A 221,440-nucleotide genomic window follows, 5' to 3' on the forward strand; every position below is an offset into this window, starting at 1 on the left:
GCGCTCGGCCGGACTCAGCCCCGGCTCGCCCCAGCCGGCATCGAGGGCCGGGTCCTCGGTGCCGCCGCCGATGGCGATGTCGGCCAGCGCCGCGCGCACCGGGGCCGGGATCGGCGGCGGCCGCAGCGCCTCGACCAGGATGCGGCCGCGCGCGTCGGCGAGCGAGGCCACGGCATGGCTCAGCACGGTCGCCGGATTGGCGAGCACGCCGCCCCAGTTGCCCGAGTGGTAGCCGCGCGGCCGGGCGCGCAGGCGCAGGCTGAAGTTGACCGCGCCGCGCGAGCCGAGGAACAGCGTCGGCCGGGCCGCGCTCACGCGCGGACCATCGCAGGCGATCAGCAGGTCGGCGCGCAGCTTCTCGCGCTGCTGCTCGCAGACCGCCTGCAGGCCGGGCGAGGCGGCTTCCTCGCCCATCTCGATCAGCCAGGTCACGTTGTAGCCCAGCCGCCCTCGGCGGGCCCGCAGCACGGCGGCGAGCCCGCCGAGATTGACCGTGTGCTGGCCCTTGTTGTCGGCCGTGCCGCGGCCATACCAGCGCTCGCCACGAACGGTCAGCGACCAGGGCGACAGCCCTTCGGCCCAGTGCGCGTCCTGTCCGCTCACGACGTCGCCGTGGCCGTAGCTCAGCACCGTGGGCAGTTCGGCGCCCTCGATCCGGCGCGCGATCAGGAACGGACCGCCGCCGGCCACCGGATTGGCGATCAGCTCGCAGCCGAAGCCGAGCGCTTCGAGCGGCGGCACCAGTTCACTGCGCAGGTAGGCTTCGAGCGCCGGCGTGGCGGTTCCGGTGTCGCTCTCGGTGCGAAAGGCGATGCGCCGCTGCAGATCGGCGAAGAATCCGCCGTCGTCGAAGTAGCCGGCCGCGGAGGCGAGGGCGTCGGTGCGTGTCATTTGCTTGCGTTTCGTGGGAATGCTGCAAGTACAAGGCCTGAAAGGCTTTGCTTCCATCATCGTTTTGGCACACTCCCATTGCCTTTGAGGCAATACGCGACCCGCGGGCTTTCCCATGGCACCCACACTCCTCAGCATCCCGATGCGCCACTTCCTCGAAGTGGCGCGCAGCGGCTCGGTCAACCAGGCCGCGGCGCGGCTGTTCGTCGCCGCGTCGGCGGTCAGCCGCCAGATCGCCAAGCTCGAGGACAGCCTGGGCACCGCGCTGTTCGAGCGCAGCGCCCGCGGCATGACGCTCACTGCCGCGGGCCTGCGGCTGTCGGCGCACCTGCGCAATGCCGTGCTCGACGCCGAGCAGGTGATCGAGCAGGTGCGCGATCTCGGCGGCCAGCAGGCCGGCCGCGTTCGCATCGCCTGCACCGAGGGTTTCGCGTCCCACTTCATGCCGGCCGTGGTGGGCGAATTCCGGGATGCCAACCCAGGCAGCCAGATCGAGCTTCACGTCGGCTCGCCCGATGAAGTGAGCCTGCTGCTGGCACGTGGCGAGACCGACATCGTGCTCAAGTACGTCGTCGCGCCCGAGCCCGGCCTGAAGATCGAGCATGCCGCGCCGGCGCCGGTGCACGCGGTGCTGCGGCTCGACCATCCGCTGGCGCCGCAGCGCATGCTGCAAGTGGCCGAGGTGGTGCGCTATCCGCTGATCGTGGGCAGCAAGGGCGTGACCACGCGCCAGCTCTTCGACCAGGCCTGCAGCGTCCTGGGCGTGCAATACCGGCCGGTGTTCGTCAGCAATTACTCGTCGGCGCAACTGCCGCTGCTGCGCACGCCCGACGTGCTGCTGTCGGGCCACCTGACCGTGATGCACCTGATCAACGAAGGCCTGGTCGTGGCGCGTCCCTTCGCCGATGCGCCGATGCAGCAGCGCCGGCTGCAACTGCTCTCGCTCGAAGGCCGCACCCTGACGGCGCCGGTGCAGGCCTTCGTGCAGCACCTGGTGAAGGCGATCACTCAGGCCAGCCGGCGCAAGCTGGGACGGGCCAGGAAGACCTGAGGCGCAGGTTCAAGCCGTCCGGCTGCGCATGTCGCCGGCCACCGCCCGGATCAGCCCCCACACCCGTTGCGCCAGCGGCGACGGCGCCCGATTGCGCCGATGCACCAGCATGATCGAGCGCTGCACCCGCGGCAGCAGCGGCCGCATGACCAGCACCGCGAGCCCGGTCGGCGGGGCAGCCAGCGCCGGCATCACGCTGATGCCGATGCCCTGCTCGACCATGCGGAAGGCGGTGGTCGGATGCCCGACCTGCTGGCGGATTTCGCAGCGCAGGCCATGCCGGGCCAGCGCCTCGTCGATCAGGCGCCGGCTGCCCGAGGCATGGTCGAGCAGCACCAGCGCCTCGCCGTCGAGGTCCGACCAGCGCAGCGTGCGCTGCGCCGCCAGCCGGTGGCCCGGCGGCAGCACCAGGCAGAACGGATCGTCGAGGATCGGCTCGCCATGCAGGTCGTCGGTGTCGGGCGGCTCGACCACCACGCCGAAATCGACCTCGCCGGCGCGCACGCTGTCCAGCACGTCCTGCTGGATGCGGTCGAGCAGCACGAACTCGATCTCGGGCTCGCGCCGCGCGCATTCGGCGATGCAGGCCGGCATCAGGTTGGCCGACAGGGTCGGGCTGCTGGCCACGCGAACCTTGCCGCGCCGCGCACCGGCCATGCCATGGACTTCGGCCAGTGCCTGGTCGAGTTCGTCGAGTACGCGCGCCAGGCGCAGCGCGAGCGACTGGCCGGCCTCGGTCAGCACCACCTCCCGCGTCGTGCGGTCGAGCAGCTTCAGGCCGAGCTGCGACTCGAGTTCATGGATCGAGCGGCTGACCGCGGGCTGCGACAGGCCGACCTGGTCGCCGGCCCGGCTGAAGTTGCGGCCGTCGGCGATGGCACGGAACACTCGCAGCTGACGCAGGCTCACATTCATGCGGTCAAATCATATATCTATAAGATAAATCCATTTCTCTTTTGAATGCGGCCGCGGTCCAATCGGGGCCATGGCACGTTCACGCTACCTCCCCGACAACTTCACGCTGGCCCTGGTCGCCACCGTCACGCTGGCCAGCCTGTGGCCGGCGAGCGGCGCCACGGCGCATTTCTTCGAGCGCCTGACCACGGTCGCGATCGGCCTGCTGTTCTTCCTGCACGGCGCCAAGCTGTCGCGCGAGGCCGTGATGGGCGGCATCACGCACTGGCGGCTGCACCTGCTGGTGTTCGGCGCCACTTTCGTCATGTTCCCGCTGCTCGGCCTGGCGCTCAAGCCGGTGCTGACGCCGCTGGTCACGCCCGAGCTGTACACCGGCGTGCTGTTCCTGTGCGTGCTGCCGGCCACCGTCCAGTCGGCGATCGCCTTCACCTCGATGGCGCGCGGCAACATGCCGGCCGCGATCTGCAGCGCCTCGGCCTCGACGATGCTCGGCGTCTTCATCACGCCGCTGCTGGTCAACCTGATCGTGGTGCCGAACGGCGCCGCCAGTGCTTCGTTCGATGCCATCGGCCGCATCCTGCTGCAGCTGATGGTGCCCTTCGTCGCCGGCCATCTGCTGCGGCCCTGGATCGGCGGCTGGATCAAGCGCCGCGCCTCGGTGCTGACACTGGTCGACCGCGGCTCGATCCTGCTGGTGGTCTATACCGCCTTCAGCGCGGCCGTGATCGAGGGGCTGTGGAAGCAGGTGCCGATGTCGGCGCTCGCCGGCCTGCTGGTGGTCTGCGCGGTGCTGCTGGCGCTGGCGCTGTTCGTCACGACCTGGGCCAGCCGCGCGCTGGGCTTCGACAAGGCCGACGAGATCACGATCGTGTTCTGCGGCTCCAAGAAGAGCCTTGCCAGCGGCATCCCGATGGCCAAGGTGCTGTTCGCCTCGCACGCGGTCGGCGCGATCGTGCTGCCGCTGATGCTGTTCCACCAGATGCAGCTGATGGTCTGCGCAGTGCTCGCCCAGCGCTATGCGCGCCGCAAGGCCGACGCGGCCGCGGCCGAGATCGAGAAGGTCAAGCCCGCCGCTTGACGCTTCGCTTCGCTCAACGCGGGGCGTCGCCCTTGCGGTACTCGGCGGTGAGCTCGTCCAGCCGTTGCTTCAGCCCGGCGTCGAGCTGGTAGTCGGCCGCGGCCAGCGTCGCATCGAGCTGATCGGGCCGGCTGGCACCGAGCAGCGGCGCGGTGACCAGCGGATTGGCCATCACCCAGGCCACCGCCAAGGTCGAGAGCGGCACGCCCGCTTCATCGGCCAGCCGGTGCAGCTCGGCGACGGTGCCGAAGCTGCGCTCGTTCCAGTAGCGGTCCTGGTACATGCCGCCGGCCGTACCGAGCGTGAAGCGCGTGTTCGCCTCCGGCTTGGCCTCGGACTTGTACTTGCCGGTCAGGAGGCCGCCCGCGAGCGGGTTGTACGGGATCACGCCCAGGCCTTCCTCGCCGGCCAGAGGCAGCAGCTCGCGCTCGATCTCGCGGAACAGGAGGCTGTAGCGCGGCTGCACGCACACCAGCTGGGTGAGCCGGCGAAGCTCGGCGCGGCCGATCGCGCGGGCCAGCCGGTAAGCAAGGAAATTCGAGACGCCGATGTAGCGCGCACGGCCCGAGCGGACGATCGTGTCGAGTGCCTCCAGGCTTTCGTCGAGCGGCGTCTCGCGGTCGTCGTGGTGGAGCTGGTAGAGATCGACGTGGTCGGTCTGCAACCGCTTCAGCGATGCATCGATGGCGTCGAGCAGATGCTTGCGGGAATTGCCCTGGTCCCAGCTGTGAGGGCCGACCTTGTTCGCCGCCTTGGTCGCGATGATGAAGTCATGGCGCCGGCTCGCGCCCTTGGCGCGCAGCCAGCGGCCGATGATCTCCTCGGTGCGGCCCGCGGTGTCGACGGTGCCGCCGAGCGGATAGACATCCGCGGTGTCGAGGAAATTGATGCCGCCCTCGGCGGCGCGGTCGAGGATCTGGTGCGACACCGCCTCGTCGGTCTGCAGGCCGAAGGTCATGGTGCCGAGCGCGAGGCGCGACACGGTGAGGCCGGTGCGGCCGAGGCGGGTGGTGGGGATGCTCATCGAAGGACTCCGGATTCGGGGCGGTCGGCCATGATAGTGAACCGCCAGCAGACGCGCTTGCGGCTACCGATAGGTGGCCAGATGAATGCTGGTCTCCGTGCTGCGAATCCCCTTCAGCAGCCGGATCCGCTCCAGCACCTGCGACAGCTCGGCCATCGAGGCGGCGCGCAGCTCGGCCAGCAGGTCCCAGCGGCCATTGGTGTCGTGCAGCGCGGCGACGCCGGGCTCGCCGAGCAGGCTGGCGATCACCGTGCGGGTCTGGTTGCCTTCGACCAGGATGCCCATCCAGGCGCGGATCTCGTCCGAGCGCGCCTCCGGCCGCAGCTGCACCGCATAGCCGACGATGACGCCGCCATCCTCCAGCTTGCGCAGCCGATTGGCGACCGTGCCGCGCGAGACGCCGAGCTTCTGCGCCAGCACGGCCGCCGGCAGGCGGGCGTCCTGCCGCAGCAAGGCGATCAGGCGATGGTCGAGCGGGTCGATGTCCATCACGCCAGTCTAGCGAAGGCCTAGCCCGACGCCTGCTGCGACACCAGCTCGGCCACCCGCGAGGGCGCCTCCAACATCAACGCCCGATGGGCGGCCTGCGCCAGCGACGGCGTCAGAACCTGCAGCAATTCGACCTGGCCGGCCACCAGGCTGGCGATCGGCACGCCGTCGCGGTAGAGCACCCGCGAACCCGCCACCCGCGCGGCCTTCGGGCCCGGCATGATGGTGCCGAGCAGGTTCGCGGGGTCGACGGCTGCGAGGCAGACGAGGGCGCCATCGAGCGGCCGGCGCCGCGTTTCGCGCAGCAGGCCGATGGCTTCGGGCAAGGCGAATTGTTCGCCCGCCACGCCGGCGATGAAGCGGCCGCCACGGATCTCGCCGCGGGCCTCGAGCCGGCGGTAGGCGCGCACCAGGTCGCGCCACGGCGGCAGCCAGGCGGCCTCGCGCTCGAGCAGGCGCCAGCAAACCACGCCGTAGCGGCGCAGCAGGACCCGCGCGACCTGCTCGACCGCATCGCTGCCCCCGCGCGCGGGCGGATCGGCGGCCGCCACCGGCGGACGCGCGCGGACCAGCGACCAGCGCCCCGCGTCCTCGATCCCGAACAGCGCCGTGCGGCGATGCCGCCGCCCATGCGTCGACGACGCTCGCTTGGAGGGCGGGATCAGCAATGCGCGAAGACCGGCGTAGCTGTCGCAATGCACCCGGCCGCGCATCACCAGTTCGCTCAGCGCATCCTCGAGTTCGGTGCCCAGCAGGTGTGTGCCCTGGACCATTTCGTCGAAGAAGGAAGCGCCGTGCTCGGCCAGGAACGCCGCCACCCGCCGGGCCCGCGAGCCGAGGCCGTCGTCGTTCCCGGGCGCCGGCGCGAGGCCGGTCCAGAGCGCGGCGCTGCGGCGCGGCAGCAGCAGGATCGGCGCCGAGCGCAGCGAGGGGCTGCCACCGCCCGGCCGGCCTTCGATGGCCACCGGTCGCAGCCGCGTCCACAGCGTGCGGCCCGCGGTGCAGAGTTCGTCGAGCCAGGCCGGGGCGTAGTCCTTGACCCGCGCCGGCAGCAGCTCGGCCTCCCAGAGTCCGGCCGGCGCTTCGTAGCCTTCGAGCTGCGCCAGGATGCCGGCCAGCGCCTCGGGGCCGCTGACCCGGCTGGCGGCAGCGACACGCTGCCACTCGAACAGGAAGCGCGCGAAGTCGCGCGGCTCGACCGGCTCGATCTCCTGCCGCAGCCGCTTCAGCGTATAGCGGTGAATGCGCGCCAGCAGATGACGCTCGCACCATTCGAGCGCCGGTGTGCCGGGCGTGAAGCGGCCCTGCAACACCGAGCCTTCGGTCTGCAACGCGCCCAGGGCGGCATCGATGTCGGCCCCCGGCAGCCCGAGCGACGCGGCCAGCGCAGGCGCCGACACCGGGCCGAGGCCACCGAGCCGCGAGCGCAGCAGTTCGCGCAGGACGTCGTCGGCATCGGCCGGCGGCGGCGCATCGGACGGGGGCTCGATCTCGGGCGCCAGCGCGGCCCCGGGGTAGAGCGTGCGGACCTGCGCCCATCGCTCGGCCGCGACCCACAGCCCGCCGCCCGGCGCCGTGGCGACCGCCAGCCGCGTCGCCCGCCGGTCGCCCGCCAGCGCCTGCAGCCAGTCGCGCCAGCCTGCGTTGGCCAAGGCCTCGGCGTCGCTGACCACCCCGAGCCCATGGAGCGCCTCGTGCATCTCGTCGGCGCTGCGCGCCCGCGGCCAGGCTTCCTGGCGCACGGCCTCGATCGCCTCGCTGTCGAGCTGGCCCAGGTCGTCAGCGCTTTCCGGATCGACATAGCGGCGGTTCTGCACCGCCTGGGTGCGGCGCTCCTCGAGCGGCGCGTCGTCGAGAAAGGCATAGGGCCGGGCATTCAGCGCCTCGGCCGCGAGCGCCGACGGCGCCGGCACATCGCGCGCCAGCACCTCGATCTCGCCGGACTCCAGCTTCTGGAGCAGCCGCAGCCAGCCGGCGGCGTCCATGGCCTCGTACAGGCAGTCCTGCAGCGTCTGTGCGACCAGCGGGTGGTCGGGGATCTCGCGGGCGCCGGCCAGGTTCTCGGCGCAGGCGACCTGGTCCGGGAAGACCGCGGCCAGCAGGTCCTCGGACTTCATCCGCTGCAGCTGCGGTGCCACCTTGCGCCCGCCCATGAAGCGCGGCAGGGCCAACGCCGTGGTGGCGTTCCAGCGCCAGCGCACGCCGAAGAGCGGCGCATCGAGCAGCGCCTGCACCAGCACGTCGAGCGCCGAGGCCGAGTGCAGGTAGCGCGCGACTTCGTCGAGCGCGAAGCTGTGGCTGGTCGACAGCGACAGCACGATCGCATCCTCGGTCGCGGCGGCCTGGAGTTCAAAGTTGAACTGGCGGCAGAAGCGCTTGCGCAGTGCCAGCCCCCAGGCCCGGTTCAGCCGGCTGCCGAAGGCCGAATGGATCACCAGCTGCATGCCACCCGAGGCATCGAAGAAGCGCTCCATCACGATGCGCTGCTGCGTCGGCAGCGCCCCGAGCACGCCCAGCGTTCGGGCCAGGTGCTCGACGATCTGGCGCGCCGCTTCGGCTTCGAGGCCGACCGCGCCGGCGAGCCATTCGGTCGCACCGTCGACGCCCCGGGCGGCCAACGCCGCCTCGATCCCGGCGCGCAGCCGCGCAACGCCGAACGACAGCTCGTCGCTGCGCCCGGGCGCCTCGCCGAGCCAGAAGGGGATGTTCGGCGCGGCGCCATGGGCGTCCTCGACCCGCACCCGGCCGGGCTCGATCTTCAGGATGCGGTAGCTGGCGTTGCCGAGCTGGAAGACGTCGCCGGCCAGGCTCTCGACCGCGAAGTCCTCGTTGACCGTGCCGATCTTGTGCGCCTGCGGCTCGAGCACGACCGTGTAGTCGCCGGTCTCGGGAATGGTGCCGCCGGAGGTCAGCGCGGTCATGCGCGCACCCCGGCGCTCGCGCAGCAGCTGGTGCACCGCATCGCGGTGCACGTAGCTGCCGCGCGCGCCCTGGCGGGTGGAAAAACCTTCCGACAGCATCCGCACCACCGCCGCGAAATCCTCGCGCTTCAGGTCAGCATAGGGCCAGGCGCGCCGCACCAGCGCGAACAGTTCGTCTTCCTCCCATTCGCGCGAGGCGGTCTCGGCCACGATCTGCTGCGCCAGCACGTCGAGCGGCGCCGGCAGCACATGCAGCGCGTCGAGTTCGCCGCGGCGCACGCAGTCGAGCAGCGCCGCGCACTCGACCAGCTCGTCGCGCGACTGCGGGAACAGCCGCGCCTTCGGCACGCCGCCCACCGCATGGCCGGAGCGGCCGGCGCGCTGCAGGAAGGTGGCGATCGAGCGCGGCGAGCCGAGCTGGCAGACCAGGTCGACGTCGCCGATATCGAGCCCCAGTTCGAGCGAGGCCGTGGCCACCAGCACCTTCAGCTGGCCGCGTTTCAGGCGCTGTTCGGCATCGAGGCGGGTCTCTTTCGCGAGGCTGCCGTGGTGCGCCGCGACCACCTCCTTGCCGAGGATCTCGCCCAGGTGCCGCGCCGCCCGCTCGGCCATCCGGCGCGTGTTGACGAACAGCAGCGTGGTGCGGTGCGCATGGACCAGGGCGGCGATGCGCGCATAGACCTGCTCCCACTGGGCGTTCGACATCACGGCCTCGAGCGGCGTCGGCGGCAGCTCGAGCGCCAGGTCGCGCTGCTTGGCATAGCCGATGTCGACGATCGCGCAGTCGGCGACACCGTCGACCACCGCGCCGGCCCCGACCAGGAAGCGCGCGATCTCGTCGATCGGCTTCTGCGTCGCCGAGACGCCGATGCGCGTCAGCGGCGCTTGGCACAGCGCCTGCAGCCGCTCGAGCGACAGCGCCAGGTGGCTGCCGCGCTTGCTGCCGACGATGGCGTGGATCTCGTCGACGATCACGGTGCGCACCGTCGACAGCATCTTGCGGCCCGACACCGAGCCGAGCAGCACGTACAGCGACTCGGGCGTGCTGACCAGCACATGGGGCGGCTTGCGCAGCGCCTGCTGCCGCTCGCGGGCCGGCGTGTCGCCGGTGCGTACGGCGGTGCGGATCTCGACGTCGGGCAGGCCGAGCTTGGCGAGTTCGGCGCGGATGCCCGCCAAGGGCGCCTGCAGGTTGAGGCCGATGTCGTTCGACAGCGCCTTCAGCGGCGACACGTAGACCACTGTGGTCTGGTCCGGCAGGCCGCCGGGTTGCAGGCCCTGGCGCACCAAGCCGTCCAGCGCCGCAAGGAAGGCCGTGAGCGTCTTGCCGGAGCCGGTCGGCGCCGCGATCAGCGTGTGGCGGCCGGTCGCGATCGCCGGCCAGGCGGCGGCCTGGGCCTCGGTCGGGGCCGGGAAGGTGGCGTCGAACCAGCGGGCGACGGCGGGATGGAAAGTGTCATGCACGGCCTTGCATGAGATCAGGCCGCGCGGGGCGATGTCAAGGCGCCGGCCGCGGCGCCGACACAAGCTGCAACCTGCGCCCTCAGGCCCTGACGTCGACCACCACGCGGCCGCGCACCTGTCCCGCGAGCAGGCGCGGCGCCAGTTCGGCCACCGCGCCGAGGCCGAGGGTCTGGGTATTGGCGTCGAGCAGGTCGCGCGGCAGCTCGGCCGCGAGCCGTCGCCAGGCCTCGACCCGGCGGGCCTGCGGCGCCTGCACGCTATCGACCCCGGCGAGCGTCACGCCACGCAGGATGAAGGGCGCCACGCTGGCCGGGAAATCCATGCCCTGCGCCAGCCCGCAGGCGGCCACCGTGCCGCCGTAGCGCAGGCTGGCACACACGTTGGCGAGCGTGTGGCTGCCGACGCTGTCGACCGCACCGGCCCAGCGCTCTTTCTGCAGCGGCTTGCCGGGCTCGCCGAGCGTTGCCCGGTCGATGATCTCGCGAGCGCCCAGGCGCTGCAGGTGCGCGGCCTCGGCCGTTCGGCCGGTGGAGGCATGCACCTCGAAGCCCAGCCGGGCCAGCAGGGCGATCGCGATCGTGCCGACGCCGCCGTTGGCGCCGGTGACCAGCACCGGGCCCGAGGCCGGCGTCAAGCCGTGCTGCTGCAGCGCCATCACGCACAGCATCGCGGTGTAGCCCGCGGTGCCGATCGCCATCGTCTGGCGCGCATCGAAGCCCGGCGGGATGGCCACCAGCCAGTCGGCCTTGACGCGGGCCTGCTGCGCGAGGCCGCCCCAATGCGCCTCGCCCACGCCCCAGCCGTTGAGCAGCACCGGGTCGCCCTTCTTGTAGCGCGCGTCGCTGCTCTCGGCGACCGTGCCCGCGAAGTCGATGCCCGGCACCATCGGGAACTTGCGCACCACCGGCGACTTGCCGGTGATCGCCAGGGCGTCCTTGTAGTTGACGGTGGAGAACGCCACGTCGACCCGCACCTCGCCCTCGGGCAGGGCGCTCGGGTCGAGCGCGGTCACGGCGGCGCGGGTGGTGCCGTCGTCGGTCTTGGTCAGCAGCAGGGCATCGAACATCAGAGCGCTCCTTGTTGGATCGGCGGATACAAGCGGATCGCGCGAGCATCGCACAGCGACCGGATGGCTTCGGCGCCCCATCCCAATTCCGCCAGCAGCGCGTGGGTGTCCTGGCCGAGCCGGGGCGCGCCGGTGGCCGCGGCGGCGCCGTCGAAACGATAGCGGAAGCCGAGGCCCGGCGTGCGCACGGTCGATGCGCCCTGCGCGAAGGCGACGGGCTGCAGAGCGGCGCCGCCTCGCGATTCCATCTCGTCGAGGAATTCGCCGAGCTTGCGCACCCGAGCCGCCGGCACGCCGACCGCATTGAGCCTTTGCTCCATCTCGACCGCCGACCGGCTCGCGAAGGCGTCGCGGAAGCGCTGCTGCAGATAGGGCAGGTCGCGGGCGACGACGAAGCCGCCGCCCGGTGCATGGAAGGCCTCGAGGTCGAGTGCCGCCGCGTCGTCGCAGAGCGGCTCGAGCGCCAGCACCGCCGTGAGCTTGCGAAACTGTGCCGGCGTGTTGGCCGCGGTGGCGAGCCAGCCGTCGGCGCAGCGGTAGGTGTCGGCCGTGGGACTGCCGGTGTAGCCGCGATTGCCGACCCGCTGCGGCTCGACGCGCCCGGTGAGGAAGCTGCTCGCGTTGGGATACATCAGCATCAGCGAGGCCTGCACCATCGAGGCATCGATGTACTGGCCCAGGCCCTCGCGCTCGCGGCGATGCAGGGCCGCCACGATCGACAGCGCGCCGAGCATGCCGACGGCGACGTCGATCACCGGGAAGCCCACCTTGAGCGGCGGCGCCTCGGCGCTGTCGCCCGACATCATCATCATGCCGGTCAGGGCCTGCACCACATGGTCGTAGGCGCCGCGCCGCGACCACTCGCCTTCCTGGCCGTAGCCGGAGATCGAGCAGTACACGATGTCCGGCCGCTCGGCCTGGATGGCGGCGTAGTCGAGCCCGTACTTCGCGACCACGCCGGGGCGGAAGTTCTCGATGAAGACGTCGGCCGTGCGGGCCAGCGAGCGCACCAGCGCGGCACCTTCGGCCGTCCGGATGTCGGCCGCGAAGGAGCGCTTGCCGGCGTTCAGCGCCGCGAAACCGGCCGGCGTGTCGCCTTCCTCCGGCGCGGCCTTGCTGGCGCGCATCACCTCGCCGGACTGCGGCGGCTCGATCTTGATCACCTCGGCGCCGAACTGGGCGAGGTAGAGGGACGCCAGGGGACCGGCGATCACGTGCGACATGTCGATGACGCGCACACCTTCGAGGGGTTTGGACATGGTGCCTGTTCTCCTGTTCGGCTTCAGCTCGCCGTCACGCCGGCCAGTTTCACGATCTCGGCCCACTTGCGGTTCTCGCTGCGCACGAAGGCGGCGAAGGCCTGCGGGCTCTCGCTGATCGCGGCCTCGTTGCCGGCCGCCTCGAAGGCGGCTTGCAGGGCCGGCGTCTTCAAGGTCCGGGTCGCGGCCGCGAACAGCACCGCGATCACGTCCTGCGGCGTGCGGGCCGGGGCCCAGAGGCCGAACCACGACTCCTGCACCGCGAGCTCGTTCTTCAGCCGCTCGTGCAGGGTCGGCACCTCGGGCAGTTGCTTCAGGCGCTGGCGGCTGGTGACGGCCAGCGCGCGCAGCTTGCCGCCCTTGACCTGCGGCACGCCGGTGCCGGCCACCGGAAACGCGAACTGCGTGTCGCCGCGCAGCAGCGAGGCGGCGATCTCGACCGAGCCCTTGAGCGGAATGTGCGTGACCTTGAGCCCCGCGAGCGAGGCCAGCGTCGCCCCCGCGAGGTGGGCCGAGGTGCCGATGCCGCCGGAGCCGTAGTTCATCTGGCCCGGCTTGGCCTTCGCATCCGCGATGAGGTCCTCGAGCGTCTGGTAGGGGCTGTCGGCACGCACCACCAGCACGGTGGGCGAGGATGCGAAGTTGCTGACCGGCACGAAGTCGGCGATGGGATCGAACTTGAGATCGGGCTGCAGGATCTTCTGGATCAAGTGCGTGTTGGAGCCCATCAGCAGCGTGTAGCCGTCGGGCGCCGCCTGTGCCACGTACTGCGCGGCCAGCACGCCGGCCGCGCCGACCTTGTTCTCGATCACGATCGACTGGCCCAGCGCCTCGCCAAGCGCCGGGCCGGCCTGGCGCAGCTGCACGTCGGGGCCGCCGCCCGCGGCGTAGGGCGAGATGATGCGCACCGGCTTGCCGGGGAAGCCGTCGGCGGCGCGTACGGCCAGCGGCACAAGAGCGAGGGCCGATGCGGCCCGGCAAAAACTGCGGCGATCCATGGCGAATGTCTCCTTCTGGTGTGGCATCAGCATAGGTCGGTACAGCGATATCCAACAGTGATATGTTTTCATTGGGTGCAAACTTTTTGGAAAGCGACCACATGCCTTCAGAGCCCTCCGGCGAAGCGCGCCGACTCATCGCGCGGCTGCGTTTCCGCCACCTTCAGCTGCTGGTCGAACTGCAGCGCGGCGGCAGCCTGCGCGCCGCCGCCGCGGTGCTGAACCTCACGCAGCCAGCGTTGAGCAAGTCCCTCGGCGAAGTCGAGGCGAGCTTCGGCTTCGCGCTCTTCACACGCAGCGCGCGCGGCCTGGCGACCACGCCGCGCGGCGAGATCGTGGTCCGCGGCGCCGCCATGCTGCTCCAGGAACTGGCGCACCTCGGCGCCGAGGCCTCGGCCGAGCCGGCCGTCACCCTGCTGCGCATCGGGGCGCCGCCTTTCGTCGCCCAGGGCTACCTGCCGGAGGTGTTCGCCCGCCTGGTCGGCGAGCAGGCCCGGGTCCGGGTGCAGTTGATGGAAGAGCGCGTCCCGCTGCTCGTGCAGGCGCTGCTGGAAGGGCGCCTCGATGCGCTGGTCACGAGCTATCCGACCGAGATGCCCGAAGCCGCGGGGCAGCCGCTGCACTACGAGAGACTGTTCGATGCCGACTTCACCGTGATCGCGCCGCCGGGCCATCCGCTCGGCCGGGCCCGCCGGGTCGACTGGCCGCGCCTGTGCCGCGAGCGCTGGATCATGCCGGCCCCGACCTCGATGGTGCGACGCATGATGGACGAGGTGTTCCGCAGCGCGGGCCTGATGGCGCCGGTGCCGGTGGTCGAGTCGACCAGCCCGGTGACCAACCTGCGCCTGGTCGCGGCCGGCCTCGGCCTCAGTGCGGTGCCGGCGTCGACCCTGGACAGCGCGGGGGCCAGCGGCGTGATGCGGGTGCGGGTGCATCCGCCGATCCCGGCCGGGCCGGTGGCGCTGATCCACCGCACGGGCACGGACAACCCGCGGCTGGGCCTGCTGCGGCAGGCCCTGGGACTGCCGGCCACCGTTTGACGTCGATCGGGGATGGGCGTACGGTTCTCGCCCTGCCCGATCGCGGGGCGCGAACGAAGGAGACACTGGACATGACCGATCTGTCGAACCATCCGACGCAGACCGCCAGCGCCTGGCTGGCCGATTTCCAGTCCGCGCTGGAGCGGCGCGACATCGACGCCGCGGTGGCCCTCTTCGAGGCCGACAGCTACTGGCGCGACCTGGTCGCCTTCACCTGGAACATCCGCACGCAAGAGGGCCCCGAGGCGATCCGCAAGATGCTCGAGGCCCGGCTGGCCGACACCCGGCCCACCGCCTTCGTGGTCGAGGGCGACGCCACCGAGGCCGACGGGGTGGTCGAAGCCTGGTTCACTTTCGAGACCGCGGTCGCGCGCGGGCGCGGCCACCTGCGGCTGCGCAACGGCAAGGCCTGGACGCTGCTCACCACCATGACCGAGCTCAAGGGCTTCGAGGAGCACAAGGGGGAGGGCCGCGTCAAGGGCGCAGAGCACGGCGCGAACCCGCAGCGCAAGACCTGGCTCGAACGGCGCCAGCAGGAGGCCGAGACGCTGGGCTTCACCGAGCAGCCCTACGTGCTGATCGTCGGCGGCGGGCAGGGGGGCATCGCGCTCGGCGCGCGGCTGCGGCGGCTCGGCGTGCCGACCATCATCGTCGAGAAGAACGCGCGGCCCGGCGACTCCTGGCGCAAGCGCTACAAGAGCCTGTGCCTGCACGATCCGGTCTGGTACGACCACCTGCCCTACCTGCCGTTTCCCGACGACTGGCCGGTGTTCTCGCCCAAGGACAAGATCGGCGACTGGCTCGAGATGTACACCAAGGTGATGGAGCTCAACTACTGGGGCTCGACCACCGCGAAGAAGGCCCGCTTCGACGAGGCGAAGAAGGAATGGGAAGTGGTCGTCGAGCGCGACGGCCGCGAGATCACGCTGCGGCCGAAGCAGCTGGTGTTCGCGCTCGGCGTCTCGGGCTATCCGAACCTGCCGAAGATTCCCGGCGCCGAGACCTTCGAGGGCGAGCAGCACCATTCGAGCGCGCATCCCGGGCCCGAGGCCTGGCGCGGCAAGAAGTGCGTGGTGCTGGGCTCCAACAATTCGGCCCACGACATCTGCGCCGCGCTGTGGGAGAACGGCGCCGACGTGACCATGATCCAGCGCAGTTCAACCCACATCGCGCCCTCCGATTCGCTGATGGAGCTGGCGCTCGGCGGGCTCTACTCCGAGGCCGCGCTCAAGGCCGGCGTCACGACCGACAAGGCCGACCTGATCTTCGCCTCCGTGCCCTACAAGATCATGGCGCCGATGCAGGTGCCGGTGTATGAGGAGATGAAGCGGCGCGACGCCGACCTGTATGGGCGGCTCGAGAAGGCCGGCTTCCTGCTCGACTTCGGCGTCGACGGCTCCGGCCTCTTCATGAAGTACCTGCGCCGCGGCTCGGGCTACTACATCGATGTCGGCGCTTCGGAACTGGTCGCCAACGGCAGCATCAAGCTCCGCAGCGGCGTGACCATCGAGCGCATCAACCCGAAATCGGTGACCCTGAGCGACGGCAGCGAACTGCCGGCCGACCTGATCGTCTATGCCACCGGCTACGGCTCGATGAACGGCTGGCTGGCCGAGCTGATCTCGCCCGAGGTGGCCGACAAGGTCGGCAAGGTCTGGGGCCTGGGCTCCGACACGCCGAAGGACCCCGGCCCCTGGGAGGGCGAGCTGCGCAACATGTGGAAGCCCACGCAGGTGCCGCAGCTGTGGATCCACGGCGGCAACCTGCACCAGTCGCGCCATTATTCGCAGTTCCTGGCGCTGCAGCTGAAGGCGCGGATGGAAGGCCTGCCGACGCCGGTGTATGAGACCGCTCCGGTGCATCACACCCGCTGAGCCCAACCGGGGCGATCTCAGACCAGGTCGCCGCGCGCGCTCATCAAGCGGACGCTCTCGTCGCCGATCACTTCCTGCTCCGGGGCCAGGAAGCGCATCCAATAGCCGGCGATGTCGATGTTGTCGCCGTTGGCCAGCGCCTGCATCTCGATGCGCTTGCCGTTCACGAAGGTGCCGTTGCGGCTGCCCAGGTCGCGCAGGATCACCAGCGGCCCCTCGGTGCTGAGCTTGGCGTGAAATCGGCTGACCCGCGGCGACGCCAACACCACGTGGTTGTGTTCGGCCCGGCCGATGGTCATGCCGGGCTCCGACACCGGCACCTGGGTGGTCTGGCCGGTGGGGGTCATCAAGATCAGCATCGCCATCCGTACACGCTCCATTTCAAGAGCGTCCAAACTTAGCTTTAGGAGTACTAAAGTACAAGTTCTTTAGGGTTACATCCCGTATTCACAGGCCCTTCTCGACCATGTCGAGCAAGCGCTGGCCGAGCGACTCCGCCTGCGGCGTCGGCAGGCCGCGCAGCGGGCCGTCGATGACCAGCAGGGCCAGCCCGTGCACCGCCGACCAGGCCAGGAACTCGGCCCCCGGCCGGCGCTCGGGCGGCAGGGCGCCGGCCTGCACCAGCCGGTCGAGTGCGGCACCGAGCAGTTCGAAGGGGTTGAGGCCGCTCGCGCCGCCCTTGGCATCCAGCGGCGCGCCCTCGACCTCGACCGGCGCCGCGAAGGCGGTCCGGAAGAGGCCGGTTTCGGCCCGGGCGAAGCGCAGGTAGCCGGTGCCCACGGCGCGCACGCTGGCCCGCGCGTACTCCGCCGCATCGGCCGTCGGGGCCAGGGCCGCCAATTCGGCCTCCATGGCCCGTGCCACCGCGGCCAGGGCCGCGGCCCGCACCGCCTGGAGCAGCGCCTGCCGGCTCGCGAAGTGCCGGTAGGCGGCGTTGGGAACCACCCCGGCGCGGCGCGTCGCCTCGCGCAGCACCACCGCTTCAGGGCCGCCGGCGCGGGCCAGTTCGACGCCCGATTCGAGCAAGGCACGGCGCAGGTCGCCATGGCGGTAGGTGCTGCGCGCGGAAGAGCGGGCGGGGACGGTGGATGTCATCGATCTTTCATGTGGACAGCGTCCATTATCTTTGCTATCGTTTTGTGGACGTTGTACACAAACATCCTCTTCCACCTCTCACCGAAAGGAAAGTCACGATGCAAGTCCAGTCCTATCTCTTCTTCGAGGGCCGCTGCGAGGAGGCGCTCGAGTTCTACCGCAAGGCGGTCGGCGCCCAGGTCACGATGCTGATGCGCTTCAAGGAAAGCCCCGACCCGATCCCGGCCGACAAGGTGCCGCCGGGATCGGAAGACAAGGTGATGCACGCGAGTTTCAATATCGGCGAGACGATGCTCATGGCCTCCGATGGCTTCGCCAAGGGCCAGCCCACCTTCAAGGGCTTCGCGCTGTCGCTGAACGCCGCTGACCAGGCCGAGGCCCGCCGGCTGTTCGACGCCTTGGGCGAAGGCGGCCAGGTGCAGATGCCGCTGGGCAAGACCTTCTGGTCACCGGCCTTCGGCATGGTGGAGGACCGCTTCGGCATCTTGTGGATGGTGCAGGTGCCCGCGCCGATGTGACAAGCGGCCGCGGCGCTTTGCCCGTAAATTCGATGGTTCATTCCAAAGGAGCCATCGTCCATGATCCATGTCGTCGCCGTCATCACCGCCAAGCCCGGCCAACGCGCGCTGATCCTCGAGGCCTACCGCGCCAACCGGCCCGCGGTGCTGGCCGAGAAGGGCTGCATCGAGTACACCGCGACCATCGACGCGGCGGGCATGCCGGCCTCGCGCGCAAGCTTCGGCGCCGACACCTTCGTCGTCGTCGAGAAGTGGGAAACCCTCGCCGACCTGCAGGCCCACGCGGCGGCGCCCCACATGGCCGCCTACGGCGCCAAGGTCAAGGACTGGACCGAGAGCCGGTTGATCCACGTGCTCGAACCGGCCTGAGGTCCGGTTCCGACAGAAACTTCCACATTTCTGTCAATTGACAAAGTTGTGCCAAAATCCGTCGGATGCGCACGCCGTCCGACCCCTGGCACTTCGCCCGCCCCGAGCTCGCCGGGGGCTACCTGCAAGCCTTCGACCTCGGCCTGGTGTCGGCCCGCGGGCTGTTCGCCCGGCGCCGCATGGGCAAGAGCGAATTCCTGAAGCATGACCTGCTGCCGGCCGCCGAAGCCGCCGGCTACCTGGCCGCCTACACCAACCTCTGGGACGACGCCGATCATCCGGGCCAGGCGATCGCCACCGCCATCCTGTCGGCCGCCAGGCCCAAGGGGCTCGCACAGTTCTGGGAAGACCTGTCGACGCCGATCCGCAAGATGAAGGCCGGCGGCAAGCTGCCCCTCGGCGTCGAGGGTTCGCTCGAGCTGGACCTCGCCGACAAGGAAAAACTCGCCGTTCCGGCCATCCAGGCGGCGCTCCAAGCGGCCGACAAGACCCGCAAGCGTCTCATCTTGATGATCGACGAGGCGCAAGTGCTCGCCGCGCCCGAGCACCGCCAGGTGGCGCATTCGTTGCGTGCGGGGCTGGACATTCGCAAGGCGAGCGTCAAGGTCCTGTTCGCTGGCTCGTCGGAAGCGGCGCTGCGCGAAATGTTCTCGCGGGCATCGGCGCCGTTCTACAACTGGGCGCCGGTGGAGCCGTTCCCACTGCTCGGCGATGCCTTCGTCTCGGCAACGGTGGCCCAGGTCAAGCGGCTGGCGAAGCAGCCGCTGGCGCTCGCCGATGCAAGGCAGGCCTTCCTGTCCTTGAAGGAAACTCCCGAGTTCTTCCGCTGGTATATCGAGCGCTACCTGCTCTATCAGGGCCAGGGCCCCGAACTGGCCTTGCAGCACACGCTGGCACGCGTCCACGACGACAGTGGCCACGCGAAAGCCTGGAAGGCCATGAACCGGTCCGATCGCGCGGTCCTGCTGCTCGCCGCGCGCGGCGTGCAGGACCTGTATGGCGCCGCCGCACTGACGCAGCTGCGCGAGTTGATGGGCAGCGGGGACGTCACGGCCAGCGTGCCCCGAAGCGCCCTGCGCCGCCTGACCGGTCCCAAGATGCAGGCGATGGCACGGGTCGACCACGGCCTCTACCGCTTCGAGGACCCCGAGTTCGAAGCCTGGGTGCGCAGCCGCAGGACGATCGACTGACGACGCCCAAGAAAAACGCGCCCGAGGGCGCGTTTCTTCAGGGGCCGGCGCAGCCTTACTTGGCCATCACCCGGACCATCTCCAGGCACTTGTTCGAGTAGCCCCATTCGTTGTCATACCAGCTCACCAGCTTGACGAAGGTGCCGTCGAGCGCGATGCCGGCATCGGCGTCGAAGATCGAGGTGCGCGGGTCGCCGCGGAAGTCCGTGGCGACGACCTTGTCCTCGGTGTAGCCGAGCACGCCCTTCATGGCGCCTTCGCTCTGGGCCTTCATCTCGGCACAGATTTCCTGGTAGGTGGCGTCCTTGACCAGTTCGACCGTGAGGTCGACCACCGAGACGTCGGAGGTCGGCACGCGGAAGCTCATGCCCGTGAGCTTCTTGTTGAGCTCGGGAATGACCACGCCCACGGCCTTGGCCGCGCCGGTGCTCGACGGGATGATGTTCTCGAGGATGCCGCGGCCGCCGCGCCAGTCCTTGTTGCTCGGGCCGTCGACCGTCTTCTGGGTCGCGGTAGCGGCGTGCACGGTGGTCATCAGGCCGCGCTTGATGCCCCACTTGTCGTTCAGCACCTTGGCCAGCGGCGCCAGGCAGTTGGTGGTGCAACTGGCGTTGCTGATGATGGCTTCGCCGGCGTACTTCTTGTCGTTGACGCCGTAGACGAACATCGGCGTGTCGTCCTTGCTGGGGGCCGACAGCAGCACCTTCTTCGCGCCCGCGTCGATGTGCTTCTGGGCCGTGTCCTTGGTCAGGAACAGGCCGGTCGATTCGAGCACGATGTCGGCGCCGACATCGCTCCAGTTGAGCTTGGACGGATCGCGTTCCTGCGTCAGGCGGATCTTCTTGCCGTTGACCACGAGCGTGTTGCCCTCGACCGTGACTTCGCCCTGGAAGCGGCCATGCACCGAGTCGTACTGGAGCATGTAGGCCAGGTAGTCGGGCTCGAGCAGGTCGTTGATCGCGACCACTTCGATGTCGTGCTTGAAGTTCTGCACCGCCGCGCGAAGCACGTTGCGCCCGATCCGACCGAAACCGTTGATGCCGAGTTTGATAGTCATGTCTTTCTGCTCCTGGAGGTTGAAAACTGGGGCGACCGATGTCAGCGCGCGAGCGCCGCCTCGACCGTGGCAGCGACGTTCTCTGCCGTGAAACCGAAATGCTTGAACAGCACGCCGGCGGGTGCCGACTCGCCGTAGGTGTCGATGCCGACGACCGCTGCGACGCCGTACTTCCACCAGCCGTCGGTGCAGCCCATCTCGACGGCGATGCGCGGCGTGCCCTTGGGTAGCACGCTCTTCTTGTAGGCCACGTCCTGGCGGTCGAAGGTGGTGGTGGAGGGCATCGAGACGACGCGCACGCCGATCTTCTTCGCCGCCAGCAGCTCCTGGGCGCGCAGCGCCAGCTGCACCTCGGAGCCGGTGGCGATGATGACCGCCTTGAGCTTCTTGTTCTTGAGGCCCACGTCTTCAGGCTCGGACAGCACGTAGGCGCCCTTGCTGATGTCGCTCAGGTCCTTCTTGGGCGAATAGGGCAGGTTCTGGCGCGACAGCAGCAGCGCCGTCGGGCGGTCGGCGTTCTGCAGCGCGATGGCCCAGGCCACGGCCGTTTCGGCGGTGTCGCCGGGGCGCCAGACATCGAGGTTGGGGATCAGCCGCAGCGAGGCCGCGTGCTCGATCGACTGGTGGGTCGGACCGTCTTCCCCGAGACCGATCGAATCGTGCGTGAAGACATGGATCACGCGCTGCTTCATCAGGGCCGCCATGCGGATCGCGTTGCGGCTGTAGTCGCTGAATGTCAGGAAGGTGCCGCCATAGGGAATGAAGCCGCCATGCAGTGCGACGCCGTTCATGATGGCCGCCATGCCGAACTCGCGCACGCCGTAGTTGATGTGGCGTCCGATCGAGCCGTCGGGGATCTGCTCGTTGCCTTCGCTGCGGACCACGGCGCCATGGCTGTCGAAGCGCAGGCTCGGCGTGCTCTTGGTGTTGGTGAGGTTCGAGCCGGTCAGGTCGGCGCTGCCGCCGAGCAGCTCGGGCAGCGCGGCCGTGAAGGATTCGAGCGCCAGCTGCGAGGCCTTGCGCGAAGCCACGGTCTCGGCCTTGGTGTGGGCCGCCACGACGGTGTCGAAGGCGGTCTGGTGGAAGTTCTTCGGCAGCTCGCCCTTCATGCGCCGGGTGAACTCGGCGGCCAGGTCCGGGAACTCCTTGGCATAGGCCTCGAACTTGTCGTTCCAGGCGGCTTCATTCCTGGCGCCGGCGGCCTTGGCGTCCCATTCCTCGTAGACCGCGGACGGCAGTTCGAAGGGCGCGTGCGACCACTGCAGCGCGCTGCGGGTCAGGCCGATCTCGTCGGCGCCCAGCGGCTCGCCGTGCGCCTTGGCGGTGTTGGCGCGGTTCGGGCTGCCCTTGCCGATCTGGGTCTTGCAGATGATCAGCGTCGGCCGGTCGGCGTTCTTCTTCGCCCTCTCGATGGCCTTCGACACGTCCTTGGCGTCGTGGCCGTCGATCGGCCCGATCACATGCCAGCCATAGGCCTTGAAGCGCTCTTCGGTGTTGTCGATGAACCAGGGCTTGACCTGGCCGTCGATAGAGATGCCGTTGTCGTCGTAGAGCGCGATCAGCTTGCCCAGCTTCCAGGCGCCGGCCAGTGCGGCGGCCTCGTGGCTGATGCCTTCCATGAGGCAGCCGTCGCCGAGGAAGGCGTAGGTGTGGTGGTCGACGATCTCGTGGCCCTTGCGGTTGAACTCGGCGGCAAGCAGCTTCTCGGCCAGCGCGAAGCCGACCGCGTTGGTGATGCCCTGGCCAAGCGGCCCGGTGGTGGTCTCGACGCCCGGCGTGATACCGGTCTCGGGATGGCCGGCGGTCTTGCTGTGCAGCTGGCGGAAACGCTTGAGTTCCTCGACCGGAAGCGCATAGCCGGTGAGGTGCAGCACCGAGTAGATCAGCATCGAGGCGTGGCCGTTCGACAGCACGAAGCGGTCGCGGTCGAACCACTGCGGGTTGACCGGGTTGTGCCTCAGATGATCGCCCCACAGCGCAACCGCCATGTCGGCCATGCCCATCGGTGCACCGGGATGCCCCGAGTTGGCGAGTTGAACGGCATCCATTGCCAACGCGCGGATCGCGTTGGCCATCAAGGCTTGGTTGGCCATCTGTGGCTTTCTGGGGGGCAGGTTGGGGGGAACCGGGTATTTTAACGGGCGGGGTGGGGCGGGCCCGGAATGGGCTGGAACAGGCCGGCGCCGGGCCGCCCCAAGGCGGCCTGCGGCCCCCTTGGGGAGCAGCGACCCACACGCAGTGGGGGAGCGTGGGGGCCACATTCAGCTAGAGTGCCGGTCCATGAAAGGTCTTCACCTTACTGCCGACCTCCTCGATTGCCGCTGCGATCCGCGCTGGCTGGTCGATGCCGACACCCTCGGCGCGGCCTGCGTCGCGCGCGCGGAAGCCGCCGGCCTGCAAGTCGTCGGGCGGCTGTTCCATGCCTTCCCGTCGACGCCGCGAGGCGTCGGTGGTGTGACGGCCGCCGTGCTGCTGGCCGAGTCGCACCTGTGCGTCCATACCTGGCCGGAGCAGCGCGGCGTGACGATCGATGTCTATGTCTGCAATTTCGGCGCCGATCACTCGACCAAGGCCCAGGGGCTGATGGCGGCGCTCGAAGCGCTGTTCCTGCCCGGGCGCGCCGAGCGGCACAGCCTGTTGCGCGGGCAGATCGGCGCGGTCGCTGCATGAGCACCTTCAAGGCGATGATCCTGGCTGCCGGGCGCGGCGAGCGCATGCGGCCGCTGACCGACCAGGCGCCCAAGCCGCTGCTCGAGGTGCAGGGCCGGCCGCTGATGCAGTGGCCGCTCGAAGCGCTCGCCGCCGGTGGCTTCAGCGACGTGGTCGTCAACACAGCCTGGCTGGGCGAGCAGATCGAAGCACGTTTCGGTGCCCGGCACAGCGGCTCGACGCTGCGCTACTCGCACGAAGGGCGCGACTTCGGCGGCGCGCTCGAGACCGCAGGCGGTATCGTGCGGGCGCTGCCGATGCTCGGCGATGTCTTCTGGGTGGTGGCCGGCGACGTGTTCGCCCCGGACTTCGCCTTCACCCGCCAGGCGGTCGAGCGCTTTGCCGCCAGCGGCCGGCTCGCGCACCTGTGGCTGGTCGCGAATCCGGGGCACAACCCCAACGGGGATTTCGGCATCGGCGCCGACGGCAGCGCCTTGTCGGATGCGGCGCAGAAGCACACCTTCTCGACCATTGCGCTGTACCGGAGCGGCCTGTTCGCGCCGCCGTTCTGCGCGATACCGCCGGGCAACCCCGGCGGCGCGAAGGCGGCGTTGGCGCCGCTGTTGCGGGCCGGCATGGCGGCGGGCGCCATCAGCGCCGAACTCTATGACGGGCCCTGGACCGATGTCGGAACACCGGAGCGCCTCGCCGCGCTGAACAAGGAAAAACGGCCCGCTTGAGGCGGGCCGTCTTTGGCGTTGGCCGATGGGCCAGGCTGTGCCGATCAGGGCACGTTGCTGGTCTTCACCTGGAAGGGCTTGCCCTCGTAGGCCATCGCACCACCGTACTCGATCGCCACGTTGCCCGTGGGCGTCACGGGGCAGCTGCTGGCGTTCGGGCAGGCCTTGCCGTCGGTGAAGATGATCGGGCCGTAGCGGTAGTTGCGCAACGCCTTGCCGGCATAGTCGGCCACGCTCACGACGTAGCCCATGGTGGCGAAGTTGTCCGCGTCCTCGATCGCGATCGGGTCGACCAGGCGCGTGTCCTGCAGCGTTCGCACGATGCTGCCGCTGTTGCCGTTGCTCGCGAAGCGCACCCACGAGACCTTGCGGTCGGTGCGCGAATTCACCAGCACCTGGGTCTGCGTGTTGCCGCTCGGCTCGCCCTTGGAGTTGGAGATCGAGGTCGGATTGCGGCCGATGCCCGTCACCGTGCCCACCTCCGTCAGGGCGTTCGCCGCCGGTGCCGGCGCCGAGCCGCCGTTGGCGTAGCCGTCCAGGCTGTAGATGTGCAACGTGCCGTCCTGCGTCGCGACCCAGGCCCGGCTCGCACCACCGAACACGCTGGTCTTCACCGCGGTGGGCCGCTGCGCCAGCGACACCGTCTTCACCACCGTCGGAACCTGCGAAGGCTGCTGCGTGAAGGTGTAGGGCCACTGGTTGTCCGCCTGCCCCAGGCTCGCCATCCGTGTGTTGAAGGTCGCCTGGTCGCCGCTGAAGTAGACGCTGTTGACGTAGGTGAACAACGGCTTCAGGTCGATGAAGGCCACCTTCTGCTCCGACTTGGAAATCACCACCGCCATGCCGCCCTTGGCGTAGCTGTTGTAGTAGCTGCCGCCGCTCAGGAAGCGTTGGCGGTTGGTCTGGCTGGTCAGCGGCGTGTTCCAGCCGATCCCGAGGGCGGTGTTCTGGTCCAGCGTGGCCCATTGGTTCAGGCCGGTCGTGACGGCGATCTCGGTCGGCGCCGTCATCCCCGGCAGGTCGACGTAGCCCAGGATCTTCATGAAGGCGATGTTGCCCCGGTTGAACAGGCCTGGGTAGGCGGCCGCCCACTCTTCCCACCAGTTGTAGATGCCCGAGCTCGAGTACGGATCGCAGCCATTGCACAGGCCGGCCAGCGCAACCACCGCGACCTGGCCCTTGAGCGCGGTCGTGTCCCACACCGTCACCAGCGCGAACTCGTTGTCGTTGGTGATGGCGATGCTGGTCGGCACCTTGTTGGCAGGCAGCTTGGTCGTCGTCTTGTTGTTGGCGGTGTTGTTGCCGGCAGTGCCGATCACGCCGTTCTGGTAGGCCACCAGCGACTGGTTGCAAAAGCCGGTCTGGCCTTCGCAGCGTCCGATCGCCACCGGGTCGCCGCTGACGATGCCGGCCTGCTTGTAGGTCACGGCGTTGATGCTGTCGATCTTGCCGCCGGCGGTGCCACCCGCGGTCCAGCTGAGCTGGGGGGTCTGAGCAAAGGTGTTGTACTGGTAGCCGGTCACCTGCAGGTCGGTGACGCCCATGCGAAGCGCCGGATTGTCGGCAACGTACGTCAAGTTGGCCGAACTGGTGGAATAAAGGCCCGCGTCGGACGACAAGGGTCCGCCAACCTGCCACGTGCCGGGCAACAAGCCGCGACCCGGGACGTTGAGCGGATTGGCCGGATCGTGCGCGTAGAGCGTCGGAATGCCGGTGTTGTCGACCGCCGTATCCCCGGAGCCATAGCGGTAGGCGATGCCGGCGTCCTTGCTCAGCTTGCTCGCCATGTCGCGATATGCGGATGCGGAGATCGCTTGCGAGCTGTCGACAATGTCGTTCGCCACGGCGGGGCCCGTCGCGAGGGGGCTGCCGCTGCCGGTGGCCGTGGTGGCCGCCGCTGCCGTCGCCGTCGCCGGCGTCGTTGCGCCAGCGCTGCCAGCGCCCAATGCGGCGATGCTCCCGCCGCCACCACCGCCACCGCCTCCACCGCACCCCACCAGCGCGGTTGCAGCTACTGCGAGCAAAATCGCGCTGTTGTGTAGAACTTTCAAGAAAAACACCTCCAAAATGACAAGTTGGTGGTTTGTACGTGGGAGTGGTCCTACAGGGCAACCCTTCTTGCATTTCTTTTCTTGATGTTTTCAGCCTCTTCCTACAGCTGTTACATCAGTAGCGCATGGTGACCTTATGACCGCTAATTATCAAGTCCAACGCCGATTACTACTTTCTTCTAATATAGGAAAAGACGGGATCGCCATCATCCCGACGGCGCCGGAGCGGCAGCGCAACCGGGACAGCGACTTCCTGTACCGGCACGACAGCTACTTCTATTACCTGACCGGCTTCACCGAGCCCAATGCCTGGCTAGTGATCGCAGGCGACGGGCGCTCGACCCTGTTCTGCGCCCCGAAGGACCTGGAGCGCGAAATCTGGGACGGCTATCGGCTCGGCCCGGAAGCGGCACCGGCGGCGCTGGGGGTAGACGAGGCCTATTCGATCGAGGAACTCGATGCCCGCCTGCCGCGCCTGCTCGAGAACAAGAGCGTCGTCTGGTACCCGTTCGCGACCCACAAGGGCCTAGAAACGCGGGTCGACGGGTGGCTGTCGTCGGTGCGAGCCCGGGTACGCTACGGCGCGCTCTGTCCCGATGAGCAGCGCGACCTCTGCGGCCCGCTGGACGAGATGCGGCTCGTCAAGGACGCGACCGAACAGGACACCATGCGCCGCGCCGCCCAGATCAGTGCCCGGGCCCATGTCCGCGCCATGCAGTTGTCGGCGCGCATGTTGCGCGAGGGCCGGGAAGTGCGCGAATACCACCTCGACGCCGAGCTGCTGCACGAGTTCCGCCTCGGCGGCTCGCAGTACCCGGCCTACGGCTCGATCGTCGCCGCCGGCGCCAACGCCTGCGTGCTGCACTACCGCGCCGATGCGGCGCCGGTGCGCGACGGCGAACTGGTGCTCATCGACGCCGGCTGCGAACTGGACGGCTACGCCAGCGACATCACCCGCACTTTCCCGGCCAACGGCCGCTTCACCGGCCCGCAGCGCGCCCTGTACGACCTGGTGCTCGCCAGCCAGGACGCCGCCGTCGCGGCGACCCGGGCCGGCCAGCGCTTCACCGACCCGCACGAGGCCACCGTGCGGGTGCTGTCACAGGGCATGCTGGACCTCGGGCTGCTCGACGCCGACAAGGTGGGCGGAGTCGACGACGTGATCGAGAAGCGGGCCTACTTCGCCTACTACATGCACCGCACCGGCCACTGGCTGGGAATGGACGTGCACGATTGCGGCAGCTACATCGAGCCGACCCAGGTCGGCGAAGTGAGCGAGCGCCGGGACCCGCTGTCCAATGAACTGATCCAGAACCGGCCCAGCCGCATCCTGCATCCGGGCATGGTGCTGACCATCGAGCCCGGCATCTACGTGCGGGCGGCGGAGGGCGTGCCGGAACAGTTCCACAACATCGGCATCCGCATCGAGGACGATGCCATCGTCACCGAAACCGGCTGTGAACTGATTTCGCGCGGCGTGCCGGTCAAGGCCGACGAGATCGAGGCGCTGATGCGCGGCTGATGCGCGGGCCCCCGGAGCCCGTCAAGCCGCCGCGAGGTGGCCGCGCGTGAAAGCCTCCTCGAAGATCGAGTAGCCCGACCAGTCGGCATGGGCGAAGGCCAGCCGGCCGGCCTGCACGCGCGCCGGCGCGCCCATGCGCGCCAGCCAGCCGGGCGCCGGGATCGCCATCGCGTGGCCATGGCGCGTGATGTCGATCCGGGTCGCCAGTGCGGCGATGTCCGGATGCGGCAGCGACAGCTCGGCCAGCAGTTCGTCGCGCCAGGCGCTCCAGGGTCGCTCCAGCAGCTGGCGCCGGGCGTCGGGCCCATCCCAGCGGCTCGGGCCGAGCGGTCGGTACCAGGTCAGCACCGTGGCCCGCGGCGTCGGGTCGAGCGCCTGGTGCCCCGCATCGACATAGCCGAGCCCTGAGCTGCCGTGAACCACGTTGTCCCACGAGGGCGCCGCGCCCGGCCGATCGGCGAGCGCCGCGCGCAAATGCACGTTGGCCACCAGCCAGGGCGCGTAGCGCAAGGTCGCCGCCGCCTGCCGCAAGCGCTCGGGCGCAGCTTCCACCACCCGGGCGGCGATGAACGCCGGCAGCGCCACGATGCAGCGCTCGGCCTGCCAGCGCACCCGCGAGCCGTTGGCGACATCGACCGCATCGACTTCGACCCCATGGCGCGTCTCCTCGATGCGGGTCACGACCTGCCCGGTCCGGAGCCGGTCGCCGAGCGGCTGCGCGAGCCGCCGGGCCAGCCAGGCGTTGCCTTCGGGCCAGGTCAGCACCGCCTCGCGCTCGCCGTAGTCCTCGCCGGGCGCATGGAAGCCGTGCCGGCTGGCGAAATAGTGAATGCCGGCCCAGGCCGACACGTGGGCCAGGCCGGCGCCGTAGTCGTCGCGGCAGCAGTAGTCGAGGTACCAGCGCAGGTGCGCATCGGCGAAGCCCTCGCGCACCAGCCAGGTCTCGAAGGGCAGCGCGTCCAGCGCCAGCAGGGCGGGCGCAAGTTCGGAGCGCAAGGTCGGGATCGAAAATCGCGCCTCGCGCCGCATCGCGTCCACGCGGGCAGCAAAACGACGGTAGGCCTCCAGCGTGCCGGTGCCCACGCCCTGCGTCGGCAGCAAGCCGTCCTGCCAGCTGCCTTGAAAGAACAGGCGCTCCTGCGGGCTGTGGCAGAGATGCCGCTCGTCGTAGGTCCAGCGGCCGGCCACGCGCCGGCGCAGGCCGAACTCCTCGAGCAGGTCCTGCACTTCGGGGGCCTGGTCGCCGGGCAACGGCAGGTAATGCGCGCCGAGCGGGCAGGCGATGCCCTGCAGTTCGCCGGCGCGGCTGTTGCCGCCGGCCGTGTCCTCGAGTTCGAGCAGCGCGAACTCCTCGATCCCCGCCAGGCGCAGGGCCCGCGCCGCCGCCAGACCCGCCACGCCGCCGCCCGCGATCACGACACGGGTTCGCCGGGTGGCATCGGGCGTAGCCTGCGCACCCAGCGCGCCGTCGCGCAGCGCGTGGCCGCGCCCGACGTCGATGCCCGTGAAACCGCCCTCGATGGCGGGCGCCGGCTCGCAGCCGGCGAGTGTCGCCGCCGCGGCGGCCGCGCCCAGGAACGCGCGCCGCCTCATCGCGTGCCCCACTCGTGCTCATAGGTCGTCACGAGGATCTGGTTGGAGAGCCGGTTCACCTCGGTCGGAACCCGCGCCATGTCGCGCGGAAAGTCGAACAGCAGGGGCAAGGTCGCCACCGACAGGAAGCGCAGCCCCTCGGGCAATGCGTCGGGCATCCGGAACGGCCGCCGGCTGGCGACGATGTAGCCCCATTCGCCGAAGCTCGGCACGTGCACGTGGTACGGCGTCGCGGTCAGGCCGACCGACTCGATGGTGGTCGCCACGGTCCAGAAGCTCTTGCGCGCCACCAGCGGCGAGGTGGTCTGGACGACCGCATAGCCGCTCGCAGCCAGCCGCTGGTCGAGCAGCGCATAGAACGAACTGGTGTAGAGCTTGCCGATCGCGAAGTTGGTCGGATCGGGAAAGTCGACCACGATGACATCGAAGACCTCGCCGGGCTGCTGCAGCCACTGGAAGGCATCTGTGTTGACGATCTTCAGCTTCGGCGACGCCAGCGAATGGCCGTTGAGCGCCGCCAGCGTCTCGTGATCGCAGAACAGCCGGGTCATGTTCGGATCGAGTTCCACCAAGGTCACGCTCTCGACCGAGGGGTACTTGAGGATCTCGCGCACCGCCATGCCGTCGCCGCCGCCCAGCACCGCCACCTTGCGCGGCGCGCCGTGCGCCGCCATCACAGGATGCACCAGCGCCTCGTGATAACGGTACTCGTCGCGCTCGGCGAACTGCAGGTTGCCGTTCAGGAACAGCCGATGCCCGGCGGCCCCGCGCGTGACCACGATGCGCTGGTAGGGCGAACTCTCGCTGAAGACGATGCGGTCCTGGTAGAACTTGTCCTCGGCCAGCGTCGTGATGCGGTCCGCAAAGGCGAATGCCACCGCCAGTGCGGCGAGCGCCAGCGTGCAGGCCAGCGCATGGGCGCCGACGCGGCGCAACTCGTGCCGGAACAGCCAGAGCGCCCAGACCGCCACCGCCGCATTCATGAATCCGAACAGCAGCCCGGTGCGGATCATGCCGAGCTGCGGCACCAGCAGCAGCGGGAAGGCGATCGACACCGCCAGCGCGCCCAGGTAGTCGAAGGTCAGGACCTGCGACACCAGGTCCTTGAGCGCCACATTGCGCCGCAGGATCCGCATCACCAGCGGGATCTCGAGCCCGACCAGCGTGCCGACCACCAGCACCAAGCCGTAGAGCAGCAGCCGGAAGGCGCCCGGCACGTAGGCGTTGGCGATGAACAGCAGCGCCGGCAGGGCACCGCCAACCAGCGCCACCATGAGCTCGATCCGCAGGAAGTGCGCCGGCAACTGGCGCTCGAAGTAGCGCGACAGCCAGGAGCCGACGCCCATCGCGAACAGGTAGGTGCCGATGATGGTGCTGAACTGAAGCACCGAATCGCCGAGCAGGTACGAACTCAATGCCGCGGCACTGAGTTCGTACACCAGCCCGCAGGCCGCGACCACGAAGACGCTGGCGAGCAGCGCGATCTCGACCGGCCGCGGTCCTGCCCGCTCGACGGGCAGCGCCGACAAGGCCGTCTCCCTCAATGGATCGCCGCGGCGACGATGATGCAGATGCCGAGGCTCATCGCGGCCACCACCAGCCCGAGCGCCATGTTCTGCTTCTCGACGATCTCCTGCCACAGGTCATAGGGCGTGAGCTTGTCGATCAGCAGGAAGGCCAGCCAGAAGACCGCCAGGCCGATCACCGCATAGATCAGCGATCCGAAGATCACGGCCGGCTTCAACCATTCAATTCCCATGATGAGAACCTCCGAAAAAAACGTTTACTTGTGGCCGCCGCCACTCGAATAGCCGCCGTACGAGCCGCCCGCGCTGCGCGAGCCGCCGGAGCCGCCCCCGCCGCTGCAGGTGCTCAGGATGATCAGCAGCACGATGATCACCACCACGATCAGCACGATGGTGCCGCAGCCCAGGCTCGACGCCGCGCTCACCGGCAGCACGTCGCTGCGCTTGAACATGTCCTTCTTGCGTTCGAGCTTGAACGCGGCCGCAACGGCCGCGCTGTCGATCCGGCTGCCGGACGACCAGGTCAGCTCGTTGGCCGAACGCTCCATCGACAGCAGCGCGCTGCCGTTGGCGAAGTCGCGGTTGAAAGTCTTCTGGCCGCGTTCGACCCGCCAGTAGAACTCGCCCGCCACGTAGCCGGTCTCGGCGTTGTAGGCGTACTGCTGTTGATAGACCTTGCCCAGGTAGGTCGCGCGGGCCCCGCTCTCGGCCATGGTGGGCGCGCCGGTGGTCGGCTTCACGAGGCTCCAGCCGTCTTCGGCATCGACCAGGAAGCTGAAGCCGCGCTTTTTGTTGTAGAGCAGGTACTCGCTCCAGCCGAAGTGCTCGTCGTCGCCGGGCGCCACGCCCATCCGGTGCTGGAAGCCGACCACCTGCCAGTCGGCACCCTGCAGCTGGCCGATGCTGCCGAGCGCGATCAGCGGCTGCACCGGCTCGTGCTGGGCCGCATGCCGGACCTCGCCGCCGATGCCCTGCGAGAGGTCGATGATCTCGTTGCACGACCGGCAGGTGACGCTCTTGCTGTCGACCAGGTTGACTGTCACCGGCGACCCGCAGTTCGGGCAATTGAAGCTGCGGCCCTTCTCGTCCTTGGCCGATTCGCTGCGCAGCCCGGTGAGCTGCAGGTCTTCGAGCCGCACCGAGCGGCCGAGGCAGGCGCCCGGCGGATCGGTGTCGTAGTCGAGGCTGAGCACCTGCCCCTGGTCGTTGCGAAGCTCCACCACCGCGAACGGACGGCCGAGCTCAGGCAACCGCGGCAGCTCGCCCTGGGCCGACACCAGCGCCACCTGCTCGTTCGAGGCCACGGTGTAGGCCTGGCCATTGAAGGCGGTGGTCGCGCCGACGCGCAATTCGGCCGGCGGCGGCGCGGCGCGCTGCAGATCGACCGGCAGCGCGAACACGAAGGCGCCGTTGTCCTCGCTCAGGACGCCGCTGCGGTCGCCGTCGAGTGCGGCGATCCATTCGGTCCAGCGGCCCCCGGCGTAGCTGTATTGCAGCCGGCCGACCAGGGTGAACGGCTGGTCGTCGATGCGGCCGGCCGCCAACAGCTGCAGCGGGCTGAAGTCGTCGAACAGCTCCGCCATCTTGCCCGTGCGCGCCAGCGTCTCGCCCTCGCGCACCACGGTGCTCTGGCAATAGGGGCAGACGGCGTGCGTCGACTGCGCCGATCGGAATTCGACCGGCGCACCGCAACCGGGGCAGGGCGCGCGGTAGTAGCGCTGGCTGCCGCTTGCGCTCACACGAGCTTTTTCAGCAGCTCCGCCTTCTTGGCGTCGAATTCTTCCTGCGTGAGGATGCCCTTGGCCTTGAGTTCACCGAGCTTCTCGAGCGTGGTCATCACGTCGGCCGGATTCACCACGGCCACCGCCGGCTGCTGCTGCGCCGCGGCCGGCTGCGCCTGCAGCCCCTGCGACAAGTTCTGCGCCAGCACCTGGCCCAGCGCGACACCGGCGCCGAGGCCCATCGCGTCGCCCGCGATGCCGCCACCGCCGCCCGTGCCTTCGGCGAACTTCGGGATCGCCTGGGCGGTCTGGTACTGCATGAACTTGCCCATGTCGTTGCCGACCATGCCCATGCCGATCTTCTGGTCGAGGACCTTCTGCAGTTCTTCGGGCAGCGAGACGTTCTGCACCGTGAGGGTCTCGAGCTGGATCCCGAGCTTCGCGAACTCGGGCACCAGCTGCTTGGCCAGCGCCTCGGCGAACTGGACCTGGTTGGCCGCCAGGTCGAGGAACGGCACCCCGCTGGCGGCGATCGCGTTGCTGATGTTCTGCAGCAGCAGGCCGCGCAGCTGGCCGTCGATGTCGGCCACCGTGTAGATCTCGCGCGTGCCCGATATCTCGGTGTGGAACAGCTTGGCGTCGCCGATGCGGAAGCTGTAGTTGCCGAAGGCGCGCAGCCGCACGGCGCCGAAGTCCTTGTCGCGCACCGTGATCGGTTGCGGCGTGCCCCACTTCTGGTCGACCTGCTGGCGGGTGCTGAAGAAATAGACGTCGCTCTTGAAGGGCGACTCGAAGAGCTTGTCCCAGTTCTTGAGGTACGTCAGCACCGGCAGCGTCTGCGTCGTCAGCTTGTAGAGGCCAGGCCCGAAGACGTCGGCCACCTGGCCTTCGTTGACGAACACCGCCACCTGCGACTCGCGCACGGTCAGCGACGCACCGTTCTGGATCTCCATGTCGGCCATCGGGAAGCGCCAGGCCAGCGTGCCGTCGCCGGACTCGGTCCACTGAATGATGTCGATGAACTGCTTCTTGATGAAATCCATCAGCGCCATGCCGGCTCCTCGTCGAAGGGTGTTTCCATGGCGGCATATTGCCACAGCGTCCAAGGGACAACCCTGGGGACAGTTCCGGCACAACCAGGCACTTGTCCACAGGCCGACGGCCCGGCCCGAAGTTGTTCGCCTCGGCGCGACAGCAGCGAAGCGCGGCTGCGCACAGCCAGCGGGCTATCGCAAGTGCTTGTCGTACAACGAAAAAATGCGCCTGTCCACAGCGCAGGCGCGCCCTTACTACTACTACTAATTTAAATAAGAAGAATAAGAAGAAAAGATAGCAACAGCCGTTTTCCGTCTTTGGCCGAGCCGGGCGATCCAGAGCCGTGCGCGCCGCAGGGCGTTGGCATCGAGGTCTACAATCGGCGCCCTTTACAAGAAGCGTCCTAGGAGGCACGGCCCAATGTCCGATTCGACTTCGCAGATCCCCACGCCCGAAGACAAGCGCGCCGAACTGCGCCGCGCCGCGCTCGAGTACCACGAGCATCCGGTCCCGGGCAAGATCTCGATCGCGGCCACCAAGCAGATGGTCAACCAGCGCGACCTCGCACTGGCCTACTCGCCCGGCGTGGCGGCCCCCTGCGAAGAGATCGTCAAGGACCCGGTCAACGCCTTCAAGTACACGGCGCGCGGCAACCTGGTCGGCGTCATCACCAACGGCACCGCCGTGCTCGGCCTCGGCGACATCGGGCCGCTGGCCTCCAAGCCGGTGATGGAAGGCAAGGGCGTGCTGTTCAAGAAGTTCGCTGGCGTCGACGTCTTCGACATCGAGATCGACGAGAAGGACCCGGCCAAGCTGGTCGAGGTGATCGCAGCGCTGGAGCCGACCTTCGGCGCCATCAACCTCGAGGACATCAAGGCCCCCGACTGCTTCTACGTCGAGCGCGAGCTGCGCAAGCGCATGAAGATCCCGGTCTTCCACGACGACCAGCACGGCACCGCGATCACGGTGGCGGCCGCGATGCTCAACGGCCTGAAAGTGGTCGGCAAGGACATCGGCCAGGTCAAGCTGGTCACCTCGGGCGCGGGTGCCGCGGCGCTGGCCTGCCTGAACCTGCTGCTGAAGGTCGGGCTGAAGCGCGAGAACGTCTTCGTGACCGACCTCGCCGGCGTGGTCTACGAAGGCCGTACCGAGCTGATGGACGACGACAAGCGCCAGTACATGCAGAAGACCGACGCCCGCAGCCTGAACGACATCATCGAGGGCGCCGACGTCTTCCTCGGCCTGTCGGCCGGCGGCGTGCTGAAGCCCGCCATGGTCGCCAAGATGGCGGCCAAGCCCGTGATCTTCGCGCTCGCCAACCCGAGCCCCGAGATCGCGCCGGAAGACGCGCACGCGGTGCGCGACGACGTGGTCATGGCCACCGGGCGCACCGACTACCCGAACCAGGTCAACAACGTCCTGTGCTTCCCCTACATCTTCCGCGGCGCGCTGGACTGCGGCGCCACCACCATCACCGACGAGATGGAAGTCGCGGCCGTGCATGCCATCGCCGAGCTGGCGCAGGCCGAGCAGAGCGAGCGCGTGGCGGCGGCGTATGCGGGCGAGAAGCTCAGCTTCGGGCCCGAGTACCTGATCCCGAAGCCCTTCGACCCGCGGCTCATGATGAAGATTGCGCCCGCAGTCGCCAAGGCCGCGGCCGACAGCGGCGTGGCGCTGCGCCCGATCACCGACCTCGACGCCTACCGCGACAAGCTGCAGACCTTCGTCTACACCTCCGGCAGCATGATGAAGCCGATCTTCGATGCCGCCAAGCGGGCGCCGAAGAAGCGTGTCGCCTTCAGCGAAGGCGAGGAAGAGCGCGTGCTGCGGGCGGCCCAGATCGTGGTCGACGAAGGCATCGCCCGGCCGACCTTGATCGGCCGGCCGGCGATCATCGCCCAGCGGATCGAGAAGTTCGGGTTGCGGCTCAAGGAAGAACTCGACTACGACGTCGTCAACGTCGAGCAGGATCATCGTTACCGCGACTTCTGGCAGACCTACCACCGGATGACCGAGCGCAAGGGCACGACGGTGCAGACCGCCAAGATCGAGATGCGCCGCCGGCTGACCCTGATCGGCTCGATGCTGCTGCACAAGGGCGAGGTCGATGGCCTCATCTGCGGCACCTGGGGCACGACGGCGATCCACCTGCACCACATCGACCAGGTGATCGGCAAGCGCCCCGGCGGCTGCGCCAGCACGCCGCAGGACCTGCCGATCTACGCCTGCATGAACGGCCTGCTGTTGCCGGACCGCCAGGTGTTTCTGGTCGACACCCACGTCAACTACGACCCGACGCCCGAGGAACTGACCGAAATCACCACGATGGCGGCCGAGGAAATGATGCGCTTCGGCCTGAAACCGAAGGCGGCGCTGCTGTCGCATTCGAATTTCGGCACCAGCAACCAGCCCAGCGCGGTCAAGATGCGGCGCACGCTCGACCTGCTGCGGGTCCAGGCACCCTGGCTGGAAGTCGACGGCGAAATGCACGGCGACGTTGCGCTCGATGGCAAGCAGCGCGCGCAGGTCATGCCGCACAGCGCCCTGGCCGGCAACGCAAACCTGCTGGTGTTCCCGAACATCGACGCCGCCAACATCTCCTACAACCTGCTGAAGACCGCGGCCGGCGGCAACATCGCGATCGGCCCGGTTCTGCTGGGTGCGGCCAAACCCGTGCACATCCTGACGCCCAGCGCTACGGTGCGCCGGATCGTGAATATGACAGCGCTGACCGTGGCGGATGCCAACGCCGACCGATAAGCCGCCTGTCGATAGCGATCGCTAACTTCAAAACGGTCGCTTGCACCTGACGCCTGCTCAAAGATTGAGCAGGCGCTTGCTATTTGCGCGTCCCTGGTGCACACTTGCGGGCTTGAATTTGCGGGTTAACCCCAAGGTGCACTGCAAAGTGTGTCCTGGTCGGTCGACCCCCGGTTCGGTTCTCGCTCTATTCCTTCTGGTGCTCCATGGCGGCTTACGCCTCGATCTCGTCCCCGGTTTCCAAGTTTGCGCTCACCAGCGTCCTGCTGGTGGCGCTGACGGCGGGAGCCCAGGCTCGCGAATGGTTCGGCACCGGCGCCGGCATGCCGGCACAGGAAACGGTCGCGCTGGCCGAACTGCCGGTGCAAGGCCAGCGTACCTACGGGGCCATTTTGAACGGTGGTCCTTTCCGGCACGAAAAAGACGGCACGGTGTTCGGCAACCGCGAACGCCTCTTGCCGCAGGAACGGCGAGGCCACTACCGAGAATACACGGTCGATACGCCCGGTTCGCGTGATCGTGGCGCCAGGCGCATCGTCTGTGGAGGCGAGCGCACGGCGCCATCGGCCTGCTGGTATACGGCAGACCATTACGCGAGCTTTCGGCGGATCGTGCCATGAGCGAGCAACTGAATTGGAGCGGCGCTGTGAGGCGCCCTGAAGAAATGACGACGACGACAACCACGGAAAGACCAGCGGAGATGACCTTATCCCTTCGTGCAGTGCGACCCAACATCGTGCAGTCGATTCGCGCCTTCCGCGTGAACGACCTGCAGGAAGCGGCGCATGCGGCCGGTCAGCATTTCCTGTATGCGAACCTGGGCAACGCCCAGACCAAGCAGGATGTGCTTGACCTGATTGCCCAGCAATTCACCTTCCCGCAGCACTTCGGCAAGAACTTCGACGCGTTGTACGACTGCATGACCGATCCCTTGCACAAATCGGGCCCGCAACCGGGTTTCGTCATCGTGCTCGAGCAGATCCCGGCCAACGCCAAGTTCGACAAGGAAGCGCGCGAGCAGCTGCTGGACATCTTCCGTGACGCCTCGGACTACTGGGGAGACCGGAAGATACCGTTCAGGTGCTTCTATTCTTTTCTGTAGCCCGTTCTGCACACACCAGCCAAGCAGAACGGGCGAACGAGGCTTCGCAGGACAATGCGGCCGCTCCGGCGCCCGGCATCGACCTTCAAAATACCGACCCGGCCGCAGAAAAGATGCCGACCGACAAACTGGTCGACGTGTCGCCCCTGGCGCTGCGCATGAGCAGCCCTTTCAACGCGGGCTACTGGCTGGCAGCAGCCTGACCCAGCCGCACGCGAACAAAAGCCCGTCAGTGACGGGCTTTTTCATTGGGGCGCCGCTTGCGCCAGCGCGACGTATTCGGCCACCGGCACCTCTTCCGCGCGGCGCTGGGTATCGAAACTGCCGGCGAAGCCGTGTTGGTCCAGCCATTGGCCCAGCGTGTGGCGCAGCAGCTTGCGCCGCTGGCTGAAGGCGACCTGGACGATCTCGCCGAGCCGCGCGGCATCGACCACGGGTGGCTCGGCCAGCGGCACCATGCGCACCACGGCGCTGTCGACGCGCGGCGGCGGGTCGAAGCTCTCAGGGGGCACGAACAGCACGTTGTCCATCGCATAGCGCCACTGGAGCATCACGCTCAGGCGGCTGTAGTCGGAGGTGGCCGGCCGGGCGACCATGCGGTCGATCACTTCCTTTTGCAGCATGAAGTGCTGGTCGGCGACGAGGTGCGCGAAGCCGAGCAGGTGGAACAGGATCGGCGTCGAGATGTTGTAGGGTAGGTTGCCGACGACGCGCAGGGGCGCCGGCGAGAACTTCGCGGCCAGGGCGGCGAAATCGACCTTCAGGACGTCGGACTCGATCACGTCGAGCTGGCCGTGGCCGCGCAGCCGCTGGGCCAGGTCGCGGTCGAGTTCGATCACCGTCAGCCGGCCCAGTCGTTCGACCAGCGGCTGCGTCAGGGCCGCCAGGCCCGGCCCGATCTCGACCATCGCATCGCCGGCCTTCGGCGAGATTTCGCGCACGATGGCGTCGATGATCCCGCCATCGGTCAGGAAGTGCTGGCCGAAGCGCTTGCGCGCGACATGCTTCACGAGCCGGCGCCCTGGAACGGCTTCATGACTGCGGCGGCTCGCGGTATTCGACGTAGGCGCGGGCGCGCACTTCCTGGGCCCAGGTCTCGGTGGCTTGCTCGACCTTCTTCTCGCGCAGTACGGCCCGCACGGCCTCGCGCTGCTCGGCCTGGCTCAGCTTGGCTTCGCGCCGGCCCTGAACCTGGATCAGGTGGACGCCGAATCGCGTGACGACCGGATCGCTGATCTCGCCCGGGGCCAGCCGGTTCACGACTTCTTCGAACTCGGGCACGAACATGCCGGGCCGCGACCAGCCCAGGTCGCCGCCTTGCTTGGCGCTGCCGTCCTGCGAGTTGTCGCGTGCCAGGCCGGCGAAATCGGCCGTGCCGCTCTGGATCCGGCGCTTGAACTCGGCCAGCTGGGCCACCGCTTCGGCGGTGCTGCGCTTGGGGTCGTTGAGCAACAGGATGTGCCGCACCTCGGTCTGCGTGACGACGGCGTCGCTCGCGCCCGGCTGCGACTTGGCCATCAGCTTGAGCACGTGGAAACCGACGCTGGAACGGACCGGGCCCGCAATGCCGCCGATCGGCGTCGACTGCGTGGCCTCGACGAAGATGCCCGGATAGCGGTCGGCGCTGCGCATGCCCATGAGGCCGCCGCCGGAGCGGTCCGGCGCGTCGGAGTTCTGGCGCACCAGCGTCGGGAAGTCCTCGCCGGCGCGGGCGCGCTGGGCCAGGGCCTGGGCCCGCTGCTGTGCCTTGGCGACTTCGTCGTCGCTGGCGCCTTCGGGCACCAGCACGACCAGTTGGGCGATGCTGATGTTGGCGGCGAACGCCGCATTGGCGCCGGCACGCTGCTCCTTGATGAACTGGTCGACGTCGGCATCCGTGACCTTGACCTTGGCCTCGATCTCGCGGTCGCGCAGGCGGGTGAGGGTCAGCTGATCGCGCAGGTCGCGTCGGAACTGCTCTTGCGACATGCCTTCGGCCGCCACCCGGCGGCGCAGCTCGGTGACGCTGATCTGGTTCTGCCGCGCCACGGTCTGTTCGGCCTGGTCGACCGCCAACTCGTCCACCTTGACGCCGTTTTCCTTGCCAAGCTGCAGCTGGGCCCGTTCGTTGATGATCCGCTCGAGCACGATTCGGGCCAGTTCGGGCCGGGGCATGCGCTGGGCTTCGGGGCTTTCGCGCAGCAGGCGCTGCATGCGGGATTGCACTTCGGTGTTGGTCACCGGCTCGGAATTGACCAGGGCGACGATGTACTCGGCCGATCGCCGGGTCGGAGCAGTCGCCGGACGCGGCTCCGACGGCAGCGGGGCCGGCCCCAGCCGCTGGTTGCCGCGCATGATGTCGGTGATGCCCTGGGCGCCGGCCGTGGCGGTCAGGGTCGCAAGGCAGGCCAGGGTGATGAGGGATCGGATGGGTGTCATGGCGAAGCTCGATCTCAGTCGTAATTGGTGAAGCGGCTCGGGCCGATGCTCGGGGTTCGCAACGGGGTGTAGCGCTGGATGTTCTGTGTCAAAGTGCGTCGCGGACTCGAGCCAAGCGCTGCGAATCCGACCAGCTCGAGCTGGAACATGATCCGCGTGCTGGCTGTGGCCTGTCCGGTGGTAACGCGTTCCAGCACCACGCGGCCGATCCAGCAGCAGCCGTCGTATTCGAAGCCGAGCACGCCATCGGTCAGTTTGCTGGATTCCAGACTGTAGTTCAAACGGCCTACGGCGTACCAGCGCCCCCCACCTTGACCCCTGCCGGGGCCGAGGTCCTGTCCCTTGTCGCCCCAGAGGTCGTTCAATGGCCATTGCCAGCTGACGTCGACCGCCCGGTTGCCGTCGTTCGAAGTGGGCGTGGTGTCGGCCTGGTAGCGGTAGGCGGCGCTGATGGTGCGATAGGGGCTCGGGTTGTAGCGCGCGCTGATCGCGGTGCGCGCCGAGGTCTGGGTGTCGGGGTTGTACTGCACCGTGCCGTCCACGCTCCACTTCGGCGTCCAGTTGATCTGAGCGCCAAGCAGCAGGTCGCTGAAGCGGTCGGTGACCGGCACGCCGCCGGGCATGGTGACCAGCTGGTCGGCGAAGCGCAGCCGCTGGGCAATGCCGAAGCGAGCGGCTTCGGCGCCGGTGTCGGGGTCGATCAGCCGGGTCGTCACGCCCAGTGTCAGCAGGTTGCTGTCGGAGATGCGGTCGTCGCCCGAGAACGCGTTCTCGGTGTAGACGGTCGCGAAATTGAAATCGTTCTGCGCCGTGTCGTAGACCGGCAGGTAGTTCTGGTTGCGGAACGGCGTGTAGACATAGAAGGCACGCGGCTCGAGCGTCTGGCGGAAAGCCCGCCCGAAGTAGTTGGCATCGCGCTCGAAGATCAGGCCGCTGTCCAGGCTGAAGGTCGGCACCACGCGGTCGGCATGGGTCGCGCCGTTGGTCAGGAGCGGGCCGTCGAACTGGTAGGCGGTCGCGTTGAGCATCACCTTCGGGACCACGAAAGTGCCTGGGGTCAGGAAGGGTCGGCTCAGTGACGCCACCGAGAACACCCGCTCGCCGTTGGGCTGGCCGCCCTGCTCGAGCGGCTTGGCCTCGAAACGGGTGTAGTCGTTGTTGAGCGAGAAGTCGAAGCCGTTCCAGTCGAACTTGTTGTAGTTCGCCGTGATCTGCGGCATCCGGTCGTAGGGCGGCACGATCGGTGCCGGTGCGTACTGCAGCGTCTGGTAGCTGAGCACCCGGGCGACGCCGCTCCAGTCGCCCTTGGCCCAGTTGAGCGAGCCGTCGTTGGCCAGCAGGCGCTGGGTCAGCGAGGGCGTGCGGGTGAAGTCGCGCCAGTAGTCGTTGTCGCTCACGCGGTTGATGGCGAGCGTGCCGACCAGCGAGTCGAGGCCGAAGTACTGGGCATCGAAGGTCTGCGAGTGGTGCGTCCAGACGCCCCAGCGGTCGCGGCCGTCGCGCAGCCGGTCGTCCGGCATGTAGTCGGCCCGGATCTCGCCGCTGTACTTCTCTTCGAGGTAGCGGAACTCGGTGCCGAGGTTGATGCCGCGCTTGCTCATCACCGTCGGGTACAGCGTGGCGTCGCGGTTGGGCGCGATGTTCCAGTAGTACGGCGTCGTGATGTCGATGCCGTTCACGCTGTCGATGCCGATGACCGGCGGCAGCATGCCGGACTTGCGGTCGTTGCTGAGCGGAAAGCTCAGCGACGGAAACGGCGGCGTGGTGATGCCCATGAAGGTCAGCCGCGCGTTGGTGGCGACGCCGACGTTGTCCTCGGTGTCGGTGGTGAGGGTGGCGGCGCTCAGCAGCCAGGCCGGCATCCAGCCCGGATAGTCCTCCGGCCGGCAGGTGGTGTAGGTGGCCCGGCGGGCGACCGAGACGTTGCTGTCGACGAAGTCGATGCGCTCGGCGTCGCCGTGGCCGCCGGTCTCGAGGAAGCGGTAGCGGACCTTGTTGAAGAAGCCCTCGAAGGTCTCGAGCTTGAGCTCGAGCTCGGGGCCTTCGTACACGTTGCCGGCCTGGTTGATGCGCACGTTGCCGGTGGCGCGGGCGCGGTCGTCGGGCTGGTAGTACTCGAGCCGGTCGGCCCTGAGCGACAGGTCGCCGCGGCGCAGGGTGGCATTGCCCTCGACCACGGTTTCGAGGTCGGGCCGGCCGGAGATCTTGTCGCCGTCGACGAAAGTCGGCAGCTGGCTGCGCAGCAGGGGCGGGATGGTCTCCGCGAGCTGGGGGGTGCGCTTGAGAACGAGCGGCCGGTCGAGCTCTGCATCTTGTGCCCATGCGCCTTGCGCATGCAGCAGCGCCAGCGACAGCAGCGCCAGGGGCAAGGGCGGGCGGCACCGGCGCCGGGTGGCTCGGTTCAAGTCAGGCATCGGTACGGGGGCAAATTTCGTCTGGGAGGGGAGGGCGGCGACTCGGGCCGACGGGTTGCGGAGCTCCGCGCCAGGCGGATTTGTAGAATCGATTATCCATGACAGCCCTCCAGCCACCGTCCGGCGCCGCCGCCCCCCGTCCCGAAGCACCGGCCTGGAGCGACCCGGCCCGCGCCAGCGCATTCCAGCAATGGATGGCGAGCATTTCCGGTCGCCACCACTTGCTGCCCGCGAGCGTGCGCCTGGCCTCGGCCGACGCCAGCTTCCGGCGCTATTTCCGCGTCGATGCGAGCGCCGGCGCGCCGACCCGGATCGTGATGGACGCGCCACCCGCGCAGGAGAACAGTGCGCCTTTCGTGCAGGTCGCCCAGCTGATGGCCGAGGCCGGCGTCCGCGCGCCGCAGGTGCTCGAATGGGAGTCGGCCGACGGCTTCCTGCTGCTGGACGACCTTGGCCGGCAGACGATGCTGGATGTCATCGATCCGAACGACCCGCAGGCGGCCCGGCCGCTCTACGACCAGGCCATCGATGCCCTGATCCGCTGGCAGCTGGCGTCCAGGCCCGGCGTGCTGCCGCCCTACGACCGGGCGCTGCTGGAACGCGAACTGGCACTGTTCCCCGACTGGTATATCGCGCGCCATCGCGGCATCGCGGTCGAAGGCACCTTGAAGGAGCGCCTGGAGCGCAGCTTCAAGGCGATCGTCGAGAACAACCTCGCGGCCGCACCCGTCTATGTGCACCGCGACTTCATGCCGCGAAACCTGATGGTCGGCGACGCAGATGCCCTCGGGGTGCTGGATTTTCAGGACGCGGTGTACGGGCCGGTCACCTACGACATCGCGAGCCTCATGCGCGACGCCTTCTTGAGCTGGGACGAGGAATTCGTGCTCGACGTCACGGTGCGCTACTGGGAGCGGGCCCGCAAGGCCGGCTTGCCGGTCGACCCCGACTTCGGCGCCTTCTACCGGACGGTCGAATGGATGGGCCTGCAGCGCCATCTGAAGGTGGCCGGCATCTTCGCCCGGTTGACCTTGCGCGACGGCAAGCCGAAGTACCTGGCCGACACGCCGCGCTTCATCGCCTACATCCGGGCCACTGCCGGCCGCTACCGCGAACTGACGCCGCTCCTGCGCGTGGTCGACGAGATCGAAGGCACGCAGGCCCAGACCGGCTTTGCCTACGGACGCATGTGACGGCGCGTTTCCACTGCGAGTCGGCGCTCGCCGCCGACAGCGTGCTGGTGCTGCCGGCGGGTGCCGCGCGCCACGTCCAGGTGCTGCGGATGCAGCCGGGCGATGCGATCACGCTGTTCAACGGCCTCGGCGGCGAGTACGCCGCGACCGTCGAACGCATGGGTCGCAGCGAGGTCTCGGTGCAGGTCGGCGCGCACGCGGCGATCGAGCGCGAAGCGCCGCATCCCATCCAGCTGGCGGTCGGCATGCCGGCCAACGAACGCATGGACTGGCTGGTCGAGAAGGCCACCGAACTGGGCGTGGCCGGCATCCAGCCCCTGATGACCGCCCACGGCGTGCTGCGGCTCAACAGCGAGCGCGCCGACAAGAAGCGGGCCCATTGGGAAGCGATCGCGATCGCGGCCTGCGAGCAGTGCGGGCGCAACCGGGTGCCGGTGATCCATCCGGTGCGGACCTTCGGCGCCTGGCTGGACGCGCCGCTGGGGGACGCCGCGCGTTTCATCCTGAGCCTGGCACCCGGCACGCGCGGCGTCGCCGATGCCGCGCGGGACCTGCAGCGCGGGGCCTGGGTGCTGAGCGGCCCCGAGGGCGGCCTGAGCGCGGCCGAGGAGCAAGCCGCGATCGCGCAGGGTTTTGCGCCACTGACGCTCGGTCCGCGCGTGCTGCGCGCCGAAACCGCCGCACTGGCCGCGCTCGTCGGGCTGGCTGGCCGCTGACCGATGGCGCCGCGCTTTCCGGGGCCGAAGAAGCGGCCCGCCACCGCCATCATGGTCCTGGCCATTGCCACCCTGGCTTTCGGCGGCGCCCGGGCCCAGAACTCCGCGGTGGCGCCGACGCCGAGCTACGTGCGCCCGGTGGTCGACCAGGTCTATTCGCAGCTGCTCGCCGCGCCCACGGTGCGCAAGCTGCTCGATGCCGTGAAGGCCGACCACGAACGCTCGATCGAGGACCTGCGGATGCTCACCGAGATCGAGGCGCCGCCCTTCAAGGAACAGCGGCGCGCGGAGGCGTTCCTGGCCCGCATGAAGTCGCTGGGCCTCGCCGACGCGCGGATCGACGCCGAAGGCAACGTGATCGGTGTCCGCAAGGGCAGCGGCAACGGCCCGAGGCTGCTGGTCTCGGCCCATCTCGACACCGTCTTTCCGGCTGGCACCGATGTCCGCGTGAAAGAGCGCGACGGCCGGCTCCACGCCCCCGGCATCTCGGATGACACGCGCGCCCTGTCGGTGCTGCTGTCCTGGCTCAAGGTGCTCAATGACCAACAGGTGAGGACCGTGGGCGACCTGCTGTTCGTGGGCAATGTGGGCGAAGAGGAACTGGGCAACCTGCGCGGCATGAAGGCCATCTTTCGCGACCACCTCGACATCGACGGGATGGTCGGACTGGAGCCGGCGGCCGACGGCACGGTGCTGGTGCTCGGCACGGCGAGCCATCGCTACGAAGTGACTTTCAAGGGCCCCGGCGGCCACAGCTACGGCGCTTTCGGCCAGGTGCCGAGCGCGGTCCATGGCATGGGTCGCGCGATCGCCCGGATCGCCGACATCGAGACCCCGGCCTCGCCGCGGACCACCTTCACGGTCGGCACCGTCAGCGGCGGCACCTCGGTCAACACCATCGCGCCGGACGCGCGCATGACGGTCGACATCCGCTCCGACGAAATGGGTCCGCTGCTGGACACCGAGAAGAAGGTGCTGGCCGCAATCGACGAGGCGGTGGCGGCGGAGAACAAGCGCTGGAACGTGAGCACCCTGAGCGCGTCGACGAAGCTGATCGGCGACCGGCCCGGCGGACGCACGCCGGTCGATTCGGTGATCGTCGAGGCGGTCGTGCGCTCGAACGCCGCCTTCGGCCACCGCACCCTGCTGGTGGGCGCCAGCACCGACGCGAACGTGGCGATGTCGCTCGGCATCCCGGCGATCACGATCGGCACCGGCGGCAGGACAGGTGGCTTTCACGCGTTGTCCGAATGGATCGACGTGACAGACGCCTGGCAGGGCGCGCAGAATGCCCTGGTGACCGTGCTCGGGCTGGTCGGCGTGCAGGGCGTGAGCGAACCCCTGCTGGCCAGGCGCCCGCCGCGAGCCCGCTAGCCCTCGTTCCACCCTTCCACATTCAGGAGCCCATCATGGGATTGCTCGATTCGGTACTCGGTCAAGTGCTCGGCGGGGCGCAGCAGCAACCCCAAGGCGGCGGCGGCCTCGGTGGCCTCGGCGATCTCGGTGCGCTGCTCGGCGGCGCTGGTGGCTCGGCGGGCAACCTCGGTGGCCTGGCCGGCGCGCTCGGCGGCCTGCTCGCCAACAACGGCGAACTCGGCGGCCTCGGTGGGCTGGTCTCCAAGTTCGAACAGGCCGGCATGGGAGACGTCATAGGCTCCTGGGTCGGCAAGGGCGAGAACGCGCCGATCACGGGCGGCCAGCTGCAGGACGTGCTGGGGAGCGATGCGATCTCGGGCATCGCCCAGAAGCTCGGCATCAACAGCGCGACCTTGCTGCCCCTGCTGGCCACCCTGCTGCCGACGCTGATCGACCACCTCACACCCAAGGGCCAGGTGCCGGCCGAAGGGCTGGGCACGCATGACGACCTGCTGTCGTCGCTGAGCGGCCTGCTGCAGAAAAGCTAGCGAACTTTCCCCCTCGACTTCGAGATCGAACGGCGCCGCAAGGCGCCTTTCTTTTGGCGCGAGGCAGCGGTCGGCCGTGATAGAACGGGCATCCTCCTCCAGCCCCCGGCCCATGAACCGCAATCTCTGGCTGCTCGCCATCTGCCAAGGCCTGTTCCTCACGAACAACGTCACCTTCATCGCCATCAACGGACTGGTCGGGCTTTCGCTGGCGCCGCGCGGCTGGATGGCGACCTTGCCGGTGATGGGCTACGTGGTCGGCGGTGCGCTGGCCACCGGCCTGGTGGCACGCACCCAGAAGCGCTGGGGGCGCCGGCGCTCGTTCCAGATCGGGATCGCGGTGGCCTTCGGGTCGGCGCTGCTGTGCGCCCAGGCCGCGGTCTGGCAGAACTTCTGGCTGCTGTGCGCGGCCACCGTGGTCGCTGGCTACTACAACGCCAATGCCAGCCTCTACCGCTTCGCCGCGGCCGAACTCGCGCAGCCCGAATGGCGCGAGAAGGCGGTCTCGCTCGTGATGGCGGGCGGCCTGCTCGGCGCGGTGGCGGGTCCGAACCTCGCTGCCGTCACGCGCCACTGGTTCGCGGTGCCTTTCGCCGGCGCCTACCTGGCCCTGGCGGCGGTGGCGCTGCTGTCGCTGGCGCTGATGCAGTTCATCGAATTTCCGCCGCTGGCGGCCCGTTCCGCGGCGCAGGGCGGGCGTCCGCTGGCGGTGCTCGCGCGCCAGCCGGTGTTCATCGTGGCCGCCGTGGCGGGCGCGCTCGGCTTCGGCGTCATGAACCTGCTGATGGCCGCGACCCCGATCGCCATGCAGGTCTGCAGCCTGCCCTTCGAGGACGTCGCCCTGGTGCTCGAGTGGCACGTGATCGGCATGTTCGCGCCGGGCTTCTTCACCGGCCATCTGATTCGCAGGCTCGGCGTGCTGCCGGTCATGGGCGTGGGGCTGGCGCTCAACCTGGGCTGCATCGGGGTGGCGCTGTCGGGCGTGGACCTGCACCAGTTCGTGATCGCGCTGTTCATGCTCGGCGTCGGCTGGAACTTCCTTTTCACGGGCAGCACCACGCTCTCGCTCAGCGCCTACACCCCCGAGGAGCGGGACCGCGCGCAGGGTGCGCTCAACTTCTGCATCTTCGCGACACTGGCGCTGAGTTCGTTCGCGTCGGGCGTGCTGGTCACGACGCAAGGCTGGCGGCTGCTCAACCTCGGATCGCTGGTCCCGGTGGTGCTGACCGGCGCCGCGCTGCTGTGGCTGGCGCGACACCGCCGCAGTGCCGCGGCCTCGGTGGCCTAGCCATTCGGGAATCGGGCATCGAGCCAGGCCCGCAGGGCATCGAACACCGGCTCGGCATCGCGCTCGTTGAAGATCTCGTGGTAGAGCGCCGGAAAGCAGAGGCTGCTGACGACCGCCTGCGGCGCCGCATCGGCAAAGGCCCGGCTGCCGGCCGGGTTCACGAGCCGATCGTCGCCGGCGTATAGCAGCAAGGTGGGCACCCGCCAGGCCGGCGCCGCCGCCTGCACCGCGGCACCCTCGTCGGCCAGGAAGCGTGCCAGTCGGGCACCGATCCGGTCGTGGCACAGCGGATCGGCCCGGTAGGCGTCGACCACCGCGGGCGCGTGCGAGAGGGCGTCGAGCGCGAGCCCGTTGCCTACGCGCAGGCCGGGCGCCAGGCGCGACAGGGTGGCGACCAGCAGCTTCTGGAAGGCGCTGAGTCCGGCGTCGAGCGCCGGCGAGGACAGCACCAGCGCGTCGACTTTTCGCAGTCCGCGCGCCACGGCACTGGCCGCCACCAGGCCGCCCAGGCTGTGGCCGAGCAGCACCAGCGGCAGCGTGGGGAAGGCGTTTCGGGTGTCGTCGATCACCAGCGCCAGGTCGTCGACCAGCCGGGTCGGGGACGGAAGGCCGCCGCGTGCGCCGCTCGATGCGCCATGCCCGTGGTGGTCCGCGGCGCGCGCCGCGAAGCCCCAGGCGTTGAGCCGCGCGGCGAGCGGGCCGTAGCGGCCCGCATGCTCGCCCAGTCCGTGCACCAGCACGACCACGGCCCGAGCGGCGCCGGCCGCGACCGGCCAGTCGCGCAGCGCGAGTGTCTCGCCGTCGGGTGTGCGCAGGGTCGTCAAGCGGCGGCGCTGCGGGCGGCCGGCAGCGCGGCGATCACCTCGGCCACCGCAGCCGTCAGCTTCTTCGCATAGGGCACGTGCAGGAATTCGTTGGGGCCGTGGGCGTTGCTCTTCGGGCCCAGCACGCCGCAGACCATCATCTGGGCCTTCGGGAAGCCGCGGCTCAGCATGTTCATGAGCGGGATCGTGCCGCCCTGTCCGATGTAGCCGCAGTCGGCGCCGAAATGGGCTTGCGAAGCGGTATTCAGGGCGCGCTCGAACCAGGATTCGGTTTCGGGCGCGTTCCAGCCGGTGGCGCCGCCGCCGCTGTCGAAGGTCACCTTGGCCTGGTAGGGCGCGTTGTCCTCGAGCAGCTGCTTGAGCTGCTGCACCGCCTGGTCGGCATCGACCAGCGGCGGCAGGCGCAGCGAGAGCTTGAAGGCGGTGTAGGGACGCAGCACGTTGCCGGCGTCCTTGAGGGCCGGGAAGCCTTCCGCGCCGGTGACCGACAAGGTCGGCTTCCAGGTCCGGTTGATCAGGGCTTCCACCGGGTCGGTGGTGGTCGGCAGGGCGAAGGTGGTCGAGCCGCCGCAGTCGTAGTGCGCCCACGGAAAGCGCTTGTAGACCTCCTCGCCGAGAATCGCGGCCGTGGCACGCGCCTGCGCCAGGCGTCCGGCCGGCACTTCGCAATGGAAGCTTTCGGGCAGCAGCCGTCCGGTCTTGCTGTCCTCGAGGCGGTCGAGCACCTGCCGCATGATGCGAAAGCTCGACGGCACCAGGCCCGAGGCGTCGCCCGAATGGATGCCTTCGGTCAGGATCTCGACCTTCAGCGTGCCGCTCGCCATGCCGCGCAGCGACGTCGTGAGCCACAGCTGGTCGTAGTTGCCGGCGCCCGAATCGAGACAGATGACGAGCGACACCTCGCCCAGGCGCGGGCGCAGCGCATCGACATACGGCAGCAGGTCGTAGGAGCCCGATTCCTCGCAGGTCTCGATCAGGCCGACGATGCGCGGATGGGCCACCCCCTGGGCCTTCAGCGCCTGCAGCGCCGCCACGCTGGCATACACCGCGTAGCCGTCGTCGGCGCCGCCGCGCCCGTAGAGCAGGCCGTTCTCGTACTTGGGCGTCCACGGGCCCAGGTCGTTGCGCCAGCCGGTGAACTCGGGCTGCTTGTCGAGGTGGCCGTACATCAGCACGGTCTCCTTCATGTCGGTGCCGCTGGCGGGCACTTCGAAGAACAGCACCGGCGTGCGGCCTTCGAGGCGAACGATCTCGAGCTTCAGGCCCTCGACCTTCTGGGCTTCGACCCAGGCGGCGGCGTTGCGCAGCACGGTTTCGAGGTAGCCGTTGCGCGACCAGTCCTTGTCGAAGCCCGGCGACTTGGCGGGGATGGCGATGTAGTCGGTGAGCTGCTTGACGATGTCGCGGTCCCATTGGGACGAGACGTCGGCCAGTGCGCGGCCGGCATCGAGCAGTCCGGCCGGCATTTCACGGTGAAGGGGGGCGTTCATGGAATTCTCCGCGGGGTCGGGAGAACGATGTTAGTGCGTCTTGCGACCTTCTGCCCGGATGGCACCGCCGCGCCGGATGCGATAAAAATGCGGGCTTCGCCACAGCGACCAAGGCCAGCCATGAGCGCGCGCACCGACAAGGACTCCCGAACGACCCCACAGCGCATCCGGGTCGGCATCGGCGGCTGGACCTACGAGCCCTGGCGCGACAACTTCTACCCGGCCAAGCTGCCTCACGCCCAGGAGCTGGCCTACGCCAGCCGGCAGCTCACGGCGATCGAGGTCAACGGCACCTACTACAGCACCATGAAGCCGGCCAGCTTCAAGAAGTGGCACGACGAGACGCCCGAGGGCTTCGTGTTCTCGCTGAAGGCCTCGCGCTTCGCGACCAACCGGAAGTTGCTCGCGACCGCCGGCGATTCGATTGCGCGCTTCATCGACAGCGGGATCGAGGAGCTCGGCGACAAGCTCGGGCCGATCGTGTGGCAGTTCATGCCGACCAAGGCCTTCGACGCGGAGGACTTCGCGGGCTTCCTGGCGCTGCTGCCGGAAAAGGCCGGCAGCCGTGCGCTGCGCCACGTGATGGACGTCCGGCACGAGAGCTTCAAGGCGCCCGAGTACCTCGCGCTCGCGCGCAAGCACAAGGCGGCGACCGTGTTCACCGATTCGGACAAGTTTCCGTCCTTCGCCGACCTGACGGGCGACTTCGTCTATGCGCGGCTCATGAACAGCGATGCGGCCCAGAAGACCGGCTACGCACCGAAGGCGCTCGATGCCTGGGCCGAGCATGCGCGCACCTGGGCCGCAGGCAAGGCACCGGCGGCGCTGCCGCATGTCGAGGACAGCGCGCCCAAGGCCGGCAAGGCACGCGATGTCTTCGTCTTCTTCATCAACGGCGCAAAAGAAAAGGCACCCGCGGCTGCGAGTGCCTTGATCGAAAGGCTGGGCTGACGCCCAGCCGGCCCGGTGATCAGGCCGCGGCTTGCAGGGCTGCGGCGGGCTTCGATGCGCCGGCCGACGGTGCCGAGGTGCCGAAGCTGATCTCGCCCGACAGCTGGCCGCCTTCTTCGACGACGATCTTGCCGTAGCGGATCTTGCCGGTGACCTTGCCGGTCGAGTGGATCACGAGCTTTTCGCGCACCGTCAGGTTGCCGTCGAACAGGCCGCGAATCTCGGCGATGTCGATCTCGGCCGAGCCCTTGAAGGCGCCTTGTTCGGCGATCTGCATGACGCGCGAATCCATGGTCGCTTCGACCAGGCCTTCGACCACCAGCGTGTCGCAATCGGTGATCTCGACGCCCTTGAGCTTGATGTTGGGGCCGACGGTGAGCTTGCTGCCGCCTTCCTTGGCCACGCTGGCGGCGGCGTTGGCGGCCTGGGTCGTGAGCGTCGACGGATTGACGGGCGTGCCCGAGAGATTGGTGCTCGAACCCATCAGCGGCGCGGGACGGGAGGTAAGACTTTCGGCTTCGCGATCGCGTTTACCGAAGAAGGGGGACTGTGTGGCCAATGGGTAGCTCCTCAAAACGTCTATCGTAAGAACGACATTTCGCCTCACCGTACTTCATTGCGCAAGAGGCGTAACTGAATAAATCGTCCTCGGCGGAGAATCGCGAACTTTTGCCTACTGTTTGCGGTATCTCGACCCCTCAAGGCTGCAGCCAGGCGGTGCGTCCCTGCGTGGCATCGTCGAGCCGGGAGATGAGAGCCCCGGCGTTCGGCTCGGGCAGGCTGAAGTCGAAGTGCACGAGGCCTTCGTGGCGCACCTGGTTCAAGGTCGCGTCGGCGGCCGCGAGTTCGCGCCGCAGCAGGCCTTCGAATGCATAGGGCACCGCGCAGTGCAGCGTGCGCTGGCGCACCTGCGGCAGCAGCGGTGCGTCGATCAGCGTCTGCGCGATGCTGTCGGTGTAGGCCCGCACGAGTCCGCCGGCACCGAGCTTGACGCCACCGAAGTAGCGCACCACCGTCGCCAGCACGCCGTCGAGATCGTGGTGCCTAAGCACTTCGAGCATCGGCCGTCCGGCGGTGCCGCCGGGCTCGCCGTCGTCGTTGGCCGCGGACTGCCCGCCCGCCATCAAGGCCCAGCACACATGCGCCGCCGCCGGATGCGCGACGCGCAGCGCCTGGACCACCGCCTGCGCCCCGGCCCGGTCGGCCAGCGGTTGGACGCAGCCGATGAAGCGGCTCTTCTTGACGATCAGCTCGCTATGGCGCGCGGCGGCGAGAGTGAACGGCATGGCCCCGTCCGTCTATTCCCGCTCGAACTTGAAGACCGCGGTGCTGGCGCGCGCATTGGGCAGCCAGCGCACCTCGCGGTCTTCCTGCAGGCCGAAGGCATCGAGCACGCGCAGCCGGTTCTTGCGCGCCAGCACCTCGAAGTCCTTGAAGGTGCCGACCCGGATGTTGGGCGTGTCGTACCACTGGTAGGGCAGCCGGCGCGTCACCGGCATGCGGCCGCGCGCAATGCTGATGCGGTTCGGCCAGTGGGCGAAATTGGGGAAGGCGACGATGCCGATGCGGCCCACGCGCGCGGTCTCGCGCAGCATCACCTCGGCATTGCGCAGGTGCTGCAGGGTGTCGATCTGCAGCACGACGTCGAAAGAGGCGTCGTCGAACATCGCGAGGCCCTCGTCGAGGTTGAGCTGGATCACGTCGACGCCGCGGCGCACGCATTGCAGCACGTTGCCGTCGGCGATCTCTACGCCGTAGCCGGTGCAGCCGCGCTCGCGCTGCAACAGGTCGAGCAGCGCGCCGTCGCCGCAGCCGAGGTCGAGCACGCGTGCGCCTTCGGGAACCAGGCGGGCGATCAGGTTCTGGGTCGGGCTGTCGCTCACTGGGCAGCTCCTTCGAAAGTGGCGGCGATGCGCTCGAAGTAGGAGCGCACCACGCTCATGTAGCGCGCGTCGTCGAGCAGGAAGGCGTCGTGACCGTGCGGCGCATCGATCTCGGCGTAGCTCACGTTGCGGCGGTTGTCGAGCAGTGCCTTCACGATCTCGCGGCTGCGCGCCGGCGAGAAGCGCCAGTCGGTGCTGAAGCTCACCAGGAGGAACTTGGCGCTGGCCTGCGCCAGTGCGGCGCGCAGGTCGCCGCCGAAGTCGCGCGCCGGGTCGAAGTAGTCGAGCGCACGCGTGATCAGCAGGTAGGTGTTGGCGTCGAAATACTCGCTGAACTTGTCGCCGTTGTAGCGCAGGTAGCTCTCGATCTGGAACTCGACCTCCTGGGTCGAATAGAGGAACTCGGTGTTGGCGGCGCTGCCTTCGACCGCACTGCGCAGGGCGCGGCCGAACTTCTCGTTCATGACGTCGTCGCTCTGGTAGGTGATGTGGCCGATCATGCGGGCGATGCGCAGGCCGCGCCGCGGGATCACGCCCTGCTCGTAGAAGTGTCCGCCGTTGAAGTCGGGGTCGGTGACGATTGCGCGGCGCGCCACTTCATTGAAGGCGATGTTCTGTGCCGTGAGGCTCGGCGCGCTCGCGACCACCACCGCGTGCTGCACGCGGTGCGGGTACTGCAGCGTCCACGACAACGCCTGCATGCCGCCCAGGCTGCCGCCCATCACGGCCGCCAGGCGTTCGATGCCGAGCGCGTCGAGCAGCGCGGCCTGCGCCGCGACCCAGTCCTCGACCGTGACCACCGGGAAGTCGGCGCCGTAGGCGCGGCCGGTGGCGGGGTTGTCGTGCATCGGCCCGGTGGAGCCGAAGCAGGAGCCCAGGTTGTTGATGCCGATGACGAAGAAGCGGTCGGTGTCGACCGGCTTGCCAGGACCGATCATGTTGTCCCACCAGCCTTCGGATTTCGGCTGGTCGGCATAGACGCCGGCGACGTGGTGGGACGCATTGAGCGCGTGGCACACGAGCACCGCGTTGCTGCGGTCGGCGTTGAGCCGGCCGTAGGTTTCGTAGGCCAGCGTGTAGTGGCTGATCGATGCGCCGCTGCGAAGTGCCAGCGGGCCCTCGAACTGCATCGATTGCGGAGTGACGACGAAGGACATGAATGAAAAAGACCCGGCCTCGCCAAAAACGAGCCGGGTCCCGGCGTCCGTCTTTAGCTGCATTTGTAGAGCGCCCGCAAGCTGGAGCAAATCGGCGCGTGGAAGAAGTATATGCCGCTCAACCCCAGCCGATCAACGCGACCACGCCGAGCACCAGGAAGATCGCGGCCGAGATGCCGTGCACGAGTTTGATCGGCACCCGCTTCACGATCCGGTCTCCGAGCCAGACCACCGGCGCGTTGGCCAGCATCATGCCGAGCGTGGTGCCCATCACGACCCAGACGTAGGCGTCCACGTAGCGCGCCGCGAGCATCACGGTGGCGATCTGGGTCTTGTCGCCCATCTCGGCCAGGAAGAAGGCGAGCACCGTGGTGCCGAAGACGCCGAACTTCGAGGACTTGGGCACGTCGCCGTCGTCGATCTTGTCGGGAATCAGCATCCACAGCGCCATCGCGATGAAGGACCCGCCCAGGATCCATCGGAGCAGGTCGGCCCCGAGGAAGTGAGTGACCCAGTTGCCGACCGCGCCGGCGAGCGCGTGGTTCAGGACGGTGGCGGCGAAGATGCCCGCCACGATCGGCCAGGGCTTGCGGAACCGGGCCGCGAGGATCAAGGCGAGGAGCTGGGTCTTGTCGCCCATCTCGGCGAGCGCAACCACGCCGGTGGCGACGAAAAATGCTTCCATGAAAAAAGGGACTCCTACGGCCGAAGGACGCAATTGACCGCGCAACACCTTCGGCCGAATCCCGAAGTTGCGCGGTCAAAGGTCTCGCCAGGCTGGCTGCTGCTTGCGCCATGTGCTGCCGGAGGCAGTACAAGTCTGTTGACGCAAACCCTTCTCACGATGGAAGGCGGCTACTCCCCAATGACCCGTCGATTGTAGCGTGTCCGGCAGCAACGATGTATGCGAGTACTGACTTCAAAAATATTCGCCGGGCGCCGGGGTGCGTGCAAATTCCTACTTGCATTTGTCGCATTTCACCCATAATGCACGAGCCTTCCTTCAAAATTCGAGGGCGAATCGGTGATCGGTCAGTTTCGCGCAACTCGGCGGATGTTCCGCCGGATTGCTGCTCTCGGGACTCCATCGCTTTTCTTGATGTGTTTATAGGAGTCCCTTGATGGGCAACAAACTGTACGTCGGTAACCTGCCTTACTCGGTGCGCGACGGTGATCTCGAGCAGGCCTTCGGCCAATTCGGCGCGGTGACGAGCGCCAAGGTCATGATGGAACGCGACACCGGTCGCTCCAAGGGTTTCGGCTTTGTCGAGATGGGCAGTGATGCAGAAGCACAAGCAGCCATCAACGGCATGAACGGCCAGCCGCTCGGCGGGCGCAGCGTGGTCGTCAACGAAGCGCGTCCGATGGAAGCCCGTCCGCCGCGCAGCGGTGGCGGCGGCTACGGCGGCGGTGGTGGCTATGGCGGTGGTGGCGGCGGCGGCGGCTACGGTGGTGGTGGCGGCGGTTATGGCGGCGGCGGCGGTGGTCGCAGCGGCGGTGGCGGCGGCTATGGCGGCGGTGGCCGCAGCGGTGGCGGCGGCGGTGACGGCGGCTTCCGCAGCCCGTACGGCGCTGGCCCGCGTGGCGGCGGCGGTGGTCGCGGCGGCTATGGCGGCGGCAACGGTGGCAACAGCGGCTACTGATCGCGCCCCCAACGCGAACCCCCATCAAGAAGGCTCCTGCGGGAGCCTTTTTTCATGGCCGCGCGAGGCTCACTCGCCCTGGCGGCGCTTGCGGCCGCGGCCCTTGAAGAGCCGGTCGAACAGCGGATTCGGCAGCAGCCGCATCAGCTTGGCGACCACCCCCATCTGCCATGGGATCACGCGGTAGCTGGTGCCGGCCTGAATGGTGTCGAAGGCGCGGTCGGCGAACTCGGCCGGCTGCAGCAGGAACGGCATGGCATAGCGGTTGCCCTGTGTCAGCGGCGTGTCGACATAACCGGGGCAGAGGGTGACGACCTTGACCCCGCTGGCGTTCATTTCGCCGCGCAGGCTTTCGCAGTAGGCCACCACCCCGGCCTTGCTCGCGCAGTAGGCGCCGTGGCCCGGCAGGCCGCGAATCGCGGCGACGCTGCCTATGCCGACCAGGCGGCCGCTGCCGCGCGCCGCCATGGCGGCCACGAAAGGATGGAAGGTCGCCGCCAGGCCGAGGTTGTTGATGGCGAAGGTGCGGGCCATCACATCGAGGTCGCCGCGGACGGCGGTGTCCATGCCGATGCTGACGCCGGCGTTGGCGATCACCACGTCCGGCAGGCCTTGCTGCGCGATGCAGGCGGCGCCGGCCGAGACGATGGCGTCGAACTCGGCGACGTCGGCACCGTAGACCCGCCAGCGGCGGGGGTCCAGCTGGCGAGCCGCCGCCCAGGCCTCGATCTCGGCCGTTCGCCTGGCCACGAGCGCAAGGTCGTGGCCGGCGTCGTAGAAGCGCATGGCCAGCGCCTGCCCGATCCCGCTCGAGGCGCCGGTGACGAACAGCAGGGGGTTCTGGGTAGTGGCCATGGACTCAGCGCTTCGGTGCCGGCGCCACGGCCGAAGGCGGCGGCATGATCAGGCCGTGCACCCGGCCCTGGAGATTGGCGATGCCGGTCAGGCTGTCGTAGTCCATCGCATCGGAGGTGAACTTGTCGGACCCGCGGATCAGCGTGACCGGCTTGTTGGACTTCACGCGTTCGGTGTCGATGAAGGCGTGCAGGAACTCGCCGCGGAATTCGAGGCGCGGCAGCATCGTGCCGTCGGCCGCCTTGGCGGCGTCGCGGATCACGATCGCATTGCCGAACAGCTGGATCTCGGTGCCGTCGCCGTTGGACACGCCGCGATCGGCCGAGCCGTGCGTGACCAGCCCGACCGGCGATATCGAGCGCCAGCGCACCTGGTCGACCTCGAGCGTGTCGGTGTCCGGGTAGTGCCGGCCCTCCTTGCCGAAGACTTCGGTGCGCAGGTCGCCGTTGGGCTGGAAGTTCTTCACCGAGAAGCCGCGCATGAAGTAGTCGGGCTCGTGCGTCGGCGCTTCGGCCGGCTGCGGCGTGAGCATCTCGGGCGCGTTGCGAACCAGCCAGTAGGTGCCCAGCGCGAGCACCGCCGTCAGGATGATCGGCAGGTAGATGGTCAGCCGGTCGAAGGCATCGCGCAGCACGCGCCACGCGGACTTCATTCGGCCCGGCCTCGCGCGCGGTCCAGCAGGCGGCGGTAGTGGCCGCCGGCGGTCAGCAGCAGGTCGCAGAATTCGCGTGCCGCACCCTCGCCGCCGCGCGCGGCGGTGACGTGGCGGGCGATGGCGCGCACCTCGGCATGGGCATTGGCCGGCGCGGCCGCGAAGGCGACGCGCGACAGCACCGGCAGGTCAGGCCAGTCGTCGCCGATCGCGGCAGCCTGCGACCAGTCGAAGCCCAGTTCGGCCAGCATCGCCTCGGCGGCCGGCAGCTTGTCTTCGGTGCCGTAGCGCACGTGCGCGATGCCGAGCGCCTCGAGCCGCACGCGCAGCGGCTTGGAGTCGCGGCCGGTGATGACGGCAGGCGTGATGCCGGCGCTGCGCAGCAGCTTGAGGCCGTAGCCGTCGAGGATGCTGAAGCGCTTGAGGGTTTCGCCGTGCTCGGTGAAATAGACCCCGCCATCGGTCAGCACGCCGTCGATGTCGAAGAAGGCGATCCGGATGTCCTGGGCGGCGAGCAGGGTCTCGGGGCTGAATTCGACGCCCATCAGATGACCTTCGCGCGCATCAGGTCGTTGATGCTGAGCGCGCCGATCAGCAGCCCGGCCGCGTCGACCACCAGCACGCTGGTGATGCGATGCTGCTCCATCAGGTCGGCGGCCTCGGCGGCCAGCGCGTCGGCGCGCAAGGTGCGCGGCCCGGCATGCATGACGTCGGCGGCGGTGAGGGCGCGCAGGTCGGCGCCGGTCTCGACCTGGCGCCGCAGGTCGCCGTCGGTGAAGATGCCGATCGCGCGGCCGTCGGGGCCGACCACCGCGGTGGCGCCGAGCCCCTTGGCACTCATCTCGCGCATGATCTCGCTCAGGCTCGCCCCGGGAGCCACGCGCGGCACCTCGTCGCCCGAGCGCATGACGTCGCTGACGTGGGTCAGCAGCTTGCGGCCCAGCGCGCCGCCCGGATGCGAGCGGGCGAAGTCCTCGGTGCCGAAGCCGCGGGCGTCGAGCAGCGCCACCGCGAGCGCATCGCCCATCGCCATCTGGGCGGTGGTGCTGGCGGTCGGCGCGAGGTTCAGCGGGCAGGCTTCCTTCTCGACGCCGCTGTCGAGCACGATGTCGGCATGGCGCGCCAGCGTCGAGTCGCTGCGGCCGGTGATCGCGATCAGCGGCACGCCCTGGCGCTTGACCACGGGCAGGATGGTGGTGAGTTCCTCGACTTCGCCGCTGTTGGAGATCGCCAGCACCAGGTCGACCGCCTTGATCATGCCGAGGTCGCCATGGCTGGCTTCGGCCGGATGCACGAACATCGCCGGCGTGCCGGTCGAGGCCAGGGTGGCGGCGATCTTGCGGCCGACATGGCCGCTCTTGCCCATGCCCATCACGACCACGCGGCCGCGAACGTCGAGGATCTTTTGCACCGCGGCAGGAAAGCTCGGACCGAGCCGCTCCTTGAGGCCGAGCACCGCCGCCGCCTCGATGTCGAAAGTGACGCGCGCGCGCGCCAGCAGGGCGTCGGGATCGACGGCGGGGGTCGCGGGGGGGCGGGAGCTCATCGGCGGATTTTATCGGCCGGTCGTGCCGAGTCCCCAATGGGGATGAAATGGGGCCGGAAGCGGGCAGGCGTGTTGCTAGCATGCGGGCATGTCCTCGCTCGATCTGACGCTGATGTATTTGCTCGCTGCGGTGATCGGCGTGGTTGTCTGCCGCCTGCTGCGGCTGCCGCCGATGCTCGGCTACCTCTCGGCCGGGGTGCTGATCGGACCCCATGCGCTGGCCCTGGCGCAGAACTCCGAGGGCATCCGCCACCTGGGCGAATTCGGCGTCGTCTTCCTGATGTTCGTCATCGGGCTCGAGTTCAGCCTGCCCAAGCTGCGGGCGATGCGCCGCCACGTGTTCGGGCTCGGCCTGCTGCAGGTGATGCTGACCATCTCGGTGGCCACCGCCGGTGCGCTGCTGCTTTCGCACTGGCTGCCGCCGGCCTGGCGGCTGCACTGGCAGGCCGCGCTGGTCTTTTCGGGCGCACTCACGATGAGCAGCACGGCGATCGTCGTCAAGCTGATGGCGGAGCGGCTGGAGATCGACAGCGAGCATGGCAAGCGGGTGATGGGCGTGCTGCTGTTCCAGGACCTGGCGGTGGTGCCGCTGCTGGTGCTGATCCCGGCGCTCGGCGCCCCGCCCGAGACCTTGCTGAAGGCGCTCAGCTTCGCGCTGCTGAAGGCCGGCTTCCTGATCGGCGTGCTGCTGTATGGCGGGCCGCGCGTGATGCGCTGGTGGCTCACGCTGGTCGCGCGCCGGCGCAGCGAGGAGCTGTTCATGCTCAATCTGCTGCTGGTCACGCTCGGCCTGGCCTGGCTGACCGAGCTCGCCGGCCTGAGCCTGGCGCTGGGCGCCTTCGTCGCCGGCATGCTGGTGTCGGAGACCGAGTTCAAGCACCAGGTCGAGACCGACATCCGGCCGTTCCACGACGTGCTGCTCGGGCTCTTCTTCATCACCATCGGCATGTCGCTCGACTGGCACGTGGTGGTCGAGCGCTGGGCGCTGGTGGCGGCACTGCTGCTGCTGCCGCTGGCCTTCAAGCTGGTGCTGGTGACGGCACTGGCGCGGGCCCTGGGCGCCACGGCCGGCGTCTCGCTGCGCACCGGCCTCTACCTGGCGCAGGCCGGCGAGTTCGGCTTCGTGCTGCTGGCGCTGGCCCAGGGCCAGGACCTGCTGCCGGCGTGGCTGGCGAATCCGGTGCTGGCCTCGATGGTGCTGTCGATGCTGTCGACCCCCTTCATCATCATGTACAGCAACCGGATCGTGCGCAAACTGGTGGCCAGCGACTGGCTGCAGCAGTCGCTGCAGATGACCACGATCGCCCGCAAGACGATCAACACGGCACGCCACGTGATCATCTGCGGCTACGGGCGCTGCGGCCAGAACCTGGCGCGGATGCTGGAGCGCGAGGGCATCCCCTACCTGGCGCTGGACCTCGATCCGGACCGGGTCCGGCAGGCGGCGGCGGCCGGCGATTCGGTGGTGTTCGGCGACGCGTCCCGGCTGCAGGCGCTGATGGCGGCCGGCCTCGCGCGCGCCAGCGCCCTGGTCGTGACCTACCAGGACGTGCCGGGCGCGCTGAAGGTGCTGGCCAACGCACGCGCCCATGCGCCGCAGGTGCCGGTGATCGTGCGCACCCAGGACGACCGCGACCTCGAGAAGCTGCAGGCGGCCGGCGCGACCGAGGTGGTGCCGGAGGCGATCGAGGGCTCGCTGATGCTGGCCAGCCATGCGCTGGCGCTGGTCGGGGTGCCGATGCGGCGCGTGATCCGCGTCGTCCAGGACCAGCGCGATGCACGCTACAACCTGCTGCGCGGCTATTTCCACGGCGCTGACGACGACAACGCCGACGAGATCGACCACGAGCGCCTCAACACCTTCACCTTGACGGCCGGGGCGCGCGCCATCGGCCAGCCGCTGGCCAGGCTGGCGCTGGGGGGGCTGGACGTGCGGGTGGCGAGCCTGCGCCGGCGCGACGGCAAGGCCGCCGATGCCGACGACGACACGGTGCTGGCCGATGGCGACACGCTGGTGTTGTCGGGCAAGCCCGGCGCGCTGGCGGTGGCGATCGACAAGCTGCAGAAGGGCTGAGCGCGGGGACCGCTCAGTTCAGCAGCGTCGGGTTGCGCTTTTCTTCCTCGATCTGCTGTTGTCGACGGACCACGTCGCACTGGGCCGTTGTCCTGAATTCCGCCCTGGCGCACTGCGCGGCCATGCACTGGGCGCGGGCGATGAAGTTCAGGCCGGCGCATTGCGCCTGCGGGTTCGCGGGCGGGGGCGGCGGGGCTGGCGCGGGTTCCGGTTGCGGCGCAGGCGCGGCGGCCACGGGCGCCGCAGTGGCCGCCGGCGCTGCCGGCTTGCGAGGTTTTGGCGCGCTGGGCCTGGCGGGGGCGGCTGGTGGCGCGACCGCCTGGGCCGATGGCGCCGGCGGCGGCGCCTCTGCAACAGGCGCGCTGGCGACGGGCTCTGGCGCCGGGGCCTCGGCCTGCGGCTGCGGCTGCGGCTGCGGCTCGGCCGGAGGCGTGGGCGCAGCGGGCACAGCTGCCTCGACCGGGGCCGGCGCCGGCGGTGCCGGCGTAGCCGCCGGCGAAGCGGGCCCTGAAACCGCCACCGGTGGCGGCGAACCGGACGAGAGCAACCAGGCGGCCAGCGCCACCACCAGACCCACGGCCGCCAAGCCGATCACGGCCGTGCGTAGCGGGTTCGGGCGCGGCGGTGCGGTGGCTCGCAGCGGATGCTTCCGGGGCGCGGGCGGCGCGTCGCGAGGGGTCGCCTTCCCGTTGGAGGGGGTGGCCGGTCGACGGGGACGGGGGGTCGGCAGCGGCGGCGGAAGCTCCACGTCCCTCGCCATGCGCTGGGTGGCGGGCCATTCCGCTTCGGCGCCGGGCAGGGCGGCCGGTTGCGGTGCGGTCAGCGCGACCAGCCTCCGTCCGCAGCCCTTGCAGAACTTGGCGCCGTCACGGTTGTCCGTGCGGCAGTCCGCGCACACCAGGGTCATCGTGCGCTCAGGTCACCGCCACCCGCTTCTGCTTGTTCACCAGACGCTTGGCGATCACGGCGCCGAGCCCCATCGTGAGCTCCAGGGCCAGGTTGGGCTGCCGGTTCGACAGTTCGGCGAAGCGGATCCCGGTCAGTCGCCAGACCCGGGCCGCCCCGGTGGCGACCACGTTGGCCGAACGCGGTGCGCGCGAGAAGAAGGAGCCTTCGCCGACCACCGAGCCCGGATTCAGGATCGCCAGCTGCATCTGGCCCTTGTCGCCGATCAGGTGCACGCTGAGTGCGCCGCTCTCGATGAAGAAGACCGTGCGGTCCTGGGCGCCCTGGTCGATCAGCACCTGGCCCGCGGCGAGGTCGAAGGGCTGCAGATAGGCAGCCACCGTTTCCCATTGCAGCGAATTGAGCGCCGGCGCAAAGGCGTCGTAGCTGGTGTTCTGGGCGATCGCGCGGCAAAGATCCTGAATGCTGGATGACATCGTTCGTTTGTCCTGCTGTGCGTCGGAAGTATCTGCGAAAGGCCAAATCTGTGGTGACAGATGTCACAGAATGACACACTCTCGCTTACTTGCCGATGCAGAAGCGGGAAAAGATCACGCCGAGCAGGTCGTCGGCGCCGAACTCGCCGGTGATTTCGTTCAGTGCGTTCTGCGCCAGCCGCAGCTCTTCGGCCAGCAGGTCGAGCAACTGGGCATGGGCTGCCAGGTGGGCGGTCGCCAGGGCGATGTGCTCCTCGACCCGCGACAGCGCCTGCACGTGGCGGGCCCGCGCCAGGTAGACGCCTTCCGGAACCGCCTGCCAGCCGGCGACCTCGAGCAGTCGGCGACGCAGGGTTTCGATGCCGGCCCCGGTGCGCGCCGACAGGCTGACGCCGCTGTCGGGCGGCGGCTGCGTGGCGGGCAGCGCGTCGAGCTTGCTCCAGACATCGATCACCGGCACGCTGGCGGGCAGCCGGCTGGCCAGGAGGCCAGCGATTTCGGCATCGGCCTGTGCATAGGCAGGGGCCGCACTGCGGGTCAGGTCGTGCAGGAACAGCACCGCGTCGGCCCCTTCGATCTGGCTCCAGGCGCGGGCGATGCCGATCTGCTCGACTTCGTCGACGCTGTCGCGCAGGCCGGCGGTGTCGACGACATGCAGCGGAACGCCCTGGATCTGGATGGTCTGCGAGACCACGTCGCGGGTGGTGCCCGCGACCGCGCTGACGATCGCCAGCTCGGCGCCCGCCAGCGCATTCAGCAGCGAGCTCTTGCCGGCATTCGGCTGGCCGGCGATCACGACCTTGATGCCCTCGCGCAGCAGGGCGCCCTGGCGGGCCCGCTGCTGCACCGCGGCCAGCTGGGATTGCAGCGCCACCAACTGGCCCGCGGCGTCGGCCTCCTGCAGGAAGTCGATCTCCTCGTCGGGAAAGTCGAGCGTCGCCTCGACCAGCATGCGCAGGCGCACCAAGGCCTCGAGCAAGGTGTGTATCTCGTCGGAGAAGGCGCCCGACAGCGACCGGCTGGCGCTGCGCGCCGCGGCTTCGGTGCTGGCGTCGATCAGGTCGGCGATCGCCTCGGCCTGCGCCAGGTCGATCTTGCCGTTGAGGAAGGCGCGCTGGCTGAACTCGCCGGGCTCGGCCACCCGCAGGCCCGCCAAGCGCGGCCGGCCGGTCGCCGGATCGGTCTCGGCGGCCGCCGCCAAGCAGCGCGCCAGCAGCAGCTGCAGCACCACCGTGCCGCCATGGGCCTGGAGTTCGAACACGTCCTCGCCGGTGAAGGAATGCGGGGCCGGAAAGTGCAGCGCCAGGCCGCGGTCGATCGGCGAGCCGTCGGCATCGCGGAAGGGAAGGTAACTGGCCTCCCGCGGCTTCAGTGCACGGCCGCAGAGCGCGTCGATCAGCGGCGCCAGCTCGCGCCCGGAGACGCGCACGATCCCGACCGACCCGCGGCCGGAGGCGGTGGCGATGGCAACGATCGGGTCGGCAGTGCGGGCGAGCATGGGAACGATTCTTCCAGTAAAAAGGGCCGCTTTCGCGGCCCTTCGGGTCAGTGGCTGAAGCCTTACTTGCCCGGCTTCGCCAGGATCGGCGCCTTCGGCTTCTTGGGCGGATTTCCCAGCACGCCCAGGCGCTTGTTGATGAACCACTGCTGCGCGATCGACAGCACGTTGTTGGTGATCCAGTAGAGCACCAGGCCGGCCGGGAAGAAGATGAACATCACGCTGAAGGCCAGCGGCATGATCCACATCAGCTTGGCCTGCATCGGGTCCGGCGGGGTCGGGTTGAGCCAGGTCTGGAACAGCGAGGTGGCGGTCATCACCACCGGCAGGATGAACCAGGGGTCCGGTGCCGAGAGGTCATGGATCCAGAGGATCCACGGGGCGTGGCGCATCTCGACCGACGACAGCAGCACCCAGTAGAGCGCGATGAACACCGGGATCTGGATCACGATCGGGAAGCAGCCTCCCATAGGGTTGACCTTCTCCTCGCGGTAGATGCGCATCATCTCCTGCTGCATCTCCTGCGGCTTGTCCTTGAGCCGCTCGCGCATCTCCATGATCTTCGGATTGATGGCCTTCATCTTGGCCATGCTCGCGTAGGCCTTGGCGTTGAGCCAGTAGAACGCCGCCTTCAGCAGCACCACCAGCGCGACGATCGACCAGCCCCAGTTGCCGAGGATGCCGTGCAGCTTGTTGAGCAGCCAGTAGAGCGGCTTGGAGATGATCGCGAAGATGCCGTAGTCCTTGACCAGGTCGAGGCCGGTGGCGATCGCCTCGAGCTTCTTCTCTTCCTCGGGGCCGGCGAACAGGTTGCTGTCGATCGTCTGCGAGGCGCCCGGTGCGAGCTCGGGCAGCTTCAGCACCATCGCGACCGAGAACAGGTTGTTGCCGAGGTCGGCGACCCGGAACTCGCGCTTGATGGTGTCGCTGCCCGGCACGTTGAGCAGCCAGGCCGAGACGAAGTAGTGCTGGACCATCGCCACCCAGCCGTTGTCTGCCGGCGCGGGCAGTTCGACCTTGCCCTTGGTGATGGCGCTGAAGTCGATCTTCTGGAACTTCTTCTGCTCGGTGTAGATGGCCGGGCCGGTGAAGGTGTTGGTGCCGAACATGGTGCCGGCGGCGACCGTGCCGTGGCGCGTGAACTGCAGGTAGAGCTGGGCGTCGCGCGGCTTGTCGCTGACGTTGACGACCTGGTGATTGACGCGGATCGTGTAGTCGCCGCGCTGGAACACGTAGGTCTTGACGTACTTGATGCCGCCCACGGGCTGCGACTCGAACACGACTTCGAGCTTGTTCTGGCCTTCGGCCAGTTCGCGCGGGCCGGGGCGTGCCGTCATCAGGCTCAGGTGGTTCGGGAAGCGGTCGCCGGTGTCCACCGTGTTCAGCAGGCCGGTCTGGGCCACGTAGCGGGTGGCGGGCGAGCCGTTCTCCATCAGCAGCACCGGGTGGACCTCGTTCTGCGGCACCGGCAGGCCGACCAGGCGGCGGGCCCATTCGACCAGGCCGCCATGGTTGGTCTGGTCGAGGAACTGGAGCAGCTGCAGTTCGGACAGGGTGCCGCCTTCCCCGTCGATGGTCGCCTTGAAGACGTCGGTGGACACCGTGACTCTCTCGCCGATGGCGGGCGCCGAGCCCTGCACCGGGACCGCACCGGCCGCCGGTGCGGCAGCCGCCGGGACGCCGCTGGCGCTGGCCGCGGGCGGCGCCGACGAATCGGCGGGGGCGGCGGTCTTGGCCGAGGGCAGGAAGGTCGGCTTGTGGCCGTTGTAGACCTGCCATTGGTCCCACAGCAACACCAGCGAGAAACCAAAAATCACCCACAAGATGGTGCGGCGGATATCGTTCATGAAGAAGACTTCTTGTCGTCGGGGGAGAGAAAGGCGAACAGCGACCCGCGCCTGGGCGCCGGTCGCTGTGTCTTTGGAGGCACCGGATCGTGGCCGCCCTGGCACCAGGGCTGGCAGCGCGCGATGCGGTGCAGTGTCAGGTAGCTGCCCTTGGCGGCGCCGTGCTGCTCGAGCGCGCCGATCGCGTAGACGGAGCAGGTCGGCTCGAAGCGGCACGACTGCCCGAGCCAGGGGCTCAGCAGCAGCCGGTAGCCCTTGACCAGGGCGATCAGCAGGCGCCGCATCATGCGCGCGCCGCCCCGGCCCGCGCCAGCAGCTGCTGGAGTTCGGTGCGGACGGCGGCCTTGAGCGCGTCGGACGACGCGCTGACGAATTGCTTGCGATCGAAGGCCGCACGCAGGCGCACCACGTGCGCCGCGCGCGGAAGCGACTCGGCGACGGCAGCGCTCACGGTGTAGATCTGGCGTTTGATCGCGTTGCGGGTGACCGCCCGACGGGCCCAGCGCTTGGGAACCATGGCGCCCAGCCAGACATCTTCGGAGGCGAACAGCGGCGCAGCCCCGCCCGGCGCGTCGAGCGCGCAGCGGTGCAGTGCGAAGTGGGCTGTGCGCGCCACGGTGGCACCTGCGAGGACGGCCTGGAACTGCGCGCGGGTCTTGAGCCGCTGCATGGAAGCCAACCGCGGGACGCCGTCGAACGGTGAGGGCGGCAGCGGGTCGACTGGCAACGGAGCCGGCGAAAGTGTCTGACCTTAGACGGCCAGGCGCTTGCGGCCCTTGGCGCGGCGTGCGTTGATCACGGCGCGGCCGCCGCGGGTCTTCATGCGGACCAGGAAGCCGTGGGTACGGGCGCGGCGGACTTTCGATGCTTGATACGTGCGTTTCATGATGATTTCCTGATTCACCGGCTGGGCCGGCGTTTTGAGCCTCCGGGCCTCGAGGGGCCGGGGACTGGTCTCTACCGCGCAACCGGAAGGTCCCGGCGAGGCGCGATGATGCGAATACCCCGAAACACACAAAGAAGGTTTTCAGGGAAACCCGCGATTATCGCAAAGTTTCGGTTGCGCCACAATGGCCGGTTGGTTCGCGGGCGTTTCCGCGACCGTGGAGACCATGTGGATAAGGTTTTGACAAGTTAGAATCCAGGGCGCATCGCGGGTGCGACTATCCACAATACCAAGACGAGAGAATGGCTGAGGGACAAACCACTTTTCAGAGCGCCCATGCCGGGTGAAGGCATCGGTGACAGCCTCTGGCAGGCCTGTGTCGACCAGCTCGCACAGGAACTGTCCGAACAGCAGTTCAACACCTGGATCAAGCCCCTGACCGCGAAGGTCACGGACGATCTGTCGCGGGTCACGGTGTTCGTGGCCAACCGCTTCAAACTCGACTGGATCCGGGCCCAGTACGCCGGCAAGATCGCCTCGATGGCCGAGAAGCTCTATGGCCAGCCAGTCATCATTGAGTTAGCGCTCGCTCCTCGGGAAATAGCCAGCCGGCCAGCATCGATGGCGATCGTGTCTGAAACCGATGTGCCGCGCGAAATGGTGCCTTCGGGCGAGGACCTGGCCGCCGCCGCATTCAAGAATCGGCTCAACTCGGGCCTCACTTTCGACACCCTGGTCGAAGGCACCGCGAACCGCATGGCGCGTGCCGCTGCGATGCACGTGGCCGGCATGCCGGGCCACCTCTACAACCCGCTTTTCATCTATGGCGGGGTCGGCCTCGGCAAGACCCACCTGATGCACGCGGTGGGCAACCGCCTGCTGGCCGACCGCCCCGAATCCAAAGTTCTCTACATCCACGCCGAGCAATTCGTCTCGGATGTGGTCAAAGCGTATCAACGCAAGACTTTCGACGAGTTCAAGGAACGCTACCACTCGCTCGACCTGCTGCTGATCGACGACGTCCAGTTCTTCGCCAACAAGGACCGCACGCAGGAAGAGTTCTTCAATGCCTTCGAGGCGCTGCTGGCCAAGAAGTCGCACATCGTGATGACCAGCGACACCTATCCCAAGGGCCTGGCGGACATCCACGAGCGGCTGGTCTCGCGCTTCGACTCGGGGCTGACGGTCGCGATCGAGCCGCCCGAGCTCGAGATGCGCGTCGCGATTCTCATCAACAAGGCGCGCGCCGAGAGCGCCGAGATGCCCGAAGAGGTCGCCTTCTTCGTCGCCAAGAACGTGCGTTCCAACGTACGCGAGCTCGAAGGCGCGCTGCGCAAGATCCTCGCCTACTCTCGCTTCAACCAGAAAGAGATCTCGATCGCCCTGGCGCGCGAGGCGCTGCGCGACCTGCTGTCGATCCAGAACCGGCAGATCTCGGTCGAGAACATCCAGAAGACGGTGGCCGACTACTACAAGATCAAGGTCGCCGACATGTACTCGAAGAAGCGGCCGGCCTCGATCGCCCGGCCGCGCCAGATCGCGATGTACCTGGCCAAGGAGCTGACCCAGAAGAGCCTGCCCGAGATCGGCGAGCTGTTCGGTGGCCGCGACCACACCACGGTGCTGCATGCGGTGCGCAAGATCTCGGGCGAGCGGCAGCAGCTCACCGAGCTCAATCAGCAGTTGCACGTGCTGGAGCAGACCCTGAAGGGCTGAGCGATGCGTGCGGTTCAGCCATCACCATCGACCCCTGTCAAAGGACAACTCTGGGGACAGTTCCGGCACAAGAAAGGGTTTGTCCACAGGCGGGCGCTGCGCGCCGAAGTTGTGCGCCCTGGCGCGACAGCCCCGAAGCAGGGCTGCGCACAGCCGTCCGGCAGCGCCAAGTGCCTGTCACGAAAGCGGAAAACGACGCTGTCCACAGCACAGTGCGTCCCTTATCTACTACTACTAATTTGAATTAAAGAAATAAGGAAGAGGTAAGACAATGATCGTTTTGAAGGCTACCCAGGACAAAGTCCTTGCCGCGCTGCAGTCAGTCACGGGCATCGTCGAGCGCCGCCATACGCTGCCGATCCTGGCCAACGTGCTGATCCGCAAGACCGGCGGCCAGTTGCAGCTCACCACCAGCGACCTCGAGATCCAGATCCGCACCCATGCCGAGCTCGGCGGCGACGAAGGCAACTTCACGACCACCATCGGCGCCCGCAAGCTGATCGACATCCTGCGCACCATGCCGGCCGACCAGACCGTGAGCCTCGAATCGAGCGCGAGCAAGCTGGTACTCAAGGGCGGCAAGAGCCGCTTCACCCTGCAGTCGCTGCCGGCCGAAGACTTCCCGCTGGTGCAGGAGTCGGCCAATTTCGGCCCGGTGTTCAGCGTGCCGCAGAAGACCCTGAAGGACCTGCTGGGCCAGGTGTCGTTCGCGATGGCGGTGCACGACATCCGCTACTACCTCAACGGCATCCTGTTCGTTGCCGAAGGCAAGCAGCTGAGCCTGGTCGCGACCGACGGCCACCGGCTGGCCTTCGCGTCGGCCACGCTCGACGTCGAGGTGCCGCGCCAGGAAGTGATCCTGCCGCGCAAGACCGTGCTCGAAATGCAGCGCCTGCTGTCCGACGCCGAAGGCGCGATCGAGATGCAGTTCGCCAACAACCAGGCCAAGTTCAGCTTCGGCGGCATGGAGTTCGTCACCAAGCTGGTCGAGGGCAAGTTCCCCGACTACAACCGCGTGATCCCGAAGACCCACAAGAACACGGTCACGCTGGGTCGCGCACCGCTCTTGGCCAGCCTGCAGCGCACCGCGATCCTGACCAGCGAGAAGTTCAAGGGCGTGCGGCTCAACATCGAGCCCGGCACCTTGCGCATCGCCTCGAACAACGCCGAGCAGGAAGAGGCGCAGGACGAACTCGACATCGACTACGGCGGCGACGCGATCGAGATCGGCTTCAACGTGACCTACCTGATCGATGCCCTGGCCAACATGAGCCAGGACATGGTGAAGCTGGACCTGGCGGACTCCAACAGCTCGGTGCTGATGACGATTCCCGAGAACGCGTCGTTCAAGTACGTCGTCATGCCGATGCGGATTTAGAGGACTTTGCACACCCCCAGGTTGGCTCACTTCGTGTAGCCGCCCACCCCCTTGCAGGGGGCGATACCTGCGGCCCGGAAAAGCCGGTTCCGCGGTATCTCCCGAAAATTTCGGGACCCTCGGGTCCCGACGAGAAAGAGTCTGATGAGCGAAGAAAACAAGCCGGAAGTGCCGCACACCGAGCCGGTTTACACCCCTGAGATCGACAGCGCGATTCCGATCGAGGTGACACCGGCCGGCGACACCTCCTATGGCGAAGGCTCCATCACGATCCTCGAAGGGCTGGAGGCAGTGCGCAAGCGCCCGGGCATGTACATCGGCGACACCTCGGACGGCACCGGCCTGCACCACCTGGTGTTCGAGGTGGTCGACAACTCGATCGACGAGGCGCTGGCCGGCTACTGCGACGACATCGTGGTCACGATCCACACCGACAACTCGGTGTCCGTGACCGACAACGGCCGGGGCATCCCGACCGGCGTCAAGATGGACGACAAGCACGAGCCGAAGCGCTCGGCGGCCGAGATCGCGCTGACCGAACTGCACGCGGGCGGCAAGTTCAACCAGAACAGCTACAAGGTGTCGGGCGGCCTGCACGGGGTCGGCGTGAGTTGCGTCAACGCGCTCAGCAAGATGCTGCGCCTGACGGTGCGGCGCGAGGGCAAGGTCCACACGCTCGAGTTCAGCAAGGGCTTCGTGCAGAACCGCATCGTCGAGACGGTGAGCGGCGTCGAGGTGTCGCCGATGAAGGTCATCGGCGAGACCGAGAAGCGCGGCACCGAGGTGCACTTCCTGCCCGACAACGAGATCTTCAAGGAAAACGCCGACTTCCACTACGAGATCCTCAGCAAGCGCCTGCGCGAGCTCAGTTTCCTGAACAACGGCGTGCGGATCCGGCTGATCGACGAGCGCACCGGCAAGGAAGACGACTTTTCGGGCGCCGGCGGCGTCAAGGGCTTCGTCGAGTTCATCAACAAGGGCAAGACGGTGCTGCACCCCAACGTGTTCTACGCGATGGGCGAGAAGCCGGCCGATACCTACGGCGGCATTCCGGGCACGCACATCGGCGTCGAGGTCGCGATGCAGTGGAACAGCGGCTACAACGAGCAGGTGCTGTGCTTCACCAACAACATCCCGCAGCGTGACGGCGGCACCCACCTGACCGGCCTGCGGGCCGCGATGACCCGGGTCATCAACAAGTACATCGAAGAGAACGAGTTCGCCAAGAAGGCCAAGGTCGAGGTCACCGGCGACGACATGCGCGAAGGCCTTTGCTGCGTGCTGAGCGTCAAGGTGCCCGAGCCCAAGTTCTCGAGCCAGACCAAGGACAAGCTGGTGTCGAGCGAGGTGCGCGCGCCGGTCGAGGACATCGTCGGCCGCCTGCTGACCGACTACCTGCAGGAGCGCCCGAACGACGCCAAGATCATCTGCGGCAAGATCGTCGAGGCGGCGCGCGCGCGCGAAGCCGCCCGCAAGGCGCGCGAGATGACGCGCCGCAAGGGCGTGCTCGACGGCATGGGCCTGCCGGGCAAGCTGGCCGACTGCCAGGAGAAGGACCCGGCGCTGTGCGAGGTCTACCTGGTCGAGGGCGACTCCGCCGGCGGTTCCGCCAAGCAGGGCCGCGACCGGAAGTTCCAGGCCATCCTGCCGCTGCGCGGCAAGATCCTGAACGTCGAGAAGGCGCGCTACGAGAAGCTGCTGACCAGCAACGAAATCCTGACCATGATCACCGCCCTGGGCACCGGCATCGGCCGGGCCGGCGCCACGACCTCGGGCGGCGGCGCCGACGACTTCAACGTCGCCAAGCTGCGCTACCACCGGATCATCATCATGACCGACGCCGACGTCGACGGCGCCCACATCCGGACCCTGCTGCTGACCTTCTTCTACCGGCAGATGCCCGAGCTGGTCGAGCGCGGCCACATCTACATCGCTCAGCCGCCGCTCTACAAGGTGAAGGTCGGCAAGGAAGAGCAGTACCTCAAGGACGGCCCGGCGCTCGACGCCTTCCTGCTGAAGGTGGCGCTGAAGGATGCGAGCGTGTCCACCGGCGGCGCGAGTCCGACCCTGCTCAACGGCGACACCCTGGCCGAACTGGCGCGCAAGCACCAGCTGGCCGAAGCCGTGATCGCCCGGCTCGGCGTGTTCCTCGATGCGGCGGCGCTGCGCGCGATCGCCGACGGCGTGTCGCTCGACCTCGACACCACGGCCAGCGCCGAGGCCTCGGCCGTGGCACTGCAGAACAAGCTGCGCGAACTCAACACCACCGGCGCGCCGGCGGACGTGTCGAGCGAGTTCGACACCCGCACCGACAAGCCGCTGCTCCGCATCAGCCGCCGCCACCACGGCAACATCAAGAGCGGCGTGCTGACGCAGGACTTCGTCCACGGCGCCGACTACGCGGCCTTGTCCGAGGCGGCCAAGACCTTCCGCGACCTGCTGGGCGAAGGTGCGGTGGTCAAGCGCGGCGAGGGCGAGCGCGCCAAGGAAGAAAAGGTCAACGACTTCCGCGAGGCGATGCGCTGGCTGATCGGACAGGCCGAGAACGCCACGGCGCGCCAGCGCTACAAGGGTCTGGGCGAGATGAACCCCGAGCAGTTGTGGGAAACCACGATGGACCCGGCGGTGCGCCGCCTGCTGCGGGTGCAGATCGACGACGCGATCGAGGCCGATCGCGTGTTCACGATGCTGATGGGCGACGAGGTCGAGCCGCGGCGAGAGTTCATCGAGCAGAACGCGCTGCGGGCGGCGAATATCGACGTTTGAGCGTTCGTTCAGCTGCGCTCGGCCGAGGCGGCCAGCGCCGCGCGCCGGGGCGCCCGCCCCAGCCCGCCCACGACGACGGCGGCCACCAGCACCAGCCCACCGCTGAGCGGCATCGCGCTCGAGATGCCCCAGCCGTCGACCACGAGGCCGCCAAGCAGGGCGCCCGAGGCGATCGCGACCTGGAAGCCGCTCACCAGCAAGGCCTGGCCGGCTTCGGGCGCATCGGGAACGGCCTCCATCATCCAGCCGGTCAGCGCGACCGGGATCATGCCGAAGGCGATGCCCCAGGTGACCACCACCGCGGCGCCGGCCAGGAAGCCGCCGCCCACCACCGTCGACAGCAGCAGCGCGGCCGCGAGCAGCACAGCCGCCAGCAGCGCCGCCGCGCGCACGCTGCGCGCGACCAGCGTGCCGCCGACGAAGGTGCCGAAGAAGCCGACCGCGCCGTAGGCCAGCAGCAATGTCGTGACGCCGTTGGCGTCGAGCCCGAAGACCTGCTGCAGCAGCGGCTTGAGGTAGGTGTAGGCGGCGAAATGGCCGGCCACCAGGAACAGCACCGCCAGCAGGCCGACCTGCGCCATGCGCCGCGTCAGCGGCGTCAGCAGGTCGCGCGGCCGGATGGCGCGGGCCGGCGGCATCGCGGGCAGCAGCCAGACCTGGATCGCCAGCACGACCGCCGCCAGCGCGCCCGTGAGCCCGAAGGCGGCGCGCCAGCCAGCCAAGGTGCCGACCAGCGCGCCGGCGGGCACGCCGAGCACGGTGGCCGCCGAGACGCCGGCCAGCACCAGCGACATGGCGCGCGCCTGCGAGCCGGATGCCACCAGCTGGGTGGCGGCGCTGGGCGCGAAGGTCCAGAAGCCGCCGATGCACAGGCCCAGCAGCAGGCGGGCCACGAGCATCGTCGCGAAATTCGGTGCGAAGGCGGCCAGCAGGTTCGACGCCACCAGCATGGCGGTCAGCGTCACCATGACGGTGCGCCGGTCCAGGCGGCCGGAGGCGACGATCAGCGCCGGCCCGGCGAAGGCCGCCAGCACGCCCGGCATCGTGACCATCAGGCCGGCGGTGCCGTCGCTGATCTGCAGGCCGGCACCGATGTCGGTCAGCAGGCCGATCGGCAGGAATTCGGTCGTGACCATCGCGAAGGTGCCGACGGCGATTGAGCCGACGGCCAGCCAGGCGGACCGGGAGGTGTCCGGGGCGGCTTCGGAAAGGGCATCGGTGCAGGAGGAGCAGGGGGCGTTCATGTGTGGCAGTCCACCGTCTGTTGTGGGCTGTCGAGTCTGGCGGCGTCGAGGCGGCCCTCGCAGCGCCGTGCGGAACATCTCTTTTTCCGGGACGCCAACAATGAAAACCGTTGGACCTCATGCGTTTTGTCGTCTTGGCGCGTGGCACGGGCGCGACTGCGCGTAAACGCTATTCCTAGCCCGACTCTTGCTAAGGAAAATTGCCGGCGAACTCGCCGCCATTTCTCAGCAAGGAAATCACAGCAATGAACCCGACCCGCTTCTGGCACTCCGCCGCGGCCCTGGCGATCTTCGGCATGTTCACCTCGGCGCAGGCGCTGACCAATCCGCCGATCCGCATGGCCCAGGGCATCGAGTACATGTGCGGCGGCAAGAGCAGCGCCGAAGCGGCCTTCATGCAGACGGTGGCGCCCCGCTGGGCCGCGACCTTCGAATTCGCGGTCAGCCGAGGCAAGCCCGGCCAGTTCCCGAGCGATGTCAAGGTGGTGGTGCGCGACCGCTATTCGGGCCGGCTGGTGATGGAGACCGCCACCGGCTCGCCGTTCATGCTGGCCCGGCTCGATCCCGGCGCCTACGAGGTCGAGGCCACGCTGGCCGGGATCACGCTGCAGCAGCCCCTGACCGTGTTCAACGGCCTGAGCGCCAAGGCGCAGTTCGTCTGGCCGTCGAACGTCGATTTCGCCGCCGCGATGGGATTGCCGCGGGCCGAGCAGCAGGCCTCGGTGCGCACCGGCAACTGAGCCCCGGCGCCCGGCGTTCCGGCGCTGAAATCAGGTTCGCTTAAGGCGCCTTGCCGACAGTGGCGGCGTGAAGCTCCCTTCACGCCAACCCGAGCAAAGGATTCCGCGATGAACACAGGTCGATCCTGGCGGCCGCTGGCTGCCCTGGCATTGGGCGCAGCGGCGCTGTCCGGTGCGCTGGCGGCGCATGCGGTCTACAACCCGCCGATCCGCATGGCCAACGGCATCGAGTACATGGGCGGCGGCGGCAGCAGCGAAGAGGCGGCGCTGATGCAGAGCGTCGAGCCTCGCTGGCCGGCCAGCTTCGAGTTCGCGGTCAAGGACGGGACGCGACAGGTCTCGGCCGCCGATGTCGTCGTGACGGTGCGCGATGCATCCGGCCGCGAGTTGCTGAGCCAGGTCGAAGCGGGTGGCCCGTTCCTGGTGGCCCGGCTCGAGCCGGGCCGCTATCAGGTCGAGGCCACGCGGGGAGGCCAGACCCTCACGCAGGAGATCGAGCTGCTGCCCTGGCAGCCGAAGCGGACCGTGTTCGTCTGGCCCGCCGGCGTGCAGGCCCCGCGTTCCTGAGGTCCGGGAGCGCCCGGGCGCCCTTTCAGAAGATGCTCAAGGCGGCGCGAGGCCGTCCATGGGAAAATTCAAGGTTGCCCGTGCATGGCACGCACCTTGAATGTGGGTCGTGTCGCTCGCACATGGTGTGTCCGGGCGCAGTCCCGTCTTCCTAGGCCCCGATGCCGCTTCGTCCCCTCGTTCTCCTCACCACGCTGCTGCACGCCTATATCGGTCTGCGGCTGCTGCCCGCGCTGGCGGGCCTGCCCTTGGCGTGGCCGCTGCTGGGATCGGCACTGCTCGTGTCGGCCGTCACCATGCCCCTGCCCTTCGTCGGGATGCGGTCCCGGCGGCGCCAGTTCGCGGACGTCTGGAAATGGATCGGGCTCATCAGCATGGGCTGGTTCTCGTCGTTGCTGGTGCTCACCGTGGTGCGCGATGCCGGCCTGCTGCTCGGCTGGCTCGGTGCGTCCGTGTCCGGGGTGACGCTCGATGGGGCGCGCTGGCAGCTGTGGAGCGCGGCCGGCGTGCCGCTGATGGCCAGCGCGACTTCGCTGGTCGGCCTGCTGAACGCGCGCCGGACGGCGGGCGTGGTGCGCATCGACGTGCCGATCCGCGACCTGCCCTCGGCGCTGAGCGGCTTCACGATCGCGCAGCTCAGCGACATTCATGTGGGGCCGACCATCAAGCGCGGCTACATCCAGCGCATCGTCAATGCGGTCAACGGACTCGGCGCCGACATGATCGCGATCACCGGCGACCTGGTCGACGGCACGGTGGCCGAGTTGCGCGACCACATCGCGCCGCTGCAGCAGCTCAAGGCGCGCCACGGCACCTTCGTCGTGACCGGCAACCACGAGTACTACGCCGGGGCGCATGCCTGGATCGACGAACTCCGGCGCCTCGGCCTTCGCGTGCTGCTCAACGAGCACGTGGTGCTCCAGACCCGCAACGTGAAGGGCGCGCAGACCGACGAGGAAGTGCTCGAAAGCGCGCTGCTGGTGGCCGGGGTGACCGACTACACCGCCGGTCATTTCGATGCCGCGCACGCCAGCGATCCGCACGGCGCGCTGGCCGATGCGCCCCCGCTGGTGCACACCCGGGTGCTGCTGGCGCATCAGCCGCGCAGCGCACCCGAGGCCGCCGAAGCAGGCTACCACCTGCAGCTGTCGGGCCACACGCACGGCGGCCAGTTCTTTCCGTGGAACCTGTTCGTGCCATTGCAGCAGCCGTTCACAGCGGGGCTGCACAAGCTGCACGAGATGTGGGTCTACACCAGCCGCGGGACCGGCTACTGGGGGCCGCCGAAGCGCTTCGGCGCGCCCTCCGAAATCACCTTGCTGCGCCTGCTGCGGGCCTGAGCGTCAGGCCTGCTCGATCAACAGCCGGCGGGCGTTCGAGGTGGTCTTCGCGTGGATCGGCTTGAGGCCGCGCTGGACGATCCGGGCACTCGCGCTCGACAGGTGGTTCACGGCTTCGGCCGAGCGGGTGGCCGCGTTCCCGAAGGCTTCGGCATGGCTGACGGCCTGCGCCGGGCTGGTGCTGGTGGCCAGTGAGAACAAGGCCAGGCCGCTGCCCAGCCAGTGCTTCACGGCGCGGTTCACCAGCGCGAACTGGGTGGTGTGGAGCTGGTTGGCCATCGCAGCGCCGGATTCGCTGGCCGCCGCCAGTTTTTCGTGGCCCATGAGCTGGAATTCGGCCAGGTCGACCTCGCTGGGGGACAGGCCCGCCTTGGCCATGCGTTCTGTGCGCATCTGGATCACCGAGCCGGCCGACAGCAGCATCTCGTTGGTCGTCAAGGCCACGTCGACCCACAGCATGAGCGGGTTGAAGAAACGCGTGGAGGAGAAGCTGGGGTTCATGGCGCCACTATAGACCGAGCCGCACATTTTTGCTGCAGTGCAGCATCGATTGGGGATGTCTTCCTACAAAGGTAAATGCCACTTGGAGGCGAGCACGGGTCTTGCGTTGCTTGTTACATTCGCAATGCAACTCATGCTCATACGAATGACTCACTCATCGCGCTGCGTCAGGGCCCTGCTGTGTGCTGCGAGCCTCGCTTTCCCCCTGGCCGCCATGGCCGCTCCCGCCGACGGGGCGCCCGGCATCTACATCGATCTCGGGCGCGGCGACCCGGACACGGATTCACTGACCCTCGGCTACGCCATGCCTTGGTCATGGCGCGGGTCGCCGGCACCGGGCGGCCCGCTTTCGTTCTACTGGGATTTCTTTCTCAGCCAGTGGCGTGCGCCGCTGCCCCCCAATGGGGCGGACAAGCGCAGCTACACGCAACTCGGGGCGATCGCCAACTGGCGCTGGCGCTTCAATCAGGGCGAGTCGCCTTGGTTCGTCGAGGCCGGCATCGGCGCCACCGTGATGGACCAGCTCTACCGCACGCCCGACCGGGAATTCTCCACCGCCTTCCAGTTCACCGAGCAACTCGGCGTCGGCCTGAGCCTCGGAGCGCAGGGCGCGCACGAGGTGTCGCTGCGTTTCCAGCACTTCTCGAACGCCGGCATCAAGGAGCCGAACCCGGGCGAGAATTTCGTGCGAGTGCGCTACCTCTATCGCTATTGATGACGGGCTGGCGACGCGCTGCGAGGTTCTCGAAGACGTTGCGGTAGCGTTCCAGGCCGTCGGCCGCCGCGTTCGGTGGTACGCCGGGTCCGAATTCGAGCATCTGACCTTGACAGCGGACGCTGCGTTCGGGCGTCAGGATGGCCCAGCGAAGCGGCGCGAAGCGGCGGGCGAAAAAAGGCGCCACGGCCTCCACCACATGGTGGTCGGGGTCGAACCAGGCCAGGTAGAGCGCCTCCGCGCCCGGTGCATCGGCGACGACGCTGAAGTGGATCAGCGTCTTCATCTTGCGCATGTCGCGCCGCACGGCCTGGGCCATGTGCAGCGCCTGGACCCGGTCGCGATCTCGCGGGTCGTGCTGCAGGCCGGGTTCGTGCACCAATCGCCACAGCAGCCGGTAGAGCAGGCCGAAGCGCAGCGGTGCGTTGTGCAGGATGACGGTCTCGCACATCGACATGAAGGAGCGCGGAACCAGCGGATGGGTGATGCCGGCGCTCGCCGCGCCGCGCGTGGCGGCGAGGCCGGCCGGCCTCGAGAAACGCTGCGTCTCGGCCCCGGCGTCGATGACCCAGTCGACCTGGTCCGGCGCGACCAGGGCGGCCAGCAGCGAGCGGGCCTCGCGCCGGAAGCCGTCGGAGTCGATGTTGCCGGCGAGGGTGATGGTGTGCGGGGCCATGGCATCAACTTAGGGCCGCCCCGAGGCCGCACCTGTAGGCGTTCAGGCGTAAAGCGCAGAGGCCTGCGCTGGCGCGGCCGTGGCTCGCGCGCGCTCAGGAAGAGGCGTTCGGCAGCCGCCGCCGGAGCTGCCGGGCCCGCAGCTCGGTGGCCACGTAGGTGAGGGCGGCGAGGATCAGGGGCAGCAGATAGTAGATCGCCCGGTAGGCCAGCAGCGCGCCGAGCAGCGTGCCCTGCGGCGCCCGGTGGCCGAGCAGCGCGAGGAACACGGCCTCCAGCACACCGAGGCCGCCAGGCACGTGGGTGATCACGCCGGCGACCGCGGCGACCAGTGCCACCGCCAGCACCTCGTGGTAGGGAATCTGGCGCTGCAGGAGGAGCCAGATCATGCCGCCGATCAGCGACCAGTTGAGCATCGACATCGCGAGCTGTAGCAGCGCCATGCGCAGCGAGGGCGTGTCCAGCTCGTGGCCGCGCAGCCGCCAGGTGTGCTGCCGCGCGATCGCGCACAGGCTGAGGTAGGCCGCGCCCCCGGCCAGCAGCAGTGCGCCAAGGATGCGCAGCCCTTGGCCGTCCATCTTCCAGTCGGGCGGCAGCACCATCGGAAAGAAGCAGAAGACCGTGCCCGCCAGCACCAGGTACCCCAGCCAGTTGGTCAGCATGCTGAAACCGAGCACCCGCGTGATGGTCAGGCTGTCCAGGCCCAGCCGCGAGTAGAGCCGGTACCTGAAGGCAACGCCGCCGACCAGGGCGCCTAGGTTCAGGTTGAAGGCATAGCTGATGAAGGTGACGCGCATCACGATGCGGGTGCCGAGCCGGTGGCCGGTCATGCGTCGGCCCAGCAGGTCGAAGGTGCTGTAGAGCAGGTGGCTGCACGCGGCGAGCACCGCGGCCGCCAGCAGTGCGGGCCGTGGAATGGCGCGCAGCGCGTCGAGCACCTCGTTCCAGTCGATCGTGCGGGCCTGTCGCACGACCAGCGCCAGCACCGCGGCGAAGAAGAGCCAGGCCCCGATGCGTTTCACCAGCGGCCAGCCGCCGGCGGCCGGTGCCTGCGCTTGCACCTGCACCCTCACGCCGCATCCGTCCGCGTGGCGCCGCCGCCCTGGTGCAGGGCCGTGTCGAGCGGCTTCAGCTTCGGCGCGTGGCGCGGCAGCCAGCCGACCCAGGAGGGGTACCAGCGCAGCACATGGAAAATGACGAAGCTGCGTACCAGCCGCCAGCCGCTCCACTCATCGAGGTCTGAGGCCTCGATCTGCCTGCAGCTGTTCTGCATCAGCGCGTCGAGCCGCTCCCACAGCGTCTGGTTGAAGCCCCGGTCGCGCAGGATCACGTTGGCTTCGAGATTGAGCGAAAGGCTCAGCGGGTCCAGGTTGCTGGAACCGACGGTGCTCCATCGCTCGTCGACCAGCGCCACCTTGCCGTGCAGCGGGCGCTCGCAATATTCGTAGATCCGCACGCCCGCATGCAGCAGGTGGTGATAGAGCATGCTGGCCGCCACCTTGACGATCGGCATGTCGGGTTCGCCCTGCAGGATCAGCCGCACGTCGACACCGCGCCGGGCGGCACGGCGCAGCTCCTTGATGAGCCGGTAGCCGGGAAAGAAATAGGCGTTGGCGATCACGATGCGTTGGCGGGCGCTGCGGATGGCCGCGAGATAGTGGCGCTCGATGTCGTTGGTGTGGCGCCGATTGTCGCGGGTGACGAACTGCGCCGCGGCCTCTCCCGCGGGCGCGTTGTCGTCTTGCGCGGCGGCGCGGATCCGGCGCCGGAACCAGCCGGCGCCCTTGCCACCGACAGCGATCGCCTGCAGCACGAAGCGATGGATCTCGGAGACGATCGGGCCGGCCAACTCGACCGCATAGTCCTGCTTCGCCTTGGGGCCGAAGTCGAGCAGGTGGTCGGCCGAATAGTTGATACCGCCGACGAAGGCCAGCGTGCCGTCGACCACCACGATCTTGCGGTGCATGCGGCGGAAGACGTTGAGCCGCTGGCCGAAGATGCGCTTGCCGGGATCGAACACCCGCACCTTGACGCCCGCGGCGATCAATCCCGCGATGAATCCGGGCGACAGCGAGGGCGAGCCGAAGCCGTCGATCATGAGGTCGACCTTGACGCCACGGCGGGCCGCCGCGCTCAGCGCCGCGTGCAGCTGCTCGCCGACCTTGTCCTCGAACAGGATGAAGGTCTCGACGATCACCTCGCGCCGGGCTTCGCCGATGGCCTCGAACACGCGCGGAAAGAACTGCTCGCCGTTTTCCAGCAGCGCGACGCGGTTGCCGTCGGTCCAGCGGCGGCCGGCGGCGGCCGTGTCGGGGGTGTCGTTGCTCACAGCGCGATCTCCGCCACCAGCGGGGCATGGTCCGACAGGTGCGACCAGGGCCGGCGCGGCAGCACCACCGGTGAATGGACGCTGGCGTTCCGGACGTAGATGCGGTCCAGCGACAGCAGCGGGAAGCGGGCGGGAAAGGTTCGCGCGGCGCTGCCATGGGCCTGCACGAAGACCTCGCTCAGCGAAGCCCCCTGGGCGAGGATCTGGTGGGCGCGGCCGCGCCAGTCGTTGAAATCGCCGGCGACGACCAGGGGTGCATTGGCCGGCACCTCGTCGCGCACGATGTGGCAAAGCAGCTCGAGCTGCTGCAGCCGGTGGGCCTCGGCGAGTCCCAGGTGCGCGCAGATCACGTGGACGTCGATCGGCCGTCCCGGCAGCCGCAGCACGCAATGCAGGAGGCCTCGCTTCTCGGGCCCGACGATCGAGACGTCGTGGTTGCGGTGGTGGACGATCGGGAACTTCGACAGCACGGCGTTGCCGTGATGCCCCTTGGGATACACCGCGTTGCGGCCATAGGCGAACTGCGGCCACATGGTGTCGGCCAGGAATTCGTAGTGCGGTGCCTCGGGCCAGTTGTCGACCTTGCGCGAATGGCGCGAGTGGGTGCCCAGCACCTCCTGGAGGAACACCACGTCGGCGCCCACCGTGCGCACCGCATCGCGCAACTCCGGCAGGATGAACTTGCGGTTCAGCGCCGTGAAGCCCTTGTGGGTGTTCACGGTCATGACCTTGAGGGAGGTCGCCGGCGCGGCGGTGGCGCCCGAATGCAGGGGAGGCTTCACAAGCATGGTTGTAAGCCGGGCCAGCTTCCGCGGCTGTAGGAACGGACCACCTCCTTCGATGGCCTTCGCTCAAGGGGGCATGGCGCCTACAGGCAGCCCGGCCGCAGCCCCACATGGCGGCCGTCCGTGCCCTTCTACGGTGCATTCAGAGCTTGAAGAAAAGGGCTCGACTTGTTCAACGAACGCAGAGAGACAGGAGCCATCATGAAGCAACAATTTGTCGCCACCACCCTTCTCGCCGGACTGATGGGCATGGCCGGCCTCGCCATGGCCCAGGGCACCACCGCGATGCCAGCCCAGCCCGACCCCGCGGTCGGGGGCCAAGCCAGCACCAAGACGCCGGCGGGCGTCGCCAATCCGACCCAGCGGCCAGACGGCAGCAACCCGGCATCGCGCGAGGTTGTGAAATCGGAAGCCCGCGTCCACAACCGCAGCAATGCCACCAACAACGTGCCCAAGGGCGAGGCGTCGACCACGGTGAATCACCAGCCCAACGCGATGCCGGCGCCGACGGGCGAGAGGTCTCGCATCGAAGTCAGCCAGTCGGGCCGGAAGGTGAAGCCGCATTTCGGCGAGAAGGGCGAGCGGCCTGAAGTGCCCACCAACCCGACCGACAAGACCGGCACGCCGAAGTAGGCGGTCGCTTGAAAGAAACCCCCTGCACGTGGGTGCAGGGGGCTTTTGCCGTGGCGGAAGATCAGCTCTTGGCCGGCGGCGGGGCCGGGTGATGGTGGTGTCCGCCAGGACCGCCAGCGCCGCGGTGGCCGAAGCGTTGCATCGATTCGGCGTCGAAGGTCTTCTGCTGCTCCGGCGACAAGGCTGCGTAGAAGCTCCGCGTGGCGTCGGCACGCTTGGCGAACATTGCGCTGCGTTCGGCCTGGCGTGCCTGCATCCGGTCGAGGCGCTGGGGCGTCGTCAGCTTGGCGAACTCGGCGCGATCGGCACCCGGCTGGCCTGCCGGGCGGGCCGGGGGCTGCTGGGCGGCGTTGAAGCTGTTCCAGGCGCTTTCCTGGGCCGGGGTCAGCTTGAGCTTTTCCTTCAGGGCGGCCAACTGCTGGGCCCGATGGGCCTGCATGCGCTCGAAGCGTTCGGCGCGATCGGCCTCATGGCGCTGCGGCTTGGCTGGCGCCTGCGCCCCAGGCTGGGCCGTGGCGGCGGGCGGCGGGGGAGCCGTCAGCGGCGCCTGTGCAAAGGCACCGGACGATGCGAAGGTGGCCGAGGCCAGCAGACCGGCCCAGAGAAGGCTTTTGCGAGACGGGATCATGAGAGTGCTTCCTTTCGAAGAAGCCTGCCACCGATGGGCAGCAGGTGAGAGGAAGTCTGGCGCCGCCATGTATCGCGATCGTGAGCCCGGGGTGAGGTCTGGTAAAGAAGCATGAACCGCGGGCGCTCGCGACTCGCCCTCTCGCGCGGTCAGCCGAGCTTGCCGTTCTGGAAGTCGTGCACCGCCTGGGTGACCTGCTCGCGCGTGTTCATGACGAATGGCCCGTACTGGGCGATCGGCTCGTGCAGCGGCTTGCCGGCGATCAGCAGCGCGCGGGCCGGGCTGTGGTTCGAGGCCGGCGCCCGCAGCACCACGCCATCGCTGCCGGGCTCGTTGGCCAGGATCGCCATGCGCTTGGTCGGGATCTCGGCGCTGCCGATGTAGAGCGACTCGCGGAACACGTAGACCAGCGCGTTGCGGTCGTCCAGCAGCGGCTGGGCGAACTCGGCCCCGGGCGGCAGCGTGATGTCGAGGTAGAGCGGCTCGGTGTGTTCCCGCTGGACCGCGCCATGGACGCCGTGGCTGACGCCCGCGATGACGCGCACGTGGGCGCCAGCCGGGGTGATGAACTCCGGGATCTCTGGACTCTGGATGTCGCGATACCAGGGCTCGCGCATCTTGTCCTTGGCCGGCAGGTTGAGCCACAGCTGGAAGCCTTCCATGAGGCCTTCTTCCTGCTCGGGCAGCTCGCTGTGCACCAGGCCCCGCCCGGCGGTCATCCACTGCACGCCGCCGTTCGACAGCAGGCCTTCGTGGCCGGCACTGTCGCGGTGGCGCATGCGCCCGGAGATCATGTAGGTCACGGTCTCGAAGCCGCGGTGGGGGTGGCTCGGGAAGCCGCCGATGTAGTCGCCCGGGTTGTCGCTGCTGAACGCATCGAGCATCAGGTAGGGATCGAGGCGCTGCTGCAGCGGCTGGTGCAGCACGCGCGTGAGCTTGACGCCGTCGCCGTCGCTGGTCGAGACGCCGGCGACGATCTGGTCGATGCCGCGCGGCTGGGAGAGCGACAGCGGCTCGACCGCGGGGGACGGATGGGCGTGGGAGTTGGTGCTCATCCTGGCATGGTGGCACGGTCGGGGCGACCGCGCTGGCGGTGGGGCCAGTCAGCCCAGCGACTCGAGCTCCCAGGACACGTTCTGCCAGGCCACGCCGAAACCCGGGGGCGTGGCCGCCGTCTCGCCGCCGCTGACGGCCTCGAGCGCCCACTCGGCGCCGGCGCTGACGCTGTCGATCAGCGGCACCGGCACCGAAGCGGCGAAATCGCCCGCCATGCCCGCCAGGCCGGCGCCGCCGAGGATCACCGCCTGCGCCTCGAAGCGCGTCGCGGCCTCGCGGCAAGCTTCGGCCAGCAGGCTGCGGGCGCCGACCGGGTCCTGGGCCAGCTGAGCGCCGCTGGGTGCCACCGTGTGGATGCCGGCCAGCGACGCCGCGAAGCCGAGCGAGGATGCCAGCCGATCGAGCATCGGCCGCCAGCGTTCGCCGCCGGTCACGACGGCGAAACGGCCGTGCCGGGCGGCCGCCGCGAAGGCCGCCTCGGCCAGTCCGCCGACCGGCACGCCGGCGCCGTCGCGCAGGGCGAACAGGCCCGGGTCGCCGAAGCAGCCGATCAGGATCGCGTCAGGCCGCTCGCCGTGCGCGTGGGCGCTGGCCCAGGCATCGAGGACCGCATGCTGCGCCACCGCGTAGGTGGCCTCGCTGGCGATGTACGGCGCGCCGAACCGCGCGGTGAGCGTGTGCACCGCCAGGGCTCCCTCCAGTTGCTTCTGCAGGTGCTGCTGGAGCAGCGCGCTCACCGAGGCCGAGGTGTTCGGGTTGACGACCAGCAGCCGCTTCATGGTGGAGCGCGGGCGTCAGCGGCGCCGCGTCGAACGCCGCCCCAGCAGCGCCGCCGACCCCAGCGCGATCGCCATCACGGCGAACGATACGACGGTGGTCACCGTGCCGAGCGCGTAGATCGATGGCGTGGTCACGGTCGAGGTCAGCGCCTGCAGTTCGAGCGGAAGCGTATTGACGTCCCCGATGGCTTGCGAGGTGCGCGCGATCTCGTCCCAGCTCAGCGTGAAGCCGAACATGCCGATGCCGACCACCGACGGCCCGATCAGCGGCAGCACCACGTGCAGGAAGCTCTGCCAGGGCGTGGCGCCGAGGTCGCGCGCGGCTTCTTCGTAGGCCGGATTGAAGCGGTTGAAGACCGCGAACATGATCAGCAGGCCGAAGGGCAGCGTCCAGGTCAGGTGGGCGCCGAGGGCCGAGGTGAGCAGCCCGAGCGCGGTGCCGTAGTTCTCGAGCAGGCCCTCGGCGCCGATCGCGCCGAGCGCGCCCTTGAGGCCGGTGTCGAGCAGGCGGAACTGCAGCCCGATGCCCAGCGAGACGATGATCGACGGCATGATCAGGCTCGCTACCGTGACGAAGAACAGGGCGTTGCCGCCCTTGAGCCGCTTGCGGAACGCGAGGCCGGCCAGCACCGACAGCACCACCGTGAAGGCCATCACCACCGCGCCGAGCATCAGCGAGCGGCCGAAGGCGGCGCCGATGTCGACCGTGCCCAGGCCCTCGGCGAGCTTGCGGAACCAGTGCAGCGACACGCCGCGCAGCGGAAAGGTGAGGCCGCCCTCGGGGCCCTGGAAGCTCAGCACGAAGATGGTGATCATCGGGCCGTAGAGGAAGACCACGAACAGCGTGAAGACCAGGGCCAGGGGCCAGAAGCCGGCGCTGCGCTGTTCACCAATCCGGTGGCTCAAGTCAGAGCTCCTTCCGGATGTCGACCAGCCGCGTGAGGCCCCAGATGATCATCAGCACCACCGCCAGCAGGATCATCGCGTTGGCCGCCGCCAGCGGGAACTGCAGATACGAGGTCTGGACCTGGATGATCTTGCCGACCGAGGCGATCTGCTGGCCGCCCATCACGCCGATGGTGACGAAGTCGCCCATCACGATCGTGATGACGAAGATCGAGCCGATCAGGATGCCGGTGCGCGACAGCGGCACGATCACGTTCCACAGCGTCTGCCAACCCGAGGCGCCGGAGTCGTTGGCGGCTTCGAGCAGCGAACGGTCGATGCGCATCATCGAGTTGAAGATCGGCACGATCATGAACATGGTGTACAGGTGCACGAAGGCCAGCACCACCGAGAAGTCCGAGAACAGCAGCCACTCGACCGGCGCATCGACCAGGCCCAGCCCCATGAGCCCCTGGTTCACCAGCCCGTTGCGGCCCAGCAGCGGCACCCACGAGATCATGCGGATCACGTTGGAGGTCCAGAACGGCACCGTGCACAGCACGAACAGCAGCGTCTGCATGCCCGGCGAGCGCACGTGGAAGGACAGGAAGTAGGCCACCGAGAAACCGATCAGGAGCGTGATGGCCCAGACCAGCAGGCAGAACTTGAGCGTGCTGAGGTAGGTCGACAAGGTGACGCAGAGGTCGCCGTTGTCGGTGAGGTGCGAACAGCCCTCGAAGATCGCGAAGTAGTTGCGCGGCGAGATCGCCGGAATCAGCTCGTACTCGTTGAAGTTCCACAGGCTGACCATCGCGATCAGCGCCAGCGGGATCAGGAAGAACAACAGGAACACCAGCGCGAACGGCGCCGCCTGCCACCAGGCCTTGACGGCGTGGGCAGGCAGCAAGGCCGCGTGGCTGGTGGTCGTGGGCGCGCTCATCCTGTCGTCATGCAGCCACGAACTCGTTCCACTTCCGCACCATGTATTCGTTCTCGTCCATCACGGCGTTCCAGCAGGCGATGCCGCCCATGCGCTCCTCGTAGCTGCCGCCGTCGCGCACCGCGCCGACCTTGGCGATGACGTCGCCCTGCGGGCTCTTGATGTCCTGCGCGGCGGGCTTGCCTTCCATCCAGTAGGCCCACTCGTAGGGCTCCATCTTGGCCTTGGCGGTTTCCAGCACGGCGCTGTAGTAGCCCTGGCGGTTCAGGTAGGCACCGGCCCAGCCGTCGAGGAACCAGTTGATGAATTCGTAGGCGCCGTCGAGCTTCTTGCCCGACAGGGTGGCCGGCAGGCCGAAGCCCGAGGCCCAGGCGCGGTAGCCTTCCTTGAGCGGCTGGAAGGTGCAGGCGATGCCCTTGCTGCGCACCGCGGTCACGGCCGGCGACCACATCGACTGGATCACCACCTCGCCCGAGGACATCAGGTTGACCGACTCGTTGAAGTCCTTCCACAGGGCGCGGAACTGGCCGGCCTTCTTGGCCTCGATCAGGGTCTTGATCGTCAGGTCGATCTCGGCCTTGGTCATGTTGCCCTTGTCGGCGTACTTGTGGATGCCCTTGGCCTCGACCACCATCGCCGCGTCCATGATGCCGATCGACGGGATGTTCAAGATCGCCGCCTTGCCCTTGAACTCGGGGTTCAGCAGCTCGGCCCAGGAGCCGATCGGCCGCTTGATCAGGTCGGGCCGGATGCCCAGCGTGTCGGCGTTGTAGGTGGTCGGGATCAGCGACATGAACTGCGTCGGCGTCTTCGAGAAGGCCTTGCTCTTCTCGCCCTCGAGGAAGATCACCTTGATCGGCGCCGTGCCCTGGTCGCCGACCTTCTTGCCGGCGACCTCGCCCTTGGTGAATAGCGAGGTGATCTTGTCGGCGTTCTTGACCCGCTTGGTGTCGATGCCCTTGAGGTTGCCGGTGGGCACGATCTTCTTCAGCGAGAAGTACTCGGTGTCGATCAGGTCGAAGCTGTTCGGCGCGGTCACGGCGCGCTTGGTGACGTCGTCGGTGGTGACGGCCACGTACTGGATCTCGATGCCGGTGTCGGCCTTGAACTTCTCGGCGATCGCCTTGTCCTGGTTGACCGCGGTGCCGAGGTAGCGCAGCACGATCTTCTCCTGCGCGTGGATGGCCGGGAAGACACCCGCCGCGAGGATGCCTGCCGTGCCCTGCAGCAGCGTGCGGCGCTGCACGCCGAGGGTCGGGGTTTCGATTTTTTTGGACATGGAAGGTCTCCTGAGAGGCGGTGGTGAAGAAAAGGGGGGAGAGGCCGGGGCCGGTCGCGGGCGCTGTCAGGCCGCCATCGCCGCCAGGGCCGCCAGCGGCGCGCGTCGCGGCGGCGACGTGCCGCCGCTGCGTGCTTCGGGGCGCGTGGCGCCGGGGCCCAGCGTCCGGGCATCGGACTCGGCCCACGAGACACGCACGCTGTCGCCGACCTCGTAGCTGCGGCCGGCGAATTCCTGCTCGGACAGCAGCACCGAGATGCCGCTCTGCTCCGGAGGCACGCTGGTCAGGCGCAGGCCGAGCAGCACGTAGGTGCCCTGGTATTCGACGTCGGTGACGTGCGCGGGCAGCCCCGGCTCGCCCGCCGCGCCGGTGGCCGGCGCGATCCGCGTGTGGTCGTTGCGCACCGCGACCTTGCCGTCGTCCAGCGCGAACACGTTGTGGCCGCCCATGAAGCGCGCCACGAACTCGCTCGCCGGATGGTTGTAGACCTCGTGCGGCGAGCCGACCTGCTCGATCAGGCCGTTGTTCATCACCACCATGGTGTCGGCCAGCGCCATCGCCTCTTCCTGCGAATGGGTGACGTGGATGAAGGTCAGGCCCAGCTCCTTCTGCCAGCGCCGCAGCTCGGCGCGCATCTGGATCCGCAGGAAGGGGTCGAGCGCCGACAGCGGCTCGTCGAGCAGCAGCACCCGCGGCTCGGTGATCAGGGCCCGCGCCAGCGCCACGCGCTGCTGCTGGCCGCCCGACAGCTCGCCCGGCTTGCGCCCGGCCAGGTGGCCCATCGCGACCCGCTCGAGCAGGTTGCCGGCGCGCTTGTGGCGCTCGCTCTTTGAGACGCCCTTTTCATCTTGAGGCTGAAGGCAACGTTGTCGAGCGCCGACAGGTGCGGAAACAGCGCGAAGCTCTGGAACATCATCGCCGTGCCGCGCGCCGCGGCCGGCAGGTTGGTGATGTTGCGGTTGTCCAGCAGGATGTCGCCGCCGGAGGCCGATTCGTGGCCCGCCACCATCCGCAGCGTCGTGCTCTTGCCGCAGCCCGACGGACCGAGCAGGCAGCAGTAGCTGCCGCTGGCGATCCGCAGGTCGATCTGGTCGACGGCGGGCGGCGTGCCAGCGGCGTAGCGCTTGCTCAGCGCGACGATTTCAACAGCTGCGGGCGGGGGGGCGGTGACAGCATCCATTGGGGATGCCATCGCAAGACATGTGCCAGCGAAGTCGTGGGCTGCGGGCCTTTTCGTTGCGCCGACTTGGTGCGCGGGCCGGCTGCGTCAAGGTGGTGCGAAGCGGGCCGTGGCGACGCTGCGCAACAGGGCATCGCGCTGCGCCTTGCTGATGCCGCGTACCCCATCGGCCACCCATCTGGCCCGGTCGAGGTTGATGTTGCCCTCTTGTTGCCACTTGCGCACGGCCAGGGCCGGGTTGTTGAGCATGGCCGCCAGCCAAACCGCCTGCACCGGTTCGAGGTTGCGCGCCGGGCGCTTGAAATAGGTGCGCGCCGCGGCATCGGCGCCGCAAATCCGGGCGCCCCAGGGGGCGTTGTCGATGTAGAGCTGGAGGATGCGCGCCTTGCCCAGGGTCTGTTCCATCTCGACCGCATACAGCAGCTCGCGCAGCTTGCGGTCGGCGCTCTGTTCGCCGCCGGTCACGAGGATCTTGGCCAACTGCTGGCTCAGGGTGCTGCCCCCGCGTTCGGCCTTGGAGGCCTTCTGGTTGATCTCCAGCGAGGCCGCGAGCTCGGTCATGTCGTAGCCCGGATGGGTGAAGAAGCGCTGGTCCTCGGCCGCGATCACCGCGCGCGCCAGCCAGCTGTCGGGGCCGAGCCGGCTCGGGGCGCCGCAGGTGGTGCGTGCGTTGGCGAGCGTCTCGGTGCCCAGCCCGTCGACCGTGAAATCGGCGATGCGCGGCTGCACCGCGAAGGTGCCGGCGGGCAGGCCGACCTGGGCGTTCAGCGCCAGCGTGCCGCCGATGCGGGCGCGTTGAAGTTCGGCCAGCCCGGGCGCCAGCACGGTGTACCAGCGCGCGATCGGCGTCTCGGGGACCTGGATGTCGATGTGCAGGGCCTGCTGCGTCAGGCGCCCGGTCCAGCGTCCGCGCAGGATGCCGTCGTCGGTGCGGTCGCCGACCGCCAGCGGCCGGGCCGGCGGCGCGGCTTCGAGCGTGCCGCCCAGCGTGCCGGCGTCGCGGCGCACCGTGGCGCGCAGGCTGTCGAGCCGGATCGGCGCGGTGCCCAGGGCCGGGACCGTGGCGCTGCAGGGCGCGCAGATGAGCTCCAGGGTCTCGGTCGCGGCGTTCCAGCCGAAGCGGACGGGGCCGTGGGCGGTGTCCAGCGTGCGGCCGGCCAGCCAGGGGGCGAACCAGGAGGAGGTGGCGAGGCGGATCGCGGTCGGCACGCCGACGTCGACGGCCACCGGGCCGGCCTGGAAGCGGGCCGGCCATTCGTCGCGGCCGGGTGCCAGCGCCAGCCTCAGGATCAGGAACACCGCGACCGCCGCCGTCAGAATCAGGGCCAGGGTCGCGAACAGCAGGTAAACCAGCGCTTTCTTCAGCAAATCACTCTCACTCGATCGGTTTCGCCAGGGTGACGGCTTGCCAGGGACCGTTCGAGCGGCCACTGGCCGCCGCCCAGTACCAGGCTGAAGTGTCGGTGAAAGCGCCGCCCCCGGCGTCGACGATACGCTCGCAGACCCTGATTTTTCGACCGCCGGTGCGCTCGGCGACGAAACAGCGCCACAGTCGCTCGTGCAGGTCGCGCTCCAGCCGGGCCTGCGCGATGCCGTAGCCTAGCGCGCGGTAGCAGTCGGCGGCCGGATGCAGCATGCGCGTCGGCGCGTTCACCTGGCGCAGCACCAGCACCTGCTGGCCGTCGGTCAGGCGCGCCATGCTGCCCGGGAAGCGCTCGGCGAAGCGGTTTTCGACCTCGCTCAGGGCCAGCGGGCGCAGCGGCGCGCCGTCCCATTCGCTTGGCCATTCGTGGAAGGCCGCCGCGGCCGCGGCCGGCGGCGCCATATGCAGCGCCGCGCTGCCCGACCAGGCCAGGCAGAGCAGCATGGCGATGCCGAACAGGGCCTTGTGCAGCATGCGATGCACCAGGCGGTTGGCGAAGCAGCGGTCAAGCACGGCGATGGCCATGGCGGTCTCCTCGGGAATGGTTCATGACCCAGGCGATGCCGCCGCAGACCGCCGCCAGCAAGGCCAGGCCGAAGGCGTCGTGCAGCCAGGGCGGCGGCGCGCGGCCGGCCGCCTCCAGGGCCACCAGCAGGCTGTTGCGCACGATGTTGCCGGCCAGCACCAGCAGGCCGACCGCCGGCAGCCGGGCCAGGAAGGCGCGGTCGTCGCGCAGCGCCCAGAGCGCGACCACGCAGGCCGTGAAGTAGCCGAACCAGGCCATCTGCACGCCCGAGCAGGGCGCGTCGACGATCACCAGCCGGCCATCGATCCAGAGGCTGCTGCCTTCGCGTGCGACCTCGAAGCCCGGCGCCAGCAGCCAGCGGCTGGCCTCGGCCGTCACGACGCGCAGCGGGTAGCCGGCATAGAACTGCAGCGAGGACAGCAGCGGCAGCGCCAGCACCGCCAGCCCGGCGACTGGCGTCGCGGGGACCTCGCTCGGCAGGAAGGCCAGCAGTGCGCAGGCCAGCGCGGCCATGGCCAGCAGCGCGGCGGCCAGTGGCGGCAGCGGCGGCACCGGGCCGATGCCGGTGCGGCCCAGGGTGGCGGCCAGGGTCGCCAGAGCCGCCAGCGCCAGCCAGCCGAGGCGCGGCGCCGCGCGCAGTCCGTGCCGCAGCGTGAACACCAGCAGCGCCAGCGCCGCGATCGCCAGCAGGCCGAGCGGATCGTCGGAGCGGTCCAGCATGCGCCGCGCCATCCAGGTCCAGGTGGGGGCCAGGGCTGCGGCCTGGAGCGCGAGCCAGGCGAGGGCGGGCAGGCGGTCGAGGCGGATGCCGGCTTCGAAGAGGCGGGGGTGGCGGGTGGCCAGGGAGGTTGGGGTCATGGTGGTGGTGTTTCTTCTGATCAGTTGAGGACAGAGCAAAACTGCTTCGCAGTTCTTGGTCTGTCCCGCAAGGTCTCAGGAGGTGAACCTCCGGCTGTCATTGCGCCGGACGCGCCGCCGGAGCATCGCCAGCATCGACAGCACCACCGCGATCGCGCCCAGCGTCTCGGGCTCGGGCGTGCTCGGCACCTCGGCGCCCAAGCCCTGGCCGAGCGCGCTCTCGCCGACGCCCTGGGGCAATGGCTGCGGCTGGTCGACACCGGCGGCGCTCTGGGGCGCCGGGTTGCGCACCACGCGGTCGATGGCGATGAAGCTGGTGTACTGCGTGAGCAGGCCGTAGCGCAGGCCGAGGTCGGTGATGCGCTGGCGCAGCGCGTCGCCGCCTTCGAGCGTCTCCTGGTCGGACAGGCTGGCGATGCGATGCCGCGCCCACAGGCTGCGCAGTGCGGCCGCATCGCGGCGCGCCTCCGGGTCGATCTTCAGCGCCTGCCGGTAGGGGCCCTCGGCGCCGCGGCCCTCGACCACGAGCCGGCCGCGGGCTTCGCCGCGCCACTTGCCGAACACGATCACCGGGCGTTCGCCGAGGACGTCGGGCAGCACCACCGGCTCGACGTCATAGACGTCGAGGCCCTCGAAGCGCGCCTTCACCTGGGTCAGCACCGGCGACTCCACCATGCGGCGGAAGCGCGCGGCCTGCTCGGGCGCCTGGACCGGATCGGTGATCACGAAGGGCTCGCCCATGCCGGCGCGTGCCAGGCCTTCCATCAGGTGGCGATTGACCGAGGAGCCGATGCCGAAGGCGAACAGGTTGGCGCGGCCCAGGTTCTTGCGCACCAGCTCGAAGGCCTCGCGCTCGACCGTGACATAGCCGTCGGTCACCACCACCAGCGTGCGCGAGACGCCTTCGGCCTTCGGCTCGGCATAGGCGCGCTGCAGGGCCGGGATCAGCTCGGTGCTGCCGCTGCCGCCGTAGTTCTGGATCGTCGCCAGGGCCTGTGCGATGTTGGCGCGGGTGGCCGGCACCGAGTGCGGCGACAGCATGCGGTTGCTGCCCGAGAACAGCAGCACGTTGAAGGTGTCGCTGGGCCGCAGGCCGCCGATCAGGCGCTCCAGCATGGCCTTCGCGGTGTCGAGCGGAAAGCCGTGCATCGAGCCCGAGATGTCGACCACGAAGATGTAGTCGCGCGGCGAGATGGCGTTCGCCGCCACCGATTTCGGTGGCTCGACCATGGCGAGGAAGAAGTTCTCGGCCCCGTCGCCCTGGCCCTGGTAGAGCATCAGCCCGGACTGGACCCGATCGCCGGCGAGCCGGTAGTCGAGCACGAAGTCGCGGTTGTCCGCGGGGCCGCTGCCGGGCGCCAGCGTGACGTCGGCATGGGCGTCGCCATCGCGCCGTGCCAGCGAGATCGCGTGCGTCTGCGAGCGCACCTCCTGCAGCGCCATCGGCATGTCGAGCGCGACCTTCAGCTTGAAGGCGGTGCCCGGCGCAACCCCCGCGCGCAGCGTCGGCTGCGCCACCCAGCGCGCCTGCGCGTTCTCCGACTGCGGGCTGTTGTAGCGCGGCCCGACCACCGTCGGATAGACGAACTGGTAGTTGCCGCCCTGCGGCACCAGCAGCTCGGTGTAGCGCAGCGCCACCCGGACCTCGTCGCCCGGCAGGATGTTGGCGACGTTCATCTGGAACACGTTGGGCAGGTGCTGCTCGAGCAGCGCGGCGGTCTTCCCCTCCTTCTTCGCGGCCTCGTAGTCGATGCGGGCCTGCGCCTTCTCGCGGATCTGCGCGGTGATCAGGCGCTCGCCGATGCGCACCTGGAGCGCGCCGACCGCGGCCCGGGTCGAACCCGGGAACACATAGCGTGCCTCGATCGCCCGCTGGCCTTCGTTGCGGTAGGTCTGCGTGACCGTGACGTCGGCGATCACCCCGGAGATCTTGACGTCCACCTCGGTCCCCTTGAGCGGCAGGCGATCGAGTTCGGGGTCGTCGCTCTTGACGAAGAAATACGGGCTCTCGGTTTTGGCGCGCGGGCCCGGCGCTTCCTGTGCATGCAGCGGCCGCACGCTCAGCGCGAGGAAGCTGGCGACGGCCAGTGTCAGGGTGACGAGCCAGAGCCGTCGGCCGGAGCGGTAGAGGGGCGTGTCCATGGTGTTTTTCCTTCTCCTTCTCGTGCGAACTTGCACGGGAGCCACTGTCCGGAGCGAGCGAGAAGCCAGTTGGAAGGCCGTTCGAAGTCCGGCGGCTCGAAAACAGCCTTGTGTGAAGCCTGTGTGAAGTCCTGCGAACAGGGCCTTCACACAGGCATCGCCCGGATGGGGAACCATCGCGGCCTGTTCCTGCTCCCTCCTTGCCATGACTTCTCCGTCCGAAACCCCCTCCCGCGCACCCGGCTGGCGCCGTCCGGTCGCCTGGATCGCCGCGCTGTCGGCCGGCACCGTGGTCGTGCTGGCGATCGCCGGCGGCATCGCGGTGGCCACCATCTACCCGCGGCTGCCCGACATCTCCGAGCTGTCGGACTACCAGCCCAAGCAGCCGCTGCGGGTCTATTCGGCCGACGGCGCGCTGATCGGCGAGTTCGGCGAGGAGCGCCGCAACCTGACGCCCTTCGGGCAGATTCCGCAGGTCATGAAGGACGCGGTGCTGGCGGTCGAGGACGCGCGCTTCTACGAACACGGCGGGGTCGACTACAAGGGCTTCGCGCGCGCCGCGCTGGCCAGCCTGCAGGGCGGCCGCAAGCAGGGCGCGTCGACCATCACGATGCAGGTCGCGCGCAACGTCTACCTGAGTTCGGAGCGCACCGTGCAGCGCAAGACCTGGGAGATCCTGCTGGCGCTGCGCATGGAGCGCCAGCTCACGAAGGACCAGATCCTCGAGATCTACCTGAACCAGATCTACCTGGGCAACCGCGCCTACGGCTTCGCGGCTGCCGCCGAGACCTATTTCGGCAAGCCGCTCGCGGACATCACCGTGGCCGAGGCCGCCATGCTGGCCGGCCTGCCGAAGGCGCCGGGCACCAACAACCCGGTGGCGAATCCGCGCCGCGCGCGGGCGCGCCAGCTCTACGTGATCGACCGCATGCAGGAGACCGGCTTCATCAACGCCGCGCAGGCCGATGCGGCGCGCCGCGAACCGCTGCAGCTGCGCGATGCCGCGGACCCGTCGCGGCTGCATGCCGAGTACGTGGCCGAGACCGTGCGCCAGATGATGCATGCGCAGTACGGCGACAGCATCTACACCAGCGGGCTCAAGGTGACGACCTCGCTGGTCGCGGCCGAGCAGCAGGCGGCCTACCGGTCGCTGCGCAAGGGCATCATGGACTACGAGCGGCGCCAGCCCTATCGCGGGCCCGAGGCCTTCATCGACCTTCCCGACGACCCGAAGGCACTCGACGACGCGGTCGACGATGCGCTGGCGGAGCACCCGGACAACGGCGACCTGGTGGCCGCCGTCGTGCTGCAGGCGAGCGCCAGGGAGGTCCGCGCGGTGCGCGCCAACGGCGAGACGCTGCAGATCGCCGGCGAAGGGCTCAGGCCCGCGCAGTCGGGGCTGGCCGACAAGGCGGCGCGCAACATCCGGATCCGGCCGGGCGCGGTGATCCGCGTGGCGCGCACGCCGAAGAACGCCTGGGAGATCACGCAGCTGCCCGAGGTCGAGGGTGCCTTCGTGGCGCTGGACCCGCGCAGCGGCGCGATCCAGGCGCTGGTGGGCGGCTTCGACTACGGCAAGAACAAGTTCAACCACGTGACGCAGGCCTGGCGCCAGCCGGGCTCGAGCTTCAAGCCCTTCATCTATTCGGCCGCGCTCGAGAAGGGCTTCACGCCGGCCACGGTGGTCAACGATGCGCCGCTGTTCTTCGAGGCCGGCGCCGGCGGCACGGCCTGGGAGCCGAAGAACTACGACGGCGGCTACGACGGCCCGATCACCTTGCGGCGCGCGCTGCAGCAGTCGAAGAACCTGGTCACGCTGCGCGTCATGCAGTCGATCGGCGCCGGCTATGCGCAGGACTGGGTCACGCGCTTCGGCTTCGAGCGCGAGAAGCAGCCTGCCAACCTGCCGATGGCGCTGGGTGCCGGCTCGGTGACGCCGATGCAGATGGCGGCCGGCTATGCGGTGTTCGCCAACGGCGGCTTTCGCGTCAATCCCTACCTGGTGACGCGGGTTACCGACGCCCGCGGCAAGATCCTGATGGAGACCGAGCCGCCGGTGCTCGACGAGGCCCGGCGCGCGATCCCCGAGCGCAATGCGTTCATGATGGATTCGCTGCTGCAGAGCGTGGTGAAGGGCGGCACCGCGTCGCGCGCCTACCAGGCGATCCGGCGCGACGACCTGTACGGCAAGACCGGCACCACCAACGATTCGTTCGACACCTGGTTCGCCGGCTTCCAGCCGACCCGCGTGGGCATCGCCTGGGTCGGCTACGACACGCCGCGCCAGCTCGGCGTGCGCGGCGAGACCGGCGGCAGCCTGAGCCTGCCGATCTGGACCGGCTACATGCAGGCGGCGCTCAAGGGCGTGCCGGTGGCTCCGCTGAAGGCGCCCGACGGCGTGCTGCAGGTCGATGGCGAGTGGTACTTCGACGACTACGCGCCGGGGCACGGCGTGGCCAGCCTGGGGCTCGATCCCGCGCTGGCGCCGCTGCCGGCCGAGGACCTGGCGGGCGCGCAGGTGGCGCCGCCGGCAGCGCCGGCGGACCGCAACCGCATCCTCGACTTCTTCAGGTAGCGGCGCCCCCTACACTCGGGGCCGATGGAAACTCTCACCCTGGTGACCCTGATCGTCATCGGCGCCTACCTCGTCAACTCGCAGCAGCAGCGCCGGCGCATCGCGCTGCTGGGCAGCCACCTCGGCCACTACCAGATCGAGAAGCTGATGGAGAACCTCACCGAAGGCTACCTGCGCTGTCTCGGCGAGGACGATCCCGAGCGCCGGGCCCAGATCTGGGGCCTGCTCGACAGCACCGAGGCCAAGCTGTCGGCGCAGTTCGACAGCTTCGCGGCCGAATTCGCGCAGGTCGGCGAGAGCGAGGCACGGGTCAGCAAGCTGCCGCTGCCCTTCGTTGCGCAGCTGTTGCCGGCCGCGGCCTTCGACCTGCGCCAGGCCTTCGCGATCCATGCCCGCGGCATCGCCGGCGTGATGCGCAACGAAGCGCAGCGCTCGCCGAAGGCCAAGGCCTACATGATGTCGGCCGAGCTGTTCCTGATGCAGCACACTTGCCATTGGTATTGCAAGTCGAAGGCGGTGGCCTCGGCGCGGCTGTTGGCGCGCCACAAGACCTCCCACGCGCAGGTGCTCGACGCCGTGAGCCCCGAGACCCGCAAGGCCTACGCGGCGCTCACCGGTCAGTGAAGTGACAGCAGCGGCAGCGTGAGCGTCGCCAGCGCGCCGCCGCGCGGCGCGTTCGCGAGTTCGACCCGGCCGCGATGCAGGGCCGCGATCTCTTTCACGAAGGCCAGCCCGAGCCCGGTGCTCTTCTTCTGGCTGTGGGGCCGGGCGAGCGAGTAGAACTTCTCGAAGACCTTGTCCTTCGCATAGTCCGGAATGCCCGGACCGCGGTCGCGCACGCTCACGATGGCCCGGCGCGAACTGGCTTCCAGCGCCAGCAGCACCTCGGCGCCCGCGGGCGAGAAGTCGATCGCGTTGTCGAGCAGGTTGCTGATCGCGCGGCGCAGCAGGAAGGGGTCGCCTTCGACGCTGGCCTCGGCATGGATCGCGACCTGCACGCGCACCTCGCGCCGCGCGGCCGCGGCCTGGGCACCGGCGGCCACCTCCCGCAGCAGCGGCCCCAGCGCCACCGGCTCGCTGCGGTCCAGCGCGCGCCGGGTCTCGAGCGCGGTGAGCTCCATCATGCGGTCGACGATCTCCTGGATGCGCTGGGTTTCGTGCGCGATGTTGGCGAGGAAGCGCTCGCGCTCGGCCTGCGGCATCGACGGCTCCTGGATCAGCTCGGCGGCGCCGCGGATGGCCGACAGCGGGCTCTTGATCTCGTGGGTGAAGGTCTGCACGTAGTCGGCCACGTAGTTGCGGCCGGTGAAGGCGTCGCGCATCTCGCCGAGGCCGCTGCGCAGCGTGTCGATGGCCCGGCGCAGCATGCGGCCCAGGCTCAGGCTGCGCTGCGCGCGCAGCCAGCCGACGTAGTCCGAGATCAGCCCGAAGGGACGAACCAGCCAGACCGAGACGATGACCGCGCCCACCAGCAGGGCCAGTGCCGAGCCGACGCCCACCCACAGGGTGCGGGCCCGCGCGTCCTCGACGAACTGGCCGAAGCTCTGGACCGGCTTGCCGACGCTGACCACGCCGACGATCTCGTTGCCCCAGCGCACCGGCGCGCCCACGTACATCACCGAGCTCAGAGGATCGTTGGCGATGTCGCGGGTGGTGCGCGCGCCGTAGGTGCCCGCCAGCGAGCGGCTGACGTCGCTCCAGCGCGAGAAGTCGGCGCCCAGGTTGCGGCCCTGCGAATCGAACAGCACCCGGCCGTTGCGGTCGGTCACGTACATCCGCAGTTCCACGTGGCGCTTGTGCAGGTTGTAGATCTGGGCCGAGAACTGGCGCGCATAGACCGAGCGGAACAGGGGCTCGAGCCGCGCGGTGTTGATCGCCCCGGCGATCACGTCCTGCTCGACCAGGCTGGCCATCAGCTGCGAGGCCTCGACCAGCGATTCTTCCGCCGACTCGCGGTAGCGCGGGTCGATGTCGATCACGACGCGGTAGAGCAGGAAGGCGATGCCTGCCGTGTAGATCAGCAGAATGCCGAGAAAGATGCGGGTCCGACTGGTCATGGCACGGCCCCCACGCTCCCCCACTGCGTGTGGGTCGCTGCCCCCCGAGGGGGCCGCAGGCCGCCTTGGGAGCGGCCCGGCGCCGGCCTGGTACTCATGGAGCAGGCGGCAGTTCTTCGTTCAGCGCATAGCCGGTGCCGCGCAAGGTGCGGATCGGGTCGACCTCGGGCGCGATCGCCTTGAGCTTGGCGCGCAGCGTCTTCACGTGCGCATCCACGGTGCGGTCGAAGCTGTCGCTGGCCTCGTCCCAGACCAGTCGCAGCAGGTCGTCGCGGGTGTAGACGCGCCCCGGCCGCTGCACCAGCAGCCGCAGCACGCCGTACTCGTAGCGCGAGAGTTCGAGCAGGCGGCCGTAGTAGCGGATCTGCATGCGTTCGAGGTCGAGCGCGAACGGCGTCGCGGGCGCGGCGGGGGAGGGGGCCGGCGCCGGCGAGGTGGCCGCTGCCGGCACTCCCTGGGCGCCGCGGCCGCTGCGGCGCAGGATGGTCCGCACCCGCGCCACCAGCTCGCGCGGCGAAAAAGGCTTGGCGATGTAGTCGTCGGCGCCGAGTTCGAGGCCGACCACGCGGTCGATTTCGTCGCTGCGTGCGGTCAGGAACAGCATCGGCACCTGCGCCCCACCGGGCAGGGCCTGCAGCCGCTTGAACAGCTCGAAGCCGTTCATGTCGGGCAGTCCGACGTCGAGGATCGCGAGCGCCGGCGGCTCGGCCGTGAACTGCGCGATGGCCTGGGCGGCGGTGGCGCACCAGACCGGGACGAAGCCGTCGGTGCGCAGCACGTACTGCAGGGTGTCGGCGATGCCGGACTCGTCTTCGGCGATCAGGATCCGCGGGTTGGAGAGCATGCGGCGATGGTAGCCGCGCCCCGGTGCTGCCGGCCTACTGCGCCCGGTAGCCGGCGTTCTCGATCGCGACGATGATGTCCTGCCGAGGGTGCTGGCTGACGACGTCGACATGCCCGGTCTCGAGGTCGACCGTGACCTGCGCGCTGGGATCGATCGTCTGGACCGCGTTCTGCACCACGCCGGCGCAGTGGCCGCAACTCATGCCCGTGACCTGGAACTTCTGGCTCATCGTGATGGCTCCTTCATGTGGTTGAAGCGCGAGTTTGAACCTTTCCCCCATGTCAATGTCCAGTGAGGGGGCGCTTCCTGCGGTACAAACAGCAAGTTTTTTCACTTCACTACCCACCCATGCGAATCCTTCTGGTCGAAGACGATGAGGTCCTGCGCGGCGTGATGCTGCGCAGCCTGGGTGATGCGGGCCACCGCGTCGACGTGGCGGCCAACGTCGAGGACGCCGACCACCTGTGGCGGGTGCAGACCTTCGATGCCGTGCTGCTCGACCTGAACCTGCCGGCGACCTCCAGCCCGACCAGCGGCCTCGCGAGCGGCCTGGCGGCCCTGCGCCAGGCGCGGGCCCGCGGCGACCGCACCCCGGTGCTGGTGCTGACCGCCCGCGACCGCACCGACGAACGCATCGCCGGCCTGGACGCCGGTGCCGACGACTACCTCGGCAAGCCCTTCGACCTGGCGGAGGTCGAGGCCCGGCTGCGGGCGCTGGTGCGCCGGGCCCAGGGCACCGACGACATCGCGCTGCTCGGGCAGCTCCGGCTCGACCGGCGGGCGCGCCGCTTCGCCGTCGGGGGCGTGCCGCTGGACCTGCCGGCGCGCGAGTTCGAGGTGCTGTGGGAGCTGATGAGCCCGCCCGGGCGCACGGTCAGCAAGCGCGAGCTGTCCGACAAGCTCTCGACCTTCGACGAATCGCTGGGCGACAACGCGCTCGAGGCCTTCATCTCTCGGCTGCGCAAGAAGCTGGTCGCCAGCGGTGCCGCCATCCGCACGCTGCGCGGCATCGGCTACCTGATGGAAGCCGAGACGTGAGCAGCGGCGCGGCGGCCGCGCCCTCGCTCATCGCGCGGGTGCTGCGTCGCGTGCTGCTGCCGCTGGGCCTGACATGGCTGCTGGGCACCGCGGTGGCGCTGGTCGTCGCCAGCTATTTCGCCGAGCAGGCCTTCGACCGCGCGATGCTGGACGACGCCTATTCGGTGTCGGCCAACGTGCGGGCCGGCGAGCGCGGCGTCGAGCTTCTGCTGTCGCCGCGCGAGATGAACAACCTGCTGTTCGACCAGGCGGAGACGGTCTACTTCGCGGTGCTGCGGCCCGATGGCTCGCTGCTGGCCGGCGACGCCGGCCTCCGTGCGCCGGCGCCGCAGGACGGCGCACGCCACCGCTTCTCGCGCATCGACTACCAGGGCCAGGCGCTGCGGGCGGTGGTGCTCAACCAGGAAGAGCCGCTCGCCTATCGGGTCGTCATCGCGCAGACCACGCGCGGGCGCGCCTCGCTGGTCGAGAAGCTGCTGGCGTATTCGCTGGCGCCTCAACTGGTGCTGCTGGCGCTGCTGGCGGCCTGGATCTGGCGCGGCATCGATCGCGAGCTGCACCCGCTGGGCGACCTGCGGCGCACGCTGGAGCGCCGCGATGCCCATGACCTGGCGCCGGTGCCGGTGGCTCGCAGTTCGCGCGAGCTCGAGCAGCTCGGCGACACGCTCAACGCGCTGTTCGAGCGTCTGGCACGCAGCGCCTCCGCGCAGCGCGAGTTCGCGGGCAATGTCGCGCACGAGCTGCGCACGCCCCTGGCGGGCATCCGTGCGCTGGCCGACTACGGCCTGGCGCAGCGCGATCCGGCGGCCTGGCGCGAACAGCTGCAGCAGATCCTGGCCAGCCAGGTGCGGGCCAGCCACCTGGTCGACCAGCTGCTGGCGCTGGCGCTGGCGGACGAGGGCCATACCCGGCTGCAGCGCGAGCCCCTGCGGCTGGACCAGCTGGGGCAGCAGGCGGTGCTGCGGCACCTGGCGCGCTCCGATGCCCAGGGCGTCGATCTCGGCGGTCTCGGACTCGAGGAAGCGGTCACCGTGGCTGCCAATGCGGCGCTGGTCGAGGGCATCCTCGACAACCTGATCGACAACGCGCTGCGCTACGGCGGCCACACCATCACCGTGGAACTGTCGGGCCGCACGCTAAGCGTGGTCGATGACGGCCCGGGCATCGCGCCCGATGCCCAGCCCGACTTGCTGCAGCGCTGGGCACAGGGGCCGGCGGGCCAGAAACTCGGACAGGGCGCCGGGCTGGGCCTGGCGATCGTGGCCCGCTACGCGAAGCTGCTCGGCGCCGAGCTGAGCTTCGCACGGGCCTCCGACGAGGGAGGCCTGCGCGTCAGCGTGGCTTTCTCCGCCGACGCGCAGGCGGCCGTTCAGGCCAGGGCCGGGTAGTCGGTGTAGCCGGCTTCGCCGCCGCCGTAGAAGGTGTTCTTGTCCCACGGATTCAACGGCGCGCCTTCGCGCAGGCGGCGCACCAGGTCCGGGTTCGAGATGAAGGGCCGGCCGAAGGCGACCAGGTCGTCGCCTTCCTTGAGCGCTTCTTCGGCCAGCGGCTTGTCGTAGCCGTCGTTGACCATCCAGGCGCCCTTGCCGCCGGCCGCGCGGTATGCGGCCTTCAGCGCCTCGTAGTCGAAGGGCCGGTCGTCCAGCTCGCGCGGGCCGCCGGTGGCGCCTTCGATGACGTGGATGTAGGCCAGGTCGAGCGGTGCCAGCTGGCGCACCACGTAGTCGAACAGCGGTTGCGGGTCGGCGTCGTGGACGTCGTTGGCCGGCGTCACCGGCGACAGGCGGATGCCGGTGCGGCCGCCGCCCACCGCGTCGACCACCGCGCGCGTGGCCTCCAGCAGCAGGCGGGCGCGGTTGGGGATGCTGCCGCCGTAGTCGTCGCTTCGCTTGTTGCTGCCGGTCTTCAGGAACTGGTCGAGCAGGTAGCCGTTGGCGCCATGGATCTCGACACCGTCGAAGCCGGCGGTCTCGACCGCGTTGCGCGCCGCGGCGGCATAGGCGTGCACGATGCCGGGGAGTTCGGCCGCATCAAGTGCGCGCGGCTCGGAGGTCTCGACGAAGGTCGGCACGCCGTCCTTGATCAGCACGGTCTTGGTCTTGGCGGTGATCGCGGAGGGGGCGACCGGCTTGCCGTTGTCGGGCTGCAGCTCGGTGTGCGAGACGCGCCCGACGTGCCACAGCTGGACCACGATCTTGCCGCCCTCGGCGTGCACCGCATCGGTCACGCGCTTCCAGGCGTCAAGCTGGTCGGTGCCGTAGAGGCCCGGCACGTCGGCATAGCCCTGGCCTTGCTGGCTGATCGCGGTGGCTTCGGTGATCAGCAGGCCAGCGGAGGCGCGCTGCGCATAGTAGGTGGCGGTGATGTCGCGCGGAACGGCATTGGGTGCCCGGTTGCGCGTCAGCGGCGCCATCACGATGCGGTTGTCGAGCGCCAGATCGCCTGCCTGGACGGGATCGAAGAGAGAGGACATGAACGGAGTGCCTGTTGTTGAAGATGAGGGAAGAGAACGCGCAAGGGTAAACCCCGAATCGCAACCCTGCTGTCGCACGGTTGTCCTGTTGGTGCTAGTCACTGCCGCAGAATGCGCGGATTCCGCATGCCTTCGACGCCCGCCTCGCTCACGCCCGCCCAAGCCCTCCGTCTCGCATTGGCGCTGTCGCTGGGGGCGGCCGTCTCGCTCGGCATCACCCGCTTTTCCTATGGCCTGCTGCTGCCGCCGATGCGCGCGGACCTGGGATGGAGCTATGCGCTGGCCGGCGGCATGAACACCGCCAACGCCGCCGGCTACCTGCTGGGTGCGCTGCTGACGCCGACGTTGATGCGGCGCTTCGGCGCGGTGCGGCTGCTGGTCGGCGGTGCGGTCGCGGCCAGCCTCTTCATGGCGGCCAGCGGCTTCTTCGTTTCGGCGCCGGCGCTCTTGCTGCAGCGCCTGCTGGCCGGCCTGGCCAGCGCCTGGGTGTTCGTCTCCGGCGGCCTGCTGGCGGCCCGGCTCGGCAGCGCGCAGCCGTCGCGCGCGGGTCTGCTGCTGGGGCTCTATTACGGCGGCACCGGCTTCGGCATCACGCTGTCGGCGCTGCTGGTGCCCGCGGTGCTGCAGGTCGCGGCCGGGGCACCGCATGGCTGGGCCTGGGCCTGGTGGGCGCTGGCGCTGGCCAGCGTCGCGGCCACCGCGGTGCTCGCGTTCGCGGTGCGCGCGTTGCCGGGGGAGGGCGCCGTCGTCGCGGCGCCGACGCCGGCGCCCGCGACGGGCCGGCCGGCCTGGCCGATCCGGCGCTTCGGCTGGGCGTTGGCGGGCTATGCGCTGTTCGGTGCCGGCTACATCGGCTACATGACCTTTGTCATCGCGCTGCTGCGCGAGCAGGGCGCGAGCCCCGGCGACATCACGCTGTTCTACGCTTTGCTGGGCGTCGCCTGCGTGGCGTCGGCCCGCCTGTGGGCCGGCCTGCTCGACCGCTTTCGCGGCGGCGGCCCGCAGGCCCTGCTGAACGCCCTGCTGGGGGTGGCGACCCTGCTGCCGGTGCTCAGTCCGGCCTGGCCCCTGACCTTGGTCTCGGGCCTGATGTTCGGTGCCGTCTTCCTGTCGGTGGTGGCGTCGACGACGGCGCTGGTGCGACACAACCTGCCGGCCCCGCAATGGGCGGCCGGCATCAGCGCGTTCACGATCGTCTTCGCGCTCGGCCAGATCGTCGGCCCGACCGTGACCGGCTGGATCTCCGACGGCCGCGGCGGCCTCGCCGGCGGTCTGGTCGCGTCGGCCCTCGCGCTGTGGGCCGGCGCCTTGCTCGCCTGGCGTCAACGGCCCGCTTGAGGCCTCAACAGACTACTTCGCGAGGCCTTCTGCCTTCAATGCTTCCTGGACCGCGGGGCGGGCGGCCACCCGCGCGTGCCAGGCGCTGAGCTTCGGCAGGTCGGCGATTTCGACGCCGGTGGGCTTGGCCCAGTTGGTGACCGCGAACAAGTAGCCGTCGGCGACGCTGAAGGTGTCGCCCATCAGGTAGTCCTTGTCGGCCAACTGGCTGTCGAGCCATTCGTAGCGCGAGCGCAGCTTGGTCTTGGAGATGGCCTTGCCTTCTTCAGGCATGCCCGGATTGAACAGCGGCGAGAAGCTCTTGTGGATCTCGGTGCCGATGAAGGTCAGCCATTCTTGCAGGCGGTAGCGCGACATCGTGCCGTTGGCCGGCGCCAGGTTCTTGGTCGGCACCAGGTCGGCAATGTACTGCAAGATGGCCGGGCCTTCGCGCAGGCGCGTGCCGTCGTCGAGTTCGAGCATCGGCACGTAGCCCAGCGGGTTGATGCCGTAGTAGTCGGTGCCATCCTGCAGCTTGTGGCTCTTGGTGCTGGCGAGCACCGGTTCGAAAGCCAGGCCCGCTTCGCGCAGGGCGATGTGGGGCGACAGCGAGCAGGCGCCCGGCGAGTAGTACAGCTTCATTCGAAAAACTCCAGTGAATAGGCGAAATGCGTTCTTGACGACGCGACAGCGATGCTAAGCGGTTTCACGGGGCGCGTTTTTGTCCTACGGTGCCTTGGGCGCCGCGACTATGGGGCCGTCGCGCGCGGGTTCCTAAGCTTGCGGGCACCGCGACGGGGTCCGTCGTTCAAGGAGTCCACTCATGTTGAAGTACGCCATTGTCTTCGCCGTCATCTCGTTGATCGCCGGTGCCCTGGGGTTCGGCGGCGTGGCGGCCGGCGCGGCCGGCATCGCCAAGGTGCTGTTCGGGCTGTTCCTGGTGCTTGCGGTCGTCTTCCTCGTGCTGGCCGCCCTCGGCGTGGGCGCGGTGAAGAAGGCGCTGGACTGAACGCCTGAACGCCATGCACTTTTCCCACATCGACGCGCTGCTCGAATACGAGGTCGCCGCACCGTCGCACCTGCTGCTCAACATCGAGGCCGCGCGCAGCGGCGCGCAGGCGCTGATCAGCGAAGACCTGGTCATCGAGCCCGCCGTGCCGCTGCAGGCCTTCTGCGACGAAGGCAGCGGCAACCGCTTCGTGCGCTTCGATGCGGCGCCCGGGCCGCTCAGGATCCGCTACAAGGCCCATGTGCGGCGCGTCTGGGCGGAGGTGCCGACCGACCTGGTGGAGGTGCCGGTCAACGAGGTGCCGAACGAGATCCTCCACTACCTCATGCCGAGCCGCTACTGCGAGTCGGACCTGATGTCGCGCTGTGCGCTCCAGCTGTTCGGCGACCTGCCGCCGGGCATCGGGCGCGTGCAGGCGATCGTGGACTGGATCCACGACAGCATCACCTACGAGCCGGGCAGCAGCGACTCGACCACCACGGCGCGCGAGGTCTTCGTCCAACGCGCCGGGGTTTGCCGCGACTTTGCCCACCTCGGCATCACCTTCTGCCGGGCGCTGAACATCCCGGCCCGGCTGGTGGTGGGCTATGTCTGGTTCGACGAGCCGCCGCAGGACTTCCATGCGGTGTTCGAGGCCTGGCTGGGCGGGCAGTGGGTGCTGTTCGATGGCACGCGGATGGCGCCGGTCGACCGGCTGGTGCGCGTCGGCACCGGGCGGGACGCCAAGGATGTGGCCTTTTGCACCCTCTTCGGCCCTGTGAGCATGACGGCCAAGACGCTGAGCGTGCGCGAACTGCAGGATGAGCGCCAGGGTGCGCCGGCCGAGCCGCGCCCGAGCGGTCAGATCGTGGGCATCGAGAAGCCGGTGGCGCTGCCGGCGGACGAGTTGGCGTCGGCGCACGAGGTCAGCGCCATCGACTGAGTCCCTGATGCTATCAAAATGATAGCATCAGATTCAATGCCGATGGCCATCGGCGCCAGGCGTCGGGACGGCCGCCTTGCCCTCACGGCAGCACGGAAGTACTTCGGCGATTAAAATCACGGCCCCTTCCCGAGCGCGCACGCGTGGTGCGCCCCATCCCATGCTGTACCCCGAAGAATTCGATGTGATCGTCGTCGGCGGCGGCCATGCCGGCACCGAAGCCGCGCTGGCCTCCGCCCGCATGGGCGCTCGCACGCTGCTGCTGACCCACAACATCGAGACCCTGGGCCAGATGAGCTGCAACCCCTCGATCGGCGGGATCGGCAAGGGGCATCTCGTGAAGGAGGTCGACGCGCTCGGCGGCGCGATGGGGATCGCGACGGACGAGGGCGGAATCCAGTTCCGGATCCTCAATTCGAGCAAGGGGCCGGCGGTTCGGGCGACCCGGGCGCAGGCCGACCGCATCCTTTACAAGGCGGCGATTCGCCGCCGGCTCGAGAACCAGCCGAATCTGTCGCTGTTCCAGCAGGCGGTCGACGACCTCATGATCGAGGGCGATCGCGTGGTGGGCGCCATCACGCAGGTGGGCATCGCCTTCCGGGCGCGGGCGGTTGTGCTCACGGCGGGCACCTTCCTGGACGGGCGCATCCATGTCGGCCTCGACAACTACCAGGCCGGCCGGGCAGGGGACCCGCCGGCGGTCAGCCTGTCGGCCCGGCTCAAGGAACTCAAGCTGCCCCAGGGACGCCTGAAGACCGGCACGCCGCCGCGGCTCGATGGCCGGACCATCGATTTCTCGAAGTGCACCGAACAGCCCGGGGACGGGATGCCGGGCGGCGCCGGCCCGATGCCGGTGTTCAGCTTCATGGGCCGGGCGGAGATGCATCCGCAGCAGGTGCCTTGCTGGATCACCAACACCAACGCCCGTACCCACGACATCATCCGTTCTGGATTTGATCGCAGCCCGATGTTCACGGGCAAGATCGACGGCATCGGCCCGCGCTATTGCCCGAGCGTGGAGGACAAGATCAACCGATTCGCCGACAAGGAGAGCCACCAGATCTTTCTCGAACCCGAAGGGCTGACCACCCACGAGTTCTACCCCAACGGGATCTCGACCAGCCTGCCGTTCGACATCCAGTACCAGTTGGTGCGCTCGATGGCGGGCCTCGAGAACGCGCACATCCTGCGTCCCGGCTACGCCATCGAATACGACTACTTCGATCCGCGCGAACTCAAGAGCAATTTCGAGACGCGCGCGATCCAGGGCTTGTTCTTCGCCGGGCAGATCAACGGCACGACCGGCTACGAAGAAGCGGCGGCGCAGGGGCTGTTCGCGGGCATCAATGCGGCACTGCAATGCCGGGGCGAAGCCGCGTGGCTGCCGCGGCGCGATGAGGCCTACCTGGGCGTCCTGGTCGACGACCTGATCACCAAGGGCGTGACCGAGCCATATCGCATGTTCACGAGCCGAGCCGAGTTCCGGTTGCAGCTGCGCGAGGACAACGCCGACATGCGCCTGACCGAAGCGGGCCGCAAGCTTGGCCTGGTCGACGATGCGCGCTGGAACGCCTTCTCCCGCAAGCGCGACGTTGTTTCACGTGAAACAGAGCGGCTGCGTTCGATCTGGGTCAATCCGCGGAACCTGCCGGCTGCCGAGTCGGAGCGGGTGCTGGGCAAGGCGATCGACCATGAATACAACCTGGGCGACCTGCTGCGCCGCCCGAACGTCAACTACGCCTCGCTGATGTCGCTGGACGGCGGCAAGTACAGCGCGCCGGAGGCCCCGGGTGCGGTCGAGATCGAGCAGATCGAGATTGCGGCCAAGTATTCGGGCTACATCGACCGCCAGCATGACGAGGTCGAGCGTGCCGCCCATCTCGAGAACCTCAAGCTGCCCGAGACCTTCGATTACGGCCAGGTCAAGGCGCTGAGCTTCGAGGTGCGGCAGAAGCTGGCCAAGCACCGGCCCGAGACGCTGGGCATGGCCTCGCGCATCTCGGGCGTGACGCCGGCCGCCATCTCGCTGCTGATGATCCATCTTCGAAAGGGTGGGCACCAGGCTTTCGCCCGCGACCCGGTCGAAGCAGAAATCCCGGCCGCGGAATGAGCCAGGAGCAACTGCTGCGCGAAGGCTCGGCCGCGCTGGGCCTGGCCCTGACCGACGTTCAGTGCGAGCGCCTCCTGGCCTACGGCGCGCTGATCCTCAAGTGGAACAAGGTCTACAACCTGACCGCGCTCCGCGATCCGGCCACGGTGCTCACGCACCATCTGCTCGACAGCTTGTCGGTGATCGCGCCGCTGCGACGCGAGTGTCCAGACGCCGCGAATTTGCTGGACGTTGGCGCCGGCGCGGGGCTGCCTGGGGCGGTCATCGCCATCCTGCGCGACGACATCCAGGTCACCTGCCTCGATGCCGTGGCCAAGAAGGCGGCCTTTGTCCAGCAGGTGGCGTCGGAGCTGCGGTTGAAGAACCTGCGCGGGTTGCACGCCCGGGTGGAGGTGCTGCAAGGCAGCTACGGGCTGATCAGCTCCCGCGCATTCGCCTCGCTGGCGGATTTTGTCTCGGGCTCGCAACACCTGCTGGCGCCGCAAGGCAAGTGGATGGCCATGAAGGGCAGGGCGCCGGACGACGAAATCGCCCAGCTTCCGGCCAGCTGCGAGGTGTTTCACGTGGAACAACTCACGGTTCCGGGGCTGGACGCCGAGCGTTGCATCGTCTGGATGCGAAAACCCGGCGTCTGACCGACGCTGCGCGCGTCGACCTCGCTTAGACTCGACGCACTCCCCATTGAGGTACTTTGCATGTTCGGCATCGCTGATTACGGCGCGTTCGTCGCGGCCATCGTTCTTTTTCTCGCGATTCCCGGGCCTGGCAACCTCGCGCTGATCACTTCGACGGGCAAGGGCGGCATCCGCGGCGGCTTGGCCGCCACTTTCGGGGTGATCGCGGGCGACCAGGTGCTGATGTGGGCCGCCGTGGCCGGCGTCGCCGCCCTGTTGACCGCCTATCCGGCCGCATTCAGTGCCGTCCAATGGCTCGGCGCCGGCTACCTGGCCTGGTTGGGCCTGAAGATGATCCGGGCCAAGCCCGGCGCGGCCCCGATCCTGAACATCCGGCCCAGGCAGTACTTCCAGCAGGCCGTGACCATTACCTTGCTGAATCCCAAGGCCATCGTCTTCTACATGGCCTTCTTCCCGCTCTTCATCGATCCCAGCCGCCACCAGGGTTTGGCCACCTTCGGGGCGATGGCCGCCACAATCGCTTTCCTGACCCTGATGTACGGCCTGATCGTGACCTTGCTGACCTATTTCCTGGCCGAGCGCCTGCGCGCCAATCCCAAAGTTTCGGGTGCACTGGGCAAGCTGGCGGGCGTTTTCCTGATCGCCTTCGGCTTCAAACTGGCCATTTCCCGCTGACATGGCCAAGATTTTCTGCATTGCGAACCAGAAGGGCGGCGTCGGCAAGACCACGACCACGGTGAACCTGGCGGCCGGCCTGGCCAAGGTGGGGCAGCGGGTCCTGATGATCGACCTCGATCCGCAGGGCAACGCCACCATGGGCTCGGGCGTCGACAAGCGCCAGCTGGAGACCACGGTGTACGACGTCCTGCTCGAATCGGCGTCGGTCGCCGAGGCCCGGGTGCGGTCCGAAGCCTGCGGCTACGACATCCTCGGCGCCAACCGCGAGCTGGCGGGTGCCGAGGTCGAGATGGTGGCGCTTGACCGGCGCGAGAAGCGCCTGCGCACCGCCCTGGCCGCGGTCGGGGCCGAATACGACTACATCCTGATCGATTGCCCGCCGAGCCTCAGCCTGCTCACCCTCAACGGACTGTGTGCTGCCCACGGCGTGATCGTGCCGATGCAGTGCGAGTACTTCGCGCTCGAGGGGCTGACCGACCTGGTCAACACGATCAAGCAGGTGCACGCGAACCTCAACAAGAACCTCCAGATCATCGGCTTGCTGCGGGTGATGTTCGACCCGCGCATCACCCTGCAGCAGCAGGTGAGCGAGCAGCTGAAGGCACATTTCGGGGACAAGGTGTTCGACACCGTGATCCCGCGCAACGTGCGCCTGGCCGAAGCACCGAGCTACGGCCTGCCGGGCGTGGTCTTCGATCCGCCGGCCAAGGGCAGCGTGGCCTTCGTCGCTTTTGCCCAGGAGCTGGTGGACAAGATGCCGCCGGCCAGCGCGATGGCGTCGGAGGCCGCAAGCCCGCCCGTGCCCGCCCCGATGGACGCACCGCCGGTGGCGGTCCAACTGCCGGACAGCCTTTGACCGCCCCCAAGATCCTGCTGCTGCCCGGCTGGCAGAACAGCGACGAGGCCCACTGGCAGAGCCGCTGGGAAGCGCTTCATGGCGACCATCGCGTCGAGCAGCACGACTGGATGCGGCCGCTGCGGGGCGACTGGAGCGCCCGGCTCGAAGAAGAGGTGCTGGCCGCCCCGGGTCCGGTGGTGCTGGTCGCGCACAGCCTGGGCTGCATCCTGGTGGCCGCCTGGGCCGCGCACTCGGGCCATACGGCCAAGGTGCGGGCGGCGCTGCTGGTGGCGCCCGGCGACCTGGAACGCGACGACCTGCGCCAGATGATTCCCGGCTGGGCGCCGATCTTGCGCCAGCCGCTGCCATTTCCTTCGCTGATGATCGCCGGCCAGGACGACCCGTACTGCGAGGCCGCCCGTTCGCGCCAGATGGCGCGCGACTGGGGCGCACGCTTCGTCGATGCCGGCGCCCGCGGCCACATCAACGGCGAATCCGGCCTGGGCGACTGGCCCGAAGGCCGCGCACTGCTGAACGAACTACTGAAAGACAAATGACCTCCATGGCCACCAAAAAACCAAAGGGCCTCGGCCGCGGCCTCGAGGCCCTGCTGGGCCCGACCTTCAACGGTTCGGACACCGCGGTCAACGACGACTCGGTGCTACCGAATCCGACCACCTTGCAGCTCGACCAGATGGTGCCTGGCGTCTACCAGCCCCGCACGCGGATGGACGAGGGCGCGCTCTACGAGCTGGCCGAGAGCATCAAGGCGCAGGGCATCATGCAGCCGATCCTGGTGCGCCGGCTCGACAGCGATGCGGCGCGCGAGAAGAAGGCCGAGTTCGAGATCATCGCCGGCGAGCGGCGCTTCCGTGCCGCCGGGCTGGCCGGCCTGGAAAGCGTGCCGGTGCTGGTTCGCGACGTGCCCGACGAAGCCGCCGCCGCCATGTCGCTGATCGAGAACATCCAGCGCGAAGACCTCAATCCGCTCGAAGAGGCCCAGGGGCTGCAAAGGCTGGTGCAAGAGTTTGGGCTTACTCACGAATCCGCCGCCCAGGCCGTGGGGCGTTCGCGCAGCGCGGCCAGCAACCTGCTGCGCCTGCTCAACCTGGCCGAGCCCGCCCAGGCCATGCTGATGGCCGGCGACATCGACATGGGCCATGCGCGCGCACTGCTGTCGCTCGACAAGGGCACGCAGATCACCGCGGCCAACCAGATCGCGGCCAAGAAGATGTCGGTGCGCGAAGCCGAAGCGCTGGTCAAGAAACTGGCGGCCGAGTTCAGTCTCTCGCCGTCGCCCCGGCGGGGCGCCGCCGAGAAGTCGCGCGACCTGCTGCGGGTCGAGGAGGAGCTGGCCGACCTGCTGGCGGCCGAAGTCGAAGTCCGCATCAAGAAGCGCACCCGCCGCGGCGGCAAGGTGGAGGAGAGCGGCGAACTGGCGATCCACTTCGGCTCGCTCGACGCGCTCAACGGCCTCATCGACCGCATCCGCCAAACGGCCTAGCTCGCCGTCCGGCGTCCCTTGCTTCTGGTTGAATTGATTTCAACCAGTTACCCGTCCTATGCTCCCGCTACAACTTTTAAATCAAAAGTTCTAAGAGGGGAATCACATGGGACAACGCGTATCACCATGGGCCGCCATGGCCGCGGCTGCGATGCTGCTCGCGGGCTGCGAAACCACCGACATGCAGATGGGCAGCCAGAGCGCCAAGACGGTGGCCACCGGCAGCGCTGCGGGCAGTGCCAGCGCCAACACCAGCAGCGCGCTCGAGAAATGCGCCTCGCCGCTGGGCACGGTGTCGCTGATCGAGAACCAGTCGGCCGGCTGGTACACGATCCTGCGCAACGAGTACAAGCTGCCGCCGACGTCCAACCTGCTGCGGCTGCTGATCCAGCAGTCGAACTGCTTCGTGGTGGTCGAGCGCGGCGCGGCCGGCATGAACGCCATGTCGCGCGAGCGCCAGTTGTCGCAATCCGGCGAGATGCGCCAGGGCAGCAACTTCGGCGGCGGCCAGATGGTGGCCTCCGACTACGGCATGTCGCCCGAGATCGTCTTCAGCAACCAGAACGCGGGCGGCATGGGCGGCGCGCTGGGCGGCTTGGTCGGCGGCCGCTACAGCGGCGTGCTGTCCGCGGTCGGCGGCAGCATGCAGACCAAGGAGGCCAGCGCGATGCTGACCTTGATCGACAACCGGTCGGGGGTGCAGGTCGCGGCGTCGGAGGGCAGCGCCTCGAAGACCGACTTCGGCGCCTTCGGCTCGGTGTTCGGCGGCAGCGCCGGCGGCGCGCTGGGCGGCTACACCAACACGGCCCAGGGCAAGGTGATCAGCGCCGCCTTCATGGACGCGTTCAACCAGATGGTCATCTCGCTGCGCAACTACAAGGCGCAGACGGTGCAGGGCCAGGGGCTGGGCGGCGGCGGCCGGCTCGGCGTGGACGGCGCGGCACCGCCATCGCAGACCTCGGCGCCGCAACCTGCGCCGGCTCGCCGCGGGAGCAGCACGCAAAAATAGGGGCAACGCTCAGGGTGAGAAAAACCCCGGTCGCTCTGGCGAGTGGCCGGGGTTTTCATGGGGGCTCTATTTCGAGAAGGGCTGGATCTGAAGAAGGGCTTGATCAGTTGAGGACAGAGCAAAAACTGCTGCGCAGTTTCTTGGTCTGTCCCGCAAGGTCTTCAAGAAGTTTCTTGGTCTGTCCCGCAAGGTCTCACAAGTTGAAGATCTTGCCTGGGTTCATGATGTTCTTCGGGTCGAGCGCGCGCTTGATGGTGCGCATCATGTCGATCGCGCCGGCACCCGCTTCGGTCACCAGGAAGTCCATCTTGTGCAGGCCGACGCCGTGTTCGCCGGTGCAGGTGCCCTCGAGCGCCAGGGCGCGCGAGACCAGCGCATGGTTGAGCTTCTCGGCGGTCACGCGCTCCTCGGGCAGATTGGGGTCGAGCAGGTAGCCGAAGTGGAAGTTGCCGTCGCCGACATGGCCCACCAGGAAGTAGGGGATGCCGCTGGCATCGGCCTCGGCGACCGACTCGAGCAGGCAGTCGGCCAGCCGCGAGATCGGCACGCAGGTGTCGGTCGAGATGACGCGGCAGCCGGGGCGCGACTGCACCGCCGCGAAGTAGCTGTTGTGGCGCGCGGTCCAGAGGCGGGTGCGCTCCTCGGGCGTGCTGGCCCACTCGAAGGCCTTGCCGCCGTGGCCGCTGGCGAGTTCCTGCACCGTCTCGGCCTGTTCCTTGACGCCGGCCGGCGAGCCGTGGAACTCCATCAGCAGCATCGGCTCCTCGCGCAGGCCGAGCTTGGCGTAGGCGTTCACCATGCGCACCGTGTTGACGTCGATCAGCTCGACCCGCGCGATCGGCACGCCGAGCTGGATGATCTCGATGGTGGTGCGCACCGCCGCCTCGATGCTCGGGAACGAGCAGATCGCGGCCGACACTGCCTCGGGCAGCGGATAGATGCGCAAGGTGACTTCGGTGATCACGCCGAGCGTGCCTTCGCTGCCGACGATGAGCCGGGTCAGGTCGTAGCCGGCCGAGGACTTTTTGGCCCGGGTCCCGGTGCGGATCACTTCGCCGCTGGCCGTGACGACCTCGAGCGCCAGCACGTTCTCGCGCATGGTGCCGTAGCGGACCGCGTTGGTGCCGCTGGCGCGGGTGGCCGCCATGCCGCCAATCGAGGCATCGGCGCCCGGGTCGATCGGGAAGAAGAGGCCGGTGCTCTTGATCTCGTCGTTGAGCTGCTTGCGCGTGACGCCGGGCTGCACGGTCACCGTGAGGTCGTCGGCGTTGATCGACAGCACGCGGTTCATGCGGCTGACGTCGATGCTGATGCCGCCCTGCACCGCCAGCAGGTGGCCTTCGAGCGAGGAGCCGACGCCGAACGGGATGACCGGCACGCTGTGCGCGCTGGCCAGCGCGACCGCGTCGGCCACGTCCTGCGTGCTTTCGGCGAAGACCACGGCCGAGGGCGGCGGTGCGTCGAAGGAGGATTCGTCGCGGCCGTGCTGCGTGCGCACCGCCAGCGCGGTCGAGCAGCGCTCGCCGAAGCGGGCCTTCAGCGACTCGATGAGAGCGTCGGGCACCGCGCGCAGCGCGATCTCGGGCGTGAGATGGGAGGGGGCGGTGGGCGCATTCATCGGGGCGGTCTCCTGAAGGGTCTAACATTCTACGAACCGCTTCCTCAACCCGCACCAGAGACCACACCCATGGGCAACCGCCTGACACAGATCGCGACGCGCACCGGCGACGACGGCAGCACCGGCCTCGGCGACAACACCCGCGTCCCCAAGGACCACCTGCGCGTGCACGCGATGGGCGACGTCGACGAGCTCAATTCGCAGATCGGCGTGCTGCTCTGCGAGCCGATGCCGGCCGCGGTGCGCGAATTGCTGGTCGACGTGCAGCACCAGCTGTTCAACCTCGGCGGCGAGCTGTCGATGCCGGGCTACACGCTGCTCAAGGCCGAGGCCCTGTTGCAGCTCGACAATGCGCTGGCCGAGCACAATGCGGCGCTGCCGCGGCTGGCTGAATTCATCCTGCCCGCCGGCACCCGCGCCGCCTCGCTGGCCCATGTCTGCCGCACCGTCGCCCGGCGCGCCGAACGCGCGGTGGTGGCGCTGGGCGCGCAGGAGGAGATCAACGCTGCGCTGCGCCACTACCTCAACCGCCTGAGCGACCTGCTGTTCGTGCTCGCGCGGGTGCTCAACCGGGTCGATGGCGGCGACGACGTCTACTGGAAGAGCGAACGCATGGCGCGCGCCGCGGCCGAACCCCAGGATTGAATGCGAGACGAAAAGGAGATCGAACCCATGTCCCTCACGAGCAAAAGCCGCACATGCACCGCAGGCGCCGCCCTGGCCTTGCTGGGCGCCGTCGCGCTGCTGCCTCTGTCCGCGCAAGGCGCCGAGAGCAAGGTGCTGAACGGCATCGAACGCGGCAGCGACGCCGCGGGCCGCGGCATCGAGCGCGGCGCCCATGCGACCCGGCAAGGCGTCGACCACACGGCCGAGCGCGCCAGCGCGCCGGTGCGCCGCTGGGGCGAGGCCCTGGGCCGCAAGATCACGCCCGCCGGCAGCCACAAGGCGGCCGCGCCGGCCGTCGGGCCTCAAGGCACCGCGCCCTGAATCCGGGCCGGCTTTACCTTGCTTCACGTGGCGCGTACATGCGAGCGCCAGGCGCGACACCTGCGGCTTCCACACTGGACTCCTCATCAACGCAGAAGGAGTTCCGACAATGATCAAGTCCAAGAGCATGGCAGCTGCCGCCGCAGCGCTCGCGATGTGCATGGCGGGAAGCGCCTTCGCGCAGGATTCGCGCTTCGATCGCGGACCCGACCGCAATGACCGCGCGCAGCCCGGCTATCGCGTCGACGCCCGTCCCGACTACCGCCCCGGTCGCGACTACCGCCCCGACCCCCGAGGCGCCTACCGTCCGGGTCCGGACCGATTCGAGCATCGCGCGTATCCGAATCCGCACGCCGAATGGCGCCGCGGCGGGCGCATGCCGAGCGAGTACCGCGGCCGCCAATACGTCGTGAACGACTGGCGCGGGCACCGGCTGCAGCAGCCGCCGCGCGGCTACCAGTGGATGGGAGTGGGTGGCGACTTCGTGCTGGCCGCAGTGGCGACGGGGCTGATCGCCCAGATCGTCATCGGCCAGTGACCGGGCTCAGGCGGTCGGCGTGAGCTGGGCGCAGACATTGCGCCCGGTGATCGTGAGCCGCAGCCCGCCGCCGTGCCATTCGAGCCAGTTGAGCCGCACGTAGGCATCGATGTCGTTGTCGTCGATCCGGTCTGCCTGGTGGTTCTGCAGATGGTCGACCGTGGCGGGCAGGGCCTGCCGCAGCCGCTCGCGCGCTGCGGCCTCGTTGGCGGCCCGTTCCGAAATGCGCGTCTGAGAATTCGATGCCATGCTGGTTCGTTCCAATCGCTGAGGAATCGCACCAATGTACGCTTCCTGCGGCGCCAGTCACGGACCTATTTCTCGATATCGCGCAGGACAATGCAGATCGAGCCCCGCGGGGCGGGATTACTTGCGCGGCTGCAACAGCTTGCTGACCTCGTCGACGTTCGAGCGGATGCGCTCGCGCACCACCTCGAAGGCGTCGGACTGCGACTTGGCCGCCATCTCGGACAGCTCGCGGATGTCGTCCAGCGCCTGCTTGAAGGCCGCCTTGCCCATGGCGTCGAGCTTGGCGAAGCCCTCGCGCGGGTCCTTGCCCGACAGCCCCTTCATGGTCCCTTGCCATTCCTCGATCGAGGTCTTGAGCATCTCGGTCTGGCGCTGCACCACGGCCTGCAGCCCCTCGTAGGACTTCTCGTTGGCCTTGACCAGCGCCTGCAGGTCCTTGCGCCCGCTCTCGACGATCGCCCCCGCGGCGCCCGCCAGCGGCAGGTTCTGCAGTCGCTCGGCCATGCCCTTCAGCGGCTTGACGAAGGCTTCCTGGACGTCGGCCGGCGTGGGGATGCCGGTCGAACGCGTCTTCTTCGCGGCGGTGGTGCTCGACTTGCTGGTGGCCATGTGCGGTGTCTCCGGATTTGAAGGTTGGGGTCGCCACGATACGCCCAGAAGGGCGTTTCATGAAAGCCCTTCGCTCACTTGACCAGCTTGAGCGTGCCCTTCATCAGCGTCGAATGGCCGGGGAAGGAACAGAAGTACGTGTAGCTGCCGTCGGCGGCCAGCTTGGCCGGGGCGAAGCTCACGCTGTCGCTCTCGCCGCCGCCGACGATCTTGGTGTGGGCCAGGACGCGGGCGTCGCCGGCCTTGACGTAGTTCTGGGGCAGGCCGGCGGCGATGCCGTCGGCGGCGACCGCCTGCACGTCGGCGGTCTTGACCAGCACCCAGTTGTGGCCCATGGCCTGCTTGGGCATCTTGCCGCTGTGCTTGAGCTTGACCGTGAACTCCTTGCAGGACTGGCTGACCTCGATGGCGGGCTTGTTGAACTGCATCGCGTCGTTGCCTTCGATCTCGACGGTGCAGTCGGCGGCGAGGGCGGGGACGGAGGCGAAGGCCAGCACGGCGAGGGCGGCGAGACGGGTGCGAAACATGGGGAAGGTTCTCCAGAAAAAAGGATGGCGCGCGCAATGGTGCGCCAAGCCCATTGTGATGACTCGCCGCCGAGGTCGCGTGACCTGGATCAAGGACGCGCGACAAGCGCTTGCCGATACCGCGCGGCGCAACAGGCCGCGGCGACGGCCTTTGATCCAGGTCAAGTCGCGCCGCGCCGCGATCGTTAGCCTCGGGGCATGGAAGCCGTGCTCTCCCTCGCTCCTGGCTTGCCTGCCGCTTCGCAGCCGGCCTGGTCGCTGCTGGACGATCCGGCGGAATGGCCGGGATTCGGGCGTGCGCTGGAGCCCGGTGATGCCGCGGCGCGCTGGGAGTCGCAGGTCGCGGTCGAGGGCATGCACTGCGCGGCCTGCGCGTTCACGGTCGAGGCGGCGCTGATGCAGGTGCCGGGCGTGGTCTCCGCCGAGGTCAATGCGGCCAGCCGGCGCGCCCGGGTGGTCTGGTCGCCCGCCAAGGTCAAGCCATCGCGCTGGTTCGAGGCTTGCGCCGCCGCCGGCTACCGGCTGGTGCCGGCCGGCGACATGCTGGCGAGTGCGCGGCGCGCGCGCGAGTCGCGGGTGGCGCTCTGGCGCTGGCTGGTGGCCGGCTTCTGCATGATGCAGGTCATGATGTACGCCTACCCGGCTTACATCGCCCGGCCCGGCGACATGTCGCCCGATGCAGCACAGCTGCTGCGCTGGGCCTCGTGGGTGCTCACCTTGCCGGTCGTGCTGTTCTGCTGCACCCCCTTCTTTCGCAGCGCCTGGCGCGACCTGCGGCAGCGCCGCATCGGCATGGACCTGCCGGTGGCGCTCGGCATGGCAATCACCTTCATCGTCAGCACCGCGGCCACCTTCGATCCCGAGGGGCCGCTGGGCCACGAACTCTATTTCGATTCGCTGACCATGTTCGTGTTCTTCCTGCTGACCGGCCGCTGGCTCGAGTCGCGGCTGCGCGACCGCACCGCCGGGGCGCTCGATGCCCTGATGAACCGGCTGCCCGACAGCGTGCTGCGGCGCCGCGCCGACGGCGAGTTCGAGCGCGTCGCGGTGCGGCGGCTGGCGGTCGGCGACATGCTGCGCGTGCTGCCCGGCGAGGCGTTCCCGGCCGATGGCCGGGTGGTTGCGGGCGACACCTCGGCCGACGAGGCGCTGATCACCGGCGAGTCGCGGCCGGTCGCGCGTCCTTGCGGTGCCCGGGTGCTGGCCGGCAGCCACAACGTCGGCGCGGTGGTCGAGGTGCGGGTCGAGGCGCTCGGGCCCGACACTCGGTTCGCCCAGATCGTCGCCCTGATGGAGAACGCCTCGCTGCAGAAGCCGCGGCTCGCGCGCCTGGCCGATCGCGCGGCACGGCCCTTCCTGCTCGCGGTGCTGGCGGCCGCGGCGGGGGCCGCCGCCTGGTGGTGGCAGGTGGACCCGGGCAAGGCCTTGATGGTCGCGGTGGCGGTGTTGATCGTGACCTGCCCCTGCGCGCTGTCGCTGGCCACGCCAGCCGCGATGCTGGCGAGCGCCGGCACGCTGGCGCGCGGCGGGGTGCTGGTGCGCAACCTGCAGGCGCTGGAATCGCTGGCCGCGGTCGACACGGTGGTGTTCGACAAGACCGGCACCCTGACCCGCGACACGCCGCGGCTGGACCGGGTTTACAGCCGCCAGGGCGTGCGGCCAGGCGATGCTGTGGAGCTCGCGGCCGCGCTGGCGGCGCAATCCCTGCACCCGGCGTCGCGCGCGCTGGTGCAGGCCTGGAACGACCAGCACCGGCTGGCGCCGGACTGGGTCCCGGTGCAGCTCGCCGAGCATGCCGGAGAGGGCCTGGAGGGCACGCTGAAGCGCCGCGGCGGCGGTGCCGGGCGGCGCCTGCGCCTTGGCTCGGCCGCGTTCTGCGGCGTCGCGCCGCTGGCCGTGCAGGCGGCACAGGTCCATCTCAGCGACGACCAGGGCTGGGTCGCGAGCTTCGTGCTGGCAGAAGACCTGCGCGAAGACGCCGCGGCCACCGTGTCGGCGCTGGAGGCGCAGGGCCAGGCGGTGTGGCTGCTGTCGGGCGACAGCGGCGCCGCGGCGCGCGAGGTGGGGCAGCGCGCCGGCATCGCGCTGGTGCTCGGCGACTGCACGCCCGAAGACAAGCTGGCCCGCATGAAGGACCTGCAGGCCCAGGGCCGCGCGGTCGCGATGGTGGGCGACGGACTCAACGACGGGCCGGTGCTCGCGCATGCGCATGCCTCGTTCGCGTTCGGTCGCGCAGTGCCACTGGCGCGCGCCAACGCCGACTTCGTGGTCCTCGGCGATTCGCTCGATGTCATTCCCGGCGCCATCGCGCAGGCGCGTCGCACCCTGCGCGTGGTGCGGCAGAACCTCTGGTGGGCGGCCGGCTACAACGCGGTCTGCGTGCCGCTGGCGATCGCCGGCTGGCTGCCGCCGTGGCTCGCGGGGCTGGGCATGGCCGCGAGCTCGCTGGCCGTGGTGCTGAATGCGGCGCGGCTGGCCGGGCGGCCGCTGCGTGCCGGGACCGCCTGATGGACATCCTGTTCCTGCTGATCCCGTTCTCGGTGGTGCTGGTGCTGATCATCCTCGCCGGCCTCTGGTGGGCGGTGGACCGTGGCCAATTCGACGACGTCGAGGGCGAAGGCGAGCGCATTCTGCGCAACGATTGATTTGCATCAAGCCGGCCGGAAGTCCGCAACCGGACACTGGGCCCGTTCCACACAACAAGGCTCTGCGATGCATGCTCCGAATTCTTCCGCGCCTGTCTACAGCGACACGGTCGTGCGGCAATTCGCTCTCATGTCCGTCGTCTGGGGGGTGGTGGGCATGCTGGTGGGGGTGGTCATTGCCTCGCAGCTGGCCTGGCCCGACCTCAACTTCGGCATCCCGTGGCTCAGCTACGGGCGACTGCGTCCGCTGCACACCAACGCGGTGATCTTCGCCTTCGGCGGCTGTGCGCTCATGGCCACCAGCTTCCACGTCGTGCAGCGCACCTGCCAGGTCCGGCTGTTCGCGCCGGCGCTGGCCTCGTTCGTGTTCTGGGGCTGGCAGGCGGTGATCGTGGCGGCGGCCATCAGCCTGCCGCTGGGCTACACCAGCGGCAAGGAATACGCCGAGCTCGAATGGCCGATCGACATCCTGATCGCGGTCGTCTGGGTGGCCTACGCGATCGTCTTCTTCGGCACCATCGGCATCCGCAAGGTGCGCCACATCTACGTCGCCAACTGGTTCTACGGCGCCTTCATCATCGCGGTGGCGTTGCTGCACATCGTCAACAGCGCGGCCATCCCGGCCGGCGCGATGAAGAGCTACTCGGCCTACGCGGGTGTGCAGGACGCGATGGTGCAGTGGTGGTACGGGCACAACGCGGTCGGCTTCTTCCTCACGGCCGGCTTCCTCGGGATGATGTATTACTACGTGCCGAAGCAGGCCGGCCGCCCGGTGTATTCGTACCGGCTGTCGATCGTGCACTTCTGGGCCCTGATCTTCACCTACATGTGGGCCGGCCCGCACCACCTGCACTACACGGCGCTGCCCGACTGGACCCAGTCGATCGGCATGGTGTTCTCGCTGATCCTGCTGGCGCCGAGCTGGGGCGGCATGATCAACGGCGTGATGACGCTCTCGGGCGCCTGGCACAAGCTGCGCACCGACCCGATCCTGCGCTTCCTGATCGTCTCGCTGTCGTTCTACGGCATGTCGACCTTCGAGGGTCCGATGATGTCGATCAAGACCGTCAACGCGCTCTCGCACTACACCGACTGGACCGTCGGCCACGTGCACTCGGGCGCGCTCGGCTGGGTCGGCCTGATCTCGATGGGCTCGCTGTACTACCTCATCCCGCGCGTGTACGGCCGCACCGAGATGTTCAGCGTGAAGGCGATCGAGCTGCACTTCTGGATGGCGACCATCGGCATCGTGCTCTACATCGCCGCGATGTGGATCGCCGGCGTGATGCAGGGCCTGATGTGGCGCGCGGTCAACCCCGACGGCACACTGACCTACACCTTCGTCGAAAGCGTGAAGGCCACCTATCCCTACTACGTGGTGCGCGTGCTCGGCGGCGTGCTGTACCTGAGCGGCATGCTGGTGATGGCCTGGAACGTCTGGATGACGGTGATCTCGGGCTTCAGCAAGCCCGCGCCGATCCCGCAGCCCGCCATGGCCCACGCCTGAGGACACGCCCATGAGTTCGAACATTCCCCCGGGCTTCTCGCACCAGAAGATCGAGACCAACAACTTCCTGATGATCGTGCTGATCCTGCTGGTGATCGCGGTCGGCGGCCTGGTCGAGATCGTGCCGCTGTTCTTCCAGAAGTCGACCACCGAGGCGGTCGCCGGCGTCGAGCCGCTGACGCCGCTGCAGCTCGCGGGCCGCGACATCTACGTGCGCGAGGGTTGCTACAACTGCCACTCGCAGATGATCCGGCCGTTCCGCGCCGAGACGCTGCGCTATGGCCACTATTCGGTGGCCGGCGAGTTCGTCTACGACCACCCGTTCCAGTGGGGCAGCAAGCGCACCGGCCCCGACCTGCACCGGGTGGGCGGCAAGTACAGCGACGAGTGGCACCGCATCCACCTCAACAACCCGCGCGACGTGGTGCCGGAGTCGAACATGCCGGCCTACACCTGGCTCGAGAAGGCGCCGCTGGATGGCGCCGAGTCGGCCGCCCACATGACGGCGCTGCGCCGGGTCGGCGTGCCCTACACCGACGAGCAGATCGCGGCCGCGCCGGCCGCGGTCAAGGGCAAGACCGAGATGGACGCCGTGGTCGCCTATCTGCAGTCGCTCGGCCTGGCACTCAAGTGAGGACAACCGCGATGGACAACATCACCACCCTGCGAATCGCCGCCACGCTGGTCTCGTTCGCGACCTTCATCGGCATCCTGGTCTGGGCGTATTCGCGCCGCAACGCGCAGGCGTTCGAGGAGGCGGCACGCCTGCCGTTCGAGGAGGATCCGTCGTGAGCGATTTCGTCGACGCGTTCTGGTCGCACTTCGTCACCGTGGTCGCGCTCGGCGGCATCCTGGCCTGCGCGCTGCTGCTGTGGCTGACGGCCCGCTTCCGCGGCCCTTCGAGCGCCGACAACACCACCGGCCATGTCTGGGACGAGGACCTGCGCGAGATGAACAACCCGATGCCGCGCTGGTGGATGGGCCTGTTCGTGCTGACCATCGTGTTCGGCATCGGCTACCTGGTGGCGTTTCCGGGGCTGGGCAGCTACCGCGGCACCCTGGCCTGGAGCACCCAGGGCGAGTACGAGAAAGCGGTGGAGAAGGCCAACGCCGAGCTGGCCCCGGTGTACGCCGCCTACACCGCGCAGCCGGTCGAGAAGCTCGCCACCGACGTGAGCGCCATGGCCGTCGGCGAGCGCCTGTTCCTGAACAACTGCGCCCAGTGCCACGGTTCGGATGCGCGCGGCAGCAAGGGCTTCCCGAACCTCACCGACGGCGACTGGCTGCATGGCGGCACGCCCGAGAAGATCCACGAGACCATCGCGCTCGGCCGCATCGGCGCGATGCCGCCGATGGCCGAGGCGGTCGGATCGGCCGAGGACGTCAAGAACCTCGCCAACTACGTGCTGAGCCTGTCGGACAGCCCGCACGATTCGGTGCGCGCCGGGCTCGGCAAGAGCAAGTTCACGACGTGCGCGGCCTGCCACGGCATCGGCGGCGTCGGCAACCCGGCGGTGGGAGCGCCGAACCTGGCCGACAAGATCTGGCTGCACGGCTACGGCCAGGAAGCGATCATCGCGATGATCAACGGCGGCAAGACCAACCAGATGCCGGCGCAGCAGGGCCGCCTGACCGAAGCGCAGATCCACGTGCTGACCGCCTACGTCTGGGGCCTGTCGAACAACAAGACGGCCACCGCCGCGGGCCAATGAGGCCGCCGCCTGAGTCTTGTCCATGAGCGTTTCCATGACCGAGCAGACGACGCCACAGAAGCCGCGCACCGTGATCCCGATCGCGGCGGCCGAGGAGGACGTCGGGCTCTACGCGGCCCACAAGAAGATCTATCCGCGCAGCGTCAGCGGCTATTTCGCCCGCTGGCGCTGGGCCCTGGTGTTCGCGACGCAGGGGGTCTTCTACGGCCTGCCCTGGCTCGAGTGGGGCCAGCGCCAGGCAGTGCTGTTCGACCTCGGCGCGCGGCGCTTCTTCCTGTTCGGACTGGTGCTCTATCCGCAGGACCTGATCTACCTGACCGGGCTGCTGGTGGTCTCGGCGCTGTCGCTGTTCCTGTTCACCGCCGTGGCGGGGCGCCTGTGGTGCGGCTACGCCTGCCCACAGACGGTCTACACCGAGATCTTCATGTGGGTCGAGGAGAAGATCGAGGGCAGCCGCATCGCGCGCATGCGGCTCGACAGCGGCGCCTTCTCGGCCGAGAAGCTGGTCAAGAAGTGGTTCAAGCACGTGGTCTGGATATCGATCGGCCTGTGGACCGGCTTCACCTTCGTCGGCTACTTCACGCCGATCCGCGAACTGGCCATGGAATTCCTGCAGACCCGGATGGGCTCCTGGGAAGTCTTCTGGGTGCTGTTCTACGGCTTCGCCACCTACGGCAACGCCGGCTTCATGCGCGAGCAGGTGTGCAAGTACATGTGCCCCTATGCGCGCTTCCAGAGCGCGATGTTCGACCGCGACACGCTCATCGTGAGCTACGACACGGCACGCGGCGAACCGCGGGGCCTGCCGGCCAAGGGTCGCGCGGCCGCGTCCGCGCCGGCGCTCGGCCATTGCATCGACTGCAAGCTGTGCGTCCAGGTCTGCCCGACCGGCATCGACATCCGCCAGGGGCTGCAGTACGAATGCATCGGCTGCGGCCTGTGCGTCGATGCCTGCAACATCGTGATGGACAAGATGTCGACCCCGCGCGGCCTAATCCGCTACGCCACGCAGAACAGCATGGCCGGGCGCTGGACGCCGCGCCAGGTGCTGCGCCGCGTTCTGCGGCCGCGGGTGCTGGTCTACACCGCGGTGCTCGGCGCGCTGTGCATCGGCCTGCTGGCGAGCCTGGTGACGCGCACGCCGCTGAAGGTCGACGTGGTGCGCGACCGCGCCTCGCTGGCCCGCATCGTCGAGGGCGGCCAGCTCGAGAACGTCTACCGCCTGCAGATCATGAACGCCACCGAGCAGGTGCAGCGCTACCGGATCGAAGCCAGCGGCCTCGAGGGTCTGCACGTGTCCTCGGAGCCGGTGGTCGAGGTCGCGCCGGCGCAGTCGCGCTGGGTGGCGGTGCGGCTGCAGCTGCCCTACGGTGCGGCGACGGCCGGTTCCCACAAGGTGTATTTCGACGTTCGAGCGGAGGGCGGCCAGGGCAGCGTGTCCGAGAAGGCCGTGTTCCTGGTCCCGCGATGAAATCCAGGCCCCAAGGAGGCAGAAGATGACCGACAAGAGCAGCCATGACGAAGCGACGCGTCCCTGTCCACCCTGGTGGCGCTTCGGGCTGGTGTGGATGGTGATCGGCGGGCCGGGCCTGGTGGTGATCGCGAGTTTCGCCACCTTGTGGCTGGCCCTGCGCACGCCCGACCCGGTGGTCGACGAGGACTATTACCGCAAGGGCGTGGAGATCAACCGCACGCTGGCCGACAAGAAGCTCATGCCGGCGGTGGCCGGGCGCAACCACGCGGCCACCCCCAGCGCCGACGTGCCGTCGCCGAGGCGCTGAGCCATGCAGGCGCAACGCTGGATGTGGATACTCTGGCCGGCATTCCTGCTGGCCTGCGCGCTCGAGGTGCTGGTGTTCGCACTGGTCGATCCGGGCGACCTCAACTGGCGCGGCGAGGCGTTGGGCGCCTCTCGCCAGGCGGTCTACACGGCCGGGTTCTTTGCCTTCTGGCTGCTGGCCACGGCGGCGGGCGCCTTGACGCTGCTGCTGGCCCGGCCGGCGGCCGAGCTCAACAGCCCGGCGGATTGACGATGCGGCGCAGCGCCTCGGGATCGAGGATGCGCACGTTGCGCTGCTCGACCTCGACCATGCCGTCGGCCGCGAACTTCGACATCGTCCGGCTCACGGTCTCGAGCTTGAGGCCGAGGTAGCTGCCGATTTCCTCGCGCGTCATGCGCAGCACCAGCTCGGAGCGCGAGAAGCCGCGCGCATGCAGCCGCTGCACCAGGTTCAGCAGGAAGGCCGCCAGCCGCTCCTCGGCCCGCATGCTGCCGAGCAGCAGCATCACGCCATGCTCGCGGACGATCTCGCGGCTCATGATCTGGTGCACGTGGCGCTGCAGCGCCGTCACCTCGCGCGACAGTTCCTCGATGCGCTCGAAGGGCATCACGCAGACCTCGGAGTCTTCGAGGGCGACGGCGTCGCAGGTGTGCTGGTCGTTGACGATGCCGTCGAGGCCGATGATCTCGCCGGCCATCTGGAAGCCCGTGACCTGGTCGCGCCCGTCCTCGCTGGTGACCCGGGTCTTGAAGACCCCGGTGCGGATCGCATAGAGCGAGGTGAAGGGCTCGCCATTGCGAAACAGCGTCTCGCGCCGCTTGATCTTGCGCCGCGTGGCGACCAGGTCGTCGAGGCGCTGCAGCTCCCCGGGCGCCAGTCCGACCGGCATGCACAGCTCGCGCAGGTTGCAGTTGGAACAGGCGACCTTGATATTTTCGGGCTTCATTGATGCAGTCGGGGTCATGCGGGGATTGTCCGTGGGGGGGTGGGCCGGATGCTTGATGCAGGTCAAGGTTTGCGGATCGCGACGGCGGCATAGTGACACACCGAAGCCCATGCCTGCGTCCGCGATGCCTCCCGTCTCCGCTCCAGCCCTCACGCCGCCCATCGTGGTGCCCGCGCCGTCCGTGCTGCAGCGGTTCGACTGCGCCGGGCCGCGCTACACCTCCTACCCGACCGCGGACCGCTTCGTCGACGCCTTCACGGCCGAGGACTATGCCCAGACGCTCGAACAGCGCGGCAGCACCGGCGCCAGCGCGCGGGCGCTGTCGCTCTACGTGCATATCCCGTTCTGCGAATCGCTCTGCTACTACTGCGCCTGCAACAAGATCGTGACCCGCCACAAGAGCAAGGGGCGCGAGTACCTGGACTACCTGGCGCGCGAGATCGCGCTGCAGGTCGAGCGGCTCGGCCGCGGCGCCGTGGTCCGCCAGCTGCATCTCGGCGGCGGCACGCCGACCTTTCTCGACGATGCCGGCCTGCGGACGCTGATGGGCATGCTGCGCGAGTCCTTCACCTTGTCGCCGGACGGCGAGCATTCGATCGAGATCGACCCGCGCACCGTCGACCGCGAACGCCTGGTGACCCTGGCCGCGCTGGGCTTCAACCGGCTGAGCTTCGGCGTCCAGGATTTCGACCCCGACGTGCAGAAGGCGGTGCACCGGATCCAGCCGGCCGGGCAGGTGTTCGACCTGATGGCGACGGCCCGCGGGCTGGGCTTCGATTCGGTCAACGTCGACCTGATCTACGGGCTGCCGCGCCAGAGTGCGGCCTCCTTCGACCGCACGCTGGCCCAGGTCTGCGCGCTGCGGCCCGACCGCATCGCGCTCTATGCCTATGCCCACCTGCCCGAGCGCTTCAAGGCCCAGCGCCGCATCGCGACCGAGGCGTTGCCCGATGCGGCGGCCAAGGTCGAGATGCTGTCGCGCTCTATCGCCGCGTTCACCGAGGCCGGCTACGTCTACATCGGCATGGACCATTTTGCGCTGCCCGGCGACGCGCTGGCGGTGGCCAAGCGGCAGGGCCGGCTGCACCGCAACTTCCAGGGCTACAGCACCCAGCCGGACTGCGACCTGGTGGCGCTGGGCGTGTCGGCGATCGGCCGGGTCGGCGCCACCTACAGCCAGAACGCCAAGACGCTCGAGGAGTACTACGACCTGCTCGACCAGGGCCGGCTGCCGGTGGTGCGCGGCCTGGCGCTGACCCGCGACGACGTGCTGCGGCGCACCGTGATCATGGCGATCATGTGCCAGGGCCGGGTCGATTTCGAGACCATCGGCTCGGCCCACCTGGTCGATTTCGAGCGCTGCTTCGCGGCCGAGCTCGAAGCGCTGGCGCCGCTCGTGGCGCAGGGCCTGGTGGTGGTCGGCGATCGCCACCTCGAGGTCACGCCGCTGGGCTGGTTCTTCGTCCGCGCCATCGCCATGGTGTTCGACCGCTACCTGCAGGCCGACCGCAACCGCACGCGCTTCTCGCGCATCGTGTGATGAGCCCGCACGCTCCCCCATGCAGTCCGCCCTGCTCGCCACCGCATTCGTGATGGGGCTGGCCGGCGGGCCGCACTGCGTCGCGATGTGCGGCGCGGCCTGCGCCGGCGTGATCCGCATCGTGCGGGCACCGGCGGGCGGCGTCGCCGCGCTGCAGTCCACGGGCCGCTCGCTGCCGGCGGGCGCCTTGTTCCACGTGGGGCGGGTGGCCGGCTATGCGGCCGCCGGGGCGGTGGCGGCCGCCGCTGCCCAGGGCCTGGCGCTGGCGGGCCAGCAGGTCAGCGCACTGCGCCCGGCCTGGCTGCTGCTGCATGTGTTCGTGCTGGCGTGGGGCCTGCTGCTGGCCGCCTCTGGCCGGCAGCCCGCCTGGGCGCACCGCTTCGGGCGCTGGGCGTCGGCGCGGCTGCAGCCCATGACCCGCAGCCCCTTCGGCGTGCTGGCGGCCGGCGCGCTCTGGGTCGCGCTGCCCTGCGGCCTGCTGTACTCGGCGCTGATGCTGGCGGCCCTGGGCAACGGCGTGCTCGAAGGCGCGGCCGTCATGGCGCTGTTCGCGGCCGGCAGCGCGGTGTCGCTGCTGCTGGCGCCCTGGCTGTGGCAGCGCCTGCGGTCGGGCGCCGGCATCCTGTCGCAGCAGTGGGGCACGCGGCTGGCGGGCGCGATGCTCGCGGGGGTGGCGCTGCAGGCGCTCTGGCTCGACCTCGCGCACCAGGTCGAGGCCTGGTGCCGCTGAGCGAAGGGCCCGTGCCGCTCAGGCGGCGGGCGGCGGCGGTTCCAGGTTCAGGGCCACGTGCAACACGTCGGCGGAATCCTCCAGGCTGGGCACGCGCTCGAAGCCCAGCGCACGCGACAGCTTCAGCATGCGGGTGTTCTCGCGCAGGATCATGCCGACCAGGCGCCGGGTGCCGCGGCTGCGCGCGTGCGCGATCAGCTGCTCGAACAGCATCCTGCCGAGTCCGCCGCCCTTGAGATCGGAGCGCACCACCAGCGCGAACTCGGCTTCGACGTTGTCGGGGTCGCAGACGGTGCGGGCGACGCCGAGCGTCTCGGGCCGGCCGTCCGCCGCCGTGCCCTCGGCGATGAAGGCCATCTCGCGGTCGTAGTCGATCTGGGCCAGCCGGGCCAGTTCGCTGCGCGGCAGTTCGCTGCGCGCCTGGAAGAGCCGCATGCGCACGTCCTCGGGGTCGAGCCGTTCCAGGAAGCGCCGGTGCTGGCCTTCGTCCTCCGGGCGGATCGGCCGGATCGTGATCGGACGGCCGTTCCACTCGGCTTGGCGGACCCACTGCGTGGGATAGGGCCGGATCGCGAAGTTGGCGGCGCCGGCCACCCGGCCGGCCGCGACCCGCAGCCGGGCGTCGAGCGCCAGCGCGCCGTGCTCGTCGACCCACAGCGGGTTGATGTCGAGCTCGGCCAGCTGCGGCAGGTCGGCCAGCATCTGCGACACCGCGATCAGCACATCGTGCAGGGCATCCAGATCGGCCGGCGGGTGGTCGCGGTAGCCGGCCAGCAGCCGCGACACACGGGTGCGCGAGACCAGCTCGCGCGCCAGGCTGCGGTTGAGCGGCGGCAGCGCGACCGCGACATCGGCGGTCACCTCGACCGCGATGCCACCGCCGCCGCAGAGGATGACCGGGCCGAAGACCTCGTCGATGCTGGCCCCGACGATCACCTCCTGCGCGTGCGGGCGGTGCACCATCGGCTGCACGGTGAAGCCGTCGATGCGCGCCCCGGCCTGCAGGGTGCCGAGCGCCTGCCGCATCTCGCCGACGGCCTGTTCGAGCGCGGCCGGGTCGCGCAGGTCCAGCCTGACGCCGCCGACGTCGGTCTTGTGGGCGACATCGCGCGACACGATCTTGAGCACCACCGGATAGCCGAGTTCGCGGGCCGCATCCAGCAGGCCTTCGGCCGACGCCGGGACCATCCGGGTGCGCACCACCGGCACGCCGTAGGCCTGCAGCACTGCCTTGGCCTCGTGTTCGGCCAGCCATTCGCGGCCGTCGGCGGCGGCGGTTTCCAGCAGCCGCTGCGCCGCCGGCACGTCGGGCGCCGGGTTCTCGCTGGCGCTGGGCGCCTCCATCAACAGCGCCTGGTTGTTGCGATAGGTCTGCAGCATGCCGAAGGCGCGCACGGCGTCTTCGGGCGTCGGGTAGTCGGGAATGCCGGCCGCCTCGAACAGCTGGCGTGCCGGCGCCATGTCGGCATCGCCGAGCCAGCAGCCCATCAAGCGCGGATCGTTGGCGCGGACCAGCGGCGCGCAGGCGCGGGCGATCTCGTCGCTGCGCTCGGCCACCGTCGGGGCGTGGATGAACAGCACGGCGCCGCTCACGGGGTCCGCCAGCAGCGCCGCCAGCGCCGCGGCATAGCGCGCCGCTGGCGCGTCGCCGAGGAGGTCGATCGGATTGGCGCAGGAAGCCTCCGGCGGCAGCGCATGGCCGAGCTGATCGAGCAGGGCGGCGCCCGGCTCGGCCAGCCGGATGCCGGCGCGGGCGGCGGCGTCGGCCGCCATCACGCCGGCGCCGCCGCCGTTGCCCAGGATGGTCAGCGCCTCGCTGCGGTTGAGGCGGAACCGTGCCAGTGTCGCGGCCGCCATGAACAGCTCCTGCAGCGTGTCCACCCGCAGCATGCCGGCGCGGCGGATGGCTGCGTCATGCACGATGTCGGAGCCGGCCAGGGCGCCGGAGTGCGAGGCGGGGGCACGCAGGCCCTGGCCCGCGCGGCCGGCCTTGACGACGATCACCGGCTTGTTGCGCGCCGCGGCGCGCGCGGCCGACATGAACTTGCGCGGCGAGGCGATCGATTCGACATAGAGCAGGATCGAGCGGGTCCGCCCGTCGCTCGCGAACCGGTCGAGCAGGTCGCCGGCATCGACGTCGCAGTGGTCGCCCAGCGCCACCAGGTGCGACAGGCCGATGCCCCGGCTGGTGGCCCAGTCCAGCATCGCGCTGGCCACCGCGCCGGACTGGGAGATGAACGCCAGCTCGCCCGGTCGCGCGGCGACGTGGGCCAGGCCGGCATGGAGGCCGATGTGCGGGCTCAGGACGCCGAGCGAGTCCGGGCCCAGCAGGCGCAGCAGGTGCGGACGGGCGGCGTCGAGCGCGGCCTGCTGCTCGGCGGCGCTCAACCCGGTGCCGACGATCACCGCGGCCCGGGCGCCGGCCGCCCCGAGCTCGGCGACCAGCCGCGCCACCGTGCGCGCCGGCGTGCAGATCAGCGCCAGGTCCGGCGCCGCGGGCAGGTCGGCCACCCGCGCGAAGACGGGCAGGCCGTCGAGCCGCGCATGCTTGGGGTTGACCGGGTAGACCGGGCCGGCAAAACCGCCGGCGCGCAAGTGCTGCCAGACGTGGGTGCCGATTGCGCCGGGTCGATGCGAGGCACCGAGCACGGCGACGGATCGCGGCAAAAGCAGTCGGTCGAGGTGGCGGATGCTCATGGCGCCTCTGCGGATGAACCGGGGGCACGCATCATGCGCGCACCCTTGGGGCCCCTGTCAATGGGCGTGACGGTGCGCGTGCGCGTCGCCGTCGGCCGGCGCCCGCACCAGCAGCACCGGCACCGGCGCGCAGCGCAGCAGGTACTCGGCGCAGCCGCCCCCCACGAAGCGCTCGACGCCGCGGCGGCCATGGGTGCCGATCACGATCAGGTCGGCCGGCCATCGGCTGGCGTCGGCGGCGATCAGCTCATGGACCGGGTTCGACGCACCGTCATGCAGCAGCGTCTCGGCCTCGACCCCCGCCGCGGCGGCCGCGGCCTGGGCGTCGTCCAGGATCTGCCGGCCGTTGCGCGCGAGCACCTCGAAACAGTCGCCGACCGGGCCGGCGGCAAGGCCCATCGCCATGGCCATCGACTGCGAGTCGACCACGTGCACCAGCCGCAGCCGCCCGTGGGTCTGGGCAGCGAGCCGTATCGCTTCGTCGAGGCCCTGCTTCGATGTCGCGCTGCCGTCGAGGGGAACGAGGATCCGTTGGTACATGGCGCGCTCCTGCCGACGGTTGAGATGCCGCCAGTATCCGGCGAGCCCCGTCCGCCGTGTTGACCGCACTCAACACGGGCCCTTGCCGTACGCCGAGCGGGCGACACGGCGTCTTGTTGATCTGGGGCAAGGCGGCGTGGCGCTGGCCGTGGAAAGCTGGGAACCCCACTCCGGAGACTCGAAAATGACACACGCCACCACCCGCATCATCCGCGACGAGCACGCGGCCCTTTCGGCGATGCTGCGGTCGATCCTCCTGCTGCTCGATGTCCATCGAAGACAGCAGAGCACGCCCGACTTCTCGGCCTTGCGGGCGATGCTGTTCTATGTCGACCAGTTTCCCGAGCAGCGCCATCACCGCCACGAGACCGAGCTGCTGTTTCCCAAGCTGCGCGCGCGCACGCCGCTGTCGCGCGAACTGCTCGACCACCTGGACCGGGACCATGCGCTCGGCGAGCGCAACATCCGTGAAGTCGAACATGCCCTGCTGGTCTACGAGATGCTCGGCGAGGCGCACCGCGAGCCTTTCGAGCGTGCGATCGCGCGCTACACCGACTTCTACCTGGCCCACATGGCGCAGGAGGAGAAGGAAATCCTGCCGCTGGCCGAGCGCGTGCTCACCGAAGAGGACTGGCGCGATCTCGACGCCGCCTTCGGTGCCCATCGCGATCCCTTCACCGGCCACGAACCCGACGACACCTACCGCGCGCTCTACACCCGCATCGTCAATGCCGTGCCGGCACCGATCGGCCTCGGCCCCGCGCTGGACACCGGCACGCCGCAGCGGCACGCGATGCAAGCTTGATCCCGGTCAATCCGGGCGGCCCGCGACTGGCCGAGACTGGAGGCCTTCAACCGGAGACCTCCATCATGTTCAAGAAAATCCTGGTCGCCACCGATGGTTCCCCGCTGTCCGAAAAGGCGGTCGAGAGTGCCATCGAAATGGCGCGTCATCACAGCGCCGAACTGGTCGTCTTCACGGTGGCGCGCCGGCCGCCCAAGAGCTACATGGATGGCTCGACGGTGCGTGAGTCGGTGGAAAGCGAGAGCATCGACAAGCAGCGCCAGGAGAACGCACAGGCCCTGGTGGCTGCGATCGGCGAGCGGGCCCGCGGGCGCGGCGTCTCCTGCCATCCGCTGGTGGCCCATTCAAGCCAGGTCGCCGAATCGATCATTGCCGCAGCCGGCAACCAGGCCTGCGACCTGATCGTGATGGCCTCGCACGGCCGCAAGGGCCTCGGCCGGCTGCTGATCGGCAGTGAGACCCAGCACGTGCTGACCCATTCCACCCTGCCGGTGCTGGTGCTCCGATAGCGCCGGATGAGCGAGGATTCCGATCAAGTACAGGTCGCCGCCGAGCGACTCGGGGCGCTGGCCGGCGCCTCCGGCCTGCGGCGCTGGACGCTGGCGGGCCGCGAACTGCTGCCGGTGGTGCAGGGCGGCATGGGCGTCGGCGTGTCGGCCGGGCGGCTGGCCGGCACCGTGGCCGGGCTGGGCGGCATCGGCACTGTGTCGTCGGTCGACCTGCGCCGCCTGCACCCGGACCTGTGGGCCCGGACCGCCAACATCGAGGCCGACCCCGATGCCGGTGCGCGCATCGACGCCGCCAACCTCGAGGCGCTGGGCCGCGAGATCAAGAAGGCCCGGCAGCTCGCCGGCGGCCGCGGCCTGGTCGCGGTCAATGTCATGAAGGCGCTGACCGCCTACGAGGCGCAGGTGCGGCATGCGATGGCCTGCGGCGCCGATGCGCTGGTGGTCGGCGCCGGCCTGCCGCTGGACCTGCCCGACCTGGCACGCGAGCACCCCGGCGTGGCGCTGATCCCGATCCTGTCGGACGCGCGCGGCGTGCAGCTGGTGGTGCGCAAGTGGGAGAAGAAGGGCCGGCTGCCCGATGCCATCGTGATCGAGCATCCGCGGCTGGCGGGCGGCCACCTTGGCGCCGCCAGGGTCGGCGACCTGAACGACCCGCGCTTCGAGTTCGACGTCGTGCTGCCGCAGGTGCAGGCCTTCTTCAGGACCGCGGGCATCGAGGGCCGCATACCGCTCATTGCCGCCGGCGGCATCGAGCGCCTGGATGACATCCGCCGGCTGCAGTCGCTCGGCGCCTCGGCGGTGCAGCTCGGTACCGCCTTCGCGGTGACCACCGAATGCGATGCCGACCCGGCCTTCAAGCGCGTGCTGGCCGATGCCGCGCCCGAGGACCTGGTCGAGTTCACCAGTGTCGCCGGCCTGCCGGCGCGCGCGGTGCGCACGCCCTGGCTCGACAAGTATCTGCGGCTGGAGCCGCGGCTGATGGCCAAGGTCCACCGTGAAACAGCCTGCACCATGCGCTTCGATTGCCTGGCGCATTGCGGGCTGCGCGACGGCACGCCGGGCTGGGGCAAGTTCTGCATCGACAAGATGCTGGGCCACGCGCTGGCCGGCCGCACCGGGCAGGGGCTGTTCTTCCGCGGCGCGGGGCGGCTGCCCTTCGGCCGCGAGATCCGGCCGGTGCTGGAATTGATGCAGTGGCTGCTGGGCGGCCTGCGTGCGCAGCCGGGGCCCGGAGCGGCCGCATTGCGGCGCGCCGCTGCTGACCACGCCGGTTGAAGCCGACGCAGCGATACGACACGCGGAACGGCTTGGCGAAACACTGTGTTGCATGTGAACCAGTCACATTTGCAGCGCTTGGTCTTTATAGTCATTCAGCTCCTCGGCCGGAGACGAGGGGGCTACAGAAGGAGACACATGAACCCGTCCGAACGAATGCTCGGTCATTTCTCGGCATTGCTGGCCAGCCAGGGCCCGGAGGCGGCCTTGCGCTACTTGAACAGCGGCGTGCCCCATCGCTACAGCGCGGTGTACCGCTTCGAAGGGGAACTGCTGCGCAATGTGCTGCTGGAGGACAAGAGAGGACAAATGCGTCCCGAGTACCTCATCGCCGTGCCCTTCAAACAGAGCTTTTGCCAGTTCGTCCTCCGGGATCAGGCCTTTCGCACCAACGATTCCACGCACGACGACCGGCTGGTCGGGCATCCCTATCGCGGTGTCGTCGTCTCGTACCACAGCGTCCCGGTGTTGGACGAGCACGGCACGTTGTGGGGCACCATGAGCCACTTCGACATGAGCAGCCATCCGTTGGAAGACTCGGAGTTCGCGCTGCTGCAGGACGCGGCAGGTGCCTTGACCAGGTATCTCCCTTGCCTGGCAGATTGAGGCTGCCATCGGGAGCGCGCGGACGACGCAAGTTCAAATCGCCCGATGCCCGGCATGCGGGGGCGAGTGAGATGCTCCTCGTCGCGTCTCGATGCGGCGAATCCAGGTGATGGCATGCTGGGCGGCTGCCATTCCTGTGGCCTCCGCAAGCAGCCGCTCCCGTGTGTTGCGATCGACATCCAGCAGCATGGCCCTCTGCGCAAGCAGCACACTGCGAAACAGGTTCTCGCCGCTGCGATCCATGCGCCCGAGGTGCAGGTCCAGTTCGGCCAAGGCTTCGTCGCTGCGGCCCATGTCGACCAGCAGTTCCGCCCTGAGGCTCGCGAACCAGGATTGCCAGTTCTCGAACCCCGTGGCCTGCCACAGGCGGATTCCGGCCTCCATGTCGTCCAGCCCGGCAGCGGTTTGTCCGTCGCGCGCCGTCGCCCAGCCGCGCGAGATGCGGGCCAACCCCATGAATTCCGAGAATCCCGTCTGTGTGCAGAAGTCGATGCACTGTTGCGCGAACTTCCGCGCGACGCCCGGCTGGTTGCGCAATACCGCGATGGAGCAATTGGCCGCCATCGAAAAGCCCAGCGTGTGCGGCTGGTTCCCACGGGCGGCCAACTCATGGGCGTCCTGGACGTGCCGGCCTGCGAGTTCTTCGTCGCCGGTGATCAGGGTGGCGAGCGCGAGATAGAAGCGGCCGAACACGCCGAAGTCCATCAGGTAGACCGGGTAGAGCGAGGCATGGCGCTGCGGGTCGTAGCAGGCCACCGAGCGCTCCAGGTGTGCGCGCGCTGCACGGACGTCGCCCAGGCTCAGCTTGATCATGCCGCTCATGTTGTGCGCGGCGATGGTGGCTTCGGCGTCGTCGCGCCTGAGTTCGGCGACTTTCAACAGGTCTTCGGCAAGCCATCGCGCGGTCTCGAGTTCGGCGCGGCCCCAGTGATAGAGGCAAAGGCCGTAGGTCACCGGGAACTGGCGCGGCGCGCCGGGCAATTCGTGGCACAGCGTGAATGCGCGTCGCTGGACATCCCTGAAGGCTTCGCTGCCGGGGCCGGCCAACACCATGGTGGTGGGCCCGAGTGTGGACAGGAGAGACAGCTCCGCTTCGCTGCGCTCGTGGCCGGCCGGCGCGGCGGCCACCACGGAGACCCCTTCCGACAGGTGCGCGGCGGCTTCGCGAGGAGCGCCCCGCCGCAGGGCCTGCTCGCCCGCCTGGAGGAAATAGCGGCCCGCTTCGAGCGGCCTGAGCGCGCGCGACAGGTGGCGCGCAGCGACCTCGGGCTGGCGTTCGATCATGTTGGTGAATTCGCTTGTCAGCAAGTCCGCGAGCCTCCCGTGCAGGACGGCGCGGGTCTTGACGATCATCGAGCCGTAGGCCGCGTCTTCGATCAATGCGTGCTTGAAGGCAAGTCGCTCGCCCTGGACATCGACCCGCAGCAGCAGGCCGGCACGGAGCATGGCTTGCAATGCCTCGTTGAAGGAGGCCGGGTCCATGCCGGCCGCACCGTACAGCAGGCGCCGGCTGAACTCGTGCCCGATCACCGCTGCGACCTGGGCCAGCCACTTGCCACCGCCCAGGCGATCGAGCCGCTCCATCAGCAGGTCCATCAGCGTGTCGGGGACCTCCGGCTGCCGAGCGAGGGCGCCGCACCGGCGGCTGCGGGAATCCAGAACCATCCGCGTCATTTCCTCGAGGAACAGGGGCACGCCGTCGCTGCGCCGGATGATCGTTTCGACGTCCGCCGCCGACAGCGCCATGCTGGCCGCCATGTTGGCCACCACATCGCGCGACGCCTGCTCGTCGAGGCGCCCGAGGCGGATGAGCAAAGGCTGCGCCGCGAGTTCGCAAGGGCGTTCGGGCCTGCTGGTCAGCACCACGAGCATCGGCACGCGCTGTGCGGTCGCCAGCAGCTGGTCGAGCAGGGCGAACGATGTCGGGTCCATCCAATGCAGATCCTCCACGATGAGCAGCAAGGGGGCCTGCTCGGTGGCGAGTCCCATGAAGTACCGGCACAGCACGTTGCGTGTCATCTGCAACTGCGCCACGGGCGGCAGGTCGAGTGGTGGGTCGCCACTGGCTCCGTCGACCGCCACCAAGGAGGCGATGAGCCTGCGATCCAGCTCGGCGCCGATGCCGGCGACGGCCAATTGGGCGTCCAGCTTCTCGACCAGCAACGCCTGCGTGTCTTCCCGCGCGAAACCTGCCGCCCGCACAAGGTGTTGAACCACGGGCCGCAGCATGCTGTTGGAATGGAACGGCGAGCATTGCAGGCGCACCGTCGTGTGAGCCACGGAGGCGATCTGCTGGTCGAACCCCGAAGCCAGTCGCGACTTCCCGAGTCCGGGTTCGGCGACCACCATGACGCTCTGGATGCGGCGGCTCGTCGCGGCCAGGGTCCAGCGCGCCTTGAGGTTCGCAAGATCGGCTTCCCGGCCCACCAGCGGGATCTTCGTGTCATGGCCCCGCCAGGCCGAACGCCCGTCCGGCTCCCCTGCGCCCGTGACTGCGGTGAGTCGCACAGGCTCGTCGAATCCCTTGAGCTCGAAGTCGCCAAGGTCCTGGTACTCGAACTGGGCGCCTGCGATGCGGCGCGTGCCGGGCGCGATGGTGACCTGCCCCGGACGCGCCACAGCCTGAATGCGAGCCGCGAGATTGGGCGTGCTTCCGGCAATCGCGAGGCCCTCCCTTGCGCCCACCGCGACCAGGCCGGTCGCGATGCCGACGCGCACTTGCACCGGCGTCGCGATGCCGCAGGAGTGCTGCAGCCGGCCGGCCTCTTCGACGATCGCCAGGCCCGCATGCACCGCGCGCACCGCGTCGTCTTCGCTTGCGAGCGGATAGCCGAAATAGACATCGGCGCCGTCGCCGACGATCCGGGCGACGTGACCGCCGAAGTCCTGCGCGACGCGACCCATCAGGTCGCCGAATGCAGACAGCACGTCCAGCACGTCTTCCGGGTCGAGCCGTTCCGCGAGGCTTGTCGAGCCGACCACGTCGCAGAAGAGCACCGTCATCTGGCGGCGCGTCACACGCGAGGTCCCGTTCGCGGGCGTGCGCCGGTCGGTGCCTGGTTCGGACACGACGTCATTCGATGCCATGGCGATGCTCCTTGCCAGGGCGCCGGCCTACGGACTGGCCGCCGTGAAGTGTTCCCGGAGCAACTGCTGGACCACCTTTTCGCCCAGCGCGCGGCCATGCACGGTCGCGGTGCGGAAATGCATGCCGCCATGGATGCGAGCCTGTTGCACGTTCTCGTTCATCGCTTCCACCGAGTCGAATGGATGCGTGGTTCCGGTCACGGTGCTGTTGAAGGCGAACTGGACGCGGCTCGTTCCGAACGCCTGGCGAAGACTCTCCCCCAACGCGCCGGTATTGCACGCATGGGCGGCCGGGTATTCGGGGTGGTTGGGCGTGGTCACCACCGGCGTCCATTGCGCGTCCGGCTCGGTCGCTGCATTGCCGTCTGTGTCGGCCAGCCTGATGGCAGTGGTCGGACGCCAGAAGTTGAAGTGGTACTTCGATTCGAAGCAGGCGGTCGAGGCATCGGCCAGCCCAACCCACAGCATGGCCATCAGCCGGGCGTTCTCCATCAGGCTCGGCTTGCTGGTGGCGAACTGGCGCAGATTGCGGGTCCAGAAGACCGGCGGCGCCTCGGTATGGAAGCGCGCGTTCTCGGTCTGCGCGGCGCTGCGCCGCGCGCTGCCGGCGCTCCCCATGGCCATGGTTTCCTTCACGTCGGCAGCGTAGGCATCGCTGTCGAGCGCCGGTGGGCCGCTGGCGCGAAACTGGTCAGCGGCCCTGAGCGAGAACGGGCGCAGGTAAGGGCGCGTCAGCGCCACCGGATTGACGCCTCGGAACTGCCCGGGGGCCGTGCCTGGCACATAGGCCGGAACCGGCGTCCAGCGGCCGTCATCGGCCCGCTGCGCCAGGACCTTGCGGGCGACTTCCGCACCGAATCGCACGGCCGCTTGCGCGTCCGCATCCGCGGCGGCAATCGCCGCGTCGTACGTGGACTGGTACCTGGCGGAACGCGATGGGAACAGCGTCGACAGAACGGTGTACGCCGCGCCATGCACGGCGTAGTCCTGAGGCAGCGAGCCGCGTGCGGGATCGTCCGGCATGGCCACCATGAATGGGCGGTAGGCCTTCGTGATGGCGGCGAGCGCGTCGTAGATGGCCACATTCAACGTCGCCAAGTCGGCGTCGTAGAGGGGCTGACGCTCTTCGGGTGTGCCGCTCGAGGCTGCCGGCACCGTGATCGTGTCGGCGGCCGTCTTGTTCCAGAGGTCGACCGGGTTGGGACCCATCGAGGTGATGGTGACGGGCTTGTCCTGTGCGACCGGAACGAAGGCCGGGCTCCCGCCTCCGCCACCGCCACCGCATGCCACCACGCCGGCCGTCGAGATGCTGATGGCCGCCACCAGCGCACGGAGATTGTCTCTGCGGTTCATCGAAGTTCCCTCCTGGTTCGGGCCGGCCGCGATCGCGGCCGGACAGGGACATTGTTCGAGTTGGCTCTGGAGGCCGCTCGCGTTTGCGACGAACGCGGCGAAGGCATGACGAATGCGCCGCTACATCGATCGAAACAGGTGCTCGTGTGCCTCGCTCACAGCCAGTGTCTCGCTGCGCTGCTTGAGCTTGAGGTGCACATGGCCCCTGAAGTCCCTGGATACGCCGGCGATCGCGTTGGCGTTGACGATCGTCGAACGGTGCACCAGCCAGAACTGCGAAGGGTCGAGTTGCTCCAGCAATTCCTTGAGTGAGCGGCGGATCAGCGACTCGCCATCAGCCGTGATCACCAACGTGTACTTCGATTCGGCCCTGAAGTAGCAGATCTCGTCGACAGTAATGATCCTGACGTCCTGGCCCTGCGATGCATTGATCCATCGCAGGTGATCGCGTACCGGCCTGGCCGCTGCAAGCTCGCGCAACAGCATGTCCAGCGAAGGCGGGGCGCTGCCGAGGCGCTCCTTCACGCGCCGAATTGTCTGCGACAGGCGCGGCAGATCATAGGGTTTGAGGACATAGTCGACGGCACCTTGTTCGAACGCGGCCACGGCGTAGGCGTCGTAGGCGGTGACGAAGACGACATGGCTGCGCCCCTGGATCTGGCGCGCGATGTCGATGCCATTGAGCCCCGGCATCTCGATATCGAGGAATACGACGTCGGGCACGTGCCTATCCAGCGCCAGCAAGGCCTCCAGGCCGTTGCCAGCACTGGCTTCGATATTCAGGTCCGGCCAGAGGTCGCGAAGATGCGCTTGCAGCTCTTCGCGCAGCACGTCCTCGTCCTCGGCGACCAGGGCGGTGTGGCGGCGCATGGCGCTCATCCAGTCTTCTTCTTGGAGTCCTCGCCCGACTTCAGTTCGACCAGAAGGGCTCGCGAATCCTTGCCCGAGATGTTCTCGACCATGTGCGTCTCCGCCTCGCTCCAGAATACGCGACCCAGCTTGGCCTCCTTGATCTCTACCTTGCCGTCGGGCAATGTCAACCGCGCCTTCGTGTCGGACAGGACGACCGTGAGATGGGGTGGATGCGAATGCATCCCGGTGCCGCATACGCCCATGCCCGGTCGGCTGTTGAACTCGAGGACACGCAGCTTGTCGTTCTCGAATGCCACCCGGTAGGCGCGGGGTTGGATCTTTTCTGCATCCTGCGCGTGCGCGGATTCGCCGATAGCCAGAGTGGGCAACAGGGCCAGCAGCATCCGCCGCATGGTGTCCACGTCGCGAAATTCCTCGGGCAGCGCATTGAGAGGGTCATCGCTCATTTCTGGCTCCTTTCCGGGTTAATGAATCAGGATGGGTTGGCGAATCGGATCCATCTCCGGCGCGGCCTCGATGGCATTGGGCATCGCGACGGGCGGCGCCGCGCCAGAGCGAAGCGTGAAGGTGGTCGTTTCCCTGGAGGCATCGACCTCGACGTCGATCGCGGCATCGGCGCCCCACGTCGCACGCAAGCCGGCGAGCATGCGTTCTTCCAGCAACCGTACCAAGGAAGGCTCCGCGGCCCGATTCACCTGAATCACGATGCGCCGTGCAACACCTTCCAGATGGGCACTTACCGACCACGCCGGGCGCGGCGAAGGGCTCCCGCGCAGTTCCTCGAGCGTCGGCAACAGCAGCTGTGGCGGAAATGGGATGCGCCTGATGTCCTCGCCCTGCAGGTCGATCGCCCATCGCCCTCCGCCTGGATGGAGTTCATCTTGGAGATGGGCGCTGGCGCGAAGGATGAAGCATTCCGCCTCGAGCGTGGAGCTGTTGCTGCGAAGTCCCGGCATGAGACTGCGCAGAAGCGCGACGAGCCGGTCAAGCAGGCGGTCCGCGGCCACGGGATCATGACCGTAGCGGTCCTGAATGACTTCCATCACGTGCAGCAAGAAGCTCGGATCGATCTGTCTCTGCAGCATCTGCAGCTGGGCCTGTTCGACCGCCTTCTCGCTTTGATGACGCGCAAGTTCCGCACGCCCGAGCATGCTGCGCGTTCGGGCAGCCCGGACGCTCAGGACATAGACGGGCGTAAACGTCGCTGCGATAAGAAGTGTCTCCCACGTCGTGTATGCCCACGTGCCGATGATGTGATGCGCTTCGCATGGTGCCTCCAGGCTTGGGAACATGACACCGAGGGCCCTGAGGTAGCCAAGGCGGCAAGCCGCTGGGACAAGGACTATCGCGATCAGCACTCCCCATCCCAGGGCAAGGACGACTGCTGCAACGATCAGCCTGGATCCGAGGTGCCGCTCGGCCCACATCACGCAGAACGCCATGCCCATGCCAGTGATGAACCATTGAACAAAGACCATCGACGCTACCGACAGCCACGTTGCGAATCCAAAGCTGGAGATGGGCAATACCGCCACCTCGACGATCCACGTCGCCACGCCCCAGATTGCAGAAAGGGAAAGAGAGCGCCGCCAGCCGCCATCATCCGATCCGCTCTTCCATTGGGTCATGGCGTGGCCTCCTGGATCGAACGGGGAAGTCGGATGCTGGCGCAAACGCCGCTTGGCTTGTTGCTCTCTACCCTCAGAACCCCGGAGGCGCCATAGAGGGTGCTCAGGCGGGCGCGGATATTGGCCAAGCCCACGCCACTGCCGCCCGAGCCGCTGAAGCCGGCGCCGGTATCGCGTACGGCGACCTCGACTTCGTCGCCATGCAGCTTGGCCTGGACGCAGATCTCGCCACCGGAGGGCGACGCGGAGATTCCGTGCTTGACGGCGTTCTCCACCAAGGTCGCGATGCACAAGGAGGGAAATACGCATTCGCGTAGCTCGGCAGGCACTTCGAACGCCACCTGCAATCGCCCGGACATGCGCACCGAGACGACGGCCAGATAGGCGCGCACGAGATCCAACTCACGCCCAAGCGTGGTGAACTGCCCCTGAAGCTGCTGGCGTAGTGTCGAGTGCAGGTAGTCGAGAAAGTACGCCAGGAGCCGGGCACCTTCCGCGGGCTCTGTCTGGTGCAGGCGCCGGACCGTCGCGAGCGTGTTGAAGAGGAAGTGGGGCTCGATCTGGTTGCGCAACGCCTGCAATTGGACCTGGACGAGTTGGCGGCCCAGTTGCACACGCTGAAGGTCATTCGCCTGTGCCTCCGCGCGCAAGCGACTGGTGCGCGACGCAAGGCCGAACGTGGCCACGCTACAGCCGGAGATGGCCGCCCAGCGGACCGTACGCGCTGCCACCCAGGCCGTGTCGGGCGCGGCGCCCTGGAAGCCGGCAACAGCAAGGGCGACATTGCCGATGGCAGTGCCCAAGGCCACCGCGGCCATCAGGACGCAGGAATATGCCAACGGGGATGGAAACCGCAGCCGAGACGCGAGCAGCAGCGCGCCGAGAACGAACATGCCTTCGACGATGCAGTGGCCCAGGACCTCGAGCCAGCCCGCAAGCACTTCATCCCATGGCCAGTTTTCCCACACGAAGGGCTGGAACAAATATTGGGTTGACAGCAGGACAGCGACCGCCAGCGACCAGAGCGCGGCAATGCGAGGTGGCAGACGCCATGCGTCCATGGGGAGCACCTAGGGGCGCGAACTCTCCGGGGCGCACCTGCCGGAGTGATGCTCGACCTGCGTCGTCAAAGGAGTGGCCATGAACTTCCCTCCGGTCTGATTCTTGGCATTCGACGCGATCCGTGCCTCGCTTTGCGATGAACGCCGCCATCGGGCGACGAGCGGCGCAAATCCAGGGTCGGAAGACTCTTGCGATGTCAGGAGGGGTGAGCTTAGCGGGCAATGCCTGGGGACTCAAGGAGCGGATCCGGCTGAGTCGGACATCTCGCTGCATCGGCAGCCTGGGTCAGAATGGCCAGCAGCAGACCTTCATCGCGGCGGCAGGGTTTGGCCAGTGGCATCCACCAGGCGATATGGCACCGACGCGAGGCAACAGGAGCAGGCGATATGAAAGCAGAACAACGCGAAGCCCTCATCGATACATTGAAGTTGCGGTTCAAGCAGAACCTGCACAGGCACCCTGGAGTCGACTGGGCCGACGTCCATGGTCGCTTGCAAGACAACCCCGACAAGCTGAGGTCGCTTCATGAGATGGAGAGGACGGGAGGCGAGCCCGATGTGATCGGGGCAGCGGATGATGGCGGCGCCTACCTTTTCTGCGATTGCGTCGCTGAAAGTCCGCAGGGGCGCAGGAGCCTGTGCTACGACGCAGAGGCTTTGAATTCCAGGAAGCAGAACAAGCCGCAGGACAATGCCATCGACATGGCCGCGGTCATGGGCGTCTCGCTGCTGACGGAGGCTCAATACCGCGAACTTCAGCAGTTCGGGGAGTTCGACACGAAGACGTCCAGTTGGGTGTCGACACCCCCCGACATCCGAAGACTTGGTGGCGCTCTGTTTTGCGACAGGCGTTTCGGCAAGGTCTTCGTGTATCACAACGGGGCCGAGTCTTACTACGCAGCGCGAGGATTCAGGGGCTCAGTGAGCGTCTGAGCTCATGACACCTTCAGCCACCTTCCGCGAGCGCGTTGCTCTCTATGCCTTCTTGACGTCGCTGACCTCGATCAGCATTGACGCGCTCTTGCCGGGGTTGCGCCAGATCGGGTCGGATCTGGGTGTCGCGCCCCCGCTGTCTACGCAGCACGTCGTCTCGCTGTTCATCTTCGGCATGGCCTTTGGCGAACTGCTTCTTGGCCCGATGTCCGATGCCTTGGGGCGAAAGAAGGCGCTCGTCCTCGGCCTGGGTGTCTACGGGCTTGGCACAGCCATCGCCATGTGCGCCGGATCATTGGAAGCGGTGATCTTCGGCCGGTTTCTCCAGGGGGTGGGTGTGTCCGGACCGAAGATCTCGACGCGGGCCATGATCCGCGACCAGTTTGAAGGAGACGCGATGGCGCGCGTCATGTCCTTCATGTTCACACTCTTCATTCTGGTGCCGATGCTGGCCCCCACCCTTGGCCAGGTAGTGATGGCGGTCGGGGGGTGGCGCAGCGTTTTCGCGATCTATCTCGTCATGGCGGGCCTGCTCGGCTTCTGGCTTGTGATGAGGCAGCCGGAAACATTGGATTCCGCCAGACGAATACCCTTTCGGCCGAAGCTGCTCGTGTTGAACGGGCGACGCATCCTGTCAAACCGCCGTGTGGCGACCTTGATCATGGCGACCGGCCTGGTGTTTGGTGCGCAGCTGCTCTACCTCAGCACGGCAGCCGATCTCTTCCTGGATGTCTACGGCATCGCGGAAACCTTCCCCTTCTATTTCGCGGTGCTGGCTGCCGGAATTGGGCTTGCCTCATTTCTGAACGCAAGACTCGTGCAGCGTCTTGGCATGGATGCCATGGCGCACCACGCCTTCGTGGGACTGGCTTCGGCAGGTCTTCTGATGTTGCTTGCGTCCACTCTCTGGAATGGACGACCGCCACTCGCCGTCTTCATGTCACTGAGTTTTTCGGCTTTCTTTGCCATCGGGATCCTGTTTGGCAACCTGAATGCCATGGCGATGCGCTCGCTCGGTCAGGTGGCAGGCCTGGGCGCGTCGTTGATTGCGTCCGGTTCGAGCTTTGTCGCAACGCTGTTCGCCATTGGAATGGGAGCGTTCTACGACGGTACGACCCTCCATCTGTCGGCGGGTTTCTTCGTCTCGGGAGTCCTCTCCCTGGTTCTGAACAGGCTGGCGGCGCAAGGCGACACCTCACCGGTAGAGGCCATCAGGTAGGACCCGGCGAGCGTATCGGGATATCCGAGCGGCCACCTACGCCCACGTACGTGGGACGCAAGTTGCGCCGGGGCCCGCTACGATGGGAGCTGTCCGAGCTTCGACATGGAGACGCCCATGAAAGTCTTCCACCTGCACTTGTTGCCCCCGGTCCTGGCCCTGCTGCTGGCCGCCTGCGCCAGCGATCCGTCCCGCCTGGCCCTCGGCTCTTCGCGCGCCCAGGCCCTGCAGCAGTTGGGCAAGCCGACCGCCACCTACCCACTGCCCGATGGCGGCGAGCGCTTGCAGTATTCGACCGAGCCCTATGGCCACGAGGTCAACAACGTGGATCTGAACGCGGCCGGGCAAGTGGTGGCCGTGCGTTCCGAACTCGCCGCGCCGTTGGTCAACAACCCGATCCAGATCGGCAAATGGCGCGAGGCTGAAATCCTGCGCACCTATGGAAAGCCCTTTCAAGTGACGCGTGTCGATTCCTTCGACGGCGCGATCTGGAGCTGGCACATACAGCAGAACTACCTGCCGTACATGTTCTACGTCTACTTCGATCCGGCCGGCGTGGTGGTGCGCTACTCCGTCAGCCCTCAATGACGCCCACCCGGCCTCAGCCGGACACCCGCACCAGCGCCCCGCCACGCAAAGCGTCATCCCCCTTGTTCGCCGGCTCGAACCGCGCCCCCCGCAGATGCAGCGCCAGCGCCGCATCCATCGACTGCACGTGCTTGTGATACCAGTCGCGGAACTGCCAGGCCATCTGCCGGACCTGCAGCAGCTGGCCTTCACGGGCCTGCACGATGCCTTCGCGCATGACCTCCAGCACTACCCGGTGCTGCAGCGTGTGGTCCTTGCGGCAGGAAAAGCGGGTGGCCCGCATCCACTCGTCCTCGCGCGTGAAGGTCTGGGCAGCCAGGTCGACCACCCGCTGCCAGGCGGCCGGCAACTCGGCGTCGCCGGCTTCGTCGACGCGCTTCAGCAGGGCCGTGAACTGCTCGTGCGCCCGGTCCATGAAGGGCAAATCGAGCGAAAGCGAGGCTGCCATGTGTCTTCTCCGCATTGAAAGACACAAGGCTAGCCCGCGAGCGCGCGGGGCTCATTGACCTGCGACAAGCATCGCGGCGGGCCGTGAACGAAGGCCTGGCCGCGCAAGGTGAAGACGACGGAGAGATACGAAGACTGTCGTCGCGCTCATCTCGGATGTGGAGACAGGCATGCAGAGGCCGTGCGCCTGCTCCACAGCCACCGGCGCGGCGCAACGTCTACGAAGAAGGTGGCCGATTCGCCAACAGCTGTCACAACTCCGATGCAGTTGGCTGGCGCGCGGAGCAGGCTTAGCATCGCGCAAGCAGAAGGGGGTCTCATGAGCGCCGATCCAACTGACCACGCCTCCCCGACCAAGGCCGGACCACCCGCCGCGCGACTGCGTCGCTTTTTTGACCTGCCGGGTCCCAAAGGATTGCCTCTGCTCGGCAACGCGCTCCAGATCAAGCCGGAAGCCTTCCATCAGATTCTCGAGGGATGGACGGAGCAGTACGGGGCTTTGTTCCGCTTCTCGATCGCCGAGCGCGACTTCCTTTGCGTGAGCGACCCAGCGCTCAACGCCTCCGTGCTCAAGCAGCGCCCGGAGGGATTCATCAAAGGGCCCCGACTGGTGCAGGTCTGCAAGGAACTTGGCTTTCACGGCGTGTTCTCCGCCAACGGGGAAGCGTGGCGCCGGCAGCGTCAGATCGTGCTGGCGGGGCTGGATCCGGCACACCTGAAGACTTTTCTGCCTTCCATCGAAGTGGTCACGGCCCGGCTTCGCGCACGTTGGTTCAGCGACGCTCAAAGCGATCGTGAAATCGATCTCATGACCGACTTGATGCGCTACACAGTGGACGTGACCACCTGCCTTGCGTTCGGCCGGAACCTCAACACACTGGAGGGGGGCGATCATGATGTGATCCAGCAACACCTCAACGTGATCTTCCCGACCTTGGCGCGTCGCGTCCTCGCGCCGATCGACTTCGAGCGCTGGCTGCCCAAGCCTGGGCTTCGGCAGCACGTGGAAGCATTGCAGGGCGCGGTGCAGAAGTTCATCCGGGAGGAGCGTCAGCACATCGAGCGCCGGCCTGAACTGATGCAGCGCCCCGAAAACCTGCTGCAGGCGCTCATTGCTGCCTGCGACAGAGAGAGTGCGGGACTCAGTGACGAGGACCTGTCCGGCAATGTGCTGACCATGCTGCTCGCCGGCGAGGACACGACCGCCAACACGCTGGGTTGGCTCATCTGGCTCCTGCACGACCACCCCGACGAGTGGAAGCGGGCTCGGAACGAGGTCGATGCGATCGTCGGCGCGGGCCAGATCCCACGCTCGACCGATCAACTCTCACAGCTCGACTTCGTCGAGGCCTGCGCCAACGAAGCAATGCGCCTCAAGCCGGTCGCCCCCATCAACATCGTCCAAGCTGCGCATGACGTCGTGATCGGCGACGTCGCGGTCCCCAGCGGCGTGTTCGTGACCTGCGTGATGCGCCCGGCCGGCGTGGATGCAAATCGTTTCGATGAGCCGAAGGCGTTTCGCCCGACGCGCTGGATCGATGGCACTCACGCAGAGGGCGAGCGGATGATGGGTGCCAAGCGCGTGGTGATGCCCTTCGGTGGTGGCCCGCGCGTGTGCCCCGGTCGCTATCTCGCACTGGCGGAGATCAAGATGGTGATGGCGACATTGCTGGCGAACTTCGACATCGCGCAGATGAGGACGCCCGAGGGCGGGCCCGCGGAGTACATGTCGCTCACGATGTCTCCCGTCGGGCTGACGGTTCACCTTTCACCCCGGGCAGTCAGCACTTCTTCGTGACACCAGCCTCTGGGCGGTGATGACGATCACCGGCGCCTGTCTGCCGGCATCGGACGCCGGCCCAGCTCAACTGCCACGGCCATGGCCACGCCGTGGCGAGTCAACTTGAATTCGACACGGCTGCCGGGTGCCAGCATCGCCGTCTCATTGATGAGGGCCGTGGCATCGGCGATGCGTTTGCCATTCATCGAAGTGACGGTATCGCCCACGCGCAAGCCGGCTTTCTCGCCCGGCCCACCGCGCTGGACCTTCTCTACCACCGCGCCGGATGCATCGGGGGTGCTGCGCTTGGCATCGCGCGCGACCACGCCGATCCAGCCTCGCTCGACGCGCCCATGCGCAATGATCTGGTCCATCACCTCGCGCGCCAGGCTCACCGGGATCGCGAAGCCGATGCCCTGGGATCCTCCGCTTTCCGAGTAGATGGCCGCATTGATTCCGACCAGGTTGCCGTCGATGTCCACCAATGCGCCGCCCGAGTTGCCGGGGTTGATGGCTGCGTCGGTCTGGATGAAGTTCTCGAACGTGTTGATGCCAAGCCGATTCCGGCCGGTTGCACTGACGATGCCCTGAGTCACGGTCTGTCCGACCCCGAACGGGTCACCCACGGCAAGCACGATGTCACCCACCTGTACCGAACCCGCCTCCGCGAATGTGATCGGCGGGAGGCCCGTCGCATCGATCTTCAGCACAGCGAGATCGGTGTCGGGGTCGCGGCCAAGCAACTGCGCGTCAGCCACCTTGCCGTTCGGCAGCATGACGGCGATTTCAGTCGCACCGTCGACCACGTGGTTGTTGGTCAGGATATAGCCCTGTGCCGCGACGATCACGCCGGAGCCCAGGCTCAGCGAATCCTGCCCGCGCCGGCTGCGGCGGCTTGGCGCGCTGCGCGTGTAGATGTTGACCACCGAGGCCGACGCCTTGCGCGCTGCCATGCGATAGCCCGTGTCGCGTCGCCCAAGTATCGTGTTCGCCAGCGACGAACTGCCGCCTGCCTCATGAATCGTGACGACGTCGTTGCGGGCGGGCGGCGACGCGGCAGGGCGGAACGCATGCCAGGCGATCAGCAGGCCGGCACCCACGGTCACAGCTTGGGCGAGCAGCATCCACAGTCGATGCAGAGCGATCGAATCGGCCTTCATTCAAGCTGGCTCGCCGACATCCTGCCGCAGCCCCGCCGAATCCCTACCCCCGCGCCGCAAGCGCGTCCGGCAGCTCGATCTTGACTTCGAGCACCTCCAGGTCATCCTGCTTCTCCAGGTGCACCTTGATGTCCTCGGCCTTGATCGACACGTACTTCGAAATCACCGCGATCAGCTCGCGCTGCAGTTCGGGCAGGTAGTCCGGCCGCTTGGCGCCCAGGCTGCTGCGCTCGTGGGCCAGGATGATCTGCAGCCGCTCCTTGGCGACGCTCGCCGTCTTCTTCTTCTCACCGAGCAGAAAGGAAAACAGGGACATGGCTACCTTCCGAAGATGCGTTTGAAGAAGCCCGGCTTCTCGGCGTCGACGAAGCGCATCGGCTTGTCCTCGCCCAGGAAGCGCGACACCACGTCGCTGTACGCCTGCGCCACGTCGGTGTCCTTGTCGTGGATCGCCGGCACGCCCTGGTTGGAGGCCTGCAGCACTGACTCAGACTCGGGGATCACGCCGATCAGCTTGATCCGCAGGATGTCCTGGATGTCTTCCAGCGACAGCATCTGGCCGCCCGCCACGCGGTTGGGGTTGTAGCGCGTGATCAGCAGGTGTTCCTTGATCGGCTCGCCGCCTTCCTTGGCGCGCTTGGTCTTGGAGCCCAGCATGCCCAGGATGCGGTCCGAGTCGCGCACCGAGGAGACCTCGGGGTTGGTCACGATCAGCGCCTCGTCGGCGAAGTGCATCGCCATCATCGCGCCGGTCTCGATGCCGGCCGGCGAGTCGCAGACGATGTAGTCGAAGCCCTGCTCGGCCAGTTCCTTCAGGATCTTCTCGACGCCGTCCTGCGTCAGTGCTTCCTTGTCGCGGGTCTGCGAGGCAGCCAGCACGAACAGGTTGTCGCACTGCTTGTCCTTGATCAGCGCCTGGCTCAGGTTGGCCTCGCCCTGGATCACGTTGACCAGGTCATACACCACGCGCCGCTCGCAGCCCATGATCAGGTCCAGGTTGCGCAGGCCGACGTCGAAATCGATCACGGCCGTCTTCTTGCCCGCCAATGCCAGTCCCGATGCAAAGCTCGCGCTCGTGGTCGTCTTTCCGACGCCGCCCTTGCCCGAGGTCACCACCACAATTTTGGCCATGCCATTCCTTCTTCGTTCGTTCGTTTCAGTTATTGGGTCGCCGGGCGCACACGCCCCCGATCAGAGGATCGGCTCCATGACGATTTTCTTGCCGTCGAGCGAGATCCGGGCCGGCTTGCCGGCGATCTCGGCCGGCAGCGCCACCTCCGCCGTGCGGTAGATGCCCGCGATGGCCACCAGCTGCGCCTCCATGCAGGTCGTGAAGATGCGCGCCGAGGTGTCGCCCCGGGCACCGGCAATGGCCTTGCCGCGCAGCGGCGCGTACACATGGACGTTGCCGTCGGCGATGACTTCGGCGCCGTAGCTCACCAGCGCGGTCACGATGACGTCGCCGCCGCGGGCGTAGACCTGCTGGCCCGAGCGCAGCGGCTTGTCGATCACCAGCGTGCCGTTGGCCGGCACCGGCACCTCGCGCACGATCTGGGGCGCTTCGGGGGCCGGCGCCGGGGCTTCGGCGGGCGCCGGGGCAGGGCGCGGCACCGGCGCCACCGGCATCGCGGTGACCGACAGCCCGGCCGCGCGGGCCGCGGCGTTCTGGGCATCGCTGCCGCCGCGCACCGCCACCGGCTGGGTCTGGTGGCGCGCCAGCAGACCGCGCAGGGCGGTGAAGTCGAGCAGTTGGCCGGCGTCGGCCGGGTCTTCTTCGGGCAACTGCGAGAGGTCGATGACCACCGGCTCCTGCTCGAAGAAGTCGGGCGAGTCCGCCAACTGGGCGTCGAGCGCTTCCGCCAGCACCTCGAGATCGGACGTCTTGAGGATGACCGCGATGAGCGGCAGCGTGGCGCTCTTGAATTCGAATACCGCCCTGGTGCGCGCGGCGGATGCATCTGCCATGGAAAAGCTTGGTGCGAAAAGCGTTGGAGTCTAACGGGCACGGGGCTCCGCGTGGAAAAAGGGCGCCCCAAACCGCCTTGCGGACAACATTTCTTGCACCAGGTTTCACTTGGGCGACCCATCGTTCCGGCCGCCGCGTGACATCCCTCACGCTCCGCGGGCCGCGCCCGCACTCACTTAGTGCAATTGCACTATTCATTGCGCCGCCATCGGCACGGAGACTCCCCGCACCGCTGTAACAGTTCGTTAGCGGACCGAATAAACACCCGAGGAGTCTGATTTTGTTGCGTACCCACCCGAAAAGCCGAATCGCCCTGTCCACAGCGCTGCTGCTGTCGCTCGCCGCCTGCGGCGGCGGGGGCGGCGGCAGTGGCGGCTTCCTGCCCACCGGCACCACCGCGGGCACCGGCTCGGGCACCACCGCCATCACCGGCGGCGATAGCGGCACCACGGCCGCGGCCAAGCTGAACGGCATCGCCGCCACCGGCGCCGCCTTCGCGGGCGCCAAGGTCACGGTGGTCGACCAGCGCGGCGTGACGGTGTGCACCACCGAGACCGACGCCAAGGGCGCCTACGAATGCACCCTGCCGGCCGACACCAAGGCGCCGCTGGTGGTCACGGCCGCCCGCGACGACCTGACCCTCTACAGCACGACCGCCAGTGCCACCGGCGGCAACGTCAACGTCACGCCGCTCACGACCATCATCGTTTCGCGGCTGTCACCTGACGGCAATCCGGCCAGCCTGGCGGGTGCCATCGCGACCCGGCCCGACACCGTGACCGACAGCACGGTGAAGCAGCAGGTGGCCGAACTGGTCGCCGCACTGAAGCCGCTGCTGGCCCTGTTGGGCGACGCCGTCGACCCGATCAGCGGCGCCTTCGCGGCCGACGGCTCGGGCCACGACCGGCTGCTGGACTCGATCTCGGTCAGCGTGCGCCCCGACGGCGCGGGCGCCAACATCGAGATCACGGTCAAGGCCGTGCCCACGACCGAAGACGCCGTCCCGCTCTCGATCAGCTTCCGCAGCGACGCGACGCTGCCGCCGCTGCCGCAGTCGGTTGCCACCGCGACGCTCGCGCCGGCCGGCGCCTCGCTGGCCGTGGCCTCGCTGTTCGACCGGCTGACCCAGTGTTTCGCGCTGCCACTGAGCAAGCGGGTCAACGCGGCCAACGACACCGCCGCCGCGACCGGCGGCCCGAGCGACGTCATCGCCCCCGAGTGCCGCACGTTGTTCGTCAACGATGATCCGGCCAGCTACCTGAGCAACGGCAGCAAGGTCGGCCGCAACGCCAACAACCAGGGCGCCTTCGCCGGCCTGTTCCGCCCCGGCGCGACGGGCCTCAAGTACGACCGCGGCGAGCAGCAGTTCTTCCGTGCCAACGGCGACCAGGTGCTGAGCTACCGCACCACCGACAGCACCGGCGCGGTGCAGAACCAGACCATCGTCGCGCGCGACGTCGGCGGCACCCTCAAGCTGATCGGCAACCAGTACAACTACTCGGTGAACGTCGCGCCGACCGTGCAGGACCGGGACTTCGTGAGCGCGCCCGCGTTCAACTACCTCAGCGTGTCCTACGACGTCACGATTCCGACGCAGACCAACGGTGCCGGCAGCGCGATCGACCACGTGGTGGTGAAGGCGCCGAACGGCATCAGCTACACCTACAAGCCGGGTGCCGGCAACGCCAACCTGCAGCTCGAGAAGGTCGACGGCAGCGGCTCGGCCACCACCACGCTGCTGCGCCTGGCCGCAGGCTTTCGTGATGCCGCCAGGTCGGGCAGCCCGTCGACGATCGAGCCCGGCGCCTACTTCCTTGCGCCGCAGCTGAGCGACGAGCAACTCCGGCTGCTGCCGGAGCAGGGCGCGTTCACGGTCGACTTCAGCTTCGCCGACGGCAGCACCGCGACCCAGACGCATCGCCTGATCACGCGGGTGCCGACCATCGCCGAGGCCCGGCTGGTGAAGTTCGCCGATCTGACGCCCAAGCTGCGCGACGAGATCAAGGGCATCGCACCGGCCCAGGCACTGGTCTTCGACGCGCCGAGCGCCAGCGAGCCGAGCCTGATCGACTTCAGCGCCGAAGGCGACCTGGACGGCTGGACCGTGCCCGAGGGCGCGACGGCCCCGGTCGCCCTCACGGCCTTCGGCGCTTCGTCGACCGGCGTGGCGTTCGAGGACCGGGTCGACTTCGCCAGCTCGGCGCGCAAGGCGAAGATCTACTGCTCGCAGGAGAGTCAGGCCGACGACCATTGCGGAACGATCAACACCTACTCGGTGTATGCCGCCGGCACCAAGGTCAACCTGTTCCAGCTCTCGGGCACCAGCGCCCAGCAGGTGCTGTACCTCAAGGGCTTCTCGACCAAGATCCCGGCTCCCTGAAGCAAGTCACTGCGCAGCCCTCCCAAGCTGCGCAGCCTCCAAGGCCCCGCCTTCGTGCGGGGTTTTTTTTGTCTAGTCGCGCGCGCGGCTCAGCAGCGCATACAGCAGGATGGCGCCGAAGGTCGCGGTGCCGATGCCGCCGAGGGCGAACTGGCCGAACTTGAGCGTGAAGTCGCCGGTGCCCAGGATCAGCGTGATCGCGGCCACGATCAGGTTCTTGTTCTGCGAGAAGTCGACCCTGTTGTCGACCCAGATCTTGGCGCCTGCGACCGCGATCAGGCCGAACACCACGATGCTCACGCCGCCCATCACCGGCAGCGGGATCGCCTGCACCAGGGCGCCGAACTTGGGGCTGAAGCCCAGCACCAGCGCGATCAGCGCCGCCACCACGAAGATCGCGGTCGAATAGATCTTGGTCGCCGCCATCACGCCGATGTTCTCGGCGTAGGTCGTGACGCCGGTGCCGCCGACCGCGCCGCTCACCATGGTCGCCACGCCGTCGCCGATGAAGGCCCGGCCCAGCATCGGGTTCAGGTCGCGCCCGGTCATGGCGCCCACGGCCTTCAGGTGCCCCAGGTTCTCGGCCACCAGGATGATCGCCACTGGCGCGATCAGCAGCATCGCGTTGACCTCGAACACCGGCTTCGAGAAGGTCGGCAGCCCGAACCAGGGCGCCGCCGCCAGCGCACCCAGGTCGATCGGCTTGCCGAGTCCCATGCCGTTGGTCAGCACGGCGTAGACCAGGCTGGCGGCGATCAGGCCCATCAGGATCAGCAGCCGCTGCGCCATGCCGCGCGCATAGACCGCGATCAGGCCCACGCTGAGAAAGGTGACGGCCTGCATCCAGGTGTCGAAGCCGGTCGGCGCCATGTTCTTGATCGGCACGCTCGCCAGGTTGAGCCCGATCACCGCGACCACCGCGCCGGTCACCACCGGCGGCATCAGCCGCTCGATCCAGTGCACGGCGACGTCCTGCTCGACCTCTTCCACCTCGAGGCCTTCGAGCCCGCGCACCGGCGCCGCCTTGGTGCGGCGCTCGTTGGTGAAGGCCACGAGCACGCCGATCAGCAGGTAGACCGCGCCGCAGGCGATGATGCCGCCAAGCGCCACGCCCAGGTTGGGATTCGGCCCAGTGCCCGAATAGCCCGTGGCCGCGATCACCACCCCGATGAAGGCGAAGCTGGAGCCCAGGTAGCTCGGCACCCGGCCGCCCGTGATGAAGAAAAACAGCAGGGTGCCGATGCCGCTCATCAGGATCGCGATGTTGGGGTTGAACCCCATCAGGATCGGCGCCAGCACGGTAGCGCCAAACATCGCGATCACGTGCTGCACGCCCATCGCGGCGGTTTGCGGCCAGGGCAGGCGCTCGTCGGGTGCGACGATGGTGCCCGCCGTGGCCGACACCTTGCGCCAGCGGGGCAGGTAGGAATCGCTCATGGTCTTCTTCTCCTCGGTTGTTGTTCTTGGTCGGCGCGTGGGCCGGGGAGCGTTCAGCCGGCCTGCGGGGCCAGCACCGCCATGGTGATGCGCGAGACGCAGGTCAGGTCGCCGGCGTCGTTGTGCATGTCGATCTGCCAGACCTGCGTGGTGCGGCCGCGGTGCACCGGCCGCGCCGTGCCGGTGACCCAGCCCGAGGTGACGGCGCGGATGTGGTTGGCATTGATGTCCAGCCCGACCGCGCGCTGGCCCTCGGGCGCCGAGTAGTAGGCGCCGCAGGAGCCCAGCGTCTCGGCCAGCACCACCGAGACCCCGCCATGCAGGATGCCGTAGGGCTGCACGGTGCGGTGGTCGACCGGCACGCGGGCGCTGATGGTGTCGTCGCCGATGGCGAGGAATTCGATGCCCAGCAAGGCCGTCGCGGTGTTCGCGTGGCTCCGGGTCAGGGATTCGATCGAGATGTCTTTCTTCCAGATGCGCATGAAAAGCTCCGTGTCGGGATTGTCAAAACTATAGCGACAAGGTCGCACCGGCCCCCACGGCGTAAACGCGCCCATGGCTGACAGCGCCCGCGGCCGGGCCGGGCGATGCTCGACGCCATGACCCGCCCCCTGCGATGGATCACCGGCCTCGTCGCCGCGGCAGCGCTCTTGCTGGGCGGCGGCGCGCTGTTGCTCAACCTGTTGCTGCCCACCGATGGCGAACTGGCGGCGGAAGTCGGTGCCCGCTTCCAGAAGGCTTCAGGCATCGGGCTGACGGTCGGGTCGGCGCACTGGTCGCTGCGGCCCTCGCCGGTGGTCGTGCTGTCGAACCTGGCGACCGAGCAGCCGGCACCGATCACGGCACGGCGGGTCGTCATCCGGCCGCAGCTGGCCGCGCTTTGGGGGCGCCGGATCGCGATCGAGTCGCTGGAGATCGAGGGCGCCGTGCTGCCGCGGGCCTCTGTGCGCGCCTTCCGCGGGCGCTGGAACGCGGAAGACGTTGGCGCGCCGGGCCTGCTGGCGGGCGCCGCCTGGACCCTGGCCGAGGTGCCGCTGGCGCGCCTGCGCCTGCGCGACGTGGTCTGGATCGACCGCCGCGAGATCGCGCTGGCCTACGACGCCGACGTGCAGTTCGATCCGGCCTGGCGCCCGCGCGAGGCCGACCTGCGGCGCGCCGGAGTCACGCCGCCGGCCCGCCTGCGGCTCGAGCGCGAAGGCGGACAGGACCGCTGGCGCACGCTGATCGACATCGGCGGCGGCACGTGGAACGGCAGCACCGTGCTGCAGGTGCTCGACAACGGCCGCCTGCGCCTTGGCGCCGAGCTCGAGCCCCGGGGCGTCGACATCGTCGCGCTGCTGCGCAGCTTCGACCGCCACGCGGCGGTCGAGGGCAAGCTCGGCGGCCAGACCACGGTCGACGCCGAGGGCGCCGATGCCGGCGAACTGGTGCGGCGGCTGCACACCCGCACGCGCTTCACGATCGCGCCCGCGACGCTGAATGGCTTCGACTTCGCCAAGGCGGTGCGCAGCGCCGGCATCAGCCGGGGCGGCCGCACTTCGCTCGACAGCCTCAGCGGCATCCTCGACACCCAGGCCGGCGAGGATGGCACGGTGCTTCGCTACAGCGCCGTCAAGGCCCGCTCGGGCCTGCTGACCGCGAGCGGCAGCGCCACGGTGCTGAACCGCCGGCTCGACGGCGAACTGGCGGTCGACGTGGTCGACGGCGTGGTCGGCGTGCCTCTCAAGGTGGGCGGCACGCTCGATGCGCCCGAGCTGTCGCTCACCGGCGGCGCACTGACCGGGGCCGCCGTGGGCTCGGCCGTGCTGCCGGGCGTCGGCACCGCGATCGGTGCCCGGATCGGCCAGCAGATGGAAAGGCTGTTCGGCGGCGACGACAAGAAGAAGGAGCCGGCCAAGCCGCGTTGATGGTGCGCTTCGACAGCGGCGAGAATCGCGCGGACGCAACGTCCGCGTCCCGTGCCAGCACCGCCCATCCCGAGGTTCCCGTCATGCGCATCAGCAACTCTGTCTTCACGGAAACGATCTTCTGGCTGATGGTGGCTTTCTCGGTGGTGCTGCCGTTCACGCTCTACGGTGTGATGATCTTCAAGCAGGCGATCTCGCGCTGGACGGTGCTGGCGCTGGGTTTCTCGCTGGTCGCGATCGCGGCCGTCAACGTCTACTTCCTGCAGCGGCTGTCCAGCTTGGCCGCCGTCACGCCCTCGCTGGCGGACGACGTGTTCTTCGTCTCGGAGATCCGGGTGGCGCTCTACCTGCTGCCAGCGCTGTTCGCCGGGATCGGCATCAACCTGATCTCGCACGTGCTCACCACCCACCTCACGGCCGCCGAACGGCGCTTCAGCGAAACGCACGCGGACAAGGACGAAGAGGCGGATGTCTAGGGCGTGAACACGCCATGGGCTCAGCCGTAGCTCTTCTCGAGCTTGAACGCGCCCACCACCTGCGACAGGTTGCCGGCCTGCTCCTGAAGCGACTGCGCCGCGGCCGAGGCCTGCTCGACCAGTGCCGCGTTCTGCTGCGTCACCTGGTCCATCTGCGTGATCGCCTGGTTGATCTGCTCGATCCCCGAGGTCTGCTCCTGGCTGGCCGCCGTGATCTCGCCCATGATGTCGGTCACCCGCTTGACGCTGTCGACGATCTCTTCCATCGTGCGACCCGCCTCCGCCACCTGTTTGCTGCCCTCTTCGACCTTCTCCACCGAGTCGCCGATCAAGGTCTTGATCTCCTTGGCCGCCGCCGCCGAGCGCTGCGCCAGGCTGCGCACTTCCGACGCCACCACCGCGAAGCCACGGCCCTGTTCACCGGCCCGTGCGGCTTCGACCGCCGCGTTCAACGCCAGGATGTTGGTCTGGAACGCGATGCCGTCGATCACGCCGATGATGTCCACGATCTTGCGGGAAGACGCGTTGATGGAGCCCATGGTGTCGACCACCTGGCTCACCACGCTGCCGCCCTTGACGGCGACTTCGGAAGCCGAGACCGCGAGTTGGTTGGCCCGCCGTGCGTTGTCCGCGTTCTGCTTCACCGTTGAAGTCAGCTCCTCCATCGAGGCGGCCGTTTCTTCCAGCGAACTCGCTTGCTCCTCGGTGCGAGACGACAGGTCCTGGTTGCCGGTCGCGATCTGCGTGCTGGCGGTCGACACGTTCGCGACTACGCCATGCACTTGCTGCAAGGACGTCTGCAGGGCCGTGCGCATGCCATCGATCGCGCGCAGCAGCAGGCCGGTCTCGTCCTTGGCGTAGCTGGCCTCGGCCGTGCCGCTCAGGTCCATCGCGCCGATCGCCTGGGCGGTGGCCTCGGCGCGGCGCAGGGGCCGCGTGATGCTGCGCGACAGGCCCCAGGCCAGCAGGCTTCCGAGCACCAGCGTGACCGCCGAGCAGACCATCAACAGGGTGGTGGTCTGCGCGCGCATGGCCTGGGCCCGCTCGGCGGCGGCGTCGAGGGCTGCGCGCTGCAGGTCGACCATCTGCTGGACACCGGCCAGGTAGTTGACCGAGGTCGGTTCGAAGCGCGAGGTGAAGACCCGTTCGGCGCCTTCGAGGTCGCCGGCGAGCTTGAGCTTGCTCACTTCCTCGCGGGCGGCCAGGTAGTCCTTGCGCAGCTCGCCGACCTTCTGGAACAGCGCCCGTTCCTCGGGCGCGGTCATCTGGCCTTCGATGAATTTCTGCAGTGCGTTGGTGTCCTTGATCGAGGCCGCGGTGGCCGGCGCGAAGTACGCGATCAGGCTCGGATCGCTGCTCTTGGCGATCGCGGCGGCGCGCTGCACGCCCGAGTTGGTGTGGCGCAGCCAGTCCGAGCCGGCGCGCTCGGTCTTGACGTTGTCGGTCACCATGCCCTCGATCTCGACGCCGAGCGCGCGCAGCTTCAGCACCGCGAACAAGCTGGTGGCGAGAAACAGGGTCAGGATGGCACCCAGCACGAGCGCCAGGCGCCTGCCTATCGAAAAATTGTTCAAGAACATGGTCGTGATTCCAGAGGGGACGAAGGGAGAACGCCCAGGTATATCGGCAGCCCGCCGAAATACTTGAGGTCTCGCCCCGTCCGTCCGGATCACGCCCGTCGCGCGGCCCGGCTCAGAACTTGTAGGTGACCGCCAGGTACGGAACGATCGGATTCACCTTCAGGCTCGACTCGCTGGTGGCGACCGGGAAGCCGCGGGCCGTGGTGGTCAGCTTGGCCGTGGTCTTGAGCGGGATGTACGAGACCGAGAAGGCCATGCCCCAGTGCGGATCGAACTGGTAGGCGACACCGGCGTTGAACACCGCCGTGAACGAGCTGTCGAGCTTGGCCGTGGTCGCCGACAGGGCCGATGGCGGCAGGCCCAGCCGGTTGGCGAGCGCGCCCTGCAGGCCGGGCGTGAGCTTGACGTCGCTGTACCAGACGTAGGTCGCGCCAAGGCCGACGTAGGGGCGGAACCTGGCTTCGCCGTCGTTGAAGTGGTACTTGGCCAGCAGGGTCGGGCTCCACTGCCTGGCTTCGCCGAGCTCGCCGATCGGGCCGAGCGTGCCTTCGCCCGAGAGCTTGAACTTCGGCGGCACGCCCATCACGCCTTCGACCGCCCAGTGGCTGTCGATGAAATAGGTGAGGTTGAGGCCGAGCGTATCGGAGGTGCCGACGCTGGCGCCGGAGCCCGGCACCACGGCGGCGACAGGCGAGGTGAAAGTGAGGGGCTTGCTCGAGTCTTGCGGCGCGAAGTGCAGCCAGCCGGCACCGACCTGCCAATCGCCGGCCTTCTGGGCCAGGGCGCTGCCCGATCCGAGGGCGGCAAGGGTTGCGAGGGCAAGAAACTTCGTCTTCATTTGATGTCGTGTTGGAGTCGTAGTGGAAGGACTCCATAGGATAGATTGGCTGAGCGAGGGTTCACTTCGCAGTGTCAACGCTGTAACAGTTTCGGAACTGGCGGCCAACCCTCAAGTTCTTCGACGATCTGTCGATAACAAGGCTGGTTCTCCAGGGATCTTCTAACCAGGGATCATTCGGCCCGCCTCGTGCGGGCCATTTTTTGCCCCGAAGGAAAGCCGCCCCGACTGGGCGGGGCGGGGCGGAGCGGGGGCGGGGCCGGTCAGACGCGCCGCTCGCCGCGGCCGGAACGGTGGCCGTCGCCATGCCGGGCCCGGGCGCCCTGGCGGAAAAAGGTCGCCCAGTCGCTGCGCTCGCGTACGGCGGCATCGATATCGACCGGCGCGTGCGACAGCGTGACCAACCGCAGCGCTTCTTCGTTGGGCAGCGGCCGGGTCTCGTACAGGAAGCGCAACTGGCAGTCGCCGGTGCTGATCGCGTCGCCGTTGGCCAGGGCGCGCTCGCGGATCCGCACCTTGTTGACGAAGGTGCCGTTGCGGCTGGCCAGGTCGGTCAGCACGAAGCGGTCGCCGGTCCAGTGGATCGCCGCGTGATGGCGGCTGACCCCCAGGCTGTCGATGTGGACCCCGCATGACGGGTCGCGCCCGATCGTGGTGATCGGGCCCTTGATGTTGACCTGCCGGACGCTTCCGTGGCGGGTCAGGACGATGAGTCTGGACATTTCAATCTCGTTGCTCGGTTGGTTGAGGTGATCGCATTTCGGCAATGCCGGGCGATTCCTGAAGTCAATCGAGTTCCGAAAACTGAGACTTAGGTCGCGCTCGCGAGGGTCCGGAGGCCGGGAGGGGCTCGCAATCGGTTGTTTCGTCCACTACGCTCGGCCCTTTCGGCGAATGTGTTCGCCGGAGCCATCCCGAGTGTCGGAAAGAACCTGGTAATGAGAAAAGCGCGCAATGTCTTCTACGTGGTGGACGACCACCCGATGATGAGAGACGCCATTGCCCTGATGCTGCGTCGGCTGCAGCCGGCGGCGGGCATCGTCGAGATCGATCGTCTCGACAAGCTGGCCGGCGCGGTCGAGCGCAACGGCGCCGCCGACCTGATCTGCCTCGACCTCAACCTGCCCGACACCAAGGGCTGCGACGGCGTCGAGGCGGCGCGGCGCGAGCACCCCGAGGTGCCGATCGCGGTCTACTCCGCGCTGCCCGCGGCCGACATGGAGGCGCTGTGCCTCTCGGCCGGCGCCGACATCTACATCGAGAAGGCTTCCGATGCCGCCGGCCTCATCAAGGGCCTGCGCAGCGTGCTGAAGTCGGAACAGGACAAGGACGAAGCGCCGGCCGCCGCACCCGAGGGCAGCGCCGGCCTGACCCGGCGCCAGGTCCAGCTGGTGCAGCTGATCGCCGAGGGGCTGGGCAACCGCGAGATGGCCGAGCGGCTCGAGATCAGCGAGGACACGGTCAAGGTCCACATGTGGCGCCTGTACCGCCGCATCGGCGTCAACAGCCGGACCCAGGCGCTGCACTACGCGCGCACCAACGGCCACCTGGCCTCGAACGCACTCGCCGCCGTCGCCTGAGCACGGGCCGCCGCGGCCCGGCTGTACCATCCTGCCGCAGGGCGTCAGTCGGACGCTCGCCACTCAGGAGAACCCATGATCGGACGACGATTCCTTGCCCTCGCGCTGGCGAGCCTGCTGGCGGCCTGTGCGAGCCCGGTGACCGTCAAGACCGACTTCGACGCCAAGACCAATTTCGGCGCCCTGCGCAGCTACAGCTGGATCGCCGAGCCGGCGGGCGACCCGGCGCTGGTGCCGCAGAGCGTCATCCAGGGCGTCGACACCCGGCTGCAGGCGCGCGGCTGGAAGCGGGTCGCCGACGGCGAGGTGCATGTCTCCGCCCACGTGACCACGCGCGACGGCCAGACCTTCAACAACTTCTACAGCGGCATCGGCCACGACCTGCGCTGGCTGGGCGTCAGCGGCGCGCGCGACAGCGTGACCATGTCGGTCGACAACTACCGGGCCGGCACGCTGGTGGTCGACATGTTCGACGCCAAGAGCCGGCGCGCGATCTGGCGCGGCAGTGCGGAAGGCGTGCTGCCCGACGATCCGTCGCGGCTCGACGCCACGGTGCAGCGCACGCTCGACCGCTTGTTCGCCGACTTCCCGCCGGGCGCCCCGAAACGCTAGCGCGGCTGGCAGGCGGCGCGGATCAGCCGCTGGGTCGGGTTCGGCTCGACGTCGCGGAACAGCATCGGCTGGGGGTTGGCGCCGTAGTCGACCGTGGACGTCGGGGACCCGCGCCACAGCGGCACGGCATAGAAGGTCGCCTCCACGTAGGAGGCCTTGCGGGCCCGGCAGTCGAACACCACCCGGGATTCGTAGGAGCGGTAGGGCAGTCCGTCCCAGTTGCGCCGCTCGGCGGCACGGCTCACGCGGACGTTCATCGTCTTGAGCGTGCCGTCGGCGCGCACCGCGACCGGATCGACCTCGACCGTGTCGACGGCGGGATCGGCCGGGTTGCCCGTGACGGTGAACCAGGGGGACTGCGCCTGGGCCTGGCAGGCGAACAATCCGAACAACACGAACCACCTTCTCACGTCGAGAAATCTCCGCCGGCGATGAATTTTCGATTCTAGCCAGCGCCGGCTGCGCGCCGCTTACGTGAGTCTGACCACCTCCGGGTCGTCGGCGTCCGCATGCAGCCGCTCGACTTCGGCGGCGCGCCGCGTGAGCACCGCGCGCTGGTTGATGTAGCCCTTGTCGGTGATCTCGCCGGCATCGATGTCGGGCGGCGCGCCCAGCACCAGCGCCCGCACCGGGGATTGCGAGGAGCCGGCGCCGGCATCGCGCAGCGCGCGCATCACGCCGAGCAGGGCGGCGTGCAGGGCCTCGCGCGGTTGCGTCGCGGCCTGCGGGCTGGCGAACACCAGCAGCCCGATCTCGCTGCGGTCGTGGCCCGTGACCACGATGTCCTGCACCAGCGGCGCCAGCCGCGACACCAGGTCGACCCGCAGCGTGCCGACCGAGACCCAGGTGCCGCTGGCGAGCTTGAAGTCCTCGGCCACGCGGCCGTGGAACATCACGCCGCGCTCGGGCCGCGCCGGATCCGCCAGGTAGCCGGCGTCGCCGATCCGGTAGTAGCCCTCGTCGTCGAAGGCCTCGGCGGTCTCGCGCGGCGCGTTGCGGTAGCCCGGGAACACCGACACGCCCTTGACCCGCATCTCCAGCTTGTCGCCGTTGGGCACGAACTTCAGCTCCAGGCCCGGCAGCGGCGCGCCGATGCAGCCGGCACCGTCGAGCCGCCAGTGCGCCGAGGTGATGGCCGGCGAGGTCTCGGTGGCGCCCCACGAGGTGGTGAGCCACAGCGACTGCCCGGGCCGCACGCGCCGCGCGACCGCCTCCAGCCGCTGCCAGGTCGACGGCGCCAGCGCCGCCGCGGCATAGAAGGCCAGCCGCAGCCGCGACATCACCTCGGCCGCCAGCGCATCATCGGCTTCCAGGAAGGGCAGCAGCATGTCGAAGCCGCGCGGCACGTTGAACAGCAGCGTCGGGCGCACTTCGCGCAGGTTGCGCAAGGTCTTCTCGATCAGTCCCGGCGCCGGCCGGCCCTCGTCGATGTAGAGCGCACCGCCATGGCACAGCACCATGTGCAGGTTGTGGTTGCCGCCGAAGGTATGGCTCCACGGCAGCCAGTCGACCAGAACCGGCTTCTCGTCGTCCAGGAAGCGCCAGGTCTGCGCCATCATCTGCTGGTTGGCGCACAGCATGCGGTGGGTGTTGATCACCACCTTGGGACGCCCGGTCGAGCCCGAGGTCAGCAGGTACTTGGCATGGTCGTCGGGCAGGATCGCCTCGAAGGCCTGCATCACCGCCGGCGTCTCGGGCGTCTGCAGCAGGCGCTCGAAGGACAGTGCGCCCGGCACGGTGTCGGCATGCCGGCTGAAGACCCGCGCCGCGTCGAGCGAGAGGCCGTCGAGCGCGGCGCCGTAGAGCCTGGCGTCCGAGGCATAGACCAGCGCCGGGTCGAGTGCGCGCAGCATGCCGTGCAGCCGCGCCGGATCCTTGGCCATGCGCGAGTAGGCGCTCGACAGCGAGCAGGCCGTGCGGCCGATGTGCAGGGTCGCCAGCATCAGCACGGCATGGTCGATCGCGTTGTCGGACAGGATCACCACCGGCCGCCCTGCCGGCACGCCCAGGTCGAGCAGGCCCTGTGCCACCGCGCCCACGGCCTGGCGCAGCGCGCGGTAGTCGAGCCGGCGCCAGCCCTCGCCGCTGTCGTCGCGCTCGGCCAGCGCGATCGCGTCGGGCGTCTCGCGGGCCCAGCGCTCGAGCCACTCGCCGACGCAGCGGGCGTAGGGCCGCAGCGCCACCGGCGAGCGCAGGGCGAAGGAGCCGTCGTCGAAGTCGATGCGCAGCGCGCGCGGCGGCGCGATCTGGCGCGCGTCGTCCAGGAAGCCGTTGGGGGCCATGTGCGTGTCTCCAGGCCGCTGTCGGGCCTTGTGGTCTTGTCTTATTCGAGCGTGGCCGAGGCGGCCTTGGCGCGGATCAGGTCCAGCAGCAGGGCGTCGCGCGCCGCTTCGAGGTCGGCGCTGCGCCGCCCGCCCAGTTCGTCGGCCATGCCATCGGCCACCTGGCGCTTGAGCTCGGCCGTCATCGAGGGAGCGCCGAGGTCGTGCCACCAGTCCTCGATCGGCCCGCCCAGGTGGTCGAGCAGGTGCGCGATGCCGCCGGCGCCGCCCGACAGGTGCAGGTTCATGAACGGGCCCATCAGCGCCCAGCGCAGGCCCGGGCCGTGCGCGATCGCGGTGTCGATGTCGGCGACCGAGGCCACGCCCTGCTCGACCAGGTGGAAGGCCTCGCGCCACAGCGCCGCCTGCAGCCGGTTCGCGATGTGGCCCTTGACCTCGCGCCGGACGTGGATCGGGCGCTTGCCGATGGCGCTGTAGAAAGCCATGGCCCGCGCGATCGCCTCGGCCGAGGTGTGCTCGCCGCCGACCACCTCGACCAGCGGGATCAGGTGCGGCGGGTTGAACGGACGGCCCAGCACCACGCGCCCGGGGTGCTTGCATTCGGACTGCACCGCGCTGATCGCCAGCCCCGAGGAGCTCGACGCCAGCAAGGTGGCGGGCGGCGCCGCCGCATCCATGCGGCGGAACAGGTCGATCTTGATGTCGATGCGCTCGGGGCCGTTCTCTTGCACGAAATCGGCCTGGGCGACCGCGTCCTCGAGCCGGGCGTGGAAGCGCAGCCGCTCGGGCGAGGCGCCGTCGGCGAGCCCGAAGCGGACCATCGTCGGCCAGTGCTGCGCCACCGCTTCGCGCAGCCGCGCCTCGGCGCCGGGCGAAGGGTCGGTGGCGTCGACATCGAGCCCGCGCGCCAGGAAGTAGGCGGCCCAGCTGGCGCCGATGACGCCGGTGGCGACCACCGCCACCCGTTTCACGTCCGAAGGCGTGTGGCTCATCTCGGTGCCTGTCATGTTCAGTGCGGCGCGAACTCGGGCCGGGGCGCGCCGACGCGCGGCAGGCCCATGATCTCGCGCGCCTCGGCCGGCGTGGCGGGTTCCATGTCCATCTCGCGGATGATCCGCACGATGCGCTCGGTCAGCTGCAGGTTGGTGGCCAGCTCGCCGTGCCGGTAGTAGAGGTTGTCTTCCAGGCCCACGCGCGCATGGCCGCCCAGCAGCAGCGCCGCGATGTTGGCCTCGAGCTGCGACGGGCCGATGCCGCTGACGCCGAAGATCGCGCCCTTGGGCAGCGTGTCGACCATCATCTGCAGGTTGCGCGGCGAGTAGGGCATCGCGTTCTGGAAGTTGCGGTGCACGTTCATGACCAGGTTGATGAAGTAAGGCTCGTCGTCCAGCCCTTCCTGGATCAGCGTGGTCGTGTCCTGCAGGATGTGGGTCGGGCTGAACACCTCCCATTCGGGCTTGATGCCGCGCGCCTTCATGCCGGCGGCCAGGGCCCGGCCCTTGGTCAGGGGCGTGTCCATGAGGATCTCGCGGCCCTCGAAGGAGAGGTTGAGCGTGGTGGCGTCGAGCGTGCACATCTCAGCGCCTGCGTCCATGCCCTTGATGCGCTCCTCGAAGGCGATCTCCCAGCGGTCGCCCGGCAGCGGCTTGACCATGTCGCCGTGCACGCCGCCGCCGGTGGAGTTGTTGATGACGATGTCGCAGCCGGCCGCGCGGATGCGGGTGTTGATGTCGCGGTAGACGTCGGCGTTGCAGGTGGCGCCGTCGTCGGGGCGGCGGGCGTGCAGGGCGACCACGCTGGCGCCGGCCCGCCAGCAGGCCACCACGTCGGCGGCGATCTCGGCGGGCTGGGTGGGCAGGTGGGGGTTCTGCGACTTGTGGGCCATGCCGCCGGTGGGGGCGATGGTCACGATCACTTTGCGCTTCGACATCGGTGGTCTCCTGTAAACAGCAGGGTATTATTTTTGGCCTGCATCCCCCTGGCAGTCATCGCGACGACATTTTGGATCAGGGTTTACGAGGCGAGGATCGCCCATGCCCCACAAGCCGCACCACCAGAGACAACACGAGTCCATTTCCCTCTCCATCCCGGGCCTGCTCGAAGTCTCGGGCTGGTTCGCCGAGCTCGATGCCGACGCCCAGGCCCGGGTGCTGGACGAGATGCGCGAGGAGCACGTGGCGGCCGGCGCGGCGCTGTGCCGGCGCGGCGAGACCCCGCTGCACTGGTACGGCACGCTCGAAGGCCTGCTCAAGTGGTCGATCACCTCGGACGACGGCCGCTCGGTGACCTTCGGCGGCCTGTCGGTGGGCAGTTGGTTCGGCGAGGGCACGCTGCTGCGCGCGGTGCCGCGCACGGCCGACATCGTCGCGCTGCGCGACAGCCGGGTGGCGGTGCTGCCGATCGAGACCTTCGAGTGGCTGCACCGCACGCAGCTGAGCTTCAACCACTTCCTGCTGGTGCAGATCAACGAGCGGCTGCACTGGTTCATGGGCAACTACGCGGCGCAGCGCCTGCTGGACGCCGACAGCCAGGTGGCCAGGGCGATCGCGGGGCTGTTCCACCCGTGGCTGCATCCGCTGGGGCAGGCGCACCTGGAGACCTCGCAGGAGGAGATCGCCAATCTTTCCGGGCTGTCGCGGCAGCGGTGCAACGCGGCCTTGAACCGGCTGCGGGCGGCGGGGCTGCTGCAGATCGAGTATGGGGGGATCACCGTGGTCGACCTGGAAGGGCTGCGGCGGTTCGTCGACCAGATCTGATGGCGGGCGCCGCAAGAGGCCCTGCGGCCTACTGGCGGCAGGCCCGGCGACGGGCGGCCTGCGCGTTGTCGCCGGCCGCCTGCGCGCGCGATTCTGGGATGACGCAGACCACGTCGCCACGGAACGCTTCGCGCCAGACGAATCCTTGCAGGCAGGTGTTCGGGCCGTAGGCTCCCGAGCCCGCCAGGCGCGTGGGCGCCGCGCGGTTCTCGGCGGCTGTCTGGGCGCGGACTTCCGGCTTCACGCAGACATGGTCGCGGGGGTCGGCTTCTCGCCAGACATAGCCTTGCGCGCAGGTGTCCGGGCCGTAGTTGCAACCGGCAGGTTGGGCCTCGGTGGCTGGCGAATGCGCGCCGAAGGCGGCGGCTGCGAGTACGACGCTGGCCCAACGCAGGGGTGCGCGAGTCAGCGGTTGCGGCAGTTGAGTCACCATGATCATCTCCCACGTCATGGCCTTCCAGTCTAGGCAATGCGCGCGATCGCGCATCCACCCGGCGAGGGGCCACGTGCGCTACCCGGCGCCATCCGCCAGAATGCCCCCGTGCAGGACACGCCGGCCCCATCGCCTTCCCCGCAAGCCCCGAAGGCCTCGTTCGCCTCGCGTCTTTTCGGCTACGACGTGTTCGTCTCCTTCGCGCTCGGCGGACCGCCGCGCGGCACGCAGAGCTACGCATCGGACCTCGCCAGGAGGCTGCGCGAACGGGACCTGAGCGTGTTCTTCAGCGAAGACGAAGCGCCGCCCGGCGAACCCCTGTCCGACACCCTGAGGCGGGCGCTGCTGCGCTCGAAACTGCTGGTGGTGGTCGTCAATCGCGGCACGCTGGAGCAGCCGAACTGGGTGCGTACCGAGGTCGAGACCTTCAGGGCGCAGCGGCCGGGCCGGCCGGTGATACCAATCTGCCTCGACGGCAGCTTCCGCGATCCCGCGCTGTCCGATGCCGTGCAGCCGTGGCTGCAGCACGCCGGCAGCATCTGGCTCGATGAACAGTCCGATTCAGCGGCCCGGGGCCTGGCGACCGACCCGCTCGTGGCGCGGCTGCTCACGGCGCCGCGCAGGCTGACGGCGAACCGGCTGTGGCGTGCATTGGTCGCCGCGGTGGGGCTGGGCCTGGCCGTGCTGGCGGCCCTGGCGGCCTGGCAGGCGCTGGTCGCCGTGCGCGAGCGCGACCGGGCCAACGCGCTGCGCGACCAGGCGCTCTCGCGTCAACTCGCGGCGCAGTCGACGGCGTCGCTGGTGCGCGATCCGGTGCGCGCGCTGCTGCTGGCGGTGCAGTCGCAGGCGATCACGCGCACGCCCGCATCGGACGCCGCCCTGCTGGGCGCCATGTCGTCGTTGCCCGTCACGCGCCTGCAGCAGCACCCGGCGGCCTTCGCCGCCCTGGCGGTGAGCCCCCAGGGCGATGCGCTGGCGCTGGCCGACGCCCATGGCGCAGTGCTGCGGGGCGCGCTGGACCAGCCTGCGGTCGAGACTGTCGTGGCCCCAAAGGCCGGCATCAACCTCTACGGTGCCGTCACGGCCATCGCCTTCGCGCCCGATGGCCAGGCCTGGGCGCATGCCGGGTCCAGTCGCGAGATCAGCGTGCACACGGGCACGGGCAGCAGCACCCTGCCGGATGGCGACAAGATCGGCGAGTCGACGCCGAGCTTCGTCTTCGGCCTGGCGTTCAGCCCGGACGGCACGGCGCTGGCCGCCGTGTCCAGCAGCAGGTCGCTGCGGCTGCACGACCTCGCCAGCCGCAGCGCCCGGCTGCTGCTGAGCTCGACGGTCGACCTCGCGGCCGTGGCTTTCAGCCCGGATGGCCGCTGGGTCGTCGCAGGCGGCGACCAGGGCTTCATGCAGGCCGTCGCCGTCGCGCCCGGCGCCGCCGTTCCCAGGTTCGCGGCTTCGGCCATCGGCACGGTGGCGGCGCTGGCGTTCGACGCCTCCGGCCGCTGGTTGTTCGCCGCCTCGCGCGGCGGACGCGTCGAGGTCTTCGATGCCCGGAACGGCGAGCGGGTCGCGACGCAGGACGTGCCCGGGCAAGGCGCGCTCGAGCGGATGTCGGTGTCCCCGGACGGCCGCTTCATCGCGACCGGCCACGGCAACGGCGCGGTGATGCGCTGGTCATGGGCGGCCGATGCGCAGCCATGGCCGGGGCAGGTGCTGCTGCGCCATGCGGGCGCCGTGCGCGGCCTGGCGTTCGCGGCCGACGGACGCACGCTGGTGTCGGCCGGCCAGGACGGCAGGCTGTTCGTGACGCTGCCGGTCGACCGCGGCCGCTGGCGGCCATGGACCGGGCCGGCGCCTGCACCTCTGCGGCCCGAGGCGCGCGGCGTGCGCAGCCCGGACGGTCGCTGGATCGTCTGGCCAGGCACCACGGCACCGGCGCCGTCGCCCTTCAACGTCGACACCAGCGGTCTTGCCAGCGTGGAAGTGCCGCGATTGACCGTGGTCCGTGCCAGCGATCGCCAGCCGGTCCTGGACGGCGCGGAGCTGCCAGGCGAGATGGGCGAATCGATTGCCGGAAACCCCGTGTTCGCGACCGACAGCACGCGGGTCGCGGTACAGGTCGGCGGCCGGCTGCTGTTCTGGGACTTGCCCGCCGCCGCGCCATTGGATACCGCGGTCGCGCTGCCGCCGGGCGCCCGGCTGCTCGGCGCAGCACCGGATGGCACGGGCTGGATCGCCGGCACCGGTTCGCAGACGGAGCAACGCTACGTGTTCGAGGCCGACGTCGACCGATGGGCGCAAGTGGCTTGCCGACTCGCCGGACGCGCGTTGACGGTCGAGGAGTGGCGACGCTACGTCGGCGCCGAGCGGCCGTACGCGCCCCCGTGCGGCTAGACCTCGGCGAGTGACAGCCGCCCCTTCGCGTCTCAGAATTCGATGCCTGTCGGCCTTTCAGGAGGATCCATGAGCGACGAAGAGAAGCCCAGGCGCTGGTGGCAGACCCTGCCCGGTGTCATCACGAGCCTGACCGCGGCCGTGACCGCAGTGGCCGGGCTGATCGTCGCGGTCAGGCAGGCGGGCTGGATCGGGCCCCCGAGCCCGCCAGCCGCCACGCAGTCGTCGGCGCAGGTGCCAGCAGCCCCGCCTGTGCCCAGCGCGCCGCCAACCTCCGGCGCGGCCGCCCGCGCCGTCGAGCTCCCCGCCCTGCGCGACTACACGCTCGGCCCGGGCTCGGGCAACGTGACCTTCACGCTGCTGCAGGCCGAGCTGTCGCCCCAGACCGCCGAGCAGGAGGCGCTGACCATCCGGCTGCGCCTCACGAACCACGGCAACTACGACACGAACTTCTGGGACCGCTCGTTCCGATGGAGCGTCGGCGGCGTGCCCATGGCGCCCGATGGCGGCCTGAACGAACTGGTGCCCGCGCGGTCGGCCAAGGAGGGCCGCGTGAATTTCGTGATTCCGCGTGGGAGCCCTGACGGCAAGCTCGAGATCAGCTATGGCGACGACCGCACCGAGATCCCGCTGGCGCTGGGCGCGGCGCGCTAGGGCTGCACGCCCTTGAGGCTCCTGGACGCGCTCGTATAGCCGCCGCCGCCGCCGTCGACGAAGTGCACGTGAAGGCTGTCGGCCGGCGAGGTTACCAGGCAGGTCATGAGCGCGGTGTCCGACAGATGGATGCCATAGCGGATGCCGTCCGACAGTGCTTTCTCGGCCATGTACTTCATGATCGGCTCGACCGCCGTCACGGGACAGTCGATGACGAAGCACAGCGTTTCGTCGTGCCTGCAGAAGTCGGTGTTGGTGACGATCTCGCGCCGATAGCGCTCGGGATCGAAGCCGCCGATGGGCTTGCCGCGCGCCAGGACGATCCGCGCCAGCAAGGTCTCTGCCAGCACCCGCGCGGTCCAGGCCAGCAGCGACCCTTTGCGTCGCCGCGCGCGCGCCTCGAGCATGAAGCCCTTCGGCGGCCAGCGCGCCCGCAAGGTGTTCAGGCTGACCGGGCGCGCCTGGTCGTCCGGGCCGGCGAGTTGGAGGATGTCGGCATAGACCTCGCGCAGGCCGGCCCGGCCGCGCACGATCATGGTCAGCATCGTGCCGCGGGTCGAGTGCAGCGTGTCCCACCGGCACGACAAGCCCTCCAGGTTCACAGGTTCGCCGTCGTCCAGCGATTCGGGGATGGCGGCGAGGCGGCCCAACTCGGAATTGCCGTGCCCTCTGACCGCGGCCTCGAGAACGCCGACCCCGCCGCCGAGAAAGACACCGAAGCTGTTGCCCGGCGTCGGCTCGAACCGACCCACCAGCACGTCGCAGTCGAAGCGGCGCAGGGTGTCGACCGGCACCAGGCCCGCGCGCAGCGTGAGGCCGAAATCGCGCGCCGCCTGCCCGCGGGCCCGCGCGAGCTCGATGCGGGCCCGCTCGATGCATGCCGGCGGCACCAGCACGACCGCCCCGTCGCCGCCGAACAGGAAGGGGATGCGGACGGGTGCGCAAAGATTGCGCAGGCCCGCGATGCCCATGGCCGCCACGAAATTGACCGTCTTGTGGAGCCCTCTGGCGATCGCACCCGTCGAGTCGACGATGTCGGTCACCGCGAGCGCCCAGTCGCCCGGTGCCGGCCGCCAGCCGTCCGGCTCGAAGGTGTCGCGTTCGTTGGCGAGCAGCGGCAGCTCCGCGAAGAAGCCGGCTGCAGGGGGCGATGGTTCGGCTGCGTCGGGGGGCATGGGAACCGGGTCGGAGTCGGGCTGCCCAGTGTAGCCATCGCAACCGGCGCCATCGCGCTCACTGCGGCTCAAGCCCTGCGCGCTTCATCATCGCCTCGGTCAGCGCGATCTCCTGCGAGAAGCCGCGCGCATAGGCCTCCGGGCCCTGTGGGCTGACCTGACCGCCGCGTTCGACCAGCGCGGCCGCCACGGCCGGCTGCTTCAGCGCGCTCTCGAAGGCCGAACGGATCCGCGCGACGATGGCGTCAGGCGTGCCGGCCGGCACCGAGACGCCGCCCCAGGAGGTCAGGTCGACGCCGCGCACGCCCAGCTCCGCGAGCGTGGGCACCTCGGGCAGCAGCGGATTGCGCGCGCTGCCCGCCACCGCCAGCGCCTTCAGCTTGCCGGCCTGGATCTGCGTGAAGGCGACCGAGAAGATCGGCGTGCCGAAGCTCACCTGGTTGCCGAGCACCGCGTTGACCAGCTCCGACGCACCCTTGTACGGCACGTGCGTGGCCTGGGCGTCGACCGCGTTCAGCAGCAGTTCGACGCCGAGGTGCGAGGGCGTGCCGACGCCCCCCGAGGCATAGTTCAGCTTGCCGGGGTTGGCCCGGGCCCGCGCAACCAGATCGTCCAGCGACCGGATGCCCGAGTCCGGGTTCACGATCAGCACGATGTCGGAAGTGGTCAGCCGCATCACGTGCCGGAAGTCCTTCAGCGCGTCGTAGCCGGGCACCTTGTACATGCGCATGTTGGCGGCCATCGGGGCGGCCGAATAGATCCAGGTGTAGCCGTCGGGCGGCGACTTGGCCACCAGCCGGGCGCCGATGTTGCCGCCGGCGCCGGCCCGGTTCTCGATCACCACCGGCTGTCCGAGCAGCGGCGACACGGCTTCGGCCAGGATCCGTGCCGTGATGTCGGGGCCGGTGCCGGCCAGGTAGGGAAGCACCCACTTGATCGGTCGCGAGGGCCAGGGCTCGGCCGCGAAGGCGGGCCAGGCGGCGGGCAGCAGGGCCGCGGCCGCCGCGCAGCCGAGCAGCCTGCGTCGTTGCAGGGGGTTCATCTCTGTCTCCTTTTTTGTGGGTGGGAAGGCGTTCAGCCCGGCTCGCCGATCAGCTCGCGCGCGATCGTGTTGCGCTGGATCTCGCTGGTGCCGGTGAGCACCCGGTACATGCGCAGCATGCGGAACAGGAACTCGACCCGCCGCCCCTGCACGATGCCTTCGCCGCCATGGATCTGGACCGCCCTGTCGGCGATGCGGAAGGCGGCCTCGGAACAGAACAGCTTGGCCATCGAGGCCTCGGCGCGCGCCTCGCCGCCGGCATCGATCTGGCGCGCGGTGGCGATCATCAGCGAGCGCGCCGCGACCAGGTCGGTCGCCATGTCGGCCAGCATGTGCTGGATGGCCTGGAACTCGCCGATCGCACGGCCGAACTGGCGCCGCCGGCAGGCATAGTCGCGGGCGTCGCGCAGGGCGACCGTGGCCAGCCCGACCATGGCCGGACAGTGCAGCAGCCGGTTGACCGTGATCCGGCCCAGCGCCAGCGCCAGGCCGCGGCCGGGCTCGCCGATCATGTTGACGGCCGGCACGCGGCAGTGCGCGAGCACGATGTCGCCGGTGTGCGACTGGCCGGCCATCGTCTTGTAGCCGGACTCCACGCGCACGCCGGGCTGCGCCAGGTCGACGAAGAAAGCCGATACCTCGCGCCGCTGCGGATCGTCCGAGGTCGAGGCCATCAGCACCGCGAAGTCGGCGAAGGGCGAGCCCGAGATGAATCGCTTGCGGCCGTCGATCACGTAGTCGTCGCCGTCGCGCACCGCGCGGGTCTGCACGGCGCCCGCGTCGGAGCCGGCCTCGGCTTCGGTGAGCGCGAAGCAGATCGCCTTCTCGGCCTGCGCCACCGGCACGATGAAGCGCTCCAGCTGGTAGGGCGTGGCCTTGCGGGCCAGGGCACCGACCCGCGGCGGGCCGCTGAGCTCGCCGAAGACATGGGGCGCCAGCGGCGAGCCGCTGGCGTAGATCGCTTCCTTGATCAGCACGTGGTCGAGCACCGAGAGGCCGAGGCCGCCCATCGACACCGGCAGCGACATGCCGTAGAAGCCCAGTTCGTGGGAGCGGCGCCAGATGCGCTGCAGCGTCTGGCGGTCGGCGCCGTGCTCGTGGTCGATGCCCTGCGTGCGCGCCAGCGCATCGAGCTCGCCGTGCAGGAAGTCGCCGATGCGCCCGATCAATTCGGCGGCGCGCGCCGAGCCCTCGAAGGCGGTGGCGAAGAGCGGCGCCGGACGCAGCGGCACGGCGGGGGGAGAGGTGGTCATGGTTGGGTGCTCCTGTCAGTTGACCATGCGGCTGTGACCGGCCCAGTAGGGGGCCTGGATCTGCTTGCGCGCCACCTTGCCGTTCGGGTTCTTCGGCAGGGCGCGCACGAACTCGATATGGCGCGGCCGCTTGAAACCGCCCAGGCGCTGGGCGCAGAAACTCTCGAGCGCCTGCGCGTCGGCCGCGCAGTCGGGCTTGAGCACGACCTGCGCCGCCACCGCCTCGCCCCATTTGTCGTCGGGGATCGCGAAGACGCAGGCGTCCTCCACCGCCTCGTGCTGGTAGAGCACCGCCTCGACCTCCGACGGATAGACGTTGAAGCCGCCGCTGATCACCATGTCCTTCTTGCGGTCGACGATGTAGACGTAGCCGTCGGCGTCCATGCGCGCCAGGTCGCCGGTGTGGTAGCGGCCGTCCTTCAGCACCTCGGCCGTCAGCGCGGGCGCACGCCAGTAGCCGGCGAAGACGTCGGCGCCGCTGACCACGATCTCGCCGATCTCGCCGCTGCCGACCGGCCGGCCCGCGTCGTCGACGATCTCGACCTTCGATTCCAGGAAGGGGCGGCCGCAGGATGCCAGCCGTTCGGGCATGGCGGCCCGGGCGAACAGGTGGTCTTCGACGCTGAGGCCGCAGACACCGGAGGTGGTCTCGCCGGCGCCGTAGCCTTGCGACAGGACCGGGCCGAAGACGTCCATGGCGCGCAGGATCCGCGCCGGCGCCATCGGCGCTGCGCCATAGCCCAGCCGCAGCAGGTCGGGCAGCGGACGGTAGCGTCCGCCGAGCTCGGCCAGCAGCATGTTGATCATGGTCGGCACCATGAAGGTGTGGGTCACGCGGTCGGCCTTCATGTCGGCCAGGAAGCGGCCGGGCTCGAAGTTCGAGAACAGCCGGATGGTGGCGCCGCTGCACAGCGCCGGCACGATCTGCATGCCCGAGGCATGCGTGATCGGTCCGACCAGGCCGAGCAGGTGTCCGGCATGCATGCCTTCCGAACGCGTGAGGAACTTGCGCAGCTGCGCCAGCCGGTTGCCGAAGGTCTGCATCGCGGCCTTGAGCACGCCCGAGGAGCCCGAGGTGTAGTGCAGCACCGCCACCTCGTCGGCATCGACGACGGCCGGCGTGAAGCTGTCGCTGGCGCGGCCCAGCAGCCGTTCGTAGGCATCCGGCCCCTCCGCCGGGCCGTCGACGAGCAGCAGGCGCGGGGCGCTGGCGCCGAGGTGCGGCCGGAACGACTCGGCGCGTTCGGCGGTGGTCACGACCAGTGCCGCCTCGCTGTTGGCGACGATGTCGCCGACCTCCTTCGGCGACAGCCGGGCATTGAAGGGTGCCTTGACCAGCGCCGCCTTGTAGCAGGCCAGCTCGATCTCGACGATCTCGACGCAGTTCGGCAGGTAGATGCCGACGCGGTCGCCGCGCTTCAGCCCGGCGCCGAGCAGCGCGTTCGCGAGGCGGTTGGAGCGCTGCTCCAGTTCAGCGTAGGTCAGGCTGCGTGCCGGGCTCCTGACGGCGGTCTGCCGGCCGTAGGCGCGCGAACAGCGCGCGACGAGTTCGCCGACATTGGCGACGGCGCGGGGTGGGTTCTGGCTGGTGTTCAACGGTGTCTCCTTGTCTTCGCCATGTGCTGCATGGCACGGGGCCCGACTGTTCCAGAATCGGTGCCGCGCAAGGAAATACCGTTTGCTGATGCCGGGCCATCAATCGAAGTGATGACCGGGCCGCGCAGGGCTCAGGAAGGGGACAGCAGCCGGGCGTCCCAGACCTTGTCGCGGATCAGCCGGGCGGTCTGCTCGGACAGCGCATCCATGACGACGCGCGTCGCCGGCTCGATCGTGCGGTCCGATGGCGTGGCCAGGAAATAGCTGCGCTGCAGCTCCGGGCGCACCACCCGGGCGACGATCCAGTCCCGCGTTCCGGGCGCCGTGTCGCCCAGGGTGCAGGCGGGCGTGAACGTGAAGCCGGCGCCGCAGACATAGAGCGAGCGGATCACGCGGGCCGAGTCCTGCTCGTGCACCACGTTCAGGGCGACGCCGAGCGTCGCGGCGGCATCCTCGACGCGCTGGCGGATCGAGAAGCGCCTGGACTGCAGCACCAGCGGCAGCCGGGCCGCCAGCTCGAAGTCGATCTCGGGCCTTGCGGCCTTGCGTCCGCGCGGCGGCCGCAGCCGTGGCGCCAGCGTGCCGTCGGCATCGCGCCCGCACAGGAAGATCGACTCGCAGGCCAGCGGCTCGCAGCGCAGCCCGTCGACCAGCGGTGCGTCGACCAGGATGCCGACGTCGGCCCGCCGCTCGACCATGGCCTTCTTCACCATGAGGCTGAGGTCGTCGAGCACGAAGACGCGGATCCGCGGATGCGACAGCCTCAGTGCGGCGAGCACCGGGCCGAGCAGCAGCGCCGCCAGCAGGAAGGGCGCGGCCACCGTGACCGAGCCTTCGGGGCCCTCGGGCACGCGCTGGATGCGGTCGCGCATCGCGTCGGCATCGGAGAGCAGCCGGCGCGCATCCTGGTAGAGCTGGAGGCCGGCCGGCGTCGGCGTCACGCCGACGTGCGAACGCTCGAACAGCTGGGCGCCGAGTTCGCCTTCGAGCTTCTTGATCTGCGCCGTGAGCGCAGGCTGGGCGATGTAGAGCGAACCGGCCGCGCGCGAGAGGCTGCCGGCTTCGAGGACGGCGATGAAGTAGCGCAGCGTGCGGAGGTCCATGGGCGCCATTTTGCGGCGGCATTCACCCGCGACCCTTCGTGCTGCGAGCGAGCGTTGAACCGAGTCAGTAGTTGAGCTTCGGATACCAGTCGGTGCCGCGGCCGCCCGGGGTCAGGTCCAGCACCGACCAGAGCGAGGCGATGTCGGGCGCGTCGCGCGGATCCTGGCCGGGGTCGGCCATCTCGCGCGTCATCTCGCTGGCCCAGAACAGCCGCACCCGGTCGCCATCGCGCCGGAACACGATCAACGCCGGATATTCGCTGCCGTCCGGCAACAGCACTCCGAGGTCCCTGGCGTAGTCGTCGCCGACGGTCTGGACGAAGTTCAGGTCGCGCCAGCCGCGCTCCTGCGCGAAGGCGAACTGCCGTTCGACCGAGGAGCGCCCCAGGATCTTGAGCGCCACCCGCTGCTTGATGTCGGCCGCATTGCCGTTCACCGCGCCGAGCCAGTTGGTGCACATCGGACACGGCCGTTCGCGCTGGGGCCCGTACATCCAGAAATAGGTGACCAGCGTGTCCTTGTCGCCGAACAGGTCGATCAGTCCGACCTCGAAGGCCTGCTCGTCCTTGAAGCGGTAGTCCTTCTCGATCACCGGCCCGGGCGGCAGCGCGCGGCGCTGCTCGGTCAGTCGCGTCATGTGGCGGCGGAACTCGATCTCTTGCGCCAGCAGCGCCTGGCGGGCCGTCTCGTAGTCGGTCGATGCGCCGGGGAAGGGCGTCTTCGCCAGCTTTGCGAGTTCTGCGGCCGGGGTCGGTGGGACTGTCATGGCAGGGCTCCTCGGTGGTGCGCGCAGCGAATTGTGCATCGCTTGGCCCGGCGCTGGCTTCGGAGTAACGTCCTCGCCTCGGCCCAATTCAAGGAGCGCCACCGTGCAGATCGGCGTACAGAACTTCGCGACCCGCGCCCCGCCGCGTTTCGAATCCAAGGAGGCCGAGCGCGAGCATTCGCTGCAGCGCCTCGCGGCCACTTGCCGCATCTTCGGCCGGCGCGGCTTCTCCGACGGGCTGCTGGGCCACGTCACCCTGCGCGACCCCGAGCTGCCCGACCATTTCTGGGTCAACCCGGTGGGGATCGCGATGCACCAGATCAAGGTCTCGCACCTGGTCCAGGTCGATCCGCAAGGCCAGGTGGTGCGCGGCAGCGGCATGGTCAACCCGGTCGGCCTGCTGCTCCACACCGCGGTGCACCGGGCGCGCCCCGAGGTCAACGCGGTCTGCCACGCCCATGCGCTGCATGCGTCGACCTGGTCGTCCTTCGAGCGCCGGCTGGACCCCATCACCCAGGACGCCTGCATCTTCTTCGAGAGCCAGGCGCTCATCCTGGCGCCGCGCGTCGTGCGGGACGCCGAGACGGCGCGCCGCTTCGCCGACGGATTCGGCCAGCACCGCATGGCCATCCATGGCGGCCACGGCATCTTCACGACCGGCCAGACCATCGACGAAGCCGCCTGGTGGTTCGTGCTCATGAACCGATGCTGCGAAGCGCAGCTGCTGGCCGAGGCCGCGGGCACGCCGACGCAGTGGGCGCCCGAGGACGCCCGCTGGCTGGCGTCGGTGCTCGGGTCGCCGACCTTCGGCTGGCTGTCGTTCCAGACGCTCTGGGACGAGATCATCCGCAGCGATCCCGATCTCGTGGATTGACGGCCGGGGTCGCCGAGGGTCTGGCCGAGGACATCGTGCGAGTTCTAGCTTGGCCTGACAAATCACTTTTTCGACTGCAACATCGTGAAATTAAATCGCTTTTTGACGCGCTGACTTCCTTTCAGAATCGGCTTTCGAAGCGTGATGCGGGCTTCGCCGTCGTCTCGACGGCCCCCCGCCGCGAGCCCACCTCTGAAAGGCCTTGAAATGAGATTCCTCCGTTCTTCGTCGCTCGGCCTTGCCGCCCTGCTCCTGTGCGCCGGCGGCACCGCCTTCGCCCAGTCCGACACGCTGGCCAAGATCAAGGCCAGTGGCGCCATCACCATCGGCAGCCGCGACAGCCAGATCCCCTTTTCGTACAAGCCGGGCGGCAGCGCCGACCCGGTCGGCTTCACCAACGACGTGTGCCTGAAGATCGTCGATGCGGTCAAGGCCAGGCTCGGCATGCCGAAACTCGAGGTGCGCTACACGACGCTGACCTCGACCAACCGGATCCCGCTGCTGACCAACGGCACCGTCGACCTCGACTGCGCGACCACGACCAACACGGTCCAGCGCCAGCAGCAGGTGGACTTCGCGCCGAGTCATTTCGTCACCAGCATCACCGCGGCAGTGAAGAAGAACTCGGCGATCCACTCGTTCGCCGACCTCAACGGCAAGAAGATCTCGACCGTCGCCGGCAGCACCGGCGTGCAATTGCTGCGCGGCTACCGCAAGAGCGGCAACATCGAGGTCGAGGAACTGGCGGCCAAGGACACGGCGGACGGCTTCCTGCTGCTGGCTTCCGACCGCACCGCGGCCTACATCCTGGACGACGTGCAGCTGGCGGGCCTGATCGCCACGTCCCCCAACCCCGGCGACTTCAGGATCCTGACGCAGGAGTCGCTGCGCCAGGAACCCTACGGGATCATGTACCGCAAGGACGACCCGCAATTCAAGGAGATCGTCGACCGCACCGTGACCGAGCTGATGAAGTCCGGTGCCATCGACGAGATCTACACGAAGTGGTTCATGAAGCCGATCCCGCCGGCCAATGCAAACCTCAACTTCCCGATGACGGATGCCGTCAAGGACGCCTACCGGCATCCGAACAACAAGGGTGTCTGAGCCAGGGCATGTTCACGCTAGCTCGCCTGGAACATCCGCGTGAAGTCGCAGCACTCCTGCGCCAGCATGATGATGGAGGCCAGGAGCGAACTCCGATGCTCGCCCTTGTACATCGCGACGTAGGCCACCGGGGGCAGGGCGGGCAGCACGTCGAGCTGCACCAGCAGGCCGTCGTCGAGCATTTGCGCGACCGCATCCTTCGGCAGGTAGCTCACGCCCAGGCCCGAGATGGTCAGGCCGATCAGCGCGACCAGGTTGTGGATCACGATCGGCCTGGCCGGCTGCACGCCGAGGTCCTTCATCCAGCTGTCGTAGAGCAGCCCGGTGCCCGAGCGCGAGCCCTGCAGCAGCATCTGGTGGCCCGCGAGTTCGTGCAGCCGGATCGGCTTGCCGGCCGGCACGACGCCCGGCTTGCACATCCAGGCGCTCTCGACGCTGCCCACTGCCTTGGCTGGGATGCGGGTGTCGGAAAAGGCGTCGGGCACGATGATCAGGTCGAGCTCGTCGGCCAGCACCTTCTCGCGCAGGTTGACGCTGCTGTCGACATCGGGCTCGAGCGTGACCTTGGGATAGTGCACCTGGATCAGCTCGACCCAGCGCGGCAACCAGGTCATGGCGGTGAGCTCGGTGACACCGATGCGCACGCGCCGCTCGATCACGTCGATGCGGCCGAACTGCTCGACCGCGGCATCGCGCTGCGCCAGCAGCTGCCTGGCCAGCACGAACATCTCCTCGCCCTTGTCCGTCAGCCGCGCCGAGCGCTGGCTGCGGTCGAAGAGCGCGGTGTCGAAAGCCGTCTCGAGTTCGTGCACGCGCTTGGAGATGGCCGACTGCGAGGTATGCAGCTTGTTGGCCGCGAGCGCGAAGCTGCCGAGTTCGCCAATCCAGTAGAGCGCCTCGAGCTGCTTGAAGGTCATCATGAAAGGCTGGCTCCTGGCGTGGTGATCGATCGCTTTTACTCGCCGAATCGTAGCGAATCACATCGCTTCCAGAAATGAAGGAAAACCAGCCATGACCGCTCACTCGCAAGGCGAGCTCTTCTCCGACGCATTGATCGCGCAGATCAAGAGCCGGTTCCACTACGTCGACCACGACATGTCGGGCCGCGAGCGCCTCTTCTTCGACAACGCTGGCGGCTCCTTCCGCCTCAAGGCGGCGGTCGAACAGTTCGCCCTGATCGACGCGCTGCCCGACTGCCCCGAGCGCATCCACGAGCTTGCAATCTTTTTGCAGCAGGTTCAGGCCAGGGGCAGCGACGACCTCCGCACGATCCTCAACGCAAGGGGCGGCAGCGTGTACGCGTCGCTGACCGCGTCGGGCGCGATGTTCGACATGGTTCGCGCCATCGCCGAGAACGTGCCCGGCAAGAACATGGTCACCACGGCGCTCGAGCATCCGTCCTCCTTCGACGCCATGTCGCTCTATGCCGGGCGCACCGGCAAGCAACTGCGCGTCGCGCCTTCGAACCCCGTGACGGGCGGCGTGGACGTCGACGCCATCGTCCGACTGGTTGACCAGGACACGTGCTTGCTGAGCGTGATCTACGCGTCCAACATCTCCGGCGCCAAGCTCGATGTGAGCGAGATCGTGAAGCGCGCGCGGGCGATCAAGCCCGATCTCTATATCGTCGTGGACGCCGTGCAGCACGCGCCGCACGGGCTGATCGACCTGCAGCAGACGCCGGTGGACGGCATCAACATCGCGCCCTACAAGTTCTTCGGCTGCCGGGGCTCCGGCATGTCGTGGGTGTCGGAGCGCGCCGCCGTGCTGCCGCACCACAAGCTCGCGGGCAAGAAGAAGGATTTCTGGGACCTGGGCAGCGCCGCGCCGTGGCAGTTCGCGGTCGTGACCGCGATCGTCGACTATGTGTGCTGGCTGGGCGGCCAGTTCGTCGACAGCGACGACCGGCGAGCCCGGTTTGCCTCCGGCATCGAGAAGATCGAGCTGCACGAACGCGCCTTGCTGGCGCGCCTGCTCGACGGCACGGCACAGACGCCGGGCCTGCGCGCGATGGACGGCGTCCAGGTCTTCCTCGACTTCGAAGACCTGACGAAACGCGACCTGATCCTTGCGATCGGCATTGACAATCTCGAGCACGCCCAGGCGGTGCGCGAGTACGAGAAGCGCGGCGTCATCGTCTACGAGCGGGTGGCGTCGAGCCTGTACTCGAAGCGCATGCTGGATTCGTTCGGCCTCGAGGGTGCGGTGCGGGTGTCGCCGCTGCATTGCAATTCGGCGGCCGACATCGACCGCTTCCTGCGGGTCACGCGCGAGATCGGCGAGGCCTTCGCGGCTGCGCCGGCCCGCTAGCGGCGGACCGCTCAGACCCCCAGCAGCTCTTCCAGCACGGCCGGCTCGGCCAGCAGCTCGGCCGAGGCGCCATGCCGCACGATGCGGCCTTTTTCCATCACCACCGCGAGGTCGGTGTGGCCGAGCACGCGGCGCCAGTCGCGGTCGACGATCAGGGTCGCGATGCCGGTCGAGCGGATGCCGGCGATCACGCGCCAGATCTCGGCCACGATCAGCGGCGCCAGGCCTTCGGTGGCCTCGTCAAGGATCATCAGCCGCGGGTTGGTCATCAGCGCGCGGCCGATCGACAGCATCTGCTGCTCGCCGCCCGACAGCTGCTGGCCGCCGTGCGAGAGCCGTTCGGTGAGCCGCGGAAAGGTCGCCATCACGCGCTCGAAGGTCCACTCGCGCTTGCCATCGATGCCGGGGCGCGCGCTCATGACGAGGTTCTCGCGCACCGACAGGTTGGGGAAGATGCCGCGCCCTTCGGGCACGTAGCCGATGCCGCGCCGCGCCATCTTCTCGGGCGTCCAGCCGGTCACGTCCTGGTCGTCGAGCCGCACGCGCCCCGAGGCCGGCCGCACGTAGCCCATCAGCGAGCGGATCAGCGTGGTCTTGCCCATGCCGTTGCGCCCGAGCAGGCCGACCGAGGTGGCAGCCGGCATCGCGACGTCGACGCCGCGCAGGATGTGGCTGTCGCCGTAGTAGGTGTTGAGTGCTTCGATCTGGAGCATGTCAGCGGGGCGGTTCATTCAATGGTCCTCGCCGAGGTAGGCTGTCCGCACTTCGGGATTGGTCCGGATCGAATCCGGGTCGCCGGTCGCGATCACCGTGCCGTTGACCATCACCGTGATGCGGTCGGCGATGCGGAACACCGCGTCCATGTCGTGCTCCACCAGCAGGATCGCGTGCGAGTCCTTGAGGCGCGTGAGCAGCGCCAGCATGCGCTCGGTTTCCTCGGCGCCCATGCCGGCCAGCGGCTCGTCGAGCAGCAGCACGCGCGGCCGGGTCGCCAGGCACATCGCGACCTCGAGCTGGCGCTTGGCGCCATGGCTCAGCGTGCCGGCGATGCGCTCGGCCACGCCGTCGAGGCCGGCCGCGGCCAGCGCCTCGCGGGCCGACGCATTGCTCTCGGCGCAATGGCTGGACGATTGCCAGATGGCCCACGGCCGCGGGTTCGCGGCCTGCGCCGCGAGCCGGCAGTTCTCCAGCACCGTGAACTCGGGAAAGATCGTGGTCCGCTGGTAGCTGCGGCCGACGCCGGCCAGCGCGCGGCGGAACTGCGCCCGGGTCGTGATGTCCTCGCCGTCGAGCGAGATGCGGCCGTCCGACGCATCGATCTCGCCCGACAGCATGTTGATCAAGGTCGACTTGCCGGCGCCGTTGGTGCCGATCACCGCGTGCACCTCGCCGCGCCGCAGGTCCAGGTTCACCGCATTGACCGCGACCAGTCCGCCGAAGCGGCGGGTGAGCGATTCGACCGCAAGCAGGGTGGTCATGCGGCAGCTCCCTTGGCCGGTTTGGCCGCAGCGGGCGAGATGCGGGCCGCGATGCCGATGATCCCCTTGGGCAGCAGCGCCACGAAGGCGATGATCGCCAGTCCCAGCGTGAGCTGCCAGTGGTCGGCCAGCGGCCCGACCAGCGCGTGGGTGGAGAGCAGTTCCTTCAGCAGGGTGAAGGCGACCGCGCCGATCACCGCGCCGCGCAGGTGGCCGAGGCCGCCCAGGATGATCATCAGCAGCACCTCGCCGGAGTTGTGCCAGGCCAGCAGCTCGGGATTGACGACGCCGTCGCGCGAAGCCAGCAGGAAGCCCGCCAGCCCGGCCAGCGCGCCGGCGATCACAAAGGCGGCGAGCTTGTAGCCGTAGACCGCGAAGCCGGCCGCGCGCATGCGCTGCTCGTTGACCCGGATGCCGGCCAGCGCGGCGCCGAAGCGCGAGCGCCGGATCAGCGCCAGCAGGCCGTAGGTCAGCACCAGCGCCGCCAGCACCACATAGAACTGCGTGTAGCGGTTCTCCATGTCGAGGGCGCCGAGGGTCGGGCGGATGTACATGTAGATGCCGTCGCTGCCGCCGCCGAGCGCGGTGTCGTGGAAGACGAAGAAGGCCATCTGCGCGAACGCCAGCGTGACCATGATGAAGTAGACGCCGCGGGTGCGCAGGCTCAGCGCCCCGACCGCCAGCGCATAGGCCGCGGCCGAGCCCATGGCCAGCGGCAGCAGCAGTGCGATCGAGCCGCCGTCCTTGCCAGAGCCGAGCACGGTCGCGTAGGCGCCGATGCCGTAGAAGGCCGCGTGGCCCAGGCTCACGAGGCCGGTCATGCCGACCAGCAGCTCGAGGCTCAGCGCGAAGATCGACAGGATCATCACCTTGACCACCAGGTCGGACAGGTAGGGGCTCAGCATCGGGCCGAACACGGCCAGGACGATGGCGCAAAGCAGGGGGATGGAATGGGAGAGGCGTTGCATGTCAGACCTTGCGTCCCATCAGGCCTTCTGGGCGCCATATCAGCACGATCGCCATCAGCACGTACACGCCCATGCCGCTCAGCTCGGCGAAGAAGACCTTGCCGAAGGTGTCGACGAAGCCGACCAGCAGGGAAGCCACGAGTGCGCCGGTGATCGAGCCGATGCCGCCGATCACCACCACCACGAAACAGATGATCAGCACGCTGGCGCCCATGCCCGGGTAGACCGAGGACATCGGCGCGGCGATCATGCCGGCCAGCGCGGCGAGCGCGACGCCGGCCGCGAACACGATGCGGTAGAGCCGCCGGATGTCGATGCCCAGCCCGCGCACCATGTCGCGGTTGCTGGCGCCGGCACGGATCATCATGCCCAGGCGCGTGCGGTTGACCACGTAATAGAGCCCGATCGCCAGCACCACGCAGGCCGCCGAGGCGAACAGCCGGTACCAGGGGTAGCTCATGAGGTCGCCGAGCGCGAAGCTGCCCTCGAGCCAGGGCGGCGCCTTGACGCCGTGGACGTCGTTGCCCACCAGGATCGAGCGCAGCTCCTCGAACACCAGGATCAGCCCGTAGGTCATGAGCACCTGCTGCAGGTGGTCGCGCTGGTAGAGATAGCTGAAGAAGGCCCACTCGAGCAAGTAGCCGAACACCGCAGCCAGCACCACGCCGACCGCCAGCATCACGATGAACTGGTCGCCGAACAGCGGCGACAGCGCGAAGGCCATGTAGGCCCCGAGCATGTAGAAGCTGCCGTGCGCCAGGTTGATCACGCCCATGATGCCGAAGATCAGCGTCAGGCCGGAAGCGACCAGGAACAGCAGCAGTCCGTACTGCACGGAGTTCAGGCACTGAACGAGAAAGGTACCGAAGTCCATGCAGTGTCTTCGCTCTCGATTACAGCTTGCAGCCGCGCGCCGGGTCGGCGAGATTCTTCACGGCGATGTTCACCAGCTTGTTCTCGTTGCCCTCGACCTTGCGCAGGTAGACGTCCTGCACCGGGTTGTGCGCCTTGTTCATCGTGAACGTGCCGCGCGGGCTGTCGATCTTGGCCTTCTCGACCGCGGCCGCGAACTCGGCCTTCTTCGAGATGTCGCCCTTCACTGCCGCGAGGCCGATGCCGAGGATCTGCGCCGCGTCATAGCCCTGCACGGCGTACACATCAGGCTGCAGCTTGAAGCTCTTGGCATAGGCGGTGCGGAAGGCCGTGTCGCGCGGCGTGTTCAGGCCGTCGGCATAGTGCAGCGTGGTCTGCATGCCCTGGGCGGATTCTCCCTGCGCCTCGAGCGTGCCGTCGGTCAGGAAGCCGGGGCCGACCAGCGGGATGGTCTTGTTGAGGCCGGCCGCCGCATAGTCCTTGACGAACTTGACCGCGCCGCCGCCGGCGAAGAAGGCATACACCACGTCGGGCTTGGCCGCCGCGATCTCGGTCAGCAGGGCCTGGAACTCGACGTTCGGGAACGGCACCGTGAGCTGCTTGTCGACCTTGCCGCCGGCCTTCTCGAAGCCTTCCTTGAAGCCGGCCACCGACTCGTCGCCGGCCGCGTACTTCCAGGTGATGGTCATCGCCTTCTTCTTGCCCTGCTTGCCGGAGACCTCGCCCATCGCGTAGGCCGGCTGCCAGTTCGAGAACGAGCTGCGGAAGATGTTCTGGGCGCACATCGGGCCGGTGACCGCATCGGCGCCGGCGTTCGGCACGATCAGCACGGTGCCGCTTTCCTTGGCTGCCTTGGCCATCGCCATGGCCACGCCCGAATGCACCGTGCCGATGATGACGTCGACGTTGTCGCGCTTGATCAGCTTGTTGACGTTGTCGGTGGCCTTGGCCGGGTCCGATTCGTCGTCGACCTTGACGAATTCGATCTCGCGGCCGGCGAACTTGCCGCCCTGCTCCTCGAGGCGCAACCGGAAGCCGTTCTCGATGGCGACGCCCAGCGCGGCGTAGGTGCCGCTGAACGGCAGCATCAAGCCCACCTTCAGCTTGCCCTGCTGGGCGTGCCCGAGCGTGGCGACACAAGCGAGCGCCAGGGCGGTGAGGGTGGTGCGAGCGATGCGGTGGCTCATTGAACTGACTCCTTCGGTTGATGAAATTACTTTACTGCTAAACTATTCATGACTCAAGTAAGAGTTTCCCCCAAGGACCACCGTTCCGCTCGCGCGGACGAGGCGGGTGATCAGGGAGAGCTTTCCGACTTGACAAATGAAACGGTCGCCACTATCGCCGTTTCGGGCTGATCGCGATGCGGGGAATGCCCGCAGTCGGGAATCTCCAGCAGCCGGGTCTGGGGCACGCGCTCGGCGATGCCGCGGATCTGGCGCAGTGTGCCGTACTCGTCATCGATTCCCTGGATAGCAAGAATCGGGCAACGGATGGTGGCCAGCTCGCCTTCGATGTTCCATTGCCTGAAGGGCGGGTGCAGCCAGATCCGGTTCCAGCCCCAGAACGCTGAATCGACGTCGTCGTGGTAGCGCCCGAGTTTCTGCCGCAGGTCGGTGTCCAGGTAGGCCTGGCGCGCCAGCTCGATGTTGGCAACGGTCACGTCCTCGACCAGGATGTGCGGCGCCATGACCACCAGCCCGGCCACGCGGTCGGGGAATTCCGCCGCGTACAGCAGCGCGATCGAGCCGCCGTCGCTGTGGCCGAACAGCCAGGGTTTTTCCTGCAGGCCGATCGCCTCGAAGAAGGCCGGCAGCACCTCGTGCGCCTGGCGGTGCATGAAGTCGACGTCCCAGGTCTCGTCGGCGTCGCGCGGCGTCGAGCGGCCGTAGCCGGGGCGCGAGAACACCAGGCCGCGGAAGCCGCCGGCCGTGCACAGGCGTTCGGGGAAATCCTTCCACATCGAGATCGAGCCCAGGCCTTCGTGCAGGAAGACCAGCAGCGGCGCGTCGCTGCGCTCGGGGGCGATGCGCTGGTATTCGACGCGCAGGTCCTTGCCCCGCCAGCGGATGGCGGCGAATTCGGAGTCGGCGATCACTTTTGCTGTTCCCGTTCGCGCAGGCGGAAGCGCTGGATCTTGCCGGTCGCGGTCTTGGGCAGCTCGTCGACGAACTCGATGAAGCGCGGGTACTTGTAGGGCGCCAGGCGCTCCTTGACGAAGGCCTTGAGCTCGTCCTCGCCGACCGGCTGGCCGTCCTTGCGCACCACGTAGGCCTTGGTCTTGGTCAGGCCGTCGGCGTCTTCCTTGCCGATCACCGCAGCCTCGAGCACCGCCGGGTGCTGCATCAGCGTGGCCTCGACCTCGAAGGGCGAGACGTAGATGCCGCTGACCTTGAGCATGTCGTCGCTGCGCCCCGCGTAGGTGTAGTAGCCGTCGGCGTCGCGCGAGTACTTGTCGCCGCTCTTGGTCCAGCCGTCGCGGAAGGTCTCGGCGCTTTTTTCAGGATTGCCCCAGTACATCACCGCCGTGCTCGGGCCCTTGATGTAGAGGTCGCCGACTTCGCCGTCCGCGACCGGCTGGCCGTCTTCGCCGCGCAGCTCGATCTCGTAGCCCTCGACCGGCTTGCCCGTGGTGCCGTAGCGGATGTCGCCGGGCCGGTTCGACAAAAAGATGTGCAGCATCTCGGTGGAGCCGATGCCGTCGACGATCTCGCAGCCGAAATGGGCCTTGAAGCGCTGGGCGATCTCGCCCGGCAGGGCTTCGCCGGCCGACGAGCACATCCGCAGCGCGACTGCCTCGCGCGCCGGCAGCCGGGGCGAGGCCAGCATGCCGGCGAAGCCGGTCGGGGCGCCGAAGAAGACCGTCGGCTTGACGCCGCCCTGGCCGGTCCAGCGCTTGAAGGTGGCGTCGGGCGTCGGCCGCTCGCCCATCAGCAGCACCGTGGCACCGACCGACAGCGGGAAGGTCAGCGCATTGCCCAGCCCGTAGGCGAAGTACATCTTGGCGGCCGAGAAGCAGACGTCGTCTTCGGTGAGGCCCAGCACCGGCTTGCCATAGAGCTCCGCGGTCCACCAGGGGTTGCCGTGGGTGTGGACCGTGCCCTTGGGCTTGCCGGTCGAGCCCGAGGAGTAGAGCCAGAAGGCATGGTCCTGCGGCGTGGTGGCGGCCGGCGCCGCCAGCGGTTCGCTGGCCGCGATGGCCGAGTCGAAGTTCTGGGCGCCGTCGGGCAGGGCGCCCATGGGCTGCGACACGAACAGCGTCCGCACGGCGTTCGGCGCCTTCGCCATCGCCTCCTGCAGCACCGGCAGCAGCGCGCCCGACACCAGCGCCGCGGTGGCGCCGCTGTGGGCGAGCATGTAGGCGTAGTCGTCGGCCGTGAGCAGCGTGTTGACCGCCACCGGCACCACGCCGGCATAGAGGCTGCCCAGGAAGCTGACCGGCCAGTCGCTGCCGTCGAGCATCAGCAGCAGCACGCGGTCCTCGCGCCGCACGCCGCTGGCGAGCAGGGCGGCGGCCAGCCGGCGCGCGCGGTCCTCGAGCTGGCCGTAGCCGAGCGCGCCGCGGTCGTCGACATAGGCCGCCTTCGTCGCGCGGCCGCGGTTCAGCGCGAACAGGTGCTCGGCGAAGTTGAAGGTGTCGGGCAGGGTCATCGTGGGTCTCCTCTGATCGTCTCGTGTTGCTTCGGCCTACTGAATGCCGAGCTGCGCCAGCACCGCGGGGCTGGCCTGCACCGCGCTCTTGCGGTGATAGAAGTCCAGCGCCCGCAGGCCGCCGAGTTCGGCGCCGCCGCCTGCCCGGCCGGGGCCGCCGTGCATCGACATCGGCATCACGTTGCCGTGGCCGGTCTGGGCCTGCGCGACCTCGGGCGAGATCACGTGCACGCGGCCATGGCTGGCGGCGAGCTGCACCGCCGCCTGGCCGAGCGCCGCATCGTCGGCGCCGTAGAGCGAGGTCACGAGCGATCCCTGGCCGCGATGGGCAAGGGCCACCGCATGCGCCAGGTCGCGGTAGGGCAGCAGCGTCGCCACCGGACCGAAGACCTCGATGTCGTGCACGCGGTCGGCCGCATCGGCGTCTCGCGCGCCCAGCAGCACTGGGCCGATGCAGGCCGCGATGGCCGGGTCGGCGTCGACCAGGGCCTTGGCACTGCCGTCGTGCAGCACCTCGGCCTGGGCCTGGAGCGCAGCCAGCCCCTCGCGCACCGCGACCAGCTGGGCACGGCTCACCAGCGAGCCCATCCGCACGCTGTCGTTGCGCGGATTGCCGACCGTGACCCCGGCCAGTTTGGCGCCGATGGCTTCGGCGGCAGCGTCGTAGACCGCGGTGGGCACGAGAATGCGGCGGATCGCGGTGCACTTCTGGCCCGACTTCACGGTCATCTCGCGCACCACTTCGCGTACCAGCAGGTTGAAAGCCTCGCTGCCGGGGCCCGCGTCGGGCAGCAGCAGGGCCGAGTTGAGACTGTCGGCCTCGATGTTCACGCGGGCCGAGCGCTGGGCCACGGCCGGGTGCGAGCGGATCACGGCGCCGGTTTCAGCCGAGCCGGTGAACGAGACTACGTCGAAGGGTTGGAGCTGGTCCATCAGGCCGGCCGAGCTGCCGCAGATCACCGACAGGGCGCCGGCCGGCAGCACGCCGGCCTCGACCACGTCGCGCACCATGCGCTGCGTGAGCCAGGCGGTCGAGGTGGCGGGCTTGACGATCACCGGCACGCCCGAAAGCAGCGCCGGGGCGGCCTTTTCCCAGAGGCCCCAGGACGGGAAGTTGAAGGCGTTGATGAACAGCGCCACGCCGCGCATCGGCACCTGCAGGTGCTGCGACAGGAAGACCGGTTCCTTGCCGAGCTTCACCGCGTCGCCGTCGCGCAGCGCGCGCACGTCACCGAGCGCGTCGCCCCATTTGGCGTACTGGCCGAGCGTGAAGATCGCGCCGTCGATGTCGACCGCCGAGTCGTTCTTGACAGTGCCCGAATTGGCCGTCGCGATCTCGTAGTACGCGTCGCGATTCGCCTGCAGCACCTTGACGATTGCGGCCAGCAGCCCCGCACGCTGGCGGTAGGTCAGGGCGCGCAGCGCCGCACCGCCGGTGTCGCGTGCAAAGCGGAAAGCCGCGGGCAGGTCGAGCCCGGTGGCGTCGACCCGTGCCAGTTCGGTGCCGAGCACCGGATCGACCAGCGCCGTGCCGGCGCCGCTGCCGGCCTGCCAGCGGCCGCCGACGTGGTTGGGAATAAGTTCGGTCATTGGGTAAATTTGATTTGCCCTTCGGGCAGTAGATAGAGGACCAGCGCGCGGCCTTGGGCGACGGTGGGGCGGTGGGCGCTGCCGGGCGGGTAGACGCACCAGCCGGCCGGCCGGCCGTCGAAGGTCGCGTCGCCCTCGATCGGCATGATCAAATCGATCTCGCCGTTGGGATGGGTGTGGTGCGGCCCGGCAAGATCGCGCATGTCGACCACGTCGACCGAGAATCGGCTCAATGCGTCCTCGGCCTTGAACACCCTGCCGTAGCGGATGCCGCCGCCTTCGCGGTCGCACAGCCAGCCTTCGGCGACGCCGTCGATGCAGGCCTGCCGGAGCTTTTCGAAGCTCGGGCTGCCGGCGCCGTGCTGGCTGTTGAGCCATTGGTCGAGGTCCTGATCGAGCGGACGGCCGGCGATCTGGCCGGTGAGGTCCGCAACGAGTTGGTGGAAGCTGTCTTTGGACATGGGCGTGTTCATGCGTGGAGTTGAACTTGCGGCAATCGGCTGTGTGCAGTATCTTGCCTGTGAGCGAACCATAAGCACCGAGCACTGAGGTGTCAAGCAATATAATGCATGTACTGGTGTTAACCCTGAGCCGAACCGCCGGCCGAGCGAAAGCGAGTCATGAATCAGCGAGCTGAGGAGGCGGTGCTGTCCGTCTCTCCCGAAGTCCCGGCGCCAGCCGAGGAGGCCAAGAATCCCTTGCTGGCGGCGCTCGGCGAGCGCGTGCGCAATCTGCGCGCGCGCCGCGGCCTGACCCGCAAGGCGGTGGCGCTGGCGGCCGACGTGTCCGAGCGGCACCTCGCCAATCTCGAATACGGGATCGGCAACGCCTCGATCCTGGTGCTGCAGCAGGTCGCGACCGCGCTCCAGTGCACGCTGGCCGAACTGGTTGGCGACGTCACGACCATTTCGCCCGAGTGGCTGTTGATCCGCGAACTGCTCGAGAACCGCAGCGAGGCCGACCTCCGCCGGGCCCGCGTCGCGCTCGGCGAACTGCTCGGCACCGCGGCCGGTGACCCGGCGCGGCACCGGCGGATCGCTCTGATCGGACTGCGCGGCGCCGGCAAGTCCACCCTGGGCCAGATGCTGGCCGACGACCTCGACGTGCCCTTCATCGAACTGAGCCGCGAGATCGAAAAGATCGCCGGCTGCAGCGTGCGCGAGATCCACGACCTCTACGGCACCAACGCCTACCGCCGCTACGAGCGCCGCGCACTCGAAGAAACCGTGCAGATCTACAGCGAGGTGGTGATCGCCACGCCGGGCGGGATCGTCTCCGACCCGGCCACCTTCAACCAGCTGCTGGCGCACTGCACCACGGTCTGGCTGCAGGCCGCGCCCGAGGAGCACATGGGCCGCGTGGCGGCCCAGGGCGACACCCGGCCCATGGCGGCCAGCAAGGAAGCCATGGACGACCTGCGGCGCATCCTCAGCGGGCGGGCCGCGTTCTATTCGAAGGCCGACCTCAACGTCGACACCGGTGGGCAGGACCTGGCGCAGAGCTTCGCGCGTTTGCGAACCGCGGTGCGCGAGGCGATGGCGCAGGCCGACTGAAGTCATGTCTGCCCCCACGCTCGGCACTGCGTGTCCTCGCTGCCCCCCATGGGGGCGCGAGCTTGCTTGGGGCGGCCCGGCGCTGCGCTCGGCGCGGAAGTAAAAAAGTCATCGAAGGGTTGACGCGCGCCAGAACATGCAGCATGATGCATGTTCTGGCGATCGACAAATGCACTATTGTTCCTAGCCAGCCCCCCGACACCCCAGGAGACCTGCATGACCGACAGCACCCAAGCCCTTCGCGTGGACTACCGCACCGACCCCACTCAATACCGCCACTGGAAACTCAGCGTCGAGGGCCCGGTGGCCCGGCTGTCGCTCGACATCGCGGAAGACGGCGGCATCCGCCCCGGCTACAAGCTCAAGCTCAACAGTTACGACCTGGGCGTCGACATCGAACTCAACGATGCGCTCAACCGCGTGCGCTTCGAGCACCCCGAAGTCCGCTCGGTGATCGTCACCAGCGGCAAGGACCGGATCTTCTGCTCGGGCGCCAACATCTTCATGCTCGGCGTCTCCAGCCACGCCTGGAAAGTGAACTTCTGCAAGTTCACCAACGAGACCCGCAACGGCATCGAGGACACCTCGAAGCATTCCGGCCTGAAGTTCATCGCCGCGGTCAACGGCGCCTGCGCGGGCGGCGGCTACGAGCTGGCGCTGGCCTGCGACGAAATCATCCTGGTCGACGACCGCTCGTCTTCCGTCTCGCTGCCCGAAGTGCCGCTGCTCGGCGTGCTGCCCGGCACCGGCGGCCTGACCCGCGTCACCGACAAGCGCCGCGTGCGCCATGACCTGGCCGACATCTTCTGCACCAGCGTCGAGGGCGTGCGCGGCCAGCGCGCGGTCGACTGGCGCCTGGTCGACGCGATCGCCAAGCCGGCCCAGTTCGGCGCCGCGGTCCAGGAGCGCGCCGCCAAGCTGGCCGAGGCCAGCGACCGCCCGGCCAACGGCAAGGGCGTGAGCCTGACTCGCCTGGAGCGCCAGGACGGCGCCGACAGCCTGCGCTACGAGCATGTCTCGGTCGAGATCGACCGCACCCGCCGCACCGCGACCCTGACCGTGAAGGCGCCCACCGGCACGCAGCCCACCGACATCGCCGCGATCGAAGCCGCTGGCGCCGCCTGGTGGCCGCTCGCGATGGCGCGCCAGCTCGACGACGCGATCCTGAACCTGCGCACCAACGAACTCGACATCGGCACTTGGCTGCTCAAGACCGAGGGCGATGCCCAGGCCGTGCTGGCCAGCGACGCCACGATGCTGGCCAACAAGGACCACTGGCTGGTGCGCGAAACGCTGGGCGCGCTGCGCCGCACGCTGGCGCGTCTCGACGTCTCGTCGCGCAGCCTGTTCGCGCTGATCGAATCGGGCTCGTGCTTCGCCGGCCTGCTGGCGGAACTGGCTTTTGCCGCCGACCGCGCCTACATGCTGGCCCTGCCCGACGATGCCGACAAGGCGCCCAAGCTGACGCTGGACGCGCTCAACTTCGGCTTCTTCCCGATGGTCAACGACCAGAGCCGTCTGCAGCGCCGCTTCTACGAAGAGACCGCGCCGCTGGAAGCCGCCCGCGGCGCCGCCGGCAAGGCCCTGGACGCCGACGAAGCGCTCCAGCTCGGCCTGGTCACGATGGCGCCCGACGACATCGACTGGGACGACGAGATCCGCATGGCGATCGAGGAGCGCGCCGCGATGTCGCCTGACGCGCTCACTGGCCTGGAGGCCAACCTGCGCTTCGCCAGCAAGGAGAACATGAACACCCGCATCTTCGGCCGGCTCACCGCCTGGCAGAACTGGATCTTCAACCGTCCGAACGCGGTCGGCGCCAAGGGCGCGCTGAAGGTCTACGGCACCGGCGAGAAGGCCGGCTTCGACCTCAACCGCGTCTGATCCCACCCGCTTCGCAACGAACCAAGGATATCGAAATGAGCACGGTCAACTACAGCGAAAAGATCCCCAACAACGTCAACCTCGGCGAAGACCGCACCTTGCAGCGCGCGCTCGAAGGCTGGCAGCCGAACTTCGTCAACTGGTGGGACGATGTCGGCCCGGACGGCTCGACCGCCTACGAGGTCTACCTGCGCACCGCGGTCAGCGTCGACCCGCAGGGCTGGGCCCAGTTCGGCCACGTCAAGATGCGCGACTACCGCTGGGGCATCTTCCTGAACCCGGGCGACGCCAACCGCGAGATCCACTTCGGCGACCACAAGGGCGAGAAGGCCTGGCAGGACGTGCCCGGCGAGCACCGTGCCAACCTGCGCCGCATCATCGTGACGCAGGGCGACACCGAGCCGGCCTCGGTCGAGCAGCAGCGCCACCTGGGCCTGACCGCGCCCAGCATGTACGACCTGCGCAACCTCTACCAGATCAACGTGGAAGAGGGCCGCCACCTGTGGGCGATGGTTTACCTGCTGCACAAGCACTTCGGCCGCGACGGCCGCGAAGAAGCCGAGGCGCTGCTGCAGCGCCAGTCGGGCGATGCCAACAACCCGCGCATCCTGGGCGCCTTCAACGAGAAGACGCCCGACTGGCTGGCCTTCTTCATGTTCACCTACTTCACCGACCGCGACGGCAAGTTCCAGCTGTCGGCGCTGGCCGAGAGCGCCTTCGATCCGCTGGCGCGCACCACCAAGTTCATGCTGACCGAGGAAGCGCACCACATGTTCGTGGGCGAAAGCGGCGTGTCGCGCGTGCTCCAGCGCACCGCACAGGTCATGAACGAGCTCAAGACCGACGACCCGCAGAAGGTGCGCGCGGCCGGCGCCATCGACCTCGGCACCATCCAGCGCTACCTGAACTTCCACTACAGCGTGACCATCGACCTGTTCGGCGCCGACCAGTCGAGCAACGCCGCCATCTTCTACAGCTCGGGCCTCAAGGGCCGCTACGAAGAGGGCAAGCGCACCGACGACCACGTGCTCAAGGGCCAGACCTACAAGGTGCTCGAAGTGGTCAACGGCCAGTTGGTCGAGAAGGATGTGCCGATGCTCAACGCGCTCAACGAAGTGCTGCGCGACGACTTCATCAAGGACTCGGTGGCCGGCGTGCAGCGCTGGAACAAGGTGCTCGAGAAGGCCGGCATCCCGACCCGCCTGACCGTGCCGCACAAGGCCTTCAACCGCCAGATCGGCGCCCTGGCCGGCATCAAGATGTCGCCCGACGGCCGGGTGGTGAACGAGCAGGAATGGGCCGCCAAGAAGAACGAATGGCTGCCGACCCCCGACGACTTCGCTTTCGTGGCATCGTTGATGGGCCGCGTGGTCGACCCGGGCAAGTTCGCCGGCTGGATCGCGCCGCCGGTGATGGGCATCAACCGCCAGCCCGTGGACTTCGAATACGTCCGCTTCGGCTGAGCCAGGAGAGCGCCGCGGCACCGGCAAGGGCCGGCCCGCGGCGACATAAAGGAGATACACGATGGACATGGCAGTCGACGTTTCGGTCATCAGGCAGCACCTGATCGACCCCGAGATCTGCATTCGCTGCAACACCTGCGAAGCCACCTGCCCGGTCAATGCGATCACGCATGACGACCGCAACTACGTCGTTCGCGCCGATGTCTGCAACGGCTGCATGGCCTGCATCTCGCCGTGCCCGACCGGCTCGATCGACAACTGGCGCACCATGCCCATGGCGCGCGCCTATTCGATTGAGGAGCAACTGACCTGGGATGAGTTGCCGGCCGAGCTCACGCCCGAGCAATTGGAGGCCGAAGGCGTCGGCGCGCCGCAGGAGGCGCTGCTGCAAGTGCCGGCCGCGCCGCCCCAACCCGCGACAGCGCCCGGCGAAACGGCCTTCAATTCGGCCCAGTACGGCGCCACCGTGCCGCCCTGGTCGGCGGCCCACGCCTACACCAACCTGCATCCGCCGAAGAACCCGACGACCGCCACCGTGGTCGGCAACTTCAACTGCACCGAGGCCGGCTACGAAAACCAGACCCACCACATCGTGCTGGACTTCGGCGCCATGCCCTTCCCGGTGCTCGAAGGCCAGTCGATCGGCATCATCCCGCCCGGCACCGATGCCAACGGCAAGGCGCACTTCGCGCGCCAGTACTCGATCGCCAGCCCGCGCAACGGCGAGCGGCCCGGCTACAACAACATCTCGCTGACCGTCAAGCGCGTGCTGGAAGACCATCAAGGCAAGCCGGTGCGCGGCGTCGCCAGCAACTACGTGTGCGACCTCAAGGTCGGCGACAAGGTGCAGGTGATCGGGCCCTTCGGATCGTCGTTCCTGATGCCGAACCACCCGAAGTCGCACATCGTGATGATCTGCACCGGCACCGGCAGCGCGCCGATGCGCGCGATGACCGAATGGCGGCGGCGCCTTCGCAAGAGCGGCAAGTTCGAGGGAGGCAAGCTGATGCTGTTCTTCGGCGCCCGCACCCAGCAGGAGCTGCCGTACTTCGGCCCGCTGCAGACCTTGCCGAAGGACTTCATCGACATCAACTTCGCCTTCTCGCGCACGCAGGGCCAACCCAAGCGCTATGTGCAAGACCTGATGCGCGAACGCGCTGCCGACCTGGCCGAGCTGCTGAAGGATGGGCAGACGCACTTCTACGTCTGCGGCCTGAAGAGCATGGAGGAGGGCGTGGTGCTGGCGCTGCGCGATGTTGCGACCGAGGCCGGGCTCGATTGGGATCAGGTCGGCATGGGGCTGAAGCGCGAAGGCCGGCTGCACCTGGAGACTTACTGAGACATCGCTGGACCGATGTACCCGCACCCATGAAATTCGCGGACTTCCACGAGGGCCAAACCATCCAGGCCGGCCCCTACCTGGTGACGGAAGCGGAAGTCCTGCAGTTCGCCCGGGCCTACGACCCGCAGTGGTTCCACACCGATGCCGAGGCCGCCGCCGAGGGTCCGTTCGGCGGCCTGATCGCGAGCGGCTGGCACACCAGCGCGATCGCGATGCGGCTGGTCACCGACGCTGCCCTGGCGGGTTCCGAGTCCTTCGCCTCGCCGGGGCTGGCCTTTCTCAAGTGGCCGAACCCGGTGCGCCCGGGCGACAGCCTGCGGCTGGTGGCGGACGTGATCGAGGTGCGGCGCTCCGAGAAGCGGCCGCACCTGGGCATCCTGCGCTGGCGCTGGCGGCTCTTCAACCAGCGCGAACTGCCGGTGCTCGACCTCGAGGCGACCAGCCTGTTCCGGCTGCCGGCCTGAGGGTTTCCACGCTCAGGGCCGCGTCGCCACCGTGAGGATCGCGGGCATCGGCACTGTGTAGCCCTCGGCGTTGCGGTAGGGCTCGAGCGCCCTCAGGATCGCGGCGTCGATCGCTTCCGCACTGCCGTCCTGCTGGCGCTGCAGCGTGCCGCGCATGCGCACCGTGGCTGTCTTCAGGGTGCGCAGGATCATTTCGCCGGAGGCGGCCCGGAAGGTCTGCGGCACCGGCGTCACGAAGCACGCCACGAAGCCGGCCGCGGCCAGCACGGGGCGGCTGACCGACGGGTCCGCGAACATGAACATGCCGGGCCCCGCCGGCAGCCCGACATCGAGCGCGCCGTGGATGCGGATGGCGTCGAGCACGGCGCCGAACAGCCGGGTCTTCTGCGGCAGGTCCCAGACCGTGAAGGCCAGCCGGCCGCCCGGTTTCAGCACCCGGAAGGCCTCGCCGAAAAAGCGCTCGGGCTCGGGGAAATGCAGCACGCCGTAGTTGGCCACGACAGCGTCGAAGCGCTGATCCTCGAACGGCAGCCGGCCGGCATCGCCTTCCTCGAAGCGCAGCGCCGGATAGCGGAGCCTGGCGAGCCGGACCTGTTCGGGCGAGAAGTCGACCCCCGTGACTTCGGCGCCGCGCGCCTGTGCCGCGGCGGCCGCATGCCCGGCGCCGGTCGCCACGTCGAGGACCGACTGTCCGGGGGCCACGCCGGCGCCGTCGAGCAACGGCTCGATCGATTGGGCCGTCACGCCCGCCATGAGGTCGTCGTAGCTGGCGCACACCGCGGGGTCGGTCCAGCCCTCATGCTCGAAATCACGGAACGAGGCGGTCATGGGCCCCTCACTCCGCTGGCGCCGGCCGCCAGCCTTCCCTGGGCACCAGCACCGGGTCCGACGGCTGGAACACGAAGTGCGGCGACATGATCTGCACGCCGTACTCGTTGAAAACGTCCTGGATGTGGCCATGCAGCGCATCCAGCACGTCGTACTTGGGCGCGCCCACCCGCATGAAGACATTCAGTTCGTAGGCGATGTAGAAGTCCTGCAGCCCCACCTGCCGCACCGTCGGCGCCGGCGCGGCCAGCAGATCGGGCGTGCGCCCGGCGGCCATCACGAGCATCGCCTGCACCTGGCGCCAGGGGCTGTCGTAGCCGATCGTGACCGAGGTCGCCAGCGCGATGCCGCCATCGCCGGCCTTGGTGGTGTCGCTCGAGTTCAGGATCCGGGTGGCGACCACCACCGAGTTGGGCAGCGTGACTTCTTGGTCGAGCCGGTTGCGCAGCTTGGTCGAGAGTGTTCCGAGCTCGACCACGTAGCCTTCGGATTCGCCGATCTGCACGTAGTCGCCGGGTCGCAGCGCACGCGAGTAGATCAGCACGAAGCCCGACATGATCTGCGACACCACGCCGGACGACCCGAGCGTGACCAGCACCCCGAAGAAGACGCTGAGCCCCTTGAACGCGTTGGAATCCGAGCCCGGGATGAACGGGTAGGCGACCACCGCCGCGAACAGCCAGACCAGCACCACCGTCAGCCGCCGGGTGGCGCCAATGGTGTCGCTCTGCAGCGCGGCGACCTTCACGCCGCTCGCATGCGCGGCGTTGAAAAGCGTATGCAGGCCGCGCACCGCCAGGTGCGCGAGGACAAAGATCACGGCCACCATCGCGAGGTCGGGCATCGCGTGCAGTACCGCGACCGCGACGCGGGAGGCGACCCCGACCAGCGAGGCGTCGAGCGTGTCGCCCCAGGGGCGGGTGTAGGGGAAGCGGGTCAGCACGTACGCCAGCCAGACATAGGCGGCCATCAGGACCAGGCCGACCTTCAGCCACTGGACGGCATAGCCCAGCAAGGACACGGCGATCCGGCGGGCATGGAACAAGGGCCTTGCAGACGTCCGCTCGCGCAGGCCCTGCATCCGCGCCTCGATGCGCCCGGCCATGAACTGCAGCGCCAGGACCGCCGCCACGAGCGCCAGCGTCGCGAGCACGGACCACCCGATCGCGATCGAGAACTGGCGCGTGCTGGCCTGCGCCTGGCGTGCCAGCAGCGCCTCGTGCAGCCGCGAGGCCGCCTGCGCGGCCACCTGCGCCAGCGCCGGGTCGCCGGGCTCCAGGTCGTTGGCGAACACCGCGAACAGGGTGCCGCCGTCGAGCATCACCGCGTAGCCGGGCACGCCTTCATGGCTGAAGCTCGCGACTTCGACCGGCGCAGCGAGGCCGGTCAGCGGCAGGTCCCGGATGCGCTCGGCGGCACGGTCGGCGCGCTGCTGCGGCGACAGGCCGAACATCGGCACCCGGAAGACGAAGACCGTGCGGTTCCAGACCTTCAGCGTGGCGCCGGTGGGTGGGGCTTCCTGGGCGGACGCGGCAGCCGCCGCCGCAACCATCGCCAAGGCCAGCAGCCAGGCGCACCGGCGCAGGTGAGTCACGGCAAGCAAGAAGAAGCGGGCGAGTGGAATGGCCATCCCGGAGTCGGTCCTTTGCGCTGGGGCTGGCGGAAAGTACACCACGATCGGCCGGCCCGGGCAAGGCGAGCGGCCCGAGTGCGCGCAGATGGCGTGGAGAAGCCGGGAGTCAACCCCGATTGAGCGCGGTCGGCCGCGGCGCTAGGCTTGGTGCATGCGCGCTCCCAACATTCCCCAGCTCCGCCTCTATCAAAACTGGCTGAACCAGACTCGCGGCCTTCGATTCGACAGCTACGACGCGCTCTGGCGCTGGTCCGTCACCGATCTCGATGCCTTCTGGCAGAGCATCTGGGACTACGCCGGGCTGCGCTCGCCGACGCCGCACACGGCGGTGCTTGCCGACGCCCGCATGCCCGGCGCGCGCTGGTTTCCCGGAGCCCAGGTCAACTACGCGCGCGAGGTGCTGCGCCACGTCGACGCCGCCCATGCCGCGGGCATGCCGGCCATCGTGAGCGACAACGAGCTCGGCGAGGTGCGCGAGATGTCGTGGCCCGAGCTGCGGCGCCAAGTCGCGTCGGTGGCGCTCACACTGCGGTCGCTCGGCGTGGGCCGCGGCGATCGCGTCGCGGCCTACATGCCCAACGTTCCCGAGACCATGGTCGCGTTCCTGGCCTGCTCCAGCATCGGCGCGATCTGGAGCGTGTGCGCGCCCGACATGGGCACGCCGGCCGTGGCAGACCGCTTCGGCCAGATCGAGCCCAAGCTGCTGATCGCGGTCGACGGCGTGCACTACGGCGGCAAGCCGCTCGACCGCAGCGCGGTGCTGCAGGCGCTGCGCGGCCAGCTGCCGAGCGTGCAGAAGCTGTTGCTGGTGAAGACCCCGTTCGCCGCCGGCGAGGTGGCGCACGATGTCGAATGGCAGCAGGCCGCCGGGTGCGACGCCGCCCAGGTGGCAGCGTTCGAACCCGAGTGGCTGCCCTTCGACCACCCGATCTGGATCGTCTATTCGAGCGGCACCACCGGGCTGCCCAAGCCCATCGTGCACGGCCAGGGCGGCATCATCCTCACGATGCATGCCTGCGGCCTGCACAACGACGTCGGCGCCAGCTACGGCGCCAACAACTTCGGCGAGCGCTACCACTGGTACAGCTCCACCGGCTGGGTGATGTGGAACTCGCAGCTCTCGGGCCTGGCCTTCGGCGCCACCATCTGCATCTACGACGGCAACCCGGCGGGCAGCAAGGAGAAGCCCGACTGGAGCGTGCTGTGGCGCTTCGTCGCGCGGCACAAGGTCAGCTTCTTCGGCGCCGGCGCGGCCTATTTCACGCACTGCATGAAGGCCGGCCTGGTCGCCCGGGATTGCGGCGACCTGTCGCGCGTGCGCGCGCTCGGCAGCACCGGCTCGCCGCTGCCGGAAGAGGTGCAGCGCTGGGGCTCGCAGCAGGTGCTCGATGCCGGCTCGGAGGCGGTGTGGTGGTGCAATATTTCCGGCGGCACCGACTTCTGCGGCGCCTTCGTCGGCGGCAACCGCGAGTTGCCCGAGGTGCCCGGCCAGATGCAGTGCCGCGAACTCGGCCATGCGGTCGAGGCCTGGAACGACCGGGGCCGGCCGGTCATCGGCGAGGTCGGCGAACTGGTCTGCACCCGGCCGATCCCGTCGATGCCGCTCTATTTCTGGGGCGACCAAGGCAACGCGCGCTACCTGTCGAGCTACTTCGACACCTACCCCGGGGTCTGGCGTCACGGCGACTGGATCAGGATCGGCGCCGACGGCGGCTGCATCATCTACGGCCGCAGCGACGCGACCATCAACCGCCAGGGCCTGCGCATGGGCACCAGCGAGATCTACAACGCGGTCGAATCCCTGCCCGAGGTGCTCGACTCCATGGTGGTCGACCTCGAATACCTGGGCCGCCAGAGCTACATGCCCTTGTTCGTCGTGCTGCGTCCGGGCGTCGCGCTCGACGACGCGCTGCGCGGCCGGCTCAACCAGGCGATCCGCAGCTCGCTGTCGCCGCGTTTCGTTCCCGACGACATCTTCCAGGTGGCGGAGATCCCGCGCACGCTGTCGGGCAAGAAGCAGGAGCTGCCGATCAAGAAGCTGCTGCTCGGGCAGCCGCTCGACAAGGTCGTGAACCGCGAAGCGATGGCCAACCCGGCCAGCCTCGACTGGTACGTGGCTTTCGCCGAACGCCGGCTATAGCCAGTTGCCGCTCGAAGGCATCTGGATCGCATCGGGACCGCTGGTGTCCACCAGCGCACCCAGGAACACGCTCAGCAGCGAGATGAAGATGCTCGCGAACAGCGCGGTCCAGAAGCCCGACACCTTGAAGCCGCGCACCAGCGCCGACACCAGCAGGATCATCAGCGCGTTGATCACCAGCAGGAACAGGCCGAAGGTCAGGAAGGTCAGCGGCAGGGTCAGGATGATCAGCAGCGGCTTGACCACCGCGTTGGCGAAGCCGAGCAGCAGCGCCGAGATCACCAGCGAGCCGGTGCTCTCGAACTGGAGTCCGCGAAAGATGTAGCTGGCGACCCAGAGCGAGAGGGCCGTGATGGCCCAGTGCAGGAGAAAGGGCGCCAGGGAATTCAGCATGACGGGGCTCGCGGTTCGTTCGAAGTTGACCCGGCCATCATATCGGCGCCGGTCTGTCTTAAACCCGCCGGTTCGACAGCTTCACCATCAGCTCGTCCGCCAGTTCGAAGGCACGGTGCTCCATCACGGCCACCGGATAGCTGCCGATGCGCAGGCGGTCGTAGATGACAGTCGCGTAGCTGAATTCGTCGCCGAGCACCGAGGCCGCGTCCTGCAGGCACTCGGCGAGCGAGACCAGGCCTTCGCGCGCGTAGTGATGGGTGCCGTCGCCGGTCCCGACGGTCGCCTTGAAGTTGCCGTCCGCGCGTTTCGTGATCTCGACCTCAGGCTGCATGGCTCGCTCTTCCAGATTCCGATTGACTTCGTTGATGTGGGCTCCGCCCCGGGCGGAACCCTCGAGAGTACAAAGAGATCGGCGATCGCGCCATCACGGAAAACGGTGAGCGGGCTGTCGGCCGCTATGTCAACTCAGGTGCGGATGGCGCGCCTGTTCGTAGAGGGTGCGGGCCAGTTCGCGGTGCCGCGCCAGCAGCGGCGCGAGGTCGAGGTCGGCGAAGCGGCCGTCCCGGATCCGCACCCGGCCATCGATCACGCTCAGCGCGGCGACGCCCGGCTGGCAGAACACCAGCGCCGCCACCGGGTCGTGGCCGGCGCCCGCATGGCCGACCCCGCGCAGGTCGAAGGCCACGATGTCGGCCGACATGCCCGGCGCCAGCGCGCCGATGTCGTCGCGGCCGAGCACGCGGGCGCCGCCCAGGGTGGCGATCTCGAGCGCCTCGCGGGCGGTCATCGCGGCCGGGCCGAAGCCCACGCGCTGCAGCAGCATGGCCTGGCGCGCTTCGCCGAGCAGGTGGGCACCGTCGTTCGAGGCGCTGCCGTCGACGCCCAGCCCGACCGGCACGCCGGCGCGCCGCATGGCGCCGATCGGCGCGATGCCCGAGGCCAGCCGCATGTTCGAGCACGGGCAGTGCGCGACGCCGGTGCCCGTGCGCCCGAACAGCGCGATGCCGGCCGCGTCGAGCTTGACGCAGTGGGCATGCCAGACGTCGCGTCCGACCCAGCCCAGGTCCTCGGCGTACTCGGCCGGCGTCATGCCGAATTTCTCGCGCGAGTAGGCGATGTCGTTGTCGTTCTCGGCCAGGTGGGTATGGAGCGATACGCCGCGCTCGCGCGCCAGTTCGGCCGACAGCCGCATCAGGTCGCGCGAGACCGAGAAGGGCGAGCAGGGCGCCAGCACGATGCGGCGCATCGCGTGGCGCGAGGGGTCGTGCCAGCGGTCGATCAGCCGCTCGCTGTCGCGCAGGATCGCGTCCTCGCTCTCGACCACCTCGTCGGGCGGCAGGCCGCCGAGGCTGCGGCCCACGCTCATGCTGCCGCGGGCGGCATGGAAGCGCATGCCCATCGCGTCGGCGGCCTCGATCGAGTCGTCGAGCCGCGCGCCGTTCGGGAACAGGTAGAGATGGTCGCTCGACGTGGTGCAGCCCGACAGCATCAGCTCGGCCATCGCGATCCGGGTCGAGACCCGGATCATTTCCGGCGTGAGCCTGGCCCATAGCAGGTAGAGGTTCGTGAGCCAGCCGAACAGCTCGGCGTCCTGCGCCTCGGGCACGGCGCGGGTCAGGCTCTGGTACATGTGGTGGTGGGTGTTGACCAGCCCGGGCATCACCACGTGGCCGCGCAGGTCGATCGCCTCGGCCTGGCCACGCGCCAGGGCCTCGGCGTAGACCGGCGGCAGCTCGGCCGTGGCGCCTACCCAGGCGATCGCGGGGCCCTCGGTCACGACCGCGCCGTCGGGGATCTCGCGCCGGGCGGCATCCATGGTGACCAGCATGTCGGCGTGGCGGAGGATCAGGGGGCGGGGGGGCGTCGCGGCGGCATTCATGGCAGGGTTCCGTGTCGGGGCCGGCGGCCAGTGTGCACCAGGGCTCGCGATTTTTTTCGCCCCACCCCTGTTCAGGCCGGCCATCGCTGCCGATAGCTTGGGGTGGACACTCGGAGCCTTCCCCCATCCGGCGAGCCCGGCTATCGCATCCTGATGCGCGAAGGGTGCCGGGTGGTCTATGGGCACATGCCATTGCCCGAGTTCCTGGCCCTGATGAAGCAGGCCCACGACACCGAGTTGCTGCACGCCGGCATGGCGCGCATGCTGGACGCCACCGCCGTCATCGGCACCCCCGGGGCGCTGGCGCGGCTGCGCCTGCGCGAAACACCCGCCGCCATCGAAAGGATGCGGGCCCAGCTGGGCCGCGCCGCGCTGCGGCTCGATCCGCAATCGCTGCGCTGGCTGGCGGCCGGCGAGCAGGGGCCGGCCAGCCTCTCGCTGTTCGTGCTGCTGACCTGCGTGCGGCCCCGCCACTATCGGCACCGGTTGCCGGTGCTGCCGCGCGACGCCGGCGCGTTCCGGCGCTGCCGGCTGCTGATCGAGCAGGTGCCGGCCCTGCGGCATGCGCTGCCGCTGCTGGCCCAGCGCATCGCCGAGCCCGGCGTGGCCGAATGGGCGGCGCTTGCGCAGGCGTGGGACGACCTCTGCGCCCAGATGGACCACGAAGCGCCCGACTGGCGGCAGGGGCCGGTTGACGCCCCCGGCGTGACCGCGATGCTGGCCTGCTTCCGCGAACTCGAAATCGCTTAGGGGCTAGCGCCGCGGCCAGCGGGCCCCGCCGTTCAGCGGGCGGCGGGCGAAGAACCAGCGGCGCTTGCGGCTGGGTCCGCGGGCGGCGGCGGCCTGCCGTTCTTCGAATGCGGCCCATTCGTTCTGGAGCGTCGCTGCCAGCGCGGCCAGGTTGGCCTGCTTGTATTCCCAGACGCCGGCGACCACGAAATGGCCCATGCGCTGGGTGTCGGGCATGGGCGTGATCAGGATGCGGCCGGCACCCATGGCCTGCAGCACCGCGGCGCGCTCGGCCGCCAGGCGAAAGCCTTCGCCATAGCCCTCGATGTCGCGCGCCAGCGAGATCTGGACCAGCGTGATGCTCGAAAAATGCTCGGCGATGAAGGCCACCAGCATGGGCAGGAGGACCCGGCCGATCTTCGCCTTGTGGAGGTGCCGGCTGGACTCGGTGTCGGTGGGCTTGAAGTGCTCGATGCGCATTTGGGTGCCGCCCCGGCTCACCGGCACCGGGTCCAGGGTGCCGATGTGGGTCTCGCCGTAGTGCGCGAGCATGGGCTGGCCCAGTACGCAGGGCCCCAGGTCCGGTCCCGTGAAGTGCAGGCTGTGGATGCTCATGCCCGATTGTCGGTGGGGGCATGGGGTTCGAATCGGACGAACAACGGGGCGTTGGCGGCCCAGTTCGTTCGTCAGGCCGCCGGCTCAGAGGCCGAGATCGCCCAGTCCCGGATGGTCGTCCGGGCGCCGGCCCAGCGGCCAGAAGAACTTGCGCTGGTCGTCCCTGATCGGCAGGTCGTTGATGCTGGCATGGCGCACGCGCATCAGGCCGTCGTCGTTGAATTCCCAGTTCTCGTTGCCGTAGCTGCGGAACCACTGGCCGGAATCGTCGTGCCATTCGTAGGCGAAACGGACGGCGATCCGCGCGCCCTCGAAGGCCCAGAGTTCCTTGATCAGCCGGTAGTCGAGTTCGCGTGCCCACTTGCGCGCCAGAAAGGCCTCGGCCTCGGCCCGCCCGGCCACGAACTCGGCCCGGTTGCGCCAACGCGTGTCCTCGCTGTAGGCCTGAGCCACGCGTGCCGGATCGCGCGAGTTCCAGCCGTCCTCCGCGAGGCGGACTTTCTGGATCGCGCTGTCGCGCGTGAAGGGGGGGAGCGGCGGGCGGGTGGTCATGGGCGAAGGTTAGCCGAGTTCGAAGGCTTCGCGGAAGGCGGCGCAGAACGCCTCGGTCCCGCTGATCGACAGGCTGACCGTGTGCCGCACGACCCCCGCCGCGCCGGGCTGCACGCGCAGTCGGCGCTCGACCGGGTCGAACACCATCGACTGCGGCTGGCTGCTTTCCTGCATGCCCTGCAGGTCGTAGTCCCAGTCGCCGCCGTCGCCGACCGGCCCGCGCGGCGCGCCGAAGCCGGCGTGCGCCCAGTCCAGCACCTGCACCACCTCGGCCTCCACGGCAGCGACCTGCTGCGGGCCGGTGCTCGCCATGGCGTCGAACACGCCGACCCCTTCGGTGTCTTCGCTGTAGTCGAAATCCAGGTAATCCAATGTCATGCGCAAGATCATCCACGAAGCGCGGCGGCGGCTGAAGTAGACTTGCCGCGAGAATCCGAATTTAAATTCAAACTCAAGTTTGAAGGCCCGCATGTCCGCCCCCGCCAAGCAGAAATCCGCCGCGCGCACGCCGCGCCCCGATGGCGACGCCACCCGCGCCCTGCTGCTCGAAACGGCCGGCCAGGTGTTCGCCGAACGCGGCTTCGCCGACGGCACCAGCAAGGAGATCTGCGAGCGCGCCGGCACCCCGATGGCGTCGGTCAACTATCACTTCGGCAGCCGCGAGGCCCTGTACGAGGCGGTGCTGATCGAGGCCCATCGGCAGGTGATGGCGCTGGACGACCTGCTGGCCCTGACCCACGGCCCGGGCGATCCGAAGCAGAAGCTTCGCCTGCTGCTGGCCCGCCTGATCGGCTTCGCGTCGCAGGGCTCCGCGCCCTGGGGTTTCCGGGTCGTGCTGCGCGAGATCATGACGCCGACGGCCGCGGTCTCGGTGCTGATCGACAAGGCGATCCGGCCCAAGTCCCGCGTGCTGCTCGGCTTGATCGGCGAGGTGCTGGACCTGCCGCCCGAACACCCTGCCGTCCAGCGCGGCCTGATGTTCGCGCTGCTCCCCTGCCTGGTGATCCTGGTGGCGCCGAAGGAGGTGCCGGCCAGGGTGCTGCCCGCGGTGGCCAAGGAGAGCGGCGGACTGGCCGATGATTTCATCCGCTACGCGATGGCCGGGCTGGAGGCGATGGCGGCGGTGCACCGGCCGCAGCCGGATCCTGCTGCGAAGCCCGGGCGGGGCGCCCGGCGCGCGCCATCGAGCGTCTAGTTGGCCTGCCCGGCATCGGCGCCCGCCTGCGCGAGCAGCCAGTCGCGAAACAGCGTCAGCGCCGGCCGTTCGTCCTGGGCCGCCGGCGTCACCAGGAAGTAACTGCGCTCGCCGCGCAGCGGCCGGTCGCAGGCCACCACCAGCTCGCCGCGAGCGAGCTCGGCCTCGATCAGCAGGCGCGGCATCAGCGCCACGCCGAGGCCGTGCGCCGCGGCCTCGGCGAGCATTGAGAACAGCTCGTAGCGCGGGCCGCTGCGGGCCCGCGGCGCCTCGACCTGCTGGGCATCGAACCACTGGCGCCAGCCGTCGGGGCGGGTGCTCTGCTGCAGCAGCGGCAGCCGGGCGATGGCCGCGGGCGACAGCTGGCCGCGCGGCGCGATCAAGGCCGGGCTGCAGACCGGCAGCACGTCTTCGCTGAGCAGCGCGGTGGAGCGCGTGCCGGCCCAGTTGGCCGCCTGCGCCGGCGTGCCGGTGTAGAGCGCCGCATCGAAGGGCGTCTCGTTGAACAGGAAGGGCCGGGTGCGGGTCTCGATGTGGACCGTGATGTCGGGATGCCGGGCCGCGAAGTCCGGCAGCCGCGGGATCAGCCAGCGGGTGGCGAAGGTCGGCACCGCGGCCAGCTGCAGCGAACCGCCCAGCCCCTGCCGGGCCATGGCGTCGAGGGTGTCGCGCTCCATGGTGTCGAGCTGGCGCGCGATCTGGCGCGCATAGTCGGCGCCGGCCGGGGTCAGCGCCACGCCGTGGCGGGTGCGGCGAAACAGCGCCATGCCGAGGAAGTCCTCCAGCGCCGTGATCTGGCGCGACACCGCGCTCTGCGTCAGCGCCAGTTCCTGCGCCGCCCGCGTGTAGCTTTCGTGGCGGGCGGCGGCCTCGAAGCAGACGAGGGCCTGGGTGGAAGGGATCTTTCGGCGCATGGTATGCGGGGGCTACATAGTTGACTGGCAGGTCGCGCCAGCGGCGGCAGGGTCGCACATTGTGCTTTGAAGTGCGACAAACTCATAACTGGGTGTCGAATCGTCGTTTGCGCTCCCTGTCCCCGGCGCTTACGATCAGGGCCGACTTCCAGCACCCCTCATCGGAGACTTTCAGATGGCCCACGCCGCATTTCAATGGGACGACCCCCTCCTGCTCGACCAGCAACTCACGGACGACGAGCGCATGGTGCGCGATGCCGCCAACGCCTACTGCCAGGAGCGACTCGCCCCGCGCGTGATCGAAGGCTTCCGCACCGGCGAGACCGACCCGGCCATCTTCCGCGAGATGGGCGCCCTGGGCCTGCTGGGCCCGACCATCCCCGAGCAGTACGGCGGCCCCGGCCTCAACTACGTCTGCTACGGCCTGATCGCCCGCGAAGTCGAGCGCGTCGACTCCGGCTACCGCTCGATGGCCAGCGTGCAGAGCTCGCTGGTGATGGTGCCGATCAACGAATTCGGCACCGAGGCGCAAAAGCAGAAGTACCTGCCCAAGCTGGCCACCGGCGAATGGATCGGCTGCTTCGGCCTGACCGAGCCCGACCACGGCTCCGACCCCGGCAGCATGGTCTCGCGCGCCAAGAAGGTGCCCGGCGGCTACGCGCTCACCGGCGCCAAGATGTGGATCAGCAACAGCCCGATCGCCGACGTCTTCGTGGTCTGGGCCAAGGAAGTCAGCGAGAGCGGCACGGTCGGCCCGATCCGCGGCTTCGTGCTCGAGAAGGGTTTCAAGGGCCTGAGCGCCCCGGCGATCCACGGCAAGGTCGGCCTGCGCGCCTCCATCACCGGCGAGATCGTGATGGACAACGTGTTCTGCCCGGAAGAAAACGCCTTCCCCGAAGTGCGGGGCCTGAAGGGCCCGTTCACCTGCCTCAACAGCGCCCGCTACGGCATCTCCTGGGGTGCGCTCGGCGCCGCCGAAGACTGCTGGCACCGCGCCCGCCAGTACACGCTCGACCGCAAGCAGTTCGGCCGCCCGCTGGCCGCCAACCAGCTGATCCAGAAGAAGCTGGCCGACATGCAGACCGAGATCACGCTGGGCCTGCAGGGCTGCCTGCGCCTGGGCCGCATGAAGGACGAAGGCACGGCATCGGTCGAAGTCACCTCGCTGCTGAAGCGCAACTCCTGCGGCAAGGCGCTCGACATCGCCCGCCTGGCGCGCGACATGATGGGCGGCAACGGCATCAGCGACGAATTCGGCGTGGCCCGCCATCTCGTGAACCTCGAAGTGGTCAACACCTACGAAGGCACGCACGACATCCACGCGCTCATCCTGGGCCGCGCGCAGACCGGCATCGCCGCCTTCGCCAACTGATGTCAGCCCCCGCCGCCACGCAAGGCGCCCTCGCGGGCCTCAAGGTGCTCGACCTGTCCCGCGTGCTCGCGGGCCCGTGGTGCACCCAGATCCTGGCCGACCTGGGCGCCGACGTGATCAAGATCGAGCGACCGGGCGTCGGCGACGACACCCGCGGCTGGGGCCCGCCCTTCCTGAAGGACGCGGACGGCAACGACACCCACCAGGCCACCTACTTCACGGCCTGCAACCGCAACAAGCGCTCGGTCACGATCGACATGGCGACGCCCGACGGCCAGGCGCTGCTCAAGCGCATGGCGGCCGAGAGCGACATCCTGGTCGAGAACTTCAAGACCGGCGGGCTCAAGCAGTACGGCCTCGACCACGAGAGCCTGCGGGCCGCCAATCCGCGCCTCATCTATTGCAGCGTGACCGGCTTCGGCCATGACGGCCCGCACGCCATGCGCGCCGGCTACGACCTGATGATCCAGGCCACCACCGGCATGATGAGCATCACCGGCCGGCCCGACGACGTGCCCGGCGGCGGGCCGCTGCGGGTCGGCGTCGCGCTCACCGACCTGTTCACCGGCGTCTACGCCAGCACGGCCATCCTGGCCGCGATCGAAGTGCGCCACCGCACCGGCGAGGGCCAGCACATCGACATGGCGCTGCTCGACGTCGGCATGGCGATCCTGGCCAACCAGGCCAGCGCCTTCCTCAACACCGGCGTGGCGCCGCAGCGGCAGGGCAACAGCCATCCGAGCCTGGCGCCCTACCAGGACTTCCGCACCGCCGACGGTGCGATGCTGCTGGCGATCGGCAACAACGGGCAGTTCGCGCGCTTCTGCGAAGCCGCCGGCCATCCGGAGTGGGCCGCCGATCCGCGCTTCGCCACCAACACGCTGCGCGTCAGGCACCGCGAAGTGCTGATCCCCCAGATGGAAGCCGTGACCCGCACCCGCAGCACGGCGCAGTGGATCGCGCTGCTCGAAGACAAGGCCGTGCCCTGCGGCCCGATCAACGACATCGCCCAGGCCTTCGAGGACGACCAGGTCAAGGCGCGCGGCCTGGCCGTGACTCTGCCGCGCGATGCCGGCGACGGCATCGAACAGATCGTCGGCGTCGCCAGCCCGCTGCGGCTGCAGTCCACGCCCCCGGTGCTGCGCCGGGCGCCGCCGGCGCTGGGCCAGCACACCGACGAGGTGCTGGCCGAGTTCGGCATCGACGAAGCCAGGCGCGCGGCGCTGCGGGCGGCGGGCGTGGTGTGAACGCGCCGGGCGCTTCCACCGCGAAGCGCTCGACGCGCGCCGCGGCGGCGCCCGCGCCCGACACGCTGACGCCGGCCGACCGCTACCAGGAGCTTTTCGTCGCGGTCCAGTCGGGCCGCGTGTTCGCCGACAGCAAGACCTTCGTCGATTGCGCGCCGCGCGCCGAGCCGGAAGCCATCCTGGCCGCCTACCGTGCGCAGTGCGGCGAACCCGGCTTCGATCTCGCGGCCTTCGTGCAGGCGAACTTCGAGCTGGTCGAGCCGGCGCCGAGCGACTATGTCTCGGTGCCGGGCCAACCGATCGCGGCCCACATCGCCGACCTGTGGCCGGTGCTGACGCGGCATCCGCAGGTGCATCCGCCGCGCTCCTCGCTGCTGCAGCTGCCGCATCCGTATGTGGTTCCGGGCGGACGCTTCCGCGAGCTCTACTACTGGGATTCCTATTTCACCCTGCTGGGCCTGTCCGGCGAACACCACCGGCCGCTGGTGCGCGGCATGGTCGAGAACTTCGCCTTCCTGATCGACACCCACGGCCATGTGCCGAACGGCACCCGCAGCTACTACCTCGGCCGCTCGCAGCCCCCGGTGTTCGCGCTGATGGTCGAACTCGCGCAGCAGCAGGGCGCGGTCGATGCGATCGACTTCCTGCCGCAGCTGCGGCGCGAGCATGCGTGGTGGATGGCCGGCAGCGAGGGCCTGGCCCCGGGCGATGCGAGCCGGCGCGTGGTGCGGCTCGCCGGCGGCGCCCTGCTCAATCGCTATTGGGACGAGCGCGACACGCCGCGCGAGGAGTCGTGGATCGAAGACGTGGCCACGGCGCAGGCCTGTGATCGCGAGCCGGCCCTGATCTACCGCGACATCCGCGCGGCCTGCGAGTCGGGCTGGGACTTCAGCACCCGCTGGATGCGCGAGCCGCCGCCGCCGGGCGATGTGCAGCCCTGCGCCCATGTGCGCGCCGCCACGGCCGCCTCGCTGGCCAGCCTCTGCACCACCGACATCCTGCCGGTCGACCTCAACGCCTTCCTGCACCAGCTCGAATGCACGCTCGCCACCTTGAGCGGGCAGGCCGGCGACGCCGCCGCCGCGCAGGCCTATTCGCAGCAGGCCGAGGCGCGCCGGGACGCGATCGGCGAGTGCTTCTGGGACCCGCAGCAGGGCGCCTTCTTCGACCACGACTGGCGGCGGGGCGTGCGCCGCAGCTGCCTGACCGCGGCCAGCGTGGTGCCGCTGTTCGTCGGCCTCGCGACCGCTGCCCAGGCCGAGGCGCTGGCCGAGACCGTGTCGCAGCGGCTGCTGGCGCACGGCGGGCTGTCGACCACCGAGTGCGGCAGCGACCAGCAATGGGACCGCCCCAATGGCTGGGCGGCGCTGCAATGGATGGCGGTCCGCGGGCTGGCCGACTACGGCCACGAGGCGCTGTCGCGCACCATCGCCAGGCGCTGGCTCGCGACCGTGGCCGCGCTCTACGAGCGCGAAGGCAAGCTGGTCGAGAAATACGCCCTGCGTCGGGTCGAGCGCGACGACACCGCGGGCGGCGCCGGCGGAGAGTACCCGCTGCAGGACGGCTTCGGCTGGACCAACGGCGTCACGGCCGCCTTGCTGGCCGAGCACCCGCAGCACACCGCGCACGGCTGCGTGGCGCATGCGGCGGCGCCGCAGCATCGCTGAGCAACCAGGGGATCTCGCTGCGGCCCACGCCCAGGTCGCGCAGGTCGAGCTCGCTCATCGCGCGCAGCTGGCGCTGGTCCTGCCAGCAGCGACGCAGCGCGTGCACCCCATCGAGCAAGCGGGTGACGAGGGCGGACTGGGTCGACGGCATGGCATGGCTCCTTATGGACGGACAGCCATCTTGCAAGCCTGCGTGCTATTGTGGAAGTTGAGAATCCTGTCACTTCCTATCAGCTTTCCTGATGCGGCAACTCAACCTCGACCAACTCCGCACCCTGGTGTCCATCGCCGACCTCGGCAGCTTCTCGGCCGCCGCCCGGGCCCTCCACCTCGCGCAACCCACGGTCAGCCTGCACATCAGCGAACTCGAATCGCGCCTGGACACCCGGCTGGTGGTGCGGGGCAGCCGCCGGATCACGCCCACTGCCGCGGGTGCTGCACTGGTCGAGCGCGCGCGGCGCCTGCTGCGCGATGCCGACGACGCCGTGGACGCCGTGCGGCGCCAGGCCGAAGGGCGAACGGGCCGCGTCCGGCTGGGCACGTCGACCGGCATCGTGGTCGAACTGTTGCCGCAGGTGCTCGAGGAGCTGGAGCGCGACCACCCCGGCATCGACGTCGAGGTCTGCATCCTCGGCTCGTCCGAGGCCATGTCGCGCCTCGCGATGGGCACGCTGGACATCGGTCTGGTGGCGATTCCGCAGCCACCGATGCGTGACCTGATGGTCACGCGCTGGCGCAGCCAGCCCATGATGGCTTTCGTCCCGAAGAAGTGGGCGGCGCCGAAGCGGGCCACGCCGCGCTGGCTGGCAGAGAGGCCCTTGATCTTCAACGAGGCGACCACGCACATGTACCGGCTGACGATGGAATGGTTCGCCGCGATCGGCGAATCGCCGCGCCCGCGCATCGAGCTCAACTTCGACGCGGCGATGCTCGCCCTGGTGGCGGCAGGCTACGGTGCGGCGGTGCTGCCGTTGCACCAGCCGGTGGGCGCGGACTTCAACGAGCGGCTGCAGGTGTTGCCGCTCCGCCCGAAGCTGACCCGGCATCTGGGCATCGCGCACCGGCCGCGCGCAACGCTCGACGGAGCGACCGAAAGCGTGCTCCAGATCCTGGAGCGGTTCAGCCAGCGGTAGGCAGCGTGTTCGCGACGTTGCTGCTCACAGCGCCCGCCCGACCACGGCCAGCGCGAACACGAGCACGCCCAGCGTCAGGTTGGTGGCGACCAGCTTGCGGATCAAGTTCAGGTTGGCGGCCGCCACCGGCCACTGGCCGGCCGCCACCGCGCGCAGCAGCCGCGGATAGGGTGCGAAGCGCAGGTGCAGGAACAGCGCCATCATCACCAGCCCGAGCGTGAACATCGCATGCACGCTCCAGTGCACCCGCGCGAAGCCGCCGGCGGCCCAGACCAGCAGCAATCCGCTCGCCAGCAGCACGCCGATGGCGGTCGAGACGCCGACGAAGAAGCGCGACAGCGCCGCCGCCATGAACGGCAGGCGCAGCGGCGGCTCGAGGTGCGCGACCGCGGCAGGGCGGACCGCGAAGTGCATCGTCGCCATGCCGCCGACCCAGAAGGCGGCGGCGAGCAGGTGGAGGAACAGCAGGAGGGCGGGAAGGAGGGACATGGCGTAGCGTAGACCAGAACGCCGATGGCCCGCGGCTTCAGCGGGGCTTCTCGAAGCCGCTCTCGATCCAGGCCTCGGCGCTGGCGGCGTTGAGCCTGAAGTCCGGCTTCACGCGCAACTCGGCGAGCTCGCTGCCGGATTCGTCATGTGCCCGCAGCATCGCGTGCGGATTGTCCTCGTCGGGCACGATCTGCAGCGACACGCGAATGCGCTCGGAGCCGGCGCCCACGCTGACGTGCTTGTTCAGGCGCGCATGAAGCTGCTGCTCGTGGCGGCGCAGCACCTCGTTGGCGGTCTTCACCAGCGTGTGGAAGGCCGGCGCGTCGAGCGGCTTCGGGTTCTTCTTGTCGCGGCCCATGGTCCAGGGGCCGACCAGCGCGGGCTCCGGGTCGCCCTGGCGGGTCATCGCGACGGCCCAGCCGTCGTCGTCCTCGTTCTTGATCACGCGGGCGGTCCAGAGCGCGTCGCTCCAGAGGGTGGCTTCCTGGATCGGGGCGGCAGTGTCTGTCATGAGAGCATTCAAAAAATGGAAAGGCCGGTGCGGGCCGTGAACAGCTCGAGCGCCTTCAGCCCGAGCAGCGAGTTGCCGTTGCCATCGAGGGCCGGCGACCAGACGCACAGCGTGAGCTTGTCGGGCACCACGGCGACGATGCCGCCGCCGACGCCGCTCTTGCAGGGCAGGCCGATCGAGAAGGCGACGTCGCCGGCGGCGTCGTAGGTGCCGCAGGTGAGCATCAGCGCGTTGATGCGCCGCGCATGGCGCTCGGTCGTGATCTCGGGTTCGCCATCGATCGGGTGAGCGCCGTCGCGGCACAGGAAGCCGGCGGCGCGGGCCAGCTGCCGGCAGCTCATGCGGATCGCGCACTGGTGGAAGTAGAGGCTCAGCACCTCGCGCACATCGTTGTCGATCTTGCCGAAGCTCTTCATGAAGTTCGCCAGCGCGACGTTGCGGAAGCCGGTCACGGCTTCCGAGGCGGCGACCTCCTCGTCGTAGCCGATCGCTTCGCCGCAGAGGTTCGACATCAGCGCGATCAGCTCGGCCTCGGCGTGCCCCAGGCTCACCAGCCGGTCGGCCACCGCGATCGCGCCGGCATTGATGAAGGGGTTGCGCGGCTTGCCCTGCTCGTTCTCGAGCTGGACCAGCGAATTGAACGGGTTGCCCGAAGGCTCGCGGCCGATGTGCTCCCACAGCGCATCGCCGAGGCGGCGCATCGCCAGGGTCAGCGTGAACAGCTTCGAGATGCTCTGGATCGAAAACGGCGTGTCGGCATCGCCGGCCGCGGCCTCCTGGCCCTCGCAGGTCCTGAGGGCGATGCCGAACTGCCGTGCCGGCACCCGCGCCAGCGCCGGGATGTAGCTCGCCACCTGGCCCTCGGCGCCGAGCAGCGGGCGGACCTCGGCCTCGATGGCATCGAGCACGGGCTGGAAGTTCATGGCTTGGCTCCCGGGCGCCGGTTCACGAGCACGATCCCGAGCGCCACCCCGCAAAGCGCCAGCACCAGCTGCAAGGTCAGCGGCTCGGCCAGCAGCACGACGCCGAACACCAGCGCGAACAGCGGCGTCAGGAAGGTGAAGGATGAGATCCGCGTGGCCGGATAGTGCCGCAGCAGCCACATCCAGGCCAGGTAGCTGGCGAAGGCGCCGATCACGGTCTGCAGGCCGATCGAGAACCAGGCGTAGCCCGAGTACGCGAAACCCCAGCGCTCGCCGAGCAGCAGCGACAGCAGCGGCGAGACCGCCGCGGTCACCGCGATTTGATAGAACAGCGTCTTCTCGGCGCTGGCGGTGGCCAGCCGGGTGGCGCGGATCGTCAGCGTGGTCAGGCCCCACAGCACGCCGGCGGTCAGCGCCAGCGCATCGCCGCGCAGCTGCGCCGAGGTGCTGTGGCCGAAGCTCTCGCTGAAGGCCACCACCACGCCCGCGAAGGCGATCGCCAGCCCCACCCATTGCAGGCCCCGCAGCCGTTCGGCCGGCACCCAGCGCGGCAGCAGCACCGCCACCACGAAGGGCGAGGTGTACAGGAACACCGTGAGCCGCGAGGCGGTCGTGAGCTGCAGCCCGAGATAGATGCAGGTGAATTCGCCCGCGAACAGCGCACCGGCCAGGAGGCCGCCGGGCAGCGTGCCGTCGCGCGCGAACAGCGGCACGCCGCGGCGCACGCACCAGGCCCACAGCAGCACCACCGCGCCCGTCATGCGGATCGAGGCCTGCCACAGCGGCGGCACCTCGCCGACGGTGGTCTTGATCAGGATCTGCTGCAGTCCCCAGAACGCGCAGCAGGCGATCAGCAGGGCGGTGGCGCGGGTGTCGAGGTGTTCCTTGCGTTCGATCATTCCAGGGATTTCTGTTCTTCTTGTGATGCGGCCTGGGGCCGGCGGGGCGGTGTCAGGGAGATGCGAGCGCATAGGGCGGGTGGCCGTTGGTGCCGACCATCAGTTCGGGCAGCACCACTTCCACGTCGGGCACGCTGCGGGCGGCGCGGTCCAGCGCGGCGGCCATGCTGCGCGAGGGCACGCAGCCCTGCAGGTAGACCCAGCGCCGCTGGATCACGACCCAGACGCTGGCGCGCCGCACGCCCGGCACGGCGGCCAGCGCCGCCTGCTCCTTGGGTGCCAGCGGCTTGTCGTAGCGGTAGGCGTTGCTGTCGGCGCAGCGGCCGGCCAGCCAGCAGCTGGTGCCGCGTTCGAGGCGCGAGTGCATCTGCGCGCGCCGCTCCTCGGCGGTCAGCAGCGGGCCTTCGGGCACCGGGCAGCTGCGCATGCCCGACGCCACCTGGAAGAAGGGGTCGTCGAACCAGTTCTGCTTGACCGGCTTGGGCGGCTCCTGGGCCGCCGCGGGTTCGACCGCGCAGGCCACCGCCAGCAGCACCGCTGGCGTGGTCCTCAAAGCGGATGCTCCGTGTAGAAGCGCCCGCCGTGGAACAGCAGCGGTGAGGCGCCCGCGCTGTGCATGCAGCGCTCGACCTCGCCGACGAAGATCACGTGGTCGCCCTCGTCGTAGCGGCTGCGGTTGAAGCACTCGAAGCTGGCCGCGGCGCCCACCAGCACCGGCGCCCCGCCGACGCCCTCGGTGAAGGCGACATCGGCCCAGCGGTCGATGTCCTTGGCCGCGAAGCGCTCCGCCAGGCTCTTCTGGTTGGCCGCCAGGATGTTGATCGCATAGTGCGAGCCGGTGCTGAGCGCCGCCATCGAGGCCGCGCTGCGCGCCAGGCTCCACAGCACCAGCGGCGGATCGAGCGAGACCGAATTGAAGGAGTTGGCGGTCAAGCCCACCAGGGCGCCGTTCGCGGCCCGCGCCGTGACGATGGTCACGCCGGTGGCGAACATGCCGAGCGATGCGCGGAACTCGTCGATGGAGAAGGAGGGCGGTTGCGCCTGGGCGGGAGCGGTCACGGAAGAGGGGGGCAGTTGGATGTCCATTTTGGCCGATCGGCCGCGCGGTCGCTGGCGCCGGCCGGAACGCTCAGCCGAAGAACCAGTAGCCGACCGCGATCGCGGCCACCACGCCGGCCAGTTCCGCCAGCAGTGCGCAGCCGACCGCATGGCGCGCCCGCTGGATGCCGACCGCGCCGAAGTACACCGCCAGCACATAGAACGTGGTCTCGGTGCTGCCCTGGATGGTGGCGGCGACCTTGGCGGCGAAGCTGTCGACGCCCTGGCTCTGCATGGTCTCGATCAGCATCGCGCGTGCCGCGCTGCCCGAGAAGGGCTTGACCAGCGCGGTCGGCAAGGCGTCGACGAAGCGGGTGTCCCAGCCGGTGCGCGCCACCACCCAGCGGATGCCTTCGAGCGCCAGGTCGAGCGCCCCCGAGGCGCGCAGCACGCCGACCGCGCTCAGCATCGCGACCAGGTAGGGCAGCAGGTTCCTGGCGACGTCGAAGCCTTCCTTGGCGCCTTCGATGAAGCACTCGTAGACCTTCACCCGCCGCAGCGCGCCGACCGCCAGGAAGAAGACGATGAGCCCGAACAGCACCAGGTTGCCCAGCAGCGAGGACAGCGCGGCCAGCGCCGCGGCCGACAGGGTCGCCAGCAGCGCCATGAAGCCGCCGAGCAGCAGTGCGCCGGGCAGCAGGTAGGCCAGCACCACCGGGTCCCACAGCCGCAGGCGCTGCATGAAGGCCACCGACAGCAGCCCGACCAGCGTCGAGGCGCTGGTCGCCAGCAGGATCGGCAGGAACACCAGCGTGGGATCCGGCGCGCCCTGCTGCGCCCGGTACATGAAGATCGTCACCGGCAGCAAGGTCAGCGACGAGGCGTTGAGCACCAGGAACAGGATCTGCGCGTTGCTCGCGCTGGTCGCGCTCGGGTTCAAGGTCTGCAGCTCGCGCATCGCCTTGAGTCCGATCGGCGTGGCGGCGTTGTCGAGCCCGAGTGCGTTGGCGGCGAAGTTGAGCGTGATCAGGCCGAGTGCCGGGTGCCCGGCCGGCACCTCGGGCATCAGCCGGCGGAACAGCGGGCCGAGCAGCCGCGCCAGCCGGTCGACGATGCCGGCGGCCTCGGCGATGCGCAGGAAGCCGAGCCACAGGGTCAGCGTGCCGAACAGCAGCACCATCACCTCGACCGACAGCCTGGCCATCGCGAACAGGCTCTCGACCATCGAGGCGAACACGGTGGCGTCGCCGCCCAGCAGCCAGCGGGCGAGTGCCGCGGCCGCCGCGGTCAGGAAGAAGCCGAGCCACAGGCCGTTGAGCACGCCTAGCGCCCGGCAGCGGATGCGCGGGTCTGCCGGGGGCGCGGCACCTCGACCAGCAGCGCCGGGTCGAAGTTGTCCTGCTCCCCCTTGCCCAGGTAGCCCAGCGGGTTGGCGACCACGCGGCAGCCGTCCTTCAGGTAGTCGAACTGGCAGTGCAGGTGCCCGTGCAGCCACAGGTCGGCTTGCGGCAGCAATTCGTCCAGGTTGTTGCAGAAGCCCGCGGTGCCCGGGCTCAGGCCATAGCGGGGATCGGCGCTCGCCAGGGTCGGCGCAAAGTGCGTGATCGCCACGGTCGTGCCGTCGAACGGCTGGGCGAGTGCCTCGCGCAGCCACGCCTGGCATATGAGTGAGTGCTCCCTCAAGGCATCGGCGAGAAAGATCTCGCCGCCGCGCGTCGTGGCGGCCTTCTGCAGGTAGAAGTTGGCGGCGCGCATCGCCTTGCCGCGCTTCTTGAGCGCCTCGGCCAAGTCGTCGCCGGGCTCGACCAGGGCATCGAAATCGGCCCACAGCGTGGTGCCGACGAAGCGCACGCCGTCGATGACCAGGGTCTCGCGCTCCAGCCAGAGGATGTCCAGCGCCTCGCAGGTCTCGCGCAGCCGCTGGTGGACGGCATCGAAATCGGCGTTGTCGTACTCGTGGTTGCCGGGGACATAGATCACCGGCGCCGGCCAGCCATGGCGCGGCGAGAAGCGGGCCAGGCCGAAATCGGGCTCGGCCAGCGACGAGCCGGCCTGGTAGGAGCCGATGTCGCCCGCCAGCACCAGCAGGTCGGCGCCGGCCGCCGGGGCGACCTGGAGATGCGGGTGAACCTCGATATGGAGGTCCGAGAGCAGCTGGAGCTTCATGGGTACGGGTGCAGTCTAGCGGATGAGGTTATGCGTTTTGTGCATGGCGCTTGGCTTGAAGAATTGGGGAAAACCCTTATTCTTGATTCATCGTCACTCCGCGCCGCCCGCTTGGGCAGCGCACCATCATGTTTCACCTTCTTGCCCTCGTGGCCCGTTTTTTCCGTCCGACCCTCCAGGCTGTCGATGCCAGCCCGGCCGCAATCCTGATGCAGAACGCCGACAGCCGCGCCGGCCTCGACGCTCATCACGCGCAGGAACTGCGCGCCGCCGCCAGCGCCTGGCTCAGCGTCGTCCGCTAAGGACCCGCGAACGCGGCCTGCGCCGAGCGCAGCAGCGCCTGCCGCAGCCAGCCGTGCGCATGCGCGTGCTGGGCCCGCCGATGCCACAGCGCATCCACGTGCACCAGGGGCTGGTCGAAGGGCAGTTCGCGCAGCACCAGGTGGTCGTCGATCCCGGTCACCCGCGCGAAGTGTCGCGGCATCACGGTCAGCAGGTCCGAATTGGCCACCACGCGCCCGGCAGTGAAGAACTGGTTCACCGTCACCACGATGCGCCGCTCGCGCCCCAGCGCGCCGAGGGTCTGGTCGATGAAGCCGTAGGGCCGCCCCGAGAAGCTGACCAGCAGGTGGCGCGCGTCACAGAAGCTGTCGAGCGTCAGCGGCGCGTCGGCCAGCGGATGGCCCTGGCGCATCACGCACACATACTGCCCGACATACAGCCGCTGGGTCTCGAAGGGCTCGCCGACCCCGGACTGCCCGCGGGCCGCCAGGCTGGCGACCACGGCAGGGAAATAGCCGATCGCGACGTCGACCTCCTCCTGCTCCAGCATCCGGCGCGGATCGCGGGTGGTCAGCGGCAGCACCCGCAGCGACACCGCGCGCGCCTCCTCCTCGACGATCCGGATCAGCCCGGGCATCAGCTCGGCGGCGGTCGCGTCGGCCATCGCCAGCAGGAAGGTCGTGTCGGCGATGCCGGCATCGAATTCACCCGGTGCCAACGTGTGCTGGAGCTGCCGCAGCGCGTCGCGCACCGTCGGCCAGAGCGCCAGGGCCCGCGGCGTGGGCTCGACCCCCGCGCCGGCGCGCCGCACCAGCTCATCGCCCAGCACCTCGCGCAGCCGCCGCAGCGCATTGCTGACCGCCGGCTGGGTGATCGCCAGGTTGCGGGCCGCGCGCGTGAGGTTGCGCTCCGCCATCACTTCGTCGAACACGCGAAGAAGGTTCAGGTCGAGCGTGCGAAAGTTGACGTCCATAAGTGATGTGAATGATAAACATCAGCAGGATAAAGTGGCAAAACATTAGGGTAACCCCTAATATCTGGGCATCGGCTTCGGCCTCTCGTCCTTTCAGGAGGAACACCATGACCAGCTTCATCCACGTTGAAAAGCCCGCCACCCATCCCGGCATCGTTCGCGCCGAGGCGGCGATCGAACAGGTCCGCGCAGCCCGCCGCGGTTTCGATGGTGCGCGTGGGCTGGCAGCCCTGCTGCTGGCCGCGATCGTGTCGTCGCTGCTGGTCGTCGCCGACCGGCTGGTGTCGATCACCCAGGAAGGCGGCCTGATGGTGGCCTGGCTGGTGCTGTGGGCCGTGGCCTTCATCGGCCTGGCCTTCTTCGCAGGCACGGCGCGTTCGCTGGCGGTCCGCACCATCGCCGCGGCCCGGAACGTGGCCAAGCGCCGCGCCGCCGCCCGCGCCGACGAGCGCTTCCTGGCCTATGCCAAGCACGACCCGCGCATCATGAACGAGCTCAACGTCATCGCCACCCACCAGCAGGCGGTGGATGCGCCGGTCCCGACCTTGCACGACGCCCTGCGCCGCGTGAACCTCGGCCAGTACTACTGATCGCGCACCGCGGGCCTTCGGGCCCGCCCACGAAAAAGCCGCCCGAGGGCGGCTTTTTTGCGTCGCAGCCGGGTCAGGCCGCGAGACGCTGCTCGATCGCCGCCTTGGTGGCGGGCAGTTCCTTCGGCAGGTGGTGCGACAGCTGCTCGAACAGCTCGGCGTGCAGCCTCAGCTCGGCCTGCCATGCGGCCTTGTCGATGCTGGTGACGGTGTCGAACTGCTTGGCGCTGAAGTCAAGCCCGGTCCAGTTGAGGTCTTCGTAGCGCGGGCTGACGCCGAACACGTGTTCGCTGCCCTCGGCCTTCTGCTCGATGCGGTCGATCATCCACTTGAGCACGCGCATGTTCTCGCCGTAGCCGGGCCAGACGAACTTGCCGTCCTCGCCCTTGCGGAACCAGTTGGTGGTGTAGATCTTCGGCAGCCTGGCGCCCGAGGCCTCGAGTTTCTTGCCGAGGTCGAGCCAGTGCTGGAAGTAGTCGCTCATGTTGTAGCCGGCGAAGGGCAGCATCGCGAACGGATCGCGCCGCACCACGCCCTGCTGGCCGGCGGCCGCGGCGGTGGTCTCGGAGCCCATGGTGGCCGCCATGTAGACGCCTTCGACCCAGTTGCGGGCCTCGGTCACCAGCGGCACCGTGGTGGAGCGGCGGCCGCCGAAGATGAAGGCATCGATGGCGACGCCCTTCGGGTCGTCCCAGGCCGTATCCAGCGCCGGGTTGTTGATGGCGGCGACCGTGAAGCGGGCGTTCGGGTGCGCGGCCTTGGCGCCGGTCTCCTTGGCGATCGCGGGCGTCCAGTCCTTGCCTTGCCAGTCGATCGCGTGGGCCGGGGCTTCGCTCATGCCTTCCCACCAGACGTCGCCGTCGTCGGTCAGCGCGACGTTGGTGAAGATCACGTCGCGGTCGAGGCTGGCCATGCAGTTCGGGTTGGTCTGCATGTTGGTGCCGGGCGCGACGCCGAAGTAGCCGGCTTCGGGATTGATCGCGTGCAGCTTGCCGTCGGTGCCGGGCTTGATCCAGGCGATATCGTCGCCGATGGTCGTGACCTTCCAGCCCTCGAAGCCCGCCGGCGGGATCAGCATCGCGAAGTTGGTCTTGCCGCAGGCGCTCGGGAAGGCGGCGGCCACGTGGTATTTCTGGCCCTGCGGATTGGTCACGCCGAGGATCAGCATGTGTTCGGCCAGCCAGCCTTCGTCGCGGCCCATGTTGGAGGCGATGCGCAGTGCGAAGCACTTCTTGCCGAGCAGGGCGTTGCCGCCGTAGCCCGAGCCGTAGCTCCAGATTTCGCGCGTCTCGGGATAGTGGACGATGTACTTGGTCTTGTTGCAGGGCCAGGCGACGTCTTTCTGGCCGGCTTCCAGCGGCGCGCCGACCGTGTGGACGCAGGGCACGAACTCGCCGTCGTCGCCCAGCACGTCGAACACCGCACGGCCCATGCGGGTCATGATCTTCATGTTGACCGCCACGTACGGGCTGTCGGACAGCTCGATGCCGATGTGCGCAATGGGCGAGCCCAGCGGGCCCATGCTGAACGGCACGACATACATCGTGCGGCCCTTCATGCAGCCGTCGAACAGGGGCTGGAGCGTGGCGCGCATCTCGGCCGGCGCCATCCAGTTGTTGGTCGGGCCGGCGTCTTCCTTGCGGGCCGAGCAGATGAAGGTGCGGTCTTCGACGCGGGCGACATCGCTCGGGTCGGAGGTGGCGAGGAAGGAGTTGGGGCGCTTGGCCGGGTTCAGCTTCTTGAAGGTGCCGGCGTCGACCATCTGCTGGCAGAGGCGGTCGTATTCTTCCTGGCTGCCGTCGCACCAGTGGATGCGCTCGG

Annotated in this window: 213 protein-coding genes, 1 pseudogene and 1 riboswitch (2 of these 215 only partly in view); of the genes and pseudogenes, 90 read left to right on the top strand and 124 right to left on the bottom strand. The window is 68.9% G+C overall.

Annotated features, from left to right (window positions below):
• Positions 1 to 891: the 5' portion of a M20 family metallopeptidase gene (locus tag QZH52_RS03340; protein ID WP_301803741.1), read on the bottom strand. The gene continues 537 nt to the left of window position 1, outside the view; only the first 891 of its 1,428 coding nucleotides appear in the window; it begins with the start codon at positions 889 to 891; its stop codon lies off the left edge, out of view.
• A gap of 115 nt (positions 892 to 1,006) precedes the next feature.
• Between QZH52_RS03340 and QZH52_RS03345 the strand changes: the two genes are divergently transcribed.
• Entirely contained in the window at positions 1,007 to 1,942 is a 936-nt protein-coding gene (locus QZH52_RS03345; RefSeq protein ID WP_301803744.1) for a LysR family transcriptional regulator, read from the top strand.
• A gap of 9 nt (positions 1,943 to 1,951) precedes the next feature.
• Here QZH52_RS03345 and QZH52_RS03350 read toward each other — a convergent pair whose 3' ends face one another.
• Positions 1,952 to 2,857 (bottom strand): LysR family transcriptional regulator, encoded by a 906-nt coding sequence (locus QZH52_RS03350; RefSeq protein ID WP_301803746.1) that lies wholly within the window; start codon positions 2,855 to 2,857, stop codon positions 1,952 to 1,954.
• 70 nt (positions 2,858 to 2,927) lie between these two features.
• Between QZH52_RS03350 and QZH52_RS03355 the strand changes: the two genes are divergently transcribed.
• Positions 2,928 to 3,935: a bile acid:sodium symporter family protein gene (locus QZH52_RS03355; protein ID WP_286533292.1), complete on the top strand. Its 1,008-nt coding sequence runs from the start codon at positions 2,928 to 2,930 to the stop codon at positions 3,933 to 3,935.
• A 13-nt stretch (positions 3,936 to 3,948) separates the two neighbouring features.
• Here the strand turns inward: QZH52_RS03355 and QZH52_RS03360 are convergent, their stop codons facing one another.
• From QZH52_RS03360 to QZH52_RS03385, 6 genes are all read right to left on the bottom strand, one after another.
• Positions 3,949 to 4,959 (bottom strand): aldo/keto reductase, encoded by a 1,011-nt coding sequence (locus QZH52_RS03360; RefSeq protein WP_301803756.1) that lies wholly within the window; start codon positions 4,957 to 4,959, stop codon positions 3,949 to 3,951.
• A 63-nt stretch (positions 4,960 to 5,022) separates the two neighbouring features.
• Entirely contained in the window at positions 5,023 to 5,448 is a 426-nt protein-coding gene (locus QZH52_RS03365) for an Lrp/AsnC family transcriptional regulator (RefSeq protein ID WP_436411529.1), read from the bottom strand.
• A gap of 20 nt (positions 5,449 to 5,468) precedes the next feature.
• Complete coding sequence (locus tag QZH52_RS03370; protein ID WP_436411530.1) at positions 5,469 to 9,833, bottom strand: DEAD/DEAH box helicase; 4,365 nt, start codon at positions 9,831 to 9,833, stop codon at positions 5,469 to 5,471.
• Positions 9,834 to 9,912: 79 nt separating this feature from the next.
• Positions 9,913 to 10,899, bottom strand: coding sequence for an acrylyl-CoA reductase (NADPH) (acuI, locus tag QZH52_RS03375; RefSeq protein ID WP_301803760.1), 987 nt, complete (start codon positions 10,897 to 10,899; stop codon positions 9,913 to 9,915).
• The gene (locus QZH52_RS03380) at positions 10,899 to 12,158 is read right to left on the bottom strand and encodes a CaiB/BaiF CoA transferase family protein (protein WP_301803763.1); all 1,260 of its coding nucleotides are present in this window, start codon (positions 12,156 to 12,158) and stop codon (positions 10,899 to 10,901) included. The genes acuI and QZH52_RS03380 overlap by 1 nt, the downstream gene beginning before the upstream one ends.
• Before the next feature lie 23 nt (positions 12,159 to 12,181).
• Entirely contained in the window at positions 12,182 to 13,156 is a 975-nt protein-coding gene (locus QZH52_RS03385; RefSeq protein WP_301803767.1) for a Bug family tripartite tricarboxylate transporter substrate binding protein, read from the bottom strand.
• A gap of 101 nt (positions 13,157 to 13,257) precedes the next feature.
• Between QZH52_RS03385 and QZH52_RS03390 the strand changes: the two genes are divergently transcribed.
• The gene (locus QZH52_RS03390) at positions 13,258 to 14,196 is read left to right on the top strand and encodes a LysR family transcriptional regulator (RefSeq protein WP_301803770.1); all 939 of its coding nucleotides are present in this window, start codon (positions 13,258 to 13,260) and stop codon (positions 14,194 to 14,196) included.
• A 71-nt stretch (positions 14,197 to 14,267) separates the two neighbouring features.
• Positions 14,268 to 16,070, top strand: a complete 1,803-nt coding sequence (locus tag QZH52_RS03395; protein ID WP_301803773.1) for an NAD(P)/FAD-dependent oxidoreductase — start codon at positions 14,268 to 14,270, stop codon at positions 16,068 to 16,070.
• Between the two features lie 17 nt (positions 16,071 to 16,087).
• Here the strand turns inward: QZH52_RS03395 and QZH52_RS03400 are convergent, their stop codons facing one another.
• Together QZH52_RS03400 and QZH52_RS03405 are read right to left on the bottom strand one after the other, a co-directional pair.
• A complete protein-coding gene (locus tag QZH52_RS03400; protein WP_286519677.1) occupies positions 16,088 to 16,435 on the bottom strand; it encodes an FHA domain-containing protein in 348 nt (115 codons plus the stop codon).
• 82 nt (positions 16,436 to 16,517) lie between these two features.
• Complete coding sequence (locus tag QZH52_RS03405; RefSeq protein WP_301803779.1) at positions 16,518 to 17,165, bottom strand: TetR/AcrR family transcriptional regulator; 648 nt, start codon at positions 17,163 to 17,165, stop codon at positions 16,518 to 16,520.
• Positions 17,166 to 17,263: 98 nt separating this feature from the next.
• Here QZH52_RS03405 and QZH52_RS03410 point away from each other — a divergent pair, with 98 nt between their 5' ends.
• The 3 genes from QZH52_RS03410 (at position 17,264) to QZH52_RS03420 (ending at position 19,242) form a co-directional block, all read left to right on the top strand.
• Positions 17,264 to 17,683 carry a VOC family protein gene (locus QZH52_RS03410; RefSeq protein WP_301803781.1) on the top strand — a complete coding sequence of 140 codons (420 nt, stop codon included), beginning with the start codon at positions 17,264 to 17,266 and terminating at the stop codon, positions 17,681 to 17,683.
• A 60-nt stretch (positions 17,684 to 17,743) separates the two neighbouring features.
• Complete coding sequence (locus QZH52_RS03415; RefSeq protein ID WP_301803784.1) at positions 17,744 to 18,052, top strand: putative quinol monooxygenase; 309 nt, start codon at positions 17,744 to 17,746, stop codon at positions 18,050 to 18,052.
• Between the two features lie 65 nt (positions 18,053 to 18,117).
• A complete protein-coding gene (locus tag QZH52_RS03420; RefSeq protein WP_301803786.1) occupies positions 18,118 to 19,242 on the top strand; it encodes an ATP-binding protein in 1,125 nt (374 codons plus the stop codon).
• A 55-nt stretch (positions 19,243 to 19,297) separates the two neighbouring features.
• Here the strand turns inward: QZH52_RS03420 and gap are convergent, their stop codons facing one another.
• Positions 19,298 to 20,299 carry a type I glyceraldehyde-3-phosphate dehydrogenase gene (gap, locus tag QZH52_RS03425; RefSeq protein ID WP_286510944.1) on the bottom strand — a complete coding sequence of 334 codons (1,002 nt, stop codon included), beginning with the start codon at positions 20,297 to 20,299 and terminating at the stop codon, positions 19,298 to 19,300.
• A 41-nt stretch (positions 20,300 to 20,340) separates the two neighbouring features.
• Complete coding sequence (gene tkt, locus QZH52_RS03430) at positions 20,341 to 22,392, bottom strand: transketolase (RefSeq protein WP_301803789.1); 2,052 nt, start codon at positions 22,390 to 22,392, stop codon at positions 20,341 to 20,343.
• 187 nt (positions 22,393 to 22,579) lie between these two features.
• Here tkt and QZH52_RS03435 point away from each other — a divergent pair, with 187 nt between their 5' ends.
• Entirely contained in the window at positions 22,580 to 22,969 is a 390-nt protein-coding gene (locus QZH52_RS03435) for an S-adenosylmethionine decarboxylase family protein (protein WP_301803792.1), read from the top strand.
• 14 nt (positions 22,970 to 22,983) lie between these two features.
• Positions 22,984 to 23,688: a nucleotidyltransferase family protein gene (locus QZH52_RS03440; RefSeq protein ID WP_301804610.1), complete on the top strand. Its 705-nt coding sequence runs from the start codon at positions 22,984 to 22,986 to the stop codon at positions 23,686 to 23,688.
• Positions 23,689 to 23,732: 44 nt separating this feature from the next.
• Here the strand turns inward: QZH52_RS03440 and QZH52_RS03445 are convergent, their stop codons facing one another.
• On the bottom strand, positions 23,733 to 25,739 hold the full coding sequence (locus tag QZH52_RS03445) for a hypothetical protein (protein ID WP_301803795.1): 2,007 nt from the start codon (positions 25,737 to 25,739) through the stop codon (positions 23,733 to 23,735).
• Positions 25,740 to 25,875: 136 nt separating this feature from the next.
• Between QZH52_RS03445 and QZH52_RS03450 the strand changes: the two genes are divergently transcribed.
• Positions 25,876 to 27,261 carry an aminopeptidase P N-terminal domain-containing protein gene (locus QZH52_RS03450; RefSeq protein ID WP_301803798.1) on the top strand — a complete coding sequence of 462 codons (1,386 nt, stop codon included), beginning with the start codon at positions 25,876 to 25,878 and terminating at the stop codon, positions 27,259 to 27,261.
• A 21-nt stretch (positions 27,262 to 27,282) separates the two neighbouring features.
• Here the strand turns inward: QZH52_RS03450 and QZH52_RS03455 are convergent, their stop codons facing one another.
• Genes QZH52_RS03455 through QZH52_RS03475 form a run of 5 tightly spaced genes read right to left on the bottom strand, consistent with a single transcriptional unit; the run spans position 27,283 to position 33,153 of the window.
• Positions 27,283 to 28,854, bottom strand: coding sequence for an FAD-dependent oxidoreductase (locus tag QZH52_RS03455; protein WP_301803801.1), 1,572 nt, complete (start codon positions 28,852 to 28,854; stop codon positions 27,283 to 27,285).
• Positions 28,851 to 30,383, bottom strand: coding sequence for a polyamine aminopropyltransferase (locus tag QZH52_RS03460; RefSeq protein ID WP_301803805.1), 1,533 nt, complete (start codon positions 30,381 to 30,383; stop codon positions 28,851 to 28,853). The genes QZH52_RS03455 and QZH52_RS03460 overlap by 4 nt, the downstream gene beginning before the upstream one ends.
• An 11-nt stretch (positions 30,384 to 30,394) precedes the next feature.
• A complete protein-coding gene (locus QZH52_RS03465) occupies positions 30,395 to 30,613 on the bottom strand; it encodes a DUF350 domain-containing protein (protein ID WP_301803809.1) in 219 nt (72 codons plus the stop codon).
• A gap of 24 nt (positions 30,614 to 30,637) precedes the next feature.
• Complete coding sequence (locus tag QZH52_RS03470; protein WP_301803811.1) at positions 30,638 to 32,119, bottom strand: DUF4178 domain-containing protein; 1,482 nt, start codon at positions 32,117 to 32,119, stop codon at positions 30,638 to 30,640.
• Complete coding sequence (locus QZH52_RS03475; protein WP_301803813.1) at positions 32,116 to 33,153, bottom strand: SPFH domain-containing protein; 1,038 nt, start codon at positions 33,151 to 33,153, stop codon at positions 32,116 to 32,118. The genes QZH52_RS03470 and QZH52_RS03475 overlap by 4 nt, the downstream gene beginning before the upstream one ends.
• Positions 33,154 to 33,556: 403 nt before the next feature.
• Here QZH52_RS03475 and QZH52_RS03480 point away from each other — a divergent pair, with 403 nt between their 5' ends.
• The 3 genes from QZH52_RS03480 to QZH52_RS03490 all read left to right on the top strand — a co-directional run bounded on the left by QZH52_RS03480 (position 33,557) and on the right by QZH52_RS03490 (position 36,998).
• The gene (locus QZH52_RS03480; protein WP_301803815.1) at positions 33,557 to 35,896 is read left to right on the top strand and encodes an NADP-dependent malic enzyme; all 2,340 of its coding nucleotides are present in this window, start codon (positions 33,557 to 33,559) and stop codon (positions 35,894 to 35,896) included.
• Between the two features lie 206 nt (positions 35,897 to 36,102).
• A complete protein-coding gene (locus QZH52_RS03485; protein WP_301803817.1) occupies positions 36,103 to 36,516 on the top strand; it encodes a guanyl-specific ribonuclease in 414 nt (137 codons plus the stop codon).
• Positions 36,517 to 36,560: 44 nt separating this feature from the next.
• Positions 36,561 to 36,998 (top strand): barstar family protein, encoded by a 438-nt coding sequence (locus tag QZH52_RS03490; protein WP_286520210.1) that lies wholly within the window; start codon positions 36,561 to 36,563, stop codon positions 36,996 to 36,998.
• Between the two features lie 245 nt (positions 36,999 to 37,243).
• On the opposite strand, the gene rsmA is transcribed toward QZH52_RS03490, so the two are convergent.
• Genes rsmA through QZH52_RS03505 form a run of 3 tightly spaced genes read right to left on the bottom strand, consistent with a single transcriptional unit; the run spans position 37,244 to position 41,830 of the window.
• Positions 37,244 to 38,008: a 16S rRNA (adenine(1518)-N(6)/adenine(1519)-N(6))-dimethyltransferase RsmA gene (gene rsmA / locus QZH52_RS03495; protein WP_301803818.1), complete on the bottom strand. Its 765-nt coding sequence runs from the start codon at positions 38,006 to 38,008 to the stop codon at positions 37,244 to 37,246.
• Positions 38,009 to 38,030: 22 nt separating this feature from the next.
• Complete coding sequence (locus QZH52_RS03500; protein ID WP_301803820.1) at positions 38,031 to 39,416, bottom strand: peptidylprolyl isomerase; 1,386 nt, start codon at positions 39,414 to 39,416, stop codon at positions 38,031 to 38,033.
• A gap of 14 nt (positions 39,417 to 39,430) precedes the next feature.
• Positions 39,431 to 41,830, bottom strand: coding sequence for an LPS-assembly protein LptD (locus QZH52_RS03505; RefSeq protein WP_436411531.1), 2,400 nt, complete (start codon positions 41,828 to 41,830; stop codon positions 39,431 to 39,433).
• A 98-nt stretch (positions 41,831 to 41,928) separates the two neighbouring features.
• Between QZH52_RS03505 and QZH52_RS03510 the strand changes: the two genes are divergently transcribed.
• The 5 genes from QZH52_RS03510 to QZH52_RS03530 all read left to right on the top strand — a co-directional run bounded on the left by QZH52_RS03510 (position 41,929) and on the right by QZH52_RS03530 (position 46,931).
• Positions 41,929 to 43,023: an aminoglycoside phosphotransferase family protein gene (locus tag QZH52_RS03510; protein ID WP_301803824.1), complete on the top strand. Its 1,095-nt coding sequence runs from the start codon at positions 41,929 to 41,931 to the stop codon at positions 43,021 to 43,023.
• Positions 43,020 to 43,739, top strand: a complete 720-nt coding sequence (locus QZH52_RS03515; protein ID WP_301803826.1) for a 16S rRNA (uracil(1498)-N(3))-methyltransferase — start codon at positions 43,020 to 43,022, stop codon at positions 43,737 to 43,739. The genes QZH52_RS03510 and QZH52_RS03515 overlap by 4 nt, the downstream gene beginning before the upstream one ends.
• A gap of 3 nt (positions 43,740 to 43,742) precedes the next feature.
• Positions 43,743 to 45,113 carry a M20/M25/M40 family metallo-hydrolase gene (locus tag QZH52_RS03520; protein ID WP_301803828.1) on the top strand — a complete coding sequence of 457 codons (1,371 nt, stop codon included), beginning with the start codon at positions 43,743 to 43,745 and terminating at the stop codon, positions 45,111 to 45,113.
• Positions 45,114 to 45,148: 35 nt separating this feature from the next.
• Complete coding sequence (locus QZH52_RS03525; protein WP_301803830.1) at positions 45,149 to 45,643, top strand: YidB family protein; 495 nt, start codon at positions 45,149 to 45,151, stop codon at positions 45,641 to 45,643.
• A 112-nt stretch (positions 45,644 to 45,755) separates the two neighbouring features.
• A complete protein-coding gene (locus QZH52_RS03530; RefSeq protein ID WP_301803832.1) occupies positions 45,756 to 46,931 on the top strand; it encodes an MFS transporter in 1,176 nt (391 codons plus the stop codon).
• Here QZH52_RS03530 and QZH52_RS03535 read toward each other — a convergent pair.
• Both QZH52_RS03535 and QZH52_RS03540 read right to left on the bottom strand, forming a co-directional pair.
• The gene (locus tag QZH52_RS03535; protein WP_301803835.1) at positions 46,928 to 47,755 is read right to left on the bottom strand and encodes an alpha/beta hydrolase; all 828 of its coding nucleotides are present in this window, start codon (positions 47,753 to 47,755) and stop codon (positions 46,928 to 46,930) included. The two genes, QZH52_RS03530 and QZH52_RS03535, sit on opposite strands and share 4 nt — an antisense overlap.
• Positions 47,752 to 49,245 carry a M20 family metallopeptidase gene (locus QZH52_RS03540; RefSeq protein ID WP_301803837.1) on the bottom strand — a complete coding sequence of 498 codons (1,494 nt, stop codon included), beginning with the start codon at positions 49,243 to 49,245 and terminating at the stop codon, positions 47,752 to 47,754. Before QZH52_RS03540 ends, QZH52_RS03535 begins: the two co-directional genes overlap by 4 nt.
• Before the next feature lie 120 nt (positions 49,246 to 49,365).
• Between QZH52_RS03540 and QZH52_RS03545 the strand changes: the two genes are divergently transcribed.
• Positions 49,366 to 50,196, top strand: coding sequence for a DUF72 domain-containing protein (locus QZH52_RS03545; protein WP_301803840.1), 831 nt, complete (start codon positions 49,366 to 49,368; stop codon positions 50,194 to 50,196).
• A gap of 19 nt (positions 50,197 to 50,215) precedes the next feature.
• Here QZH52_RS03545 and QZH52_RS03550 read toward each other — a convergent pair whose 3' ends face one another.
• The 5 genes from QZH52_RS03550 to QZH52_RS03570 form a co-directional block, all read right to left on the bottom strand.
• Positions 50,216 to 50,755 carry a bactofilin family protein gene (locus QZH52_RS03550; RefSeq protein ID WP_286519643.1) on the bottom strand — a complete coding sequence of 180 codons (540 nt, stop codon included), beginning with the start codon at positions 50,753 to 50,755 and terminating at the stop codon, positions 50,216 to 50,218.
• Positions 50,756 to 50,894: 139 nt separating this feature from the next.
• A complete protein-coding gene (locus QZH52_RS03555; protein ID WP_301803845.1) occupies positions 50,895 to 51,482 on the bottom strand; it encodes an IMPACT family protein in 588 nt (195 codons plus the stop codon).
• A 12-nt stretch (positions 51,483 to 51,494) separates the two neighbouring features.
• A complete protein-coding gene (gene metW / locus QZH52_RS03560) occupies positions 51,495 to 52,079 on the bottom strand; it encodes a methionine biosynthesis protein MetW (protein ID WP_286533241.1) in 585 nt (194 codons plus the stop codon).
• The gene (gene metX / locus QZH52_RS03565) at positions 52,076 to 53,236 is read right to left on the bottom strand and encodes a homoserine O-succinyltransferase MetX (RefSeq protein ID WP_301804615.1); all 1,161 of its coding nucleotides are present in this window, start codon (positions 53,234 to 53,236) and stop codon (positions 52,076 to 52,078) included. Before metX ends, metW begins: the two co-directional genes overlap by 4 nt.
• A gap of 118 nt (positions 53,237 to 53,354) precedes the next feature.
• A complete protein-coding gene (locus tag QZH52_RS03570; RefSeq protein ID WP_286533239.1) occupies positions 53,355 to 53,921 on the bottom strand; it encodes a TMEM165/GDT1 family protein in 567 nt (188 codons plus the stop codon).
• A gap of 14 nt (positions 53,922 to 53,935) precedes the next feature.
• Positions 53,936 to 54,112: riboswitch (yybP-ykoY riboswitch) on the bottom strand.
• A 245-nt stretch (positions 54,113 to 54,357) separates the two neighbouring features.
• Here QZH52_RS03570 and rbp point away from each other — a divergent pair.
• On the top strand, positions 54,358 to 54,879 hold the full coding sequence (gene rbp / locus QZH52_RS03575; protein ID WP_301803856.1) for an RNA-binding regulator: 522 nt from the start codon (positions 54,358 to 54,360) through the stop codon (positions 54,877 to 54,879).
• 69 nt (positions 54,880 to 54,948) lie between these two features.
• On the opposite strand, the gene QZH52_RS03580 is transcribed toward rbp, so the two are convergent.
• From QZH52_RS03580 to QZH52_RS03595, 4 genes are read right to left on the bottom strand one after another with little or no spacing between them, the layout of a single operon-like run.
• Entirely contained in the window at positions 54,949 to 55,734 is a 786-nt protein-coding gene (locus tag QZH52_RS03580) for an SDR family oxidoreductase (RefSeq protein ID WP_301803859.1), read from the bottom strand.
• A 4-nt stretch (positions 55,735 to 55,738) separates the two neighbouring features.
• Positions 55,739 to 56,386, bottom strand: a complete 648-nt coding sequence (gene lptC / locus QZH52_RS03585; protein ID WP_301803862.1) for an LPS export ABC transporter periplasmic protein LptC — start codon at positions 56,384 to 56,386, stop codon at positions 55,739 to 55,741.
• Positions 56,383 to 56,931 (bottom strand): KdsC family phosphatase, encoded by a 549-nt coding sequence (locus tag QZH52_RS03590; protein WP_286510435.1) that lies wholly within the window; start codon positions 56,929 to 56,931, stop codon positions 56,383 to 56,385. Before QZH52_RS03590 ends, lptC begins: the two co-directional genes overlap by 4 nt.
• Positions 56,931 to 57,932 carry a KpsF/GutQ family sugar-phosphate isomerase gene (locus QZH52_RS03595; RefSeq protein WP_301803872.1) on the bottom strand — a complete coding sequence of 334 codons (1,002 nt, stop codon included), beginning with the start codon at positions 57,930 to 57,932 and terminating at the stop codon, positions 56,931 to 56,933. Before QZH52_RS03595 ends, QZH52_RS03590 begins: the two co-directional genes overlap by 1 nt.
• Before the next feature lie 88 nt (positions 57,933 to 58,020).
• Here QZH52_RS03595 and QZH52_RS03600 point away from each other — a divergent pair, with 88 nt between their 5' ends.
• Positions 58,021 to 60,006 carry a cation:proton antiporter gene (locus QZH52_RS03600; RefSeq protein ID WP_301803876.1) on the top strand — a complete coding sequence of 662 codons (1,986 nt, stop codon included), beginning with the start codon at positions 58,021 to 58,023 and terminating at the stop codon, positions 60,004 to 60,006.
• A 13-nt stretch (positions 60,007 to 60,019) separates the two neighbouring features.
• Here QZH52_RS03600 and QZH52_RS03605 read toward each other — a convergent pair whose 3' ends face one another.
• The 7 genes from QZH52_RS03605 to rpmH all read right to left on the bottom strand — a co-directional run bounded on the left by QZH52_RS03605 (position 60,020) and on the right by rpmH (position 65,619).
• Positions 60,020 to 60,913, bottom strand: a complete 894-nt coding sequence (locus tag QZH52_RS03605) for a zinc ribbon domain-containing protein (RefSeq protein WP_301803879.1) — start codon at positions 60,911 to 60,913, stop codon at positions 60,020 to 60,022.
• A gap of 7 nt (positions 60,914 to 60,920) precedes the next feature.
• Positions 60,921 to 61,388 carry a Crp/Fnr family transcriptional regulator gene (locus QZH52_RS03610; protein ID WP_301803882.1) on the bottom strand — a complete coding sequence of 156 codons (468 nt, stop codon included), beginning with the start codon at positions 61,386 to 61,388 and terminating at the stop codon, positions 60,921 to 60,923.
• Positions 61,389 to 61,473: 85 nt separating this feature from the next.
• A complete protein-coding gene (gene mnmE / locus QZH52_RS03615) occupies positions 61,474 to 62,886 on the bottom strand; it encodes a tRNA uridine-5-carboxymethylaminomethyl(34) synthesis GTPase MnmE (RefSeq protein WP_301803885.1) in 1,413 nt (470 codons plus the stop codon).
• A gap of 62 nt (positions 62,887 to 62,948) precedes the next feature.
• On the bottom strand, positions 62,949 to 64,733 hold the full coding sequence (gene yidC / locus QZH52_RS03620) for a membrane protein insertase YidC (RefSeq protein WP_301803888.1): 1,785 nt from the start codon (positions 64,731 to 64,733) through the stop codon (positions 62,949 to 62,951).
• Entirely contained in the window at positions 64,730 to 65,020 is a 291-nt protein-coding gene (gene yidD, locus QZH52_RS03625; protein ID WP_286519627.1) for a membrane protein insertion efficiency factor YidD, read from the bottom strand. The genes yidC and yidD overlap by 4 nt, the downstream gene beginning before the upstream one ends.
• Positions 65,017 to 65,403 carry a ribonuclease P protein component gene (locus QZH52_RS03630; RefSeq protein WP_301804618.1) on the bottom strand — a complete coding sequence of 129 codons (387 nt, stop codon included), beginning with the start codon at positions 65,401 to 65,403 and terminating at the stop codon, positions 65,017 to 65,019. The genes yidD and QZH52_RS03630 overlap by 4 nt, the downstream gene beginning before the upstream one ends.
• Before the next feature lie 81 nt (positions 65,404 to 65,484).
• Positions 65,485 to 65,619 (bottom strand): 50S ribosomal protein L34, encoded by a 135-nt coding sequence (gene rpmH, locus QZH52_RS03635; RefSeq protein WP_007834827.1) that lies wholly within the window; start codon positions 65,617 to 65,619, stop codon positions 65,485 to 65,487.
• A gap of 336 nt (positions 65,620 to 65,955) precedes the next feature.
• On the opposite strand from rpmH, the gene dnaA reads away from it, so the two are divergent.
• The 3 genes from dnaA (at position 65,956) to gyrB (ending at position 71,479) form a co-directional block, all read left to right on the top strand.
• Positions 65,956 to 67,335, top strand: coding sequence for a chromosomal replication initiator protein DnaA (gene dnaA, locus QZH52_RS03640; protein ID WP_286519626.1), 1,380 nt, complete (start codon positions 65,956 to 65,958; stop codon positions 67,333 to 67,335).
• A 271-nt stretch (positions 67,336 to 67,606) separates the two neighbouring features.
• The gene (dnaN, locus tag QZH52_RS03645; RefSeq protein WP_301804043.1) at positions 67,607 to 68,713 is read left to right on the top strand and encodes a DNA polymerase III subunit beta; all 1,107 of its coding nucleotides are present in this window, start codon (positions 67,607 to 67,609) and stop codon (positions 68,711 to 68,713) included.
• A 141-nt stretch (positions 68,714 to 68,854) separates the two neighbouring features.
• The gene (gyrB, locus tag QZH52_RS03650) at positions 68,855 to 71,479 is read left to right on the top strand and encodes a DNA topoisomerase (ATP-hydrolyzing) subunit B (protein WP_436411533.1); all 2,625 of its coding nucleotides are present in this window, start codon (positions 68,855 to 68,857) and stop codon (positions 71,477 to 71,479) included.
• A gap of 8 nt (positions 71,480 to 71,487) precedes the next feature.
• Here gyrB and QZH52_RS03655 read toward each other — a convergent pair whose 3' ends face one another.
• Positions 71,488 to 72,723, bottom strand: a complete 1,236-nt coding sequence (locus QZH52_RS03655; RefSeq protein ID WP_301804050.1) for an MFS transporter — start codon at positions 72,721 to 72,723, stop codon at positions 71,488 to 71,490.
• Between the two features lie 245 nt (positions 72,724 to 72,968).
• On the opposite strand from QZH52_RS03655, the gene QZH52_RS03660 reads away from it, so the two are divergent.
• The 3 genes from QZH52_RS03660 (at position 72,969) to QZH52_RS03670 (ending at position 75,370) form a co-directional block, all read left to right on the top strand.
• Positions 72,969 to 73,463, top strand: a complete 495-nt coding sequence (locus tag QZH52_RS03660) for a hypothetical protein (protein WP_301804055.1) — start codon at positions 72,969 to 72,971, stop codon at positions 73,461 to 73,463.
• 108 nt (positions 73,464 to 73,571) lie between these two features.
• On the top strand, positions 73,572 to 74,030 hold the full coding sequence (locus tag QZH52_RS03665) for a hypothetical protein (protein WP_301804057.1): 459 nt from the start codon (positions 73,572 to 73,574) through the stop codon (positions 74,028 to 74,030).
• Between the two features lie 161 nt (positions 74,031 to 74,191).
• Complete coding sequence (locus tag QZH52_RS03670; protein WP_301804060.1) at positions 74,192 to 75,370, top strand: metallophosphoesterase; 1,179 nt, start codon at positions 74,192 to 74,194, stop codon at positions 75,368 to 75,370.
• A 3-nt stretch (positions 75,371 to 75,373) separates the two neighbouring features.
• Here QZH52_RS03670 and QZH52_RS03675 read toward each other — a convergent pair whose 3' ends face one another.
• Complete coding sequence (locus tag QZH52_RS03675; RefSeq protein ID WP_301804062.1) at positions 75,374 to 75,871, bottom strand: polyhydroxyalkanoate granule-associated phasin; 498 nt, start codon at positions 75,869 to 75,871, stop codon at positions 75,374 to 75,376.
• A gap of 145 nt (positions 75,872 to 76,016) precedes the next feature.
• Here QZH52_RS03675 and QZH52_RS03680 point away from each other — a divergent pair, with 145 nt between their 5' ends.
• Entirely contained in the window at positions 76,017 to 76,586 is a 570-nt protein-coding gene (locus tag QZH52_RS03680) for an acyloxyacyl hydrolase (protein ID WP_301804064.1), read from the top strand.
• Here the strand turns inward: QZH52_RS03680 and QZH52_RS03685 are convergent.
• The 4 genes from QZH52_RS03685 to QZH52_RS03700 form a co-directional block, all read right to left on the bottom strand.
• Positions 76,528 to 77,262: a DUF4130 domain-containing protein gene (locus QZH52_RS03685; protein ID WP_301804066.1), complete on the bottom strand. Its 735-nt coding sequence runs from the start codon at positions 77,260 to 77,262 to the stop codon at positions 76,528 to 76,530. The two genes, QZH52_RS03680 and QZH52_RS03685, sit on opposite strands and share 59 nt — an antisense overlap.
• A gap of 94 nt (positions 77,263 to 77,356) precedes the next feature.
• The gene (locus tag QZH52_RS03690) at positions 77,357 to 78,328 is read right to left on the bottom strand and encodes a lysylphosphatidylglycerol synthase domain-containing protein (RefSeq protein ID WP_436411534.1); all 972 of its coding nucleotides are present in this window, start codon (positions 78,326 to 78,328) and stop codon (positions 77,357 to 77,359) included.
• Between the two features lie 2 nt (positions 78,329 to 78,330).
• Positions 78,331 to 79,590: a cardiolipin synthase ClsB gene (gene clsB / locus QZH52_RS03695; RefSeq protein ID WP_301804071.1), complete on the bottom strand. Its 1,260-nt coding sequence runs from the start codon at positions 79,588 to 79,590 to the stop codon at positions 78,331 to 78,333.
• The gene (locus QZH52_RS03700; RefSeq protein ID WP_301804073.1) at positions 79,587 to 80,378 is read right to left on the bottom strand and encodes an endonuclease/exonuclease/phosphatase family protein; all 792 of its coding nucleotides are present in this window, start codon (positions 80,376 to 80,378) and stop codon (positions 79,587 to 79,589) included. Before QZH52_RS03700 ends, clsB begins: the two co-directional genes overlap by 4 nt.
• A 198-nt stretch (positions 80,379 to 80,576) precedes the next feature.
• Here QZH52_RS03700 and QZH52_RS03705 point away from each other — a divergent pair, with 198 nt between their 5' ends.
• On the top strand, positions 80,577 to 81,008 hold the full coding sequence (locus QZH52_RS03705) for a serine/threonine protein kinase (protein ID WP_301804076.1): 432 nt from the start codon (positions 80,577 to 80,579) through the stop codon (positions 81,006 to 81,008).
• Positions 81,009 to 81,069: 61 nt separating this feature from the next.
• Here the strand turns inward: QZH52_RS03705 and QZH52_RS03710 are convergent, their stop codons facing one another.
• The 11 genes and pseudogenes from QZH52_RS03710 to QZH52_RS03760 form a co-directional block, all read right to left on the bottom strand.
• Positions 81,070 to 81,636 carry a Spy/CpxP family protein refolding chaperone gene (locus QZH52_RS03710; RefSeq protein ID WP_301804078.1) on the bottom strand — a complete coding sequence of 189 codons (567 nt, stop codon included), beginning with the start codon at positions 81,634 to 81,636 and terminating at the stop codon, positions 81,070 to 81,072.
• Between the two features lie 149 nt (positions 81,637 to 81,785).
• Positions 81,786 to 82,691 carry a pirin family protein gene (locus QZH52_RS03715; RefSeq protein WP_301804080.1) on the bottom strand — a complete coding sequence of 302 codons (906 nt, stop codon included), beginning with the start codon at positions 82,689 to 82,691 and terminating at the stop codon, positions 81,786 to 81,788.
• Positions 82,692 to 82,739: 48 nt separating this feature from the next.
• Complete coding sequence (locus tag QZH52_RS03720; protein WP_301804083.1) at positions 82,740 to 83,471, bottom strand: aspartate/glutamate racemase family protein; 732 nt, start codon at positions 83,469 to 83,471, stop codon at positions 82,740 to 82,742.
• Positions 83,472 to 83,486: 15 nt separating this feature from the next.
• A complete protein-coding gene (locus QZH52_RS03725; protein WP_301804084.1) occupies positions 83,487 to 84,377 on the bottom strand; it encodes an ABC transporter permease in 891 nt (296 codons plus the stop codon).
• A 1-nt stretch (position 84,378) separates the two neighbouring features.
• Positions 84,379 to 85,296, bottom strand: a complete 918-nt coding sequence (locus QZH52_RS03730; protein WP_301804085.1) for an ABC transporter permease — start codon at positions 85,294 to 85,296, stop codon at positions 84,379 to 84,381.
• Between the two features lie 7 nt (positions 85,297 to 85,303).
• Positions 85,304 to 86,575: an ABC transporter substrate-binding protein gene (locus tag QZH52_RS03735; RefSeq protein WP_286519604.1), complete on the bottom strand. Its 1,272-nt coding sequence runs from the start codon at positions 86,573 to 86,575 to the stop codon at positions 85,304 to 85,306.
• Between the two features lie 66 nt (positions 86,576 to 86,641).
• Positions 86,642 to 87,756: pseudogene (locus QZH52_RS03740) on the bottom strand (ABC transporter ATP-binding protein).
• An 87-nt stretch (positions 87,757 to 87,843) separates the two neighbouring features.
• A complete protein-coding gene (locus QZH52_RS03745) occupies positions 87,844 to 89,124 on the bottom strand; it encodes a biosynthetic peptidoglycan transglycosylase (RefSeq protein ID WP_301804089.1) in 1,281 nt (426 codons plus the stop codon).
• A 7-nt stretch (positions 89,125 to 89,131) separates the two neighbouring features.
• Complete coding sequence (locus tag QZH52_RS03750) at positions 89,132 to 89,704, bottom strand: hypothetical protein (RefSeq protein WP_301804091.1); 573 nt, start codon at positions 89,702 to 89,704, stop codon at positions 89,132 to 89,134.
• Entirely contained in the window at positions 89,685 to 90,563 is an 879-nt protein-coding gene (xrtQ, locus tag QZH52_RS03755; protein WP_301804093.1) for an exosortase Q, read from the bottom strand. Before xrtQ ends, QZH52_RS03750 begins: the two co-directional genes overlap by 20 nt.
• Positions 90,564 to 90,638: 75 nt before the next feature.
• Positions 90,639 to 92,705 (bottom strand): VIT and vWA domain-containing protein, encoded by a 2,067-nt coding sequence (locus tag QZH52_RS03760; RefSeq protein ID WP_301804095.1) that lies wholly within the window; start codon positions 92,703 to 92,705, stop codon positions 90,639 to 90,641.
• A gap of 205 nt (positions 92,706 to 92,910) precedes the next feature.
• Between QZH52_RS03760 and QZH52_RS03765 the strand changes: the two genes are divergently transcribed.
• Together QZH52_RS03765 and QZH52_RS03770 are read left to right on the top strand one after the other, a co-directional pair.
• Positions 92,911 to 95,280, top strand: coding sequence for a penicillin-binding protein 1A (locus QZH52_RS03765; protein WP_301804097.1), 2,370 nt, complete (start codon positions 92,911 to 92,913; stop codon positions 95,278 to 95,280).
• Between the two features lie 24 nt (positions 95,281 to 95,304).
• The gene (locus QZH52_RS03770) at positions 95,305 to 95,904 is read left to right on the top strand and encodes a hypothetical protein (RefSeq protein WP_301804098.1); all 600 of its coding nucleotides are present in this window, start codon (positions 95,305 to 95,307) and stop codon (positions 95,902 to 95,904) included.
• Here QZH52_RS03770 and creC read toward each other — a convergent pair.
• The 3 genes from creC to QZH52_RS03785 all read right to left on the bottom strand — a co-directional run bounded on the left by creC (position 95,898) and on the right by QZH52_RS03785 (position 98,410).
• On the bottom strand, positions 95,898 to 97,337 hold the full coding sequence (gene creC / locus QZH52_RS03775; RefSeq protein WP_301804100.1) for a two-component system sensor histidine kinase CreC: 1,440 nt from the start codon (positions 97,335 to 97,337) through the stop codon (positions 95,898 to 95,900). The two genes, QZH52_RS03770 and creC, sit on opposite strands and share 7 nt — an antisense overlap.
• Before the next feature lie 94 nt (positions 97,338 to 97,431).
• Positions 97,432 to 98,181 (bottom strand): two-component system response regulator CreB, encoded by a 750-nt coding sequence (creB, locus tag QZH52_RS03780; protein ID WP_301804102.1) that lies wholly within the window; start codon positions 98,179 to 98,181, stop codon positions 97,432 to 97,434.
• Positions 98,182 to 98,215: 34 nt separating this feature from the next.
• Positions 98,216 to 98,410, bottom strand: coding sequence for a heavy-metal-associated domain-containing protein (locus tag QZH52_RS03785; RefSeq protein WP_286510471.1), 195 nt, complete (start codon positions 98,408 to 98,410; stop codon positions 98,216 to 98,218).
• A gap of 119 nt (positions 98,411 to 98,529) precedes the next feature.
• Between QZH52_RS03785 and QZH52_RS03790 the strand changes: the two genes are divergently transcribed.
• Positions 98,530 to 99,219, top strand: coding sequence for a response regulator transcription factor (locus QZH52_RS03790; RefSeq protein ID WP_301804107.1), 690 nt, complete (start codon positions 98,530 to 98,532; stop codon positions 99,217 to 99,219).
• Entirely contained in the window at positions 99,216 to 100,607 is a 1,392-nt protein-coding gene (locus QZH52_RS03795; RefSeq protein ID WP_301804108.1) for a sensor histidine kinase, read from the top strand. Before QZH52_RS03790 ends, QZH52_RS03795 begins: the two co-directional genes overlap by 4 nt.
• On the opposite strand, the gene QZH52_RS03800 is transcribed toward QZH52_RS03795, so the two are convergent.
• A complete protein-coding gene (locus tag QZH52_RS03800; protein ID WP_301804112.1) occupies positions 100,589 to 101,692 on the bottom strand; it encodes an alkene reductase in 1,104 nt (367 codons plus the stop codon). The genes QZH52_RS03795 and QZH52_RS03800 overlap by 19 nt on opposite strands.
• Before the next feature lie 126 nt (positions 101,693 to 101,818).
• Between QZH52_RS03800 and QZH52_RS03805 the strand changes: the two genes are divergently transcribed.
• Positions 101,819 to 103,030 (top strand): YbfB/YjiJ family MFS transporter, encoded by a 1,212-nt coding sequence (locus tag QZH52_RS03805; protein ID WP_301804114.1) that lies wholly within the window; start codon positions 101,819 to 101,821, stop codon positions 103,028 to 103,030.
• 12 nt (positions 103,031 to 103,042) lie between these two features.
• On the opposite strand, the gene gstA is transcribed toward QZH52_RS03805, so the two are convergent.
• Positions 103,043 to 103,651: a glutathione transferase GstA gene (gene gstA, locus QZH52_RS03810; protein ID WP_301804116.1), complete on the bottom strand. Its 609-nt coding sequence runs from the start codon at positions 103,649 to 103,651 to the stop codon at positions 103,043 to 103,045.
• A gap of 181 nt (positions 103,652 to 103,832) precedes the next feature.
• Between gstA and QZH52_RS03815 the strand changes: the two genes are divergently transcribed.
• From QZH52_RS03815 to QZH52_RS03855, 9 genes are all read left to right on the top strand, one after another.
• Positions 103,833 to 104,018, top strand: coding sequence for a DUF1328 family protein (locus QZH52_RS03815; RefSeq protein ID WP_286510477.1), 186 nt, complete (start codon positions 103,833 to 103,835; stop codon positions 104,016 to 104,018).
• 13 nt (positions 104,019 to 104,031) lie between these two features.
• On the top strand, positions 104,032 to 104,940 hold the full coding sequence (locus QZH52_RS03820; RefSeq protein ID WP_301804120.1) for a transglutaminase-like domain-containing protein: 909 nt from the start codon (positions 104,032 to 104,034) through the stop codon (positions 104,938 to 104,940).
• Between the two features lie 160 nt (positions 104,941 to 105,100).
• The gene (gene mnmG, locus QZH52_RS03825; RefSeq protein WP_301804122.1) at positions 105,101 to 107,050 is read left to right on the top strand and encodes a tRNA uridine-5-carboxymethylaminomethyl(34) synthesis enzyme MnmG; all 1,950 of its coding nucleotides are present in this window, start codon (positions 105,101 to 105,103) and stop codon (positions 107,048 to 107,050) included.
• Entirely contained in the window at positions 107,047 to 107,685 is a 639-nt protein-coding gene (rsmG, locus tag QZH52_RS03830; RefSeq protein ID WP_301804124.1) for a 16S rRNA (guanine(527)-N(7))-methyltransferase RsmG, read from the top strand. The genes mnmG and rsmG overlap by 4 nt, the downstream gene beginning before the upstream one ends.
• A gap of 60 nt (positions 107,686 to 107,745) precedes the next feature.
• On the top strand, positions 107,746 to 108,360 hold the full coding sequence (locus QZH52_RS03835; protein ID WP_301804126.1) for a LysE family transporter: 615 nt from the start codon (positions 107,746 to 107,748) through the stop codon (positions 108,358 to 108,360).
• 1 nt (position 108,361) lies between these two features.
• Positions 108,362 to 109,219, top strand: coding sequence for a ParA family protein (locus QZH52_RS03840; protein ID WP_286529286.1), 858 nt, complete (start codon positions 108,362 to 108,364; stop codon positions 109,217 to 109,219).
• A complete protein-coding gene (locus tag QZH52_RS03845) occupies positions 109,216 to 109,758 on the top strand; it encodes an RBBP9/YdeN family alpha/beta hydrolase (protein WP_301804135.1) in 543 nt (180 codons plus the stop codon). Before QZH52_RS03840 ends, QZH52_RS03845 begins: the two co-directional genes overlap by 4 nt.
• Before the next feature lie 5 nt (positions 109,759 to 109,763).
• On the top strand, positions 109,764 to 110,705 hold the full coding sequence (locus QZH52_RS03850) for a ParB/RepB/Spo0J family partition protein (protein ID WP_301804138.1): 942 nt from the start codon (positions 109,764 to 109,766) through the stop codon (positions 110,703 to 110,705).
• A 106-nt stretch (positions 110,706 to 110,811) separates the two neighbouring features.
• Positions 110,812 to 111,714, top strand: coding sequence for a CsgG/HfaB family protein (locus QZH52_RS03855; protein WP_301804142.1), 903 nt, complete (start codon positions 110,812 to 110,814; stop codon positions 111,712 to 111,714).
• Positions 111,715 to 111,907: 193 nt separating this feature from the next.
• Here QZH52_RS03855 and QZH52_RS03860 read toward each other — a convergent pair whose 3' ends face one another.
• Complete coding sequence (locus tag QZH52_RS03860) at positions 111,908 to 113,332, bottom strand: FAD-binding oxidoreductase (RefSeq protein WP_286533157.1); 1,425 nt, start codon at positions 113,330 to 113,332, stop codon at positions 111,908 to 111,910.
• Between the two features lie 69 nt (positions 113,333 to 113,401).
• Here QZH52_RS03860 and QZH52_RS03865 point away from each other — a divergent pair, with 69 nt between their 5' ends.
• The 3 genes from QZH52_RS03865 (at position 113,402) to QZH52_RS03875 (ending at position 114,857) form a co-directional block, all read left to right on the top strand.
• On the top strand, positions 113,402 to 113,977 hold the full coding sequence (locus QZH52_RS03865) for a cob(I)yrinic acid a,c-diamide adenosyltransferase (protein ID WP_301804148.1): 576 nt from the start codon (positions 113,402 to 113,404) through the stop codon (positions 113,975 to 113,977).
• Positions 113,978 to 114,004: 27 nt separating this feature from the next.
• Positions 114,005 to 114,319: a hypothetical protein gene (locus tag QZH52_RS03870; protein ID WP_301804150.1), complete on the top strand. Its 315-nt coding sequence runs from the start codon at positions 114,005 to 114,007 to the stop codon at positions 114,317 to 114,319.
• A gap of 109 nt (positions 114,320 to 114,428) precedes the next feature.
• Positions 114,429 to 114,857, top strand: coding sequence for an RcnB family protein (locus QZH52_RS03875; RefSeq protein WP_301804152.1), 429 nt, complete (start codon positions 114,429 to 114,431; stop codon positions 114,855 to 114,857).
• A 6-nt stretch (positions 114,858 to 114,863) separates the two neighbouring features.
• Here the strand turns inward: QZH52_RS03875 and QZH52_RS03880 are convergent, their stop codons facing one another.
• The 3 genes from QZH52_RS03880 to azu all read right to left on the bottom strand — a co-directional run bounded on the left by QZH52_RS03880 (position 114,864) and on the right by azu (position 116,242).
• Positions 114,864 to 115,106: a hypothetical protein gene (locus QZH52_RS03880; protein WP_286529301.1), complete on the bottom strand. Its 243-nt coding sequence runs from the start codon at positions 115,104 to 115,106 to the stop codon at positions 114,864 to 114,866.
• A 117-nt stretch (positions 115,107 to 115,223) separates the two neighbouring features.
• Positions 115,224 to 115,715 (bottom strand): phasin family protein, encoded by a 492-nt coding sequence (locus QZH52_RS03885; RefSeq protein ID WP_286529303.1) that lies wholly within the window; start codon positions 115,713 to 115,715, stop codon positions 115,224 to 115,226.
• A 74-nt stretch (positions 115,716 to 115,789) separates the two neighbouring features.
• Positions 115,790 to 116,242, bottom strand: a complete 453-nt coding sequence (gene azu, locus QZH52_RS03890) for an azurin (RefSeq protein WP_301804162.1) — start codon at positions 116,240 to 116,242, stop codon at positions 115,790 to 115,792.
• Positions 116,243 to 116,440: 198 nt separating this feature from the next.
• On the opposite strand from azu, the gene QZH52_RS03895 reads away from it, so the two are divergent.
• The 9 genes from QZH52_RS03895 (at position 116,441) to QZH52_RS03935 (ending at position 124,136) form a co-directional block, all read left to right on the top strand.
• The gene (locus tag QZH52_RS03895; RefSeq protein ID WP_301804164.1) at positions 116,441 to 118,750 is read left to right on the top strand and encodes a heavy metal translocating P-type ATPase; all 2,310 of its coding nucleotides are present in this window, start codon (positions 116,441 to 116,443) and stop codon (positions 118,748 to 118,750) included.
• The gene (gene ccoS / locus QZH52_RS03900) at positions 118,750 to 118,887 is read left to right on the top strand and encodes a cbb3-type cytochrome oxidase assembly protein CcoS (RefSeq protein ID WP_286529309.1); all 138 of its coding nucleotides are present in this window, start codon (positions 118,750 to 118,752) and stop codon (positions 118,885 to 118,887) included. Before QZH52_RS03895 ends, ccoS begins: the two co-directional genes overlap by 1 nt.
• A 67-nt stretch (positions 118,888 to 118,954) precedes the next feature.
• Positions 118,955 to 120,394 (top strand): cytochrome-c oxidase, cbb3-type subunit I, encoded by a 1,440-nt coding sequence (gene ccoN, locus QZH52_RS03905; protein WP_301804167.1) that lies wholly within the window; start codon positions 118,955 to 118,957, stop codon positions 120,392 to 120,394.
• 10 nt (positions 120,395 to 120,404) lie between these two features.
• A complete protein-coding gene (gene ccoO, locus QZH52_RS03910) occupies positions 120,405 to 121,028 on the top strand; it encodes a cytochrome-c oxidase, cbb3-type subunit II (RefSeq protein ID WP_301804170.1) in 624 nt (207 codons plus the stop codon).
• Positions 121,029 to 121,039: 11 nt separating this feature from the next.
• Entirely contained in the window at positions 121,040 to 121,186 is a 147-nt protein-coding gene (locus QZH52_RS03915; protein WP_286529313.1) for a cbb3-type cytochrome oxidase subunit 3, read from the top strand.
• Complete coding sequence (ccoP, locus tag QZH52_RS03920) at positions 121,183 to 122,106, top strand: cytochrome-c oxidase, cbb3-type subunit III (RefSeq protein WP_301804175.1); 924 nt, start codon at positions 121,183 to 121,185, stop codon at positions 122,104 to 122,106. The genes QZH52_RS03915 and ccoP overlap by 4 nt, the downstream gene beginning before the upstream one ends.
• A gap of 22 nt (positions 122,107 to 122,128) precedes the next feature.
• The gene (gene ccoG, locus QZH52_RS03925) at positions 122,129 to 123,577 is read left to right on the top strand and encodes a cytochrome c oxidase accessory protein CcoG (protein WP_301804178.1); all 1,449 of its coding nucleotides are present in this window, start codon (positions 122,129 to 122,131) and stop codon (positions 123,575 to 123,577) included.
• A gap of 25 nt (positions 123,578 to 123,602) precedes the next feature.
• Positions 123,603 to 123,887, top strand: a complete 285-nt coding sequence (locus QZH52_RS03930; protein WP_286529318.1) for a FixH family protein — start codon at positions 123,603 to 123,605, stop codon at positions 123,885 to 123,887.
• A gap of 3 nt (positions 123,888 to 123,890) precedes the next feature.
• Positions 123,891 to 124,136, top strand: a complete 246-nt coding sequence (locus QZH52_RS03935; RefSeq protein ID WP_286533144.1) for a hypothetical protein — start codon at positions 123,891 to 123,893, stop codon at positions 124,134 to 124,136.
• Here the strand turns inward: QZH52_RS03935 and fnr are convergent.
• Positions 124,117 to 124,833 (bottom strand): fumarate/nitrate reduction transcriptional regulator Fnr, encoded by a 717-nt coding sequence (gene fnr, locus QZH52_RS03940; protein WP_286533143.1) that lies wholly within the window; start codon positions 124,831 to 124,833, stop codon positions 124,117 to 124,119. The two genes, QZH52_RS03935 and fnr, sit on opposite strands and share 20 nt — an antisense overlap.
• A 124-nt stretch (positions 124,834 to 124,957) precedes the next feature.
• On the opposite strand from fnr, the gene hemN reads away from it, so the two are divergent.
• Positions 124,958 to 126,373 carry an oxygen-independent coproporphyrinogen III oxidase gene (gene hemN, locus QZH52_RS03945; protein WP_301804182.1) on the top strand — a complete coding sequence of 472 codons (1,416 nt, stop codon included), beginning with the start codon at positions 124,958 to 124,960 and terminating at the stop codon, positions 126,371 to 126,373.
• 19 nt (positions 126,374 to 126,392) lie between these two features.
• Entirely contained in the window at positions 126,393 to 127,103 is a 711-nt protein-coding gene (locus QZH52_RS03950; RefSeq protein WP_301804185.1) for a sulfite exporter TauE/SafE family protein, read from the top strand.
• 18 nt (positions 127,104 to 127,121) lie between these two features.
• On the opposite strand, the gene QZH52_RS03955 is transcribed toward QZH52_RS03950, so the two are convergent.
• Both QZH52_RS03955 and QZH52_RS03960 read right to left on the bottom strand, forming a co-directional pair.
• Entirely contained in the window at positions 127,122 to 129,800 is a 2,679-nt protein-coding gene (locus QZH52_RS03955; RefSeq protein WP_301804190.1) for a bifunctional acetate--CoA ligase family protein/GNAT family N-acetyltransferase, read from the bottom strand.
• Positions 129,801 to 129,857: 57 nt separating this feature from the next.
• The gene (locus QZH52_RS03960) at positions 129,858 to 130,340 is read right to left on the bottom strand and encodes a universal stress protein (protein ID WP_301804193.1); all 483 of its coding nucleotides are present in this window, start codon (positions 130,338 to 130,340) and stop codon (positions 129,858 to 129,860) included.
• Between the two features lie 184 nt (positions 130,341 to 130,524).
• On the opposite strand from QZH52_RS03960, the gene QZH52_RS03965 reads away from it, so the two are divergent.
• From QZH52_RS03965 to QZH52_RS03980, 4 genes are all read left to right on the top strand, one after another.
• Positions 130,525 to 131,145 (top strand): hemerythrin domain-containing protein, encoded by a 621-nt coding sequence (locus QZH52_RS03965; RefSeq protein ID WP_301804195.1) that lies wholly within the window; start codon positions 130,525 to 130,527, stop codon positions 131,143 to 131,145.
• A gap of 65 nt (positions 131,146 to 131,210) precedes the next feature.
• On the top strand, positions 131,211 to 131,654 hold the full coding sequence (locus tag QZH52_RS03970; protein WP_301804198.1) for a universal stress protein: 444 nt from the start codon (positions 131,211 to 131,213) through the stop codon (positions 131,652 to 131,654).
• A 6-nt stretch (positions 131,655 to 131,660) separates the two neighbouring features.
• Positions 131,661 to 132,929, top strand: coding sequence for an NAD(P)H-dependent flavin oxidoreductase (locus tag QZH52_RS03975; RefSeq protein ID WP_301804199.1), 1,269 nt, complete (start codon positions 131,661 to 131,663; stop codon positions 132,927 to 132,929).
• Positions 132,930 to 133,067: 138 nt separating this feature from the next.
• Positions 133,068 to 133,535, top strand: coding sequence for a GAF domain-containing protein (locus QZH52_RS03980; RefSeq protein ID WP_301804201.1), 468 nt, complete (start codon positions 133,068 to 133,070; stop codon positions 133,533 to 133,535).
• Positions 133,536 to 133,568: 33 nt separating this feature from the next.
• Here QZH52_RS03980 and QZH52_RS03985 read toward each other — a convergent pair whose 3' ends face one another.
• The 6 genes from QZH52_RS03985 to QZH52_RS04010 all read right to left on the bottom strand — a co-directional run bounded on the left by QZH52_RS03985 (position 133,569) and on the right by QZH52_RS04010 (position 141,537).
• Positions 133,569 to 136,622: an adenylate/guanylate cyclase domain-containing protein gene (locus QZH52_RS03985; protein WP_366919260.1), complete on the bottom strand. Its 3,054-nt coding sequence runs from the start codon at positions 136,620 to 136,622 to the stop codon at positions 133,569 to 133,571.
• Between the two features lie 27 nt (positions 136,623 to 136,649).
• Positions 136,650 to 137,975 (bottom strand): vanadium-dependent haloperoxidase, encoded by a 1,326-nt coding sequence (locus QZH52_RS03990; RefSeq protein WP_301804204.1) that lies wholly within the window; start codon positions 137,973 to 137,975, stop codon positions 136,650 to 136,652.
• A gap of 120 nt (positions 137,976 to 138,095) precedes the next feature.
• Positions 138,096 to 138,854 carry a LytR/AlgR family response regulator transcription factor gene (locus tag QZH52_RS03995; protein ID WP_301804207.1) on the bottom strand — a complete coding sequence of 253 codons (759 nt, stop codon included), beginning with the start codon at positions 138,852 to 138,854 and terminating at the stop codon, positions 138,096 to 138,098.
• The gene (locus QZH52_RS04000) at positions 138,851 to 139,294 is read right to left on the bottom strand and encodes a hypothetical protein (protein ID WP_301804209.1); all 444 of its coding nucleotides are present in this window, start codon (positions 139,292 to 139,294) and stop codon (positions 138,851 to 138,853) included. Before QZH52_RS04000 ends, QZH52_RS03995 begins: the two co-directional genes overlap by 4 nt.
• An 18-nt stretch (positions 139,295 to 139,312) precedes the next feature.
• On the bottom strand, positions 139,313 to 140,476 hold the full coding sequence (locus QZH52_RS04005) for a sensor histidine kinase (protein ID WP_301804212.1): 1,164 nt from the start codon (positions 140,474 to 140,476) through the stop codon (positions 139,313 to 139,315).
• A complete protein-coding gene (locus QZH52_RS04010; RefSeq protein ID WP_301804216.1) occupies positions 140,473 to 141,537 on the bottom strand; it encodes a sensor histidine kinase in 1,065 nt (354 codons plus the stop codon). The genes QZH52_RS04005 and QZH52_RS04010 overlap by 4 nt, the downstream gene beginning before the upstream one ends.
• Positions 141,538 to 141,924: 387 nt before the next feature.
• Here QZH52_RS04010 and QZH52_RS04015 point away from each other — a divergent pair, with 387 nt between their 5' ends.
• The 3 genes from QZH52_RS04015 to QZH52_RS04025 all read left to right on the top strand — a co-directional run bounded on the left by QZH52_RS04015 (position 141,925) and on the right by QZH52_RS04025 (position 144,277).
• Positions 141,925 to 142,470 (top strand): DUF4256 domain-containing protein, encoded by a 546-nt coding sequence (locus QZH52_RS04015; RefSeq protein ID WP_301804219.1) that lies wholly within the window; start codon positions 141,925 to 141,927, stop codon positions 142,468 to 142,470.
• 4 nt (positions 142,471 to 142,474) lie between these two features.
• On the top strand, positions 142,475 to 143,689 hold the full coding sequence (locus tag QZH52_RS04020) for a multidrug effflux MFS transporter (RefSeq protein ID WP_301804221.1): 1,215 nt from the start codon (positions 142,475 to 142,477) through the stop codon (positions 143,687 to 143,689).
• Between the two features lie 117 nt (positions 143,690 to 143,806).
• A complete protein-coding gene (locus QZH52_RS04025) occupies positions 143,807 to 144,277 on the top strand; it encodes a hypothetical protein (protein WP_301804224.1) in 471 nt (156 codons plus the stop codon).
• A 13-nt stretch (positions 144,278 to 144,290) separates the two neighbouring features.
• Here the strand turns inward: QZH52_RS04025 and QZH52_RS04030 are convergent, their stop codons facing one another.
• Positions 144,291 to 144,725, bottom strand: a complete 435-nt coding sequence (locus QZH52_RS04030; RefSeq protein ID WP_301804226.1) for a bacteriohemerythrin — start codon at positions 144,723 to 144,725, stop codon at positions 144,291 to 144,293.
• Between the two features lie 318 nt (positions 144,726 to 145,043).
• Here QZH52_RS04030 and QZH52_RS04035 point away from each other — a divergent pair, with 318 nt between their 5' ends.
• A complete protein-coding gene (locus tag QZH52_RS04035; RefSeq protein ID WP_301804228.1) occupies positions 145,044 to 146,522 on the top strand; it encodes a cytochrome P450 in 1,479 nt (492 codons plus the stop codon).
• A gap of 26 nt (positions 146,523 to 146,548) precedes the next feature.
• Here the strand turns inward: QZH52_RS04035 and QZH52_RS04040 are convergent, their stop codons facing one another.
• From QZH52_RS04040 to minC, 4 genes are read right to left on the bottom strand one after another with little or no spacing between them, the layout of a single operon-like run.
• Entirely contained in the window at positions 146,549 to 147,664 is a 1,116-nt protein-coding gene (locus QZH52_RS04040; protein ID WP_301804231.1) for a S1C family serine protease, read from the bottom strand.
• A gap of 43 nt (positions 147,665 to 147,707) precedes the next feature.
• Positions 147,708 to 147,980 carry a cell division topological specificity factor MinE gene (gene minE / locus QZH52_RS04045; RefSeq protein ID WP_286372254.1) on the bottom strand — a complete coding sequence of 91 codons (273 nt, stop codon included), beginning with the start codon at positions 147,978 to 147,980 and terminating at the stop codon, positions 147,708 to 147,710.
• Positions 147,981 to 147,982: 2 nt separating this feature from the next.
• Positions 147,983 to 148,795, bottom strand: coding sequence for a septum site-determining protein MinD (gene minD, locus QZH52_RS04050; protein WP_301804240.1), 813 nt, complete (start codon positions 148,793 to 148,795; stop codon positions 147,983 to 147,985).
• Between the two features lie 60 nt (positions 148,796 to 148,855).
• Positions 148,856 to 149,629, bottom strand: coding sequence for a septum site-determining protein MinC (gene minC, locus QZH52_RS04055; protein WP_301804243.1), 774 nt, complete (start codon positions 149,627 to 149,629; stop codon positions 148,856 to 148,858).
• A 281-nt stretch (positions 149,630 to 149,910) separates the two neighbouring features.
• Between minC and QZH52_RS04060 the strand changes: the two genes are divergently transcribed.
• Positions 149,911 to 152,010: a carboxypeptidase regulatory-like domain-containing protein gene (locus QZH52_RS04060; RefSeq protein ID WP_301804246.1), complete on the top strand. Its 2,100-nt coding sequence runs from the start codon at positions 149,911 to 149,913 to the stop codon at positions 152,008 to 152,010.
• Between the two features lie 72 nt (positions 152,011 to 152,082).
• Here the strand turns inward: QZH52_RS04060 and QZH52_RS04065 are convergent, their stop codons facing one another.
• Together QZH52_RS04065 and QZH52_RS04070 are read right to left on the bottom strand one after the other, a co-directional pair.
• Positions 152,083 to 153,447, bottom strand: coding sequence for a solute carrier family 23 protein (locus QZH52_RS04065; RefSeq protein ID WP_301804252.1), 1,365 nt, complete (start codon positions 153,445 to 153,447; stop codon positions 152,083 to 152,085).
• Between the two features lie 53 nt (positions 153,448 to 153,500).
• Complete coding sequence (locus QZH52_RS04070) at positions 153,501 to 153,929, bottom strand: hotdog fold thioesterase (protein ID WP_301804255.1); 429 nt, start codon at positions 153,927 to 153,929, stop codon at positions 153,501 to 153,503.
• A 117-nt stretch (positions 153,930 to 154,046) separates the two neighbouring features.
• Here QZH52_RS04070 and QZH52_RS04075 point away from each other — a divergent pair, with 117 nt between their 5' ends.
• Both QZH52_RS04075 and QZH52_RS04080 read left to right on the top strand, forming a co-directional pair.
• Entirely contained in the window at positions 154,047 to 155,354 is a 1,308-nt protein-coding gene (locus tag QZH52_RS04075) for an AsmA family protein (RefSeq protein ID WP_301804258.1), read from the top strand.
• 83 nt (positions 155,355 to 155,437) lie between these two features.
• Complete coding sequence (locus tag QZH52_RS04080; RefSeq protein WP_301804261.1) at positions 155,438 to 155,830, top strand: hypothetical protein; 393 nt, start codon at positions 155,438 to 155,440, stop codon at positions 155,828 to 155,830.
• Between the two features lie 20 nt (positions 155,831 to 155,850).
• Here the strand turns inward: QZH52_RS04080 and QZH52_RS04085 are convergent, their stop codons facing one another.
• From QZH52_RS04085 to QZH52_RS04095, 3 genes are all read right to left on the bottom strand, one after another.
• Entirely contained in the window at positions 155,851 to 157,410 is a 1,560-nt protein-coding gene (locus QZH52_RS04085; protein WP_301804265.1) for a methyl-accepting chemotaxis protein, read from the bottom strand.
• A gap of 112 nt (positions 157,411 to 157,522) precedes the next feature.
• Complete coding sequence (locus tag QZH52_RS04090; protein ID WP_301804268.1) at positions 157,523 to 158,248, bottom strand: OmpW/AlkL family protein; 726 nt, start codon at positions 158,246 to 158,248, stop codon at positions 157,523 to 157,525.
• Between the two features lie 263 nt (positions 158,249 to 158,511).
• A complete protein-coding gene (locus QZH52_RS04095; RefSeq protein ID WP_301804271.1) occupies positions 158,512 to 158,970 on the bottom strand; it encodes an FHA domain-containing protein in 459 nt (152 codons plus the stop codon).
• A 216-nt stretch (positions 158,971 to 159,186) separates the two neighbouring features.
• Here QZH52_RS04095 and QZH52_RS04100 point away from each other — a divergent pair, with 216 nt between their 5' ends.
• Both QZH52_RS04100 and QZH52_RS04105 read left to right on the top strand, forming a co-directional pair.
• The gene (locus QZH52_RS04100) at positions 159,187 to 159,828 is read left to right on the top strand and encodes a LuxR C-terminal-related transcriptional regulator (RefSeq protein ID WP_301804273.1); all 642 of its coding nucleotides are present in this window, start codon (positions 159,187 to 159,189) and stop codon (positions 159,826 to 159,828) included.
• A 75-nt stretch (positions 159,829 to 159,903) separates the two neighbouring features.
• Positions 159,904 to 160,440: a DUF4136 domain-containing protein gene (locus tag QZH52_RS04105; RefSeq protein ID WP_301804275.1), complete on the top strand. Its 537-nt coding sequence runs from the start codon at positions 159,904 to 159,906 to the stop codon at positions 160,438 to 160,440.
• Here QZH52_RS04105 and QZH52_RS04110 read toward each other — a convergent pair.
• The 4 genes from QZH52_RS04110 to QZH52_RS04125 form a co-directional block, all read right to left on the bottom strand.
• Entirely contained in the window at positions 160,437 to 160,835 is a 399-nt protein-coding gene (locus QZH52_RS04110) for a surface-adhesin E family protein (protein ID WP_301804277.1), read from the bottom strand. The genes QZH52_RS04105 and QZH52_RS04110 overlap by 4 nt on opposite strands.
• Before the next feature lie 75 nt (positions 160,836 to 160,910).
• The gene (locus tag QZH52_RS04115) at positions 160,911 to 162,722 is read right to left on the bottom strand and encodes a feruloyl-CoA synthase (RefSeq protein WP_301804279.1); all 1,812 of its coding nucleotides are present in this window, start codon (positions 162,720 to 162,722) and stop codon (positions 160,911 to 160,913) included.
• A gap of 41 nt (positions 162,723 to 162,763) precedes the next feature.
• Positions 162,764 to 163,729: a 3-hydroxyacyl-CoA dehydrogenase NAD-binding domain-containing protein gene (locus tag QZH52_RS04120; protein WP_301804280.1), complete on the bottom strand. Its 966-nt coding sequence runs from the start codon at positions 163,727 to 163,729 to the stop codon at positions 162,764 to 162,766.
• 2 nt (positions 163,730 to 163,731) lie between these two features.
• Positions 163,732 to 164,652, bottom strand: a complete 921-nt coding sequence (locus QZH52_RS04125; RefSeq protein ID WP_301804281.1) for a beta-keto acid cleavage family enzyme — start codon at positions 164,650 to 164,652, stop codon at positions 163,732 to 163,734.
• A 103-nt stretch (positions 164,653 to 164,755) separates the two neighbouring features.
• On the opposite strand from QZH52_RS04125, the gene QZH52_RS04130 reads away from it, so the two are divergent.
• A complete protein-coding gene (locus tag QZH52_RS04130) occupies positions 164,756 to 165,478 on the top strand; it encodes a Crp/Fnr family transcriptional regulator (RefSeq protein ID WP_301804283.1) in 723 nt (240 codons plus the stop codon).
• Between the two features lie 28 nt (positions 165,479 to 165,506).
• Here QZH52_RS04130 and QZH52_RS04135 read toward each other — a convergent pair whose 3' ends face one another.
• Complete coding sequence (locus QZH52_RS04135) at positions 165,507 to 165,911, bottom strand: hypothetical protein (RefSeq protein ID WP_301804285.1); 405 nt, start codon at positions 165,909 to 165,911, stop codon at positions 165,507 to 165,509.
• 108 nt (positions 165,912 to 166,019) lie between these two features.
• Between QZH52_RS04135 and QZH52_RS04140 the strand changes: the two genes are divergently transcribed.
• Both QZH52_RS04140 and QZH52_RS04145 read left to right on the top strand, forming a co-directional pair.
• Positions 166,020 to 168,302 (top strand): toll/interleukin-1 receptor domain-containing protein, encoded by a 2,283-nt coding sequence (locus QZH52_RS04140; protein ID WP_301804286.1) that lies wholly within the window; start codon positions 166,020 to 166,022, stop codon positions 168,300 to 168,302.
• A 69-nt stretch (positions 168,303 to 168,371) separates the two neighbouring features.
• Complete coding sequence (locus QZH52_RS04145; RefSeq protein WP_301804288.1) at positions 168,372 to 168,956, top strand: hypothetical protein; 585 nt, start codon at positions 168,372 to 168,374, stop codon at positions 168,954 to 168,956.
• Here the strand turns inward: QZH52_RS04145 and QZH52_RS04150 are convergent.
• From QZH52_RS04150 to QZH52_RS04175, 6 genes are all read right to left on the bottom strand, one after another.
• On the bottom strand, positions 168,953 to 170,131 hold the full coding sequence (locus QZH52_RS04150; protein WP_301804290.1) for a DUF3095 family protein: 1,179 nt from the start codon (positions 170,129 to 170,131) through the stop codon (positions 168,953 to 168,955). The genes QZH52_RS04145 and QZH52_RS04150 overlap by 4 nt on opposite strands.
• Positions 170,132 to 170,189: 58 nt before the next feature.
• A complete protein-coding gene (locus QZH52_RS04155) occupies positions 170,190 to 171,173 on the bottom strand; it encodes a Bug family tripartite tricarboxylate transporter substrate binding protein (protein WP_301804293.1) in 984 nt (327 codons plus the stop codon).
• 32 nt (positions 171,174 to 171,205) lie between these two features.
• The gene (locus QZH52_RS04160; protein WP_301804296.1) at positions 171,206 to 172,426 is read right to left on the bottom strand and encodes an acyl-CoA dehydrogenase family protein; all 1,221 of its coding nucleotides are present in this window, start codon (positions 172,424 to 172,426) and stop codon (positions 171,206 to 171,208) included.
• Positions 172,427 to 172,441: 15 nt separating this feature from the next.
• A complete protein-coding gene (locus QZH52_RS04165; protein ID WP_301804300.1) occupies positions 172,442 to 174,022 on the bottom strand; it encodes an AMP-binding protein in 1,581 nt (526 codons plus the stop codon).
• A gap of 131 nt (positions 174,023 to 174,153) precedes the next feature.
• Positions 174,154 to 175,125, bottom strand: a complete 972-nt coding sequence (locus tag QZH52_RS04170) for a LysR family transcriptional regulator (protein ID WP_301804303.1) — start codon at positions 175,123 to 175,125, stop codon at positions 174,154 to 174,156.
• 64 nt (positions 175,126 to 175,189) lie between these two features.
• Positions 175,190 to 175,891 carry a DUF899 family protein gene (locus QZH52_RS04175; protein WP_301804322.1) on the bottom strand — a complete coding sequence of 234 codons (702 nt, stop codon included), beginning with the start codon at positions 175,889 to 175,891 and terminating at the stop codon, positions 175,190 to 175,192.
• On the opposite strand from QZH52_RS04175, the gene QZH52_RS04180 reads away from it, so the two are divergent.
• Both QZH52_RS04180 and QZH52_RS04185 read left to right on the top strand, forming a co-directional pair.
• On the top strand, positions 175,890 to 176,765 hold the full coding sequence (locus QZH52_RS04180) for a class II aldolase/adducin family protein (protein WP_301804324.1): 876 nt from the start codon (positions 175,890 to 175,892) through the stop codon (positions 176,763 to 176,765). The two genes, QZH52_RS04175 and QZH52_RS04180, sit on opposite strands and share 2 nt — an antisense overlap.
• Before the next feature lie 207 nt (positions 176,766 to 176,972).
• Positions 176,973 to 177,872 (top strand): amino acid ABC transporter substrate-binding protein, encoded by a 900-nt coding sequence (locus tag QZH52_RS04185; RefSeq protein WP_286535288.1) that lies wholly within the window; start codon positions 176,973 to 176,975, stop codon positions 177,870 to 177,872.
• Positions 177,873 to 177,889: 17 nt separating this feature from the next.
• Here QZH52_RS04185 and QZH52_RS04190 read toward each other — a convergent pair whose 3' ends face one another.
• Positions 177,890 to 178,789, bottom strand: a complete 900-nt coding sequence (locus tag QZH52_RS04190) for a LysR family transcriptional regulator (RefSeq protein ID WP_301804624.1) — start codon at positions 178,787 to 178,789, stop codon at positions 177,890 to 177,892.
• 94 nt (positions 178,790 to 178,883) lie between these two features.
• Here QZH52_RS04190 and QZH52_RS04195 point away from each other — a divergent pair, with 94 nt between their 5' ends.
• Complete coding sequence (locus tag QZH52_RS04195) at positions 178,884 to 180,182, top strand: aminotransferase class V-fold PLP-dependent enzyme (protein WP_301804336.1); 1,299 nt, start codon at positions 178,884 to 178,886, stop codon at positions 180,180 to 180,182.
• An 11-nt stretch (positions 180,183 to 180,193) separates the two neighbouring features.
• Here QZH52_RS04195 and QZH52_RS04200 read toward each other — a convergent pair whose 3' ends face one another.
• From QZH52_RS04200 to QZH52_RS04240, 9 genes are all read right to left on the bottom strand, one after another.
• Positions 180,194 to 180,895: an ABC transporter ATP-binding protein gene (locus QZH52_RS04200; protein WP_286521613.1), complete on the bottom strand. Its 702-nt coding sequence runs from the start codon at positions 180,893 to 180,895 to the stop codon at positions 180,194 to 180,196.
• 18 nt (positions 180,896 to 180,913) lie between these two features.
• Positions 180,914 to 181,660 carry an ABC transporter ATP-binding protein gene (locus QZH52_RS04205; RefSeq protein ID WP_286535286.1) on the bottom strand — a complete coding sequence of 249 codons (747 nt, stop codon included), beginning with the start codon at positions 181,658 to 181,660 and terminating at the stop codon, positions 180,914 to 180,916.
• Entirely contained in the window at positions 181,657 to 182,628 is a 972-nt protein-coding gene (locus QZH52_RS04210) for a branched-chain amino acid ABC transporter permease (RefSeq protein ID WP_301804339.1), read from the bottom strand. The genes QZH52_RS04205 and QZH52_RS04210 overlap by 4 nt, the downstream gene beginning before the upstream one ends.
• A 1-nt stretch (position 182,629) precedes the next feature.
• On the bottom strand, positions 182,630 to 183,502 hold the full coding sequence (locus QZH52_RS04215; RefSeq protein WP_286535284.1) for a branched-chain amino acid ABC transporter permease: 873 nt from the start codon (positions 183,500 to 183,502) through the stop codon (positions 182,630 to 182,632).
• Positions 183,503 to 183,521: 19 nt separating this feature from the next.
• Positions 183,522 to 184,688 (bottom strand): ABC transporter substrate-binding protein, encoded by a 1,167-nt coding sequence (locus tag QZH52_RS04220; protein WP_286521616.1) that lies wholly within the window; start codon positions 184,686 to 184,688, stop codon positions 183,522 to 183,524.
• A 110-nt stretch (positions 184,689 to 184,798) separates the two neighbouring features.
• Entirely contained in the window at positions 184,799 to 185,599 is an 801-nt protein-coding gene (locus QZH52_RS04225) for an alpha/beta fold hydrolase (protein WP_301804348.1), read from the bottom strand.
• Positions 185,596 to 187,152 carry a benzoate-CoA ligase family protein gene (locus QZH52_RS04230; protein ID WP_301804351.1) on the bottom strand — a complete coding sequence of 519 codons (1,557 nt, stop codon included), beginning with the start codon at positions 187,150 to 187,152 and terminating at the stop codon, positions 185,596 to 185,598. The genes QZH52_RS04225 and QZH52_RS04230 overlap by 4 nt, the downstream gene beginning before the upstream one ends.
• A gap of 36 nt (positions 187,153 to 187,188) precedes the next feature.
• Entirely contained in the window at positions 187,189 to 188,742 is a 1,554-nt protein-coding gene (locus tag QZH52_RS04235; RefSeq protein ID WP_301804354.1) for a 3,4-dehydroadipyl-CoA semialdehyde dehydrogenase, read from the bottom strand.
• Complete coding sequence (locus QZH52_RS04240) at positions 188,739 to 189,203, bottom strand: 4-hydroxylaminobenzoate lyase (RefSeq protein ID WP_301804356.1); 465 nt, start codon at positions 189,201 to 189,203, stop codon at positions 188,739 to 188,741. The genes QZH52_RS04235 and QZH52_RS04240 overlap by 4 nt, the downstream gene beginning before the upstream one ends.
• A gap of 159 nt (positions 189,204 to 189,362) precedes the next feature.
• Between QZH52_RS04240 and QZH52_RS04245 the strand changes: the two genes are divergently transcribed.
• The 5 genes from QZH52_RS04245 to QZH52_RS04265 all read left to right on the top strand — a co-directional run bounded on the left by QZH52_RS04245 (position 189,363) and on the right by QZH52_RS04265 (position 195,448).
• Positions 189,363 to 190,295 carry a helix-turn-helix transcriptional regulator gene (locus QZH52_RS04245; RefSeq protein ID WP_301804360.1) on the top strand — a complete coding sequence of 311 codons (933 nt, stop codon included), beginning with the start codon at positions 189,363 to 189,365 and terminating at the stop codon, positions 190,293 to 190,295.
• A 216-nt stretch (positions 190,296 to 190,511) separates the two neighbouring features.
• Positions 190,512 to 192,179: a 2,3-epoxybenzoyl-CoA dihydrolase gene (boxC, locus tag QZH52_RS04250; protein ID WP_301804363.1), complete on the top strand. Its 1,668-nt coding sequence runs from the start codon at positions 190,512 to 190,514 to the stop codon at positions 192,177 to 192,179.
• A gap of 35 nt (positions 192,180 to 192,214) precedes the next feature.
• A complete protein-coding gene (boxB, locus tag QZH52_RS04255) occupies positions 192,215 to 193,642 on the top strand; it encodes a benzoyl-CoA 2,3-epoxidase subunit BoxB (protein WP_286521627.1) in 1,428 nt (475 codons plus the stop codon).
• A 61-nt stretch (positions 193,643 to 193,703) separates the two neighbouring features.
• Entirely contained in the window at positions 193,704 to 194,981 is a 1,278-nt protein-coding gene (gene boxA, locus QZH52_RS04260) for a benzoyl-CoA 2,3-epoxidase subunit BoxA (RefSeq protein WP_301804367.1), read from the top strand.
• Between the two features lie 29 nt (positions 194,982 to 195,010).
• Positions 195,011 to 195,448, top strand: coding sequence for a MaoC family dehydratase (locus QZH52_RS04265; RefSeq protein WP_301804370.1), 438 nt, complete (start codon positions 195,011 to 195,013; stop codon positions 195,446 to 195,448).
• A 12-nt stretch (positions 195,449 to 195,460) separates the two neighbouring features.
• Here QZH52_RS04265 and QZH52_RS04270 read toward each other — a convergent pair whose 3' ends face one another.
• Positions 195,461 to 196,276, bottom strand: a complete 816-nt coding sequence (locus QZH52_RS04270) for a class I SAM-dependent methyltransferase (protein ID WP_301804375.1) — start codon at positions 196,274 to 196,276, stop codon at positions 195,461 to 195,463.
• Positions 196,277 to 196,283: 7 nt separating this feature from the next.
• Positions 196,284 to 197,906, bottom strand: a complete 1,623-nt coding sequence (locus QZH52_RS04275) for a mechanosensitive ion channel family protein (protein ID WP_301804378.1) — start codon at positions 197,904 to 197,906, stop codon at positions 196,284 to 196,286.
• A gap of 154 nt (positions 197,907 to 198,060) precedes the next feature.
• On the opposite strand from QZH52_RS04275, the gene QZH52_RS04280 reads away from it, so the two are divergent.
• Positions 198,061 to 200,049 (top strand): acetoacetate--CoA ligase, encoded by a 1,989-nt coding sequence (locus QZH52_RS04280; RefSeq protein WP_301804381.1) that lies wholly within the window; start codon positions 198,061 to 198,063, stop codon positions 200,047 to 200,049.
• On the opposite strand, the gene QZH52_RS04285 is transcribed toward QZH52_RS04280, so the two are convergent.
• The 3 genes from QZH52_RS04285 to QZH52_RS04295 all read right to left on the bottom strand — a co-directional run bounded on the left by QZH52_RS04285 (position 200,044) and on the right by QZH52_RS04295 (position 202,324).
• Positions 200,044 to 200,442, bottom strand: coding sequence for a phage holin family protein (locus QZH52_RS04285; RefSeq protein ID WP_301804385.1), 399 nt, complete (start codon positions 200,440 to 200,442; stop codon positions 200,044 to 200,046). The genes QZH52_RS04280 and QZH52_RS04285 overlap by 6 nt on opposite strands.
• Positions 200,443 to 200,500: 58 nt before the next feature.
• The gene (locus QZH52_RS04290) at positions 200,501 to 200,776 is read right to left on the bottom strand and encodes a hypothetical protein (protein WP_286521645.1); all 276 of its coding nucleotides are present in this window, start codon (positions 200,774 to 200,776) and stop codon (positions 200,501 to 200,503) included.
• Between the two features lie 129 nt (positions 200,777 to 200,905).
• Positions 200,906 to 202,324, bottom strand: a complete 1,419-nt coding sequence (locus QZH52_RS04295) for an 8-oxoguanine deaminase (protein ID WP_301804391.1) — start codon at positions 202,322 to 202,324, stop codon at positions 200,906 to 200,908.
• A gap of 102 nt (positions 202,325 to 202,426) precedes the next feature.
• On the opposite strand from QZH52_RS04295, the gene QZH52_RS04300 reads away from it, so the two are divergent.
• Complete coding sequence (locus tag QZH52_RS04300) at positions 202,427 to 203,074, top strand: hypothetical protein (protein ID WP_301804394.1); 648 nt, start codon at positions 202,427 to 202,429, stop codon at positions 203,072 to 203,074.
• Positions 203,075 to 203,077: 3 nt separating this feature from the next.
• On the opposite strand, the gene QZH52_RS04305 is transcribed toward QZH52_RS04300, so the two are convergent.
• The 3 genes from QZH52_RS04305 to QZH52_RS04315 form a co-directional block, all read right to left on the bottom strand.
• Entirely contained in the window at positions 203,078 to 203,668 is a 591-nt protein-coding gene (locus tag QZH52_RS04305) for a hypothetical protein (protein ID WP_301804397.1), read from the bottom strand.
• A gap of 84 nt (positions 203,669 to 203,752) precedes the next feature.
• The gene (locus QZH52_RS04310) at positions 203,753 to 204,220 is read right to left on the bottom strand and encodes a nuclear transport factor 2 family protein (protein WP_301804400.1); all 468 of its coding nucleotides are present in this window, start codon (positions 204,218 to 204,220) and stop codon (positions 203,753 to 203,755) included.
• Between the two features lie 9 nt (positions 204,221 to 204,229).
• On the bottom strand, positions 204,230 to 204,598 hold the full coding sequence (locus tag QZH52_RS04315) for a hypothetical protein (RefSeq protein WP_301804402.1): 369 nt from the start codon (positions 204,596 to 204,598) through the stop codon (positions 204,230 to 204,232).
• A 91-nt stretch (positions 204,599 to 204,689) separates the two neighbouring features.
• On the opposite strand from QZH52_RS04315, the gene QZH52_RS04320 reads away from it, so the two are divergent.
• Positions 204,690 to 205,415 carry a TetR/AcrR family transcriptional regulator gene (locus QZH52_RS04320; protein WP_301804405.1) on the top strand — a complete coding sequence of 242 codons (726 nt, stop codon included), beginning with the start codon at positions 204,690 to 204,692 and terminating at the stop codon, positions 205,413 to 205,415.
• On the opposite strand, the gene QZH52_RS04325 is transcribed toward QZH52_RS04320, so the two are convergent.
• Positions 205,412 to 206,329, bottom strand: a complete 918-nt coding sequence (locus QZH52_RS04325; protein ID WP_301804407.1) for a LysR family transcriptional regulator — start codon at positions 206,327 to 206,329, stop codon at positions 205,412 to 205,414. The genes QZH52_RS04320 and QZH52_RS04325 overlap by 4 nt on opposite strands.
• 175 nt (positions 206,330 to 206,504) lie before the next feature.
• On the opposite strand from QZH52_RS04325, the gene QZH52_RS04330 reads away from it, so the two are divergent.
• The 4 genes from QZH52_RS04330 (at position 206,505) to QZH52_RS04345 (ending at position 211,748) form a co-directional block, all read left to right on the top strand.
• Entirely contained in the window at positions 206,505 to 207,701 is a 1,197-nt protein-coding gene (locus QZH52_RS04330) for an acyl-CoA dehydrogenase (protein ID WP_301804411.1), read from the top strand.
• Positions 207,701 to 208,948: a CaiB/BaiF CoA transferase family protein gene (locus QZH52_RS04335; RefSeq protein ID WP_286535242.1), complete on the top strand. Its 1,248-nt coding sequence runs from the start codon at positions 207,701 to 207,703 to the stop codon at positions 208,946 to 208,948. The genes QZH52_RS04330 and QZH52_RS04335 overlap by 1 nt, the downstream gene beginning before the upstream one ends.
• Positions 208,945 to 210,615, top strand: coding sequence for an alpha,alpha-trehalase TreF (treF, locus tag QZH52_RS04340; protein ID WP_286535241.1), 1,671 nt, complete (start codon positions 208,945 to 208,947; stop codon positions 210,613 to 210,615). Before QZH52_RS04335 ends, treF begins: the two co-directional genes overlap by 4 nt.
• A 242-nt stretch (positions 210,616 to 210,857) precedes the next feature.
• Positions 210,858 to 211,748: a LysR family transcriptional regulator gene (locus QZH52_RS04345; protein WP_301804418.1), complete on the top strand. Its 891-nt coding sequence runs from the start codon at positions 210,858 to 210,860 to the stop codon at positions 211,746 to 211,748.
• Positions 211,749 to 211,772: 24 nt separating this feature from the next.
• On the opposite strand, the gene QZH52_RS04350 is transcribed toward QZH52_RS04345, so the two are convergent.
• The 8 genes from QZH52_RS04350 to QZH52_RS04385 are packed head-to-tail and all read right to left on the bottom strand — an operon-like array spanning position 211,773 to position 217,774.
• Positions 211,773 to 212,237: a CopD family protein gene (locus QZH52_RS04350; protein WP_301804421.1), complete on the bottom strand. Its 465-nt coding sequence runs from the start codon at positions 212,235 to 212,237 to the stop codon at positions 211,773 to 211,775.
• Between the two features lie 37 nt (positions 212,238 to 212,274).
• The gene (locus tag QZH52_RS04355; protein ID WP_286521665.1) at positions 212,275 to 212,748 is read right to left on the bottom strand and encodes a hypothetical protein; all 474 of its coding nucleotides are present in this window, start codon (positions 212,746 to 212,748) and stop codon (positions 212,275 to 212,277) included.
• A gap of 8 nt (positions 212,749 to 212,756) precedes the next feature.
• Positions 212,757 to 213,671, bottom strand: a complete 915-nt coding sequence (locus QZH52_RS04360) for a glutaminase (RefSeq protein WP_301804426.1) — start codon at positions 213,669 to 213,671, stop codon at positions 212,757 to 212,759.
• Positions 213,668 to 214,570 carry a DMT family transporter gene (locus QZH52_RS04365; RefSeq protein WP_301804429.1) on the bottom strand — a complete coding sequence of 301 codons (903 nt, stop codon included), beginning with the start codon at positions 214,568 to 214,570 and terminating at the stop codon, positions 213,668 to 213,670. Before QZH52_RS04365 ends, QZH52_RS04360 begins: the two co-directional genes overlap by 4 nt.
• 52 nt (positions 214,571 to 214,622) lie before the next feature.
• Positions 214,623 to 215,123 carry a BON domain-containing protein gene (locus QZH52_RS04370; RefSeq protein ID WP_301804431.1) on the bottom strand — a complete coding sequence of 167 codons (501 nt, stop codon included), beginning with the start codon at positions 215,121 to 215,123 and terminating at the stop codon, positions 214,623 to 214,625.
• Positions 215,120 to 215,656 (bottom strand): flavin reductase family protein, encoded by a 537-nt coding sequence (locus QZH52_RS04375; RefSeq protein ID WP_301804434.1) that lies wholly within the window; start codon positions 215,654 to 215,656, stop codon positions 215,120 to 215,122. The genes QZH52_RS04370 and QZH52_RS04375 overlap by 4 nt, the downstream gene beginning before the upstream one ends.
• Positions 215,657 to 215,699: 43 nt before the next feature.
• Positions 215,700 to 216,929: a nucleoside recognition domain-containing protein gene (locus QZH52_RS04380; protein ID WP_301804437.1), complete on the bottom strand. Its 1,230-nt coding sequence runs from the start codon at positions 216,927 to 216,929 to the stop codon at positions 215,700 to 215,702.
• 2 nt (positions 216,930 to 216,931) lie between these two features.
• A complete protein-coding gene (locus tag QZH52_RS04385; protein ID WP_301804441.1) occupies positions 216,932 to 217,774 on the bottom strand; it encodes a metallophosphoesterase in 843 nt (280 codons plus the stop codon).
• A 128-nt stretch (positions 217,775 to 217,902) separates the two neighbouring features.
• Between QZH52_RS04385 and QZH52_RS04390 the strand changes: the two genes are divergently transcribed.
• Entirely contained in the window at positions 217,903 to 218,076 is a 174-nt protein-coding gene (locus QZH52_RS04390; protein ID WP_286521672.1) for a hypothetical protein, read from the top strand.
• Here the strand turns inward: QZH52_RS04390 and QZH52_RS04395 are convergent.
• Complete coding sequence (locus QZH52_RS04395; RefSeq protein WP_286535221.1) at positions 218,073 to 219,029, bottom strand: LysR family transcriptional regulator; 957 nt, start codon at positions 219,027 to 219,029, stop codon at positions 218,073 to 218,075. The two genes, QZH52_RS04390 and QZH52_RS04395, sit on opposite strands and share 4 nt — an antisense overlap.
• Before the next feature lie 107 nt (positions 219,030 to 219,136).
• On the opposite strand from QZH52_RS04395, the gene QZH52_RS04400 reads away from it, so the two are divergent.
• Positions 219,137 to 219,619 (top strand): hypothetical protein, encoded by a 483-nt coding sequence (locus tag QZH52_RS04400; RefSeq protein ID WP_301804446.1) that lies wholly within the window; start codon positions 219,137 to 219,139, stop codon positions 219,617 to 219,619.
• A 73-nt stretch (positions 219,620 to 219,692) separates the two neighbouring features.
• On the opposite strand, the gene QZH52_RS04405 is transcribed toward QZH52_RS04400, so the two are convergent.
• Positions 219,693 to 221,440 carry the 3' portion of a phosphoenolpyruvate carboxykinase (GTP) gene (locus tag QZH52_RS04405; protein ID WP_301804450.1) on the bottom strand. Its footprint extends 100 nt past the window's final position, so only the last 1,748 of its 1,848 coding nucleotides appear in the window; its start codon lies beyond the right edge, outside the window; it ends in the stop codon at positions 219,693 to 219,695.

The organism is Variovorax ginsengisoli (assembly GCF_030486595.1).
GTDB classification, from domain to species: domain Bacteria; phylum Pseudomonadota; class Gammaproteobacteria; order Burkholderiales; family Burkholderiaceae_C; genus Variovorax; species Variovorax ginsengisoli_B.

Bases quoted from the DNA above. Each gene is read 5' to 3' on its own strand.
- QZH52_RS03345 (WP_301803744.1), top strand. From the start codon at position 1,007: ATGGCACCCACACTCCTCAGCATCCCGATGCGCCACTTCCTCGAAGTG.
- QZH52_RS03350 (WP_301803746.1), bottom strand. From the start codon at position 2,857: ATGAATGTGAGCCTGCGTCAGCTGCGAGTGTTCCGTGCCATCGCCGAC.
- QZH52_RS03355 (WP_286533292.1), top strand. From the start codon at position 2,928: ATGGCACGTTCACGCTACCTCCCCGACAACTTCACGCTGGCCCTGGTC.
- QZH52_RS03360 (WP_301803756.1), bottom strand. From the start codon at position 4,959: ATGAGCATCCCCACCACCCGCCTCGGCCGCACCGGCCTCACCGTGTCG.
- QZH52_RS03365 (WP_436411529.1), bottom strand. From the start codon at position 5,448: ATGGACATCGACCCGCTCGACCATCGCCTGATCGCCTTGCTGCGGCAG.
- acuI (WP_301803760.1), bottom strand. From the start codon at position 10,899: ATGTTCGATGCCCTGCTGCTGACCAAGACCGACGACGGCACCACCCGC.
- QZH52_RS03380 (WP_301803763.1), bottom strand. From the start codon at position 12,158: ATGTCCAAACCCCTCGAAGGTGTGCGCGTCATCGACATGTCGCACGTG.
- QZH52_RS03385 (WP_301803767.1), bottom strand. From the start codon at position 13,156: ATGGATCGCCGCAGTTTTTGCCGGGCCGCATCGGCCCTCGCTCTTGTG.
- QZH52_RS03390 (WP_301803770.1), top strand. From the start codon at position 13,258: ATGCCTTCAGAGCCCTCCGGCGAAGCGCGCCGACTCATCGCGCGGCTG.
- QZH52_RS03395 (WP_301803773.1), top strand. From the start codon at position 14,268: ATGACCGATCTGTCGAACCATCCGACGCAGACCGCCAGCGCCTGGCTG.
- QZH52_RS03400 (WP_286519677.1), bottom strand. From the start codon at position 16,435: ATGGCGATGCTGATCTTGATGACCCCCACCGGCCAGACCACCCAGGTG.
- QZH52_RS03405 (WP_301803779.1), bottom strand. From the start codon at position 17,165: ATGACATCCACCGTCCCCGCCCGCTCTTCCGCGCGCAGCACCTACCGC.
- QZH52_RS03410 (WP_301803781.1), top strand. From the start codon at position 17,264: ATGCAAGTCCAGTCCTATCTCTTCTTCGAGGGCCGCTGCGAGGAGGCG.
- QZH52_RS03415 (WP_301803784.1), top strand. From the start codon at position 17,744: ATGATCCATGTCGTCGCCGTCATCACCGCCAAGCCCGGCCAACGCGCG.
- QZH52_RS03420 (WP_301803786.1), top strand. From the start codon at position 18,118: ATGCGCACGCCGTCCGACCCCTGGCACTTCGCCCGCCCCGAGCTCGCC.
- gap (WP_286510944.1), bottom strand. From the start codon at position 20,299: ATGACTATCAAACTCGGCATCAACGGTTTCGGTCGGATCGGGCGCAAC.
- tkt (WP_301803789.1), bottom strand. From the start codon at position 22,392: ATGGCCAACCAAGCCTTGATGGCCAACGCGATCCGCGCGTTGGCAATG.
- QZH52_RS03435 (WP_301803792.1), top strand. From the start codon at position 22,580: ATGAAAGGTCTTCACCTTACTGCCGACCTCCTCGATTGCCGCTGCGAT.
- QZH52_RS03440 (WP_301804610.1), top strand. From the start codon at position 22,984: ATGATCCTGGCTGCCGGGCGCGGCGAGCGCATGCGGCCGCTGACCGAC.
- QZH52_RS03450 (WP_301803798.1), top strand. From the start codon at position 25,876: ATGACCGCTAATTATCAAGTCCAACGCCGATTACTACTTTCTTCTAAT.
- QZH52_RS03455 (WP_301803801.1), bottom strand. From the start codon at position 28,854: ATGAGGCGGCGCGCGTTCCTGGGCGCGGCCGCCGCGGCGGCGACACTC.
- QZH52_RS03465 (WP_301803809.1), bottom strand. From the start codon at position 30,613: ATGGGAATTGAATGGTTGAAGCCGGCCGTGATCTTCGGATCGCTGATC.
- QZH52_RS03475 (WP_301803813.1), bottom strand. From the start codon at position 33,153: ATGGCGCTGATGGATTTCATCAAGAAGCAGTTCATCGACATCATTCAG.
- QZH52_RS03480 (WP_301803815.1), top strand. From the start codon at position 33,557: ATGTCCGATTCGACTTCGCAGATCCCCACGCCCGAAGACAAGCGCGCC.
- QZH52_RS03485 (WP_301803817.1), top strand. From the start codon at position 36,103: ATGGCGGCTTACGCCTCGATCTCGTCCCCGGTTTCCAAGTTTGCGCTC.
- QZH52_RS03490 (WP_286520210.1), top strand. From the start codon at position 36,561: ATGACGACGACGACAACCACGGAAAGACCAGCGGAGATGACCTTATCC.
- QZH52_RS03500 (WP_301803820.1), bottom strand. From the start codon at position 39,416: ATGACACCCATCCGATCCCTCATCACCCTGGCCTGCCTTGCGACCCTG.
- QZH52_RS03505 (WP_436411531.1), bottom strand. From the start codon at position 41,830: ATGCCTGACTTGAACCGAGCCACCCGGCGCCGGTGCCGCCCGCCCTTG.
- QZH52_RS03510 (WP_301803824.1), top strand. From the start codon at position 41,929: ATGACAGCCCTCCAGCCACCGTCCGGCGCCGCCGCCCCCCGTCCCGAA.
- QZH52_RS03520 (WP_301803828.1), top strand. From the start codon at position 43,743: ATGGCGCCGCGCTTTCCGGGGCCGAAGAAGCGGCCCGCCACCGCCATC.
- QZH52_RS03525 (WP_301803830.1), top strand. From the start codon at position 45,149: ATGGGATTGCTCGATTCGGTACTCGGTCAAGTGCTCGGCGGGGCGCAG.
- QZH52_RS03530 (WP_301803832.1), top strand. From the start codon at position 45,756: ATGAACCGCAATCTCTGGCTGCTCGCCATCTGCCAAGGCCTGTTCCTC.
- QZH52_RS03540 (WP_301803837.1), bottom strand. From the start codon at position 49,245: ATGAACGCCCCCCTTCACCGTGAAATGCCGGCCGGACTGCTCGATGCC.
- QZH52_RS03545 (WP_301803840.1), top strand. From the start codon at position 49,366: ATGAGCGCGCGCACCGACAAGGACTCCCGAACGACCCCACAGCGCATC.
- QZH52_RS03555 (WP_301803845.1), bottom strand. From the start codon at position 51,482: ATGCCGTTCACTCTCGCCGCCGCGCGCCATAGCGAGCTGATCGTCAAG.
- metX (WP_301804615.1), bottom strand. From the start codon at position 53,236: ATGTCCTTCGTCGTCACTCCGCAATCGATGCAGTTCGAGGGCCCGCTG.
- QZH52_RS03570 (WP_286533239.1), bottom strand. From the start codon at position 53,921: ATGGAAGCATTTTTCGTCGCCACCGGCGTGGTTGCGCTCGCCGAGATG.
- rbp (WP_301803856.1), top strand. From the start codon at position 54,358: ATGGGCAACAAACTGTACGTCGGTAACCTGCCTTACTCGGTGCGCGAC.
- QZH52_RS03580 (WP_301803859.1), bottom strand. From the start codon at position 55,734: ATGGCCACTACCCAGAACCCCCTGCTGTTCGTCACCGGCGCCTCGAGC.
- lptC (WP_301803862.1), bottom strand. From the start codon at position 56,386: ATGAAGTCCGCGTGGCGCGTGCTGCGCGATGCCTTCGACCGGCTGACC.
- QZH52_RS03590 (WP_286510435.1), bottom strand. From the start codon at position 56,931: ATGGGCGTCGAATTCAGCCCCGAGACCCTGCTCGCCGCCCAGGACATC.
- QZH52_RS03595 (WP_301803872.1), bottom strand. From the start codon at position 57,932: ATGAGCTCCCGCCCCCCCGCGACCCCCGCCGTCGATCCCGACGCCCTG.
- QZH52_RS03600 (WP_301803876.1), top strand. From the start codon at position 58,021: ATGTCCTCGCTCGATCTGACGCTGATGTATTTGCTCGCTGCGGTGATC.
- QZH52_RS03605 (WP_301803879.1), bottom strand. From the start codon at position 60,913: ATGACCCTGGTGTGCGCGGACTGCCGCACGGACAACCGTGACGGCGCC.
- QZH52_RS03610 (WP_301803882.1), bottom strand. From the start codon at position 61,388: ATGTCATCCAGCATTCAGGATCTTTGCCGCGCGATCGCCCAGAACACC.
- mnmE (WP_301803885.1), bottom strand. From the start codon at position 62,886: ATGCTCGCCCGCACTGCCGACCCGATCGTTGCCATCGCCACCGCCTCC.
- yidC (WP_301803888.1), bottom strand. From the start codon at position 64,733: ATGAACGATATCCGCCGCACCATCTTGTGGGTGATTTTTGGTTTCTCG.
- yidD (WP_286519627.1), bottom strand. From the start codon at position 65,020: ATGATGCGGCGCCTGCTGATCGCCCTGGTCAAGGGCTACCGGCTGCTG.
- QZH52_RS03630 (WP_301804618.1), bottom strand. From the start codon at position 65,403: ATGCAGCGGCTCAAGACCCGCGCGCAGTTCCAGGCCGTCCTCGCAGGT.
- rpmH (WP_007834827.1), bottom strand. From the start codon at position 65,619: ATGAAACGCACGTATCAAGCATCGAAAGTCCGCCGCGCCCGTACCCAC.
- dnaA (WP_286519626.1), top strand. From the start codon at position 65,956: ATGCCGGGTGAAGGCATCGGTGACAGCCTCTGGCAGGCCTGTGTCGAC.
- dnaN (WP_301804043.1), top strand. From the start codon at position 67,607: ATGATCGTTTTGAAGGCTACCCAGGACAAAGTCCTTGCCGCGCTGCAG.
- QZH52_RS03655 (WP_301804050.1), bottom strand. From the start codon at position 72,723: ATGAACGCCCCCTGCTCCTCCTGCACCGATGCCCTTTCCGAAGCCGCC.
- QZH52_RS03660 (WP_301804055.1), top strand. From the start codon at position 72,969: ATGAACCCGACCCGCTTCTGGCACTCCGCCGCGGCCCTGGCGATCTTC.
- QZH52_RS03665 (WP_301804057.1), top strand. From the start codon at position 73,572: ATGAACACAGGTCGATCCTGGCGGCCGCTGGCTGCCCTGGCATTGGGC.
- QZH52_RS03670 (WP_301804060.1), top strand. From the start codon at position 74,192: ATGCCGCTTCGTCCCCTCGTTCTCCTCACCACGCTGCTGCACGCCTAT.
- QZH52_RS03675 (WP_301804062.1), bottom strand. From the start codon at position 75,871: ATGAACCCCAGCTTCTCCTCCACGCGTTTCTTCAACCCGCTCATGCTG.
- QZH52_RS03680 (WP_301804064.1), top strand. From the start codon at position 76,017: ATGACTCACTCATCGCGCTGCGTCAGGGCCCTGCTGTGTGCTGCGAGC.
- QZH52_RS03685 (WP_301804066.1), bottom strand. From the start codon at position 77,262: ATGGCCCCGCACACCATCACCCTCGCCGGCAACATCGACTCCGACGGC.
- QZH52_RS03700 (WP_301804073.1), bottom strand. From the start codon at position 80,378: ATGCTTGTGAAGCCTCCCCTGCATTCGGGCGCCACCGCCGCGCCGGCG.
- QZH52_RS03705 (WP_301804076.1), top strand. From the start codon at position 80,577: ATGAAGCAACAATTTGTCGCCACCACCCTTCTCGCCGGACTGATGGGC.
- QZH52_RS03710 (WP_301804078.1), bottom strand. From the start codon at position 81,636: ATGATCCCGTCTCGCAAAAGCCTTCTCTGGGCCGGTCTGCTGGCCTCG.
- QZH52_RS03715 (WP_301804080.1), bottom strand. From the start codon at position 82,691: ATGAGCACCAACTCCCACGCCCATCCGTCCCCCGCGGTCGAGCCGCTG.
- QZH52_RS03720 (WP_301804083.1), bottom strand. From the start codon at position 83,471: ATGAAGCGGCTGCTGGTCGTCAACCCGAACACCTCGGCCTCGGTGAGC.
- QZH52_RS03730 (WP_301804085.1), bottom strand. From the start codon at position 85,296: ATGAGCGCGCCCACGACCACCAGCCACGCGGCCTTGCTGCCTGCCCAC.
- QZH52_RS03735 (WP_286519604.1), bottom strand. From the start codon at position 86,575: ATGTCCAAAAAAATCGAAACCCCGACCCTCGGCGTGCAGCGCCGCACG.
- QZH52_RS03750 (WP_301804091.1), bottom strand. From the start codon at position 89,704: ATGGCCATCGCCGTGCTTGACCGCTGCTTCGCCAACCGCCTGGTGCAT.
- xrtQ (WP_301804093.1), bottom strand. From the start codon at position 90,563: ATGACCCCAACCTCCCTGGCCACCCGCCACCCCCGCCTCTTCGAAGCC.
- QZH52_RS03760 (WP_301804095.1), bottom strand. From the start codon at position 92,705: ATGGACACGCCCCTCTACCGCTCCGGCCGACGGCTCTGGCTCGTCACC.
- QZH52_RS03765 (WP_301804097.1), top strand. From the start codon at position 92,911: ATGACTTCTCCGTCCGAAACCCCCTCCCGCGCACCCGGCTGGCGCCGT.
- QZH52_RS03770 (WP_301804098.1), top strand. From the start codon at position 95,305: ATGGAAACTCTCACCCTGGTGACCCTGATCGTCATCGGCGCCTACCTC.
- creC (WP_301804100.1), bottom strand. From the start codon at position 97,337: ATGACCAGTCGGACCCGCATCTTTCTCGGCATTCTGCTGATCTACACG.
- creB (WP_301804102.1), bottom strand. From the start codon at position 98,181: ATGCTCTCCAACCCGCGGATCCTGATCGCCGAAGACGAGTCCGGCATC.
- QZH52_RS03785 (WP_286510471.1), bottom strand. From the start codon at position 98,410: ATGAGCCAGAAGTTCCAGGTCACGGGCATGAGTTGCGGCCACTGCGCC.
- QZH52_RS03790 (WP_301804107.1), top strand. From the start codon at position 98,530: ATGCGAATCCTTCTGGTCGAAGACGATGAGGTCCTGCGCGGCGTGATG.
- QZH52_RS03800 (WP_301804112.1), bottom strand. From the start codon at position 101,692: ATGTCCTCTCTCTTCGATCCCGTCCAGGCAGGCGATCTGGCGCTCGAC.
- QZH52_RS03805 (WP_301804114.1), top strand. From the start codon at position 101,819: ATGCCTTCGACGCCCGCCTCGCTCACGCCCGCCCAAGCCCTCCGTCTC.
- gstA (WP_301804116.1), bottom strand. From the start codon at position 103,651: ATGAAGCTGTACTACTCGCCGGGCGCCTGCTCGCTGTCGCCCCACATC.
- QZH52_RS03815 (WP_286510477.1), top strand. From the start codon at position 103,833: ATGTTGAAGTACGCCATTGTCTTCGCCGTCATCTCGTTGATCGCCGGT.
- QZH52_RS03820 (WP_301804120.1), top strand. From the start codon at position 104,032: ATGCACTTTTCCCACATCGACGCGCTGCTCGAATACGAGGTCGCCGCA.
- mnmG (WP_301804122.1), top strand. From the start codon at position 105,101: ATGCTGTACCCCGAAGAATTCGATGTGATCGTCGTCGGCGGCGGCCAT.
- rsmG (WP_301804124.1), top strand. From the start codon at position 107,047: ATGAGCCAGGAGCAACTGCTGCGCGAAGGCTCGGCCGCGCTGGGCCTG.
- QZH52_RS03835 (WP_301804126.1), top strand. From the start codon at position 107,746: ATGTTCGGCATCGCTGATTACGGCGCGTTCGTCGCGGCCATCGTTCTT.
- QZH52_RS03840 (WP_286529286.1), top strand. From the start codon at position 108,362: ATGGCCAAGATTTTCTGCATTGCGAACCAGAAGGGCGGCGTCGGCAAG.
- QZH52_RS03850 (WP_301804138.1), top strand. From the start codon at position 109,764: ATGGCCACCAAAAAACCAAAGGGCCTCGGCCGCGGCCTCGAGGCCCTG.
- QZH52_RS03855 (WP_301804142.1), top strand. From the start codon at position 110,812: ATGGGACAACGCGTATCACCATGGGCCGCCATGGCCGCGGCTGCGATG.
- QZH52_RS03860 (WP_286533157.1), bottom strand. From the start codon at position 113,332: ATGAATGCGCCCACCGCCCCCTCCCATCTCACGCCCGAGATCGCGCTG.
- QZH52_RS03865 (WP_301804148.1), top strand. From the start codon at position 113,402: ATGGGCAACCGCCTGACACAGATCGCGACGCGCACCGGCGACGACGGC.
- QZH52_RS03870 (WP_301804150.1), top strand. From the start codon at position 114,005: ATGTCCCTCACGAGCAAAAGCCGCACATGCACCGCAGGCGCCGCCCTG.
- QZH52_RS03875 (WP_301804152.1), top strand. From the start codon at position 114,429: ATGATCAAGTCCAAGAGCATGGCAGCTGCCGCCGCAGCGCTCGCGATG.
- QZH52_RS03880 (WP_286529301.1), bottom strand. From the start codon at position 115,106: ATGGCATCGAATTCTCAGACGCGCATTTCGGAACGGGCCGCCAACGAG.
- QZH52_RS03885 (WP_286529303.1), bottom strand. From the start codon at position 115,715: ATGGCCACCAGCAAGTCGAGCACCACCGCCGCGAAGAAGACGCGTTCG.
- azu (WP_301804162.1), bottom strand. From the start codon at position 116,242: ATGTTTCGCACCCGTCTCGCCGCCCTCGCCGTGCTGGCCTTCGCCTCC.
- QZH52_RS03895 (WP_301804164.1), top strand. From the start codon at position 116,441: ATGGAAGCCGTGCTCTCCCTCGCTCCTGGCTTGCCTGCCGCTTCGCAG.
- ccoS (WP_286529309.1), top strand. From the start codon at position 118,750: ATGGACATCCTGTTCCTGCTGATCCCGTTCTCGGTGGTGCTGGTGCTG.
- ccoN (WP_301804167.1), top strand. From the start codon at position 118,955: ATGCATGCTCCGAATTCTTCCGCGCCTGTCTACAGCGACACGGTCGTG.
- ccoO (WP_301804170.1), top strand. From the start codon at position 120,405: ATGAGTTCGAACATTCCCCCGGGCTTCTCGCACCAGAAGATCGAGACC.
- QZH52_RS03915 (WP_286529313.1), top strand. From the start codon at position 121,040: ATGGACAACATCACCACCCTGCGAATCGCCGCCACGCTGGTCTCGTTC.
- ccoG (WP_301804178.1), top strand. From the start codon at position 122,129: ATGAGCGTTTCCATGACCGAGCAGACGACGCCACAGAAGCCGCGCACC.
- QZH52_RS03930 (WP_286529318.1), top strand. From the start codon at position 123,603: ATGACCGACAAGAGCAGCCATGACGAAGCGACGCGTCCCTGTCCACCC.
- QZH52_RS03935 (WP_286533144.1), top strand. From the start codon at position 123,891: ATGCAGGCGCAACGCTGGATGTGGATACTCTGGCCGGCATTCCTGCTG.
- fnr (WP_286533143.1), bottom strand. From the start codon at position 124,833: ATGAAGCCCGAAAATATCAAGGTCGCCTGTTCCAACTGCAACCTGCGC.
- hemN (WP_301804182.1), top strand. From the start codon at position 124,958: ATGCCTCCCGTCTCCGCTCCAGCCCTCACGCCGCCCATCGTGGTGCCC.
- QZH52_RS03950 (WP_301804185.1), top strand. From the start codon at position 126,393: ATGCAGTCCGCCCTGCTCGCCACCGCATTCGTGATGGGGCTGGCCGGC.
- QZH52_RS03955 (WP_301804190.1), bottom strand. From the start codon at position 129,800: ATGAGCATCCGCCACCTCGACCGACTGCTTTTGCCGCGATCCGTCGCC.
- QZH52_RS03960 (WP_301804193.1), bottom strand. From the start codon at position 130,340: ATGTACCAACGGATCCTCGTTCCCCTCGACGGCAGCGCGACATCGAAG.
- QZH52_RS03965 (WP_301804195.1), top strand. From the start codon at position 130,525: ATGACACACGCCACCACCCGCATCATCCGCGACGAGCACGCGGCCCTT.
- QZH52_RS03970 (WP_301804198.1), top strand. From the start codon at position 131,211: ATGTTCAAGAAAATCCTGGTCGCCACCGATGGTTCCCCGCTGTCCGAA.
- QZH52_RS03975 (WP_301804199.1), top strand. From the start codon at position 131,661: ATGAGCGAGGATTCCGATCAAGTACAGGTCGCCGCCGAGCGACTCGGG.
- QZH52_RS03980 (WP_301804201.1), top strand. From the start codon at position 133,068: ATGAACCCGTCCGAACGAATGCTCGGTCATTTCTCGGCATTGCTGGCC.
- QZH52_RS03985 (WP_366919260.1), bottom strand. From the start codon at position 136,622: ATGGCATCGAATGACGTCGTGTCCGAACCAGGCACCGACCGGCGCACG.
- QZH52_RS03990 (WP_301804204.1), bottom strand. From the start codon at position 137,975: ATGAACCGCAGAGACAATCTCCGTGCGCTGGTGGCGGCCATCAGCATC.
- QZH52_RS03995 (WP_301804207.1), bottom strand. From the start codon at position 138,854: ATGAGCGCCATGCGCCGCCACACCGCCCTGGTCGCCGAGGACGAGGAC.
- QZH52_RS04000 (WP_301804209.1), bottom strand. From the start codon at position 139,294: ATGAGCGATGACCCTCTCAATGCGCTGCCCGAGGAATTTCGCGACGTG.
- QZH52_RS04005 (WP_301804212.1), bottom strand. From the start codon at position 140,476: ATGACCCAATGGAAGAGCGGATCGGATGATGGCGGCTGGCGGCGCTCT.
- QZH52_RS04010 (WP_301804216.1), bottom strand. From the start codon at position 141,537: ATGGACGCATGGCGTCTGCCACCTCGCATTGCCGCGCTCTGGTCGCTG.
- QZH52_RS04015 (WP_301804219.1), top strand. From the start codon at position 141,925: ATGAAAGCAGAACAACGCGAAGCCCTCATCGATACATTGAAGTTGCGG.
- QZH52_RS04020 (WP_301804221.1), top strand. From the start codon at position 142,475: ATGACACCTTCAGCCACCTTCCGCGAGCGCGTTGCTCTCTATGCCTTC.
- QZH52_RS04025 (WP_301804224.1), top strand. From the start codon at position 143,807: ATGAAAGTCTTCCACCTGCACTTGTTGCCCCCGGTCCTGGCCCTGCTG.
- QZH52_RS04030 (WP_301804226.1), bottom strand. From the start codon at position 144,725: ATGGCAGCCTCGCTTTCGCTCGATTTGCCCTTCATGGACCGGGCGCAC.
- QZH52_RS04035 (WP_301804228.1), top strand. From the start codon at position 145,044: ATGAGCGCCGATCCAACTGACCACGCCTCCCCGACCAAGGCCGGACCA.
- QZH52_RS04040 (WP_301804231.1), bottom strand. From the start codon at position 147,664: ATGAAGGCCGATTCGATCGCTCTGCATCGACTGTGGATGCTGCTCGCC.
- minE (WP_286372254.1), bottom strand. From the start codon at position 147,980: ATGTCCCTGTTTTCCTTTCTGCTCGGTGAGAAGAAGAAGACGGCGAGC.
- minD (WP_301804240.1), bottom strand. From the start codon at position 148,795: ATGGCCAAAATTGTGGTGGTGACCTCGGGCAAGGGCGGCGTCGGAAAG.
- minC (WP_301804243.1), bottom strand. From the start codon at position 149,629: ATGGCAGATGCATCCGCCGCGCGCACCAGGGCGGTATTCGAATTCAAG.
- QZH52_RS04065 (WP_301804252.1), bottom strand. From the start codon at position 153,447: ATGAGCGATTCCTACCTGCCCCGCTGGCGCAAGGTGTCGGCCACGGCG.
- QZH52_RS04070 (WP_301804255.1), bottom strand. From the start codon at position 153,929: ATGCGCATCTGGAAGAAAGACATCTCGATCGAATCCCTGACCCGGAGC.
- QZH52_RS04075 (WP_301804258.1), top strand. From the start codon at position 154,047: ATGACCCGCCCCCTGCGATGGATCACCGGCCTCGTCGCCGCGGCAGCG.
- QZH52_RS04080 (WP_301804261.1), top strand. From the start codon at position 155,438: ATGCGCATCAGCAACTCTGTCTTCACGGAAACGATCTTCTGGCTGATG.
- QZH52_RS04085 (WP_301804265.1), bottom strand. From the start codon at position 157,410: ATGTTCTTGAACAATTTTTCGATAGGCAGGCGCCTGGCGCTCGTGCTG.
- QZH52_RS04090 (WP_301804268.1), bottom strand. From the start codon at position 158,248: ATGAAGACGAAGTTTCTTGCCCTCGCAACCCTTGCCGCCCTCGGATCG.
- QZH52_RS04095 (WP_301804271.1), bottom strand. From the start codon at position 158,970: ATGTCCAGACTCATCGTCCTGACCCGCCACGGAAGCGTCCGGCAGGTC.
- QZH52_RS04100 (WP_301804273.1), top strand. From the start codon at position 159,187: ATGAGAAAAGCGCGCAATGTCTTCTACGTGGTGGACGACCACCCGATG.
- QZH52_RS04105 (WP_301804275.1), top strand. From the start codon at position 159,904: ATGATCGGACGACGATTCCTTGCCCTCGCGCTGGCGAGCCTGCTGGCG.
- QZH52_RS04115 (WP_301804279.1), bottom strand. From the start codon at position 162,722: ATGGCCCCCAACGGCTTCCTGGACGACGCGCGCCAGATCGCGCCGCCG.
- QZH52_RS04120 (WP_301804280.1), bottom strand. From the start codon at position 163,729: ATGACAGGCACCGAGATGAGCCACACGCCTTCGGACGTGAAACGGGTG.
- QZH52_RS04125 (WP_301804281.1), bottom strand. From the start codon at position 164,652: ATGTCGAAGCGCAAAGTGATCGTGACCATCGCCCCCACCGGCGGCATG.
- QZH52_RS04130 (WP_301804283.1), top strand. From the start codon at position 164,756: ATGCCCCACAAGCCGCACCACCAGAGACAACACGAGTCCATTTCCCTC.
- QZH52_RS04135 (WP_301804285.1), bottom strand. From the start codon at position 165,911: ATGGTGACTCAACTGCCGCAACCGCTGACTCGCGCACCCCTGCGTTGG.
- QZH52_RS04145 (WP_301804288.1), top strand. From the start codon at position 168,372: ATGAGCGACGAAGAGAAGCCCAGGCGCTGGTGGCAGACCCTGCCCGGT.
- QZH52_RS04150 (WP_301804290.1), bottom strand. From the start codon at position 170,131: ATGCCCCCCGACGCAGCCGAACCATCGCCCCCTGCAGCCGGCTTCTTC.
- QZH52_RS04155 (WP_301804293.1), bottom strand. From the start codon at position 171,173: ATGAACCCCCTGCAACGACGCAGGCTGCTCGGCTGCGCGGCGGCCGCG.
- QZH52_RS04160 (WP_301804296.1), bottom strand. From the start codon at position 172,426: ATGACCACCTCTCCCCCCGCCGTGCCGCTGCGTCCGGCGCCGCTCTTC.
- QZH52_RS04170 (WP_301804303.1), bottom strand. From the start codon at position 175,125: ATGGACCTCCGCACGCTGCGCTACTTCATCGCCGTCCTCGAAGCCGGC.
- QZH52_RS04180 (WP_301804324.1), top strand. From the start codon at position 175,890: ATGGCAGGGCTCCTCGGTGGTGCGCGCAGCGAATTGTGCATCGCTTGG.
- QZH52_RS04175 (WP_301804322.1), bottom strand. From the start codon at position 175,891: ATGACAGTCCCACCGACCCCGGCCGCAGAACTCGCAAAGCTGGCGAAG.
- QZH52_RS04185 (WP_286535288.1), top strand. From the start codon at position 176,973: ATGAGATTCCTCCGTTCTTCGTCGCTCGGCCTTGCCGCCCTGCTCCTG.
- QZH52_RS04190 (WP_301804624.1), bottom strand. From the start codon at position 178,789: ATGACCTTCAAGCAGCTCGAGGCGCTCTACTGGATTGGCGAACTCGGC.
- QZH52_RS04195 (WP_301804336.1), top strand. From the start codon at position 178,884: ATGACCGCTCACTCGCAAGGCGAGCTCTTCTCCGACGCATTGATCGCG.
- QZH52_RS04200 (WP_286521613.1), bottom strand. From the start codon at position 180,895: ATGCTCCAGATCGAAGCACTCAACACCTACTACGGCGACAGCCACATC.
- QZH52_RS04205 (WP_286535286.1), bottom strand. From the start codon at position 181,660: ATGACCACCCTGCTTGCGGTCGAATCGCTCACCCGCCGCTTCGGCGGA.
- QZH52_RS04210 (WP_301804339.1), bottom strand. From the start codon at position 182,628: ATGCAACGCCTCTCCCATTCCATCCCCCTGCTTTGCGCCATCGTCCTG.
- QZH52_RS04215 (WP_286535284.1), bottom strand. From the start codon at position 183,502: ATGGACTTCGGTACCTTTCTCGTTCAGTGCCTGAACTCCGTGCAGTAC.
- QZH52_RS04220 (WP_286521616.1), bottom strand. From the start codon at position 184,688: ATGAGCCACCGCATCGCTCGCACCACCCTCACCGCCCTGGCGCTCGCT.
- QZH52_RS04230 (WP_301804351.1), bottom strand. From the start codon at position 187,152: ATGACCCTGCCCGACACCTTCAACTTCGCCGAGCACCTGTTCGCGCTG.
- QZH52_RS04235 (WP_301804354.1), bottom strand. From the start codon at position 188,742: ATGACCGAACTTATTCCCAACCACGTCGGCGGCCGCTGGCAGGCCGGC.
- QZH52_RS04240 (WP_301804356.1), bottom strand. From the start codon at position 189,203: ATGTCCAAAGACAGCTTCCACCAACTCGTTGCGGACCTCACCGGCCAG.
- QZH52_RS04245 (WP_301804360.1), top strand. From the start codon at position 189,363: ATGAATCAGCGAGCTGAGGAGGCGGTGCTGTCCGTCTCTCCCGAAGTC.
- boxC (WP_301804363.1), top strand. From the start codon at position 190,512: ATGACCGACAGCACCCAAGCCCTTCGCGTGGACTACCGCACCGACCCC.
- boxB (WP_286521627.1), top strand. From the start codon at position 192,215: ATGAGCACGGTCAACTACAGCGAAAAGATCCCCAACAACGTCAACCTC.
- boxA (WP_301804367.1), top strand. From the start codon at position 193,704: ATGGACATGGCAGTCGACGTTTCGGTCATCAGGCAGCACCTGATCGAC.
- QZH52_RS04265 (WP_301804370.1), top strand. From the start codon at position 195,011: ATGAAATTCGCGGACTTCCACGAGGGCCAAACCATCCAGGCCGGCCCC.
- QZH52_RS04270 (WP_301804375.1), bottom strand. From the start codon at position 196,276: ATGACCGCCTCGTTCCGTGATTTCGAGCATGAGGGCTGGACCGACCCC.
- QZH52_RS04275 (WP_301804378.1), bottom strand. From the start codon at position 197,906: ATGGCCATTCCACTCGCCCGCTTCTTCTTGCTTGCCGTGACTCACCTG.
- QZH52_RS04280 (WP_301804381.1), top strand. From the start codon at position 198,061: ATGCGCGCTCCCAACATTCCCCAGCTCCGCCTCTATCAAAACTGGCTG.
- QZH52_RS04285 (WP_301804385.1), bottom strand. From the start codon at position 200,442: ATGCTGAATTCCCTGGCGCCCTTTCTCCTGCACTGGGCCATCACGGCC.
- QZH52_RS04290 (WP_286521645.1), bottom strand. From the start codon at position 200,776: ATGCAGCCTGAGGTCGAGATCACGAAACGCGCGGACGGCAACTTCAAG.
- QZH52_RS04295 (WP_301804391.1), bottom strand. From the start codon at position 202,324: ATGAATGCCGCCGCGACGCCCCCCCGCCCCCTGATCCTCCGCCACGCC.
- QZH52_RS04305 (WP_301804397.1), bottom strand. From the start codon at position 203,668: ATGAGCATCCACAGCCTGCACTTCACGGGACCGGACCTGGGGCCCTGC.
- QZH52_RS04310 (WP_301804400.1), bottom strand. From the start codon at position 204,220: ATGACCACCCGCCCGCCGCTCCCCCCCTTCACGCGCGACAGCGCGATC.
- QZH52_RS04315 (WP_301804402.1), bottom strand. From the start codon at position 204,598: ATGACATTGGATTACCTGGATTTCGACTACAGCGAAGACACCGAAGGG.
- QZH52_RS04320 (WP_301804405.1), top strand. From the start codon at position 204,690: ATGTCCGCCCCCGCCAAGCAGAAATCCGCCGCGCGCACGCCGCGCCCC.
- QZH52_RS04325 (WP_301804407.1), bottom strand. From the start codon at position 206,329: ATGCGCCGAAAGATCCCTTCCACCCAGGCCCTCGTCTGCTTCGAGGCC.
- QZH52_RS04330 (WP_301804411.1), top strand. From the start codon at position 206,505: ATGGCCCACGCCGCATTTCAATGGGACGACCCCCTCCTGCTCGACCAG.
- QZH52_RS04335 (WP_286535242.1), top strand. From the start codon at position 207,701: ATGTCAGCCCCCGCCGCCACGCAAGGCGCCCTCGCGGGCCTCAAGGTG.
- QZH52_RS04345 (WP_301804418.1), top strand. From the start codon at position 210,858: ATGCGGCAACTCAACCTCGACCAACTCCGCACCCTGGTGTCCATCGCC.
- QZH52_RS04350 (WP_301804421.1), bottom strand. From the start codon at position 212,237: ATGTCCCTCCTTCCCGCCCTCCTGCTGTTCCTCCACCTGCTCGCCGCC.
- QZH52_RS04355 (WP_286521665.1), bottom strand. From the start codon at position 212,748: ATGACAGACACTGCCGCCCCGATCCAGGAAGCCACCCTCTGGAGCGAC.
- QZH52_RS04360 (WP_301804426.1), bottom strand. From the start codon at position 213,671: ATGAACTTCCAGCCCGTGCTCGATGCCATCGAGGCCGAGGTCCGCCCG.
- QZH52_RS04365 (WP_301804429.1), bottom strand. From the start codon at position 214,570: ATGATCGAACGCAAGGAACACCTCGACACCCGCGCCACCGCCCTGCTG.
- QZH52_RS04375 (WP_301804434.1), bottom strand. From the start codon at position 215,656: ATGGACATCCAACTGCCCCCCTCTTCCGTGACCGCTCCCGCCCAGGCG.
- QZH52_RS04385 (WP_301804441.1), bottom strand. From the start codon at position 217,774: ATGAAGCTCCAGCTGCTCTCGGACCTCCATATCGAGGTTCACCCGCAT.
- QZH52_RS04390 (WP_286521672.1), top strand. From the start codon at position 217,903: ATGTTTCACCTTCTTGCCCTCGTGGCCCGTTTTTTCCGTCCGACCCTC.
- QZH52_RS04395 (WP_286535221.1), bottom strand. From the start codon at position 219,029: ATGGACGTCAACTTTCGCACGCTCGACCTGAACCTTCTTCGCGTGTTC.
- QZH52_RS04400 (WP_301804446.1), top strand. From the start codon at position 219,137: ATGACCAGCTTCATCCACGTTGAAAAGCCCGCCACCCATCCCGGCATC.